This window comes from Streptomyces sp. NBC_00016 (assembly GCF_045040885.1).
GTDB classification, from domain to species: Bacteria; Actinomycetota; Actinomycetes; order Streptomycetales; family Streptomycetaceae; genus Streptomyces; species Streptomyces coriariae.
In genome coordinates, this window is record NZ_CP108304.1 from 8746281 (window position 1) to 8972585 (window position 226305).

The window sequence follows — 226305 nt, forward strand, 5'->3', positions numbered from 1 at the left end:
GCATGTTCTCCGACATACCCCAGTGGGTGATCGCGCTCATCGCCCTGGCCGTGGTCCTCACCGTGAACCTGATCTCGGTGAAGATCTTCGGCGAACTGGAGTTCTGGTTCGCCATCGTCAAGGTCAGCGCGCTGGTGATCTTCATGTGTATCGGCATCTTCCTGCTGGTCACCCAGCACCCGGTGGACGGCGCCACCCCCGGCCCGTCCCTCATCACCGACAACGGCGGCGTGTTCCCCAGCGGCCTGCTGCCCATGCTGCTGATCATCCAGGGCGTCGTCTTCGCCTACGCCTCCGTCGAACTGGTCGGCGTCACCGCCGGTGAGACCCAGAACCCCGAGAAGATCATGCCGAAGGCGATCAACTCGATCATGTGGCGCGTGGGTCTGTTCTACGTCGGCTCGGTGGTCCTGCTGTCGATGCTGCTGCCGTGGAACAAGTACACGTCCGGCGAGAGCCCCTTCGTGACGGTCCTCTCCAACATCGGCATCCCCGCGGCGGGCGGCGTGATGAACCTCGTCGTCCTCACCGCGGCCATGTCCTCGCTCAACTCCGGCCTGTACTCCACCGGCCGCATCCTGCGCTCCATGGCGATGTCCGGCTCCGCGCCGAAGTTCACCGGCGTGATGAGCCGCAGCCAGGTCCCGTACGGCGGCATCCTGCTCACCAGCGGTATCTGTGTGCTGGGCGTCGGCCTCAACTTCGTGGTCCCGGCGGACGCCTTCGAGATCGTGCTGAACTTCGCGGCGATCGGCATCCTCTCCACCTGGGGCATGATCATGATCTGTCACCTGCTCTTCTGGCAGAAGACCCAGAAGGGCGAACTGACCCGGCCCGACTACCGGCTGCCGGGCTCCCCCTGGACCGAACTCGTGACCCTGTTCTTCCTCGCTTCGGTCCTGGTCCTCATGTACGCCGACGGCGGCGCCGGACGCACCACCGTGCTGTGCCTGCCGCTGATCGCCGCCGCGCTGGTCGCCGGGTGGTACGCCATCCGCCGCAACCTCGCGCGCACCTCAGCCAAGGCCGACGCGTGACCCCCGCGCCGGCCGCCGACCACCCACCAGTGATGCAGGCAGTGATGTACAGCAGTTCCCTCGCCGACGCCCCCGCGATCCGCGAACCCCTCCACACCCCCGTCGCCCACCTCGTCCGCGGCGGGGTGACCGAGGGCATCCACTACGGCTCCGTCGTCGTCCTCGGCGCGGGCGGCGAGATCGAGCTCCAGCTCGGCGACGTCGAGGCCGCCTTCTACCCGCGCTCGGCGCTCAAGCCCGTCCAGGCCGTCGCCATGGTCCGGGCCGGACTGCCGCTCGACGGCGAGCTGCTCTCGCTCGCCGCCGCCAGCCACTCCGGCGAGGAACGCCACCTCGCCGGGACCCGGCGGATCCTCGACCTGGCGGGCGTCTCGGAGGACGACCTGCGCAACGTCACCGACCTGCCGTACGACCCGGCGGTCCGCGACGGATGGATACGGGAGGGCCGCGCGCCCTCCCGACTGGCCCAGAACTGCTCCGGCAAGCACGCGGCCATGCTGTACACCTGCAGGCTCAACGGCTGGTCCCTGGACGACTACCTCGACCCGAAGCACCCGCTCCAGCAGGCGATCGCCGAGATCGTCGAGGACCTCACCGGACAGCGGATCGCACGGGTCACCGTCGACGGCTGCGGCGCCCCCCTGTTCTCGGTCTCCCTGCACGGCCTCGCCCGGGCCGCCGCCCGCGTCACCGCCTCCGCGCCCGGCACCCCCGAGGCGCGGGTGGCCGACGCGATGCGCGAGCACGCCGAGATGGCGTCCGGCTCCGGCCGGGACGTGGCCGCGCTGATGCGGGCCGTCCCCGGCCTGCTGGCGAAGGACGGCTTCGAGGGCGTCGAGGTCGCCGCGCTCCCGGACGGCCGGGCCGTCGCCGTCAAGATCTCCGACGGCGCGAACCGAGCCCGCGTCCCGGTCACCGCGGCCGCCCTCGTCCGCGCCGGTGTGGACCCCGCCCTGCTCACCGAGTTCGCGGGCGAACCCCTCCTCGGCGGCGGCGAACCGGTCGGCTGCGTCCGCCCGGTCCGCGCACTGGACCCGGTCACCGTGCGCGCCTGCGCCTGACGGACACGGACGACCGATGCGGCCGCGCCCAGCCCCTCCGGGCCCCCGACCGGCCGCCGGGGCCACGTACGGCACCGCCGCACCCGGCGGGCCCGTCGTGTGCCGGTCCGCCCGGCTGCCGGGTGGCCGGTGGGCGTGGCCGTCGCCCACGACACCCCGCGGGCGGACGCCGTACCGCCCCGCCAGCCCGGTGGTCACCCACCGGCGTTCGACCCGGCCGACCCGTACGACCACGGCGATCACCGTGCCCCGGCGCCGCGCCGACCGGCCGGTGACCGACCGGCCGGTGACCGTTGGGCATTCGGCAGTCGGCAGTCGGCAGTCGGCAGTCGGCAGTCGGCAGTCGGCAGTCGGTAGGCGGTACGCCGTGCGCAGGCTGTCGCTGCGCCGGGCTCGGTACGCCGTACGCCGTGCACCGGCCCGCCGTGCGTCTCGTGCGCCGCGGTCGGGCGGCGCGTCGGAACCCGGTCGCCTCGTGCGGCCGACCCTGAACCACCGGCCCGGTCACCGCCGGGCGGGTGCATCGACCGGCTCGGGCGGGCGTCACCCCGTACCGCCCGAGCCGGCCGCCTTCCCACCGGACGACACCCGCTCCACTCGACCCTCACCCTCGGAAAGAGGCCGCACCCTCATGACCGCCGCCGTCACCCGCAGCGAACACGACCTGCTCGGAGACCGGGACGTCCCGGCCGACGCCTACTGGGGCGTCCACACCCTGCGCGCCACGGAGAACTTCCCCATCACCGGGACGCCGATCTCCGCCTACCCACACCTCATCGACGCCCTCGCCGCCGTCAAGGAGGCCGCCGCCCTCGCCAACGAGGAGCTCGGCCTGCTCGCGCCGGACAAGGCGGCAGCCATCGTCGCCGCCTGCCGTGAGATCCGCGCGGGGAAGCTGCACGAGCAGTTCGTCGTCGACGTCGTCCAGGGCGGCGCGGGCACCTCGACCAACATGAACGCCAACGAGGTCGTCGCCAACCGCGCGCTGGAACTGCTCGGCCGTGCGAAGGGCGAGTACCGGCACCTGCACCCCAACGAGGACGTCAACCTCGGCCAGTCGACGAACGACGTCTACCCGACGGCCGTCAAGGTCGCGACCGTCTTCGCCGTGCGCGGCCTGCTCAAGGCCATGGCCGTCCTCCAGGACGCCTTCGCCCGCAAGGCCGTCGAGTTCCGCGACGTGCTCAAGATGGGCCGTACACAGTTGCAGGACGCGGTCCCGATGACGCTCGGTCAAGAGTTCTCGGCCTATGCCGTCATGATCGACGAGGACCGCAACCGTCTTGACGAGGCCGTCCAGTTGATCCATGAGATCAACCTGGGTGCCACGGCCATCGGCACCGGCCTCAACGCTCCCGCCGGATACGCCGAGGCCGCCCGCCGCCACCTCGCCGAGATCACCGGGCTGCCGCTGGTCACCGCGGCCAACCTGGTCGAGGCCACCCAGGACTGCGGTGCGTTCGTCCAGATGTCCGGCGTGCTCAAGCGCGTCGCGGTCAAGCTCTCCAAGAGCTGCAACGACCTGCGGCTGCTGTCCTCCGGGCCGCGGGCCGGCCTCGGCGAGATCAACCTGCCGCCCGTGCAGGCCGGTTCGTCCATCATGCCGGGCAAGGTCAACCCGGTGATCCCCGAGGTCGTCAACCAGGTCGCCTTCGAGGTGATCGGCAACGACGTCACCATCACCATGGCCGCCGAGGCCGGACAGCTCCAGCTCAACGCCTTCGAGCCGATCATCCTGCACTCCCTGTCGGAGTCCATCACCCACCTGCGCGCCGCCTGCCTCACCCTCGCCGAGCGCTGCGTGGACGGCATCACCGCCAACACCGAGGTGCTGCGGGCGAGCGTCGAGAACTCCATCGGCCTGGTCACCGCCCTCAACCCGCACATCGGGTACACGGCGGCCACCGACATCGCCAAGGAGGCCCTCGTCACCGGCCGCGGGGTCGCCGAACTCGTCCTGGAGAAGGGCCTGCTGCCCGCCGAGCGGCTCGCCGACCTGCTGCGCCCCGAGGTCCTCGCGGGCAACGGAGCCCCCCTCGTCTGACCCCCCTCGTCGGACAGCCGTCGTCGGACAGCCGTCGTCCGACAGCCCTCGTTCGACACCCGTCACCCGCGACGACGCGCCGGGACCGGCACGGAGGCACAATAGTGATCATGACAACGACGCCGTCCCGTGGCTTCCAGCCGGTCCTGGACCGCATCGCCGAGGAGATGGAACGCACCCCCGGCCGGGGCCGTCCCGCCGACTACATCCCGGCGCTCGCGGCCTGCGACCCGCGCCGCTTCGGCATGGCCGTCGCGGAGCCGGACGGCACGGTGTACGGCGTGGGGGACTGGCGGGAGCCGTTCTCCACGCAGTCCCTCACCAAGGTCTTCACCCTCGCCCTGGACCTGGCCCGCGAGGGCGACGAACTCTGGGAGCACGTGGGCCGCGAACCCTCGGGCAACCCCTTCAACTCCCTGATCCAGCTGGAATACGAGAACGGCATCCCGCGCAATCCCTTCATCAACGCGGGCGCGCTGGTCGTCACCGATCGGCTCCAGACCCGTACGGGAGACGCGGCGGGCGAACTCCTCGGCTTCCTGCGTGCGGAGAGCGGCAACCCCACGCTCGGCTTCGACGAGGAGGTGGCCGCCTCCGAGGCCGCGCACGGCGACCGCAACGCCGCCCTCGCCCACTTCATGGCGTCCTACGGCAACATCGACAACCCGGTACCGGTCCTCCTCGACCAGTACTTCCGGCAGTGCTCCCTCACCGCCTCCTGCGCCGACCTCGCCCTGGCCACCGGCTTCCTCGCCCGGCACGGCGTCCGCGCCGACGGCACCCGGCTCCTCACCGGCAGCCAGGCCAAGCAGGTCAACGCGGTGATGCTGACCTGCGGCACCTACGACGCGGCCGGCGAATTCGCCTACCGGGTCGGCCTGCCCGGCAAGAGCGGCGTGGGCGGCGGCATCATCGCCGTCGTACCGGGCCGCTGCACGCTGTGCGTGTGGAGCCCGGGTCTGGACGAACGGGGCAACTCGGTGGCGGGAGTGGCCGCCCTGGACCGGTTCACGACCCTGACCGGGGTGTCGGTGTTCTGAGCCCGCGGTTCGGACAGCGGGACGCTCCGGGCCCGCGGCCGGTCCTGGCCCGCGGCGCTCGTCGCCACCGCGCCCGGCTCACACGTCGGTCACGCGCAGGCCGCCGCCAGGCAGGCGCGATGTCGCTCTGCGGTCACCCGGGGCGGACACCATGACAGCGTGCTGACCAAGGCCTTTCCCATCGATCTACGGCGCTGCCAGGTTCTGGGCCTGGCCGGGACCGCCTGTCTCGCGCTCGGCGGCGAGACGGCCGGCGCGCTGCCCGCCCGGGAGCTCCTGGCCCCGTCCTCGGTGCACGCCGTGCTCGGCCTGGTCGGTGTGTACTTCGGGCTGGTGCTGCTGACCGCGGCCTGGATCCTGCTGGGCACGCTGGTGCGTGGCGCGGATCCGCCGACCCCCCGCGCCCTCGTCCTGGTCCTCGTCGTCTGGGCGGCGCCGCTGCTGATCGCGCCGCCGCTGTTCAGCCGGGACGTGTACAGCTATCTCGCGCAGGGTGCCATGGTGGACGCGCACCTCGACGTGTACGCGCACGGTCCGGCCCGGCTCGGCGGCCCGCTCGCCGACGAGGTCGCCCCGCTGTGGCGGAACACCGGAGCCCCGTACGGCCCGGTCTTCCTCGCCGTCGCCGCCGCGCTGTCCGGACTGACCCGGGGCGCCCTGTCCGCCGGGCTTCTCGGCATGCGGTGCGTGGCGCTGGCGGGGGTGGCGCTGATGACGGCCGCCCTGCCCCGGCTCGCCCGGCACAGCGGAGCGGACCCGGCCGCCGCGCTCTGGCTCGGCGCGCTGAATCCGCTGGTCCTGCTGCATCTGGTGGCCGGCGCCCACAACGACGCGATCATGCTGGGCCTGCTCGGTGTCGGGCTGGTGGCCGCGCTCGGCGGGCGCCCGGTGCTCGGGGCCGTCCTGGTCACCCTGGCGGCCCTGGTCAAGGCGCCCGCCGCGCTGGGTCTCGTCGCGATAGTGGTCCTGTCGCTGCGGGCGGGCCGGCGCCCGTTCCTGACCCTGCTGGGCACGGGGGCCGCGGCCGCCGCCACCACGGTCGTGGCGACCGCCGTCGCGGGCACCGGCTACGGCTGGATAGCAGCCCTGGACACACCCGTCTCGGCGCACAACTGGGCGCTCACCAGCCTGCTGGGCCGGGCCACCCGTGCTCTCCTGGAGGGCCTGGGCAGCGACCTCGCGCCCTGGGCGGTGCCCGTCTGGCACGCCCTGGGCCTCGCGGTCACCGCCGCCGCCCTCGTCGTCATCTGGTGGCGGCTGCGTCGGCGCCCGGTCTACGCGCTCGGCCTGAGTCTCGCCACGGTGGCCGCGTTCGGCCCGGCGATCCGCCCCTGGTACGCGCTCTGGGGTCTGTTCCTCATCGCCGCCGCGGCCCCGGACACCCTGATACGTCACCGGACGGCGGCCGTGGCGGGCGTCCTCGCCCTCGCGGTCCTGCCCGACGGGGGCCCCGCCGACACCGGCCGCCTGGTCCTGGCCGTGTGCGGCGGCGCGCTCGCCGTGGTCGTGCTGTGGCAGGCCCACCTCGCGGCACAGGCGCCGACCGCCCTGGGACGTACGGCGTGAGACCTCGTGAGTTCCGCCGGGTGAGACCGCCCCGCACCGACCGCGGCCGTCTCCTGCTGCTCCTCGCGCTCGCCGTCGTCGTCACCGTCTTCACCGCGACGGTGCCGCTGCTGCGCGACTGGTTCGACCTGTGCGTCTACTACGGCACCGTCAACAGCTGGATCCACGACGGCGGCCGGGTCTACGACTACCGGGTACCGGGCACGCCGTACGGCTTCACCTACCCCCCGTTCGCGGCCGTCGTCATGCTGCCGATGGCGCTGGTCGGGCTGCGCACCGCGACAGTGACCGCCCTGCTGCTCAACCTGGCGGCGCTGGCGTTCGCGGTAAGGGTGTGCGTCGGGCCCCGGTGGCGGCGGTACGGCTGGTACGGAGCAGGCCTCGCCGCCTGCGCGCTCGCGCTCTTCGAACCGCTGCGCGACACCCTCAGCTTCGGCCAGGTCAACCTGCTGCTGCTGGCCCTGGTGCTCGCCGACGCCGGGCTGCTCGCGTCCGGGCGGACCCGCTGGGCCGGGGTCGGCATCGGCCTGGCGGCGGCCGTCAAGCTCACGCCCGCGCTCTTCATCGGGCTGCTGCTGGTCGCGCGCCGGTGGCGGGCGGCCGCGGTGGCCACGGCCGTGGCGGCGGCCGCCACCGCGTTCGCGGCCCTGGTCGCGCCTGACGCCTCGCGCTTCTACTGGACGCGGGCCCTGTGGGACACGACCCGGGTGGGCCGGCTCGACTACGTCTCCAACCAGTCGCTCCAGGGCGTCCTGGCACGGCTGGGCGTGGAGAGCCGGGCGGTCTGGGCGGTGCTGGTGCTGGCCGCCCTCGGCTGGTGGGCGTGGCGGGCCCGGCGGGCGGTCGCCGCGCGGGACTGGCAGGCGGCCTTCGCCCTGACCGGCCTCACCGCCTGTCTGGTCAGCCCCGTGACGTGGGTGCACCACCTGGTGTGGCTGCTGCCGTCCTTCGCGGTGCTGATCCGCGCGGGGCGCCCACGCGTCGCGGGCGCCCTGTACGCGGTGCTGTGCACCAGCGTGGTGTGGCTGTGGTTCGACGACGCGTCCGGCGTCGACGGCTTCCTCGGCAGCAACGTCTACACCTGGATCACGCTCGGCCTGCTGGTGTGGCTGCCCGTCGGTCATCCTCCCGAAGGGCGCCGGCCGGCGAGCCGCAGCACGAGCGCCACGGCCGCCCCGCCCAGCGCGGCGGCGCCCGCGATCAGCGCCGCCTCCGGCCAGCCGGGCGGGTCGGCGGCGGGGACGGCCACGGCGACCGTGGCTCCGGCCGGGGAGAGGCGGCGGCGGAGGCCGAGGTGGGCACCGGCCCGGCCTCCGGGCCCGGCCCGGGTACCGGCCGCGGCCGGGGACGGGCCCGCAGCGCGTCCAGCGAGCCCACCGGATCGACCCGCCCGGCGGCCGCGAAGCCCCAGTCCAGCAGCGCGCGCGCCTCTTCGTAGACCTCGAACCCGCCGCCCGCCTGAGGGTTCATCACCGTCACGACGAGGGTGCGTCCGCCCTGACGGGCGGCGGCGACCAGGGTGTTGCCTGCGTTGCTGGTGTAGCCGTTCTTGATCCCGATCAGCCCCGGGTACGGCTCGACACCGTCCGCCCCGGTCAGCAGCCGGTTGGTGTTGGCGATCTCGTACGACCAGTCGTCGTCGCCGGGGAAGCTCGCCTCCGCGGTGCCGCAGTACCGCGCGAAGTCCGCGTTGCGCAGCCCCGCCCGTCCGAACACCGCCAGGTCGTACGCGGAGGACACCTGGCCCGGGGTGTCGTATCCGTCGGGCGACAGCACATGGGTGTCCAGGGCGCCCAGCGAGCGCGCCTTGGCCTGCATCCGGGTGGCCGTGGCGTGCCAGCCGCCGCTGAGGGCCGCCAGTACGTGCACGGCGTCGTTGCCGGAGTTGAGGAACACTCCGCGCCACAGGTCGGCGACCCGGTACGTGTGTCCCTCGGCGACTCCGACGAGGCTGCTGCCCGGCCCGACGCCGCTGAGCTCCTCCTCGCTCACCCGGTGCCGGATCTCGCCGGGCAGGACCGGCAGCACCGTGAGGGCGAACAGGGTCTTGAGGGTGCTGGCCGGGGGCAGTTTGCGGTGCGCGTTCGACGCGGCGAGCACCTCACCCGTCCGCGCGTCGGAGACCAGCCAGGACAGTGCCGAGACGTCGGGGACCTCGGGGGCGCCACGGTGGGGTCTGACCTGCGTCCCGGAGCGGTGGAGCACGGACGGCCGGGGCGCCGTCACCTGGGGGCCGGCCGGCCCACCGGGTTCCCCCGGCGATGCGGGGTCCGCGTCGGCCGGGTCGGCGGCCGCGGCGGGGCCGAGGGCGAGGACGCCCGCCACACAGAACGCGCACGCCGTCGCAACGGCCCGGGAAGTGAATCCGATCGTCATACGATCAACGTAGGAATGAACCCGGCATTCCCCGCGCTGCCCGTGCCGGACACGGGGGTGCGTGCACCCGGATGCCGCACGCCGCGCCCTATGCGGCGGGCAGGGTCGGCTGGATGCGGCGCAGAAAGGCGGTGTTGTCCGGCGTCTCGCGCATCCGCTCCAGGAGCGTCTCCAGGTTCGTTTGGCCGTCCCGGGTCTGCAGGGCCCGGCGCAGACCGCGTACCGCGGTCAACTCGCCGGGGGAGTAGAGGAGTTCCTCGCGCCGCGTGCCGGAGCCGTTGATGTCGACGGCCGGGAAGACCCGGCGGGAGGCCGGTTCGCGGTCGAGGCGGAGCTCCATGTTGCCGGTGCTCTTCAGTTCCTCGAAGTAGAAGTCGTCGGCGCGGGAGCCCGTTTCGACCAGGGCGGTGGCCAGGACGGTGAGCGAGCCGCCCTCCTCGGCCGCCCGTGCGGCGCCGAAGAACCGCTTGGGGCCGATCAGCGCGGTCGCGTCCACACCGCCGCTGAGGGTGCGGCCCCCGGCGGCGGCCGCGTTGTTGTGGGCCCGGCACAGCCGGGTGAGCGAGTCGAGGAGGATCACGACGTCCTCGCCCGCCTCGACGAGCCGCTTGGCCCGCTCGATGACGAGTTCGGCCAGCGCGATGTGCTGCTTCGGCGCCCGGTCGAACGTCGAGGCGTACACCTCGCCGCGCACGGAGCGCCGCATGTCGGTGACCTCCTCGGGCCGCTCGTCGAGCAGGACGACCATCAGCCGCGCCCCGGGGTGGTTGCCGGCGACGGCGGCGGCGATCTGCTGGAGCAGTACGGTCTTGCCCGTCTTCGGCGGGGCGACGATCAGTCCGCGCTGGCCCTTGCCGATCGGCGCGACGAGATCCGTGACCCGTCCGGCGAGGCCGGCCGCCGGATGTTCGAGGCGGAGCCGCTCGTGCGGGTGGACGGGGGTGAGGTCGCGGAAGTGCCGACGGGCGCGCAGTTCCTCGGGCGTACGGCCGTTGACACGGGCGACCTCGGTGAGGGCGCGCTGGGTACCGCGCACCCCTTCGACGAGGTCGCCCCTGCGCAGGTTGTGACGGCGGATCAGCGCGGCCGGGACCTGGAGGTCGGCGGGTGTGGGCAGGCAGTCCGCGGGGCGCAGGTGCCCCTTCCCGCCGGCGTCGATGTCGAGGACACCGGCGGCGACCCGGGCCGGGGGCTGCTGCTGTACCGGGGGGTGTTCGAGAGTGGTGGTCATGGTGGTCGGTCCTTTCGAGGACGGAAGGCTTGAGACATGCGGAGGGGGGAGCAGCCGCGAAGGGAGGGCGCACGGCGCGCCTCGGGCGGCGGGAACAGCACCTCGGCCACGGCAGAACCGAACCGTCGGTGAGGTGGTGCGGGAAAGCCGCTGTACCGGTCGGAAACGACGGGTGATGCGGCGAACTGAAGGGAACTGGCACCGGCGCCCACAAGGGGGGCGTACACAAGTGCTACCGGCACTGTAGCACGCCGGTCGGTCCCGCTGGTGTCAACGCGCCCATGGCGACGGTTGTTCCCCACGGCGCGGCCACCCGGCGAAGGGCGACGCGGAGATGCTGCGCGGCCCTGCCACGACCCTGCCGTCCGTCGCCCCCGCATACCAGCCATACGAACCCCCGATGCCCCCGGGCCGACGCATTTCTTGTTCCGGCGAAAGGCTCTCCCTACGCTGCCACCACCGCACTTCGGCGGCATGAACAAGGGACTTGGACAATCATGGGTCGACTGGCGGGGAAAATCGCCTTCATCAGTGGCACGGGAGCCGGAATAGGACGTGCGGCGGCGCTGCTGTTCGCGGCGGAAGGGGCGAGTGTATTCGGCTGCGACATCGACGCCGACGACGCCGCGGAAACCGTGGAACTCGTGGAGAAGGCGGGGGGAGTCATGCGCTCCCACGCCCCCGTGGACCTGTCCACGCAGGCGGGTGCGAAGGAGTGGATCGACGCCGGGATCTCGGCCTGGGGCGGAATCGACATTCTCTACAACAACGCCTCCGCGCTGCGGAACGGACCGTTCGACAGCCAGCCGGTCGAGGACTGGTACTTCACCCTCCGCAACGAACTGGACATCCCGTACCTGTGCACCCGCGCCGCCTGGCCGCACCTGGTCGCCCGTGGCGGCGGGGCCGTCCTCAACGTCGCCTCGGTGGCCGCCGTACGCGGCGCCCCGTTCCTGCCGATGGTGCCGCACGGTGCCGCCAAGGGCGGTGTGCTGGCCATGAGCAAGCACCTCTGCGCGGCCGGCGCCCCGCACCGCATCCGGGTCAACACCATCGCCCCCGGCATGACCCGCACCTCGGCCACCGCGCCCTTCCTCGACGACCCCGAGGGGCCGAAGGCCCACCTGGAGGCGCGGATCCCCGTCGGCCGGATCGCCGAACCGGAGGACATCGCCCGCGTCGCGGCCTTCCTCTGCAGCGACGAGGCCGCCTTCGTCAACGGCGCCAACCTCATGGTGGACGGCGGCGACAGCGCGATGGCGGGCTGACCCGGGATGCGCGCCCGGCTCGACCACGTCGGCGTCAACGTCCGCGACCTCGCCGCCCAGACCGCCTGGTACCAGGACGCGTTCGGGCTGAAGAGCGTCTTCGAGTTCCGCCTCGACGGCACCGGCCTGACCGGGGTCGTCCTGGAACATCCGCACGGCTGGCGCCTCGAACTCCTCGCCCGCCCCGGATCCGCCCCGGGCCTGAGGGCCCCCGATCCGGTGACCGCCGTCCTCACCGAGGGATACGGCCACTTCGCGGTCACCACCCCCGAACTCGGCCCCGTCTACGACGCCCTCGTGGTGTGCGGAGCGGGCGAGGTCAGAAAACCCGGGCCGTCGCCCGAACCCGGCGTCCGTATGGCCTGGGTCAGTGACCCCGAGGGAAATCTCATCGAACTCATAGAGAAGAACGCAGAGTGAGGGAAAGTGCGATGACGGATTCGACGTCCTTGACGTCCGCTGTGAAAAGACTGGACCGTGGAACGCTCATAGCATGCTGTCTCGCGGTCGCCGCGGCACAGTTGTGCATCACGGTTCCCTCGCCCATCAACGGAGAAATCCAGGCGGCATTCGGCGCCTCGGGTTCCCAGGTCGCCTGGGTCACCTCGGCGTTCATTCTCCCCACCGCCATTCTTGAGCTGAATTTCGGTGTGGTGGGCGACCTCTTCGGCCGCAAACGCCTGCTGGTGCTCGGCGGACTGGTTCTCGCGCTCGGTGAACTCCTCAACGCCACCGCGCAGAACATCGGCATGCTGTGGATCGGCCAGGCCCTGGCGGGCGTCGGCGCCGCCGCGCTCTTCCCCAGCTCCCTCGCCGTGATCGCGGCGGCCACCCCGGGTGAGAAGGACCGGGCCAGGGCCGTGTCCACCTGGGCGCTCAGCATCTCCCTCGCCTCGGCCGCGGGCCCGCTGTCCTCCGGTGTGCTCGCCACGGTCGCCGACTTCCGCTGGGCGTTCGTGCCCCCGGTCGTCCTCGGTCTGGCCGTCGCCGTCACCAGCCGGGTCCTCGTCACCGACTCGAAGGCACCCGAGGGCCGCGCCCTCGACTGGCCCGGCCAGATCACCGTCGCCGTCGGCCTCACCGCCCTGCTCTGGGGCATCATCGAGGGCGGCGAACGCGGCTGGAGCAGCCCCGCCATCGTCGGCTCGCTGACCCTCGCCGCGGTGTCGCTCGTCGCCTTCGTCGTCGCGGAGAAGCGCGCCGAGTCGCCGATGTTCAATCTCGACCTGCTGAGGATCCCGTCGTTCGCGGCCGCCGCCGTGGTCGCGCTGGCCGGCATGTTCGGCTTCATCGGCACCGCCTACTGCGTCTCCATCCGCCTCGGGGCCGTCATGCACCTCAGCGCGCTGCGGGCCGGCATGCCGTTCGTGATCCTCCAGCTCGTCCCGCTGCTCCTGGCGCCCGTGCTGAGCCGGATGCTCACCCGGGTCGAACCCCGCTGGCTGCTCATGGGCGGCCTGCTGCCGATGGCCGCCGGGCAGTTCTGGATCGCGGCCCTGCCCATCACGACCACCTCGCTCGCCGCCTTCATCGGCCCGGTGCTGCTGCTCGGCATCGGCTTCATCTGCGTGGTCTCCTCGCTGACCTCCGCCGCCGTGAACGCCGTACCGCTCCACATGACCGGTATGGCCAGCGGCGCGACCAGCCTGGTGCGCGAGTTCGGCCAGGGCCTCGGCCCCGCCGTCATCAGCACCGTCGCCATGAGCGCGGCGTCCGCCGCGCTGGTGGGCAAGCTGAGCGGAGCCGACGCCGGGATGGAGGCGGCCGCGGGCCCCCTCGCGGTCGTCAACGCCGGCAGCGACAGCGCCCGCGCGGCGGCCCAGGCCGCCCTCGGCCACGGGATGGCCGTCGGCGTGGTGATCTGCGGCTGCGCGTCGCTGCTGGGCGCGCTGGTCACGCTGTTCCTGGTGCGGAAGAGCACCGCTCGGGCGACGGTCGGCGCCCGGGTGCGGACGGCGACCGTCTAGGCAGCGGCCCCTGGCCGGACAAGCGGTCCTGAGGGGGAGCCGGACCGACGGTGGACACAGGAGAGGCCGGGAGAAAGTCCCGGCCTCTTCCGGGTTCTCCCACAGATGTCCCCAGAGGGTAACGATCCGTAACGGTAGGGGACTTGACCGCCATTTCTGCATTATCTTCACGTCATGTCCACGCCGCCTCAGCCCCCGCAGCAGCCGGAGCAGCCGTCCGAGGCGCCGGCCCAGCCGAGCGCGTATCCCTATCCGCATCCGCAGTCGCCGGCCCCCGGCGGGCCGTTGGGTTTCCCGCCGGCGGCACCCGCGACCCAGGTCGGCCAGCCGAGCGTCTATGCCCAGCCGACCCTGGTCGGCCAGCCCGCGCCGCCCCAGCCGGTCAACCCCTACCTCCAGCAGGGTCCGTACCCCGTGGTCGGCCCGCCGCCCGGAAGCGGCGGCGGTGGCGGCGGCGCGGGGAAAGCCGTCCTGTGGGGCGCCGTCGGAGCGGTGCTGGCGTCCGCGGCCTGGGCGGCCGGCGTCTTCCTGATCGGCGCCGAGGACGACCCCGACCTGCGCGGTTACTCGGCGCCTTCGAACCTGTGCAACTCCACGGACTACTCGTCCTTCAAGGAGGAGTACCCGGACAACGACACCTCCCCGACGCACAACACCCTCAAGGACGACGCCCTCGACGAGGGCCTGTGCAGCATCAGCCTGAAGAAGTCCACGTCCAGCTACGCGGACGCCTACCTGTACTCCCAGCTGGACCTGCACAAGAAGACCGACCCCGGACCGGAGTTCACCGCGGCCTGGAAGAACTACGCCGACAGCCACACGGGTTACGACGTGGAAGCCATCACGGGCATAGGCGACGAGGCCTATCTCGTCAGCAACGACACCACGTCCGGGTCGTCGAGCGGATCCCTCTACGCCACACTCGCCGTGCGGGACGGCTGGGTGACGTACACGATGAGTTACAGCGCCTACTACTCCTCGTACGACGACGACACGGATCCGCCGACGCTCGAAGAGGTCACCGGCTACCTGAAGACGGACACGAGGACGACCCTGGAGGACCTCGGGGGTTGAGGTCCGGCCACGGCAGGGGCCACCCGGCACGGCGGCCGGCACGCGGGCACACGCCTCAGCGGCCGGCCTCCGGCGCGTCCAGCGCGTTCGTGATCGCCATCACCCCGCCGTGCGCCGCGTACCCGCCGTCGACGGTGATCTCCGCGCCGTTGACGTACGACGCCTCGTCCGACAGCAGATAGACGACGAGCGGTGCCACCTCCTCGACGCGGCCGGGGCGCCCCTGGGGCGTCATCGCCAGGTGCGCCTCCACGAACACCGGGTTCGCGGAAGCCATCAGCGGGGTCTCGATGTACCCGGGGTGCACCAGGTTGGTGCGGATCCCCCGGGGCGCCAACTCCAGCGCCGCCACCTTCGACAGTCCGCGCAACGCCCACTTGCTGGCCGTGTAGGCGACCGCGTGATGAGCCGTCAGGGCGGCCACCGAGCCGACGTTGACGATGGACGAGCCGGCCGGCATCAGCGGGGCGAGCGCCTGGATGCCGAGCAGCGCACCGGTCGTGTTCACCGCGAACGCCCGCTCCCAGTCGGCCGGTCGCACCTGGCCGAGGCGCGCCCGCACGGCGATGCCCGCGTTGTTGACGAGGCCGTGGACGACGTCCAGCTCGTCGGCGAGGCCGGCCCAGTCCTTTGGCGAGGACACGTCCAGGTGCCGGTGGCGTACGTCGAGGCCCTCGGCGCGCAGGGCCGCGGCCAGCTTCTCGCCGGGCTCGTCCAGGACGTCGGTGGCGACCACCGTCGCGCCCTCCCGGGCGGCGGCCGCCACCTCCGCGGCGCCCTGGCCCTGCGCGGCTCCGGTGACGACGACGGTGCGGCCCGCCAGACGCGTACGGCTCACGGCTCCTCCTGGGGGTACGGGAATCCTTCCCGTCCACGCTAGGGAGCCGCGGTCAGCTCCGGAAACGCGTGTTCACCATGGCTGGCATCCGCTCCGGCGATCACCGGTTCGTCCAGCGACGCGCCCACCCGGCGCACCGTCTCCCGCAGCCAGCGGTGTGCCGGGTCGGAGTGCCGGTTGTGGTGCCAGTACATGGCCTCCACCAGTGGTACGTCGGGGAACGGCGTCGGTACGACGGCGCAGCGGGCGAAGCCCTCGTAGCGCCGCGCCAGCCGCTCCGGCACCAGGGCCACCAGCTCCGTGCCGGCCACCAGGAACGGCAGGACGCTGAAGCCCGGCGTGCTGACCTGCACCCGCGGGACGATGCCGAGGGTCTCCAGCTGCCGGTCGGTGGGCGTGAGGCTCTTGCCGATCGCCGACGCGGCGTGCGGCATCTGGGCCAGGTCGGTCAGCGAGAGCCGTCCGTCGACCAGACGCGGATGGTCCGGGTCGACGATGCACACGAACCGGTCGTGCATCACGGCCTCGCTGACCCCGGGCAGCTGGTAGCCGAGCGGCACCACCATCAGGTCGTGACAGCGCAGGTGGGTCTCCGTCTCCAGCTGACCGTCGACGATCGGGTGCACGTCGATCCGCACACCCGGCGCCTCCTGGGCGATGACCCGGAGCAGCGGCTCCACGAACACCGTCATCACATAGTCGGACATCACCACGGAGAACCGCTGCCGGCTGCGCGACGGGTCGAAGTGCCGGGTGAGCGACAGCGCCTCCTCGGCCTTGTGCAGGGAGGCCTGGACGACGGGCAGCAGCCGCTCCGCGAGCGGCGTCAGCTCGTACTCGCGGCCCACCCGGATCAGCAGCTCGTCGTTGAAGTGTCGGCGCAGCCGGGCCAGCGAGCCGCTCATCGCGGACTGACTGGTGGAGAGCCGCACCCCGGCATGGGTGACGTTCTGCTCCTCCAGGAGGGCTTCCAGCGCCACCAGAAGATTGAGGTCGATCGCTCCGAGACCCAACTGTTGTCCCCTTCCGGCCGCGCCGCGTCCTTGAAGCTCGGTGGAACCGGAGCGTAACCACCCCGTCCGCGGCGAGGAAGACTCCGGGTGGCAACTCACAGGGATCCGATAACAGCCATCGGATCCCCGGATACCCGCAGGTCAACGAAGAGCGGGCTGGCTACGGCCGCGGCGTGCGCCCCCGCTTGCGCGCCCGTGGGAGATAGACGTCCCCGCGCCCCGGGACGATCCGGTTGCGCAGGGTGCCCAGCCGCTCCACGCTCAGCTCCACCTCGTCGCCGGGCCGCAGCGGCGGCGGGGTGCGCTCCCCGACACGGCCCCAGAACTCGGCCAGTGCGCCCCATCCGCAGGTGCCCGAGCCGAGGACGTCGCCGGGCCGCACCCAGGCGTCCCGGGAGGCGTAGGCGACCATCTCCTCGAAGGTCCAGGAGACGTTCGCCAGGGTGTCCCGGCCGATCAGCCGCCCGTTGAGGGTGGCCGTCATCTCCAGGTCCAGGAAGCCGTCCGGGTCGCGCCGGTCCTCCACCTCGTCGGCGGTGACCAGACAGGGGCCCAGCGTGTTGGCGAAGTCCTTGCCCTTGGAGAAGCCGAGCCCCAGGTTCTTCTCCGGTTTCTGCAGGTCCCGGGCCGACCAGTCGTTGAAGACCAGATAGCCGACGATGTGTGCGCGTGCCCCCTCGGGCGTGAGATCGCGTCCGGCCCGGCCGACGACGGCTCCGACCTCCAGCTCGAAGTCCAGCACCGAGCAGCCCGCCGGCACCGGCACGTCGTCGTGGGCACCGTAGGCCGCGTGAGGGTTGGTGAAGTAGAAGTTGGGCGCCCGGTACCACTCCTCGGGCACGTGCTCCAGGCCGTCGAGCGACTTCGACACCCCCTCGATGTGCGCCTCGAACCCGACGAAGTCCCGGATGGACGGCGGCTTCAGCGGCGGCAGCAGCCGCACCTGGTCCACCGCCAGCTCACCGGGCCGGCCGAGCGCCTCCCGTCCCGCCGCGTGCAGTACGTCCTGCTCCACCAGGGTCAGGACGGTGACACCCTCGGGCAGTGGATGGACGACCCCGTCCCGCACCACGCCGGCGCGCTCGGCGCCCTCGTACTCGTATGTCGCGAACCGCATCGCTCACTGCTCCCAGTGGTTGGTGTTGGTGACGGCCCCGGAACCGAGGTAGCCCGCGAACAGACCCTTGGGGTCGCGCACGGCCCGGATCTCGTTCAGCCGCCGCCACTGCGCGTCCCCCATGAACCGCAACTGCCGCACGGTGAAGTCGGAGTCGCCGAGGTACTGGCCGGCGGTCACCGGCCGCATCGCCGCCGTCGCCGCGTCCAGCCAGGCCCGCAGCTCCGCGTCCCGCGCCGGGTCGTCGTACACGACGTAGGTGGCGCAGTAGATCTCCGACTGCAGCGAGAAGGCCATGTCGGGGAGCGGGCGCAGCGGGGCCATCGAGAACCAGATGGTGAAGGTCCCCGGCGTCGGGTGCCCGGTGAACGCCTCGCGGATCGCCGGGACCACCTCCCGTGCCGGGCCCGTCAGCCAGGCGTTGTCGACGAGGTAGCGGTGGCCCTCGGGGTTGGCCGCGCGCTGGCCCGCGAGCTGCTCGGCCAGGGTGGTCGGCCGCGCCTCGACCCGGAACAGGGCCCGGTCGGCGTACGGGTTCGCGTGCAGCGGGGCCAGCGCCTCGGCGGCCTGCGCCGGGGTGTCCGTCATCGACACGCCCGTGACCAGCAGCACCGCGGTGCCGGAACCCGGCGGGGTCTGGGTCAGAGCGACGATCTCGACCAGGTCGGACACCGTGTGGTGCATGCCGTGCAGCCAGGTCATGACCTCGTCGAAGAGCTCCAGGGGATAGCCGTGGACCGTGTGGGCGAGGTGCCGCGGCAGGGGCCGGGTGCGCAGATGGAAGCGGGTGACGATCCCGAAGAAGCCGGGGCCCGCCCCACGGGCCGCCCAGAACAGGTCGCTGTGGTGCTCTTCGTCCGCCCGGACCAGCTCGCCCTCGGCGGTGACGACATCGATCGCGACGATGTTCTCCGCCGCCCAGCCCCAGCCACGCGCGTTCCAGCCCTGACCGCCCTGGAGCAGAAAGCCGCCGATGCCGACGGAGGGACAGTGGCCCCCGTTGAAGAAGCGTCCGAACTCGCCGAGATACGGGTTGAGTTCGTCGCCGCCCTTGACGCTGGGCGTGGCCGTCACGATCCCGGTCGCGGGGTCGTAGGCCATCTCCCGGAACTCTCCGAGGTCGATCAGCAGCGCGTCCTCGCGCACCGACCAGGCGGCCCAGCTGTGGCCGCCGGAGCGGACGGCGACCTGCCAGCCGCGTTCCAGGGCGAGCCGCACGCCCTCGACGACGTCCTGCTCGCAGACGGCCTCCAGGACGGCCGCCGGCGTGCGGTCCACGGGACGCCGGGCGTTGAAGACCCGCCCGAAGCAGGCCTCCTCGAAGCCCTCGTCGCCGGGGAGGTGGAGAGTGCCGGAGAAGCGGTTCGCGTTCACGTGCCCGCTCATTTCACCGCGATCGGGTTGACCGGCGCGCCCACCGCGCCGGTGACCGGCAGCGGGGCGGCGACCAGCAGGAACTCGTGGACACCGTCGGCCGCGCAGTCCTGCGCGAGGGCCTCCAGGTCCCACATCTCGCCGAGCGGCAGGCCCATGTTGGGGATGGCGATCTGGTGCAGCGGGGACATCGCCGGCTCGGCGAACTCGTACGGCCGTACCTCCAGACCCCAGGTGTCCGTGGCGATCGCCGCGATCTCCGTGCGGTGCAGCCAGCCCAGGGTGGTGAAGGACAGGCCGGGCGCGTCCCCGGCCGCGTATCCGCCCCAGCCGCCGAGCCGCCGTACCCGGCCGAGCTGACCGGTGCGCACCAGCACGAGGTCACCGCGGCGCACGGTCGAGGTGGCGCCCTGCGCCTCGATCGTGGCGCGCAGATGCTCCTCCAGGATGGCGAAGCCGTCGGGCAGTTCGCCGTGTTCGTCGCCGACCGCCCGGCCGACGTCCAGCAGGACCCCGCGTCCCGTGAAGACGTCCGCCATGTGCTCGATGCCGGTGACCGAGTCGCCGTCGCCGTTCACGATGGTGCACGAACGGCCGTTCCAGGCCTGCTTGTTGTCGAAGATGTGGCCCAGCCCGTCCCACTGGGTGGAGGCCTGGAGGGGCATCACCACATGATCGTCCGCCCCGCCGAAGCCGTGCGGGAAACCCTGGGTGCCCGCGGCCGCGTCGGACCCGGTGTCCTTCATGTAGTGCACCGGGTTGATCCGGCCGCGGAAGCCGCGCTGCGGCCCCGCCTCGTTGAACTCCAGGGCGAGGGAGAAGGAACGCCCGCGGCGGACCAGGCCCGCCGCGTGGGCGCGTATCGCGTCGTCGAGGAAGTTGAGCGTGCCGAGCACGTCGTCCTCGCCCCAGCGACCCCAGTTGCGGTACGCGGAACGGGCCTTGGCGAGCTCCTCCTCGATGGGACCGAGGGTCATCGCGGATGTCCTTTCAGCAGCAGGTCGAGTGCGGTGCCGCCGGCGACGGCGGCCCGGTCGGCCGGGGAGAGGCCGGCGGCGTCCAGGCGGGCCAGCGGATCGTCGACACCCATGTCGAAGGGGTGGTCGGTGCCGAGCACCACCCGGTCGGCGCCCACCTCCGCCACCAGGTGGCGCAGGGCGCGCGGGGTGTAGACGAGCGCGTCGAACCACATCCGCCGCAGATACGCGCTGGGCGGCTCGGCGCAGCCGCGGGCGTCCGGCCGTACCCGCCAGGCGTGGTCGGAGCGCCCGATGTACGTCGGCAGATAGCCACCGCCGTGGGCGGCCACCAGCCGCAGGCCCGGGAAGCGGTCCAGGACCCCGGTGAAGATCAGGTGCGAGAGGGCGACCGCCGTCTCCACCGGCTGTCCGACGGTGTTGCCCAGGTAGTGCGTGGCGAGCCGTTCGCCCAGCGAGCAGCCCCAGGGGTGCACGAACACGACGGCCCCCCTCTCCTCGGCCGCCCGCCACACCGGGTCGTGCGCCGGGTCGGCCAGCTCGCGGCCGTGCACGGTCGTGGAGACGCTGATCCCGTACAGGCCGAGTTCGCCGACCGCCTCCGCGAGGAGCCTCACGGCCAGGTCCGGATGCTGGAGCGGCACCGTGCCGAGCCCGTGGAGCCGCGCGGGCGCCGCCGCGCAGTGCGCGGCGACGGCCTCGTTGACGGTACGGGCCAGCCGTGCGGCCGTCGCCGGGTCGGCCCAGTAGTGGTGCATCGGCATCGGGCCGACCACCTGCGCGTCGACCCCCATCGCGTCCAGATCGGCGAGTCGCGCGGACACGTCCGTCAGTCTCGGCCGCAGCCGCTCCAGCTGGGCCCGGTTGACGGCCAGGGAGGCCGGGGAATGGGCCCGCTGTTCGGCGGCCAGCTCTTCCGCGAGGCCGGGGGTGCCCGCGACGATCGCCTCGGCGGCCGGGACGGCGAGATGGCCGTGGAAGTCGACGACGGGGGCGCCCGGCCGGCCGGCGGGCGCGCTCACGCGGCCGCCGTCAGCGAGTCGAGGGTCTCCGACATGATCCGGGCCGGGTCCGCGCCGGGAGTGTCGGGGTGGATCTCCCACTCGGCCAGTCGCAGCGAGTTCTCCAGCACCATCCGCACCCGGGGCAGCCGCCGGGCCATGAAGCGGTCCAGGGCCTTCTCCAACGGCTCGGCCCCGGTGACCAGTTCGGCCAGCAGCACCGCGTCCTCCAGGCACATGGCCGCGCCCTGGGCGATGAGCGGCGGACAGGCGTGCGCGGCGTCGCCGACGACCATCGTCCGGCCGCGGTACCAGGGCTCGTCCACGAGCACCGCCTCGATCCAGCGGTAGTCGACCGCCGTGTCGTCCGGCAGCGAAGCGATGATCTTCGCCCAGGTGCCGCCGTACCCGGCACCGCGCTCCCGCATCAGCGACAGCGGGGCTCGCGGACCCACGAGGGAGGCGTCCAGGTTCTCGTCCAGGAGGTAGGTGTAGCAGCGGTCGGCGGAGATCGGGCTGTAGCCGGCCTTGAAGCGCGGGCCGCCGTAGTACACCTCGTGGCAGACCATCTCCGCGGGCCGCTCGGCGACCACCCGGAAGATCGACATGCCGACCGGAGCGGGCGTGGCCGTGATCCCGATCAGCTCGCGCATCCGGGAGTTGATCCCGTCGGCGCCCACCATCAGGTCGTAGCGGCCGGTGGTGCCGTCGGTGAAGGTCACGTCCACGTGGTCGGCGGACTGCTCCAGACGGTCGACGGTGAGGCCGAGCCGCACGGTGACGCCGTGCGCGTGCACGGCGTCACACAGTGCGTCCTGCAGGTCCGACCGCAGCGCACCCGCGGTCGGGGGCAGGTCCGGCCCCCCGGTGCGCGGAGTGGGCAGCTCCGCGATCAGCGCGCCGTCGGCGTGCAGCAGCCGCAGCACGTCGAACGGCACGGCCCGCTCCAGGACCCGGTCCAGTACGCCCACGGAGCGCAGCGCCTTGAGCGCGTTGCCCTGAAGGGTGATGCCGTGGCCCACGCCGAACCACCGGGGGGAGATCTCGACGAGGTCGACGTCGGCGCCGCGCTGGGCGAGCGCGACGGACAGCACGCTTCCGGTGATGCCGCCGCCGACGACGAGCACCTTCTGTACGGGCATGGGCGATCCTTGCGGACGTAGGAACAGGTGGGGGAGATCGGGTTCAGCGCGGGACGGGTTCGTCGTAGTGCTCCACGGCCGGCGGCGCGGCGAAGAACGGTCCGACCAGCGCGCGCCAGCGCCCGAAGCGCTCGGACTCCCGGAAGCCGACCGTGTGGGCCTCGACGGAGTCCCAGCCGACCAGCAGCAGGAACCCCTGCGGCCGCTCGACGCAGCGCAGCAGCCGCGCCCACCGGAAGCCGTCGGCCTCCGCGAGCACCTCCCGCGCCGTACGGAAGATCTCCTGGAACTCCTCCTCCCGGCCGGTCTCGACGGTCAGTTGGGCATGCTCGACGACCACGGCGGACTCCGTTGGTTTCCTCGGGACGGGGGTGCTCCGAGCCTGGTCGGCGGCCGCCCGCGCGGTCAACGGATCGAGGCATCGCCAAGGGGGACGTCATCCATCCCGTACGGCGATGGAGGTACCGCGCGGTGAAGCCGCCCCCCGGCGCGGCCGGGTGCGGGCACGCCGGTGATGGCAGGCATCGCCAACGGCCATTTCCGCCGCCGCCCCGGGCTGCCTAGCGTCGACGGCGAGCCCCCCACCCGGACGAGGAGAGCCGCCCGTGCCCGATCCACTCCCCACCCATGCCGGACCCTTCGCGCTCGGCACGTTCCGGACGGCCGGTGACGACCCGGCATCCCGACCCTTCCCCGGTCTGGTGACCGGGGCGCGGGTGCGTGACCTGTCCGACCTGGTGCCGTCCGTGCGCGCCCTGGTCGAGGACTGGGACACCTGGCTGCCCCGCCTCGCCGGGCTCGCCGGGCTCGCCGACGGAACCTGGCACGACCTGGCCGGCCTGCGGATCCTCGCCCCGATCGAGCCGGGGCAGATCCTCCAGAGCGGCGCCAACTACCGCAAGCACGTGGTCGACCTGGTCGCCGCCGAGAAGGAGAGCGTGCACGGCGCCACCCCCGAGGAGGCCCGCGCCGACGCCGAGAAGATGATGGACGAGCGGATCCGCACCGGGGTCCCGTACGTCTTCCTCGGCTCCCCGCGCGCGATGTGCGGCCCCTATGACGACATCGTGCTCCCCGCGCTCGGCGAACAGCACGACTGGGAGCTCGAACTCGCCCTCGTCATAGGGAAGCCGGGCCGGAACATCGCGGCCGAGGACGCCTACGGCCACGTCGCCGCCTACACCGTCTGCAACGACCTCACCACCCGCGACCGTCTCTACCGGCCCGACCTGAAGGCCATCGGCACCGACTGGTTCACCGCCAAGAACGCCGACACCTTCCTGCCGACCGGCCCCTTCCTGGTGCCCGCCGCCTTCGCCGGGGACCCCGGCGGCCTGCGGATCACCCTGCGCCACAACGGCGTCGTACGGCAGGACGAGTCGACCAAGGACATGATCTTCGACATCCCGCGGCTCATCGCCTACGTCTCGACGACCACCACCCTGCGCCCCGGCGATCTGCTGCTCACCGGCTCCCCGGCCGGCAACGGCGCCCACTGGGGCGTCTTCCTGCGCCCCGGGGACGTGCTGGAGGCGGAGATCACCGGCCTGGGCCACCAGCGCAACACCGTCAGGAGCGCACTGTGACGTCCTCCCTCATCACCCATCTCCGCCATGTCGACCTGGCCGTACCGGACTTCGCGCGCCAGCGCGCCTTCTACGGCACCACCTGGGGCCTGACCGAGGTGGCGAGCGACAGCGGTCTCGCCTTCTTCGCCGCCGAGGGCAGCCCCGAGAGCTACGTCGTACGGATCCGCGCGGACGAGCGCAAGCGGATGGACCTCGTCGCCTTCGGGGCCGTCTCCGCGGCGGCCGTCGACGAACTCGCGGTACGACTCGGCCGGGTCGGGATCCGGCTCATCGGGGAGCCGGGCGCGCTGGACACCCCGGGGGGCGGCTACGGCCTGCGCTTCTTCGACCCCGACGGCCGTGTCGTCGAGGTCTCCGCCGAGGTCGCCACCCGCGTCCACCGCAGGATCGAGGAGCGCGAGGCGATCCCGGTCCGGCTCTCCCACTGCGTGGTCAACTCCCAGGACCCGGCGCGGCTGCGGGACTTCTACGTCGAGCACCTCGGCTTCCGGCTCACCGACACCCTGTACTCCGCGCACATGGGCGACCTCATGTACTTCCTGCGGTGCAGCCCCCTGCACCACTCCTTCGCCATCGCGCGCGGCCCCCATGTCTCCCTGCACCACGCCTCGTTCGAGATGCGGGGCGTCGAGGAGTACATGCGTGGCACCGGCCGGGCACTGCGCGCCGGGACGCGGCTGACCTGGGGTCCTGGACGGCACCTCGCGGGCGACAACACCTTCTCCTACTTCCACGACCCGCACGGCAACACGGTGGAGTACACCACCGAACTCGCCGTCCTCGAAGAGGACCTGTGGCACCCCGGACGGCATGACGTCGACGACCCGCTCACCCAGGACCAGTGGGGCACCGCCGACCCGATGAGCGAGTCGGTCGCCAAGGAGCAGTTCAACGACCCCGACGTGCTCTTCGAAGCGCCGCCCGTGTGACCCCGCTTCTTCCCCTCCTCTTCCTTCCCCTCCTCTCCTCCCGCTCCCCGAGAAAGGCCGCAGTCGTGGCAGAGATCCTGAAGCACGCCGTACCCCGGGCCGAGGTGACCGCCTCCCTCGACCAGGTGCGCGCGACCGTGTCCGACGTCATCGCCGACGTGCGCGAGCGCGGTGACGCGGCCGTGCGCGAGTACTCCGAGAAGTTCGACGACTGGAGCCCGGAGTCGTTCCGGCTGTCCGAGGCGGAGGTCGCCGCGATCGTCGCGGCGGTGCCGGCGCAGGTCATCGAGGACATCCGGTTCGTCCAGGAGCAGGTGCGCGCCTTCGCCCGCCGTCAGCTCGACTCCCTGGGGGAGTTCGAGGTGGAGACCCTGCCCGGGGTCCGGCTGGGGCAGAAGCACCTCCCCGTGCGGGCGGCCGGCGCGTACGTCCCCGGCGGACGGTATCCGCTGACCGCCTCCGCCCACATGACCATCGTGACCGCGAAGGTGGCGGGCGTGCCGCGGGTCGTGGCCTGCACCCCGCCGATCCGCGGAGAGATCCCCGCCGCCACCGTCGCCGCGATGCACCTCGCGGGCGCGGACGAGATCTGGCTGCTCGGCGGGGTGCAGGCGGTGGCGGCGATGGCCGTCGGCACGGACACCATGCGGCCCGTCAACCTGATCGCCGGACCCGGCAACGCCTATGTGGCGGAAGCCAAGCGGCAGTTGTTCGGCGAGATCGGCATCGACCTGTTCGCCGGGCCGACCGAGATCCTCGTCCTCGCCGACGAGCACGCCGACCCGTTCGTGTGCGCGGTCGACCTGCTCTCCCAGGCCGAGCACGGCCCCGACTCCCCGGCGGTCCTGATCACCACCTCGCGGGCGGTCGCCGAACGGACCGTCGCCGAGGTCGAACGGCTGCTGCCCGGTCTGCCCACCCGGGACTTCGCCGGGCCCGCCTGGCGCGACCACGGCCAGGTGCATGTCGTCGACTCGATCGACGAACTGTACGCGCTGGCCGACGAGTTCGCCTTCGAACATGTGGAGGTGCTGACCGCCGAGCCGCGGCTCGCCCTGGAGCGGATGACCCAGTACGGCGCCCTGTTCCTCGGTGAGGGCACGTGCGTGTCGTTCGGCGACAAGGTCATCGGCACCAACCATGTGCTGCCCACCCTGGGCGCCGCCCGCTACACCGGCGGCCTGTGGGTGGGGAAGTACCTCAGGACCGTCACCTACCAGGAGGTCACCGACACCGGCTCGCAGGCCCTGCTCGGCCGGCTGTGCGGGCGGGCCTCGCGGGTGGAGCTGTTCGAGGGGCACGCGCGCTCCGGTGACGTCCGCGCGGCACGGGCCGCGGGTGACGCGCTGCCCTGGAACACCGCGTGAGCCTCGACGGGCGGACGGCGCTCGTCACGGGCGGGGGAGGGCCGCTGGGCCGGGCGTTCGCGCTGGCGCTCTCGGCCGCGGGCGCCCGGGTCCTGCTGACCGGCCGCAACCGGGCGAGCCTCACCGAGGCGGCGGAGCGGGTGGCCGAGGGGGGCGGCGAGGCGCGTACGGCGGTCTGTGACGTCTCCGACCCGGTCTCGGTCCGCTCCCTGGCCGCCGAACTCGCCGACGAGGACGTGTCGTTGCTCGTGAACAACGCCGGAGTCGCGGGCCCGGTGCGCCCGCTCGTCGACGTCGAACCCGAGGAGTGGGACGAGGTGTTCGCCGTCAACGTCCGCGGGGTGTACCTGATGTGCCGGGCGTTCCTGCCGCCGATGCTCGCGGCCGGACGCGGTGACGTCGTCAACGTCGCCTCCGTGAGCGGCAAACGCCCGCTGCTGAACCGCACGCCCTACACGGCCTCCAAGACGGCCCTGCTCGGCCTGACCCGCACCCTCGCCGGCGAGGTGGGGCCGACGGGCGTGACGGTCAACTCCCTTTCACCCGGCCCGGTACGCGGCCCGCGGATGGACCGCAACTTCCGGCTCACCGCCGAGCTGACGGGCTGCACGGTCGAGGAGGCCGAGCACGACTTCGCGTCCCGGGCCGCCCTGAGCCGCCTGGTCGAGGAGGACGAGGTCGCCCGGGCCCTGGTGGCGATGCTCGCCATGCCGGGGCTGTGCGGCGCGGACATCGACCTGTCGGCGGGCATGATCGCACCCGCCTAGGCGACGCCTTTCACCACCCTGTGTCACCACTGTGGACCGGGCGGTGCGATCCGAGGCATCGGGTTCCGCAATGGCTGCGCGCGACCTCTACTGCCAGGTGGGGCGGGCTGATTCACTCCCTCGTGCGCACCCCTGGTGCCCCCCGCCCGTGCCGTCCGGCCTCTGTCGCCGACGGCGGGCGCTCACGCTGCGCGACGACGCACCCGGTCTCCGGGCGCGACGGCGCGAATCGACCTCTGGGAAGGCAAGCAATGACGCTGATCACCCGACGCTCGATCCTGATCGCCGGTACCGCCACGGCCGGCGCGGTCCTCATCCCGACGACCGCCGCCACCGCGGGGACCAAGAGCTCCGGCAGGACACTCACGGTCGGCTCCGGCGAGACGTACGAGGTGGCCGCGACCACCCGGCTGAGCGTCCTCGCCCTCGCCGAGGGCGGGGCGATCGCGGCCCCGGCCGGCCACGGCCTCACCCTGACCGTCGACGGCGTCGAGACCGGGCAGCTGCTGACCGCGACGGGCGGCACCGCGACCCTGATCCGGCCGGGCACCTACCGAGGTGACGTCGTCCTCACGGTGGCGGCCGCCAACGACGTCACCTACGAGACCCTCACCTTCCCCTTCCGGCAGGCCCTCTACGTCGACGGTGACGGCGTCGACCGCGACCGCTGCGTCCTCGCGGCGGTGACCGGCGGAAGGCTCACCGACACCCTCGCCCGCGGCATCTCGATCACCTCGACCGGCGAGTGCTTCGACGGCGTCTTCGTGCAGGACGGCACCTACACGCTCCAGCGGCCCACCATCTCCCTGACCGGCAACGGCCGTTGCGACTTCGCCGGCTACGGCGCCGCGGTCGTCGGCGACGGATCCGCGACCACCCTTGTCGTGGACGGCGCCCGTATCAGCACCAAGGGTGTCGTGCGCACCGGCGTCATCTCCGACGACGGTGCCAACGTGGTGGTGAAGAACTCCACCGTCCACACCCGCAACGGCGTGCTGCCCGCCGACTACCAGGCCACGGTCGAGACCCCGTACATGGAATCGGTGCCCTGGATGCTGGGCCTCGACGGCAATGTCCGCGCCACGAACCTCATCGGCAAGGGCAGCAGGGCCACCTACATCGGCTCCACCGTGTTCTCGGAGACCTGGGGTGCCCTGTCGGTGGAGGGTGGCAGCGGGCTGAAGCTGACCGCGATCAACAGCCACATCGGCAACACCGGGGAGTACGGCTACGGGACCTACGCCATCGGCGACGCCACCGTGCGCGTCCTCGGCTCCCGGTTCGACGTCGGCAGCTACGCGACCATCATCGCCGGTCCGGCCGCGGTCGTGCACTACGGCGACAGTACCCGCGAGGCGGTCGCCGCCCTCGACGCGGAGCTGGAACTCGGGCTCACCCGGGCCGAGTCGGCGGCCCTGCCGGTCCGCAACACCGTCGTGAACTCCGGTCACTTCGGCTACATGTTCTTCGGCGCCGGCACGCTCACCCTCGACGGCGGCACAGTGATCAACTCCGAGCGGGCCACCTTCCTCAACAAGGGCCAGCAGACCGCCATCACCGTCGACGGTTCGGGCGGCGCCCGCCTGAACCCGCGGGACGGCGTCCTCCTCCAGATGATCGAGCTGGACGACCCGGGCCCGGTGAACGTCGGCGGCAGGATGATGAACGTCGGCGTCTACACCGAGCCGACGACCGACCCCGTCAGGAACGCGTCCTTCGACGTCACCGCCGTCCACTCCACCGACGGCGCGGCCGCCTTCACCGCCATCGACCTGGAGGGCGACTTCTACAACGGCATGCGCAGCGGCAAGAACATGGTCCTCACCTTCGAGGGGGCGACGCTCAAGGGCGTGATCTCGGCGACGAAGACCGCGCACCGGGTGCCGTCGATCGACGCGTCCACCTTCTACGAGCTCGGCATCGTCACCAACACCGTGCGGCCCGCCGTGAACAACGGCGCGATCGTCCGGCTCGGCAGCGGCTCCGTCTGGACGGTCACCGGGACGTCGTACCTGACCTCGCTGACCCTGGCCGCCGACGCGGCCGTGAAGGCGCCGCGCGGCAGGAGGGTGACCCTGGCCGTCGACGGGACGCCGACGGCCCTCACGCCGGGTGCGACCTACGCGGGAGCCCTCACCCTCACGGTGGCCTGACGTCAGGAGGCGGAGGCCGACCGGGCCTCCGCCTCCTTCAGGATCTGGTCGAACTGGGCCCCCATCGCCGCCGCGAGAGCCTGGGCGCCCGACAACGGGCGGACCATGACCGTGAGTTCGTCGATCAGCCCCTCCTCGTTCAGGTGGATGAAGTCGCAGCCGGTCAGCTCCCGCTCGCCCACCCGGGCCCGGAACACCAGCGCGTGGTCGCGCCCGTCGCCCCCGTCGAGCTCGCGCTCGTAGCGGAAGTCCTCGAAGACCCGCGTCACCCCCCGCAGGATCGACGCGGTGATCGCCTTGCCCGGGTACGGCTTGAACACGACCGGGCTGGTGAACACCACGTCCTCGGCCAGCAGCGCTTCGACGGCCTCGAGATCGCCGGCCTCGACCGCCTCGCGGAACGCGCGCATCGGATCACCTCATCGCATGATTGGTAAATTTGTTGAGTAGGTGTCGATGACAATAATCGCCTCCTGCTACCGTGTCCATATGTCCCTCAAGTACGCCGTCCTGGCCGCCCTCCTGGAGGGCGAGGCCTCGGGCTATGAACTGTCGAAGGTCTTCGACGTCTCCCTCGCGAACTTCTGGCCCTCGACCCCGCAGCAGCTCTACCGCGAACTGGAGCGCCTCGCGCAGGACGGCCTGATCGAGGCCCGGGTGGTGCAGCAGGAACGCCGGCCGAACAAAAGGATGTTCACCCTCACCGAGGCCGGCCGCGCGGACCTGGACGCCTTCGCCGCCACCCCGCCGCGGCGGCCCACCGCCATCCGCGACGAACTCCTCATCAGGATCCAGGCCATGGACGGCGTGGACCCCGAGGTGACCCGCGCGCTGGTCGAGGAGCGCAGGACCTGGTCCCGCGCCAAGCTCGACCGCTACCTGCGGGTGCGCGACCGCCTCCTCGACGGACGCACCGAGGACGCGTACCTGACCGAGGCCGACCGGATCGGCCCCTATCTGACGTTGATGGCCGGCATCGCCTTCGAGGAGACGAACCTGGCCTGGTGCGAACGCGCCCTGCTGCTCCTGAAGCGGCGGACGGCCGTAGGCTGACGCGGATGTTCAGTCCCGAAGGCCCCACGCTGCGCGAACTCGCCGTCCAGGCCCTGTCGTCCGTCGAGCACGGCTACGACCTCCTCGCGCCGAAGTTCGACCACACGCCCTTCCGCACTCCGGACGCCGTCCTGGACGCGGTCGCCTCGGCCCTGAAGGACTCCGGCCCGTACGAGGACGGCCTCGACCTGTGCTGTGGCACGGGCGCGGGGGTCGAGGTCCTGGCGACGGTGTGCCGGGGGAGTGTGACGGGCGTCGACTTCAGCGCCGGCATGCTGGCACAGGCGCGTCGGCGGACCCGGCCGGCGGGCCCCCGGGTGTCCTGGGTGCGCGCGGACGCCCGCGCCCTGCCGTTCACCGCCGCCTTCGACCTCGTCGTCAGCTTCGGCGCGTTCGGGCACTTCCTGCCCCGCGAACTGCCGGGCCTGTTCGCCCGGGTGCGGACCGCGCTGCGACCGGGCGGATGCTTCGCGTTCCCCGTCCTGGCCCCGCCGAGGCGTTCCTCGCCGGCGTTCTGGATGCTCCTCGGCTTCGACGCCGTGATGCGGGTCCGCAACGCCCTGTGGCGGCCGCCGTTCGTGATGTACTACCGCGCCTTCCGGCTCGGTGACGTGCGGCGCGAACTGGAGCGCGCCGGGTTCCGCGTGGACCTCCGCGCCCTGCCCGAGTTCGGGACCAGGAGCGACGGAAGCCCACGGGTGCGCATGGTCGAGGCGCGCCGGACGGACGGCTGAGACGGTACGCGGAGCCGGTCCGGACGGGATCAGCCGGCCGCGGGCAGCGTGAACGCGTAGACCAGCGCCTCCCGCCGGGTGTCCACCACCAGATCGGTGATCTCCAGGGGGCGCGCGTACTGGTCGTGCACGCGCCGGGTGACCCGCATCGACGGGTCGTCGTCGAGATGCGTGATGCAGTCCCGGTGGTGCAGGGTCAGACCGGCCCGGCGCATCCAGTCGTAGGCCCGCCGGAGCTCCGGGGAGGCGTTCGAGTCGGCCCGGTCGCGGTAGCGGGCCAGTTCCTCCACCTCGGCCAGGGCGACCGCGGAGAAGGACGTGACGGCCGTACGCAGACCGCGTCCGTCGGCGCGGGCGGACTCGTAGCGGTGCACCAGCGTCGGCCGGTGCGGGGCGAGTCCGAGCGCCTCGGCGTGTGCGGGCGGGGGCGTCTCCCAGCTGACGGCGGCGCGGGCCACCGCCGACGCGTCGTCCGCGGGCCGCGCGCCCACGGGAAAGGCGAGGAACGACGGGGTGCCGAGCGGCCCGGTCGGCAGGGCGGCGTGACTGCCCCGCCGGTCGGTCTCGACCAGCCCGTCGCTCCGCAGGACCTCCAGGGCCTGCCGTACGGTCTGCCTGCTGACGCCGAAGTGTCCGGCCAACTGCCGCTCGGCCGGCAGTCGTTCGCCGGGCGCGATGGTGCCCTCGCGCAGCTCGCCGAGCAGCTCCGTGGCGATCCGCCGGTACAGCGGTCCTTCGTCGGGGTGCGGGTGGACATCAGGGGTGGTGGGGGTGGTGCTGCGGGCCATGCCGCGCGCCTCCTGTGGGTGACGTGCCGTGGTCGTGCGGACTCGGTGCGCCACCAGATCTAGCATTGGTCTAAACCAGTAGGGAAGGGCGGGCCGCCCGATCGGCCGAAACCGGACCGCCCCGCACCGTCCGCGCGGCCGCGCCGCGCCGCCGCTCAGAGCGCGCTGTACAGGGCGTCCACCAACGCCGTCTTCCGCGGGTCGTCGGCGATGTGCGGCCCCATGCGGTTCATCACGTACCCCAACGACACCCCCGCCTCCGGGTCGGCGAGCCCGCACGAGCCGCCGAAGCCGTCGTGTCCGAAAGCGCGCGGGTTGGGTCCGTACGATCCGTTCGGACCGCTGAGCCACAGCCCGAGCCCGATCTCCGTCTCGTGCGCGAACCCCGCCCCCAGTACCAGGTCCCGGCAGGCGCCCTGTCCCTCGCGCACCCGCTCGGCCGCCTCGGGGGACAGGACGCGACGCCCGCCGTACGCGCCCCGGCCGGCGAAGATCCCGTAGAGCGCGGCCACCGCCCGCGCGGTGCCGTGGCCGTTCGCCGCCGGGATCTCCGCGGCCCGCCAGCGCGGCGAGTTGGCCTCGCTCGCGCCCGCCGCCGGATTGGTCAGGGCGGCGACGGCCGCCGGTGCCAACTGGCTGAGGATCGCGGCCTGTTCGCTGGACGAGGCGACCGGCGGATGCACCAGCTCGGCCGCCCGCCCGGCCTCCTTCTCCGGCAGCCCGATCGTGAAGTCGACGCCCAGCGGACCGGTCACCTCCCGCTCCAGGAACGCCCCCGGCAGCAGCCCCGACACCCGCCGCACCAGCTCCCCGACCAGGAAGCCGTAGGTGAGCGCGTGATAGCCAGACCGGGTGCCCGGCTCCCACCAGGGCTCCGTGGCCGCGAGGCGGGCGGTGGTGAGCTCCCAGTCGTAGAGCTGATCGAGGGAGTGCGGCTCGCGCAGCCCGGCCAGCCCCGCCCGGTGGGACAGCAGATGCCGGACCAGGACGCGCTCCTTGCCCGCCGCGCCGAACTCCGGCCAGTACACGGCCACCGGAGCGTCGAGGTCGAGCAGCCCCCGGTCGGCGAGGATGTGCGCGCACAGCGCCGTCGGGCCCTTCGACGTGGACCACACGTTGACCACGGTGTCCCGCTCCCACGCGCGCGTGCCCGCCGCGTCGGCCCGGCCGCCCCACAGATCGGCCACCACCGCGCCGTCGACCGTGACGCTCACCGCGGCGCCCAGCTCGCCCCGGTCCCGGAAGTTCTCCTCGAAGGCCGCGCGCACCGCCGCGAACCGTGGATCGCAGTGGCCGTGTATCTGTGGCACGTGCTCGGACATGGAGCCTCCGTGGTCCGCCGGAACCCCGGACCGCTGCGGTGCGGCCCGGGCACCCCGAACGTACCGACTGGTCGGACTGGAGGGAAGTGTGCCGAACGGGTCCTGGATCACAGGAGAAAGGTCCGCCCCGTCGGCTCCTGGTGCCCCTCCGCCGTGTGCCAGTAGTCCCGTGACTCGACCGCCAGCCCGGCCTCGTCGAACCGGACGAGGACACAGCCGGCCAGCGTGCCGGCCGCCCCGTCCTCCTCGGCCAGCACCCGGAACTCCGCCACCGCGACCCGGTCCGCGCCCACGAGCGGGGGCGAGAACCGCACGTCGGTCACCCGCTCCGCCGCGAACGACCAGCGCAGATAGGCCTCCAGCTCGGCCCGCCCCCGGTGCGGCGCGCGGAACGGCATCGACCGGTGGACGCAGTTCTCGGCGTACAGCTCCAGCAGGGCCGTGACGTCGTGCGACGCCCAGGCCCGCTCCCACACCCCGGTGAACCGCTCGGCGGCGGCCCGTGTGTCCATGCCCCGGCCGTCAGACGTAGGACCGCAGCCAGCGCAGCTTGGCCGCCTCCTGGTAGGGGCCGCCGCCCTCGTGGTCGTTGAAGTCGTACACCTCGATCTCCTTGTCCTCGTGCGCCCAGGCGTTGAAGGCGGCGAACACCGTCGACGGCGGGCAGGTCTGGTCCTCCAGGGCCGCCGAGAACAGCGCGGGAGCCGAACCCCGGGACGCGAAGTGCACCCCGTCGAAGTACGCCAGGGTGCCCAGGACGTCCTGGGAGCGGCCGCGGTGCGTCTTGAGGAACAGGCCTATCTCGCGGTACGGGTGACGGTCCGTCAGTACCGCGGCGCGCGGGAAGTCGCACAGGAACGGCACGTCCGGGGCGATGCCCGCGAGATCCGGTACCAGGCCGCCCACGGCGATCGTGATGCCGCCGCCCTGGCTCCCGCCGATCGCCACGGTCCGTGCCGCGTCGGTCAGCGGGTGGGAGCGGGCCGCCTCGACCGCGCGCACCGCGTCCGTGAACACCCGGCGGTAGTAGTAGTTCTCCGGGGCGTCGATGCCCCGCGTCATGAAACCGGGGTACGAGGGCGCACCGCCCACCGGGTCCGCGGTGCCGCCGCCACCGCCCCAGGCGCTGCCCTGGCCGCGGGTGTCCATGATGAAGTGCGCGCGGCCCGTCGACGCCCACAGCAGATGCTCGTGCGGCAGCCCGCGTCCACCGCCGTAGCCGACGAACTCCACGACCAGCGGCAGCGGTTCCTCCGTCCCGGCGGGCAGCGTCAGCCAGCCCTTGACGGGATGCCCGCCGAATCCGGCGAAGGTCACGTCGTACACCTGCACCGTGGTCAGACCCGTGTCGACCGGCTCGAAGCGGGCGTCCAGGTCGTGCTCACGGGCCTCCTGAAGGGTCTTGGACCAGAACGCGTCGAAGTCCTCGGGCTCGGTGGACGCGCTGCGGTAGGTGCGGAGCTCCTCGTCGGTCAGGTCGAACAGGGGCATCAAGGACCGCCTTTTGTTAAGTGCCCATACGAATGATCACACCGTACGTGGGCACCGGGAGACCTCGCCAGACCCTGGTCAGGACCTTCAGGCGGGCCTGCGGCGGGTCCACTGGGGTTCCGTGCGGGCCCACTCCCGCTCCCACTCGCCCAGCCGGTGCCGCATCGCCACCCGGCGGACCACGGCGTGCCCGAGCAGCACCACCACGGCCGTACCCCCGGCCGCGCACGCACCCATGGTGAGGGTGTGCTGCCACACCATGGTGTCGTTCGGCGGCGGTTCGACGTTGCGGCCCCGCGTGTCGAACCAGACGTCCACCATCTCGCCCGCGTGGGTGCCCGCCGGAACCCGGGCGGTGGCCGTCCGCGCCGGCTCGCCCGGCGGGGTCCACCGCACGGCCACGGTGGACATCTGCTGTCTGACGCCCTCCACCGTGGGCAGGGCCTCGGGAGGGTGGCCGACGACCTCGGCCCGGACCCGGTGGCGTTCGGCCCGCAGCCGGTCCGCGACCGCCTGGGCGTCGGTATGGCCCCACTGGCCGGCCAGCGCCCCGGCCAGCGGGACGGCGACCAGCAGGAGCACGGCGACGAACAGCGCCGTCCACGCCTCCACCACGTCGGACCGGCGTCGCAGCGGGTTGTCCCGCCGGCGCCAGCCACGCACCCGGTCTCGCATGTCGACCTCCTCGCCGTCACGCGTACGAGTGCCCACATGAGCGTCATACCCCGTTCGGAGTACATCGTTTCACGCATCGTTCACGTCGGCCCCTCGGCAGCCGTGGGACGCCGGGGACGGGTGGGGAGGGAGCGGCCCGGTGCGGCGGCCGGGCGGGTCAGCCGAAGCGTTCGATCCGGATGCGGTCGACCGGCTGCCCCGCCCGGACCAGCAGCCGCGAGGCGTGCTCGGCGAACGCGTTGGAACCGCACACGTACGCCTCCCAGCCGCCCGCCGGCTCCTCGGCGAGCAGCGGGGCGAGGTGACGTGCCGCGAGCCGCCCCACGGGCACGCCCTCCGGCGCGCTCCGCGTGAACACGGGCGTCGTCTCGGCGCCGTACTCCCGCGCGTAGATCAGCTCTTCGGGACCGCGCGCGGACACCAGCAGCCGCAGCGGTACGTCGAGGCCGCGCGCCCGGTGGTGGCGGACCATCGACATCAGCGGGACGACCCCGGACCCGGCGCCGATCAGCAGCGCGGGCCGGTCGCCCGGCCAGGCGAAGAAGCCGCTGAGCGGACCCCGCACCTGGACCTCGTCCCCGGGCTCCGCCCTGGTGTGGAACCAGCCCGAGACCTCGCCGCCGTCCACGTGGTCCAGGGTCAGCTCGACGTGCCCGTCGTCGTCGGGCGCCGAGGCGATCGAGTAGTGGCGTTGGGCGGTGTAGCCGTCGTCGGCGGTCAGCCGCAGCATCAGGTGCTGGCCGGGCAGGTGCCCCGCCCAGGCCGGCACCGCGAACCGGAAGGTGGCCGCGTGCGGGGTCTCGCGGCGGATCTCGGTGAGCGTCGCCGTCTGCCACAGGGCGGCGGCCCGGTTGCTCACGGCGATCCGGCCCGGCACCGCGAACCGGGTCGGGGGAGTGAAGGTCTCAGTCACCGGCGTACCTCTGCTCCTCCCACGGGTTGCCCCGCGCGTGATAGCCGTTCTGCTCCCAGAAGCCCGGCTCGTCGTGGTCGAGCAGCCGCAGGCCCGCGATCCACTTGGCGCTCTTCCAGAAGTACAGGTGCGGCACCAGCAGCCGCGCCGGACCGCCGTGCTCGGCCGCGAGGGGCTTCCCGTCGTACTCCCAGGCGATCCACGCCCGGCCGCCGGTCAGATCGGACAGGGGCAGGTTGGTGGTGTAGCCGGTGTGCGAGTACGCGACGGCGTGGGTCGCGGACGCGTCGGGCCGTGCGGCCGCGAGGAAGGCGTCCAGGGACACGCCCCCGAACCGCACCCCGAACTTGGACCAGCTGGTCACACAGTGGATGTCACCCTGGTACGCGGACTCCGGCAGCGCGTGCGCCTCGTCCCAGTCCCAGGTGCGGGGCGCCGCCACCAGCCCGTCGACGCGGAAGGTCCACTCCGCGGGCGCGAGGTCGGGTGTGACCTCGGCGGACAGCACGGGCCAGTCGTCGCCCGCGTCGTACTGGCCGGGGGGCAGTCCCGGACGGTGGGCACGGGGGCGGCCGGTGAAGCCTCGGGTGACGTTCATGCGGTTCCAGCGGGAGGACGGCGGATGTTCACGCAGTCAACCGTACGTGCATGTCAGCCGTGCTCCGCACCCGGTCCGCCCGCCGATCATTAAGCCCGTATGAACAGTCCGGCGAGGGGGGAATAGCCACCGCGGTCCGGCTCTTGCACGTGTCGTTCCGGATCCAGCGGTCCAGCGGTCCGGTGCCAGCGAAGGAGAGTGGGAGCAATGCCGAAGGCGTACGTCTTCACCCGGTACGGCGGCCCGGAGACCGAGGCCCTCGTCGACCTGGACCGCCCCCGGCCCGGGCCCGGCGAGGTGCTCGTCGCGGTGCGTGCGGCGGGTGTGAACCCCGTCGACTGGAAACAGCGCACGGGGTACCGGCGCCCCGGCGAGAGCGGCGAGCGCGTGTTCCCCGCGGTCCTGGGCAACGAGGTGGCCGGCGTCGTCGAGGAGAGCGGCGAGGGAGTCACCGGGTTCGCGCCCGGCGACGAGGTGTTCGGCACCGCGGTCGCGGGCGGCTACGCCGAGTACGCGCTGCTGGCCGCCGGCATCACCGCCCACAAGCCCGCCGGGCTGTCGTTCACCGACGCCGCGACCCTTCCCGTGGCCGCGGCGACCGCCTACGACGGTGTGCACCAGCTCGACCTGCCGGCCGGAGCGACACTGCTGGTCACCGGCGCGGGCGGCGGAGTCGGGGTCGCTGTCGCGCAGATCGCCCGCGCCCGCGGACTGCGTGTCGTGGGCGTCGCGAGCGAGGGCAAGAAGGACCTCCTCGAGTCGCTGGGCGCCGTGCACGTGCCGTCCGGCCCGGACTGGGCGGCGGCGGTGCGCCCGACCGCGCCGGACGGCGTCGACGGCGTCTACGACCTCGTCGGCGGCGAGGTGCTGCAGGAGGCGGCCGGCCTGGTGCGGGACCGCACCCGGCTGATCACCGCCGGAGCCCCGGCCGAGGAGGTCGAGCGGCTGGGCGGCGCCCGGGTGGCCCGCGCCCGCGACACGGCCGTGCTGCGGGCGGTGGCGGACCTGGTCGTGCGCGGCGAACTGAACCCGCAGGTCACCCTCACGTTCCCGCTGGAGCGGGCGGGCGAGGCACTGCGCGAGGTCGAGAGCGGCCACGCCCGGGGCAAGGTCGTCCTGGAGATCGGAGCGGACGCATGAGCGCCATCGAGCCCCCGCACGTCCTCGACAACCCCGCCCTCGCCTCCCTCACCGGTCCGCACGCCCACTTCGCCGAGCGCCGGGGCCGGGTGCTGCGCTACCCCGTCGACGTGTCGCCGTGGCTGGCGCTGCCGGACGAGCCGGACGCGGCCGACTGGGCGGATCTCGCGGCGCTCGCCGGCCCCGGCGCGGAGGTCCCGCTGCCGGGCTTCCGCGGTGAGCTCCCGGCCGGCTGGGAGCTCACCCTGCAGATCGAGGGCGTGCAGTTCGTCGACGACGGGCTGGCCGCCGCACCCGAACCCGAGGCGGTCCGGCTCGGTCCCGCCGACGTACCCGAGATCCTCGACCTGATCGCCCGCACCCAGCCGGGGCCGTTCGAGGCCCGGACCATCGAACTCGGCACCTACCTGGGCATACGACGGGACGGCGTCCTGATCGCGCTGGCCGGCGAGCGCCTGCATCCGCCGGGCTGGACCGAGATCAGCGCGGTCTGCACCGACCCCGCCTTCCGGGGCGAGGGCCTGGCGACCCGGCTGATCCTGGCCGTCGCCCACGGCATCCGCGAACGGGGCGAGACGCCCTTCCTGCACACCAGCGCCGGCAACACGAACGCCATCCGGCTCTATGAGTCCCTGGGCTTCCGGCTGCGCCGCAGAACGGCGTTCCTGGCGGCACGGGTGCCGGAGCGGCTGGGGGAGGGGCGGGAGTCGGTCCCGGTGGCGTAGCGGGCCGGCCGGGGGGTCACGGGGCCGCCGGGGGAGCCAGGTCGCCACCGGCGGGCCCGCGCCACGCGTTGTAGCGCACCAGGTACTCCGCGAACCGCTCCAGGTCCGCCTGCGGCCACTGCGCCAGCCGTTCCCGGAAGGCCGTACGGCGGCTCTCGGTGACCTGGGCGAGGATGCGGCGGCCCGTGTCGGTGAGGTGCAGGACCTGGACGCGGTGGTCCTCGGGGTCCTGGCGCCGCTCGATCAGGGCGGCCCGCTCCAGGGCGCCGACCTGGCGGCTGACCGTGGACTTGTCCAGGGCGTAGTGCGCGGCGAGGTCGGTGGCCCGGCAGCCGCCGCTCTCCTCCAGGTGGCCGAGGAGCGTGTAGGACACCAGCGACAGCTCGGGGTGCAGCCGGCCCGCCGAGGCACGGGCCCGCCGGGCGAAGCTCGTCATCTCCCGCTGGATGGTCTCCACGGCCTCGGGTGCTTCCACCGGTCCTCCCTCACTAGCCTGGTTGCATAGTACAACTCAGATGCCGAGGACTTCCGCGCCAGGAACGTCGTCCGATCTCTGGGGTAGGGTGGTCGTCCGGCTGCGGAGGTTCCCAGTCGCGCGTGACCGAGGAGGTGAGACCCATTACCGCAGTGTCAGGTCGGGTGCTCTCCTCCCGTGACAGCGTGGATCGCCGCCGGTAGGCGACCGTGAGAGCGCCCTTCGGCTTCCGAAAGGCTTCTCGGCTTCATGCCCCCTCGTTCTCCCGCCTCTTCGTCTTCTCCCGCTTCTTCTTCTCCTCCTCCGCGTTCTCCTCGCTCATCTCCCGTTGGTTCGTCGCCCTCCTCGGCCTCCCCTTCGGCGTCCCGTGACGTCCTGGTCGCCGTCCTGCGGGGTGCCGGGTGTGTGTTCGCCGAGGACGAGGCGGAGTTGATCCTCACCGCCGCCCGTACGCCCGACGAGGCCGCGGCCATGGCGGCCCGCCGCGCGGCGGGCCTGCCCCTCGAACACGTCGTCGGCTGGGCCGAGTTCCACGGTCTGCGGATCACCGTCGAGCCGGGCGTCTTCGTGCCCCGCCGACGCACCGAGTTCCTCGTCGACCAGGCCCTCGCCGCGGCGCCGCACGCCCGCGTCGTCGTCGACCTGTGCTGCGGCTCGGGCGCCGTCGGCGCCGCCCTCGCCGGCTCCCTCGGACAAGTCGAGCTGCACGCCGCGGACATCGACGCGGCGGCGGTGAGCTGCGCCCGGCGCAACATCGCCGAGCACGGCGGACACGCGTACGCCGGCGACCTGTTCGCGGCTCTTCCCGGGCAACTGCGCGGCCGAATAGACATCTTGGCGGCGAACGTGCCCTATGTCCCCACAGGCGAGGTCCCCCTGCTGCCCGCGGAGGCCCGGGACCACGAGCCGCTCACCGCCCTCGACGGCGGCGGTGACGGGCTGGACGTGCTGCGCCGGGTCGCCGCCGAGGCGCCGCGCTGGCTCGCCCCCGGCGGCTGTGTCCTCGTCGAGACCAGCGAGCGCCAGGCCCCGGCCGCCGTCGAGACGTTCACCCGCAGCGGTCTGACGGTGCGTCTGGCCGAGGACGAGGAGCTGTACGCCCACGTGGTCGTCGGCACCAGGGTCAGGTAGCGGCTCCGCTGCCCGTGGGGCCCGGGGAGCGGTCGTCCCCGCGGTTCCACGGGCCGTGCCCCGGGGAGTCGTCGTGGCGGTCGCCGGGCCCGCGTTCGCCCGGGCCGCGTTCCTCGAAGGTGCCGGACAGGACACGGTCGGCGGTGTCGGTGTCACCGGAACGGGAGCCGAAGACGAGGACGGTGTCGCCCTTCTTCAACGCGTCGGCCCCGGAGCCGGAGGTGCCGTCGGCGGACACGGTCGTGTCCGCACCCACCGTCCACGTCCACGAGACGCCGTCCTCGCTCCTGACGGTGACCCGGTCGTCGGCCACCCTCGCCACGGTGCCCCGCTGCCAGACGCGGACGACCCAGTCGCCGGTGTCGGGGTCCTTGACGGTCGCCTCACCGTGCGCCGCGTCCCCGCCGAGGCCGAACCACGGGCCGCCGTGGCCGTGCCGTCCACCGGGCCCCTCGGAGGAGGACGCGGACGGGGCCGCCGACGGCGAGCCGCCACCGGAGTCCCCCGACGTCGCCGCGTACGCGACGGTGCCGCCGAGAGCCAGGACGGCGACCGTGGTGGCCGCGATCAACGCCCGCCCGCGGGCCGACCGGCGCCGCCACGACGCGCGCAGATCCGCACGGTCCCGCTCCCCTTCGACCGGCCCCGAGAGCAGTTCGACCTCTTCCGGCCCCTCGGGCCTGTCCGGCTCCTGCATCACGGCTCACTCTCCTCGGCCACGACGGCGGCACCAATGCCACGCCTCACTGTGATTGTCCGAGGTGTCCGGTAAGGAAGCGATAACAAAAGCCTGTGAATCGGACGGCGGCGCCGCTCACTCCCCGGCCCGTGCACGCGCCACCAGCAGAGCCACGTCGTCGTGGTTGTCGGGGTGGTGCAACGCGCTCAGCAGCAGGTCGCACACCTCCTCCAGCGGCCGCGCGGGATCGTCGAGCAGCGCCAGCAGCGCCTCCAGACGTTCGTCGAGCGAGTGGGTGCGGGTCTCGACCAGGCCGTCGGTGTACAGCACGAGCTGGTCGCCGGGGGCGAAGTCGACGTCGGTCGTGGAGAACGGCACCCCGCCCACGCCCAGCGGCGCGCCGGTGGGCAGGTCGAGCAGCTCCGGCGGACGGCCCGGGCGGATGTGCACCGGCGGCAGATGGCCGGCGTTGGCGATCCGGCATCTCCCCAGCCGGGGATCGTGGACGGCGTACACACAGGTGGCGATGGAGTGGTCCAGGCCCTGGGTGATCCGGTCCAGGTGCTCCAGGAGGACCGCCGGGTCGAGGTCGAGGGAGGCCAGCGTGGTCGTCGCGGTGCGCAGCCGGCCCATCGTGGCGGCGGCGTCGATACCGCTGCCCATCACGTCGCCGACGACGAGCGCCGTCTTGCCGTCCGGGAGCGGGATGACGTCGAACCAGTCGCCGCCGACCTCGGTGGTGGCGCCCGCGGGCTGGTAGCGGGAGGCGACCTCCAGGCCGCCCGTGACGGGCGGATGGCTCGGCAGCAGGCTGCGCTGGAGGGTGAGCGCGGTGGTGCGGGCGCTCTGGTACCAGCGGGCGTTGTCGATCTGGATGGCCGCCCGGGCCGCCAGCTCGCGGGCGAGCAGCAGGTCGTCGTTGCCGAACGGCAGGGGGTTGCGGGTCCGTTTGAGGTCGAGGGCGCCCAGCACCTCGCCCCGCGCGATGAGCGGCACGGCCAGATAGGAGTGCACACCGGCCCGCGCCAGCAGGGCGGCCGCCTCGGGGGAGTGGGCGATGCGCCCGAGGTCCTCGTCCTTGACCTGGGCCACCATGACCGGCCGGCCCGAGCGTACGCACTCGGTGACGAGCCGGTCGGGCGCGTAGCGGGCCACCTGGCCGGGCTGGTCGGCGGCCCGCAGGGCGTCGGGCTCGTCGGCGCCGCACACCGCGAGGGCGCGGATCACGGCCGATTCGGCGGGCCCCAGGCTGGTGCGGCGGCCCGCCATCACCGCGTCGAGCAGATCCACCGCGGCCACGTCCGCCAGTTCCGGAACGGCCACGTCGGCCAGTTCGAACGCGGTGCGTTCCAGGTCCAGGGTGGTGCCTATCCGCGCGGAGGCGTCCGCGATCAGTGCCAGTCGGCGGCGCGCCGCCTCGGCCTCGACGGCGGCCCGGTGCCGGTCGGTGACGTCGATGACCGAGACGGCCACCCCCAGCACGGTGCCGCGGGCGTCCTCCAGGCGGTACAGGGAGAGTGACCAGACGTGGTCCTCGTCCGGATCGGCGGGGGTGCGGCCGACCGTGGACCGGTCGACGAGCGGCTCGCCGGTCCGCAGCACCTGGCGAGCCGCGGCCTCCAGGGCCTCCGCCAGCCGGGGCAGCACCTCGTGGATGGTCCGGCCGAGGTGATCCGCGGCGGCAAGGCCGTTGATCCGCTCCAGCGCCGGATTGACCGAGACGTACCGCAGGTCGGTGTCCAGGACGGCGAGGCCGTTGGGGGACTGCGCGACCATCCGCGTCGACAGCGCCAGGTCCCGTTCCAGTCGGCGCACCGTCGTCCGGTCGGTGGCGAGACCCAGGGCGTAGACGTCGCCCCGGTCGTCCATGAGGCGCATGTTGCGGAACTCCACCAACCGGGTGGTGCCGTCCTTGCGCCGTATCGGGAACGCCCCCGCCCAGCTCTCGCCGGTGGCTATGACGTCGGCGAACAGCTGCACGACCAGGTCGACGTGTCGTTCGTGGACCATCACGTGGGCCGCGTACCGCCCCAGCGCCTCATGGGCCGAGTACCCGAACAACTCCTCGGCCTGGGGGCTCCACAGGGCGATGCGGCCCTGGGTGTCGAGCACCACAGAAGCCACGTTGAGCACGTCCAGCAGGCCGCTGGGCCCGGTCGGGCCACCGCCCTCAGCCGCGGACGATCCGGCTCCGTTCATGCCACGCACCGCCTCCGCATATCGACGCGGCACGCCGTCCCCCGTGCCGACTCCCCTGTTCTACCGTGCTCAACCCTTTTCTCCCACGCCTGGGGCGCCCTTCTTCATGCTCCTCCAGTACGGCGTCGCACGCCGTTCTCCTCAAGGCCCGCACCTGTCCATGGAATTGGTCTGTACATGACCATCCTGCCGGGCCAGACTGTCCGCCGAGCGAGCCCACCCCCCTCGACGAGGAGTCCCATGCCCCTGCGTCCTGCCCGCCGCCGTCGCACCACGGCCGGCACCGCCCGCACCGCCGCCCGCACCGCCTCCCTGGCGCTGGCCGTGGCGACGGTCGCCGTCCTCTCCGCGGCCCCGCCCGCCGCGGCCGCCGACACCTGGACCGAGATCGGCTCCGACCGCGCCGACCCGCTGACCGAGAGCCAGGGCCTGGCATCGGTCGAGGTCCCGGCGGGCAGCGCCAACCGCTACACCGGCATCGGCACCATCCCCTTCTCCGTCTCCACCCGGGGCTGGAACCACGTCGGCGACCCCGACGCCTCCTACGACGGCTACTACGTCGAGCCGTACCAGAGCGACTCGAACAACGCGAAGATGTACCGCGTGCAGGCACCGGGCGGCGCCTGGTCGGAGTACGTCCACGCGCTCGGCTCCGGTGAGGCCCTGAACAACTCCTGGGCGGCGATCACCCCGAACAGCCAGTGGATGCTGTCCGGCGAGTGGGGCACCATGACCCGGTTCCTCGTCTTCCCGACCCCGGGCGCCAACCCCGCCACCTCGCCCTCCGCGAACCTGCCGCAGGTGTCGACCGTCCGCCTCGACCATGCCGTGCGCGATGTCCAGGGCTGCGACTTCACCGGTCCGACCACCCTGCTGTGCGCCTCGGACGACCCGGCGGGCACCCTCTTCGGCATCACCAAGCCCCTTCTCCAGATCGACCTGTCCGCCGAACCGAACGGCACCTCCGACGTCACCGGCCATGTCACCGCCCTGCGCCAGCTTCCGCTGCGCAGCTCCTGCTCGGGCACGTTCGAGGCCGAGGGCATCGACTACGACCGCCGTTCCGGCACGCTGCGGGTGATCGTCGTGTCGCCCGGGTTCTGTGTGCTGACCGACAGCAAGACCTACCGCTTCACCCGGAGCTGACCGGGGGCCGGCCGGGCCTCAGGCGTCCCTCCTGTAGCTGGTCCCACGCGAAAAGTGGTGCTTTTCTGGGGATGTGGCGCGGTGCGCGGGGAACCCGCACCTCCGCGCCACATCCCACGAGAGGAGCGATCACGATGGATCGCGAACGACCGCACGAGGAGTCCGTCTCCGTCGAGATCAGCGGATGCAGCAAGGAGGACGCCCGGATCGTGTTCGACATGCTCGGCGAGTGCTTCGCATCGGACCGCGGCAGCGACGAGGTGCCGCAGCAACTGCACGAGAGCCGTCCGATGGTGTGGCTCGGCACCTTCGAGGTGACCGAGACGCACGACTGCGCCCGCCCGGCCCGGCTCTCGTCCTCCGTGGAGGCCGACGCGCAGGGCAGCTACTGGGCGATCGAGCGGCTCCGCTCGACGCTGGACTCGGTCTTCGCGGTGCGCGACCTCTCCTCGGCCTCCGGGGACCAGGAGCGGGAGCTGCACGTCCTGCTGGAGAGCCGGTGAGGCGGCGCTGCCGGTGACCTGCGGCACATGACGCCGATCCCATTGTGCAACTAGTTGCACAACCCGTGCGCGGTCCTCTAGAACTGGAGGGAAGACACCGCGCACGGAGGGCTGTCATGAGCCGTTACCCGCACCTGCTGAGCCCGCTCGACCTGGGCTTCACCACGCTGCCCAACCGCGTCCTGATGGGCTCGATGCACGTCGGCCTCGAAGAGGCCGAGCGCGGCTTCGAGCGCATGGCCGCGTTCTACGCCGCCCGGGCACGCGGGGGAGTGGGCCTCATCGTCACCGGCGGCATCGCCCCCAACGACGAGGGCCGGCCCTACGAGGGTGGCGCGAAGCTCACCACGGAGGCGGAGGCCGAGCAGCACCGGGCGATCACCGAGGCCGTGCACCGTGAGGGCGGCCGCATCGCGATGCAGATCCTGCACTTCGGCCGGTACGCCTATCACCAGGACCTGGTCGCTCCCAGCCCGCTCCAGGCACCGATCAGCCCCTTCCCGCCCCGCGAGCTGACCGACGCCGACGTCGAGCGCACGATCGACGACTACGTCCGCGCCGCCCGCCTCGCGCGCCAGGCCGGTTACGACGGCGTCGAGATCATGGGCTCCGAGGGCTACCTCATCAACGAGTTCATCGCCGCCCCGACCAACCACCGCACCGACCGCTGGGGCGGCTCGTACGAGAACCGGATGCGCTTCCCCGTCGAGATCGTGCGGCGGGTGCGCGAGGCGGTCGGCGAGGACTTCATCGTCGTCTACCGGCTGTCCATGCTGGACCTGGTGCCCGGCGGCTCGACCCTGGACGAGGTCGTCACCCTCGCCAAGGCCGTCGAGGCGGCCGGCGCCACCATCATCAACACCGGCATCGGCTGGCACGAGGCGCGCATCCCCACCATCGCCACCTCCGTGCCGCGCGGCGCCTACACCTGGGTGACGAAGAAGCTCATGGGCGAGGTCTCCGTCCCGCTCGTCACCACCAACCGCATCAACACCCCCGAACTCGCCGAGGAGCTGCTCGCCGACGGCTGTGCGGACATGGTGTCGATGGCCCGTCCGATGCTCGCCGACCCCGAGTTCGTGGCCAAGGCCGCGGCCGGCCGGCCCGAGGCCATCAACACCTGCATCGGCTGCAACCAGGCCTGCCTCGACCACACCTTCAGCGGAAAGATCACCTCCTGCCTGGTCAATCCGCGCGCCTGCCACGAGACCGAGCTGACCCTCGCCCCGACCCGGCTGCGCAAGCGGGTCGCGGTGGTGGGCGCCGGCCCGGCGGGCCTGGCCTGCGCCGTGAGCGCCGCCGAACGCGGCCATGACGTCACCCTCTTCGACGCGGCGAGCGAGATCGGCGGCCAGCTCAACGTGGCCCGCAAGGTCCCCGGCAAGCAGGAGTTCGACGAGACGCTGCGCTACTTCCGCCACCAGCTCGACGCGCACGGTGTGGACGTACGGCTCGACACGTACGTCGGCGCGGGGGACCTCGCCGACTACGACGAGGTCGTCGTCGCCACCGGCGTCAGCCCCCGCACCCCCGACATCCCCGGCGTCGACCACCCGAGCGTCGTCGGCTATCTCGACGTCCTGCGCGACGGCGCCCCCGTCGGCGACCGCGTCGCGATCCTCGGCGCGGGCGGCATCGGCTTCGACGTCGCCGAGTTCCTCACCGACGGCGGCGACAAGGCGAGCGAGGACCCGGCGGCCTACTTCCGCCAGTGGGGCGTCGACATGGACTACCAGGGCCCCGGCGGTCTCACCGCCCCCCAGCGCCCGGCCCCGCCGCGCACGGTCCACCTCCTCCAGCGCAAGACCGGCAAGGTCGGCGCGGGCCTCGGCAAGACCACCGGCTGGATCCACCGCACCGAGCTCAAGCACCGGGGCGTCACGATGGTTCCCGGGGTGCGCTACGACCGGATCGACGACGCCGGGCTGCACCTCACCGTCGGCGAGCAGAGCACGCTCCTGGAGGTCGACACCATCGTGCTGTGCACGGGCCAGGACCCGCGCCGGGACCTGTACGAGGCGCTGGTCGCCGACGGCGTAAAGGTGCACCTCATCGGGGGCGCGGACGTCGCCGCCGAACTGGACGCCAAGCGCGCCGTCCAGCAGGGCACGGAACTGGCGGCGGCACTGTAGGACCGGGCCGGCGCCTCCCTAGGATGACTGCATGTCACTCCCGCACGCGATCCTCACCGCCCTGCTCGAGAGGCCCTCGTCGGGGCTGGATCTGACCCGCCGGTTCGACCGGTCGATCGGCTACTTCTGGTCGGCCACGCACCAGCAGATCTATCGCGAGCTGGGAAAACTGGAGTCCGAGGGGCACATCCGGGCCCTGCCCGCCCAGGCGCCGGCCCGCGGGCAGAAGAAGGCCTACGAGGTGCTGCCCGCGGGACGCGCCGAACTCGCCCGGTGGACGGCGGCCGCCCAGGACCCGAAGCCGCACCGCGACGCCATGCTGCTGCGGCTGCGCGCCGCGGCGGTCGTCGGCACCGCGGGCCTCGAGGCCGACCTGCGCCGCCATCTCGAACTGCACCGGCGGCAGTTGGCCGAGTACGAGGAGATCGAGAAGCGCGACTTCCCGCCCGGCGACGACAGCGCGCAGGCCAGGCTCCAGCACCTGGTCCTGCGCGCGGGCATCGAGCTGGAGACCTTCTGGACGCAGTGGCTCAGCGAGGCCGTCGAGGAGCTGCCGGTGGTGGGGGACGGGACCTAGAGCCGGTACGGCTTAGAGCCGGTACGGCTTAGAGCCGGTACGGCTTCGAGCGGCGGCGCAGGAACCAGGCCGCCGCGATGATGCCCGTCCCCACCAGCGCCCCGCCCACCCCCATGGCGACGGGGCCGAAGTCGCGAGCCGCACCACCGAGGCCTCCCATGACGCCCCGCGAGGGCGTGGGCGTCACCGTGACCCTCGGGGACGCCGTGGCCGGGGTCGAGACGATCACCGACTGGGTGCCCGCGGTGCTGCCGTTGGAGCACATGACGACCACGGTGTACGTGCCCGGGGAGACGCCGGACCAGGCGGCGGACTGGCCGGCGGCCGTCCCGGACAGGGCGACCTGGCGCCCCTGGGCGAAACTCGCCTGAGCGCTGCCGAGCAGCGCCGCCGTGCCCCAACTGCCGTTGATCTGGGTGCAGGCGCTGGTCACGACCGACACCGTGGAGCCGGTCGTGCTCACGGAGATGCCCGAAGCGCGGGCCACGGCCGGCTGGGCGGTGAGGGCGAGCGGCAGAGCGGCGGCGGCTGCGACGGTCAGCCCTGAGCGGACGAGGAAACGGGAAGTGCGCATCGGATGTCCTCCGGCGGCGGCACGGTTGGCGGTACATCCCTTGCGCCGCCGAAGGTCGGGTACGCCCGTGCTGCCTCACGGGAAGCCAACGCGCCCCGGCCCCGCCCCGCATGCGGACGGCCACCGCCCAGGTGACGGATTCCTTCGGACGGCCCATGCGGACCGCCCTCCCGGCGTGGTGACCGACCCGCGGCCCGAGGGGCGCTTCGACGGTGCCCGGCCGGTGCCCCGGCCCGGCGCCACCCGTGGCGCGAGCGTCGGCCCGATGGCCGGGCCGTGGCCCGAACTCCGGCCTGGCCGTGCCCGAACTCCGGCCGGGCCGGCAGCACACCGCCGGGTGCCGCCTCTCACCGCCGTGCGCCCGTCGTCACCGTCCGCTCCACCGAGAACGCGCCCCATGTGCCGTCCGGCAGCCGGGCCCGCAGCCGCACCCGGTGTCCGGCTCCTGCCTCCCGCCCCACGTAGAAGCTGTACGTCGCTCTTCCCCGCGGCGGGGTCCCGCCCCACACCAGCGAGGTGGCCGGCTGCCCGTCGAGCTGGATCTGGTACTCCGTGACCACCCCGTCCACCCGGGGCGGCACCCACGACAGGTCGAGGTAGTACGACCCGTCGGCAAGGCGGGCGCTCGCCCGGAAGTCGGCCGGCGCCGTCTCCGCCCCCTCGTCGTCACCCGGCGCGGTGGTCAGGCGCACGGGCGCACCGGCGGGCGAGACGTTGTCGGCCGCGTCCCGGGCCCGGACGGTGAACGAGTAGAGCGCGCCGGGACGCAGTCCCGTGACGACCGTCGCCGTCTGGCCCCCGCCGACGCTGTGGATCCGCACGCCGCCCTGGTAGACGTCGTAGGACACCACCTTCCGGTCGTCCGTGGCCGGCGTCCAGGACAGCTGGACGGCCCGGCTGCCGGCCGCCCGGCCGGTCACCGCGCCCGGTGGGGTCGGGGGCGAGCGGTCCGCGGCGGCGGCCGCCGGTGTCGTGGCCCGGACCTCCCGGCTGCGCGGACCGAGCCGCCCGTCGCCGTCGCGGGCCCGCACGGTGAAGACGTACGTGGTCGACGGCGAGAGTCGGACGACGTCCAGCATGTGAGCGGAGCCGGGCACCTCCCGGACCTTCTCGGAACCGCGGTACACCTCGTAGGCACTGACGGCGGGGTCCGCGGCGACCGCGTTCCACATGACGTGCACGCTCGTCGCGCTCCCGGCCTCCGCGGTGACCCCGGTCGGGGCGCCCGGCGCCCGTCCTTCGTCCCGGCTCCCGCCCGCGCACCCGCAGCACAGGGCCGTCACCAGGCCGCACACCACGATCCACAGCACAACGCGTCGCACGGCTTCGCCTCCCGGCCCGGCACGGCGGCAATGGTCCGGACCAATATGGCGCGGCGGTGCGCACACATCAAGAGGGCGGATGGGCGGGGCCGCCGTCGGTGACCGCTTCCGCAGGTTACGTATGCTGAAGTTCCTCCCGGCCTGAACTCACCCTGAGCGCTCGTGAGTTCAAGCCGGTGGCGCGGACCGCTGTCGTCGCTGATCCCGCGCCGGCAAAGCGGCCCGGGGCCCGGAGCCGAAACGGTGTCCGGGCCCCCGGCCCTCTGTCGCACCGTCGGCCCGAGGATGCTCCTCGTGCTCCGTACGGCCCCTTCGGGCTGGCCCCGGGGCGTGATCGACACCAGATTGTTCCGGGTGTCCGTCAATGCCCCCACGAGAGGGTCCGTATCGTGCGCGTCCAGTCGCTGACGCTGGCCGCGGCCGGCCTTGCCCTGCTGGCCCCGACCGCCTCACCCGTCGCCCCGCATCCGTCCTCGGGCGCCCTCGGCGCTTCGGCGCCCCGGCAGGAAGGCTCGATCCGTGCCGCCGACCTGCTGGCCCGGGTCCGCGACTGCGCCCCCGTCTCGCGCGGCCGCTACCGCCCGGACGAGGGCGCGGCGGCCACCGTCCCGGTCTGCGGCACCGACGAGGCGGTGTTCTGGACGGCCGACATGGACATCGACTGCGACGGCCGCCCGGGTCCGGAGTGCAACAGCAGCACCGACCCGCTGTTCTCCGACGCGACGGCCTATCAGCAGTCCGACGGCCGCTATCTGAGCGCCGAGACACTGCCCTACATCGTGGTGCCCGGGGCGAGCGCCATCTGGGACCACCGTGACCACGGGGTGCGCGGGGGCTCGGTCGCGGCCGTCGTCTACCAGGACCGGGTGCAGTACGCGGTCGTCGGCGACACGGGACCGAGCGGGATCATCGGCGAGGCGTCGTACGCCACCGCCAAGGCGCTCGGCATCCGTCCCGATCCGCGCGGCGGCGGCACCCCCTCCGGCGTCACGTACATCGTCTTCAAGGACTCCCGGGCGACCCCCATCGAGAGCCACGCCTCGGCGGTGGAGGTGGGGGAGCGGCTGGCGCGGCTCTTCGTGCGCGGCACGAAGGAACAGCCCCGTCCGCCGGAGGAGGAGGCGGACGAATGGGCGCCGGGCGGTCTCGCGCAGCCGTCGCAGGGCGAGGGCGGCGTGGCGTGGCGGACGGGTGCCGGCAGCGAAGGCCGCGCAGCCGCCAAGGGCGACGGCGGGGCCACCACCCAGGAGCCGCAGGACCAGGAGGACCTGGCCGCGCAGAAGGAGGGGGCTCCGGAGGCATCGTCGGACGACACCGACGACACCGACGACACGGAGGCTGAGGAGGCCCTGGACGCCGAGGCGGACGAGGCGGACGAGACGGGCGGGACGGACGAGGGGGACGAGGGCGAAGGCGACGAGGAGGCCGCGTAAGCGAAGGCCGGCCCGGCCACGCGGGCCGTGCCACCCGCCACCCGCCTGCCGCGTGCCACCCGCCTGCCGCCTGCCGCCTGCCGCCTGCCGCCTGCCGCGTGCCACCCGCCACCCGCGTCCCGCGCCACCCGCGTCCCGCGCCACCCGCGTCCCGCCACCCGCCACCCGCGTCCCGCGTGCCGGGCTCCGGGGTCGTCAGACCGCCGACCAGCCGTCGTCGACCGGCAGGATCACCCCGTTGACGTTGCTCGCGGCGTCGGAGGCGAGGAACACGATCGCGGCGGCCTGCTCCTCCGCCTCGGCCGGCCGGCCCACGTTGACGAAGTGCGGGCCGAGCGCGGCCGGGCCGTGCGCGCCCTGGTCGGCCTCCACGACGATCGCGGTCTTCGTACCGCCCGGCGCGATCGCGTTCGCGCGGATCCCCTTGCCCCGGTACATCACCGCCAGGGACTTCGTCAGCCACCGGCACGGACCCCGCGACGGTACGGCCGGACTGGCGGAGGCCCTGCGCTCGGCCCTCGTGGTGGCGTCGGAGGCACTGACCTGACCCCGCGTCTCACGCCGGCCGAGCCGCGTCAGACCTTCCGGTAGCCGTACGCCTCCACGGCGGCCGCCTCCACCGCGTCCAGGTCGGCACCGGTCGCCGCCGTGACCACCGCGGCCACCGCGCCCTCGACGAACGGGGCGTCCACCAGCCGCGCGGTGTCGGGCAGTTCGTCGCCCTCCGCGAGCAGTGCCTTGACCGTGAGGACGGCGCTGCCCAGATCGACGAGGACCGCGACCCCGGCGCCCCGGTCCACCGAGGCGGCCGCGGCGGTGATCAGCTCGGCGCTCGTGCCCAGCCCGCCGCCCGCCGTACCGCCCGCCGCGGCGACCGGCACCACCGGGCCGCCGCCCACCAGGCCCAGCGCCAGCCCGGCCACCGCCGACGCGACCTCCGCGCTGTGCGACACCAGCACCACGCCCACCAGCTTCTCGTCGCTCATCGGTGCCTCACTTCCCGCCCGCGTCGGCGCCGGTGTCGGCGAGGGCGGCGACGAGCAGCGCCGCCGAGGTGGCGCCCGGATCCTGATGCCCGATGCTGCGCTCGCCGAGATAGCTGGCCCGGCCCTTGCGGGCCTGGAGCGGCGTCGTCGCCTCGGCGCCCTGCTCGGCGGCGGCCCGGGCGGCGCCGAAACCCTCGGGGAGGGCGTCGACGGCCGGCACCAGCGCGTCGATCATGGTCTTGTCGCCGGGCGCGGCACCGCCGAGCTGCATCACCGCGTCCACCCCGGCACGCAGCGCCTCGGCGAACCGCTCCTCGTCCACCTCGGCCGCGTCCCCGAGCGCCTTCCCGGTCCGGCGCAGCAGCGTGCCGTACAGGGGACCCGAGGCCCCGCCCACCGTCGAGATCAGCTGGCGCCCCGCGAGCACCAGGACGGCGCCCGGCGTCTCGGGTGCCTCCTTCTCCAGCGCCGCGCTCACCGCGGTGAAGCCACGCCGGAGGTTGCTGCCGTGATCCGCGTCCCCGATGGGCGAGTCGAGGGCCGTGAGCCGGTCCGCCTCGCGGTCGACGGACGCGGCGGTCGCGGTCATCCAACGGCGGAAGAAATCGGCATCGAGCACGGGATCTCCTTGCATGGTCGGTACGGTCGGGGCGCCTGTCCCTGTGTCCCTGTCCCTGCCTCACACACCCCAGCGCAGCCCGGCGGTCCTCACCGGCGCGTCCCACAGGCGCAGCAGCTCCTCGTCCACCTGGCACAGGGTCACCGAGGCGCCGGCCATGTCGAGGGACGTCACGTAGTTGCCCACGAGCGTACGGGCGACCACCACCCCGCGCTGGGCCAGCAGGCGGTGCACCTCGGCGTTGAAGCCGTACAGCTCCAGCAGGGGTGTCGCGCCCATGCCGTTGACCAGGAGGAGCACCGGATTGCGGGGCGTCATGTCGTCCAGGATCGCGTGGATCGCGAAGTCGGCGATCTCGCCGGACGTCATCATCGCCCGCCGCTCCCGTCCGGGCTCCCCGTGGATGCCGACGCCCAGCTCCAGCTCGCCGGCCGGCAGATCGAAGGTCGGGCTGCCCTTGGCCGGTGTGGTGCACGCGCTGAGCGCCACGCCGAAGCTGCGGGAGTTCTCGTTGACCTGCCGGGCGAGCGCCTCGACCCGCTCCAGCGGCTGCCCCTCCTCGGCGGCCGCCCCCGCGATCTTCTCCACGAACAGGGTCGCGCCCGTGCCGCGCCGCCCGGCCGTGTAGAGGCTGTCGGTCACGGCGACGTCGTCGTCGACCAGGACCTTCGCGATCTGGATGCCCTCGTCCTCGGCCAGCTCGGCGGCCATGTCGAAATTGAGCACATCGCCCGTGTAGTTCTTGACGATGAACAGCACACCCGCACCGCTGTCGACGGCCGCCGCGGCACGCACCATCTGATCCGGCACCGGCGAGGTGAACACCTCACCCGGGCAGGCCGCCGAGAGCATTCCGGGCCCGACGAACCCACCGTGCAGCGGCTCGTGCCCCGAGCCGCCGCCGGACACCAGCGCCACCCTGCCCGCCACCGGAGCGTCCCGCCGCACGACCACCCGGTTCTCGACATCGACGGTCAGCTCGGGATGGGCGGCCGCCATTCCACGCAGCGCGTCCGCGACCACGGTCTCCGCAACGTTGATCAGCATCTTCATGGGTACCTCCTGATGAGACTGACAAAGGAGCCTCTGACCCCCGTTTCCTCAGGTCGGTGTCTCGATCCCAGGATCGGGCGTGTTCCGCGTTCCCTTCGAGCATCCCCGATAACCCGGGTGGCTACCAGATGCCGGCGGAGGGGGCCGGTCCCCACCGGGGTCGTGCACAGGAGCCGAAAGAACTTCCGCCGGCGATGTCGAGAACCCGTGGCCGGCTCCGTCCTCGTGGTGAGAGCGACCACAATGGGCCGCACCCGTACCGAGGAGAACGACGATGGCAAAGTACTTGCTGCTCAAGCACTATCGCGGCGCCCCGGCTTCGGTCAACGACGTACCGATGGACCAGTGGACGCCGGAGGAGATCTCGGCCCACGTGCAGTACATGAACGACTTCGCGGCCCGGCTGGAGGAGACCGGCGAGTTCGTCGACAGCCAGGCGCTCGCCGCCGAGGGTTCGTTCGTCCGGTACGACGGCGAGGGCCGCCCGCCGGTCACCGACGGCCCGTTCGCCGAGACCAAGGACCTCATCGCCGGCTGGATGGTGATCGACGTCGACAGCTACGAGCGCGCCGTCGAGCTGGCCGGGGAACTGTCGGCCGCGCCCGGGAAGGGCGGGGAGCCGATCCACGAGTGGCTCGAGCTGCGCCCGTTCCTGGGCGCGCACCCCACGGTCACGGAGTGCACTCTGAAGTGAACGAGATCCTGATCCGGAGCCTCACGCCCAGCGTGCTCGGAATCCTCGTCCGCCGCGGAGCCGACTTCGCGGCGGCCGAGGACGCCGTGCAGGACGCGCTGGTCGAGGCGGTCCGCGTGTGGCCGGCCGACCCGCCGCGGGATGCGAAGGGCTGGCTGATCACCGTGGCCTGGCGCCGCTTCCTCGACGCGACCCGGGCGGACACCGCCCGCCGCCGGCGCGAGGACCTCGTCGACGAGGAGCCGACGCCCGGGCCCGCGCCCGCGGCGGACGACACGCTCCAGCTCTACTTCCTGTGCGCCCACCCGTCGCTGACGCCGTCGTCCGCGGTCGCGCTCACGCTGCGCGCCGTCGGCGGGCTGACCACCCGCCAGATCGCGCAGGCCTACCTGGTGCCCGAGGCGACCATGGCGCAGCGCATCAGCCGGGCCAAGCGCACCGTCTCCGGCGTGCGGTTCGACCAGCCCGGCGACGTCGCCACCGTGCTGCGCGTCCTCTACCTGGTCTTCAACGAGGGCTACTCCGGTGATGTCGACCTCGCCGCCGAGGCCATCCGGCTCACCCGGCAGCTCGCGGCGGCGATCGACCACCCCGAGGTGGCGGGGCTGCTCGCCCTGATGCTGCTCCACCACGCCCGGCGCGCCGCCCGGACCGCGCCCGACGGCAGCCTGGTGCCGCTCGCCGAGCAGGACCGCGGCCGGTGGGACACCCGGGCGATCGCCGAGGGCGTCGTGATCCTCCAGGCGGCGCTCGCCCGCGACCGGCTGGGCGAGTTCCAGGCCCAGGCCGCGATCGCGGCGCTGCACGCCGACGCGCCCACCGCCGGGGAGACCGACTGGGTGCAGATCGTCGAGTGGTACGACGAGCTGGCGGGCCTGACCGACAACCCGGTCGTCCGGCTCAACCGCGCGGTGGCCGTCGGTGAGGCCGACGGGCCGCGCGCCGGGCTGGCGGCGCTCGCGGCGCTGGACGACTCGCTGCCCCGCCACACCGCGGTGGCGGCGTACCTCCACGAACGCGACGGCGACCTGACGACGGCGGCGCGGCTGTACGTAGAGGCGGCCCGGAAGGCACCCAACCTCGCCGAGCGCGACCACCTGACCCGCCAGGCCGCCCGGCTGAACGTCCGCCTGTCCCGCTGACGGGCCGTACGGCATGTCGTGTCGATCTGTCGCATCGATCTGTCGAGGTCGGGCACTCGGGGCGGGACGGCTCCGGTCCGGAGCCGTCGTGCCAGGCTGGAGGTGTGGGACATGGGCCATGGTGGGAACGTGATCGACGAGCTGGTGACCGATCACCACGAGGTCGAGGAGTTCTTCGGCCGGATCGAGGCACTGCCGTCCGGTGCCAAGGACCGCAAGCTGTACGCGGACCGGGCCACGATGGAGCTGGTCCGGCATTCGGTGGCCGAGGAGGCGTACCTCTACCCGGCGGTGCGTGAGCACGTACCCGGCGGCGAGGCCCTGGCCGACAAGGAACTCGAGGACCACGCGCGGGCCGAACAGCTCATGAAGGACCTGGAGGGCTGTCGGGCGGACGACCCCGAGTTCGACCGGCTCATCGGCATGCTCATGCGCGAGATCCGCGAGCATGTGGCCGACGAGGAGCAGAACCTGTTCCCGAGGCTGCGCGCGGTGTGTCCGGCGGACACCCTCGACGACCTCGGCGACAAGGTCCGCAAGGCGAAGAAGACGGCCCCGACCCGTCCGCACCCGGCCGCCCCGGACAAGCCCCCGGCGAACAAGATGCTGGCCCCTGGCGTCGGGATGATCGACCGCATGCGCGACGCGCTGACCGGCCGCGGCAAGGCCGGCTGAGCCGGCCCCGGGTGTCCGTCAGGCGATGAGCGCCGGGCCCCGGCCGAGGCGGCCGAGGAGCTGTGTGTGATGGAGGCCGGCCACGGAAGCGAGGAGGTCGGGGTGGCGCAGCAGCGCCGCCGCCTGCCGGTCGCGCCGGTCGGGTGCGACCAGACGCCGGAAGTCCGGCGCCGCCCCACGGGTGTGGTCGCCCCCGGCGAGCCCGGCCACCGCACCCGCGGCCAGTCCCGGGTCGGCGAGCAGACAGGCCGCCCAGCTCGCCACGACCTCGTCCACCCAGCTCCGCCAGGCCGAGTCGTCCGTGTCCCGGCCGGTGTCCGCGTCCGCGCCGCTGATCCGGTCCAGCCGGGCCGAGCCGCCCGGGCCCGCGATGCCGAGCAGCGCGGCGTCCGTGGCGGTCGGATAGCGCAGCCAGGCCGCGACGGTCACCGCCTGCCGGGCCTGCGCCTCGCACAGGGCGCAGGCGAGCGCGCCGCCGCTCGCCGGGTAGGCGCGGGTCAGCCATTCGGTGGTGGCGGCGATGACGGGGGAGAGATCTGCGAGCACGGAGCCGTCCGGGGTGTGCGGCGAGAAGAACGGGGAGCTCCGCAACCGTAGCCCGCGACCCCCGCCGGACGACATGCCCGAGTCCCCACCCCGACCGTGGCCTCGGCCACAGCACAACCCGGCGCCCCACCCACGACCCACCGGCATCACCCACCCGGACCCCCACAGCCGAGACCCGTCGCCGCTCAGCCACGCCCGGCCCGCACCCCGCCCCGGGCGGGGCCTCTGTGATACTGGCGCCGTGCCGTCGACTCCGCAGCCGCAGGCCCTGGTTCCCCCGCATCCGATAACGCCCGACGCGCCGGACGCGATAGCGCGGCCCCTGCTCACCCAGTCCTGGCTCGACCTCACCTTCGTGCACTGGGCCGCGGACCCGGCCGACGTGGCCGGGCTGCTGCCGCCGGGGACCGTCCCGGACACGCTGGACGGTGTGACCTACGTCGGGCTGGTCGCGTTCCGGATGCATCGCGTCGGCTGGTTGCGGCTCCCGGGCGTTCCCTACCTGGGGTCCTTTCCCGAGACGAACGTCCGCCTCTACTCGGTGGACGAGCACGGCCGCCGGGGCGTGGTCTTCCGGTCGCTCGACGCCTCCCGGCTGCTGCCGGTGGCGGTCGGCCGGATCGGGTTCCGGATGCCCTACGTGTGGTCCCGGATGGCGATCGACGCCGACGCCGACACCGTCACGTACACCAGCCGCCGCCGCTGGCCCGGCCCGCGCGGGGCGAGCAGCCGGCTCACCGTGCGGGTGGGTGAACGGATCGGGGAACCCACCGCGTCGGAGCACTTCCTGACCGCGCGCTGGGGCATGCACAGCGCCTTCTTCGGCCGGTCGATGTACCTGCCGAACGCCCATCCGCGCTGGCCGCTGCACCGGGCCGAGCTCGTGGAGTGCGAGGAGGACCTGGTGACGGCGGCGGGCCTGCCGGAGCCGGTGGGGGAACCGGTGAGCGTCCTGTACTCACCGGGCGTCCCGGCCCGCTTCGACCGTCCGGCCCGTCCCCACCGTCCGGCGGGCATCCCGACCCCCTGACCGCACCGGGTTCGCCGCCGGGCCCGGATGCCGCGGATCAGACGAACGTCACCGACACCGCGCCGAGTCCGCCGAAGCGCGCCTCGACATGCCGGCCGGCCTCGACGAAGGGCGCCCCGGTCATCGTGCCGGGCAGGACCAGGTGGCCCGGCTCCAGCGCGGCGCCGAAGGAGGCGAGCGTGTCGGCGAGCCAGGCGACCGCGGCGGCCGGATGCCCCAGCACCTCCTTGCCGGTGCCCACCGCCACGCTCCGGCCGTCGATCAGCAACTCGGCGGTCACGGCCGCGAGGTCGGGCGCCTCGTCCAGGGGTGTCCACGGGCCGCAGACCAGACCGGCGGAGCTGGCGTTGTCGGCGACCGTGTCGACCAGGGTGATCCGCCAGTCCCGGATGCGGCTGTCGACGATCTCCAGGGCCGGGGCGACCGCCTCGGTGGCCGCGAGCACGTCCTCGACGGTGACGCCGGGGCCCCGCAGCGGGCGGGCGAGGCGGAAGCAGATCTCCGGTTCGATGCGCGGCCGGCAGTAGCGGGCGGCGAGGACGGGGGCGCCGTCGTGGTGGACCATGTCGTCCAGCAGGTGGCCGAAGTCGGGTTCGTCGACGCCGAGGAGCCGCTGCATCGCGGTGGCGGTCAGGCCCACCTTGTGGCCGACGACGGTGGCGCCGTCGGCCAGCCGGCGGTCGATGTTCTCCTGCTGGACGGCGTAGGCGTCGGCCAGGTCGAGACCGGGCAGCAGGGTGGACAGCGGCTCTGTCGGGGCCACATGGTGCTCGGCCTCGCGCAGCAATCGCGCGGCGTGCGCGCGTTGTCCTGACGTGAGTGTCATCCCACGGCGCCCCTGCCGCTCCCGTCCTCCGCGGCCATCCGTACGGCCGCCTCGTAGACCAGGCGCGCGTGCAGCTCGAACATCGCCACCAGGTCGACGGCGTCGCCGTTGATCTCCCGCTGCACGAACAGACCGTCGGCCCCGGCGACGGCGTAGGTGGTGAGGGTGTGCACGACCCTCTCGTCCAGCTCCGGGAGAAGTTCCCGGAACACCGCGGTGATCTTCTGTACGGCGATCCCGCGGACCTGGAGGAACACCGTGCGGCCCTGGGGTTCGGTGGGCCGCCGCTCCAGGGCGAGCATCAGCCCGAGCCGCAGGAATTCGGGCGCCGCGACGAGGGACCGCGCCACGTTTCCCGCCATGGTGACGACCCGCTCCAGCGGTGTACCGGACTCCTCGCCGGGCAGTCCGACGGCGGCGAGCCAGGTCTCGAAGCTGCGCTCGATGACCGCGGCGATCAGATCGTCCTTGTCCTTGAAGTGCCAGTAGATGGAACTGGCCGGCAGCCCGCACTTGGCGCTCACCGCCGCGATGGACGTGCCCTCGTAGCCGCGCTCACCCGCGATCTCGACGGTGGCGTCCAGGATGCGCTGCCGCGACTCCACCCCGTTCGCGCGCTTTCTGCGCGTCGCCTGCGCTTCGGCCATCGTCCGCGCCCCTTCCCTCGTCCCCTGCACCTGGCCCACCGTAGCGGCTGTTCCAATTGTAGCGGTCGATACGGCAACGACGGTTGCGGATGCCTGGGTTCCGCGGCGTCCGGCGGAGGGATCAGCGGGAGGTCTCCGCGCGGGCGCCCAGGTCCAGCGCGATGTCGGTGATCATGTCCTCCTGGCCGCCGACCATACCCCGGCGCCCGACCTCGACCAGGAGGGAGCGGGTGTCCAGGCCGTACCGGGCGGCGGCGGTCTCGGCGTGCCGCAGGAAGCTGGAGTACACCCCGGCGTAGCCGAGGCTGAGGGTCTCCCGGTCCACCCGCACCTCGCGGTCCTGCAGCGGTCGTACGAGGTCGTCGGCGGCGTCCATGAGGGGGAAGAGGTCGCAGCCGTGCTCCCAGCCCATCAGGTCGGCGACCGCGACGAACGCCTCCAGCGGACAGTTGCCCGCCCCCGCGCCCTGTCCCGCGAGGGAGGCGTCGACCCGGACCGCTCCGCTCTCGACGGCGACGACCGTGTTGGCCACGCCCAGGGCGAGGTTGTGGTGGGCGTGGATGCCGAGTTCGGTGGCCGGGTCGAGCACGTCGCGGTAGGCGCGGCAGCGGTCGCGGACCCCGTCCATGGTGAGCCGGCCGCCGGAGTCGGTGACGTACACGCAATGGGCGCCGTAGGACTCCATCAGCTGGGCCTGCCGGGCGAGTTCGGCGGGTTCGGCCAGGTGGGACATCATCAGGAAGCCCGCGACGTCCATGCCCAGCTCGCGGGCGGCGGCGATGTGCTGGGCGGCGATGTCGGCCTCGGTGCAGTGTGTGGCGACGCGCACGGAGCGCACGCCCAGGGCGTGCGCCCGCTTCAGGTCGTGGACCGTGCCGATGCCCGGCAGCAGCAGGGTCGTGGGGATCGCCCGGCGCACGACGTCGGTGACGGCCTCGATCCACTCCCAGTCGGTGTGAGAGCCCACGCCGTAGTTGATGCTGGAGCCGGCGAGCCCGTCGCCGTGCGCGACCTCGATCGCGGTCACCCCGGCGGAGTCCAGGGCGGCGGCGACGGCGCGGGCCCGGTCGACCGTGCAGCGGTGTCTCACGGCGTGCATGCCGTCCCGCAGGGTGACGTCCTGGACGTAGAGCGCGGTCACCGGGCCGCCTCCTCGCTGTGGTGGGCGGCCATGCGCTCGGCGGTGCGCAGCGCGGCCGAGGTCATGATGTCGAGGTTTCCGGCGTAGGCCGGGAGGTGGTGGGCGGCGCCCTCGACCTCGAGGAACACGGACACCTTCATCAGGGTCTCGCCGGCGCCGGGGGCGAGGGTGCGCAGCGGGTCGTCGGCCAGGACCCGGTCGAACTGCACCTTCTGCTTGAGCCGGTAGCCGGGAACATAGGCCTGCACCCGGGCGACCATCTCCTCGATCGACGCCGTGACGGCCTCGGTGGCGCAGTCGGACACCAGGCAGTGCACGGTGTCCCGCATGATCAGCGGGGGTTCGGCCGGGTTGAGCACGATGATCGCCTTGCCGCGGGCGGCGCCACCGACCCGCTCGACGGCGGCGGAGGTGGTCTCGGTGAACTCGTCGATGTTCGCCCGGGTGCCGGGTCCTGCGGAGCGGGAGGCGATGGAGGCGACGATCTCGCCGTAGTGGACCGGGGTGACCGCGTGCACTGCGGCGACGACCGGGATCGTGGCCTGGCCGCCGCAGGTGACCATGTTGACGTTCGGGGCGTTCAGATGGGCGTCGCCGTTCACCGGCGGGACGACGTACGGGCCGACGGCCGCCGGCGTGAGGTCGACGAGGGTGCGGCCCAGCGGGCGCAGCACCTCCTCGTGGTGACGGTGGGCGCCGGCCGAGGTGGCGTCGAAGACGAACTCGACGTCGGCGAACTCGTCCAGCGCGACGAGCCCCTCGACGCCCTCATGGGTGGTGGCCACCTTCAGCCGGCGGGCGCGGGCCAGACCGTCGGAGTCCGGGTCGATACCGGCCATCGCGGTGATCTCCAGGCGCTCCGAGAGCCGCAGGACCTTGATCATGAGGTCGGTGCCGATGTTCCCGGATCCGAGGACCGCCACCTTGGTGGTGCCGCTCATCGCGCGTCCCCCTCGGCGGCGAAGGCCACCCGTACCGAGCCCAGACCCGCGATCCGGGTCTCGAAGACGTCACCGGGGGCGGCCGGGGTCATCGGGCCGAGAGCCCCGGTCAGGACGAGGTCACCCGCCCGCAGCGGGTCCCCGCGCTCCGCCAGTTCGGAGGCCAGCCAGACCGCCGCCTCGAGCGGGCTGCCCAGGCAGTCGGCGCCGGTGCCCTCGGACACGGTCACGGCGCCCCGGGCCATGGTCATCGGCACGGTCCGCAGGTCGACGGCGGTCAGCGGCACGGGGGTGGCGCCGAGGACGTACAGGCCGCAGGAGGCATTGTCGGCCACCGTGTCGACGAGGGAGATGTCCCAGTCCCGGACCCGGCTGTCGACGATCTCCAGCGCGGGCAGCGCGAAGTCGACGGCGCGCAGCAGGTCGACGACCGTGCACGCGCGGTGCGGCAGATCGCGCCCGAGCACGAGCGCGACCTCGGCCTCCACCTTGGGCCGGAGCAGCCGCCCGGCCGGTACCTCGCCGCCGTCGGGCACCGCCATGTCGGCGAACAGGGCCCCGAAGTCGGGCCGGTCGACACCGAGTTGCCGCTGTACGGCGGTCGAGGTCAGGCCGATCTTGCGGCCGACGACCCGCCGCCCGGCGGCCTGGGCGCGCCGGACGTTCAGCTGCTGCACGGCGTAGGCGGCGTCAAGGTCGCCGTCGGGGAACAGGTCACGCACGGGTGGGCAGGCGGCCCCGGTACGAGCGGCCTCGGCCAGCAGGTCGGCGGCCTCGGTCACGGCCGGTGGTGCGGCGTCGGCACGGACACCGTCGAGCACGGTCGACACGGGATACCTCCAAGGGGGAGCGGATCGAGGGTCCGGGGCGCGGGCTCCCGGTACCGACACCGATATAGACAGCACTCCGCCGCTCGGACAAACTTTGTTCCGTGGCACGGAACGCGACAGGCGGCAGCATGCTGGAAAAGGCCGCCTTCATCCTGGAATCCTTCAGCCCGAGCGGCGGAGCGTACCGTCTGTCGGAACTTTCGGAGCGCACTGGCCTGCCCAAGCCGACCGTGCACCGGTTGGCGGCGGACCTCGTGCGGCTGGGCTGGCTGGAACGATCGGGGCCGCGGTACCGGCTGGGCGCGAAGCTCTTCGAGCTCGGCTCGCTGGTCCCGCACCGGCTCGATCTGCGGGAGAGCGCCCTGCCCTTCCTCCAGGACCTCTTCGAGGCCACCCGCGAGACCGTGCACCTCGGTGTCCGGGAGGGCATGGACGTGGTCTACCTTGAACGCATCCACGGCCACGAGGCCCTCAGGCTGCCCTCCCGCATCGGCGGCAGCCTGCCGCTGACCTGCACCGGCGTCGGCAAGGCCCTGCTCGCCTTCTCCGGCCCCGAGCTGACCGGGGAGGTGCTGTCCCGGCCGCTGCCGAGCCTGACCCCGTACTCGATCACCGACCCCGCCCGGCTGCGCACGGCGCTGGAGAAGATCCAGGTGTCCGGCCTCGCCTACGAGGAGCAGGAGGCCGCCCTCGGCGTGAGCTGCATCGCGGCGCCCGTCTTCGCCGGCGGCGCCACGGTGGCGGCGCTCTCGGTGGCCGTGCCGCGCTCCCGCTTCAGCCCGGCCCAACTGGCGCCCGCGGTGCGGACGGCGGCGCTGGGCCTGTCCCGCATCCTGCGCGGCGGGGCCTGAGCGGGATGATCGGCGCGGCGGCCTGGGTCCGGACCGGCCGCCGCGCCCGCCCGTGCGGGTCGGAGCACCGGCTCGCCTACCGGCTCGGCGCGTCCAGGCCCGGCCAGGCGTCCGTCCCGGCGTCCGGCTCGGGGTTGAACACCGGGTGACAGCTCTCCGGAGGTGCGAGATAGGCGCCGGCCGGCAGGCCGCCGGTGTCGACGACGATCTGGTCCACGGCGATCCCCGGGTCGACCATGAACACCCGCAGGACATGCTCGCCGGGCGCGGTGACCGTGACGGTCGCGGTCAGCTTCTCGACGCCCTCCTCCACGTTGCGCGCCCAGGCGTCGCCGCGGTTGCCGGTGGCGACGGCCTGCCCCGACAGGACGGTCGGCGGCCGGTCGTCGAGGGCGATGGCCAGCCGCCGCGCGCCGCGCTCGTCGAGCGAGGGCAGCCGGAAGACCGTCACGGGGAAGGTGCCGGTGCTGTCGAACCGCACCCGGTACCTCAACTCCGGTGCGCGAGCGGCGAATTCGGCGGTGATCGGGGCCGCCGTGGACGGCACCGCCTCCACTGCGGCGGTACGGCGTCCGAGGCCTCGTACGGTCCGCCAGCGGGCCCGGCCGCGTGCCACCCGGCGCTCGGTGTGCACGGCGTCGATCGACACGTAGCCGTTGGCCTCGACGAACCCGCGGGCACGCCGGCGCGCTCGCCCCCCGTCGTTGACGACCTTCAGGGGAACCTCGAAACGCAGGGCGCCACTCGTGAAGGCGACCGTGACGTCGTGCGTGCCCTCGGGTGCCCGCACCCAGTCGATCTCGACCCACACCCGGGTCTGTTCGGTGAGCGTGCCGCCCGCGGCGCTCAGTTGAACCCAGGGGTGTTCGGCCTCCGCGGCCCAGTCGACCGCGAGAAAGCCGGTGTTGAAGACATCGACGAAGCGCCGGTCGCGGGTGGCGGCGGAGAAGGCCAGTGGCCGTTGCGTGCCGATCTCGTTCCCCTCGGAGGCCACCCCCAGCCCCGAGGTCTCCTGCCGGGGGATCCTGGTGACGGCCGGGCGGCCCGGCGCCTTCGGGATCTGCGAGGGGTAGGGGTTGACGTAGCCGTCCCACTTCCCGCCCGCAACCTCCGTGTTGTAGCGCTTGGTGAGCGCCGCCTCCTGGGTGTGCGCCGCTTCGGCGAGGTCAGCGAGGACGTTGGCTCCGGCGCCGCGGCCCTGACGTACCGCGAGGGCGTTGCGGTCCGCCCAGTAGTACTTGAGGTTCATCAAGTACGCCCCGTGCACGGGGTATTGAACGAGCTCGAAATAGGCGTCCCGGTAGGCCTCGGGGAGTTCGGCTCCCAGCGTCACGGCCCGTTCGAGCAGACGGTCGTACGCGGCCATGCGGCGTCCCGCCTCGTCCCCGTGGTGAACGACGGAGAACATGTTCCGGTCGATGAACTCCGGGCGCCGCTCCGCCGCGAGCCGGTAGTACTCGGTGCGGATCGAGGCGATCTCCTGGGCGTGCAGGAGCCCGAACTGCCGTCCGTACCACTGCGCGAGGAAGTCCGCGACGTCGTCGGCGTGCCACCGGTCCACGTCCCAGGCCATGTCCAGGGAGAAGGACAGTCCGGTCTCGATCGACTTGAGGTCGCCGACGTTGAAGATCCACATCCGGTCCGCACCGTGCTCGTACACCCGGCGCAGCTCCTGCCACACCTTGGTGAGCTGCGTGGTGTCGAGCCACAGATAGCTGCGCGGACGGCCCCAGTAGGAGAGGTGGTAGTAGATCCCGTTGCCGCCGGACCGGGCGCGTTCCGCGTCGTCCGGCAGCTGGCGCATGTTGCCGTGGTTGTCGTCCGGCCAGATCAGCGTGACGTCGTCCGGGACCTGGACGCCCGCGTTGTACAGGTCCAGGACCTCCTTGTACGGGATGAAGATCTGCGGCTGAGCCGAAGCGCCGACCTCCTCGGCCAGGATCCGGCGCTGGTCGGCGATGATGTCGTTCATCACCACGACCTTCTCCGCGATCGTGGTGGCGTACTTCGTCTCCAGCGCGGTGTCGTGCAGGCCGCGCATGCCGATGGTCCAACTGCTCTCGTACGCCGCGTTCTCCCGGGCCCGGGCTCTCCAGTAGTCGGAGATGACGGCGGGGTTCACCGTGTAGTCGTACACCGGCAGTCCGCCGTCGGCGCCGCGGTGCTCCTCGGCCCACGGCGCCCACTCGTGGACGCCGTTGCGCAGCAGGGCCTCCGGGTGGCTGGAGCCGACGACGATGCCGTACTGGTCGGCCAGTTCGGGATTCTCCCGGTACTTGTTGAAGAAGTCGGAGTACGGGTGCATCGCCGGCCACAGGTAGTTGGCCTTCAGCCGCAGCAGCAGCTCGAACAGGCGCTGGTACGTCTTCGGGCCGATGTTCTTGTCCGGCTCCTGGGTGCGCTGCGACCAAGTGGTCAGGTTCTGCTCGTCGTTGATGAAGACACCCCGGTAGCGGACCGACGGCTCGCGCCGTTCGAAGGGGCCCGCGGGCACGGAGACGGCGTCACGCTGCTCCACCGGTACGTCGGCCCACCAGTACCAGGGTGAGACGCCGATGCGTTCCGAGGTGTCGTAGATCCCGTAGACCGTGCCGCGCCGGTCGCTGCCCGCGATCACCAGTGCGCGGTCCACGCCGGGTGCCGGGTGCTCCACCACCTGGGTCACCGAGGCCTCCCAGCGCCCCTTCACCCGCCGGACGTCCAGCCGTCCCTGTGCCGCGAGCCGGTCGATGACCGGACTCGCGCCGAGGGTGCCCACCAGGACCAGCGCCGTGGACCGTTCCGGCAGGGCGTGCCGTAATCCGGGCCGTACCCCGCAGACCCGCTCCACGTCGGCCCGGAGGTCCCCGGCCGCGCGGATCACGGCGGGGTCGTCGGCCGCGTCCACGAACACGTCGACCGCGACGCCGGCCCGCACCAGGTCGAATCCGGGACGGGTGGCCGCCGACGCGGCGCGCGCGGCCGCGGGGAGCAGCGCGGGCAGCAGCGGAGCCAGCCCGACGGCCGTCATGCCCCGCAGGAACGCCTTTCGGGTCCACGGCTGCGAGGGGTCCTGCGGTGCGGTGGTCGGCATCGACGCTCCTGGTCCGGGCAGTGACGGCAGTGGCATGACCATGCTAGAAAGCGCTTTCCCCAGCACCCTAGGCCAGCGCCGACGGCGTCGTCCATATCCGTGCAGAGCCGCTGCCGGTCCTGGTCCGATCGGCGCCGGCTCCGCACGGCGAGGCGACGAACTCCGAGGCGACGGACTCCGGGGCGACGAACTCCTCGAACGGCGGGAGACGCCCCCGCCGTTGGTGACGGGGCCGCCGTGCCGCCCCTCCGCGCCGCCCGGCCGTCCGCACGCGCCGCCCCGGACGCGGGCCGTGCCCCCGGGCCGGTTCCTCAGTAGGCTCTCCGGCATGCGGATCTCCGTCTCCTCGGACATGGACGAACCAGTGGCCCGCGCCCTCGTCGCGGAGCTGCGCGGCCGAGGGCACGACGTGGTGCCGCACGGCGCGCTGCGGCCCGGCGACGACCCCCGGTGGGCGGTGTGCTCGGCGACGGCGGCCCGGGACGTGGCCGACGGGACCTCGGAGCAGGCCGTGGTGTGCTGCTGGACCGGCACCGGCGCGTCGATCGCCGCGAACAAGGTGCCCGGCGTCCGGGCCGCCCTGTGCGCCGACGCCTACACCGCCGACGGCGCCCGCCGCTGGAACGACGCCAACGTCCTCGCCCTCAGCCTCCGCCTGACCTCCGAGCCGCTGCTCAAGGAGATCCTCGACGCCTGGTTCGCCGCCGAGTCGGGCGGGGACGCCGAGGACCGGCAGAACGTGGCCCATGTCGAAGGCCTCGACGCCGCCCGGGCGCGCTAGGGGCCCCGGGCCGTCTCCGCACCGGGGCGTCGTCTGCCCGGCAGCCAGGGCTCGCCGCGTCCGGTGCGTGTGATCGCGGGGCGGAGCGTCGCCCGCGTACCCGGTGCGCGTGGGCGACCCCGCCGCCGCGGCTGCGGGTGCCCTCCGGGGGAGTGCGTGGCCGGGCCGGACTCTGCGGACACGGCACCGGGGCCGCGCCCCTCGTACGGACGGCTTCGCTCGCCCGTATGGGTAGCTCGGCCCAGTCGGGTACCCGGCGGCCGGAGAGGGTGGGGAGGTACGGGCACGTGCCTCCCAGTGACCCGATCCGGAAGGAAACCCGAGATGTCCGTCCACCCGCAAGCGACGTCCGCCCGGCTCACCGACGACGAGCTCAGGACGCTGCACGCCCACTGGCGCGCCGCGAACTACCTCTCCGTCGGGCAGATCTACCTGATGGCCAACCCGCTGCTCACCGAGCCGCTGCGGCCCGAGCACGTCAAGCCGAGGCTGCTGGGCCACTGGGGGACCTCACCGGGGCTGAACCTCGTGTACACCCACCTCAACCGCGTCATCCGCGCCCGTGACCTGCACGCCCTGTGCGTCTGGGGCCCCGGCCACGGCGGTCCCGCGGTCGTCGCCAACTCCTGGCTGGAGGGCACCTACACCGAGACGTATCCGGACGTCACCCGCGACGCGGCCGGCATGGCCCGGCTGTTCCGGCAGTTCTCCTTCCCCGGCGGCATCCCCAGCCATGTCGCCCCGGAGACGCCCGGCTCGATCCACGAGGGCGGCGAACTCGGCTACTCCCTCTCGCACGCCTACGGCGCCGCCTTCGACAACCCGGACCTCCTCGTGGCCTGCGTGATCGGCGACGGCGAGTCCGAGACCGGGCCGCTGGCCGCCTCCTGGCACTCCAACAAGTTCCTCGACCCCGTCCACGACGGCGCGGTCCTGCCGATCCTGCACCTCAACGGATACAAGATCGCCAATCCCACGGTGCCGGCCCGGATCCCCGAACCCGAGCTCGACGAGCTGCTGCGCGGCTACGGCCACGATCCGATCCATGTCACCGGCGACGAGCCCAACGCCGTCCACCGCGCGATGGCGCAGGCCATGGACACCGCCCTGGACCGCATCGCCGCCCTCCAGCGTGCCGCCCGCGAGGACGGCTCCGGCGAGCGCCCCGCTGGCCGGTCATCGTGCTGCGCACCCCGAAGGGCTGGACCGGCCCCGCCCACGTCGACGGGCTGCCCGTCGAGGGCACCTGGCGCGCCCACCAGGTCCCGCTGTCCGCCGTCCGGGACAACCCCGAACACCTGCGCCAGCTGGAGGCCTGGCTGCGCTCCTACCGGCCCGAGGAACTCTTCGACGCCCACGGTGGCCCCCGCCTGGACGTCCTCGCCTGGATCCCCGACGGCACCCGCCGCCTCGGCGCCACCCCGCACGCCAACGGCGGGCTGCTGCTGCGTGAACTCCCCCTGCCCGCACTGGAGTCGCACGCCGTCCCGGTCGACAGGCCGGGCGGAACCAGGCACGAACCCACCGCGGTACTGGGCGGGTTGATCGAGGACGTGATGCGGGCCACCGCCGACCGGCGCGACTTCCGTCTCGTCGGCCCGGACGAGACCGCGTCCAACCGGCTCCAGGCCGTCTACGCGGCCAGCGGCAAGGCCTGGCAGGCGCAGACCCTCCAGGTCGACGAGCACCTCGACCGGCACGGCCGGGTGATGGAGATCCTGTCCGAACACACCTGCCAGGGCTGGCTGGAGGGCTATCTGCTGACCGGCCGGCACGGCCTGTTCTCCTGCTACGAGGCGTTCGCGCACATCGTCGACTCCATGGTCAACCAGCACATCAAGTGGCTGCGCGTCACCCGGAAGCTGCCCTGGCGCGCACCCCTCGCCTCCCTCAACTACCTGCTCACCTCGCACGTCTGGCGCCAGGACCACAACGGCTTCTCCCACCAGGACCCCGGCTTCGTCGACCACATCCTCAACAAGAGCCCCGAGGTCGTACGGGTCTATCTGCCGCCGGACGCCAACACCCTGCTGTCGGTGGCCGACCACGCCCTGCGCAGCCGCGACTACGTCAACGTCATCGTGGCCGGGAAGCAACCCTGTTTCGACTGGCTGAGCATGGACCAGGCCCGCGCCCACTGCGCGCGCGGCGCCGGCATCTGGGACTGGGCCGGCACCGAGAACGGCACCCGTGAACCCGACGTGGTGCTCGCCTGCGCGGGCGACGTCCCCACCCAGGAGGTGCTGGCCGCCGCCCTGTTGCTGCGCCGCGAACTGCCGGAGCTCGCCGTGCGGGTCGTCAACGTCGTCGACATCGCCCGGCTGCTGCCGAGCGGCGAACACCCGCACGGCATGGGCGACTTCGAGTACGACGGACTGTTCACCACCGACAAGCCGGTCGTCTTCGCCTACCACGGCTACCCGTGGCTGATCCATCGCCTCGCCTACCGCCGTACCGGGCACAAGAACCTTCACGTGCGCGGCTACAAGGAGTTCGGCACCACGACCACACCCTTCGACATGGTCGTCCGCAACGACCTCGACCGCTACCGCCTAGTCATGGACGTCATCGACCGCGTCCCCGGCCTCGCCGTGCGCGCCGCCGCCGTACGGCAGCGGATGGAGGACGCGCGACTGCGCCACCACGACTGGATCCGCGTCCACGGCACCGACCTTCCCGAGGTCGCCGACTGGACCTGGGACGGGTGAGACGGCGGGCCGGCGCGGACCGGCCAGGGCGCACGGACCGGGGCGGACGGCGCAGGGGGAGGGGCAGCGGGCGGGCCGTCGTGCGCCCTGGTACGGCGTCCCGCCCGGTGCTTACAGTGGTCGGCCAGCCCTGCACGCGGATCCGGCGGGGCGAGTCCCACCCCCCGTGATCGACCGTCGTCCTCGTCCTCGTCCCCGCCCGGCACGCCGCCGGGCCCGGACGCGGCTCCGCGCACCGGAGCGGCTCCGAAGGGCGACGGGCGCGACGACGACCCGCGCGACAGACACCATCCGTGACACCGCTCGTGCCGTGTGAGGGCCCGTCCGCGGTACGAGCGCGCGTCGAGAGCCGCTGGAGGCCGCTGTGTCCCGACCGTGCATCGCCCTGATCGCCGACCCCACCTCGCCCGAGGGCTGCCGTGAGTATCTCGCCGACGCCGTGGAACTGCTCACCGGCGCCCCGCCCGTCCGGGTCGACTCCCGGCACTTCGCGACCGGCGGAACCGGCCGCGGCGTCCGTGACGGCGGCCGGTTACGGCTCCGGGTCCCCGAGGAGCGGCTGGACTTCGTACCCGACGTCGTCCTGCTCTACGAGATCCCGCCGCACCACCGGCAGGCCCTCGCCGGCTTCCAGGAGCTGCTGGAGAACCACGACGTGGTGACCCTGGCCGCCGGACCCGACGCCTGGCGGACCGCGACCGAGAAGAACCTCACCGTCGAACGCTTCGTCCGGGACGGTGTCGCCCAGATGGAGACCGCCGTGCTGTCCCGGCCCTCCCCGCGGGAGGCGGCCGACGCGTTCGACCGGCTCGGCCGCGACACCTGGGCCCGGCCCGTCGTCGGCACCGGCGGCAACGACACCTTCCACGTCACCGACCCCGCCCAACTGGAGCTCGCCGCCGCCTACTACGCCGAGCGCGGCACCGACTGGCTGCTCTCCCGGGACGCGGGCAACTTCACCGCCGACGGCCGGCGCCACCAGTTCCGTGTCTTCGTCCTGGGCGACCGTGTCGTGCACGCCCGCGAGCACCTCCAGCCGGAGACCGACACCCCGTGCAACACCTGCCAGGGCGCCACCGCCGTCCATATCGCCCCCCAGGACCTCCAGCCCCGGCTCGCCGAACTCGCCGTCGCTGCCACCGCCTCGATCGGGCTTCCCTTCGCCGGTGTCGACCTGGCCGCGGAGAACGGCGGGGTCGTCTTCGAGGTCAACGTCCAGCCCGCCTTCGTCGACGGCGAGCTGGAGCTCCGGGCGGTGGCCGTGCCGTACGTCCAGGCGCACCTGGACGCCTTCGCGCTCGCCTGCGGCGGCCCGTCCCGGGGGCTCACAGCTTCAGCGTGAACCAGGTCGTCTTGCCCTCGTCCGTCGGCCGCACCCCCCAGCCGGCGGCGAGGGCACGGACCAGGATCAGACCGCGGCCCGACTCCGCCTCCTCGACCGCCATCCGTGGCTGGGGGAGCTGCGGACTGGGGTCGCTGACCTCGACCGTGAGGTCGGTGGCGGTGCGGTGCAGATGCAGGGCGATCGGGCCCTCGGAGTGCCGCACGGCGTTCGTCAGCGTCTCCGACAGCAGCAGGAGCGCGTCGTCGGCCCGTTCCGTGCAGTTCCACGAGGTCAGCGCCTTGTGCAGAAAGGCCCGTCCTTCCGGCACGGAGGCCGGGGCGGCCGGGAAGTGCGTGGTGACGGCGGCCAGGGGCGCGGCCGGCAGCTGCGCGAGCAGCAGGGTCACGTCGTCGTTGTGGCCGTCGGCGTCCGGCAGCAGACCGGCCAGGACATGGTCGGCCGCGGCCTCCAGACAGGGTGTTGCGACGAACAACTTGTTCAGCAGCAGGGTCAGTTCGCCGATCCGTACCTCGATGTCGCTGCCCGGTGTCTCGATCAGGCCGTCCGTGTACAGCACCAGGGTGGCTCCGGGCGCTATCTCCGAACTGGACTGCTCGTACAGGATGTCGCCCACGCCGAGCGGAGCGTTGACCGGACAGGGCAGGGCGTTGACGCCCTCGTCCACCCCGGCGACCAGTACCGGCAGATGTCCCGCCGAGCACACCGTCACCGTGCCCGCGTCCGGGGCGATCACCAGATAGCAGCAGGTGACGAGCTGGTCGGGCACGTCGAGGTCTCCGACGCAGGTGTCCAGCGCCTGCATCAGCTGCCGGGGCTGCATACCGGTCTTGGCCAGCGCGTGCGCGGCCGACCGCAACTGGCCCATCACGGCGGCCGCTTCCAGCCCGCGGCCCATCACGTCGCCTATCAGCACCCCTACCCGGTCGGCGCCCAGCGGGATCAGGTCGAACCAGTCGCCACCCACGCCGGCGCCCTGGGTGGCGGGCCGGTAGCGACTCGCGGTGGCCAGACCGGGCAGGGCGGGCGGCGTGCCCATCAGACTGCGCTGGAGCGTCAGGGCGATGTGCCGCTGCTGTTCGTACAGGGCTTTGAGTTCGGCCTCCGCGCGCTTGCGGTCGCTGATGTCCCGCACGATCGCGCACGCCCCGACCACGGCGCCGTGGGTGTCCCGGGTCGGCCACAGCGTCACGTCCACGTCGCGCAGCGCTCCGGTGCTGGTCATCCGCAGCGTCTCGTAGTGCTCGACCTTCTCGGCGTGCCGCAGCCGCTGGAGCAGCTCGCGGATCTCGCCCCGCAGCTCCGGCGGGGCCAGCAGCGAGATGTGCCGGCCGATGGCCTCCTCGGCCGTGTAGCCGTACAGGCGCTGCGCGGCCGCGTTCCAGTAGGTGACGTACCCGTCGAGGGTGTGGGCGAGGATCGCGTCCTGCGACGACTCCACGAGCGCCGCGAGCTCGTTGATGCGCGCCTCGGCCGCCTTGCGGTCGCTGACGTCGCGCACGGCCGCCGACACCAGGAGCCCGTCCGCCGTCTCCAGCGGGCTGAGGCTGATCTCGACGGGGAACTCCGTGCCGTCCTTGCGCAGCCCGTGCAGTTCGAGCCCGGCGCCCATCGGACGCACCTGGCGGTTGGCCGTGTACCCGCTCCGGTGCGCGGTGTGCTGGCCGTGGAACCGGTGCGGGATGAGCAGCTCGACCGGCTGGCCGAGCAGTTCCTCGCGGCCGTGCCCGAACAGGGCCTCGGTCTGGGCGTTGACGAGCCTGATGATGCCGGAGTCGTCGACGATGACCATGGCGTCCGGCGCCGCCTCCAGCAGCCCCCGGAACCTTTCCTCGGCCCCGCCGACCGCGCCCTGGGACGGGGGCGCTCCGCAGCCGCACCGTTTCTGCCGGGCCTTCTGCTTCACGTTCTGCCCGGCCTTCTGCTTCACGCTGCGTTTCGCGGTGCCCGCTCCCGCGTCTGCCCCCGTGTCCGCGCGCCGCGCTGGTTCAGCCCGCATCACGTCGGCCATCTTCCACCTCATCCCGCACGACGAATCAGGCCATCCCACCGCCTCCGGCCCGCCCGCGCCGCGCGTTGTCGCTTACTGTCCGCCCCCTGTCCGAACCTGAACGCGACCGAACCGATCAGGATTCGAGAAGCGCCGGTCATCGGGTCACGGATAGCGTTGCGTCGGTCAGATCGAGCCAGGCGACGCCCGAGCCCGCGAAGGCGGTCGCGAGCAGCAGATGGAGAGACGATGAGCATGGCCAAGAAGACGGACGCGCCGCCTGCGCAGCAGCACATCGCCGACAGCCACGGTCTGATCCGCGTGCACGGGGCCAGCGAGAACAATCTCAAGGACGTCAGCATCGAGATCCCGAAGCGCCGGCTGACGGTGTTCACCGGCGTCTCCGGCTCGGGCAAGAGCTCACTGGTGTTCGACACGATCGCCGCGGAGTCGCAGCGGCTGATCAACGAGACCTACAGCGCGTTCGTCCAGGGCTTCATGCCGACGCTGGCCCGGCCCGAGGTCGACGTGCTCGAAGGGCTGACGACCGCGATCATCGTCGACCAGCAGCGGATGGGGTCCGACCCCCGCTCCACCGTCGGCACGGCAACGGACGCCAACGCGATGCTGCGCATCCTCTTCAGCAGGCTCGGTCGGCCGCACATCGGGCCGCCCACCGCGTACTCCTTCAACACCGCCTCGGTCCGGGCGAGCGGCGGGATCACCGTCGAGCGCGGCACCAAGAAGACGGTGAAGGCGACCTACTCCCGTACCGGCGGCATGTGTGTCCGCTGCGAGGGCCGCGGCACGGTCTCCGACATCGACCTCACCCAGCTCTACGACGACAGCAAGTCGCTCAACGAGGGCGCGCTCACCATCCCCGGCTACAGCATGGACGGTTGGTACGGCCGTATCTTCGGCGGCTGCGGATTCTTCGACCCGGACAAGCCGATCCGCAGGTTCACCAAGAAGGAGCTGCACGACCTCCTGCACAAGGAGCCGACGAAGATCAAGGTCGACGGCATCAACCTGACGTACGAGGGGCTGATCCCGAAGATCCAGAAGTCGATGCTCGCCAAGGACATCGACGCGCTCCAGCCGCACATCCGGGCGTTCGTGGAGCGGGCGATGACGTTCACCGTCTGTCCCGAGTGCGACGGCACCCGGCTCAGCGAGGGCGCCCGGTCCTCGAAGATCGACAAGGTCAGCATCGCCGACGCCTGTGCGATGCAGATCAGCGACCTGGCCGCATGGGTGCGCGGCCTCGCCGAGCCGTCGGTGGCGCCGCTGCTCACCGCGCTCCAGCACACCCTCGAGTCGTTCGTGGAGATCGGTCTCGGCTACCTCTCGCTCGACCGGCCGTCGGGCACGCTGTCCGGCGGCGAGGCGCAGCGCGTCAAGATGATCCGTCACCTCGGCTCCTCGCTCACCGATGTCACCTACGTCTTCGACGAGCCCACCACGGGCCTGCACCCGCACGACATCAGCCGGATGAACGACCTGCTGCTGCGGCTGCGGGACAAGGGCAACACGGTGCTCGTCGTGGAGCACAAGCCGCAGACCATCGCGATCGCCGACCACGTCGTCGATCTCGGCCCCGGGGCCGGCACGGCGGGCGGCACCGTCTGTTTCGAGGGCACCGTCGAGGGGCTGCGGTCCGGCGACACCATCACCGGCCGCCATCTCGACGACCGGGCCGCCGTCAAGGAGAGCGTGCGCAAGCCCACCGGCACGCTGGAGATCCGCGGCGCGACGGCGCACAACCTGCGCAATGTCGACGTCGGTGTCCCGCTCGGGGTGCTCTGTGTGGTCACCGGTGTGGCGGGCTCCGGCAAGAGCTCGCTCGTGCACGGGTCGATCCCGGCCGGAGCGGGCGTGGTGTCGGTCGACCAGGGCGCGATCCGCGGCTCCCGACGCAGCAACCCGGCGACCTACACCGGCCTGCTCGACCCGATCCGCAAGGCGTTCGCGAAGGTCAACGGCGTGAAACCGGCGCTGTTCAGCGCCAACTCCGAGGGCGCCTGCCCCACCTGCAACGGCGTCGGCGTCGTCTACACCGACCTGGCGATGATGGCGAGTGTGGCCACCACCTGCGAGGAGTGCGAGGGGAAGCGGTACCAGGCCGCGGTCCTCGAGTACCACCTCGGCGGCCGCGACATCAGCGAGGTGCTCGCGATGCCGGTGAGCGAGGCCGAGGAGTTCTTCGGCGCCGGTGAGGCGAGCACGCCGGCCGCGCACCGCATCCTGGGCCGGCTCGCCGACGTAGGGCTCGGCTACCTCAGCCTCGGTCAGCCGCTCACCACGCTGTCCGGCGGCGAGCGGCAGCGGTTGAAGCTGGCCACCCACATGGGCGAGAAGGGCGGTGTCTACGTACTCGACGAGCCGACCACCGGCCTGCACCTCGCCGACGTCGAGCAGTTGCTCGGCCTGCTCGACCGGCTCGTCGACGCCGGCAAGTCGGTCATCGTCGTCGAGCACCACCCGGCGGTGATGGCGCACGCCGACTGGATCATCGACCTCGGTCCCGGCGCGGGTCACGACGGCGGCCGGATCGTCTTCGAGGGCACCCCCGCCGATCTCGTCGCCGCCCGGTCCACCCTCACCGGCGAACACCTCGCGGACTACGTCGGCGCCTGACCGAGGCACCCGCAGGCACGGGGAGCGGGCCCTCAGGGGCGGGTGCAGCGGGGCGGGCCGTCAGGGGTGCAGCGGGGCGGGCCGTCACGACCGTGACGGCCCGCCCCGCTCGACTCCTCCCGTGTGGCCTGGTGCGACCGGCCCCGGGCGCCCTTCGGCTCGGCTCGGCCCGCCGGTCCGGGTCAGTGGGATCCGATACCGCCCCCGCCGAAGGAGCCACTGCTGCCGCGGCTCCAGCGCGGCCGTGTCTTGTCCCCGCTCGACCGGGTCTGCATGTTGGTCAGCTCGTAGGGCGTGAGGGGACGGCCGCCCTTCGGCGTCCGTGGCACCTCGTCGGGTTCCCGGTTCTCGCGTATCTCGTGCACCGCGCCGTCCGGCGGGAGGTGCGGCTGTTCCTCGGGGCGCGGCCGGGCCGGCTCGCGCGACTTCACACGCGTGCCCAGCCAGAAGCTGCCCCCCAGCACGGCGAGGACGGCCATCGCGACCACGAACAGCACGAGGCTGAGCAGGCCGCTCGCGGCGGCCAGCTGAACGCTTGCGGTAGTCATATCAGGCGAATACCCACCAAATAGGGCATGAATCCGTCATCCAGGTATGAACCCGCCGTTCCGGCCTTGCGGCCCTCCGTGGACGGCATCTCGCGATCTCGCGCGCGGCGGCGCGCGGCAGTGCGCGACGCCCGGCGCCGCCTCCGGGCAGGTCCACGGGTTTCGTGCCGCCGCGCCCGGCTACCCGTCATGGGTGACTCCGACGACATCTCAGACGTACCAGACATCGCAACAGGAGCTCTTCCGGTTCCTGGAGGACCGCTTCGCCTGTGCCCAGGCGTGCACCGAGTGCGCGCGGGAGAGTGCGCTGCGCGCGAGCCTCGTGGATCCGGACGGCACCGACGATCAGGCGCTGCTGCGCCGCAAGGGCATCATGTGCGCGGAGGTGTGCGACGCGACCTGCCGCGTGCTGTCCGAGGACAACCGCCTGGACGAGGCCGGCATCCGCGCCCAGCTGGAGTGGTGCCGGACCGTGTGCCTGGAGACCGCCCACGTCTTCGACAAGCACCCCGGAGCCGAGGAGGGCGCTGCCGCCTGCCGCGCCTGTGCCGAGGCCTGCACGGAGTTCATGGCCACGCTGGCCTGAGACCCCCGCGCCCGGGAACCGAAGGGAGCGAGCCCCTGCCATTCCCAATTTCTGAAACACGTTCTACCGTGTGCGCCGTCAGGACCGGCCTTGGGAGCCAGGAGGCGCCGTGCACCTCGACCACACGCCCGAGCAACTGCGACTGCGCACCGAACTGCGCGCCTACTTCGCCGAACTGGTGCCGCACAACGCCTACGCCCGGCACATCGACCCGGTCGCCGCGAAGCGCTTCTACCGCAAGACGATCCGCCGGCTCGGCGCGGACGGCTGGCTCGGCGTCGGCTGGCCCGAGGAGTACGGCGGCCGCGGCCTCACCCCGATCGAGCAGTTCGTCTTCTTCGACGAGGCCGCCCAGGCCGGCGTGCCGCTGCCGCTGATGGCGCTGAACACGGTCGGACCGACGATCATGCGGTACGGCACCGACGAGCAGAAGGCGTACTTCCTGCCGAAGATCCTCGCCGGTGAGATCGACTTCGCGATCGGCTACAGCGAACCCGACGCGGGCACCGACCTCGCCGCCCTCAAGACGCGCGCGGTGCGCGAAGGCGACACGTACGTCGTCGACGGGCAGAAGATCTGGACGACCAACGGCGACACCGCCGACTGGGTGTGGCTCGCGGTGCGCACCGACCCCGAGGCCCCGCCGCACAAGGGCATCACCATGCTCCTCGTGCCGACCGGCGACCCCGGATACTCCTGCACGGTGATCCGCACCCTCGCCTCGCACGACACCACCGCCAGCTACTACGAGAACGTCCGCGTCCCCGTCTCGCGGCGCGTCGGCGCCGAGAACCAGGGCTGGCGGCTGATCACCAACCAGCTCAACCACGAGCGGGTGACCCTCGCCGCGCACGGCACGATGGCGATCCGCGCCCTGCACGACGTGCAGCGCTGGGCGACGGAGACCAAGCTCGCCGACGGCCGCCGGGTCGTCGACCTGCCCTGGGTGCGCCGCCTGCTCGCCCGGACCCATGTGAAGCTCGACGCGCTCAAGCTTCTCAACTGGCAGATGGTCGGCGCCCTCCAGAACGGCACCCTCACCCCGCAGGACGCCTCCGCCGTCAAGGTCTACGGCTCGGAGGCCCGCCGGGACGCCTACGCCTGGCTGATGGAGGTCGTCGCCGCCCCCGGCGCACTCCAGGAGGGATCGGCGGGCGCCGTGCTGCACGGCGAACTCGAACGCGGCTACCGGTCCGCCGTGATCTTCACCTTCGGCGGCGGCAACAACGAGATCCAGCGGGAGATCATCTCGTGGATCGGCCTGGGGATGCCGCGGGTACGGCGTTAGCCTGTCTGTGACGAGGCTTTTTAGTCTGTGGGATCAGGATGACGGCCGAGCCGTGATGCGGCAGTTGGCACTTCGCCGCGAGCACTGGAAACGCCGTCGACTGCGACTTCGCGGCGATGGCGGCTCCAACTCAAGATCGAGAACTTACCGCCTGGCAGGCTGAGAGTTCTCCGCTGGCGCCGCGTCCGAGGTTGCCCGTGGGGTACACCATCGGCAGCCGCCGTTCTGGCGGGGATCTTGGAGATGCTGTTCGCGGACTCGAGGCCGGTGGATGACTGATCCCAGATCGCTGTCGTTCTCGTGCAGGCCGGCGGATGCGAGCAGGAATTGGGTCACGGCTTCGCCGGCGGCGAGTGTGTTCAAAGGCATCACGCTGGGCGCGGGTACACCGGGGACGTACCGGGCTTGCTCGCGCTCGGTCTCGGGGTGCATCTCGATGGCGAGTTCGGTCGGGTCGATGAGGCCGTTGCACCACATGCAGCCGATGCCCGGGGCGATCAAGCGTGTGGCGGTGTGGATCTGCCCGACGTCACCGTCTGGGGAGACGGGGATCTTCACGCCGACTTGAGTGGCGGGGATGAGGAACTCGTGGACGACGGCGTTGACCCAGTGCCGGGCTGAGTGGCTGTCGGCGGCCAGGTGGACCTGGTCGAGGCCGAAGTGGCAGTGGACGGCGAGGTAGGACAGGCGGATCAGCGGACAAGCCATCGGTGGCCTCGTCTTCACCCCTCACGCCAGCGCAGGCGAGTTCTCCCGCGTCGACCTCGCCAGCCATGAACGCGGCTACACCACCCTGTAGCCTGCTGAGCGCCGGAGGCGATGAGCGGATGCTGTGAGGGAGCGACCGGTCGTGGACCCGGCATGAGCAAATGGCCGTGTCTGCAGCACGACCCCGACCTGGCTCACGGCGGACCTCAGCCCCACCGAAGCCCTGCGGATACTGTGCGCCAACCCAGCGCGACTGTTTGCCTGGACGCCCTTTCGTCGCGCGGGCCGACCGACGACGTACAGGGCCGCACTCAGGCACGGCTGAGCATGGTGGGGCCGCCTTCCACGGCCAGGGCACCGGCGAACGGTGACCGCCGAGCTGACGTTTCCAAGGGCGTTGTGCGAGCGTGAAGGTGCGGGGAGCGCGGCTTGGCCCGGGTTCAGGACCCAAGGAACTCGAGTGCCCTTGCCACGAATTCATCGTGGTACTGGAAGATCCCCCCGTGTCCGGCATCCGGGTAGAGGGGCACGAGTTCGCTCCGGGGCAGGCGGGCGGCCAGGTCGAGTGTGTTGTGGCTGGGCACCATGCGGTCGTTCTCGCCGTTTGCCACGAGCACCGGTTGGCGAATCTCCGACAGGTCCGACGGCGCCTGGCGGCCCCATTGTTTGATGGCCTTCAGCTGGGCTCGGAACGCCGGCAACGAGATGTCCTTGTCGCGGTGGTGCGTGCGCTCCTTCAGCCGTTCCAGGAAGGCCCGTCCCGCCCGCCGACCGCCCTCGGTTTCGGCGAAGAAGAGGGAGAGCTTGGGATCCTGGCGGGTCAGGGCGCCCTTGAGCGTGGCCTGGATGGTGAGCGCCGGGACCTTGTCGATGCCGGTGCCCCCGGCGGGGCCTGTGCCCGCCAGGACGACCTTGCGGATGAGGTGAGGTTCTTGTTCCGCGATGACCTGTGCGATGAAGCCGCCCATCGACAGGCCGAGCAGATCGACCTGGTCGAACCCGAGGGCTCGGATGAACAGCACCGCGTCGCGGGCCATCGCCTCGATCGTGTCCGGTGTGGAGCCGCTCGATCCGCCCACCCCGCGGTTGTCGAAGGCGATGACCCGGCGTCGTGCGGCGAGTCCGTCGACGACGCGCGGGTCCCAGTTGTCCAGGACCCCGGCCAGGTGGATCAGGAGGATCAGCGGTACGCCGTCCTCGGGGCCGAGTTCCCGGTAGGCGAAGTCCTCGCCGTGGACGGACACGGAGCGGGTCGGCGCGTTCCGGTACGACGACGACGGCGAGGAGGACGGTGAATTCCGCGGTGTGTTCATGTCCAGGTCCTTCTGTAGCGAGTTTCAGAGCACTTCTCGTTGCCGCGGGTGGTGCTGTGCCGGCGCCCGCGGAGCGCCTTGACCGGTCGGTGCTCCCTCACGTCATCTTGAGGACGACCTTGCCTGCCTTCGCGCGCCCTGTCTCGAGGTACTCCAGCGCTTCTGGGGCCGACTCGAACGAGAACACGGTGTCGACGACGGGCCGGATCCTGCCGGCCTCGATGAGCGGGGTGAGCTCGCGCAGCTGGTCCCCGCTGGCCTTCTTGAACAGGAACGAGTACGTCACGTTCCGCCGCCGGGCGCGTCGCCGGATCCGGGAACATAGCGCGGACATCACCAGCCGGATCACCGGATTCGCTCCCAGTTCCCTGCCGAAAGCGGCATCAGGAGGGCCCGAGACAGTGATGGCCTGTCCGCCAGGCTCGAGCACGTCCAGGAACTTCAGAAGCGTCTCGCCGCCGAGCGAGTCCAGGACGACGTCATAGTCGTGCAGCACGGTCTCGAACGCCTGCTTCTTGTAGACGACGACAACGTCCGCGCCGAGCCGCTTCACCAGGCCGACGTTGGCCGTGCTCGTGGTCGTCGCCACGTGGGCACCCAAGTGCTTCGCCAGCTGGATGGCGATGGTGCCCAGGCCGCCGGAGCCCGCGTGGACGAGGACTCTCTGGCCCGGCTGGATGTTCGCCCGTTCGACCAGCGCCTGCCACGAGGTCAGGGCGACCAGGGGAAGGAACGCCGCCTCCTCCGTGGTCAGCGTGGCCGGCTTGATCGCGACGTCGTCCTGGTGCACCGCGATGAGTTCGGCGAACGTGCCGATCCGGTCCTTGTCGGGCCGCGCGAAGACCTCGTCGCCCACCGCGAAGCGCGTGACGGCCGCGCCTACTTCGACCACGATTCCGGCGAGGTCGTTGCCCAGGACGACCGGGAGCCGGTACGGCAGGATCACCTTCAGCTCCCCGTTCCGGATCATGCGGTCGAGCGGGTTGACGGTCGCGGAATGAATCCGGACCAGCGCGTCGTCCGCGCCGCGCCCACCTCCGGGTCCGGCACCTCACCGGCCCGCACGCCGGCCTTGTCGCCGTAGCGCTCTACCGTGAGGGCCCTCATCGTCGTCTCCGTATCTCGTCCGCAGTGGACGGGGGTGATGTGCCTCGCGGGATTCCTGGGCATCCCAGGTTTCCCTGGGGGACGGACGCCACAGCCCTTGACATTATGATCGTAATGCTAAATGGCGGGCCGGTGGACCGCAAGGGACAAAGTTCTCTTCGCCGGCGCCCGATGCGCTGCACCGACACTGTCGGCCAGGTCGCATAGCGGCGGGTGCCGACCCATGCCGGCCGGCTCGTTCTGATCACCCCGGCATCCGCCTTGCCGAGCACTGAGGCGGCGCTGACCGAGGGTCATTGAATTGCACTCATAATGCTGTGCACGGAGACGATGGATCGCAAGCGAGCCCTCGCAGTCGACCGCACTCCACGACGCGCAATGAACACCCCCGAGCGAGGGGCACCGCGCCACCCGGCATGGCACCTCGCCGCCGAACGGGCAGTCACCGGAGCCTCGAATCTATTGAAGTACGATCGGAATACAATATGACGAGGGTGCCCGTCAGGAGCAAGCAGCCCCTCCGACGAGCAAAGGAGCGCGCCGTGCGCTACGGGAAAGAGCACAAGCAGGCGACCCGGCAGCGGATCATCGAGGCGGCCGGACGCCGGTTCAAACGGGACGGCATCGACGGCTCGGGCATCTCAACCCTCATGACGGACGCGGGGCTGACCAACGGCGCCTTCTACACCCATTTCACGTCGAAAGACGACCTCGTGGCCACCGCGGTCGCCGACCAATTGCAGGCGCAGAACGCGAGCATCGTCGCGCAGGCGGCACCCGGGCGCGCAGGACTTGAGCAGATCGTGCGCTGGTACCTGTCCGCCCAGCATCGCGACAGCTCCGACGACGGCTGCCCCTCCGCCGCCCTGCTCGACGAAATCCGGCGCTGCACAGACCCGACCAAGCAGGCCTACACCGACGGCGTACTGATGGTCATCGACGGCATCGCCGCCCGCCTGGCACCCGACGATCCCCTCTCGGTCCGCGCCAAGGCGCTCGGCGCCTACGCCATGATGGCCGGGACACTCCAGCTCTCCCGAGCCCTCACCGACCGGCAGCTTGCCGACGAACTGCTCGAACAGGGCATCCACAACGCCTTCGCCCTGCTGGGCGTGGAGCATGGGCACTCCAGCCCCGCGATGTGACACACCCGCACCCCCTTGGACAATTCCGACCCAGAACTCGGTCGACCTGGCGCGGCGAGTGCCGAACGGTGAGTTGGTCCTCTGCCCCGACGCCGGCCATGGCGGCATCTTCCAGTTCCACGGGCAGTTCGTGGAGACGGCTCTCGAGTTCATCGAGCGGTAAAAGGCGTGCGTGCGGTCGTAGTCTGGGCCGAGGGTGGTGCCTCAGGGGCGTGGCGCCCTTTGGGTGAGCGGCTCGAGGCGCCCGTTCACTGACGCGACCTCGCCTTCCGCCTCACCCCATGAACGCGAGAGCGTTCTCGATCCCCAGCTCAAGGATCTCATCGGCGCGCTTCTGGTCGGACAGGACGCGGGACAGCTGCATCGTCCCCACCAGCATGGTGAACAGCCCGATGGCCTTGGCCTGAGCGGACCGAGGGTCCTCGGGTGTCAGGCGGGCGGAGATCTCCTCCAGGATGGCCCGCGCGCCGTCGCTGTAGGCCTGCCTGGTCCCGTCCTCGCAGCGGCCGATCTCGTCGAGAAGGGCGGCGGAGGGGCATCCGAGGCCGGGGTTGTCCCGGTGCTCGGGGGACAGGTACTCGCGAATGAGGTCCTCGAGTCCCGGGCGGCCGGGTCGCAGGGTGCCGTACCTCGCGATCTGCGTGTGCAGTTCCTCGGCCACGACATGGGCGACGAGGTCGTCCTTGGATGCGAAGTGGGCGTAGAAGGCTCCGTTGGTGAGCCCCGCGTCCGCCATCAGCGTGGAGATGCCCGAGCCGTCGATGCCGTCCTGCTTGAACCGGTGGCCGGCCTTCTCGATGATGCGTCGCCGCGTCACCTGCTTGTGCTCCTTGGCGTAGCGCACCACGAGCTTCCTCCGTTCGCTCGGTAAGGCCCATGCTTCGCACTCAAGGGTAATCCATGGCCTGACGCGCGTAATATCATGACCGGCGTGCCCATGACCGGCGTGCCCATGTCCGGCGTGCCCATGTCCGGCGTGCTCACGACCGGATGCGGGCACCGGGTCCGAGTCGGGCGGTGACTTCCGCGGCGGTAAGGGTGGAGTGTTCCGCGGAGCACTCGACGATGACGCGGACCGGGGCGTCGCAGTCGGTGTGACGGATGTCCAGTACGGGCCCCTCGGCGTCGAGGGTGTACGCCTCGCCCCACTGGCTCAGTGCCATCAGGACGGGCCACAGGTCCCAGCCCTTGCGGGTCAGTCGGTACGCGTTGCGGGAGCGGCTGCCCGGCTCCTGGTAGGGGACGGTCCTCAGGACGCCGGCTGCGATCAGCTTGCGGAGGCGGTCGCTGAGGACGGCCTCCGACAGGCCGATATGGCGGTGGAAGTCGTCGAAGCGGCGGACTCCGTTGACGGCGTCACGCAGGATCAGCAACGTCCATTTCTCTCCGATCACGTCGAGCGTGCGCTGGACGGGGCAGTTCTCCGTGCTCGCCAGTGAGCCTCGGCGGCGACCGGTATCGGTCTGGCCGTGATGCCGGACTCCCTCGATCTCGGCGCAGAACGCCGGAGTGCGAGGTGAAACGACTGCGGAGCACGTCGGTGGCAGCCCGGTGACTCCTCGGGTCGCCGGCTGCCGTGCGCCGCAGTCGTGCCCAGGCGCCCGAAGGATGATGATTCCTTCGGGCGCCGTGCTCTTCGTCAGGCGGCGTGGGTGGGGTAGTCGGTGTAGCCGGCCGCGCCGCCGCCGTAGAAGGTGTTGGGGTCGGGGGTGTTCAGGGGTGCGCCGGAGCGTACGCGCTCGACGAGGTCGGGGTTGGCGAGGGCCATGGTGCCGACGGTGACGACGTCGGCCAGACCGTCCTCGATGTCCTTGGCGCGGGTGGCGATGTCGGCGCCGGCCCGGTTGAGGATCAGCGTGGTCGGCCACAGCTTGCGGAGGGTGGAGAGGAGTTCCTCGTCGTTGCCGTGGCCGATGTGGAGGTAGGCGAGGTTGAGGGGGGCGAGGGCGCGCAGGAGGTGCGGGTAGAGCTCGTGGGGGTCGCTCTCGGCGAGGTCGTTGATCTGGAAGGGGTTGCCGGGAGAGATGCGGATGCCGGTGCGGCCGGCGCCGATCTCGTCGGCCACGGCCGTGGCGACCTCCACCGCGAAGCGGATGCGGTTGTCGAGGGATCCCCCGTACCGGTCGGTGCGCTGGTTGGTGCTGGGGAAGAGGAACTGGTTGACCAGGTAGCCGTTGGCCCCGTGGATCTCGACGCCGTCGGCACCGGCCGCGATGGCGGCCGCCGCGGCGCGCCGGAAGTCGTCGACCGTCGCGGCGACCTCCTCGGTGGTCAGCTCGCGCGGCACCGGCATCTCCTGGAGCCCGGACGGGGTGAACGTCAGGCCCGTCGGCTTGATCGCGGAGGGGGCCACCGGCCGGCGGTGGTGCGGCGTGTTGTCCGGGTGGGAGATCCGCCCGACATGCATCAGCTGGATGACGATGCGTCCGTCGGCCTTGTGTACGGCGTCGGTGACCTTGCGCCAGCCGGCGATGTGATCCTCGGTGTAGATGCCCGGGGTCACCGGGTAGCCCTGGCCGTCGGCGGAGGGCTGGGTGCCCTCGGTGATGATGAGCGCGTGCGAGGCGCGCTGGGCGTAGTACTCGGCGTTCAGCTCGGTCGGCACGCCGTCCGGGGTGGCCCTGCTGCGGGTCAGGGGGGCCATGGCCAGCCGGTGCGGCAGGGTGATCTCTCCGACGACGGTCGGGTTCCACAGGGCGTTGAGCATGGGTGATTCCTCAGGTGATGGGTGGTGGTTCCAAAAGGGCCGGGGGACACCGCGTGGACGTGGACACCGGGCTCTTCTGCTTCCGGGTCCGAAGACGCACCCGCCCTGCGCCCGCCGACCGAGTCGGCATCGGCCTATCAAATTACGATCGTAATGTTATGCGGTCGGGTGGGCTGTGGCAAGTGGGTCCCGGCATGGGGCACGAAGCCGCGCGGCGCAGCTCGCGCAAGAACCTCACGCCAGAGCGGATGGGAGTTCTGCAACGGAAGCTGGAATCGCCTGCTCCGCCCAGATGACCTTGCCCTCGCGGTTGTGCCGTGTGCCCCAGTGCTCGGTGGGGTGGGCGACGAGGAGCAGGCCGCGGCCGCCCTCGTCGAAGACCCGGGCACGGCGCAGGTGCGGGGCGGTGCTGCTGGTGTCGGAGACTGCGCGCGTCAGGGCGGACTGAAGGATCATCCGCAGTTTGATGGGGCTCTTGCCGTTGCGGATGGCGGTCGTCACCAGTGCGTTGACCACGAGTTCGCTGACCACGAGTTCGGTGGTGAAGGCCAGTTCCTCCAGCCCTCAGGCGGTCAGTTGATCGGATGCCTGGACGCGGGCCGTGGAGACGACTGCCGGGTCGCTGGGGAGACCCCAGGTCGCGACATGGTCGGCGTCAAAGGCTCCGGTGGGGCAGTCCGCCGGGCGCGCCCGCCCACCGTAAGCCAGGGAAGGCGACAGTCGATCACGGGGTGTGACCGGCGCGGCGGAGAACAGGGCGCAGGGCCTCGATGACACCGGGGTCGTCCACTGTGGAGGGGATGGGTTCGTCGTGCCCGTCGGCGATGCCGCGCATCGTCTTGCGGAGGATCTTTCCCGAGCGGGTCTTGGGCAGGGCGGCTACTACCGCGACGTCCTTGAGGGAGGCGACGGCGCCGATGCGCTCGCGCACGAGCTGGACGAGTTCGGCCTCGACCTCGCCCGGTTCGCGGTCGACGTCGGCTTTCAGGACGACGAAGCCGCGCGGTACCTGCCCCTTCAGGGCGTCGGCGACGCCGATGACGGCGCATTCGGCGACGTCGGGATGGGCGGCCAAGGCCTCTTCCATGCTGCCGGTGGACAGGCGGTGTCCGGCGACGTTGATGACGTCATCGGTGCGGCCCATGACGAAGACGTAGCCGTCTTCGTCGATGTGACCGCTGTCGCCGGTCAGGTAGTAGCCGGTGTAGGCGGAGAGGTAGGAGGCGACGTACCGGTCGTCGTCCTGCCAGAGCGTGGGCAGTGCGCCGGGCGGCAGCGGGAGCCGCACGACGATCGCGCCGTCGACGCCTGCGGGCACCGGCTCCCCCGAAGCGTCGAGGACCCGGACGTCCCATCCCGGCAGCGGGCGAGTGGGAGACCCGGGCTTGAGGGGAGCCGCCTCGATGCCCACCGGGTTGGCGACGATGGGCCAGCCGGTCTCGGTCTGCCACCAGTGGTCGATCACCGGGATGCCCAGCAGATCGCTCGCCCAGTGGTAGGTCTCGGGATCGAGGCGCTCGCCGGCGAGGAAGAGGTGGCGCAGGCCGGTCAGGTCGTAGCCCGCGGTGAGCGTTCCCTTCGGATCCTGCTTGCGGATGGCCCGGAACGCGGTGGGTGCCGTGAACATGGTCCTGACCCCGTACTCGGCGGCAACGCGCCAGAACTGGCCCGCGTCCGGGGTGCCCACCGGCTTGCCCTCGTACAGCACCGTCGTCGCGCCGACCAGCAATGGCGCGTAGACGATGTACGAGTGCCCGACGACCCAGCCGACGTCGGAGCCGGTGAACATCGTCTCGCCCGGGCCCACGTCGTAGACGGCCCCCATCGACCAGTGGAGGGCGACCGCATAGCCGCCGCAGTCACGCACGACTCCCTTGGGCTTTCCGGTGGTTCCGGAGGTGTAGAGGATGTAGAGGGGGTCGGTTGCGGGGACGGGAACACAGTCGGCCGGCGGCGCGGTAGCCACCAGGTCGGCCCAGTCGAGATCGTGAGGCCCCAACTCAGCTTTCCCCTGGGGGCGTTGCAGGATCACGCTCTTCTCCGGCTTGTGGGCCGCGAGCTCGATCGCCTCGTCGAGCAGGGGCTTGTACGCGATGACACGCTGGCCCTCGATGCCGCAGGAGGCGGAGACGACCACCTTGGGGGCCGCGTCATCGATGCGCAGCGCGAGTTCGCGCGGGGCGAACCCGCCGAAGACGACCGAGTGCACCGCGCCGATACGTGCGCAGGCCAGCATCGCGACAACGGCCTCGGGGACCATCGGCATGTAGATCACCACACGGTCGCCGTGCCCCACACCGAGCCGCCCGAGTGCTCCCGCGAAGGCCGCCACCTCGTTCCTCAGCTGCGCGTAGGTGTAGGTGCGCCGGGTGTCGGTCACGGGCGAGTCATAGATGAGCGCAGCCTGTTCACCGCGGTCGGCCTCGACGTGCCGGTCGACCGCGTTGAAACAGACGTTGAGCCGACCGTCGGGAAACCAGCGGTAGAAGGGTGCGCCCGAGGAGTCCAGGGCACGATGCGGGGAGACATCCCAGTCGATGCCCTCCGCCGCCTTCAGCCAGAAACTCTCCGGGTCCTCGGTACTGGCGCGGAAGACATCCTCGTACGTTCCCATCGCGCACTCCTTTGTGGCATCAAGGGACGGTGGTGTTGCTCCGTGCGGAACCGTGTCGGACACAGGCACCGCATGCCGGCCGACGGGGTCGAGCAGGATGCCGACGACCGGTGGACCGGTCACCGGCCTCGCGGTGGTGCGGCGGTCGGGCCGAAAGGCCGCTCCGCCCGGTGTGGCTTCAGCTCACGCGCCGAGGTGCTTGCGGAGCCACTGACCCATCTGCTGGATCGCCTCGTCCACCTCGGGTACGCGCCCCGCGCCCAGGACGAACGAGTGCTGTCCCTCGGGCAGCGGGTGGACCTCGGAGGTGACCTTGAAGTCCTTGAGGCGACGGCCCAGTTGGGCGCCGTCGTCGGCGAGGGTCTCGTACTCGCCGTAGAGGACGATCGTGGGAGGCAGGCCGGTCAGATCGGCGTTCACGAGGCTGATCTTCGGATCGGCGAAGTCCACTCCGGGCTCCTGGAGCCAGGCTCCGCGGAAGAGCTCAAGAGTATTCCTGCTGAGCATCTTGTCGTTGTCTTCGTTCTCGTCCACCGACGCGTTCTGGATGGTGAGGTCGGTCCACGGCGAGACGCTGACGATCGCGCCCGGGGTCGCCTCCCCCTGCGCGAGCAGGCGCAGCGGGAGCATCACCGCGAGGGTGCCGCCGATCGAATGGCCCGTGCTGCCGATGTTTCGCGGCTCATAGCCCTGCGAGAGCAGCCACCGGTACGCCGTCTCGGCGTCGTCGAGCTGCGCCGGGTAAGGGTGTTCGGGCGCCAAGCGGAAGTCCACGACGAGAGAGCGGGCACCGGCCGCCTTCGCGATATGGCCCGCAGCCTTGCGGTCCGAGTGCATCGAGGCGGTGACCGACCCGCCGAAGTGGAAGTGGAGCAGAGCCCGGTCGGGATCGGCTCCCTCGGGGATGGCCCAGAGGGCGGGGACGCCGCCCGCGTCCACCTCGGCGTACGTGACGCCTTCCGGCTCGGTGGACGCCTTGTGGTTCGAGTCGACGATGTCGCGGACGATGGCCAGGTCGAGGCCCGGCGTCGAGGACTTCGCGCTCACGCTCTCGAGGAACTGGGCGAACTGCCGTGCCTCTGGGCTTGCTCCCATGGTGGTGCTCCTTCGCAGGTTGCTGCCACGCCCACGTCCCGCGTGCAGCCAGGTTGATGTGCTGGTCGTGACGCTACTGGCTGAGTATAGAAAAGTAAACCTAGGAGGGATCGGGGCACCTCTGGCTGCGGGGGCGCGGCGGCGCGTGCGGGCGACCGAGAGTGATCAGCGCTCCAGAAGCTCTACCGTTGCGGATCAGCGGTCTGAGGTCCGACTGTCCTTCCCGTCGGGATCCTGTATTGCATGTGGTCGAAATCGACCCTGGAACCTTCGGGCGAGCTGACGGTACCGAGCCACCCGAGAGCGAACACCGCAGGCAACGAAACCAACACCGGCGTCGACGCGCTCACTCATGCCGTCGAGGTGTACGTGAGCCGCAAGGCCACTCCGTTCTCCGACGGCCTTGCGCTGAACGCGGTCCGGACCCTCGGCCGCCACCTCCGCCGCGTCTACGCCGACGGGGGAGAATCCGAGGCTCGCGAGGCGATGATGCTCGCCGCGCCCCAGGCCGGCATCGCCTTATCCAACGCCGGCGTAGCGCTCAGGCATCGCATGAGCCGCCCGATCGGCGCGCACTTCCACGTCGCTCATGGTCTGTCGAACGCGATGCTCTTCCCCGCGGTGACGGCGTTCTCCGTACCGGCCGCCGAGAGCCGGTACGCCGACTGCGCCCGCGCGCTCGGAGTTGCCGACGACGGCGACGGCGATGCCCTGGCGGCCGGGAGGTTCGTGGAGGCGCGTGGTTCGATCAGCTGTAACGCACTTGACCGGGTGTGCGGGGTTAGGGACAGGGTTTGCGGCTGTCCGTTGTCCGCACTGCCGCACTGCCGGACAGGATGTTCTTGCCGAGTTGCGCGGCGCGGATCGCGGTGACGTGCCCGCGGTTCCGGTGCCGATGGTGACGACGCCGTAGTGCGTGCTCACGAAGTGCCCCCGTTCCGGGAAGATGGTCGGCTCGGAGAGCGAGCGGTCATGCGGCGCGGATGTGCGGCGCCAGGGTGGCGTGGATCTGGTCGCGGATGTCGGCGAGCACGGCTTCGTCGCTGCGGTGCAGGCACACGGTGGCGGTGGTGCTGATGTGGATGATCGCGGTGATCACCCGCGCCAGCGTTGCCGCGTCGGCGGCACCGATGTCCTCGTCGCGGGTGAGCAGGCCGGTGATGCCGTCCTCGAGGCGGCCGGCAAGGGTCAGACCCGCTTGCCGGTAGGGCTCGGCCGGGTCGCCGAAGACGAGTTCGCGCAGGTATGCGCGGCCGTTCTCGATGTGCTCCCTCACGCATTCCACCACGGGGCGGATGAGAGCGATGACCGGCTCCAGCGCGCCCTGTCCGACGGCGGCGTTCGCGGCGGCGAGGCCGGAATCGACGGCGGCGGCGAACTTCTCGTTCTGCACCATGATCAGCAACTCGGCCTTCGTGGACGCGTACAGGTAGAGCGTCCCGATTGCGACATCGGCCCGGCGGGCGACCTGCTGCGTCGTGACCCTGCGGACGCCGTGTTCGACGAACAGCTCGCGGGCGGCGGTCATGATGCGCTCGCGCTTGTCCTGTTTGGCCCTCTCGCGGCGCCCGATCGGCATGTGACCGCTTCCCATGGGGACCTCCCTTGACAATAATTCTGAGTAGACTCATAGTTGAGTGTACTCGGATTAGCCGAGTGGGGCGAGGCTGTGAGGTCCCCGGATGTCGCGCCGGGTTTGCCGATCCAGTCTCAGACCTGGATAAATGGGACAAATATTAGGAGTGGCGCCCCATGCGAGCGTTCGTCGTCACCAAGTACAAGGAGCCGCTGCAGGAGGCGGACGTCCCCGAACCCACCGTGGGGGAGCACGACGTGCTCGTCCGGGTGGAGGCCGCCGGACTGAACCCGCTGGATGAGAAGATCCGCGCCGGTGAGTTCAAGCAGATCCTGCCCTACAAGCTGCCGCTGATCCTGGGCAACGACGTCGCGGGCACCGTCATCAGCGTCGGGACGGCGGTTCGCGGCTTCAAGCCCGGAGACGAGGTCTACGCCCGGCCCCACCAGGACCGCATCGGCACGTTCGCCGAGCGCATCGCCGTCGCGGAGGGCGACCTGGCGCTCAAGCCCGCTTCCATCAGCATGGAAGAGGCCGGCTCACTGCCGCTGGCGGCGCTCACGGCGTGGCAGGCGCTGGTGGAGCGCGGGAAGGTGCGGCCCGGGCAGAAGGTCCTCATCCACGCAGGCGCCGGCGGGGTCGGTTCGATCGCGATCCAGCTCGCCGCGCACCTCGGCGCGAGCGTCGCCACGACCGCCGGCGCTTCCAACGCGGACTTCGTGCGCGCGCTCGGCGCGGACACGGTGATCGACTACCGCACCCAGGACTTCGAGCAGCTCCTGACCGGCTACGACCTGGTGCTGGACAGCCTCGGTGGGGAGACTCTCGAGAAGTCCCTGCGGGTGCTCAAGCCCGGCGGCAAAGCCATCGGGATCGCCGGTCCCCCGGACCCCGCGTTCGCCCGCGAGGCCGGCCTGAACCCGCTGATGCGTCTGGCGGTCGCAGGCCTGAGCGGCAAGATCCGCAGGCAGGCCAAGAAGCTCGGCGTGACGTACGAGTTCCTGTTCATGCGCGCCAGCGGCGACCAGCTCCGCCAGATCACCACTCTCATCGACCAGGGCGCGGTGCGCCCGGTCGTGGGAAAGGTGGTCCCCTTCGACCAGACCCCGCACGCGCTGAAGTCCCTGTCCCAGGGCGGCATCCGCGGCAAGGCCGTCATCGGCAACAGCTGACCCGCCGCAACCGCGACGGGCGACACGAAACACACAGCGACACAGAACACGCAAGGAGAATCCGTCATGAGCAGCACCGACACCCCGAACGAAGCCGTCATCACCTCCTACGCGAAGGCCCCGGCCCGCACCGTCAGCGCCGGTGGTGTCACCTACGCCTACCGCGAGCTGGGCCCGAAGGGCGGCATCCCCGTCGTCTTCTTCGTCCACCTCGCCGCGACCCTGGACAACTGGGACCCCCGCATCATCGATCCCATCGCGAAGGGCCGTCACGTCATCGCCTTCGACAATCGCGGTGTCGGGGCGTCCACCGGCCAGGTGCCGGACAGTGTCGAGGCGATGGCCGACGACGCCTACACCTTCATCAAGGCGCTGGGGTACGACAAGATCGACGTCTTCTCCTTCTCCCTCGGCGGCATGGTCGCTCAGGCCCTGGTGGTGAAGCACCCCGAGCTCGTCCGCAAGCTGGTCCTCACCGGCACCGGGCCCAAGGGCGGCAAGGACATGGACAAGGTCGCCAGAATCACCTACTGGGACATCCTGCGCGCCACGTTGACCCGTTCGGACCCCAAGGAGTTCCTGTTCTTCAACCGCAACGCCACCGGAAAGGCCGCCGGGCGCGCGTTCGTCAACCGGCTCAAGGAGCGCACCGTCGACCGCGACGCGGACATCAAGACCAAGGCGTTCCAGACGCAGCTGAAGGCGATCAAGAAGTGGGGGCGCTCCGCCCCCGACGACCTGTCGTCGATCACGCAACCCACCCTGATCGCCAACGGCGACAACGACCGCATGGTGCCGTCGGTCCTGTCGGAGGACCTGCACCGGCGCATCAAGGGCAGCCAGGTGATCATCTACCCCGACTCCGGGCACGGCGGCATCTTCCAGTACCACCAGGAGTTCGCCCCCGTGGCGGTCGAGTTCCTGGCCCGTTGACAACCGCCTGACCAGGAAAAAGGGGCAACGTCATGAGCACGTCACGGGCCGTCGCGCCTCTGGAAGTGAAGAAGCCTCTCACCTCCTCGATCCTGCTGTGGGTGCGCACCGACCAGCCTCGCCAGACCGGCATGGACCACTGGAAGGGCCCGCACTCAGGGATCATCTCCGCCACCCCGGGCCTGGAGGAGTACCGGCAGATCCACCTCGCCGAGCACAACCCGGGCCTGTGGCCGGCCATCGACGGGGTCCAGACCGCGATCCCCGCAGACCGGAAGATCGACGGCGTCGCGGAAGTCACCTTCCGATCGGCGCTTGCACCCCTGAAAGGGCGTAAGCAGACGAAGCTGGCCTACGCCGACGAGATCAACGTGTTCCGCCGTACCCTGCTCTACGCCGGCCCGCCGAACTCCTCTCGGTGGTACGACGTCGCAGGCCCCGGACAGACGGTCGGTGCCCGCGCGCTGATCTACCTTCGCCGCAGAGACGGGGTCGGCGCCGGCGCCTTCCGGAAGTTCGTCAACGAGCAGCTCGCACCCGCGCTCGCCGGCACCGGAGTGCTGGAGGAGCTGCGCACGCAGACGTTCCTGCCCTGGATCGAAAAGCTCTGGGACACCCCGGACATCGCCCACGACAATCCCCACGACCAGCACTTCCACGCCTCGGTCAGCCTCGGGTTCACCGACACCGCGGTACGGGACGCCTTCTTCACCGGCCACGTGATCGAGGACCTGTCCAACCGGCTGGCACCGCAAGTCTCCGCGATCCACGCCTACGACGTCACCGCCACCCTCACCTACGTCAAGAACGGCGAGATCCTCCCGCGTTACCAGGAGTGAGCGGCGCGTAGACCGGAAGCGGGACCGCCGGATCTGCTCGGCAAATCCATCCGCCCCGGCTCCCTGGCCCTCCTCGCGCCCCCGTCGCCGTCTGTTACCCCTCACGCATCTGGAGCCAACCATGAGCGAGCAGCAGAGCACCATCCACTACGAGCGCACCTCACCGCAGATCGCGAAGATCACCTTCGCCAACCCGCCCGTCAACCTCATCGCCGGCGAGACAGTCCTGCGCCTCATCGAGATCGTCACCGAACTGGCCACCGACCCGGACATCCAGGTCGTGCTGTTCGACAGCGCCACCCCCGACTTCTTCTACAACCACTTCGACCTGGCCGCCGCCGCCGACTTCCCCGCCCCCGAGAACCCGGACGCGGTGCCGGCATGGACGAATCTGGTCCTGGAACTCTCCAAAGCGCCGTACATCACGATCGCGGCCATCCGTGGACGCACCCGCGGCGGCGGGAACGAGTTCGCCCTCGCCCTCGATCTGCGCTACGCCAGTCGTGAGAAGGCGATCTTCGGACAGCCCGAGGTCGGCAGCGGACTGCTGCCCGGCGGTGGTGGCAGCGAACGCCTGCCCCGGGCCATCGGACGCGACCGCGCCCTGGAAGCCATCCTCACCAGCGACGACTACGACGCCGAGACCGCCGAACGCTGGGGCTGGGTCACCCGCGCCCTCCCCGACAGCGAACTCGACGCCTTCGTCGGCACCGTCGCCGCCCGACTCGCCTCCTTCGACCGCACCTCACTCGCCTCGGCCAAAGCCCAGATCAACCGGGCATCCCTGCCCCCGGACGCGGACCTGGTCGCCGCGTACGGCGAGTTCGCCCACTCCCTCACCCTCCCCGGTTTCCTCACCCGGGCCGCAGGCACGCAGGCCGTCGCCGAACAGGCCGGCATCGACTTCGAGTACCGGCTCGGGCACCACATCGGCGTCGCCAACCAGCAACGCTGACACCCGGCAGCAAGCGAGCACGTACGCAGCAGATGCCGCGGCCGTGCTCGTTCTGTCGCGAGTCCCACCTGGGTCGCCGGCGAATTCGAGCCCGTCGGCGCCCGCGTCGGGGGACAGCCCGACTGATCAGGGCTCACCACCCAGTGGCGCGGCCTGTACGCCGACAGGGCTGCGGATGGTGTCGGGGAGTGCGCCGGCGGTCGCTGGGCGAACCGCACCGGACGATGCTCGACGAAGCGCTCGCCGGGCATGGTCTGTCCGAGTTTCACCGACGCCGACAGCGATAGCGACCAGGGTGAACTCGCGGCACCTGGCACTGCCTGCGCCCGTGGTCCGACAGCCGCGATGCTCTGTCCTCACGATGGTGCCGCGCTGCTGAGGGAGATCACATCGGGACCGAAGTAGAGCTCAGGCGTTCGTGCTGCGCAGGTCCGGGTAGAGCGCCTCGACCGGGCCGCTCAGAGCCGCCTTGACCCCCTGGGTCAACTCGTCGGCCAAGACCTCGTACTCGTCGGCCTCGACCGCGTCGTAGACCGCCGTCACCAGTTGCGTCGGCAGCATCTTGGGTCCGTCGCTGTGTGCGGCCATAGGGGTGTCGACGTAGCCCATGTGCACGCCCGTCACGTGGACGCCCAGGGGTGCGAGCTCGATGCGCAGCGAGTTGGTGGCCGACCACAGTGCGGCCTTGGACGCGCTGTAGGCGCCGCCGAAGGCATACCAGCTGGCAACGGAGTGCACGTCGACGAGGATTGACCCCTTCTTGGCGGCGAGGACCGGTGCGAAGGCGCGGGCGAGGAGGACCGGCCCGAAGAAGTTCGTCTCCATGTTCGCCCGGATGTCCGCCTCGGTGACGTCCAGCAGGCTCGCGCTCGGCGGGATGGCGCCCGCGTTGTTGACGAGCACGGTGACGTCCGCCGCGGCGGCGACGGCCGCGTCGATCGACGCGGGGTCGGTGACGTCCAGGGGCAGGGGGACGATGCGTTCGTCGTCCCAGGCGCGGGGGGAACGGGCGGTGGCGTAGACCTTGGCGGCGCCGCGTGCCAGGGCGTCGTGGACGAAGTGGGTGCCGATACCGCCATTGGCGCCGGTGACGAGGACGACAGATCCGTCGAGAGAGGGCATTGGTGTTCCTTCTTTGCTAGGGGATGTGAAGTGCGTGGCTGCGCACGGATGGAGCGATGACTCCTCGCCCCGCGATGGGAGAATGAGCGGAGCCACATTCGATCTCACACGGTATTGAGTACAATCACAACTGATTACAGTCAGAATCTATTCCTGGAGGACACCGCCATGCCTGTCGGACGGCGCGAGCGGAACAAGCAGGAGAAGTTCGACCGCATTGTCGCCGCCGCCACTGAGCTGTTCGCCGAACACGGCATCGATGAGGTCACGACCCAGCAGATCGCCGACAAGGCCGACATCGGCACCGGGACCCTGTTCCTCTACGCCAAGACCAAGGGCGAACTCCTCCTGCTCGTGCAGAACGCCAAGTACGTCGAAGCACTTGAGCAGGGCCGGGCGGACGCCGAGACCGTCCCCGGCGTGCTGGACGCGGTGCTGGCGATCGTCCGGCCGATCGTCGAGTGCAACCGCATCCAGATCGACAACGGACGCACCTACCTGCGAGAGATGGTCTTCGGCGACCCCGAGGAGCCCCGGCACAGCGCGGCACTCGCCATCGTCGCGCAGACCGAGGAGGCCATCGCCGCCGTGCTGCGCCGAGACGAACGGGTCACAGAGGGCGACGCCGCGACGCTGGCACACATCGTGTCCGCCGTGATGTTCCTCAGCATGGCGGCGAGCGTGAACATCGCCTTGAGCGTCGAGGAGATCGTGCAGGACATCCGCAGGCAGGTCGACGTCCTGCTGCCTCGCTGAAGCGCGGCCCAGCCTCAGGCCCAGGTGACCATCCGGGCAGTCCTCGGCTGCGGCATGGCCCGAATCCCCACATGGCAGGTCATCCGGCCGTTGCTGCCCATGCCGGCATGACTGGACGGGTGGGGCGGCCGGCCGGAGGGCTACCGCCGCCGCGTGCTGCTGGGATTCCGGAGATTGCCCACCTATGTGGCGTCGGGTCCCACTCCCACAGCCCCTGTTCCCAGGAGTCCGGGTCGGAGCCCGTGTGGTGCGGTCAGGGCTTTGTGGGTCGATTCCAGGACCTTCTCCGACAGCTCTGTGCCCGCCGTGGCGCGGGCCAGCAGTCACTGCATCGGCTGATGTGCCCGCGCCACCAACTAGCCACTCCCGACCTGCGACTCACCTCCACCGTCCACGCCCAAGGCGTGTCCGTACTCGCCGCCGCGCACCACACCCACCAGCGCCTGCTACAACACCCCCGAGCCGCCACCGCCTGGACCACACCACGCGCCATCACCCGCCCGACTGGCTCCGAGCCCTGTGGAACGCGCTGCCACGGCCCTGGGAGTAGCCAGCGCGGCCGGGCAGGACCACCCTGCCCGGCCGCTGCCGCCGCCCGGACGTCATGCGGCGTGGAACTCGTGGGCGTGGCCGCCGCGCCACTCCACCACTGAGTGGTGTGCATCGTGAAGTCGCAGGTCGCGGCTCTGGTGTGAGTGACGAGTGGGGTAATCGCGCCGGTCGGCGGCCGATGACCATGGCGTAGATCATCGGGCCGGTCCGGTTCCGGCGGGATGCCGGGTTCGGCTGCGCCTGCCTCCGACCCCCGCCTGCGATCCGTCAGCAGGTCGGCACGCCATGAGAACGCGGGAGGGCGCGGGGATGCAGGAGCGGCGGTGGATCACCACGCGCCGGAGCGAACTGAACGCCCTCGTCGAGCAGTTGACCCAGCAGCTTCAGGAGGTCGAGGTCGAGCGGGACGAACTGGCGATCGCCGAGCGGGTGTTGAACCGCCTGGCCGAGCAGGCCCACGCCGACGCCGAGGCGGCCGATTCTGGCGCTCCGGTACCGGTGAAGGTGGCCGGGCGAGCGGTCCTGCTCATCCCGCACCGCAGCGACGCGGCCGACGAGGGCGCGCTGCCCGGTGACTACCGCAAGCTCCTGGCGATCGTGCGGGAGGCCGACGGGCCAGTGCAGGTCAGGGCGGTCTGTGAGCGGCTGGGCCTGGATGCCTCGGTGCGCGGCAAGCTGGAGCCTTTGCGGGCGAAGATGACCAAGCTCGCCGACCGCGGCTGGCTGCACAAGCGGCCCGACGGCCGGTTCACCGCACGCTCGTAACTGCGCGGGCAGGCCGTACGGGCGGGCCCCCGGCGGCAGTCATGGTGCTGGCGGTGCTGCGCTGTGACCAGCGGCCCGGCGATCTGGCCGGCGGGAACGGGGTGCACCGCGCCACGTGAGCCGGTGGGTGCGCGAGGTCGTGGGTCTGCTGGCCGCCCGTGCCCCGCGCCTGGACCGCGCGTTGAAGAAGATCGCCCGAAAGGGCGGCGGGGTGGTCCTGCCGGTGTTCGTACTGGCGACTGGGAGCCGGCCTCGTGCTGCGCATGGTACTGAGCTGGGTTTGCGTCGGTCGGCTGCGGTCAGGATTCTGGACTCCTTGCCGCCGGCTGGTCGCTGTTGCCCTGTGCCAGTGACGCGAGAATCTCCTTGCGGCAGACATCGAGGATTTCGTCCGCCAGCGGAGAACCGTCCGGGCATGCCCGCGACAACATGATCGCGCCGACCGAGTGGGCGAGCATGTCGATCACCATGGTGCGGGTCGCGCGCTGGTCCGCGTCCCTCGGCGTATCACTCTGGGCCTGAAGGGCCGTCAGCAGATTCTCGATCCCGGCTGCGAACTCTGTTTTGATGTCCGCCGGCTGGCGTGCAGCGTCCCCGCTGAGGGCCGCGATGGTGCAGCCGTCACCGCGCCCGTTGCGATGTTCCCGGGAGACGTAGCGCTCGACGAACTCGGCGGCGTCCAGGCCTTCTGTCCGTGCCGCGGTCTGTGAGAGCCCGCTCGCGGACGCTTCGGCCATCAGGTCGGCCTTGGAGCGGAAGTTCTTGTAGAACCCTCCATGAGTGAACCCGGCGGCTGCCATCAGTTCCGCCACGCCGACACCGTCATAGCCGCGCTCCCGGAACAGCCTGGAGGCTGTCGCGACGATGTGGGCACGGTTCTGCTCTGCCTGTGCCTTGGTGACCCGCATGTCCAGCCGTCCCTTCGTCGGTCGACGCTCGACGGTCCAGCATACATAGATGTCGATCGACATCAAAGAGCTTGACTTTTTAGATGACGATCGTCATCGTATTGCGCACCCCCTCCAGAAAGGCTCAGGCCATGAGTGACACGCATGTGACCGCACCGACTCAGTACATCGAGGTCGACGGCGACCGGTTCGCCTACCGGCGCTGGGGCAAGCCCTCGGGCGTCCCGATCTTCCTGGTCCAGCACTTCCGCGGGGGGATGGACAACTGGGACCCGCTGCTCACCGACGGCCTGGCCGAAGGCCGTGAGGTCATCCTGTTCAACGGCCGCGGCATCGCCTCGTCATCGGGCACGCCGCGTAACCGGATGGAGGACATGGCCGACGACATCGCCGCGGTCATCCGGGCGCTGGGGCTGGAGCAGGTCGACCTGCTCGGCTTCTCGCTCGGCGGTTACCAGGTGCAGGAGGTCACACTGCGCCACCCCCAGCTGGTGCGCAAGCTCCTCCTGCTCGGCACCGGCCTCCGAGGCGGGGACCCGACAAGTGACCCCCAGGTGCCTCAGTACGCCCTGAACCCGGTCCCCACCCTGGAGGACTTCCTCTTCCTGTTCTTCGGCCGCTCGGAAGCCGCGAAGCAAGCGGGCAAGGCCTTCTGGGAGCGCCGCCACCAGCGGGCCGACCAGGACCCGCCGAGCTCGCCCGCGGTCGCACAGGCGCAGTTCGAAGCGACCATCGCCTACGCGGAACCGCTGCCGGGCGAGAACCCCTACGCCCACCTGAACGCGATCACCCAGCCGACGCTGGTCCTCAACGGCGAGAACGACGTGATGATCGCCTCGATCAACTCCTGGCACCTCGCCCAGAACATCCCCAACGCTCAGCTGCTGATCTACCCCGATGCCGGGCATGGAGCGCAGTTCCAGTATCCCGAGCGGTTCCTGAAGCACGCCATTCAGTTCCTCGACGAGTAACGCCGGCAGGGCTTCGGTGCAGTCGCTGACGCATGGTCCGTGATGACGGGCCGCAGGCTCACCGGATCCCCGGAATGTGACACGCACACCTTCCCAGGCCATGCAGTCCTCTACGCCCCCGTGGTTCGAAACGGAAGACAGTCCGGCCAACGCAGCGTCGCCGATTTCGCCGGCTTGACCAGCTGCGCGAGAATCCGGCAGGCCAGACCCCGGCCTGCCGGAGGTAGGCGCATCCTGCGTGATCGAGGCGGGGTGCGCCATCGCCCGGCTGCCGTGCCCGCTCCCACGGTGTCCACCACCGCGACCTTCCGGCCGGGACGGCTGATTCGTGCCGCACGGGCGTGGAAGACGTGGGCGCCGGCCGCGCCGTCGGTGACCACGACGAGGAGCGCCTGAGTTCCAGCCACTGGGCGGCGATCCGCTCGATCGTGGTGTCCGGGTAGAGCCACTCGACGTCCTCGCTGCCGGCCTGGACGACGTGGGCGACGCCGCTCCTTCCAGCGTGCCCCGGGCCGGTCTGCTGGGCGAGTCGGCCCGGGGGCGGCAGGGAGAGCCGCCGGACCAGTCCCAGAGGCTCCGCTCGTCGAGACGAGGGTCGTACCGGGCCCGACCGCCGGCGCCGAACAGCCCGAGCTCGGTCATCAGCGCAACGCCGGTCCGGATCTCGTCCGCTGTCCAGCCGGTGACTCCTTGACCATCGGTGGTCGGCTACGCGCCATGCCGCAGCGTCCTCTCGCACGCCAGGCGCCTGCGGGGGGCGTCGGATTCAGGAGGGCCCGGGCGGCGCGGGCCTGCTGCGGTTGGCAGTGGAAGAACGGTGCCGCCGCTGTGCAGTGCGCCGATTTCGAGAGCCGGCCGGCGGATGGCCTCCTCGTCGAGAGCGAGAGTGCGGCGCAGGTCGGTGTTCTCCTTCCGTAGCCGGCTCAGGTTGGCTTCCGTACGTACGTCGGATCCGGAGGGTTCCGTCGGCGTCGCAGGCCGGGCCGGCGCCGGGATGGGGGGCCGGAAGCGCACGTCGACCAGGGCGGCGTTGCCGCGGCTGGCACTTGCCGCACCATCGTGCCGCCAGCCCCGTCCCGCCACGGCGGCCACACCGAAACCCGCGCGCTGACGGATGGGATCGGCTCTGACGACGTCCTGCCCACAGGTAGAACTCGTTGACCGTGGACACCTCCCGGTCCCAACTCGCCTCTTCCGAACGAGGGCCACGCTCATCACGACGCCGCCACCACTCGAACGCCGCTCGGTCGTCCATGGACGCATCACGCCGGTCCCGCCTGCGTCGCGTGAACCACGGGAAGGCCACGTATGTGCGCAGGTCCCGGGCATGAGCGTGTCGGCGAACGTCTTGATCATCGCGCGCAGCAGATCGGGACTCGGCGCGGCGAGGTTGTCCTCGGCGAGGGCGTGCGGGGGCACACTGGCAGGTGGGGTCATCGTTCTGATGTCCTTCGGGCTTCGACACCTCGAAGATCAGCCGCCGTTCATCTATGCGGGCACCAACCCGATGCCGGAGCAAACCCCGGATCAGGTCGAACCCGTACACCACTTCCCTGGATGCAACCCAAGGCACGCGGGGCACGGGGCTCCGCAGACTGTCGCGGCCGCCGGCAGCCCTCGGATTCGGGGTCGGAGCAGAGGGCGCCGTTCCCCGGACAACTCCCGTGCCCGTCATAAGCGTCGAGACACGCGAGCCGTCGTTGTTGTTCCGCCCGGCGCGGCGAGCATCTCTCGCCCCTGCCGTCGCGTCGTCGGCCCCGCGTGATCATGCCAGGAGGATGCCGTGTGGCCGGCCTGATCTCAGTTGCTGTCGGGCGTCATCGAGACCACGACCTTGCCGGCCTTGGTGCGACCTTGCTCGACGTACGCCATCGCCTCGAGCGTCTGATCGAACGGGAAGGTGCTGTCGATGACCGGGCGGAGCTGCCCGCTGTCGTAGAGGGCGCCGAGCTCGCGCAACTGGGAGCCATTGGCCTGCATGAAGAAGAACTGGTAGCGAACGCCCAGGGCCTTCGCCTGCTTGCGGATCTTGCGACTGAGCACGTTCATGACCAGCCCCAGGAAGGAGGGAGCGCCGAGCTGCCTGGCGAACCCGGCGTCCGGCGGGCCCACGACGCTGACAGCCAGGCCGCCGGGCTTCAGCACGGTCAGCGACTTCTCCAGGTTCGCCCCGCCCACGGCGTCCAGCACCAGGTCGTAGCCGGACAGCACCTTGGAGAAGTCCTCCTTGGTGTAGTCGACGACGACGTCGGCACCGAGGCTTCGGACCAGCTTCTCGGAATCAGTGCTCGCGGTCGTCGCCACGGTGGCACCGAGGTGTTTGGCGAGCTGGATGACCGTCGATCCGAGACCGCCGGCACCGGCGTGGACGAGTACCTTCTGACCCGGCTTCACATGGGCCTGCTCTACGAGGATCTGCCAGGCGGCCAGGGCCACCAGCGGCACCGCGGCCGCCTCCTGCGGGGTGAGCGAGGCCGGCTTGGGCGCGACGTCGTCCATGTCGATCGCGATGTACTCCGCGAAGCCTCCGATCCGCAGGTCGCGCGGACGGGCGTAGACCTCGTCGCCGACTTCGAGGCCGCGCACGGCGGAACCGACCCGCGTCACGACGCCGGCCACGTCATGACCGAGCACGAACGGAGGCTTGTACTTCAACAGCTGTTTGAACTCCCCGTTACGGACCATCTTGTCCAGCGGGTTGATGCTCGCGGCGCTCACCCTGACCAGAACATCGCGGTCACCGACGCTGGGCTCGGGTACCTCGGCGGCGCGCACGCCGTCCTTGCCGTACTTCTCGACGACGAATGCCTTCATGCCGGCCGCCTTTCCACGTGATCTTCTCGGTAGCCTGCGTGCGGTCATGACGCTACTTGCTGAGTATAGAAAAGTAAACTCATGTCGGGTTAGAATCACCCCCATGGATGCGAGGACCGAAGCTCTTCAGGACGCCGGCATGGACACCCGACTCGACCGGGACATGTCGAACTGCTCGATCGCCCGGACCCTTGAGGTCGTGGGTGAGAAGTGGACGATCCTGATCCTGCGCGAGGTCTGGTACGGCTCGTCCCGCTTCAGTGACTTCGAACGGGTCCTCGGCTGTCCCCGCAACCTTCTCGCTGCCCGGCTCCGGATGCTTGTCGAGGAAGGGATCCTGGCCACCGAGACCTACAAGGAGCCGGGTTCGCGGAGTCGGCCGAAGTACGTGATCACACCCAAGGGCGTGGACCTGGTCCCGGCCGTGATGGGGCTCCTGCAGTGGGGCGACCGCTACCGCGCCGACCCGGAGGGCCCGGCCGTACTGACGCGACACCGCGGATGCGGTGCGCACGTCGATGCCCAGATCCGCTGCGAACGCGGCCACGCCGTGCAAGCGGAGGACATCGAGAGTGTCCCCGGCCCCGCATTTCGTCTGAGGCCCGCGGAGTGAGCTGAGCGCGGTGGCGGCAGGAGTCCGGGTGGGCTCAGTCCGCCGGGGTGCGCTCACTCCGTGTGGCTCGGGCCTGGTGGAGGCGGACTTTGGTGCGGTTGCCGCAGCGGGACATCGAGCACCAGCGGCGGTTGTGGGCGGGGGAGCGGTCCAGGAAGCGTAGGGCGCACGTGTCCGCGCCGCACACGCGTACGCGCCGGATCTCGCTCGACAGGAGCAGGTCTACGGCGTCCTGCGCGATCAGTGCCAGCGCGGTCGCGGGATCAGGTGCCATGGTCGTGGTGCCGGCGGGCTCCAAGTGGCCGCCTTTGATGGCGATTTGCGGCGCCGGCCGGGGCGCCTGTGCTGCCGATCCGTTGAGCAGCACGACGTCGCTGGAGGAGGGCAGCCGGCCGTCGGATACCGCGAGTACGGCCCGGTCGACCGCCTCGCGCAGGCGTCGGCCCGATGCCAGCACGGCGGCATCCACGGGATCCGGGATGCCCGGTGTGAGCAGTCCGGCCCGCTGAAGCCAGAGGGTGAGATCGCCCGGGTTCCGGAGTGTCTCCCCCGGCGTGGGTCGCCACCGGTGGCGGAGGGTGTTGGTGAAGTCCAGACAGACCCGCCCGCCGTCCCAGATCCACGTGTCGTCCGTTGCCACGCCTTCATTCTGCACGTTAGGTTTAACCCCCTGAGAGGGTTAGTTCGTGCCGGGGAGGCGCAGCCATGGGACAGCCCACTGTGACCACAGGCGTGACGCAGGTGGACGGGGTCCGCCTGCACTACCTCCGAGCGGGATCCGGTCCTCTGCTCGTCCTGCTCCACGGCTGGCCGCAGACCTCCGACTGCTGGCAGCCGGTGCTGGCGGATCTTGCCGCAGACCACACCGTGGTGGCACCCGACCTGCGTGGCTACGGCCTGAGCGACAAGCCCTCGACCGGATACGACAAGCGGCGGATGGCCGCCGACATGGCGAGCCTCGTCGAAGCACTCGGCTTCGAGACGACCGCCGTCGTGGGTCACGACCGGGGCGCCCGCGTGGGGCACCGCTGGGCGCTGGACCGCCCCGAGCAGGTGGAACGGCTGGCTGTGCTCGACATCGTGCCGACCCGGGAGATGTTCCGCCGGCTGGACGCCTCGCTCGCCTCCGGGTACTGGCACTGGCTGTTCCAGATGCAGCCCGACCTTCCCGAGCGGCTCGTGGGGCACGACATACGCGGGTATCTCGAGTACTTCTTCGAGCGGTGGACCTACAACCGGCACGGGCTGACACCCGAAGCGGTCGACGGATATGTCCGAGCCTTCTCCCGCCCGGGTGCCATGCGCGCGAGTTTCGACGACTACCGCGCCATGGAGCAGGACGTCGCCCTCGACGACATCGACGCCGCCGAGGGCCGCCGCCTCACCATGCCGGTACTGGCGCTCTGGGGTTCCGCAGGGCTGCCCTCCCGCCTGCCGACGCTGGAGATCTGGCGCGCCTACGCGGACGACGTCACCGGAGCAGAAATCCCGGAGTGCGGCCACTTCATCCCGGAAGAGCAACCGGAGGCGCTGCTGGGCCATTTGCGGTCGTTCCTGGCCGACGAGGCGAGTCGGTGACCCTGCCACCGTGACGAGAGCGGCGCCCCTGCGGGGCCACAGTCTCACTGGCCGGCCGGGGCAAGTCGTCCGAGCAGCCTCCCGAACCGAGGGGCGGCCCAGTTGCTTCCGGTTGGGCCGCCCCTCAGTCAGATCCTGGCCGAGACCCGGACACCCGCCGAAGCGTCCCCCGCGGCCGCGCTGTCGGATATGCGCTGCCTGGGCATCCAGGCTCGGCGCGCGGTGAATCTCAGGAAGCCGCGGCGTGGGCAGCGCGCAAGGAGGCTTTGTCGATCTTCCCGACCGCGTTCTTCGCTATGGCCTCTACCACGAAGAACGCGGTCGGACGCTTGAAGCCGGTGAGGCTGCGCGCACAGAGCTCCCGCAGGGCCGTCAGATCGACGGTCACGCCTGGTCGCGGCTGTAGGTAGGCCACGACCACCTCTCCCCACTTCTCGTCCGGTACGCCGATCACGGCGGCTTCGAGCACCGACGGGTCGCCTGTGAGGACGTCCTCGATTTCCTTGGGGTAGATGTTCTCCCCACCACGGATGATCATGTCCTTCGAGCGCCCGACCAGGGTCAGATAGCCCTCGGCGTCGAGGTGACCCACATCGCCCGTGTGCAACCAGCCGTCGACGACGACTCTGGCCGTTTCCTCAGGGCGGCCGAGATAGCCACGCATGACGTTGGGGCCCTTCACGAGGACCTCACCGTCCGTGCCCGGCCCCACCTCGGTACCCTCGGCGTCGACGATCCGAATCTCCTGGCCGGGGAAGGGAAGTCCCACGGTGCCGGCACGTCGCGGGCCCGCGACGGGGTTGACGGTGGACCCGCAGGTTCCTTCGGACAGGCCGTACCCCTCGACAAGAGGGAACCCGTACCGGGCTTCGAACCGGTTCAGCAGCTCGGCGGAGGCAGGTGCGGCGCCACAGACTCCGAACCTCAGCGACGATGTGTCGGGCCGCACGTCGTCCGGGAGCGCAGCGAGCATGCCGTAGATCGTCGGCACGGCGCTGAAGAAGGTGGGGCGCTCCTGCTCGACGAGGTCGAAGAAGCTGTGTGGGTCGAACCGGCGGCCCGCGATGACGACGCTCGCCCCCGCGAGAAGAGGCGTGAGAATGCTGACCACGATGCCGTTGACGTGGAAGAGCGGCAGGATCAGCAGGCACCGGTCGGCTGGCCCGATGTCCAGGGACAGGCGGCCCATCTCCGTCATGGCGTCGATGTTGGCGTGGTCCAGCATCACACCCTTGGGCATCCCGGTGGTGCCGCTGGTGTATATGAGAAGAGCCAGCGCGGACGAGTCCACATGCGGTGCGTGATCCGACCTCACCCCTTCCTTGTACAGTGCGCCGACGGCGAGTACGGCAGTACCGTCCGTGACGGGCGCCTCGCGGTCTTCGACCACCAGCAGACGCGCACCGGAGTCCTTGACCTGTCGGTCCACCTCGACGTCGGTCATGCTCGGGTTGACCGGCGTGATGGTGGCGCCGATCCGCCAGGCGGCGAACAACAGCAGCACGAACTCGATGCGGTTCGTCAGCTTGAGGGCCACCACATCGCCGGGACCGATGCCGAGGTCCTGGAGCTGACGCGCTGCCGCACGGACGCGGTCCAGCAACTGAGTGTTGGTGAGTGACTGGCGCCCGTCCGAGACCGCTGCCCCATCGGGGTCGAGAGCGGCGCGACGGTCGGGCAGTGAAGCGAAGTTCATGGCGGGCGTACCTGTCTCGGTGTTGTGCGATCCGGTCAAGGAGTCGATGCCGGCGCGGGGCGCAGCTGCCGGGTGAGGAACTCGATCTGGTCGCGGACCAGGGCCTCGAAGGTCTCGCCGGTGTAGAAGTCGAAGTGGCCGGCGTCGTACCTCTTGATCTCTCCCCGGGGTGCGGTGCGCGCGTACCGGAGGGTCTGGGCGGGAGGCGTGACGGAGTCGGTGTTGCTGACGCAGAAGAGGATCGGCATGGCGACCTTCTTCGCCGCACGCCCAGGCCGGTAGGTGGCGATGGTCGGAATGACCCGTGCCGCCACCTCGTTGCGGAACGTCGTCCCCGCCGGTTGCAGCGCCTGATATCCGGGCAGGGCGTCCGGAGCGTTCATGAGGGCCGGCGAACCGGGGGCGGAGGCGATGGGAACCATCGCGGGTGCCTTGCCGCGCACTCTGGCCGCCATGTCCCTAGCGAGCACGGGGGTCATCCTGAGCGAGGCGACCGGGCCGAGCGCGAGCGCGGAGGCGAGACCATCGGTGAACGGGCACTGGGACACGGCCGCGCGCAGTTCGGGATGCCGAGAGGCGACGGTGATGGCGTGGCCTCCGCCGAAGGAGCTGCCCCACACCGCGATGCGGGAGCGGTCGACGTCAGGGCGGGCCTTGACGTAGGCGATGGCGGCGTCCCAGTCGGCGAGCTGACGCTTGATCGACAGGAGCTGGCGCGGGTGGCCGCCGCTGTCGCCGAAGTGCCGGTAGGTGAAGGCCACGGCGGCGATGCCGGCCTGAGCGAAACGCTCGGCGAAGGCGTCCAGACGCATCTCGCGGGTGGCGCCGAGGCCGTGCCCGAGGATGACGACGGGCGGGGAGGTGACGCCGGTCGGGAGGTAGAGCCATCCGGCACAGGTGCTGTCGCCGGAGGGGAAGGTGATGTCGTGGCGGGTGAAGGAGTGCGCAGTGGTCATCGTTTGCTCACCGCCGCGTCGTCTTCGTCGAGCGGTGCCCGGGCACGCTGCCCGAGGCGAGCGCCTGGGCGTAGGTGTCCGGGGCGTAGAGCGGGAGCTCGCCGGTGGCGTCCGTCGTCTTCATGTAGTCGAGCATCAGTTCCTGACCGTCCTTCGACATGACTCTGGTGAAGAACTCGGCGCGTTCGACGTGGAGTCCGTCCTCCAGGGGCATCGAGCCGCCGAAGTACACCGACCTCTTGGCGGCCGCGACCGACCCCTTCGACCGCCGGCCGAAGTGCTCCGCGAGTTCGACCGCCTGCGCGACGACCTTGTCCTGGGGTACGACCTTGTCGACCGCACCGTTGGCGAGCGCCTCCGCGGGCGTGAACGGCTTGCCTTCGAGGATCGCGGCCAGGGACCGGTGGGTGCCGATCAGGCGGGTCAGCCGCTGGGTGCCGCCTCCGCCCGGGATGATGCCGAGGAGGATTTCGGGCTGGCCGATGAAGAAGTCCCCGTCGGCCATGACCCGCAGATCGCAGGCCCAGGCGAACTCGGCGCCGAGGCCGAGGGCCGAACCGTTGAGGGCGGCGACGAAGAGGACACCGCTGGCGTTCATCCGGAGGAAGGTCGTGTGCAGACGCTCCAGCTGGAGGGCCCCGCGCATCGGGGTCCTGCGCATCACGGGCCCGAGGAGACGGGACCGGTCCACGTGCTTGGCCATGCGTACGACGGCGGCGGCACCGCGTCGGCCGACCGTCGGGCTCGCGGCGCCCTCTTCCTGCAGCCACCGGACCGAGGCATGGCTGACGAACCGCTCGGGATGTGCCCCGGTGAAGACGACGGCACGGATGCTCGTATCGCGGTCGACCCGGTTCACCAGCTTGTCCAGCTGATGGGCGATATCGAGGCCGAACAACTGGTGCGGGCCGCCGTCGACCCGGACGACAAGGACGGCTCCGCGGTCCTCGATCTCCAGATGACCCTTGTCTTTGTATGGCATGGATTCTGCTCCCGTGCTGAGTTCATGGGGGAGTGCAAAGCGAGTGAGGGAGGGGCTGCCGGCGCCGGGAATCTGGGACAGTGCGTGAAAGCCCGTCCGGGGAGGCGCGCCCGTGTTCGAAACGGCACGTCACTCGAGATGTGTACTATTGCCGTGACGAGTTAGATAACCAAGTTATTTCAAGAGTGTCAATGGTGGAGGCGTGAGAGGCATGGGGCGGCAGAGGCTCGATGACGCACCGGAGCGGCTGGTGCGAGCCGCTGTGGGCCTGCTGGCCGAACAGGGGCCGTCGGCCATCAAGGCGCGTACGGTGGCGTCCGCGAGCGGGCTGTCGACGATGGTCGTCTACGGCCACTTCGGTGGGATCCCCGAACTGATGCGCGCCGTCGCCGACCACGGCTTCAGGGAGCTCGGCGCGGCGTTCGCCCAGGTGCCGGTGACGGATGATCCGATCGCGGATCTCTTCGCCATGGCTTTGACCTGCCGCCGAGTGGCCCACGAGAACCCTCACCTGTACGACCTGATGTTCGGCCTGTCCACTCGTGCGACGTACCGGCCGCTGTCGGACGCGGACCTTCGCTTGAGCGGACATTCGCCGGCCTTCCGGGATGCCCACGTCCATATCACCGCGGCATGTCAACGGCTCGTGGACTCGGGCAGGGCCGAGCGGCAGGAACCTGAAGTCATAGCCGCCCAGTTGTGGAGTCTGGTCCACGGGTACATCACCCTTGAGCTGGCCGAGCACTTCGGCGAGTTCGAGGACCCCCTGATGCAGGTGCTGCTGCCGATGGGCGTGAACTTCTCTGTCGGTCTGGGCGACGAGCGGGAACGGGCCGAAGCCTCGCACGAGGCGGGCGCGCGCCTGTACGACTCGATCGTTCAAGGTCGGTGAACGTCGGTAGGGCAGGTCGCTGTCCCGCGCGGGACTACTCCTGTGCGACTAGGGCGACCCGGTCTCCGCGGCAGAGGTACCGGTGCCCGGCGTGAGCTGGTCATGCCTCCCCAGCGCCGCGACCTCCCGTTCGAGGGACGGAACGGCACGGGCCGCGAAGCGCCTCGCCCATGGCCAGGCCAGTGGCGAATTCAGCGCTGCCTTGGCCCAGTTGGCCACGGCGACCGCGCGCGGGACGTACACGCGGCTGCGGCGGCGCACGAGCCCGTCGACGATCGCGGCAGCCGCCCGGTCGGCACTCGTGGTGACATTGCCCGGGTAGGGAAGCCGGTTGCGCAGGCCCTGGAACGAGGGGAGGTCCGCCTCGGCGCCCCGGACGAGATCCGTGTCGATCCAGGAGGGGTGCACCAGGCCGACCGTGACGCCGAGGTGCGCCACCTCCTGGCGATAGGTCAGGGCGAGCAGCTCGGCCGCGGCCTTGCTGGCGCCGTAGGAGGCCATCGCCGCCAGCGGCATGAAGGACAGCGCGGACGCCACGACCAGCACGTGTCCCCGGCTGCGCTCCAGATGGGGCGTCACGTACTTGAGGGTCCGGAAGACACCGTTCAGATTGATGTCCAGGACCCGCTCGAACGACGCCTCGTCCGTCTGTCGCACGGTCCCGTACGCCACGACGCCGGCATTGGCGACGACGAGATCGATGCCGCCCATGACCCCCGCGGCCTCGTCGATCGCTGACCGCAGGACGGTGCCGTCGCGCACATCGGCCTCACGCCAGGAGGCGGCGGGGCCCAGCTCGCGGGCGAGGTCACGGAGCCGATCGGGCTCCAGTCCGATCAAGGTCACCTGAGCGCCTCGGGCGATGGCCAGACGGGCCACCCTCTCGCCGATGCCGCGCGCCGCTCCGGTGACAACCAGCTTTCTGCCCAGCAAGTCACGTTTCATGGCGGCAACATAACTTCGTTATTTATTGAGCGCAAGATGTCGCGCGTATGAACTGTCGTCGCTCCACCTGCTGGGTCTCACGACTGGACGAACCTGTGCTGGCTGTCATGAGGCGGACCTCCTTTGCGCAGTGGCCCTGTTCGATCGCGCGCACCATGGACTTGCTCGGGGACTGGTGGACGCCGTTGGTGCTGCGTGAGGCGTTCTACGGGATCCGACGGTTCGACGCGTTCCAGGTGTCACTGGGGATCGCGCGCAACACATTGACGGATCGGTTGCGCCGGCTGGTGGACGAGGAGTTGCTGGAGAAACGGCCGTACCAGACGGAGCCGGTGCGGTACGACTACGTGCTCACGGAGAAGGGGCGCGACTTCTACGGTGTGTTGTTGGTGATGAACCGGTGGGGGGACCGCTGGCTGTCCGGTGAAGTGGGCCCGCCGGTGGTCATGCATCACGCCCAGTTCCCGTTCACCGCGAACGCCAAGGCTCATGGCCTGGGTGATTCGACCGGCTTCGTGAAGCTCATCAGTGACGCCAAGTACGGCGAGCTCATAGGCGCTCAGCTCATCGGCCCGGACGTCACCGAGCTGCTCCCCGAACTGACGCTGGCCCAGCAGTGGGACCTCACCGTCCATGAGGTCGCCCGCAACGTCCACGCCCACCCCACCCTCGGCGAGGCGGTCAAGGAAGCCGTCCACGGCCTCGCGGGCCACATGATCAACATGTAGCAGGGCGCTGCCCCCTCGAAATGAACAGGTCGACGCCGGCGGACGCGTTGTCATACACGTTGCGGTGACGCAGCTCCGCGCCCTTGGGGTGGCCGGTGGTGCTGGACGTGCAGAGGGTCACCGCTGTGTCGTCTTCGTCGCGTTCGACCGTCCGGAACGTCACGGGCTGCTCGGCTACGACCGAGGTGTAGGACTCCGGCGTCTCGTCCCCGGACCACGGCGCGCCGCCGCTCTCGATCAGGAAGAACTCGGCGCAGCCCGCTCTTCCGGAATCCCTCCCAGGCGGCCTTCCCGGTCGGCAGCTCCGGGGTTCCCTCGAAGGCGAAGCACGCCCTTCGCGTCGGAGTCGGTGAGGTGGTGGGCGACCTCGCGGCCCTGCAACAGCACGTTCAGCGGCACGACCGCGGCCCCGGCCTTGAGGATGCCGAAGTAGATGCTGGAGAATTGGGGCAGGACAGCGCGACCTTGTCCCCGGGCTGGATCCCGCGCGAGACGAGCAGGTTCGCGACCCGGTTGGCCGCGACGTCGAGGGCCCCGTACGTGATGCGGTCGTCGCCGAAGACGATCGCGGTGCGTTCCGGGTAGCGGGACGCGGAATCCGTCAGCAGTCGTGACGCGTTGCGGCTCAAGCTGTGCATCGTCGTTCTCCGGGGCGTTCGGGCGGGTGGTCAGGGTCCAGTGGTGGGGGTCTAGGCGAAGGCCGGAGGCGGCACGAAGCCGTCCACTTCCCGGCCCAGCAGGGCGGCGAACTCGATGGTGGTGAGATCGCCCCCGCTCGGGCCCATGGCCTGCAGACCGATGGGCAGTCCGCTCCTGCCCTTGCGCACCGGGATGGTCGTCGCCGGCCCCCCGGAGACGTTGGCGACGGCGCTCCACTTGACCTGGTCCCAGTAAGGGCGTCGCACACCTTCGACTTCGAATGGCCGCCCGAACCAGTCGATCAGCTTGTTGTGGTGGGCGGGGGCGGCCGTCGGGGTGACCGGCATGAGCACGATGTCGAAGTCCTGGAAGAACTCGAACCATCGCTGCCGGATCTCATTGCGCACCATGTCGGCCTGGAGCCAGTGATAGTGGGACTGGAAGGTTCCGAGCAGGGCGGGACCGGCGTCACCCCGCGGGTGCTGGAGGAACCGGGCCAGCACTGCGGCGCTGGAGGCAGGAGCGAGGCCGGTGCGGTCGCCCGCGCCGAAGAGCAGGGGCTGGAAGGCCTTCCCGTGATTCGTCGCGATGTCGACAGGGAGGCTGGCGGGCTGGACCGTGATCTTCGCGCCGGCCGCCCGCAGCACAGTGACTGCATCGTCCACGGCTGCCGCGACGTCGCTGTCGACCGGACACGCGGGATCCTCACCCCAGACGGCGACCCGGAAGTCGGCGAGCTTGGTCGCGCGCGGCGGTGCGAGTGTGTAGCTGAAACCGCCGTCGTAGTCGGCGGGCCCGACCGTTGCCCGCAGGATCGGGACGAGGTCACGGGCGTCGCGGACCTGCGCGCCGCCGCAGCCCATGTCGGCCTCGGTCCATCGTCCCGGGCCCGGGCCGTAGGGCACATGCCCGATGAGAGGTATCGACCGCCAGGTCGACTTGTGCCCGTACAGGCCGTTGAAGTGGGACGGGATCCTGGTCGATCCGCCGATTTCCGAGCCGAAGTCGAACGTCGTGAGGCCCGCGGCGGTGGCGACGGCGCCGCCCCCGGCGGATCCGCCCGAGGTACGGGTCGTGTCCCACGGGTTCGATGAAGGACCGAACACCGGGTTGTCGGCCTGGACGTCCTGGTTGCCCGGAGGCATGTTGCTCTTCCCCATGATCACGGCACCGGCCGAACGCAGCCGCTTGACCGCCTCGGCGTCCTGGTCGGGCACGTAGTCCTTGAGGTCTGTTCGCCCGCAGACGGTGCGCATCCCGGCTGTCTCGAAGCTGTCCTTGACCGTGATCGGCACACCGTGCAGAGGACCGAGGTCTCGCCCGGCCGCCCGCGCGGCGTCCGCTTCCCCGGCCTCGCGACGGGCCCGCTCGGGGTCAAGGGTCACCACCGCGTTCAACGCGGTGTTATGGGTGGCGATCCGCTCAAGATAGAGCTCGACGAGTTCCCGGCTCGAGATCTCACCCGCGGCCAGCGCGCGTGACTGCTCCACTGCGGGCTGGAAGGGGACGTCACTCACGGCATGCCTCATCTCTGACTTTGACGGCGCCATCAAATGTGAGTCATAATATTACATTCGACAGACCATAGGCTCGGGATGACGTGCAAGGCAAGGGCCCTGCGGAACGAACGGAGAATCCTGTGGCGTCAGAGGATCCTGTGGCATCAAGGGACGACCTCGTCGCCAACGTCGTCGCGGAGGAGCTACGCACGCAGGCGGCGCGGTAGGGCACTCTGCTGCCCGGCTGCCCGGGACTCGAGGATCTCGTTCGCGGCTGTCTGTCGCCCGAGCGCCGGGACCAGTGCGGCGTCGGATGTCCCTCCGCCGCCTGCCCGACCAGTGCCGTGACCACGAATGTTCACGGTGTCGGCGGACCTGCCGTCGACGTGCCGGTGTGGCGGTGGAGTTCAGCCGACCTCATTGCGGACGGCGGTGTCGAGGTCGGTAGCGGTCAGGCCGAAGGTCTCGGCGGTCTCCGTCGCGTCCATGTGGAACGGCGCGTACCACTGGTAGTCCATCTCGGCCATCTCGCGGGCGATCGGCACGATCAGCCCGGCCGTACGCGTCACGGAGCGCGGTATCTGGATCAGTTTGACCGGTGGCCGGCCTGCCGCGACGGCGTAGCGCCGCGCCAGCTCGCGAATGGTGACGGCCGGCGGGGACGGTACGTGCCAGGGTCGGCCCCACGCGCGTTCTTCCGAGGCCAGCGTGATGAGGGCCTGTGCCATGTCGCCGTTGAAGGTGAAGGTGTGCGGCATGTCCAGGTGGCCGGTGATCCAGGCCGCTTTTCCCTTCTGCAGGGCCGACTTGATGAGCAGGGAGTAGATGCCGTTGGCGTCCTTGCCGATGTAGTCGGAGCCGCGGACCTCGACGGTGCGGATCCCCCCGGCGAGGGCCTGTTCCCACATGCGTCTGCGCAGGCGGCCCTTGTGGCCGGTGGCGGCCATGGGGGTGTGTTCGTTCATCCGGCCGCCGGGCTGCGGACCGTAGGCGTAAAGGCTGCCGGTCAGCGCGAGGACGGCGTCGTTCGCCTTGGCGGCGGTGATGGCCGCCGTCTGCAGGGGCGGCAACAGGCGCTCCCACGCCGTGTATGAGGGTGGATTGGCGCAGTGGTAGATCACTTCCGCGCCGCGGGACAGTTCGGTCAGGCGGGAGGGGTCGGACGCGTCCGCGGCGACTCGGTCGACCAGCGGGTGCTCGGGGCCGGAGCCGCTGCGGGTGACGATGCGGACGCTCTCGCCGCGCTCGGCGAGCAGACGGGCGACGTTGGTACCGATGGAACCGGCACCGATGATGACGTGCTTGGCCATGACGGTTTCTCCTTCTCCGGGGTATCGGTCAGTCGTCCACGCCGGAGCCGGTGTAGGTGGGCACGTCTGCGAGCATGCCGGCGATCTGCGGGTTGAGCTCGTTGCGGCGCCGGTGCAGTCCCTGGATCTTGGCGTTCAGGTCGGGGTCGTCGTCGTCACTGACGTCGAAGATCTCCAGCCGTTCGACCAGGTGCAGCCCGAGGTGGTCGGTCTGGTAGGTGGTCGGGTGCGTCAGGTAGGCGAAGAGCCCGTCGAGATGTTCGACGACGAACACCGCGCCGTACGTGTAGTCGCCGCCGTGGTCGCGGCCGACGACGAAGGACTTGATGGCGGGGTTCGACCGGCCCTGATTGCGCCAGCTCTCCAAGACCTCCTCGATCTGCTCAGGCGTCGCAGTGGCCTTCATCGTGACTCTGTTGATGTGGTAAATCATGACTTACTACTCGTTCCTAACGTCGTTAGATTTCCTAACGGCGTTAACTATGACGCGCGTCGCCGGCGCGGTCAAGGCGGTGACTAGTGTTCGAGGACACCATCGAAGCGAAGTGACGGACCATGCCGACCAGCACGAGACGGGCCCGCGAACGGGCGAACACCCGGGAGCGGATCATCGAGGCCGCGCTGCACGTCCTCGAGACCGAGGGCATCGCGGCCCTGACGATCCGGCGCATCGCCACCGACGTCGAATATTCCGCGCCCGTCGTCTACCAGCACTTCGCCAACAAGGACGCGCTCGTACTGGAGCTGGTCGCGCACGGTCACCGCCTGATGCTGAGCGAGTTCAGCCAAGCCGCGCAGGAGCCCGATACGGACCGGCGCATGACGCGCATTGCGTCGCAGTACGTCCGGTTCGCCGGCGAGCACCCCCACCTCTTCCAGGTCATGAACGACCCGATGGTCGACGCGGACGAACGCCGGCGCGTCGCGGAACCGGTCATCGACGTCCTCAAGGAGCTGCTCACCTCCTGGTCGGCTGCGCACGACGTGGTCCTGGCCGATTTCGACCAGGCTTGTGAGATCCTCTGGGGCACGCTGTACGGCATCGCGTCGCTCAGTCACCTCGGCAGCGTCGGCAACGATCGCGCCCGCTGCCTGGCCGAACAGGCGCTTCGCGCGATCCTCCTCGGCTGGCGAACCGAGAAGCCGGCGAACGGTCGACCGGCGAGCAGCCAGGTGCTCTGACCGCTGTGGTTCGCCGGGTTCAGGGGAGGACCGGAGTGTTCGTCGAGATCGTCTTCGTGGGGCTGCCGATCGATCGTGACGACGTCGAGGAGGCTCTGGAGACGGCGTTCGAGCTCGACGGCGAGGTCACCGGCGCGGGCAGCGGCATGGGTCGTTGCCATCTTGACCTTGAAATCGCGGAGAGCCGGACACGACCGCGGCCCTGGAGCGGCTCCGGACGGTGCTGTCCGAACTGGAGTCGCGGACTGCGAGACGTTGAACGTCAGCGAATGATCAAGCCGCCGTCCTCGCTCGTCCGCCCCATCGGATGCCCTTCTCACTGCGGCTGCGGGCGCGCTCTCGACGTTGGGCGGCAAGGACGTCGGGGTGGCGGGCGTTGGCGTTGCGCCAGCGGAGATAGGCGTGGAGGGCCCGGGTCTGTGTGGTGTGGTTGCGGTGGTTGGAGTTGGCGATGGTGAACTGTCGCAACGGCCCGAAGTGGGCCTCGATCGGATTGGCCCAGGACGCGTAGGTCGGCGTGAAGCACAGCTCGACCCTGTTCTTCTTCGCCCAGCGGCGGATGGTGTCGCCCTTGTGGGCGGACAGGTTGTCCATGATGACGTAGATCGGGGCGCCGTCCGGGCGAGCGGCCCGGATCGACCTGAGCGCGGCCAGGGTGTTCGCGGCGCCCTTCTTGCGACGGTTGACGCCCCACAGGGTGTCGTCGCCGATCGAGTAGCAGTCGTGGAAGTACCTCACTCCGTGAGTGCGGTGGTACGTCGCGGGACGGCGCTCGGGGTGACCAGGAGCAGCCCAGCACGCGCCAGCGGCGGGCCGGATACCAAGCGGGCCGAACTCGTCGAACGCGAACACCCGGTCAGGGAAGCGTTCCAGCAGGTGCTCGATGCAGTCGAGCTTGGCGTCGCGCTCGGGGTCCGGTGACTCCTTCCAGGTCTTGGTGCGCTGGAAGGTGATGCCGCGACGGGCGAGCAGGCACCGTAATGCCTCGCGGCCGATCCGGATCACGCGCTCGTGCACTTTTCGCAGGTAGGTGGCGGGTTTGCGGATGGACCAGCGGGTGAAGGGCTGGCCGAGCTTGGTGGGGCGGGTGGTGGCCGTCTGGATGACGAAGTCCTCGTCGTCAGGACTGAGCAGGCGGGGACGGCCTCCCGCCCACTGAGGGTCCAGGCAGGCCAGGCCGATCTCGTTGAATCGGTGGATCACGTCCCGGACGGTGTCCTCGTCGGCCTGCACCAGCTTCGCCATCACCGGCACCCGGTTCCCGCGGGCCGAGGCCAGCAGCATCATCGCCCGCCGGAACCGCACCGAACTGGTGCTGCCCCGGCGCACGATCTGCTGTGGTTTCTGCCCCTCCTGATCGGTCAACCTGCGCACACGGACAGGCTCTGCCACCACGCCCCCAGCGGTCGGGACGGACGTCAGTGCACATCCAACCGCCACGACCACCAACCCGGCGAACCTAGGGGCAGAGCACTAGATCGGCCGCTGCGAAGGCCTGGGTCGCTGCAGCTGTCCCGCGCCGCCTTCGACTCGAAGTTCGCCGATGAGGTCCTCGAGAAGGGCATCGAGAACGCCCTCGCGTTCATCTAGTGAGCAATGTGGGATCAGGCCGGATCGACGAATATGTCGAGCGCGAGATCACCTTCGAAGTCGGCAGGGCTGTAGACGGACAGGTCGGTGACGCCCTCGTCCGACAGGACCTCGTCGTCGATGAACAGGTTGGCGGTGCACTTCCGCGCGTCACGCGTGAGGATGGCGTACGCGGCGTCAGCCATGATTCGCGGACTACGGGCTTGTCCGGCGCCGCCGACCACGTTGCGCACGGCGGCCGTGTCGATCAGGGTCCGCGGCCACAACGAGTTGGCGGCGATGCCGTCGGCGGCGAGCTCCTCGGCGAGCCCGATGGTGCACAGACTCATGCCGTACTTCGACAGCGTGTAACCGAGATGCTTCCCCACCCAGTGCGGCGCGAGGTTCAACGGCGGGGAGAGCGTGAGGATGTGCGGGTTGCCCGCCTTGCGCAGGTGCGGGATAGCGGCCTTGCTCAGCAGGAACGTGCCACGCGTGTTGATGTCCTGCATCAGGTCGTACCGCTTCATCTCCAACTGCTCCGACGACGACAGGTCGATCGCGCTGGCGTTGTTCACCACGATGTCGATGCCACCGAAGGCGCTGACCGCCGCGTCGACAGCGGTGCGCACATCGTCCTCGTTGCGGACGTCACCGACGACGGCCAGCCCCTTGCCGCCCGCGCGCTCAATCTCGTCAACGGCGGTGTGGACCGTGCCTTCGAGCTTCGGATGCGGCACGGCGGTCTTGGCGAGCATCACCACGTTCGCACCGTCGCGGGCCGCGCGCAGAGCGATGGCGAGTCCGATGCCGCGGCTGCCTCCCGACATCAGGATGGTCTTGTCGGCCAGCGTCTGTGTCATGGTCGAACCTCCAAAATAGATTGCCAAGCTAATGGTACGTGGTGCTAATGATATCTTCCCCGTATGACTTCCACTCCCACACGCCAGATCGACCGGCTCTACCACGAGCTCCTCGCCCCCAAAGAGACACAGTCCGTTCGCGCTGCCGTGCGCCGGATCGCAGAGCACGAAGTGGCTCCGCACGCCGTGGCGATCGCGGGGGGCGACGAGCGCACGGACGGCTTCCCCCGGCATGTGTTTGACGGGCTTGCGTCGGCGGGGGTCTTCCGGATCCCCTTCCCCAGCGAGGTCGGCGGCGACGGTCTGACCCACCCGGCGACCGCCACCGCCGCGGCCGTCGAGGAACTGGCCTACTACTCCAGCAGCGTCGCGGCCGTCTTCGATGTGCACTGCATCCTGGCGGGCAACGCCCTGCGGCAGGGCACCGAGGAGCAGCAGCAGCGATGGCTGCGAAAGGTCGCGGAAGGCTCAGTGGTCGGCGCCTTCGCCACCACCGAGCCGGATGCCTCCAGCGACCTGTCTCCGCAAGCGGTACAGACCGAGGCGATACGCACCGAGGCCGGCTGGGTGCTGAACGGCCACAAGCGGTGGATCTCCAACTCGCCCGTCGCCGGGTTCGTGGTGGTTCTCGCCCGCACCGGCACCCGGCTGAGCATGTTCATCGTCGACACGGCACTTCCCGGAGTGGAAGTCGGCCTTCCCGACCGCAAGATGGGCAACCGCGGCCAGCTCACCGCGGACATCCGCTTCACGGATGTGCACCTGACCGACGACGACCTCCTCGGTGGCGCCGAGGGACACGGACTGCGCCACGCGCTGTCCACTCTGACCTACGGCCGGATCGGCATCGCGGCTGCCGGGGTCGGCATGGCGCAGGCCGCCTTCGACCACACCGTGGCCCACCTGTCGACGCGACACGCCTTCGGCAAGCCGGTGGCCGCCAACCAGCACTGGCAGTTCCTGCTCGCCGAACGGGCCACCGAGATCGAGAACGCCCGCACCCTCTACACCAAGGCCGCCCTGCGCCTGGACGCGGGCAACCCGTCCCCGGAGCCCGAGGCCGCGATGGCGAAGTACTACGCCACCAAGCTGTCGGTGGACATGGCGCGCGACGCCGTCCAGGCCTTCGGAGGCCTCGGCTTCGCGCGCGAACTGGGTGCCGACGGCAGCCCCGGTCCCGTCGAGGCGATCTACCGGGACAGCAAGATCGGCGAGATCTATGAGGGCACCAACGAGATCCAGAAGTGGGTCATAGCCCGGCAGATCTTCGGTCGGGCCATCGTCGGCTGACCACCCAGGACGCACCGGCCGTAAGCCGGCGGACGGGGGAATCCCGCCGGCCTGCAGCGGTCCTGGCGCCTCGGGCTTTCTCGTACGATGGACAGGACCATACGTACGACTAACCATGGGCGGGATAAAGGATGTCCGAGGCTCCGCTGGTACCGGGGACAGTGGCCGAACACACCATCTGCCTGCTGGTCAAACTCGGACAGGTGGCGTTCAGGATCGCCGAGGACGGCCTCGGCGGGACCGGCCTGCGAGTGCGGCATTACAGCGTCCTGCAGGCTTTGGCGGACAACGGTGCCATGCCGCAACTGGCACTTGGCTCGTTCCTGCGCATCGACCCCGCGACGATGGTGACGAGTCTCGACGACCTGGAGCGCGCCGGATACGCGGAGCGGACACGAGATCCGCAGGACCGTCGCCGCTACGCCGTGGACATCACCGCCGAAGGGCGCAAGGTCCTGGCCCGCCTCAACCGCACACTCGTCGATCTCGACGGCGAAATCCTCGCAGACCTGGGCACCACGGAACGACAGTCGCTTCACGTCCTGCTGGACAGTCTCGCGGGAAGTCCCGCTCTGACCTCCCTGTTCGACACCGTCCGGGAGCAGAACGGTGGGAAACGGGCTTAACGGCTCTAGGGGATCGCCCCGGGGTATAGCGCTATGTCCCGGTTCTGGCGAAGTCGGCTTGCCGGGCCGTACGCCCTCCGGCGGTCTTCGGCGGCCTCAGCGGTGGGCAGGGGGCGCCCTGTTCGTAGGCCATGCGTCAATTGGGTCGAGCATGGGGCAACACCCGAGTCGCTGACCGTGATCGACGCGATCCGCGTCCGGGTGGGCCGGTGCTCGGGGCGGGGTCACCCCGCGACGAGGGCCATCCGGTCGCTGATCTCTCCTGCTGTGGCGAGGGCCTTCTGGGCGATCTCCGTCTCGGCCTCCGGGCAGACCCGGTAGGCGAGAGCGGCCACGCTCACCGCTGCGACCACGTGCTGAAGCGGTCCCTCGGCCGGCCCGGCGACCGCCCCGTCGGCGCGAGGCGGTCGTGCAGGGGACGCATGGGGGAGATGAGGCGGTCTCCGGGCCCGCAACGCCGTGAGGCGGACGAGCTCACGGTGGATCGAGAGAGCGCTTTCGGCCATTGATCTGACTCCCCGTCAGTTCTCGCGATTCTCCCGTTGCCCCCACAGGCGGGGCGGCAACAGTGAGCTCACAGGCCCTGGACCAGGTCCTGTGAGCCGCAGTCTGCCGTCCCCTCATGCCTGAGGAAACCATGACTCCCACCCCCCACCTCACCGAACTCGCCGCCCGCGTGGAGCGCCCCGCCCCCTTCCAGCCCGTGGAACATTCGCTTCTCCCGCACGCCGGTACCGCGACGGTGGACATCGTCGTTCCGGTATACAACGAGGAACGAGCACTGCCCGGTTGCCTGCGCACGCTCCATGCCCGGCTGTCCCAGGGCTTCCCCTTCCCCTGGCGGATCACCGTCGCCGACAACGCCAGTACCGACGAGACCCTCGCCACCGCCCGCCGCCTCGCGGACGAGCTGCCCGGCGTCGGCGTCGTCCACCTGGACCGCAAGGGGCGTGGACTTGCGCTGCGCACCGTCTGGGGCGCCAGCGACGCGGACATCGTGGCGTACATGGACGTGGACCTCTCCACCGGCCTCGACGGACTGCTCCCGCTGGTCGCGCCCCTGGCCAGCGGCCACTCGGACCTCGCGATCGGCTCCCGGCTGGCTTCCGGCGCGCGCACGGTCCGCGGCCCGCGCCGCGAGTTCGTCTCCCGCTGCTACAACGGCATCATCCGGCTCACCCACGGAGTCCGCTTCACCGACGCCCAGTGCGGGTTCAAGGCGGCCCGCACGGACGTGCTCCGGCCGCTGCTGGAAGTGACCCGCGACGACGCGTGGTTCTTCGACACCGAGCTGCTCCTGCTCGCCGAGCACAACGGACTGCGTATCCACGAGGTCCCGGTCGACTGGGTCGAGGACATCGACACCCGGGTGGATGTGGTGAGCACCGCCAGGGAAGACCTGCGGGGCCTGTGGCGCATGGCGCGGCTCAAGGCGTCCGGTGACGCCCGGGTCGAGGTGCGGGCGCGCCCCGAGCCGGCCGCCGAACACCCCGACGCCGTCCTCGCCCCCTCCGCACGGCGCGGTGTGCTGTCGTGGGAGGTCGGCTGTTTCCTCGCGATCGGTGTCGTCTCCACGGTCGGACAGGCCTTGCTGTATTGGCTGTTGCGCGGTTGGTGGTCTCCGGCCGTCGCCAACCTGATCTCGCTGTTCGGCCTCACCGTCCTCAACACCGAGGCGAACCGCCGCCTCACCTTCCGGTACGCCGCCACCCCGCCCGCACGGGCGCACCTCGGTGCCGGGGGCCTGTTCCTCCTCGGCTATCTGGTCACCTCCGCCGCGGTGCTGTGGTTCAAGCGGCTCGATCCCGGTGCCTCGCCGGCCGCGGAGACCGCGGTCCTCGCCACGGCGTCGGTCGCGGTCACCTGCGTGCGCTTCGCCGTACTGCGGCTGGCCGTCTTCACCGACCCCCGTAGCCGTACCCGTTGACGAGAGCGAATTCCGACATGAGCAACTCCGCACACATCAGGCCCGCACCGGCGGCATCGGCACACGAGGGGAGGCACACGAGTACGTCCGTCCGCTCGCTCCCCACCTGGGCGGCACCCGCTGCGCTCGGAGCCGTCCTCGTGCTCGCGGCCGTCCTGTACGGCTGGGCACTGGGCTCCCTGGGGTGGGGCAACAGCTACTACTCGGCGGCCGTGAAGTCGATGGGGAAGAGCTGGACCGACTTCCTCTTCGGCTCCTTCGACCCGGCGGGCGTGATCACGGTCGACAAGCCCCCGGCCGCGCTGTGGCCGCAGGTGATCAGCAGCAGGATATTCGGGATGCACGGCTGGGCGCTGATCCTGCCGCAGGTGCTCGAAGGTGTGGCCGGGGTGCTCGTGCTGCACCGCACCGTGCGCCGCTGGGCGGGGGAGGGAGCGGCGCTGATCGCGGCTCTGGTGCTCACCCTGACGCCCATCACCGTGGCCATCAACCGGGACAACAACCCGGACACGCTGCTGGTCCTGCTGCTGGTGTCGGCGGCGTACGCGCTCACCCGTGCGCTGCAGGCCGAGGGCCGGGCCGCGACCTGGTGGCTGTGCGCGAGCGGCTTCCTGATCGGGTGCGGATTCCTCACCAAAATGCTCGCCGCCTGGATGGTCGTTCCCGCGTTCGCCGTCGCCTGGCTCGTGGGAGGAAGCTGCCCCTGGATACCGCGAGTGCGGCGTCTGCTGGGCGCGGGAGCCATCCTGGCGGCGTCCTCTCTGTGGTGGGTCGCCATGGTGGCCCTGTGGCCTGGCGACCGCCCTTACATCGGCGGCAGCGAGGACGGCTCGGCCTGGGACCTCGTGATCGGCTACAACGGACTGGGCAGGGTCTTCGGTTCCAGCGACGGAACGCCCCAGGGCATGGGGGGCGGGGGCGGTTTCGCCGGCGGGTTCGGCGGCCAGTCCGGCCCGGGCCGGATGTTCGCCACGCAGGTGGGCGGTCAGATCAGCTGGCTGCTGCCGCTTTGCGCGCTGGCTCTGGCCGTCGCCGTCGCCGCGGCGGTGCTGCGCCGACGTGGGAGGCTGCCCGCCTCCGCCCTGCTGCCGGCCTCCGGCTGGCTGCTGTGGGGAACCTGGCTGGTGGTCTGCGCCGCCGTGTACTCGACTCAGAAGGGCATCTTCCACCCCTACTACACCACCCAGCTCGCGCCGGCCATCGCCGCTCTGTGCGGCGGACTGACGGCCAGCCTGGCCCGCGTGCACCGTGCGGGCCTGCGCTGGGCGCCACTGGCCGGCGTGGCCGGGGTCGCGGTGAGCGTGGTCTGGGCGGTGGTGCTGATCCGCCGCGAACCCGACTGGAACGGCTGGCTGGTGTGGCCGGTGCTGCTCGTGGGCTGCGCCGCCGTCGTCCTGCTGGTGCTCTCACGACGGCACGGCCGGTTGCTGACGGCTGCGGTGGGCGCAGCGCTGGCGTCGGTACTGGTGGCCCCGGGAGCCTGGGCGTTGAGCGTGCCCGGCTCCCCCAGCATGGGCGGCTCCAACCCGATGGCCGGTCCGCAGACGCTCGGCCTCGGCGGCGGCATGCCCCGGCAGAGTGGGAACGGCGGCGACCTTCCGTCGGGCATGCCGTCCGGGATGCCGTCGAACATGCCGGGCCTCCCCGGCGGTGACGAGTCCTCGGGCCGGTCAGGTGGACCCCCGTCCGGCGGAATGCCCTCCGGCATGCCCACGGGGGGACCGAACGGCATGCCCGGTACGTCCCAAGGCTCCGGGAGCGCCCCAGGCGGGCGCGGCGGTTTCGGCGATGGGGAACTCACCGCTGATCAGCGGAAGATCCTTCAGTACGCTGTCGAGCACGCACCCGACGCACGCATCAAGCTCGCCGTCGAGGGCGGCGCCCTGTCCGCCGGCGCCTTCATCCTGGGCACCGACGAGACGGTCATCGGCATGGGTGGCTTCACGAACAGCGACAATGCGCCCTCGGTGGCCCAGTTGAAGGAGTGGACCAGGAACGGCGAACTACGCTACATCCTGGGCTCCGACACGAACGGCGGCGGCGTGCCGGGCCTGTCCGGCGGATACACCGAGCAGCGCTCCGACTGGATCGCCGGCCACTGCACCGAGGTTCCGGCGTCGGCATACGGCGGCGACTCCGGTACGTCGTCACAGAACAACGGCGGCGGTGCGAGGGGATTCGGAGGAAGTAACGTGCTCTACGACTGCGCCGCCGAGTAGCCGACGTCCGAGCGACGTTCGCGACACGGCAGAACGGACCAGCAGATCCATGACCGAGCAGCCCGCAACCGCGCGGCCGCGACATCGGCTCCTCGTGGTCGAGGACGAGCCCAGCATTCGCACCTTGCTGGAGGCAACGCTTCGCCTGACCGGATACGAGGTGAGCAGCACCGACACCGGACAGGCGGCCCTCCTGGAGGTCGAACGCCTGAAACCGCATCTGGTGCTGCTGGACGTGATGCTGCCCGACCTGGACGGCTTCGAGGTGACCCGCAGGCTGCGGGCGGCAGGCGACGACTGTCCGATCCTGTTCCTTACCGCCCGCACAGGCACCGACGATCGCATCACCGGCCTCGGTGCCGGCGGGGACGACTACGTCACCAAACCCTTCAGCATCGAGGAGGTGCTGCTGCGCATCGAGGCCATTCTGCGTCGCACGGCGCCGGCCGCCGCATGGCAGGCGGTGCAGAGTGTTCTGCGCTACGCCGACCTCGAACTCGATGAGGGCGCCCACGAGGTGCACCGCGCAGGGCAGTACATCGCCCTGTCTCCGACCGAGTTCAAGCTCCTGGCATACCTCCTGTCGAACGCGGGCCACGTGGTGAGCAAGGTCCAGATCCTCGACCACGTCTGGAGCTACGACTTCGCGGGCGACTCGCGGATCATCGAAACGTACGTCAGGTACCTGCGCAGGAAGATCGATTGCTTCGAGCCGCCACTGATCCACACCGTGCGTGGCGTCGGCTACTGCCTGAGGCTTCCCCGCGACCACTCAGGGACGTCGGACCAGTGACCCGGTTCCTGCCCCGGCCGCCCAGGTCGGTGCGACGGCGCCTCGTCCTCGGCGCCGCTCTGCTCGCCACCGTGGCAGTCCTGACCTCCCAGGCGATCGGCTTTGTGGTGCTTCGCTCCTGGCTGCTGGACCGCGTCGACGAGCAGCTCGTCGGGTTCCATCCGCCGGCTCCCGCCTATTACGACGCGCTCCGAGGCAGGCTCCCGCACTCGGGAGCACGTCCGGACGTGCTTCCCTCGGACTTCCACATCTACTTCTACGACTCCTCCGGGCGCCGTCTGAACAGCTCCCTGGGCTCCGAGACCAGGCCAGGACCTCGGTTGGCCGATCAGGCGGAGGACCTCGGGCTGCAGGACGGGCACCCCGAGACCGTGCCCGCCATCAGTGGTGACGGCCGCTGGCGGGTGCTGCTGAACCCCGGTCCGGACGGCATGGGAGCGGTGGTCGCCCTTCCGCTCGAGACCGTCGACGGCGCCACATCGAAGCTTCTGTGGCTGAACGCCGTGCTGCTCGCCGTCACGATCGTCGCCCTGATCGCCCTGGGCCGGTGGGTGGTCCGTCTGGGGCTGCTGCCCCTGACCAGAATGGAACGGACGGCTCAGGACATCACCGCAGGCCGACTCGATCTGCGGTTGACCGACACCGATGCGCGTACCGAGATCGGACGACTCGGCCAGGTCCTGAACTCCATGCTCGACCGCCTGCAGAAGGCGCTGCTGGCCCGAGAGGCCTCGGAGGCCCGCCTGCGCCGGTTCGTCGCCGACGCCGGGCACGAACTGCGCACTCCGCTCACCGCCATCCAGGGCTACGCCCAGCTCGCCCTCCGTCCTGAACCGCGCTCGGCCCTCGACCGAAACGAGGCCGACCGGTTCATCGCGCAGAACGCGGAACGCATGAGTCTGCTCGTGGACGACCTCCAGTTGCTCGCGACCCTGGACAAAGAACCCTCCTACCGCAGGGACCGGGTCGACCTGCTGACCCTCGCGGCGGACGCCATCAGCGCCGCCGCCGTCCACAGCGAGGCCCACCCCGTCGACCTCGGCCCGCTGCACACCCCGGCCGATCCCACCGGAGCCGAGGAACTCGACGTCGCGGAGACCGTCGGCGACCCGCACCGTCTGCGTCAGATCGTGGAGAACCTGCTCTCCAACGCCCGCACCCACACCCCACCGGGCACCCGCGTCCACGTTCGCGTCGGCTCGACCGAGGCGGGTGCCGGAACCGGAGGGACGGAGCGACCCGGACGCACCACCGCTTCACCGCCTCTGCCGGAGGGCCTGCCGATCACCGTGATCGAGGTGGCCGACGAAGGACCGGGCCTCGAACCCGCCGACGCCGAACTCGTCTTCGAGCGCTTCTACCGCGCCGACCCCGCCCGCTCCCGCATCCACGGCGGCAGCGGCCTCGGCCTGGCCATCGCCGCGACCATCGCCGAGGGCCACGGCGGCCGCCTCGAACTCGACACGGTCTCCGGCCGCGGCTGCACCTTCCGGCTGGTTCTGCCCGCAGCCGACTTCGGCCGGGAAGCCCGCTGATCCCGCGCGTACGGGTGTGCGGCCCTCAGGGACCGAGAGCGACAGCGGCTCCCCGGACATATGGACGGGACCGGGAGAACGACCCACCATCCCCGAACACGTCCGGCGGGCCATGGCGAGGCTCGGCCCCGAAGCTCGCCCGGCCCCGTTCAAAGTCGGGCGATAGGCCGCCATACTGGACCGGCCAGGGGAGGGCCGGAAAGCAACGGGGGCGGCGGCGCACTATGGCGGAGAGCAGGGTGATCCAGGGCCGGTACCGGCTGCTGGACCGGATCGGGCGCGGTGGCATGGGCGAGGTGTGGCGGGCCCGTGACGAGTCCCTCGGCCGGCAGGTGGCCGTGAAGTGCCTCAAACCGATCGCCCCGCACCACGATCCGGCCTCCGGACGCGTCCTGCGGGAACGCTTCCGGCGTGAGGGCCGCGTCGCGGCCGCGCTCCAGCACCGCGGGGTGACGGTCGTCCACGACTTCGGCGACAGCGACGGTGTCCTCTTCCTGGTCATGGAGCTGCTCGACGGCAGCAACCTGTGCCAGCTGCTGGACGACAACGAGCGCCGGCCGCTGCCCGTCGCCGACGTCGTGGAGGTCGCCGACCAGGTCGCCGCGGCCCTCGCCTACACGCACCGGCAGGGCGTGGTGCACCGCGACCTGAAGCCCGCGAACATCGTGCGGCTCGCCGACGGCACGGTGAAGATCTGCGACTTCGGCATCGCCCGCCTCGGCCACGACATCGGCTTCACCTCCCGACTCACCGGCACCGGCATAGCCATGGGCACCCCGCACTACATGTCGCCGGAGCAGATCGGCGGGGAGGAGGTCGACCAGCGCAGCGACCTCTACTCGCTGGGCTGTGTGCTGTACGAGATCGCCACCGGGGCCCCGCCGTTCGACCTGGACGACCCGTGGGCGATCCTCGTCGGCCACCGGGACACCCCGCCCCGGCCGCCGCGCGAACTCCGCCCCGACCTGCCCGACCACCTCGACCGGATCATCCTGGACCTGCTGGCGAAACGGCCCGACCAGCGCCCCCAGGACGCCCGTGAGATCGTCCGGCGCATCGCCGCGGGCCGCACGGCGCCGTCGTACGTCCCGACCCTGGTGACGCCCCGGCCCGAGCTGCGGCCGCCCGGGCCCGCCGGCCGCGAGCCGCGGCTGCCGTCCTGGACGCAGGGCATGACGACCGGTCACAAGGCCACCGGCGCCGCACTGCGGGTCACGCCGCCGGACGCGGGGGCGGCCCTGACCGGCGAGTGGATCCCCCGGCCGGCGCTCGGCGCGGTCCCCGCCCCGCCGGCCCCGGACACGCCGTCCCCGCAGGCGCTCACCGCGCTCGCCGGACGGCACAGCGCGGGCCTCAGCCTGGGGCGGCTCGGCCGCTGGGCGGAGGCCGGGGAGGTGCACCGCGCCGTCGCCGCCGAACGCGCGCACCTGCTCGGCGCCGACCACCCCGAGACGCTCGCCAGCCGCTACGAGGTCGCCTTCACCCTGAGCCGCACCGGCCGCGCCGCCGACGCGCTGCGCGAGTACCAGCACGTGGCCGCCGCCCGTACCCGGGTGCTCGGCGCCGACCACGCCGACACGCTCGCCACCCGGCAGGAGATGGCCTACGTGCTCGGCCGGCTGGGCCGCCACTTCGACGCCCACCAGGTGTACGCCTCGGTCCTCGCCGCCCGGGTGCGCACGGCGGGCCCCGACCACCCCGACACCCTGCGCTGCCGCCACAACCTCGCCTTCAACCTCAGCAGGCTCGGCCGGCTGGAGGAGTCCTACCGGATGGCGAGCGAGGTGGCCGTCGCCCGCGCCCGCGTCCTGGGCCCCGCCCATCCGGACACCCTGGTCACCCGCTACGAAGTCGCCTACGCCCTGGGACAGTTGGGCCGCTGGCCGGAAGCCCTCCAGACCTACCGCGAGGTCGCCGCGGCCCGCGCGCAGGCCCTCGGCCCCGACCACCCCGACACCCTCGCCGCCCGCTACGAGACCGGCATCAGCCTGGGCCGCCTCGGCCGCAGCGCGGAGGCGCTCCAGCTCTACCGCGATCTGGTGGACGACCGCACCCGCATCCACGGCCCGGCGCACCCCGAGACCCTGCGGGCCCGCCACGGCCTCGGCGTCAACCTCGGCCGGCTGGGCCGCTGGGAGGAGGCTCTCGCCGAGTCCCGGGACGTGTGCGCCATCCGGGAGCGCGTGCTCGGTGCCGACCACCCCGACACGCTGGTCAGCCGCCGCGAGGTCGCCGTCGGTCTGGGCTGGCTGGGCCGCTGGACCGACGCCCTGACCGAGTACCGGCGGGTGGCCGCGGCCCGTGAGCACCTGCTGGGCGCCGATCACCCCGACACCCTCGCCGCCCGCAACGACGAGGCCCACTGCCTGGAACGGCTCGGCCGGGGCCAGGAGGCGGTCGAGCTGTACCGGAGGGTGGCGGTGCTCCAGCAGCACCGGGCGGTCGGCGGAGCGTAAGCCCTCACCCCCGCACCCCTGGCCGACCTTGATCGGCTCGTGTTACGAAGAACCATGCCTGAACACGAGGGACACCAGGGACACACGGGATACACGGGACACGCGGGACACACGGATCACCGGGGACACCGCGCCTACGACGCCGTGATCGTCGGCGGCGGCCACAACGGCCTGGTCGCCGCCGCCTATCTGGCCCGGGCCGGCCGGTCCGTGCTGGTGCTGGAACGGCTCGACCACACCGGCGGCGCCGCCGTCTCCACCCGCCCGTTCACCGGCGTGGACGCCCGGCTGTCCCGCTACTCGTACCTGGTCAGCCTGCTGCCGCAGAAGATCGTGCGGGACCTCGGGCTGGACTTCCGCGTCCAGGGCCGCACCATCTCCTCGTACACCCCCGTGGAGCGCGGCGGGCGGCCCACCGGACTGCTCGTCGGCGGCGGCGAGGAACGCACCCGGGAGGCGTTCGCCCGGCTGACCGGCGGCGAGCGCGAGTACGCGGCCTGGGAGCGCTTCTACGGCATGACCGGGCGCCTCGCCCGGCGGGTCTTCCCCACCCTCACCGAACCGCTGCCCACCCGGGACGAACTGCGCCGCCGTGTCGACGACGAGGAGGCCTGGCGGACCCTGTTCGAGGAGCCCGTCGGCGTCGCCGTCGAGGAGCGCTTCACGGACGACCTGGTGCGCGGGGTGGTCCTGACCGATGCCCTCATCGGGACCTTCGCCGACGCCCACGACCCCTCCCTGAAGCAGAACCGCTGCTTCCTCTACCACGTGATCGGCGGGGGCACCGGCGCCTGGGACGTACCGGTGGGCGGGATGGGCGCGCTGACCGACGCCCTCGCCACCGCCGCCCGGGGGGCGGGCGCCGTCCTGGCCACCGGGCACGAGGCCGTACGCATCGACACGGACGGCCGTACGGCGGAGGTCACCTACCGCACCGCCGACGGCGAGGGCGTCGCCACCGCCCGGCACGTCCTGGTGAACGCCTCCCCGCAGGCGCTCGCGGAGCTCACCGGCGACGCGCCGCCCACTCCCGCAGAGGGTGCTCAGCTCAAGGTGAACATGCTGCTCGAGCGCCTGCCCAGGCTGCGGGACAGCTCCGTCGACCCGCGCGAGGCGTTCGCCGGCACCTTCCACATCGCCGAGGGCTATCAGCAGCTCGCCACCGCCCACGCCCAGGCGGCAGCCGGTGAACTGCCCGCCGCCCCGCCCTCGGAGATCTACTGCCACTCCCTGACCGACCCCACCGTCCTCGGGCCGGACCTCGTGGCGCGGGGCTACCAGACGCTGACGCTGTTCGGTCTGCACACCCCCGCCCGGCTCTTCGAGCGGGACAACGACGCCGTGCGCGAGGAGCTCCTGAGGACGACCCTCGCCCAGCTCGACGCCCATCTCGCCGAGCCCCTCGCCGACTGCCTGGCCACGGACGCCGAAGGCCGCCCCTGCATCGAGGCACGGACCCCGCTGGACCTGGAACGCGACCTCGGGCTGCCCGGCGGCAACATCTTCCACCGCGACCTGGCCTGGCCGTACGCCCAGGAGGGCGCCGGCCGCTGGGGCGTGGAGACCCGGCACGCCAACGTGCTGTTGTGCGGCGCGGGCGCGGTGCGCGGGGGAGGGGTCAGCGGGGTGCCGGGACACAACGCGGCGATGGCGGTCCTGGAGCAGCCGGCCGCCGGTTGAGCGGCCCCGGGATCAGGCCCGCATGCCCCCGTCGACCCGCAGGACCGTGCCCGTGACGTAGGACGCCCGGTCGCTCAGCAGCCAGGCCGCGGCCTGGGCGATCTCGTCCGGGTCGGCGGCCCGGCCCAGCGGGGTGAGCGCGTTGAGGTGGCCGACGATTCCCGGGGTGTCCGCCTCCCAGGCGTCGATCATCTCCGTCAGCGTCGTACCGGGCGCGATCGCGTTGACGCGGATGCCCTCGGGGCCGTAGGTGGCGGCGGCCGACGCGGTCAGGCTGTTCAGCGCCCGCTTCGCCGCGCCGTACACGGGCAGGGCCGGGTTGGCCATCAGGCTGCCGACGCTGGAGGTGTTGACGATGGCGCCGGTCCCGGAGGTGGCGCGGATCGCGGCGATCTGCGCCTTCATCGCCAGCCAGGGCCCCTTGAGGTTGACCGCGAGGACATGGTCGAAGTCGGTCTCCGCCAGCCCGTCCAGCGGGCCGGGCGGCTGGATGGTCGCCGCGTTGTTGAAGGCGACGTCGAGCCTGCCGTACAGCTCGACGGTCCGGTCGACGGCGGCCCGGACGCTCGCCGGTTCGGCCAGGTCGCAGCGCACGTACTCCGCGGTGCCGCCGGCTGCCCGGATCTCCTCGGTCACGGCCTTGAGCTGGGTCTCCGTGCGGGCCGCGAGGAGCACCCGGGCGCCTTCCCGGGCGAACAGCCGTGCCGCGGCGGCGCCGATGCCGCGACCGGCGCCGCTGACGAAGGCGACCTTGTCGGCGAGCAGGCCCGCGGCCGGGTGGGACGGGGTGCTGGTCGTTGTGTTGTGGTTCATGCCGACGAGCCTGCGCCCGGCCGCGCCGCCCATCCAGGCACAGCCGGTACCTGGATGGGCGCACGGCGGTCCGCGCACACTGGGGGCGTGGACCGACGAGAACTGGCCGACTTCCTGCGCGGCCGACGCGAGCGCATCACCCCTGCCGACGTGGGGCTGCCCGCCGGGTCGCGCCGGCGCACCCCCGGGCTGCGCCGCGAGGAGGTGGCCCAGCTGGCGTTCATCTCGACCGAGTACTACACCCGCCTGGAGCAGGCCCGCGCCCCGCACCCGTCCCGCGAGGTGCTGGCCCAGATCGCCCGCGCCCTGCGGCTGTCGGACGCCGAGCGCGACCACCTCCACCACCTCGCGGGCACACCGCCCGGCCCCCCGCCCGGACCCTCGCGCGAGGTACGGCAGAGCATCGTCGACCTGCTGCACCGGCTGCCGCAGGCCGCGGCGATCGTCTTGTCGGCGACCTACGAGGTCATCGCGTGGAACGATCTGGCCGCCGCCCTGCTGGAGGACTTCTCCGCGCTGCCGCGGCGCGACCGCAACCTCGTCAGGCGGGCCTTCCTGGAGCCCTGGCGCGGCGGTACGCGGCTGTACAGCGTGTCCGACGCCGACGAGTTCGCCCGGACCGCGGCCCAGCACCTGCGCGGCGCCGCCGGCCGCTACCCGGGCGACCCCGAACTGACCGCGCTGATCGACGAACTGCTCACCGGCAGCGCCGAGTTCGCCGAGCTGTGGGCGGCCCACGAGGTGGCCGCGCGGCCCACCCTGTGCAAGACCTTCGACCACCCCCTCGTCGGTCTCGTCACCGTGAACTGCGATGTCCTGGACATCACCGACCGCGACCAGCGGGTGGTCGTCTACACGGCAGCCCCGGGCTCGCCGTCCGAGGAGGCGCTGCGGCTGCTCTCGGTCGTGGGCACCCAGCGGATGCACGTGCCCGGCTGAGGACAGCAAATCTGACGGAGTATCAGAAAGAGGCTTCCGTCGTCGCCCGGGCTGCGGCATCCTGCGCCCATGCAGACGGAGCTGAGCAAGCAACTGGGAGTCGAGCACGCCGTCTTCGGCTTCACGCCGTTCCCCGCCGTCGCCGCGGCCATCAGCCGCGCAGGCGGCTTCGGCGTGCTCGGCGCGGTCCGCTACACCGCGCCCGACGACCTCAAACGCGACCTCGACTGGATCGAGGCGCATGTCGACGGCAAGCCGTACGGCCTCGACGTCGTCATGCCCGCGAAGAAGGTCGAAGGCGTCACGGAGGCGGACGTCGAAGCGATGATCCCCGCGGCGCACCGGCAGTTCGTGCAGGAGACCCTCGCCAAGTACGGGGTGCCCGAGTTGGCCGAGGGCGAGGCGTCCGGATGGCGGATCACCGGCTGGATGGAACAGGTCGCCCGCAGCCAGCTCGACGTCGCCTTCGACTACCCGATCCGGCTGCTGGCCAACGCCCTCGGCTCCCCGCCCGCCGACATCGTCGCCCGCGCCCATGAACAGGGCGTGCTCGTCGCCGCCCTCGCCGGCAGCGCCCGGCACGCCCGCAAACACCAGGAGGGCGGCATCGACATCGTCGTCGCCCAGGGCTACGAGGCGGGCGGTCACACCGGCGAGATCGCCTCCATGGTGCTCACCCCCGAGGTCGTCGAGGCCGTCGACCCGCTGCCGGTCCTCGCCGCCGGCGGCATCGGAAGCGGACAGCAGGTCGCCGCCGCCCTCGCCCTGGGCGCCCAGGGCGTCTGGCTCGGATCGGTCTGGCTGACCACCGCCGAGGCCGATCTGCACTCCTCCGCCCTCACCCGCAAACTCCTCGCGGCCGGCTCCGGCGACACGGTCCGCTCCCGCGCCCTCACCGGGAAACCCGCCCGCCAGCTGCGTACCGAGTGGACCGACGCCTGGGACGCCGACGACGGGCCCGGCACCCTTCCCATGCCGCTCCAGGGCCTGCTCGTCGCCGAGGCCGTCTCGCGCATCCAGAAGTACGAGATCGACCCCCTGCTCGGCACGCCCGTCGGCCAGATCGTCGGCCGGATGAACGACGTCCGCAGCGTCCAGGCCGTCTTCGACGACCTCACCCGCGACTTCGAACGGGCCGTGGACCGCGTCAACCGCATCGCCGGAAGGAGCGGCACATGACCAGCACACCCCCCGCGGGCTTCTGGGCCCAGGCGGCCCAGGACCCCGACCGCACGGTCCTGATCGCGCCGGACGGAGAGAAGTGGAGTGCCGGACGTCTGCACGCCGCCGCCAACCGGCTCGTGCACGGACTGCGTGCCGCCGGTCTGGAGCGCGGCGACGCCTTCGCCGTCGTCCTGCCCAACTCGGCCGAGTTCTTCACCGCCCATCTCGCCGCCACCCAGGCCGGCTTCTACCTCGTCCCCGTCAACCACCACCTGGTGGGCCCCGAGATCGCCTGGATCGTCTCCGACTCCGGCGCCAAGGTCCTCCTCGCCCACGAGCGGTTCGCCGACCAGGCGCGCCGGGCCGCCGACGAGGCCGCTCTCCCCGCCACCCACCGCTACGCCGTCGGCGCGGTCGAGGGCTTCCGGCCGTACGCCGAACTCCTCGACGGACAACCGGAGTCGCCGCCCGCCGACCGCACCCTCGGCTGGGTCATGAACTACACCTCGGGCACGACGGGCCGCCCGCGCGGCATCCGGCGCCCGCTGCCCGGCAAGCTGCCCGAGGAGGCCTACCTCGGCGGATTCCTCGGCATCTTCGGCGTCCGGCCGTTCGACGACAACGTGCATCTCGTCTGCTCGCCGCTCTACCACACGGCGGTGCTCCAGTTCGCGGCCGCGTCCCTGCACATCGGCCACCCACTGGTCCTGATGGACAAGTGGACGCCCGAGGAGATGCTCCGTCTCATCGACACCCACCGGTGCACCCACACCCATATGGTCCCGACCCAGTTCCACCGTCTGCTGGCCCTCCCGGCGGACGTCCGGGCGCGCCACGACGTGTCGTCCATGCGGCACGCCATCCACGGTGCCGCGCCCTGCCCCGACCATGTGAAGCGGGCGATGATCGACTGGTGGGGCACCTGCGTGGAGGAGTACTACGCGGCCAGCGAGGGCGGCGGTGCCTTCGCCACGGCCGAGGACTGGCTGAAGAAGCCCGGCACGGTCGGCAGGGCCTGGCCCATCAGCGAACTGGCGGTCTTCGACGACGACGGCAACCGTCTGCCGCCCGGCGAACTCGGCACGGTCTACATGAAGATGGCGACCGGCGGCTTCGCCTACCACAAGGACGCCGACAAGACGCGGAAGAACCGCATCGGCGACTTCTTCACCGTCGGCGACCTCGGCGTGCTAGACGAGGAGGGCTACCTCTTCCTCCGCGACCGCAAGATCGACCTGATCATCTCGGGCGGCGTCAACATCTACCCCGCCGAGATCGAGTCCGCGCTGCTCGCCCACCCCGCCGTCGCGGACGCCGCCGCCTTCGGCATCCCGCACGACGACTGGGGCGAGCAGGTGAAGGCCGTGGTCGAACCGGCCCCCGGCCACGCACCCGGACCCGACCTCGCCGCCGCCCTCCTCGACCACTGCGCCGAACGCCTGGCCGGCTACAAGCGCCCCAGGAGCATCGACTTCATCACCGAGATGCCCCGCGACCCCAACGGCAAGCTCTACAAGCGGCGGCTGCGGGAGCCGTACTGGGAGGGACGGACCCGGCCCGTCTGAGCGGGGCCCCGGGCAGCGTGTGACGAGTGTGGCGTCCCTTTCCCGCAGGGGGCGCCACCACGACGGCCCGGCAGGCATCCCGGGCCGCCGACGACTTGACCCGCCCCGGCCGCCGCCCGAGGATCATGAGTCATGACGCCCGGACATGGCAGCACGGTCGACGGGGTGCTGCGGCGCAGCGCCCGCCGCACCCCGGCACGCGTCGCGGTGGAGTACCGCGACCGCACCTGGACCTACGAGGAACTCGACGAGGCCGTCTCGCGCGCGGCGAGCGTCCTGCTCGGCGAGGGTCTCGCCCCCGGCGACCGGGTCGGCGCCTACGGCCACAACTCCGACGCCTACCTCATCGCCTTCCTCGCCTGCGCCCGCGCGGGCCTGGTGCACGTCCCCGTCAACCAGAACCTGACCGGCGAGGACCTGGCGTACATCGTCCGCCAGTCGGGCAGCGCGCTGGTCCTCACCGACCCGGACCTGGCCGGCCGGCTCCCGGCCGGCACCCGGACGCTCGCGCTGCGCGACGCGGACGACTCGCTCCTCGCCCGGCTGCCCGCGACTCCCGCGTACGACGGTCCCGAACCGCGCTCCGAGGACCTGGTGCAGCTGCTCTACACCTCGGGCACCACGGCTCTGCCCAAGGGCGCGATGATGACCCACCGCGCCCTGGTGCACGAGTACCTGAGCGCGATCACCGCCCTCGACCTGAGCGCCGGCGACCGCCCCGCGCACTCCCTCCCGCTGTACCACTCGGCGCAGCTGCACGTGTTCCTGCTGCCCTATCTCGCGGTGGGCGCGACGAACATCGTGCTGGACGCGCCCGACGGCGACCGTCTCTTCGACCTGATCGAGGCGGACCGCGTCGACAGCCTCTTCGCGCCGCCGACCGTGTGGATCGGCCTGGCCAACCGCCCCGACTTCGCGACCCGTGACCTGAGCGGGCTGCGCAAGGCGTACTACGGGGCGTCGATCATGCCGGTGCCCGTGCTGGAGCGGCTGCGCGAACGCCTCCCGAAGCTGGGTTTCTACAACTGCTTCGGGCAGAGCGAGATCGGTCCGCTCGCCACCGTCCTCGCCCCCGACGAGCACAAGGGCCGGCTGGACTCCTGCGGGCGTCAGGTCCTGTTCGTGGACGCCCGCGTCGTCGACGAGAACGGCAAGGACGTGCCCGACGGCACGGCCGGCGAGATCGTCTACCGGTCCCCGCAGTTGTGCGAGGGCTACTGGGACAAGCCCGAGGAGACCGCGGCCGCATTCCGTGACGGCTGGTTCCACTCGGGCGACCTCGCCGTGCGCGATGCCCACGGCTATTTCACGATCGTCGACCGGGTGAAGGACGTCATCAACTCCGGTGGGGTGCTGGTCGCTTCGCGCCAGGTCGAGGACGCGCTGTACACCCACGACGCCGTCGCCGAGGCCGCCGTGATCGGACTGCCCGACGAGAAGTGGATCGAGGTGATCACGGCCGTGGTCGTCCCGCGCGGCGAGGTCACCGAGGAGGAACTCGTCGCCCACGCCCGCGAGCACCTTCCTCACTTCAAGGCGCCGAAGCGGGTGCTGTTCGTGGCGGAGCTGCCACGCAACGCCAGCGGCAAGATCCTCAAGCGGGAGCTGCGGGAACGGTTCGGGTCATGACTTCCGCAGGTCCGCGATCCGCCTGATCTTGCCCACCGACCGCTCCAACGACTCCGGATCGACGATCTCGACGGCGACCGACACACCGATCCCGTCCTTCACGGCCGCCGCGATGGTGCGTGCGGCCGTGTCACGGTCCCCGGGGGTCGCGTCGGGGCGTGCCTCCGCGCGGACCGTGAGGGCGTCGAGGCGGCCCTCACGGGTCAGGCGGAGCTGGAAGTGGGGCGCCACGCCCGGTGTGCGCAGCACGATCTCCTCGATCTGGGTGGGGAAGAGGTTCACCCCGCGCAGGATGACCATGTCGTCGCTGCGGCCGGTCACCTTCCGCATCCGCCGGAAGGCCCGGGCCGTGCCCGGCAGCAGCCGGGTCAAGTCACGGGTGCGGTAGCGGACGACCGGCATCGCCTCCTTGGTGAGCGAGGTGAAGACCAGCTCGCCCTCCTCGCCCTCCGGGAGCACCTCGCCGGTGATCGGGTCGACGACCTCGGGATAGAAGTGGTCCTCCCAGATGTGCAGGCCGTCCTTCGTCTCCACGCATTCCTGCGCGACCCCGGGACCGATCACCTCCGACAGCCCGTATATGTCGACGGCGTCGATCGCGAACCGGTCCTCGATCTCCTGCCGCATCCGTTCCGTCCACGGCTCGGCGCCGAACACGCCGACGCGGAGCGAGGTGGAGCGCGGGTCGACGCCCTGGCGTTCGAACTCGTCGAGCAGCGTGAGCATGTAGGAGGGGGTCACCATGATGATCCGGGGCTCGAGGTCCAGGATCAACTGCACCTGACGGGACGTCATGCCGCCGGACGCGGGGATCACCGTACAGCCGAGGCGTTCGGCGCCGTAGTGGGCGCCGAGGCCGCCCGTGAACAGGCCGTAGCCGTAGGCCACATGGACCGTGTCGCCGGGCCGGCCGCCGGCCGCGCGGAGCGAACGGGCGACCACGTCGGCCCACATGGCCAGGTCGGCGTCCGTGTAGCCGACGATCGTGGGGCGGCCGGTGGTGCCGCTGGAGGCGTGGATGCGGCGGATGCGGTCCCGGGGCACGGCGAACATCCCGTACGGGTAGTGCTCGCGCAGATCGGCCTTGGTGGTGAACGGGAAGCGGGACAGGTCGCCGAGGGCGCGGCAGTCGTCGGGGTGGACGCCCGCCTTGTCGAAGGACTCGCGGTAGAAGGGCACGTGGGCGTACGCGTGGCGCAGCGAGGCCCGCAGCCGCTCCAACTGCAGGGCGCGCAGGGCGCCCTCGTCGAGGCGCTCGCCCTCGTCCGGCAGGTTCCTCGCATCCGTCATGCGGCCTTCTCCCTCGTCACCCTGGTCACCCTCGTCGGACCACGTCGACACGGTCATCGAACCATGCCAATACGGACGACCGATCATTCGGTCGATCTTCCTCCGGATCAGTAATCCAGGCCGGCCGGCCGCAGGCAAGAGGGCGGCCGCGACTTTCGTCCGGGGGAACTCCGTTGCGGACCGGTCCGGCCCGCGTCGAGGATCGGGGCATGCCGACCTTCACCGCCCCGGACGGGACCGAGCTCGCCTACCACGTACGGGGCGAGGGCGAGCCGCTCGTCGTCCTGCCCGGCGGCCCCATGCGCGCCTCCGCCTACCTCGGCGACCTCGGCGGTCTCGCCGCCCACCGCCGTCTCGTCCTCCTCGACCTGCGCGGCACCGGCGACTCCGCCGTCCCGGCCGACCCGGCGACATACCGCTGCGACCGGCAGGTCGACGACGTCGAGGCGCTGCGCGTCCGTCTGGGCCAGGAGCGGATCGACGTGCTCGCCCACTCGGCGGGCGGCAGTCTCGCGCTGCTGTACGCGGCCCGGTACCCGCACCGGGTGTCGCGGCTCGCGCTGATCACCGCCACGCCGTGGGCCCTGGGCCGGCCGGCCACGGCCGAGGACCGGCTGACGGCGGCTCGGCTGCGCACGGGCGAACCCTGGTTCGCAGCGGCGTACCCGGCCTTCGAGGCATGGCTCACCGGTGGGGACGAGCCGGACTGGGAGGTCGTCGGCGCCTTCTTCTACGGCCGGTGGGACGCCGCCGCCCGCGCCCACGACGCCGCCGCGGACGAGCAGACCAACTCCGGGGCGGAGAAGGGGTTCCTGGATCCGGAGGCCTTCGACCCGGCCGCCCTGCGGGCCGCCCTCGCGGACCTGACCGCACCGGTGCTGGTGCTCGCCGGCGAGGTGGACGGCGGTCCCCGGCCCGAACTCGCCCGGCTCCTCGCCGACGCCTTCCCGAACGCCGAGTTCGCCGTACAGCCCGGTGCCGGCCACTATCCGTGGCTGGACGACCCGGAGTGGTTCGCCGGACGAGCCGGCGCCTTCCTCGCCGCCACACCGGTCGCCGGTTCGGTGCCGCCCGCCTAAACTGAGGGTGCCTCCACCAGCGAACTCGAGCCGCGGAGTGGGCCATGCCCGACCAGCCGAAGCTCCCCATCGTGTACGTGAGGGGATTCGCGGGCGACACCTCGGGAATCAACAACGTCGTCCAGGACCCCTTCTACGGCTTCAACGAGGGATCGACGCATGTGCGCGTCGGACCGGACGACAAACCCGCGTTCCACCAGTTCGAGAGCCCGTTGCTGCGACTGCATCTCGACGAGGGGTACCGGATCCTCGTGCAGGGCGGCCAGGAGACCTACCTGGACACGCACGACGAGATCCCGTCCGACAGCATCTGGATCCACCGCTTCTACGACGTCTCGGCGAACACCTGGGGCACGAGCCCCAGGAAGTTCCGCCTGGAGGACGCGGCCGAGGACCTGCTCCGCCTCGTCAGGAGGCTCAAGGAGAAGAGCGGCGCGCCGCGGGTCCACCTCGTCGCCCACTCCATGGGCGGCCTCGTCTGCCGCTGCCTGATCCAGAAGATCCTCCCCGAGCTCGGCGAGGACCCGGCGGACCACGTGGACAGGTTCTTCACCTACGGCACACCGCACGGGGGCATCGCCTTCGACGTCGGGTTCGGTCTCGTCGAACGGCTGATGGCCGCCACCGGGATCAGCGGCGCCGACGTCTTCGCCCCCCGGCGCATGTACGAGTACCTCACGCCCGACTCCCTGCGGGAGGACGGCGGCCCGCCGCGGAACTGGGACCCGCGGGAGATCCCCGAGGGCGGATTCCCGCCGCACCGGGTCTTCTGCCTGGTGGGCACGGATCCCACCGACTACGACGTCGCGCACGGCCTGTCCGCGCGTGCCGTCGGCGCGCGCAGCGACGGGCTCGTGCAGATCGACAACGCTCAAGTTCCCCACGCTCACCGGGCGTTCGTCCACCGCAGTCACAGCGGACGCTACGGACTCGTCAACTCCGAGGAGGGCTACCAGAACCTCCGGCGCTTCCTCTTCGGCGACCTGCGGGTCCAGGCCGAACTGGTCGGCCTGCGGCTGCCCCGGGAGAGCCGCGGCACCAGCTGGCAGGCCGAGGTGCGGCTGGCCGTGCGCGGGCTGCCCAGCGTGATGCACGAACAGCTGGCCGCCCACTGGTGTCCGATCCAGCTGCCGGAGCCGCACGGCGACGGCACGGCCGCCGAGCCCGTCCCGCTGGCGACGACCTTCCTCAACAGCAAGGCGCCCCGGCCCCCGGAGACCCCCACGCTGCGTTACGCGCTGCACCTGCGGATCCTGTCACTGCGGGAGCGGGACGGGATCCTGCGCTTCACCGACCACCTCGAACAGACCGCGGACTTCGCCGACATCCTCGTCGTCGACGTCGGCTCCGCCGAGCCGGGCCCCGGTGTCTGGGCCGTCTGGAACTCGGACCTTCCCGGCGCCATCTGGGAACACCGGCCCACCGGTACGCCGTGCGGCGACGAAGACCCCCGCAGCGGCGTCTGGCTGGCGCACATCCCCCTGCCCGGGACGGCGGCGCCGATCCTGGGGGAGGAGGCGAGCATCCGGCTGACGGTCACCCCCTGGGGCTGACGCTCCGCGGCTGACATCCCGTGGCCGCTGACATGCCGTGTCCGACGCCCGGCCGGGTCAGCGGTCCTCGGCGACCGCCACCTCGCGCGCCCACCGGTAGTCCGCCTTGCCGCTCGGCGAGCGGCGGATGGCCTCCGTGACCACCAGCTGACGCGGGATCTTGTAGCCGGCGAGCCGGGAGCGGCAATGACGCTGGATGTCCTCCAGCGAGGGCCGCGCGGCGCCGTCGCGCACCTGGACGACCGCCGCCACATGGTTGCCCCACGTCGGGTCCGGCACCCCGGCCACCAGCGCGTCGTACACGTCCGGATGGGACTTCAGCGCCTGCTCGACCTCCTCGGGGTACACCTTCTCGCCCCCGGTGTTGATGCACTGCGAGCCGCGCCCGAGGACCACGACCACGCCCTCCTCGTCGACGGTCGCCATGTCGCCGAGCAGCACCCAGCGTTCGCCGTCCTTGCGGAAGAAGGTCTCGGCCGTCTTCGCCGGGTCGTTGTAGTAGCCGAGCGGCACGTGGCCGCACTGCGCGACCCGCCCGACCTCGCCCGCGGCGACCGGCTCATGGGTGGCCGGATCGACCACCCGCGTACGGGAGTTGACGCGGACCCGGAAGCCGCGCTCGGGCCCCGAGTCGTCCGTCGCCGTGCCGTTGAACCCGGACTCCGAGGAGCCGAAGTTGTTCAGCAGCATCGCGTTCGGCATCAGCGCCCGGAACTGGCGGCGGACCGTGTCCGACATGATCGCGCCGGACGAGGACACGCTGAACACCGACGAGCAGTCCGTGCCCCTCAGGGGCCCTTCGAGCGCGTCGATCAACGGCCGCAGCATCGCGTCGCCCACCAGGGAGATGCTGGTGACCTTCTCCCGCTCGATCGTCCTCAGTACTTCCTCGGGCACGAACTTGCGCTGGATCACCACACGTTGGCCGTAGTTGAAGCCGATGAAGGCGGTGAGGGTGGAGGTGCCGTGCATCAGCGGCGGGGTGGGGAAGAAGGTGATCCCCGTACCGCCGGCCGCGACCCGCTCGGCGATCTCCTCCGGCTTCTTCACCGGTTCACCGGTGGGTGAGCCGCCGCCCAGCCCCGAGAAGAACAGGTCCTCCTGACGCCACATCACCCCCTTGGGCAGGCCGGTCGTGCCGCCGGTGTAGATGATGAACTGGTCGTCGCCCGAACGGGCCGGGAAGCCGCGCTCGGGAGAGCCACCCGCCTCGGCGTCCGTGAAGGAGGTGATGTCCTCGCCCGACGGCCCCACGCGTATCAGATGCCGCAGCGCGGGCGTCTGCGGCAGCGCCGCCGCCACCCGGTCCGTGAACTCCGCGTCGAAGACGAGCGCCACCAGGTCCGCGTCCCGGTAGAGGTAGATCAACTCCTCTTCCACATATCGGTAGTTGACGTTGACCGGCACGATCCGAGCCTTGAGGCAGCCGAGCACCGTCTGGAGGTACTCGACGCCGTTGTACAGATGCAGGCCGAGGTGCTCGCCGGGGCGGATCCCGCTGTCGAGGAGGTGGTGCCCGACGCGGTTGGCCGCGGCGTCCAGCTCCGCGTACGTCAGACGGCGTTCCGCGCCCGTGCCGGGGTGGTCGACGTACACGAGGGCCTCACGGTCCGCCGCCACGTCGACGACCGACTCGAACAGGTCGGCAAGGTTGTACTCCACCGCTCCTCCTGACCGGGGGGCCTGGTTCTTTGACGGTTCGTCGGTCATCTGAGCAAAGGGGGCGGCAAGTGGGAAGGGCTCGCGCCAATAAATCTGACTGACTGTCAGAAAACCCTTGAACTGCCATCACGCCTCCTGCAACCTGTTCTCGTTCTTTCCGAGGGGAGACCTGCGATGGGCGGCACCGAACACCTCACCGTGCGCCGCGAAGGCGCCACACTCGTACTCACGCTCAACAGACCGGAGGCCAGGAACGCGCTCTCGATCGCCATGCTCGTCGGCCTGTACGACGGCTGGCTCGAGGCCGACGCGGACGACTCGGTCCGCTCCATCGTCCTCACCGGCGCGGGCGGCTCCTTCTGCGCCGGTATGGACCTCAAGGCGCTGGCCGGCCACGGCATGGAGGGCGAACAGCACCGCGACCGGCTCAAGGCCGACCCCGACCTGCACTGGAAGGCGATGCTCCGCCACCACCGCCCCCGCAAGCCGGTGATCGCCGCCGTCGAGGGGTACTGCGTGGCGGGCGGCACCGAGATGCTCCAGGGCACCGACATCCGCGTCGCCGGCGAGTCCGCCACCTTCGGACTCTTCGAGGTGAAACGCGGCCTCTTCCCGATCGGCGGCTCGACGGTCCGGCTGCCACGCCAGATCCCGCGCACCCATGCCCTGGAGATGCTGCTCACCGGCCGGCCCTACACCGCCCGCGAGGCCGCCGGTATCGGGCTGATCGGGCACGTCGTCCCCGACGGCACCGCCCTGGACAAGGCCCTGGAGATCGCCGAACGCGCCAACGCCTGCGCGCCGCTTGCCGTGGAGGCCGTGAAGGCGTCCGTGTACGAGGCGGCCGAGTTGACCGAGACCGACGGCCTCGCCGCCGAACTCGTGCGGGGCTGGCCGGTGTTCGACACCGACGACGCGAAGGAAGGCGCGCGTGCCTTCACGGAGAAGCGGGCGCCGGTCTACAAGCGTGCGTGACGCTCCGCGGGTTGAGCGGACGGTGTGACGCCGTTCGCCGACTGCGGGCCGCCGTGGGCTGGTCGCGCAGTTCCCCGCGCCCCTCACGGGGCCCGGCCCCAGCACGCCGAACTCCCAAGGAGGCAGCTCCGATGCCCGAAGTTCTCAAAGCGCCGCTGATTGTCGAGTTTCCGTTCACCCGGTCTCTCGGCCCCGTCCAGAGTGCCTTTCTCACCGGTCTGCGCGAGCGGGTCGTTCTCGGGGTGACGACCACCGACGGGCGCACCCTCGTGCCGCCCGTCGAGTACGACCCGGTCACCGCCGACGACCTGCGTGACCTGGTCGAGGTCGCGCCCACCGGCACGGTCACCACCTGGGCCTGGAACCACGCCCCCCGCCGCGGACAGCCCCTCGCCACCCCCTTCGCCTGGGCCCTGGTCCGGCTCGACGGCGCCGACACCGCCCTCCTGCACGCCCTGGACGCCCCCGGCCCCGACGCCGTGCACACCGGAATGCGCGTCCGGATCCGCTGGGCCGAGGAACGCACCGGCGCCATCACCGACATCGCCTGCTTCGAGCCGTACGACGGCGACCCGGCCGAACTCACGGGCAGCAACGGCGAGTTCGCGGACCCGGTCGGCGGCATCGTCGCCGCCGCCCGACTCGACTACACCTACTCACCCGGCCGCGCCCAGACCGCCTACATCGACTCCCTCGCCGACCGCAGGACCGTCGGCGAGCGCTGCCCGTCCTGCCGCAAGGTGTACGTGCCGCCGCGCGGGGCCTGCCCCACCTGCGGCGTCCCGACCGCCGAGCGGGTCGAGGTCGGACCGCGCGGGACCGTCACCACCTTCTGCATCGTCAACATCAAGGCGAAGAACCTCGACATCGAGGTGCCCTACGTCTACGCCCACATCGCCCTCGACGGCGCCGACCTCGCGCTGCACGCCCGCATCGGCGGCATCCCCTACGACCAGGTGCGCATGGGTCTGCGCGTCGAACCCGTGTGGACGGACGGCGCCCGCTACCCCGACCACTACCGGCCGACCGGCGAACCCGACGCGGACTACGACGCCTACAAGGAGCTGCTATGACCCGGGACATCGCGGTGGTGGCCTTCGCGCAGACCGACGTCCTGCGCACCACCGACGAGCTCTCCGAGGTCGAGATGCTCATGCCGGTCCTGCACAGCGTCCTGGACCGGACCGGCCTGAAGACCGCCGACATCGGCTTCACCTGCTCCGGCTCCAGCGACTACCTCGCCGGCCGGGCCTTCTCCTTCACCCTCGCCCTCGACGGCGTCGGCGCCTGGCCGCCCATCTCGGAGTCCCATGTCGAGATGGACGGCGCCTGGGCCCTGTACGAGGCGTGGACCAAGCTGCTCACCGGCGACGCCGACACCGCGCTCGTCTACTCCTACGGCAAGTCCTCACCCGGCTCCCTGCGCGACGTGCTCACCCGGCAGCTCGACCCGTACTACGTCGCCCCGCTGTGGCCCGACTCCGTCGCCCTCGCCGCCCTCCAGGCGCAGGCCCTGATCGACGCGGGCGACACCGACGAGCGCGAACTCGCCGCGATCGGTACCCGCAGCCGCCGGGTCGCGACCCTCAACTCCCGTGCGCAGCTGCGTGGTGCGGTCCCCCAGGGGGACTATGTCGTACGGCCGCTGCGCACCGGCGACTGCCCGCCCGTCGGCGACGGCGCCGCCGCCGTGATCCTCGCGGCCGGGGAGCGGGCCCGCGACCTGTGCTCCCGGCCCGCCTGGATCAGGGGCATCGACCACCGGATCGAGGCGCACTCGCTCGGTGTGCGCGACCTGACCGACTCGCCCTCCACCCGCCTGGCCGCAGAACGGGCCGGCGTCTTCGAACGGCCCGTCGACACCGCCGAACTGCACGCTCCGTTCAGCGCCCAGGAGGTCGTCCTGCGCAAGGCGCTGCGGCTCGACGACAGCGTGCGGGTGAACCTGTCCGGCGGTGCCCTCGCCGCCAACCCGATGATGGCCGCCGGTCTCATCCGCGTCGGCGAGGCCGCCGCCCGTATCCACCGGGGCGAGTCCGACCGCGCCCTCGCCCACGCCACCTCAGGACCGTGTCTCCAGCAGAACCTGGTCGCCGTACTCGAAGGGGAACCGCGATGAGCAAGGAGCCCGTGGCCGTCGTCGGGATCGGCCAGACCAAGCACGTCGCGGCCCGCCGGGACGTGTCGATCGCGGGGCTGGTCCGCGAGGCCGCCCGCCGTGCCCTCGACGACGCCGAGCTGACGTGGGCCGACGTCGACGCCGTCGTCATCGGCAAGGCCCCCGACTTCTTCGAGGGCGTCATGATGCCCGAGCTCTACCTCGCCGACGCGCTCGGCGCCGTCGGCAAGCCGATGCTGCGGGTGCACACGGCCGGCTCGGTCGGCGGGTCCACCGCGCTCGTCGCCGCGGGCCTCGTCGCGGCCCGTGTCCACGGCACGGTGCTGACGCTGGCCTTCGAGAAACAGTCCGAGTCCAACGCCATGTGGGGACTGTCCCTGCCGATCCCCTTCCAGCAGCCCCTGCTCGCCGGAGCGGGCGGATTCTTCGCGCCCCACGTGCGGGCGTACATGCGGCGCAGCGGCGCCCCGGACACCGTCGGCTCGCTGGTGGCGTACAAGGACCGGCGCAACGCGCTGAAGAACCCCTACGCCCACCTGCACGAGCACGACATCACGCTGGAGAAGGTCCAGGCCTCGCCCATGCTCTGGGACCCGATCCGCTACTCGGAGACCTGCCCCTCCTCCGACGGCGCCTGCGCGATGATCCTCACCGACCGGGCCGGCGCCGCCCGCGCGCCCCGGCCGCCCGCCTGGATGCTCGGCGGCGCGATGCGCAGCGAACCGACCCTGTTCGCGGGCAAGGACGCCGTGTCCCCGCGGGCAGGCCGGGACTGCGCCGCCGACGTCTACCGGCAGGCCGGCGTCACCGACCCGCGCCGCGACATCGACGCCGTCGAGCTGTACGTACCGTTCTCCTGGTACGAACCCATGTGGCTGGAGAACCTCGGCTTCGCCGACGAGGGAGAGGGCTGGAAACTGACCGAGGCCGGGGTGACGGAGCTCGACGGCGACCTGCCCGTCAACATGTCGGGCGGCGTCCTGTCCACCAACCCCATCGGAGCCTCCGGCATGATCCGCTTCGCGGAGGCGGCGCTCCAGGTGCGCGGCCAGGCCGGGGAACACCAGGTGGAGCGGGCCCGGAAGGTTCTCGGGCACGCCTACGGCGGCGGCTCGCAGTTCTTCTCCATGTGGCTCGTGGGAGCGCGGCCACCTCAGTCCTGAAAGGTCCCCCTCACGTGCTCTGTCGGCGTCCGGGACCGATCGCTAGGCTGACCCGCGGACGACGAACCGGGAGGAGCACGGACGTGGCCGAGAGCACCATCCAGCAGCAGCCGCTCACGGGCTGGGACAAGCCGGAGCTGGACCTCAGCAACGCCGAGTGGCAGTCCAGCAGCCAGGGGCGGGGGGATGTCCAGATCGCCTTCGTCGAGGGATTCATCGCGATGCGCAACAGTGGCAGCCCCCAGAGCCCTTCCCTGATCTTCACGCCCGCCGAGTGGGGCGCGTTCGTGTCGGGGGCGCGGGAGGGGGAGTTCGACCTGACCTGAGACCGGTGTCGGCCGCACGGCCGGCACCGGGAGCCTGCCCGGACGAGAGGACCCGACGCGGGAACCGGGCGGACAGGCGTCGTGCGCCACCACCCGGGGAGTGAAGGCACCCCCGGGACGACGGATCGCGTCCCTCCCGGCGGTCGCCGGACGGCGCTGTCCACGTACCATGGCGGCATGTCGTTCCTCCGCCGCCGCAGCGCCACTCCCGCCGGGCCCGACTTCGACGTCCTGGCCATGGATCCGGGCGACTGGCCCGGCAATCTGGGTGCCGGGCTGCTGCCCGCCCCCGACGGCAGCTGCCAGGGCGTCTTCCTGCGCTACGACCTCTTCGGCGGCCGCGGCCCCGCGATGATCATCGGCAATCTGCCCGAGGGCTCCCCGGCCCGCGAGGTGGAGGAGGACGAGGTCCCCTTCGAGGTCGCCCAGCTGCTGCTCGCGCTGGAGAACGACGAGGAGGTGACCGTCGTCGGCACCGAGGACATGCCGGTGATGCAGGGCGACAACCTCCTGATCGTGCGCCGCCTCAAGCTCTCCGAGGGCCGGATCTCCTGCGTGCAGTTCGACCGCAGCGACAACGTCCTGGTGACCATCGCCGCCTGGGACCGCCCCATCACCGACGACCTGTACGCCCTGCTGAAACCGCTCCCGGCGGAGCTGTTCCAGCAGGGCTGAGGCGCCGCTACGACGTGGACGACATCAGCTTCACGTCCGCGGCCCGCACGAACGCCACCCGGTGGCCGTACTGGATCTCGTAGTACTGGTCCTCACCGATCACCACCCGGTGCGCGCCGGTGGCGAAGGTGACCGCGTAGTAGTACTCGCCCGGCACCTTGTCACCGACCACGTACTTCTGGCCCTTCGGCAGGGTGTACGGCAGCGGTGACACCGCCTGGGCCGGGACGCCCGCCGGGTAGGCCGACGCCTCGGGGTAGGCGCGGCCGTAGACCGGAACGCTGTCGCGGCCGTCCTTCGGGGTGATCACCTGGCCCGCCGCGGGTACCGCCGTCGGCCGGTCCTTCGGGTTGTGGAACCACGCCTTCTGACCCAGGTACCAGATCGCCGTCCAGTCACCCCACCGGTCGGCGACCGCGTACTGCTGGCCGGTGGACACCCGCGAGGAGATGTCGTTCACGCCCGTGGTCGGGGCCGAGCCCTGGCCGATGTCCTTGATCAGGGCCGACTTCTCGTCGTGGTCGGAGTACAGCCGCACCGCGCCGGAGCCGTGCGCCGCGCATGGCGCGCCCTTGGTGACACAGTCCGTGTACACCGGCTGGTTGGCGAGGTAGTCGGGCCGGATCGTGACCAGACCGCCGCTCCTGCGGGCCGTCGCCGCGAAGGGCCGGTCCAGCAGTTCGAAGTAGTGCCGCCAGTCCCAGTAGGGGCCCGGGTCGGTGTGCATCCCGGAGACGGTCGCGGTGGTCGGCCCCGGCACGTTGTCGTGGCCCAGGATGTGCTGGCGGTCCAGCGGGATGCCGTACCGCGCGGCCAGGTACTTCACCAGACGCGCCGACGACCGGTACATCGCCTCCGTGTACCAGGAGTCCGGCTGGGCCAGAAAGCCCTCGTGCTCCAGGCCGATCGACTTGGCGTTGACGTACCAGTTGCCCGCGTGCCAGGCCACGTCCTTGGCCTTCACATGCTGGGCGACATGCCCGTCGGTGGAGCGCAGGGTGTAGCTCCAGGACACATAGGTGGGGTCCTGGACCATGTTCAGCACCCCCTCCCAGCCGCCCTCGGTGTCGTGCACGACGATGTACTTGATGCTCGGCGCGGCGGGCCGGTCGCCGAGGTCGTGGTTGCCGTAGTCGTTGTCGCCGAACTGCTCGTACGGCGCCGGGATCCACTCGCAGGACACCGTCGTCGGGCACTCGGTGCCGGCCGTGGAGGCCGTGCGCAGGCCGGTCTTCCGCAGCTGGGCGGTCCGCGGGGCCAGGTCCGGCACGGCGGCCAGGGCGACCGGCCCACCGGCGTCCGTGCTGCGCTCCGCGCCGGTGCGGAGCACGTCGAAGACGTCGTCGGCGTAGCCGGCCGCCGTCGCGCGGTCGTCCGCGCCCGAGAAACGCGCCACCGCGCCGTACCAGTCCGCCGGGTCACCGCTCAGCGGCTCTCCCAGGCTCTGCTGCGCGGCGGCGAGCAGCGCGGCGCCGCCCGCGATGTTGGCCGCGGGGTCCGTGCGCAACTCCTCCGCGCTCAGGCCGGTCAGCTCCGCCGCCCTCGGCAGGGTGCGCAGCCGGGCCGGGATCTCCTCGCCGGCCGGGAGCCGCGTCTTCGGGACACGGGCCGGGCGGGCGGAGTCGCCACGGGAGTCCTCCGCGCCCTGGCTGTGGTGCGGTGCCGACGCGAGCGCCGTACGCGCGTCGGTGAGGTGCATCGGTCCGTAGCCGCCGGTCACGCTCGGCGCGCCGCCGTGCGTGTCCCAGCGGGACTGGAGATAGGAGACGCCCAGCAGCAGGCTCCGCGGCACGTGGTACTCGGCGGCCGCGACGGCGAAGGCCCGCTGGAGGCCGGCCGCCCCGGCAGCGCGGGAGGTCGAGGGACCGGTGGCCTCGGACGGGGAGGCCGCGCCGAGCAGCGGGAGCAACAGAGCCGCCGACGCCATGGCGCCTGCGGCTCTACGGGTGTGTCTGCCTGGTCCGGGGTGAGTGACGGGTTTTCGCAATGCGGCCTCCTGGGACGAGCGGGCGGGGCGTGCGGGGCCGGACATGAGCCATCTGTCACCGGCTTGCCGACAACCCGTCAATCATGCCCACAGACAGGAGATTTCCCTCGTCAAGACACCGCTGACGCACCGCGGGGCCCCGCGGCGCGCCGCCGTTCAGGCGCAACCGCGGACCCTCGTCCCCTCAGCGGGTGCCGACCGCCGCGCGTACGGCCCGGCGGGCCAGCTGGCAGTCGTCGTGCAGCCGTCGCAGCAGCAGGCGCTGTTCCTCGCCGGACGGCCCGCCACCCGGATGGCCCCCCGGAGCCGTCGGGGTGACGTCGTGCATCGAACGCTGCACGGCCGTCTCGTAGGTACGGATCTCGCGGGTCAGGACCAGCATCAGGTTCACCAGGAAGGCGTCCCGGGAGGCCGGGCCCGCCGACTGGGCGATCTGGCTGATCTGACGGCGCGCCACCGGCGCGTCGCCCAGCGCCGACCACAGTGTCGCCAGGTCGTAGCCCGGCAGATACCAACCCGCGTGCTCCCAGTCCACCAGCACTGGACCGGCCGGTGAGAGAAGGATGTTCGACAGGAGGGCGTCGCCGTGACAGAACTGGCCCATGCCCTGCCGGCCCGCGGTGGCCGCGATGCCGTGCAGCAGCTTCTGGAGGTCGCCGAGGTCCCGGTCGGTGAGCAGACCCAGCTCGTGGTAGCGGGAGATACGGGCGGCGTAGTCCAGCGGGGCGTCGAACGTCCCCGCCGGCGGCCGCCAGGCGTTGAGCCGGCAGACCGCGCCGAGTGCCGCCCGGACGTCGGCCCGCGGCGGGGCCTCGGTGGGGTGCCGCTGGAGTGCCGCCACCCGGCCCGGCATCCGCTCGATCACCAGTGTGCAGTTGTCCGGGTCCGCCGCGATCAGTCTCGGCGCCCGCACCGGAGGGCGGTGCCGGACGAACGTGCGGTACGCGGCTATTTCGTGCCGGATCTGCTCGGCCCACACGGGGGAGTGGTCGAGTAAACACTTGGCGACCGCCGTGCTGCGGCCGGTCGTACCGACCAGCAGCACCGAGCGTCCGCTGCGGCGCAGCACCTGGACCGGCGCGAACTCCGGGCAGATCCGGTGCACGGACGCGATCGCCGTGCGCAGCTGGGCGCCCTGAGGGCCGGACAGGTCGAGTCTCCCGCTGAGCGGTTGGGTGCCGAGCCCCGCGGGACGCCGGGCCGGACCGGCGCCGAGCGCGGGAGCCGCCGACCGCGCGGCGGGGTCGAGGTAGGGGCCGCCGCCGCCCGGGCGGGTGTGCAGCGACCGGGGCGGGGCGGACACGGAGGACGATGCTGCGTACATGGGAGAAACAGATCCCTTCGTGTGCCGGACGTCAGAACGCTGCCCCGACCGGCCCTTTCGGGTACACCCTGGGGAATGTCCCTCGGCGACCGGGTCGGGGTGGCGCTTTCCTACCTGACACCCATCGCCCAGTGGCACACCATCTGGCGAACCCTGGCGAACCCTGGCGAATAGTCGCCCGGCAACTTTCACCGGGCTACTGTCAACTCAGCCGAGAACCTGGGGGCTTGACGTGAGCGGACAACCCAACACCCGCCTCTCGGACCTGTTCGGCCTGGCCGGCTGGTCCAAGGGGGAACTCGCGAGGCTGGTCAACCGGCAGGCGGCGGCCATGGGCCACCCCCAGCTGTCGACCGACACCTCCCGGGTGCGGCGGTGGATCGACACGGGAGAGATCCCGCGCGATCCGGTACCGCGGGTGCTGGCGGCCCTGTTCACCGAGCGTCTCGGCCGTGTCGTGACCATCGAGGACCTCGGTCTGGTCCGGCACGGGCGTACAGGGAATCGGCCCGGCGGCGGGAGTGTGGAACATCCCGACGACGTGCCGTGGGCGCCCGAACGGACTGCTGCGGTCCTCACCGAATTCACGGGAATGGACCTCATGCTCAACCGACGCGGCTTGGTGGGCGCGGGTGCCGCGCTCGCCGCGGGATCAGCTCTCAGCAGTGCCATGTACGAGTGGCTGCACACCGACCCCACCCTCTCCTCCGACGCTCCCGTCCTCGACCACCCCCTCCTCCACCATGCCGACCCCGCCGGGTTCGACCGCTACGAGGCCGCCCCCATCGGAACGGAGGAGGTGGACGAACTCGAGCGCTCGGTGGAGGTGTTCCGGGCCTGGGACGCGGCCCGCGGCGGCGGGCTGCAACGCAAGGCCGTGGTGGGACAGCTCAACGAGGTCGGCGGCATCCTCGCCTACCGCCACCCCTCCCATCTCCAGCGGCGCCTGTGGGGCGTCGCGGCCAACCTCGCCGTCCTCGCGGGCTGGATGTCGCACGACGTCGGTCTGGAGCCCACGGCCCAGAAGTACTTCGTCATCGCCGCCCATGCCGCACGAGAGGGCGGTGACCGCCCACGGGCCGGCGAGGCGCTCTCCCGGGCGGCCCGTCAGATGGTCCACCTCGGGCGACCGGACGAGGCCCTCGACCTGATGAAACTCGCCCAGTCCGGATCCGGTGACAACGCGACCCCGCGCACCCGGGCGATGTTCCACACCATCGAGGCCTGGGCGCAGGCGTCGATGGGCAAGGGCCAGGCCATGCGCCGCACCCTCGGCCAGGCGGAGGACCTCTTCGTCTCCGACAAGGGCGACGTCACACCGCCGTCCTGGATGCAGACCTTCAAGGACGAGGATCTGTACGGCATGCAGGCGCTGGCCTACCGGACGCTGGCCGAGTTCGAGCCACAGGCGGCCGCGCATGCCCAGTACTACGCGGAGAAGGCGCTGGCGTTGCGCGTCGACGGGCGGGAACGGTCGAAGATCTTCGACCATCTGTCCATGGCGTCCGCCTGCTTCATCGCCGACGACCCCGAGCAGGCGGACCGCTTCGCGCGGCTGGCCCTGATGTCGATGGGATCGAACTCCTCCCGGCGCACCTGGGACCGGCTGAGCCAGATGTACCGGCTCACCGCGCAGTACGCGGGCTACCCGAGGATCAGTGAACTGCGGGAGGAGATCAGGCTGGCGCTGCCGAAGCAGAAGGGCAGCAGGGCGGGCAAGGGGGGCAACGGCACTCAGGTGTGAGCGGGTTGTCGTCGGTCGGTCCCCTCACCGGGTGACCCGGGCGACCAGCACGCAGGCGTCGTCGGCGCGTTCGCTCTCGCCGCACTCCTCCACGACCATCCGCACGCACTCCTGTGCGGTGCGCGCCCTGTCCAGACGAGGGGCCAGGCCGAGGAGGCGGTCGGCGGGTGCCAGCCCGTCGGTGTGCAGCAGAAGGAGGTCGCCTTCTTCGAGGGTCTCCTCGGCCTGCCCGTAGGCGGCGCGTGCGGTGGCTCCGAGGAGCACGCCCTCCGGTGCGTCCAGCCGGCGTCCCGTCCCGTCGCGGAACAGCAAGGGGACGGGGTGTCCGGCCTGCGCCCACATCAGGGTGCGGGTGTCCGGCCGGTAGCGGCAGCAGACCGCGCTGCCCAGGGCCGGTTGGACCGTGGCGTCCAGTAACTGGTTGAGCCAGGACATCAGTTGGGCCGGTTGGGTGCCCGCCATGGCCATTCCGCGCAGGGCGCCCAGCAGCATCGCCGTGGTCGAGGTGACGGTCGGGCCGTGGCCGGTGAGGTCACCGACGCTCAGCAGCGTCTGCCCGTCGGCGAGTTCGAGCGCGTCGTACCAGTCGCCGCCGATCCGCGAGGTCGTCGCGGCGGGCAGATAGTGGGCGGCGAGGTCGAGGGAGCGGGGGCCCTGGTGCGGCAGGCGCGGGGAGCCGCGCCACGGCGGCAGCACGGCCTCCTGGAACTCCACCGCGAGCCGGTGTTCGGTCTGGGCCAGGTGCCGCTGCCGCTGGAGCGAGTCACGGCTCTCGCGCACGGCCCGCTGGCTGCGCCGCAGTTCGCTGACGTCCCGCAGCACGGCCCACATCGAGGCGGTGCCGCCCTCGGCGTCGAGCACGGGCTCGCCCATCATGTGCACGGTGCGCTGCTCGCCGTCCGGGCGCACCACGCGGAACTCGCCGTCGATGGGCCGGGCGTCGATCAGGCAGTCCGTGACCATCGCGGTCAGCTTCGGCCGGTCCTCGTCGAGGACGAGCGCGGGCAGTTCGTCGAGGGTGAGCGGGGGAGCGGCGGGGTCGCGGCCGAGGATCCCGTAGAGCTCCTCGGACCAGACGGCCTCGTCCGTCAGCAGGTTCCACTCCGCGCTGCCGACCCGGCTCAGCAGCGACTCGCGCCGGGAAGCGACCGGTGCGGCGGGCGTGGGCCCGGCGGCCGGTACGGGCGGCGGGCCGTCCCGCAACTGGGCCAAGTGCGTGTCGAGGTCGTCGAGTTGGTGCAGCGCCAGATCGCAGAGCGCGCGCTGCCAGCGGCCCTGCGGGTCCGCGGCGTCGCTCCGGGTGTCCTGCCGTACGGCGTCCATGTCGCCCTTGAGCCGTCGGGTCTGCGTGATCAGCGCGTCGACCGAGCCGCGCCCCGGCGGCGGGGCGGCTGAGCGGTCCGCAGAGACATGGGGCGGCATGACGCACTCCGATGCGGGACGGTACGGCGAAGGCTGGCACAAGGGCCGTTACGACTGTTGCACAGCCCGCGACGGCGTGTAAGGGATTTGGCAACACACGATTCGGTGGTGCTTCTGGCATATGCCAGTGTCTTCAGGGAGGGGTGGCGGAAGGTGGTCGGCGGGCGTCGGAAGGGGGCCAAGTCGTAGGTGACGTACGTGACTTGGGGGACTCCTGAGGGGGCCGAGGTGACCATCGGTCGCATGTTCGACGGGCTGATGTTCCAGGCAAGGGCCACTGTGACGCAGGTCACAAGAATTGGAGACCGCTTTCGCGTAATGCAAGAGGCCCCCGCGAGGTCGTACATGCATGGACATCACTCTTGAACAACCCGTCCGCGCCCGCTTGATCACCGCGGAGGACCAGGAGCTGCCCGTGCCCGCCACGCTCCGCTACGACTCCACCGACCCGTTCGCCGTGCACGTCGACTTCCCGCCGGAGGTCTCCCTGGCGGGTGAGGCCGTCACCTGGACCTTCGGCCGGGCCCTGCTGGAGCAGGGCGTGAGCGGCCCGGCCGGGAGCGGGGACGTGCACATCTGGCCCTGTGGGCCGGTCCGCACGGTGGTGGAGTTCCACTCCCCGCTCGGTCTGGCCCTGCTCCAGTTCGAGACGGGCGCCCTGCGTCGGTTCCTGCTGCGCAGTTACGCCGTGGTCGCGGCGGGCCGGGAGGATGTCGGCGCCGCCGTCGACCAGGGGCTGGAGGCCCTGCTCGGCAGTGCCTGAGACCCGCCGGGTGTCACTGACCGCCCGCGGTGTACAGGCCGGGGCGCGGGGCGAGTTCGACCGCGACGCGCGTGTCGCTCTCCAGGGCCTGGATCCCGGCCTCGGCGACGACGGAGGCCGCGTAGCCGTCCCAGACGGTCGGGCCGGTGACCAGACCGCGCCGGGTGGCGTCGACCCAGGCCTGCACCTCGCGGTCGTAGGCGTCCACGAACCGCACGAGGTAGTCCTGGGGCACCTCCGCGGCGGCGGTGCCCCCTGTGGTGACGAGCATCCCCTGGTCGTCGCCGATCCGCGCGCTGCCCGCCTCGCACACGGCCTCGCAGCGCACCTGGTACCCGAAGCCGCAGTTGACGAAGACCTCCACGTCGACCAGGGCGCCCCCGTCGGTCTCGAAGAGCACGAACTGCGGGTCGAGCAGGCCCTGCGGGGCGCCGGCGGAGGGACGCGGGCGCCGCACGGTGACCGCGGTCAGCTCCTGGCCGAGCAGCCAGCGGGCCGCGTCGATCTCGTGCGACACCGAGCTGTCGATCAGCATCGCGCTGGTGAAGCCCGGCGGTGAGGAGACGTTGCGGTGCACGCAGTGCAGCATCAGCGGCCGCCCGAGCCGCCCGTCGTCCAGCAGCGCCTTGAGCCTGCGGTACCCGGCGTCGTAGCGCCGCATGAACCCGATCTGCGTCAGCCGCCGCCCCAGCCGGGCCTCCGCCTCCAGCACGCGCAGCGCCCCTGCCGAGTCCGGCACCATGGGCTTCTCGCACAGCACCGGCAGCCCGCGGGCGAAGGCCGCCAGCAGCGCCTCCTGGTGCGCGGGGCCGGGCGAGGCGATCAGTACGGCCTCGACGCCGGGCGCGTCGAGCGCGGCCTCGACCTCCGGGTGGACCGTCACCCCCTCGATCCCGGCCACGGCCTCCTTCGCGCGCGCGGCATCGGGATCGGCCACGGCGGCGACCCTGGCTCCGCTGACCACGCGATCGAGGCGGCGTATGTGGTCGGCTCCCATGTGTCCGGCACCCAGCACGGCCACGCCCAGCAGGTCACTCACGCGTACTCACCCTCCCGGTGGACGATCACGCCGTAGCGTACGCCGCCGGTGAAAGCCGCTGCCGGGCCCCGGCCGGTGCAACGCCGGCGCAACCGGCCGGGCCGCCGCCGAGCGGGGGTCAGTAGCGCAGCACGCCTGCCATCCCGTCCGCGTCGCCCAGTGCGCCGTCGGGCACGAAGCGCACCTCGGCGCCCGTCTCCAGGCACTGCTCGACGATCTCGTCCACGATGTCCTCGCGGGCGTCGAGATCGCCGCTCACGGCGGGGACGAGATGGTCGCCGCCGTCGCGGACCGTGACCCGGTAGTTCTCCTCCACGGCCAGCAGCCGGATCCGGCCCTCCCGGGCGTTCTGCCAGAGCTCGTCGACGCCGGCCGCGAACGTCTTGTGTCCACGGGCCGAGTCGAGCTCCCGGGCGACGGCGGCGGTGTTCCGGCGGGCCTCCGCGTCGTGCAGCGGGCGCACCGCCTGCCACACGGTGTCGGGTGTGCCGTGGGAGAGTCCGCCGTGCGCGACGTGCACCGCGTCCCGGGTGACCCCGCCCAGCTCGTCGAGGAGCGACAGCGCCGCCTGCTCGCCGGTGACGTACAGCGGTCGCGGATTCTGGCGCAGCAGTCCGCCGAGCGCGGTGTCGGCCTCGCGCAGGAAGTGACGGGTGTCCTCGTCGCGGAACGTGCTGGGCAGGTCGCCGATCCGCTCCATGCGTTCGGCGTCGAAGTTCGGCTGGCTCCTGACCAGCGGGAAGCCGCCGGCGTGCTCCTCGGTGATCCGGTCGGCGCCGCCGTTCCACAACGTGACGCGGTCGGCGGAGACCGACAGGACCCAGAACGGGCGTTCGGCGGCCTGGGCCGAGACGAGGTTGCGGGTCAGGAAGGTGTCGGAGAGCACGACGCGTTCCGGGACGGCGCGGGCCAGGGACCACACCTGGTGCTCGCCCGGGGCGGCGTAGATGACCAGGCCGTCCTCGGTGTGCGCCAGGTCGACCTCGGCCAGGGCCCGGTCGAGCTGGTCGGCGACGTCGACGCGCCGCTCGCGGCTGACCGCCGGGTCGGTCTCCAGCTGTTTCTTCGCCTCGGCCACGACATTGCGCAGCCGGACCCGGTCCTGGGCGTTCTCGGGTTCCCGGCGGTGCGTCGGTGTCAGCACGGACACCGCGGGATAGGGGCGCGGGCGGCGCAGTTCGGAGAGGGTCGCTGGGCTGAGTGCGTGCTCCATATCAGCACGATAGGTCCCAATTGCCGTTCAGGCATTTGGGGCAATATCAGTACATCTCAGGGTGCCCCCGTTGTTACGGTCGCAGCGGTGCTCGGCGGGCGTTCCCCAGCGTCGGCGCACCGCTTTCGTCCCTCCGTCGTCGCCGGCGAGGTGGGCCTCGGCCTCATCGACACCACCCGCGCCTATCTGGAGACCCTCGAACCGGAGCGGCTGGCCAGGTTCCTGATCGGCGGCCTGGCCACCGTCGACCTGCCGGACGAGTACCGCACCGGACACCTCGCCCTGGCCCGCGAATCGACCGGCGTCCGCGAGTACCTCATGCCGCCGCTGCCCAACACGCTCTACACGCGGGACACCACCTGCTGGCTCTACGGCGGCCTCACCCTCAACCCGCTGTACTGGCCCGCCCGGCACGACGAGACCCTGCTGATGAAGGCCGTCTACACCTTCCACCCCGACTACGCGGGCGCCACCGTGTGGTGGGGCGACCCCGAACTCGACTGGGGACAGGCGACGTTCGAGGGCGGGGACATCATGCCCGTCGGCAACGGCGTGGTGCTGATGGGCATGAGCGAACGCACCTCCCGGCAGGCCATCACCCAGGTGGCCAAGGCGCTGTTCGACCAGGGCGCCGCCGAACGGGTGATCGTGGCCGGGATGCCGAGGCTGCGGTCCGCGATGCACCTCGACACGGTCTTCACCTTCGCCGACCGCGACCTGGTGACGCTCTACCCGGCCATCATGGACGGCGTCCACACCTTCTCGCTGCGCCCGAGCGACCGGGCGCCGGGCTTCGACATCACCGACGAGGGCGCCACTCCCTTCACCGACGTCGTCGCCAAGGCGCTGGGCCTGCCCGCGCTGCGGATCGTCGAGACGGGTGGCGACGTCTACGCCTCCGAGCGCCAGCAGTGGGACAGCGGCAACAACGCGGTCGCCCTCGAACCCGGGGTGGTCTTCACCTACGACCGCAACACCCAGACCAACACCCTGCTGCGCAAGGCGGGCATCGAGGTCGTCACCATCGTGGGCGCCGAGCTCGGCCGCGGACGCGGCGGCGGTCACTGCATGACCTGCCCCCTGGTGCGCGATCCCGTGGAGTTCTGAGCGCGATCTCGTGGGCGCCCGACGGTGACGGCGACCCCCTCGGCCGGTTACCGTACGCGTCAGTAACCGGGACCGCACCGCAGGAGGCACCCATGCCGCAGCTCGAAGTCGACGGCGCAGCACTGACGTACGACGACGAGGGCCCGCGCGACGGCGACGGGGTGCCCCTGGTGTTCGTGCACGGCTGGACGGCGAACCGGCACCGCTGGGACCACCAGGTGGCGCACTTCGCCGAGCGGCGCCGGGTGATCCGGCTCGACCTGCGCGGGCACGGCGAGAGCAGTGGTGCCGGCGTGAAGACGGTCGCGGAGCTGGCGACGGACCTCCTCGCCCTCCTCGACCACCTGGAGATCGAGCGGTTCGTGCTGATCGGCCACTCGATGGGCGGGATGATCTCGCAGACCGTCGCCCTCTCCCACCCCGAGCGGGTGGAGCGCATGGTGCTGGTGAACTCCATCGGCCGGATGACCTACAGCCGGGGCAGGGGCCTGCTGATGGGCGTCTCCACCCTCGTCCCCTTCAAGCTGTTCGTCGCCACCAACATCCAGCGGGCCTTCGCGCCCGGTTACCCCCGCGACGAGATCCGCGCGTACATCAAGTCCTCCGCGGACACCCCGCGTGAGGTGGTCATGACGCTGTACGGCGCCATGCGTGCCTTCGACGTGCTGGACCGGGTCGGGGAGATCCAGGCCCCGACCCTGATGATCCACGGCTACCACGACATCCAGCTCCCGGTGCAGCAGATGCTGCGCATGGCCAAGGCCTACCCGGACGCCACCGTCCGCGTCCTCGACGCGGGCCACGAACTCCCGGTCGAGAAGCCGGCCGAGCTGACGGCGGCGATCGACGCCTTCGTCACCGTCAAGCCCGCGTAGCCGTTGCAGCCGCTGTAGGTCTCGTGGGCCCCGTGGGCCCCGTGGGCCTCGTGGCCGTCGGCCGCGGGGCCGGCTAGCCGAAGCTGTCCGGGTCCGCGGCCTTCCAGTCCGTCTCCCAGGACGGCGGTGGTCCGGCGAGCAGTTCTCCCGGTGCCAGCCACTCGTACAGCTCCGCGTACGAACGGACCGCGCCCGGCCGCGTCCGCCGGACCAGATGGCCGGGAGTGAGTTCGGCCGGCTCGCGGATGCCCATCGCCGCCATGATCCGGACGGCGTCACGCACCGTCTCCCGCTGGTAGCGCCGGACCCGCCGGGCCTTGTCGGCCACGTTCAAGGAGCGCGTCCGCAGCGGATCCTGGGTCGCGACGCCGGCCGGGCAGGTGCCGGTGTGGCACCGCAGCGCGCCGACGCAGCCGACGGCGCGCATCATCGCCCGGGCCGCGTTGGTGTAGTCGGCGCCCTGCGCGAGACGGGTGACGATGTCCGAGCCGGTGGCCACCCGGCCGCTCGCCCCGATCCGGACCCGGTCCCGGAGCCCGACGCCGACCAGCGCGTTGTGCACGGTGATCAGCCCCTGGGTGAGCGGCATACCGAGGCGGCCGGCGAACCCCGCAGGTCCGGCGCCGGTGCCGCCCTCCGACCCGTCCACCACCACGAAGTCGGGCGTCAGACCCTCCGCCACCATCGCCCGGCACACCGCGAGGAACTCCCGCCGCGAGCCCACGCACAGCTTGAACCCGGTCGGTTTGCCGCCCGCCAGCTCACGCAGCCGGGCCAGGAACAGCACCAGTTCCCGCGGCGTCGAGAAGACCCGGTGCGAGGGTGGCGACACCACCGTCTCGCCCACCGGGACCTTCCGCTCCCGCGCGATCTCGGCGCTCACCTTCACCCCGGGCAGCACCCCGCCGCTGCCCGGCGCCGACCCCTGGGACAGCTTCAACGACACGCACCTCACCTCGGGCAGCGCCGCCTTGTCCGCGAACTCCCGTGCGTCGAAGCCGCCGTCGGCGTCGCGGCAGCCGAAGTACCCCGTCCCGATCTCCCAGACCAGGTCCCCGCCGCCGCGCAGATGGTGCTCCGACAGCCCGCCCTCCCCGGTGTCCTGCGCGAAACGCCCCAGCGCCGCACCCCTGTTGAGGGCGAGCACCGCGCGCGACGACAGCGCCCCGAAACTCATCGCGGACACGTTCAGCAGCGCCATGTCGTAGGGCTGGGAGCAGTCCGGTCCGCCCACCCGCACCACCGGCGGCTCCTCGGCCGGCTCGACCGGCCGCAGCGACGGCACCAGATACTCGTACGCGTCCCGGTCGCCGCCGAACGGCTCCCGCGCGTCGCCGCTCCGGGCACGCGCGCGTACCTTCTGCGTCGGATACCGCAGCCGCCCGACCAGCGGGTGGTTGCGCAGTTCGGAGCGGCGGGGCTGGAGCAGGTCCCAGCCCCCCAGACAGGCCGCCGCCAGCAGCGGTCCGGCCGCGAGCCACCACCAGGCGGACCGGGCGGACGAGGCCACCGTCGTCCCGGCCGCGAGGAGGCAGACGAGCAGCAGTGGCAGGAACCGGCGCACTCAGTCGTCGTCCTCGTCGGGCCCGCAGGAGCTGCCGCTGGGCGGGAGGGAGCCGTAGAGCAGGAAGTCGTCGACCTTGCGGTGCACGCATTTGGACGACCCGTACCCGGTGTGGCCGTCGCCCTTGTTGTCGAGCACCACGGCCGCGGCACCGAGACGCTTGGCCGTCTCCACGGTCCAGCGGTACGGCGTCGCCGGGTCCCCGCGCGTGCCGACCAGCAGCATCTCCGGGGTGCTCACGTCCTTCACCTCGTCGCGGATGAAATCGGTGCCCCTGGGGCGGCCGTAGCACATCAGGACCTCGGTGAGGCGGTACTGCCCGAAGACCGGAGAGGCCTTGTCGTACGCGGCGCGCAGCCGCTCGAGGTCCGCGGAGATCTGCGCGGCCGTGGGGCGGTCGGGATCGTCGGCGCAGTTGATCGCCATCAGCGCCGCGGGCAGGTTGTCGAGGGGGATGTCCTCCTCGTCGACGAGCGCCCCGGGGGAGGGCTCGCCGCGGCCCGCGGCCCGCAGCGGGAACGGCAGCGGCAGGGCGAAGCCGCCGGTCGCGAAGGACAGGACCCCGCTGGCGTCCCCGCTCTCGATGAGCTGGGCCAGTGCCCGTTCCAGCAGCGGCCACAGCTCCTTGCTGTACAGCCCCTGTCCGAGCGCGCCGACGAGGTCCTGGCCGGAGAAGTCGTCGCCGAAGTCGGTCGGCACCGGGTCCTCGTCCAGCGAGCGCACGAGCCGGACGACCTCCTCGCGGGCCACCCGTGGATCCTGCCCGAACGGGCAGGCGATGTCGTTCGTGCACCAGCCGACGAAGTCGTCCAGCGCCACCTGCTGCCCCCGGGCGCCCGCGAGGCCCTGCTCGGTGAGCGGCTCGGTCAGGGTGTCGACGCCGTCGAGGACGAGCCGGCCCACCTTGTCGGGGAACCGGGCGGCGTACACCGCGCCGAGCCGGGTGCCGTACGAGAACCCCAGGTAGTTGAGCTTCTTGTCACCGAGTGCCGCGCGCAGCACGTCCAGGTCGTGTGCCGCGTCGACGGTGCCTATGTGCGGCAGCACCGGCCCGGAGTGCTCGGCGCAGTCGGCGGCCACCCGCTTCAACCGGGTGAGGAGCGCCTGGGGATCGGCGAGGGCCGAGTCGTCGTCCAGGGAGGCCAGTCCGCTGTCCGCACCGTCCCCGCAGCTGACGGGGGAGGAGCGGCCCACCCCCCGGGGATCGAGGGTGACCACGTCGTAGCCGTCGGTGAGGTCCATGAACTCCTTGCCGCCATAGGCGAGTTCGGGAACACCGGGACCGCCGGGACCGCCGAAGTTGAGCACCACCGAGCCGCGCTTGTCGCCCGTGGCCCGGTAGCGGGCGAGCGCGAGGTCGAGCGTGCCGGACTTGGGGTGGCCGTAGTCGAGGGGGACGGTCAGGTCGGCGCACTGGAGGTCCTTGGGCATGCCGTCGCCGTCGCACGCCGACCACGTGACCTTCTGGTCGTAGAACCGGGAGAGGTCGGGACGGTCGCCCTCGGCGGCGTTCCGGTTCGCGGTCGCCGTCGGCAGGCCCGCACCCACCAGGGTCAGTGCGGCGGTGGCGGCGAGCGCGCACCGCCGCAGCCCGGGGCGCGTCGGCAGCTTGGCCAGCATCAGTGCCTCCAGGGACGCCCGCAGCGGTCCGGGAACGGCGCCCTGGCTCACGATAGGCGGCCTGCCGACGACCCGCCTCCGGGCGGGCGGGGGCCGCCCCGCGCCCCTCGGCGGGGTGCGCCCGGGGCGCCCCGCGAGGCCCGTGCGAAGGGGCTGACACCAGTTCGACGAGAGGGCCGAAGAGGGATCGCAAAGGTGACCCAATGGGGTGAAAGGGTGTTCAGGCATAACCCGGATGGTGCGCCGACGTTCTACCGGGTGCGGGCGAGTGCCCGCGATTCAAGTCTGGAAGGCAGGGACCCATGAGACGGGTTACCCGAACCGGTGTGATGGCCGTCGCCGCAGTTTCCGGCGCGATGGCTGTGACACTGCCCGCACACGCCGACTCCGCGGCGGACGGCTCAGCGGCCGGCTCGCCCGGACTGATCTCCGGCAACGGTGTCCAGCTGCCGGTGCACCTCCCGGTGAACCTGTGCGGGAACACGGTGAACGTGGTGGGCGTGCTGAACCCCGCCGCGGGCAACACCTGCGCCAACAAGGGCGCGGCGGCCGCTCACGACACGCACGGGGCTTCGTCCGGTGGTAGGGGCACCGCACACGGCGCGTCCTCCGGTGGTGGGGCCACCGCACACGGCGCTTCGTCCGGTGGTGGGGCCGCCACACACGGCGCGTCCTCCGGTGGAGGGGCCACCGCACACGGCGCCACGCAGGACTCCCCGGGCGTCGTCTCCGGCAACGGCATCCAGCTGCCGGTCCACCTCCCGGTGAACGTCAGCGGCAACAGCGTGAACGTCGTCGGCCTCGCGAACCCGGCGCTCGGCAACGAGTCCGTCAACGTGTCCGACGAGGAGCCCCCGCCGCCCGGCGAGCCCGCGCCGCAGCCGCAGCCGCCGACCCGGCACGACCCGCCCGCGGAGCCGCAGCACCCCGGCCCGCGGGCCGTTCCGCAGACGCCGGCCGTCGCGCCCCAGATCGGGGTGCCCGAGGCCATGTCGTCGCTCGCCCACACGGGGGCCGACGCCACCCTGCCCGCCGTCGCCGGCAGCGCGGCCCTGCTGCTCGGCGGTCTGGCCCTCCAGCGGCGGTTCCGCCCGCACGCGGAGCGCTGAGCCGCCCGCCTCGGAGCGGGAGTGCGCAGGCCCCCTCGGTCAGGTCGGGCGGGGGCAGGGGGGGCCTGTGGCGGTCCGGCGCGCCGCACGGGTGGGCCGTCGAAGCGCGGGGTGCGGGCGGGTGGGTCCGCCTCAGCCGCCGTGGAACCGCCGGTGCAGGGCGTGTACCTCCTCGACCAGCTCGGGAACCGGTCCCTCCACCGGCACTCCGGGGGCGACCTCGTGCACCGGCAGGGTCCGCACCGGCGGGGCGGGCACACCCCACGCGCCCAGCCAGGTCGCGAGTTGCTCGGACGAGGCGATGTAGACGATCCGGCCCAGGCCCACCCACGCATGGGCGGCCGCGCACATCGGACAGTGTTCGCCCGACGTGTAGACCGTCGCCGCGGCCCGCTCCGTGGACGACAGGCGAGCCGCCGACCAGCGGGCCAGCTCGAACTCGGGATGCCGGGTGAGGTCGCCGGCGGCCACCCGGTTGTGGTCCTCGGCGAGCACCGTGCCGTCCGCGCCCACCAGTACCGAACCGAACGGCTCGTCGCCGACCCGCAGCGCCTCGGCGGCGAGTTCCACGCAGCGGCGCAGATACGGCAGTTCGGCGGCCTCGACCATGGCGTACGGCTCCTCGACGGTTGACCAGGGCTTCGCCGCCCAGCCTAGGCTCGGCTCCGCGCGACCGGAAAGGCGTGCCGGCGGCCCAGCGCGACCGCGGTGAGGGCCAGCGCGACCAGCGGCAGTGCCGTCCACGGCAGGGCCCCCGCGCCCAGCGCCCCCAGGACCACACCTCCGGTCAGCGAGCCGCCCGCGATGCCCGCGTTGTACACCGTCGTCTGGAGCGAGGTCGCCACGTCGGAGGCGGCGGGCCCCGAGGCGTTCACCAGTGCCGTCTGGATGAGGGTCGGCGCCCCGCCGAAGGCCACTCCCCACAGGGCGACGGAGACCAGCAGCACGGCGGGTGCGTCGGCGTACCGGCCGAGGGTGAGCATGACCGCCGCGCACAGGGCGAGCGCGCCGAGCAGCGTGGCCCGCGGGCGCCGGTCCACCAGCAGGCCCGTCCCCCAGATCCCGGCGACCGTGGACGCCCCGAACACCAGCAGCACCACATCCGTACGCCCGAACCCCGCATGCTCGGTGAAGGGCGCGATGTACGTGTAGAGCACCTGGTGGCCCAGCAGCAGGAACAGGGTCACGGAAAGGATCACCGGGAGCCCCGGCAGCAGGGCGACCCGGGCCAACGGCACCCGCTCGCCCCGTGCCTCGCCCGGGAAGTCGGGGACCCGCCACCGCACCCAGCCCACCAGCAGCACCGCCAGTGCGGACAGCAGCCCGAACGCCGCGCGCCACCCCACCACCTCGGCCAGCGCCGTCCCGGCGGGCACCCCCAGCGACAGCGCGAGCGTGATGCCGGCGAGCACGACCGCGATCGCCCGGCCGCGTCGCTCGGCCGGCACCATCCGGGCCGCGTACCCGGCGAGCATCGCCCACAGCGTGCCGCCCATGACACCGGCGACCAGGCGCGCGGTGAAGGTGAGGCCGTACGACGACGACAGCGCGACCACCGCGTTGCTCAGCGCGAAGCCCAGCAGGGTGCCGACGAGGACGGGTCGGCGCGGCAGGCCGCGCAGCAGCGCGGTCACCGGGATCGCCGCCACGAACGACGCGACCGCGTACCCGGTGACCAGGAACCCCACCCGGGCCTCGGGGACGCCGAGGGCCGGTGCCATGCGCGGCAGCAGCCCGGCGGGCAGCAGCTCGGTCACCACGGCGGTGAAGGCGGCCGTGGACAGGGCGAGCAGCCCCGGCCAGGGCAGGGACGCGGGCACGGCGGTGCCCTTGACCATGGAGGTGGTGGACATGCCACCATGGTCGAACATTCACATCAGTGTGAAGGCAAGCGCGCCCTGTGCGCCGCTCACGGCGCGACGGCGGAGAGCGACGGCGGAGAGCCACGGCGCCGAGCCGCGGCGCCGAGCGGTGACGGTGAGCGGTGACGGTGAGCGAAGATCGGAGCGTGGCATGAAGATCGGCGACCTCTCCGGCCGCACCGGTGTCCCCACCCGGCTGCTGCGCTACTACGAGGAGCAGGACCTGCTGCACCCCGACCGCGGGGAGAACGGCTACCGCTCCTACGGGGAGGCGGCCGTCCGGGACGTCCAGCAGATCCGCGGGCTGCTCGACTCCGGCCTCACCACCGAGATGATCCGCGCGATCCTGCCGTATCTGTCCGGCCCCGACGAGATCGTCCTGCCCGCAGAGCACCTCACCCCGCAGACCGCCGCCCTCCTCGAGGGGCACATCGACCGCATCCAGGCCCGGATCGACTGTCTGGCCCGCAACCGCGACCGGCTGAGCGCGTACCTGGCGGCGGTGCGGCCGGACGGTGTGGCGGCGCCCCGCTCGTCCCCGCACCCGTAAATCCGTTGTCGCGGCCGGGCGGGGGTGCTGAAGTGGGCGCATGGATCATGCCGCGGTACTCGCCCTGTACGACCGGGACATGCGTGAAGGCGCGCGCCCCGAGAGCTCCGACGCGCGCGTCGAACGGACCGGTTCCGTGGTCCGCCATGTCGGCGGCGAGGGCGGCTGGAGCGGGGTGCTCTGGTCGGACCTGGACTCCGCCGACGCCGACGCGGTGATCGCGGAACAGGTCGCCTACTTCACCGGTCTCGGGCACGAGTTCGAGTGGAAGCTGCACGGTCACGACCGTCCGGCCGACCTCGGGCGGCGGCTCACCGCGGCCGGTTTCACCGCCGACCCGGAGGAGACCCTGATGATCGGCGAGACCGGTGACCAGCTGGTCGACGCCGGACCGCCCGAGGGGGTCCGCATCGTCCCCGTCACGGACCGGGCGGGGGTCGAGCTCATGGTCGAGGCCAACGAGCGGGCGTTCGGGCACGACGGCTCCTGGCTGCGGGATCTTCTGCGCGCCCGTCTCGCCGCCGACCCGGACGCGATCGTGGCCCTGGTCGCGATGGCCGGGGACGTGCCGGTGAGCTCGGCGCGGATGGAGCTGATCCCGGGAACGAGGTTCGCGGGCCTGTGGGGCGGCGGCACCGTCGAGGGCTGGCGCGGCCGAGGTGTCTACCGCGCGCTGGTCGCCCACCGCGCCCGCATCGCCGCCGACCGCGGCTACCGCTACCTCCAGGTCGACGCCTCCGACCAGAGCCGCCCCATCCTCGAACGCCTGGGCTTCGCGCCACTGAGCACGACGACGCCGTACGTGTACACGCGGCAGGGCGGCACGGCGTAGGGCGGCAGGGCCGACGCCCGACGCGGCCGGGCCGATCTCGATCCGGAGGGGCGGCCGCTCGACACGCTCGACGCCCTCGGTCTCGTCCCCGGCGGACGCCGCGGCGGGCGAGACCCGACGGGCGCGGCCGGGACGCCGACGGCGATCGCCGACAGCACGCCCATGCGCCGACGGCCCGGAGGGCGAGCCGCCCCGCTGCAGCCGTGTCGCCCGGGACGACGAGCCGCCCCGCTGCAGCCGTGCCGGGGCGGGTGTTGACGTTTTCGCTCGCGTTATTGCCCGCGTTTGATGTTCACCGCCCAGTCATGCCATGTACCTTTCAATCGTTCCACGCGGGTAGAACCCTCGAATGCGGTATCTACGCGCGCAGATTTGGCGCCCGCACCCGCCTCGTGTCCCCCCATCTCACGGAGGTTCGCCGGATGCTCGGATCACAGAGATCCCGCCGTAAGGTCACCACCGTCCTGGCCGGTCTCGGGCTGCTCGTCACCGGAGCGGCCCTTCAGGTCAGCACCAGCGCCACGCCCGCCCACGCGGCCACCCCCCACCGCATCCTGTTCGACGACGGCCACGCGGAGGAGGCCGGCAACGCCGACTGGATCATCTCGACCAGCAAGCCCGACCCGCTCTCCCAGGACTCCTCCCCGTCCTCGGAGACGGACTGGACCGGCGCGCTGTCGTCCTGGGGCGTGGCCCTGCAGAGGACCGGCGACTACAGCCTCAAGACCGCCACGAGCGCCCTCACCTACGGCGGCTCGGCCGCCACCGACCTGTCGAACTTCGACACGCTGGTCCTGCCGGAGCCCAACACGCTGTTCACCACCGCCGAGAAGACGGCGATCATGAACTTCGTGAAGAACGGCGGCGGCCTGTTCATGGTCTCCGACCACACGGGCGCCGACCGCAACAACGACGGCTACGACGCGGTCGAGATCTTCAACGACCTGATGACCAACAACAGCGTCGACTCCACCGACCCGTTCGGCTTCTCCGTCGACACCCTCTCCATCAGCTCCGGCTACCCGGCCGCGATCAGCGACAGCAGCGACCCCGTGCTGCACGGCTCCTTCGGCACCGTCACCAAGAGCCTGATCGCCTCCGGCACCACGGCCACCCTCAAGCCGGCCGACAACTCCTCGGTCAAGGGCCTGCTGTACCGCAGCGGCTACTCCGGGAACACCGGCGCCTTCTTCGCCACCAGCACCTTCGGCAGCGGCCGCGTGGCCTTCTGGGGCGACAGTTCACCCATCGACGACGGCACCGGCCAGTCCGGCAACACCCTCTACGACGGCTGGAACGACACCGGCGCCACCAACGCAGCCCTCGCCCTGAACGCCACCGAGTGGCTCTCCGGCGCGAGCGGCAGCGGGGGCGGCGACGACGGCGGCACCGACTGCACCGACACCCAGCTGCTCGGCAACGCCGGCTTCGAGTCCGGCGCCACGACCTGGAGCGCCACCAGCGGCGTCATCACCAACTCCAGTGGCGAGTCCGCCCGTACGGGCTCCTACTACGCATGGCTCGGCGGCAACGGCACGGCCGGGACCGAGACCCTCTCCCAGTCGGTGACCATCCCGTCCGGCTGCTCCGCCACGCTCGGCCTCTACCTGCACATCGACACCGCGGAGACGACCACCAGCACCGCCTACGACACCCTTCAGGTCCAGGTCCTCAACAGCTCCGGCACGGTCCTGGGCACCCTGGCCTCGTACTCCAACCTCAACGCGGCCTCCGGATACACCCAGCGCAGCCTCAGCCTGAGCGGGTACGCCGGACAGACGGTCACGCTCAGGTTCACCAGCACCGAGGGCTCCAAGCTCCAGACCTCGTTCGTCATCGACGACACCGCGCTCGACGTCACCTGATGTCAGGCCGGTCGGGCCGCTGCTCCCGGGCGGCCCGACCGGTCGGTGCCTTCCGGGTGGAGGGACCAGGTGCGCAGCAGGACTTCGCGGCCCTTGGCCCGGCGGGGCACGGGCGCCTCGTCGGCGAGCGCGAAGCCGCACGCGTGGGCGACCACCTCGCTCGCCGTGTTCCCCTGTTCGATGCACAACACCAGCCGCCGTGGCCGTAGTTCGCGCAGCGCGAGCTCCGCGACCAGACGCACCGCCCGGCCGGCGAGGCCCTGCCCGCGGTGCTCGGCGCCGACCCCGTAGGCGAGTTCGGCGTCCCGCTCGTCCGACGCGCTGCGGAACAGCAGCACTTCGCCCTTGGGGCGCCCGCCGTCCGCGGTGATCGCGAGCTGCGCCGTGCGTCCCTCGGCCCGGCTCGTCCGCGCCTTGTCGAGGTAGGCGCGGGCCGCCCGGTCGTCGAAGGGGGAGACGACCGGGGTCCACCGGGCGATCTCGGGGTCGTCGTACATCTCCACCAGGGCGTCGAGGTCGTCATCGGTCCATTCGCGCAGGGTGATCCCCACCCCTTCGAGCCGCAGCGGAGCGGGCGGCACGACGAAACTCCCCTTGGTCTGCATGCGTCGATCCTGCCAGCGACGGCCCGTGTGGCATACGGGTGATCGACTCCCTGGGGTGAGGTGTGCGACCGGGAGCAGGCTCGGGGGCGCCCGTCGGCGTGGCGTGCGGGCGGCGTGCGGGCGGCGTGCGGCACGCCGACCGGGGCGGTCCCGCGTGCGGCGGGAACGCCCCGGCCGTCGTCCGGGGTGCGACAGGGTCTCTATGGCTGCGGGGTGCTCTTCGCCGCCGTGACGGTGCACATCAGCCCCAGGATCAGGGCCAGGGCGCCGATGATGATGTTGTTGACCGCGACACCGGCGTCCGGGCTGTCGCCGACGACCCAGGGCGCGATGATCATCCAGATGCCCAGCGCGCACATGGCCCAGCTCAGGCCGTACATCCGCGCGGGAGCCGCGGTGAAGCCGAGGGCCAGCAGAGCGATCGCGATCCCGACGATCAGGTTGTGGGTCATGAGCGCCGGCTGGCTGACGGTGTAGTGCAGGATCCACGGGGACACGGCGCAGTACAGACCGAGCAGGAACACCGGTCCGTCCACGAGCGCCACATCACGACCGCCGAGCATGCGGGCGTACCGCGCCTGCATCTCCGGAACATCGGGGTGCGTCGACATGTCACCTCTGGTGGGCGAGACGTTGGCCATGATCCGTCTCCTTTGACTCTCAGGCCCGACCGCTGCGGAGCGGTGTGCGGTAAGTGCCGCGCCCGTCCATTCTGCTCTTATTCAGTCTTTATGTGTAGAGGTCGAACGCATTATACGGCTATCTGATCATTCGTCCTCCCGGCAAAGAATCCGGGGCCTGCGCCAATCCGCTCCGCCCGCAGCCTCGGATTACACGCGACGGCCCCGCCCTGGGGCCGGGCGGGAGGAGCGGACGATGGTGCGGACGACAGGGGCGGCGGGCGGCGAGCCGCGCGGGGGACCCGGGGCCGGGTCCGACGGGCGACGGCGGACGGCGGTCGTGGGCAGCGGGGTGGCCGGGCTGACCGCCGCGCATGTGCTGCGCCGCGGAAACCGCCGGGTCACCCTCTACGAGGCCGACGACCGGCTCGGCGGACACGCCCACACGCACGACCTCACCGCACCCGACGGCCGGGTCCACCGCGTCGACTCCGGCTTCATCGTGCACAACCGCCGTACCTACCCCCACCTGCTGCGGCTCTTCGGCGATCTCGGCGTCTCCACCCAGGAGTCGGAGATGAGCATGTCCGTACGGTGCGACGGCTGCGGGCTCGAGTACACCGGTGCCCGCGGCCCCGCCGGCCTCCTGGCCCGGCCGCGCAACGCCGTGCGCCCGCCCTACCTGCGCATGCTCGCCGAGGTCCCCGCCTTCCACCGGGCGGCCCGCCGACTGCTGGCCCACGGGGCCGAGGACACCTTCACGCTGGGGGACTTCCTCGACCGCGAGGGCTTCTCCCCCTATTTCCGCGCGCATTTCATGACGCCGGTCGTCGCCGCCGTCTGGTCCTGCGACACCGCCACCGCCCAGCGCTACCCGGCCGCCTATCTGTTCCGGTTCCTGGAGCACCACGGGATGCTCGCGATCGGCGGCTCCCCGGTGTGGCGCACGGTGACCGGCGGCTCGCGCGAGTACGTCGACCGGGTCGCCGAACGCCTGGACACCGTCCGCACCGGGACCCCCGTACGGGCCGTGCGGCGTACCCCGGACGGAGCCGAGATCACCACCGCCGACGGAGTGCGCGAGGCCTACGACGCCGTGGTGATCGCCGTCCACCCCGACCAGGCGCTGCGGATGCTCGCCGACGCCACCCCGCGGGAGAAGGAGGTGCTCGGCGCGTTCCGCTACGCGCGCAACGTCACCCTCCTGCACACCGACACCTCGGTCCTCCCGCGCGCCCGGCGCGCCCGGGCCTCCTGGAACTACCTGATGCCGTCCTGCGCCGCGGGCGCCGACCACGTCCGGGTCAGCTACGACATGAACCGGCTCCAGCGGCTCGACGCAGCCGAGCCGTACGTGGTCACCCTGGGCGGCGAGGACCGCGTCGACCCCGGCCGGATCCTCGCCCGCATGGCCTACGAACACCCCGTCTACACCCCGGAGTCGGTCGCCGCCCAGCGGGACCTGCCCGGTCTGAACACCACCGTCACCGCGTTCGCGGGCGCCTACCACGGCTGGGGGTTCCACGAGGACGGCTGCCGTTCCGGCGTGACGGCGGCGGCCGCACTGGGGGTGCGATGGTGACCCCCCGGAGCGCGCGGGCCGAGCGGGTGGTCACCCCGACGCCCGCCCTGTACCCCTGCACGATCACCCATGTGCGCATCGCGCCCCTGCGGTACGTGCTGCGCCACCGCACCCACCTGTGGCTGGTCGACGTCGACCACCCGCCCGAACTCCCGCGTCCGCTCCGGGCGTTGACCCGCTTCGACGCGCGCGACCACTTCACCGGCGACGAGCCCGGCATCCGGGCGGGCCTGGACGCCTTCCTGGCGGCGCACGGCGTCGACCTGGCGGGCGGCCCGGTGCTCATGCTCACCCAGGCCCGCGTGTTCGGACACGTCTTCAACCCGCTCACCGTCTACTGGTGCCACGGCCCCGACGGCGAGCCGCGCTGCGTGGTCGCCGAGGTCCACAACACCTACGGCGAACGCCACTGCTATCTGCTCGACACGGACGCCGACGGCAGGGCCGGGACCGACAAGGAGTTCTACGTCTCGCCGTTCTTCCCCGTCGACGGCCACTACCGCATGCGGCTGCCCAGGCCGGACGAGCGGCTCGACCTCACCGTGCACCTCGACCGCGCGGGCGGGCGCCCCTTCACCGCAACCGTGCGGGGCACGCGACGGGAAGCAACGAACGGGCGGCTGCTGCGCCAGGCGCTGCGCCGCCCCTGGTCCACCGTCGCCGTCTCCGCCGCCATCCGACTGCACGGCATCCGCCTCTACCTGCGCGGCCTGCCCGTCCGACCCCGTCCCGACCACCGCACCGGAGAGAACAACCCATGACGTACGTCGAGCCCCGCCCCGCCACCGTGCGGCGGGGTGACTGCCACGCCGTCCCGCACGCGGACGCCGCACACCTGCCCGGCGTGGCCGCCCCGCCGTCCGCCGCCCGCGTCCGGACCGCCGTGACCGGCGCAGTCGTCCGCCGGGCACTGGACCGGCTGCCGCTGCGGGCCCGCTACGCGGACGGCACCTCCGTGGGCCGGGGCGGGCCGCTGCTGGAGATCAGGGACCCGCGCGCCTTCCACGCCCGGATCGGCACCCACGGCCTGATCGGCTTCGGCGAGTCCTACATGGCCGGCGAGTGGGACGCGCCCGACCTGGTAGCCCCGCTCACCGTGCTCGCCGCCCACGCGGCCGACCTGATCCCGGCCCCGCTGCAGCGCCTGCGGGGCCGGTGGGCCCAGCGGCAGCCGCACCACCGGCGCAACACCCCGGACAACGCCCGCGCCAACATCAGCCGCCACTACGACCTGTCCAACGACCTCTTCACCCTGTTCCTGGACGAGACACTGACCTACTCCTCGGCGCTCTTCCGCGGCTTCCCCGCCCGCTGGGACCTGCTCGCCGCCGCCCAGCACCGCAAGATCGACCGGCTGCTCGACCTGGCGCACGTCCAGCGCGGCACCCGGCTGCTGGAGATCGGCACCGGCTGGGGCGAACTGGCGCTCCGGGCCGCGGCGCGCGGCGCCCACGTCACCTCGCTCACCCTCTCCGGCGAACAGCGCGACCTGGCCCTCGCCCGGGTCCGGGACGCCGGCCTCGCCGACCGGGTCACCGTCGAGCTGTGCGACTACCGCGAGGCACGCGGCAGCTACGACGCCGTCGTCAGCGTCGAGATGATCGAAGCCGTCGGCGAGGAGTTCTGGCCGGTCTACTTCCGCACCCTCGACGACCGGCTCGCCCCCGGCGGCCGGGCCGCCCTGCAGGCCATCACCATGCCGCACGAGCGGATGCTGGCCAGCCGGGACACCCACACCTGGATCCAGAAGTACATCTTCCCCGGCGGCCTGCTGCCCTCCGTCGAGGCCGTCGAGCGCACGGTCCGCGACCACACCCGGCTGACCGTCGCCCGCCGCGACGGCTTCGGCGCGCACTACGCCGAGACGCTGCGGCTGTGGCGCGAACGGTTCACCGAGCGTGCCGACGAGGTCGCAGCCCTCGGCTTCGACGCCACCTTCCGCCGGATGTGGACCCTCTACCTCGCCTACTCCGAGGCCGGCTTCCGCTCCGGCTACCTCGACGTCCAGCAGTACCTGTTCGCCAAGGAGGACCCGACCCGATGACCGACGTGCGCACCGCCCGCACCGCGCGGCCCGGCGCCGCCCACCGGCTCGCCGCTCTCGTCGAGGAGACGCTCGGCACCGCCCTGCCCGTCCGGCTGCGCGCCTGGGACGGCAGCGAGGCGGGCCCGGCCGACGGCCCCGTCGTGGTCGTACGCTCCCGCCGCGCCCTGCGCCGCCTGCTCTGGGAACCTGGCGAACTCGGCCTCGCCCAGGCCTATGTGACCGGCGAGCTCGACATCGAGGGCGACCTCGGGCACGCGCTGCGCACCCTCTGGGCGGCCGCCCGGGAACGGGGCCCGCTCGCCCCGCGGCCCGGCCTCGCCGACCGCACCCGCGCCGCGGCCGAGGCGCTGCGGCTCGGTGCCGTCGGACCGCGCCCGGCCCCGCCCGCCGCCCAGGCCCGGCTGCGCGGCGGCCTGCACAGCCGGGCCCGGGACCGGGCCGCGATCAGCCACCACTACGACCTGTCCAACGACTTCTACCGTCTGCTCCTCGGCGAGCCGATGGCCTACTCGTGCGGCTACTGGGCGGACGAGGACCCGGACCGCACACCCGCCGAGGCCCAGTACGCCAAGCTGGAACTGGTCTGCCGCAAGCTCGCCGTCGTCCCCGGCGCGCGGCTGCTCGACATCGGGTGCGGCTGGGGCTCGCTCACCCTGTACGCCGCCGAGCGGCACAAGGCCCAGGTCACCGCCGTCACCCTGGCACACGAACAGGCCGCGTACGTACGGCGCAAGGTGCGCGAACGGGGCCTGGAGCACCGGGTCGAGGTGGTGTGCCAGGACTACCGGGACATCGACGGCGGGGCCTACGACGCCGTCGCCACCATCGAGATGGGCGAACACGTCGGGGACGCCGAATACCCCGCCTTCGCCGCCGCGCTGCGCCGGCTGGTCCGCCCGCGCGGCCGGGTGCTCGTGCAGCAGATGTCGCGAGGGCGGAACGCGCCCGGCGGCGGTCCGTTCATCGAGGCCTGCATCGCCCCCGACACGCACATGCGGCCGCTCGGCGAGACCGTCACGCTCCTGGAGGGCGCCGGACTCGAGGTGCGGTCCGCCGAGTCGCTGCGCGAGCACTACGTGCGCACCGTCGCCGCCTGGCACCGCACGCTGGAGGACCGCTGGGCCGACGTGGTGCGGCTCGTCGGTGCGGAGACGGCCCGGGTGTGGCGGCTCTGTCTGGTCGGCGGGGCGCTGGCCTTCGAGGAGGGCCGGATGGGCGTCGACCAGATCCTCTGCGTACGGCCGACCTCGCTGGGGGAGAGCGGGATGCCCGGCAGTCCCGAGGGCTGGTACACGGGGCTGGAGCGGTCATGAGCGGATTCCCCTGGGGCGCGTTCGCGCTCAACCTCGCCTGGGCCGCCGCGGCCGTCCTCGTCGTCCTGCTCGCCACCTTCGCCCTGGCCGTACGCAAGGGCGTACACCGTCTCGTGGACGTCGCCTGGGGAGTCGCCTTCACCGCCGTCGCCCTCGTGACCTGCGTGGCCTCCGCCGGGCACGGCGACACCGGGCGCCGTGTCCTGGTCACCGTCCTGACGGCCGTCTGGGGACTGCGGCTGGCCGCGCACATCGCGCGCCGCGGCCGCGGCCACGGCGAGGACCCCCGCTATGAGGCGATGCTCGCGAAGGCGCCCGGCAGCCGGAACCTGTACGCGCTGCGCATGGTGTACCTGCTTCAGGGCGCCCTGGTGTGGCTGGTGTCGCTGCCGGTCCAGGCCGCGCAGTACGTGCCGGCACGGATGACCGCGTTGGCCTGGGCCGGCACCGCGCTGTGGGCGGTGGGGATGTTCTTCGAGGCGGTGGGCGACGCCCAGCTGGCCCGGTTCAAGGCGGACCCGGCCACCCGGGGCCGGGTCATGGACCGGGGCCTGTGGCGCTACACCCGGCACCCCAACTACTTCGGGGACTTCTGTGTCTGGTGGGGCCTGTTCCTCATCGCGTGCGACTCCGCCGCCTCGGCCCTGGTCGGTTTCGTCTCGCCGCTCGTGATGAGCTTCCTGCTGATCCGGGGCAGCGGAAAGCCGCTCCTGGAACGGCACATGGCCGAGCGGCCCGGCTACGCCGAGTACGTCTCGCGGACGAGCGGCTTCTTCCCGCGGCCGCCCAGGCGCTGACCGGGCGCCGACCGGGCGCCGACCTGGGCGGCCGTACCGATCAGGTGGGGAACGGCAGCAGCGCGACGGGCCGCGAGGTGGGCTCCTTCGAGCCGCCCGCCGGCTCGACCGTGATGCCCATCGCGGACGCGCCGTCCACCGTTCCCCGCAGCACCACCGCCTGGCTCGTGCGACGCGGGTCCATCAGCCCCGCGTCGCGCATGACGCCGTGCTCGTCGAACCAGAGCTGATAGACCTTGCCGCCGGGCGGTTCGGCCATCCCGGCGGCGAGGAACACGGCACGGTCGCGGCTCGCGGACACCACCACCGTCCCCTCGGCCCCGTCCGCCAGCCGGACCGTGCGCGAGCGGGCGTCGGGCGCGGCGAGCACCGCGGACAGTTCCGCGGACGCGCGCTGGGAGCGGCCGGCCTCGGCCCGGGCGTCCTCGGCGCGCTGGTACTGCCACACCGTCGTGCCGCCCAGCGCGGCCGTCGCCGCCAGGCAGGCGGCCAGCATCCAGCGGGACGCCCACCACGCGCGTCGTGCCCTGCGTTCGGAGCGGTCCCAGGGCGTCCGGTCCGGGGTGGCCTGCCGGACCTCGGCGATCCGCCGCAGCACCTGGTCCCGCCCGCCGGGCGCCGGCCGCACCGACACCGCAAGCCCCAGCCGGGCGGCCGTCGCGGTGAACTCCCCGACCTCACGGGCACAGGCCTCGCAGTCCGCGAGGTGGCGCTCGAAGGCGGCGCGCTCGTCGTCCTCCAGGGCGTGCAGGGCGTACGCGCCCGACAGCGTGTGCAGATCCGACGTGATCACGCGCTCACCCCCAGGCAGTCGCGCAACCGGATCAGCCCGTCGCGCAGGCGGGTCTTCACGGTGCCGAGCGGCACCGTCAGGGCCTCGGCGACCTGCCGGTAGGTCAGCCCCCGGTAGTAGGCGAGCTCCACGGCCTGTCGCTGGAGCTCGGTCAGCGTGCGCAGACAGCGCCGGACCTGCTCCCGTTCGAGCCGGGCCTCCACCTGCTCGATGACCTCGTCGTACTCGGGTGCGTGGTCGAGCAGGGCGGCCCGGTGCTCGCGCGCCGCCGAGGCCTGCACCGACCGGACCCGGTCGACGGCCCGCTGGTGCGCCATGGTCAGCACCCAGTTGACGGCCGAGCCGCGCTCGGGGCGGTACCGGGGAGCCGATCGCCACACCTCCACGAGCACCTCCTGGGCCACCTCCTCGGACTGCGCCCGGTCGCGCAGCACCGCGCGCACCACCCCCAGCACCGGCCCCGCGACGATGTCGTAGAGACCGGCGAAGGCCTCCTGGTCGCCCAGGGCCACCGCGCCCAGCAGTTCCTGGGGATCCGGCTGGGAGGCCGGGTTCCGGCCGATGTGGACGGCTTCTTTCACGGGGGATCCTTCGGGAGTGCGGTAGGTCCGGACGTAATCCGGTGCACGAGGGGCGGGGGATTGGTCCGCGCCCGCTGTTCTTCGGCGAACTCGAACGCAGCGTTTGTGCGTCGAATTTCGGTTCGCCCGGGGAACGCGTGTGCGGAAGGGGTCGCGGCCGTACGGGGGTTCAGCCGTACGGACCGGACTCCAGACGGCCGCGCAGCCGCAGCATGCCGCGCCGGGCGTGGCTCTTGACCGTGCCCAGCGGCCAGCCCGTGCGCTCGGCGATCTGCGTCTGCGTCAGGTCCTCGTAGAAGGTCAGCCGCAGCACCTGCCGCTGGGGTGCCGGGAGCCGGGCCAGCTCGCCGCGCACCAGGACGCGGTCCAGGACCTCCTCGGGACGACCGCGTCCAGGGTCGCGCAGGGTCAGCCAGGAGCCGGCCGAGGCGACGAGTTCCTGACGGCGGGTCCGGGCGGCCAGCGCGTCGGCGATCTTGCGCCGGGTGATGCCCACGATCCAGCCGCCGAGCGCGCCCCGCTCGGGCCGGTAGCCCGCACGGCCGCTCCACACCCCGAGGAACACCTGCTGCGTGACGTCCTCGGCCTCCCTGGCGTCGCCCAGGGAACGCCAGGCGAGCGAGTGCACCAGAGCGCGCCAGCGGTGGTACACGGCGGCCAGGGACGCCTCGTCCCCCGATACCAGGCCCCGGGCGAGTTCCTCGTCGGCGAGCGACTCCTGGGTCGGGGCGGGACAGGGTACGGCGGTCGGCTGCGGGCTCATGGCGACGGCTCCTCGCGTCGGGCGGCCTGCGCTCAGGCCGGTCCGGGACGTGCTCCGGGGCGGGCCCCGGTCATCTCATCCTGCGAGCCGCACACCGGGCGTCTCAACATGCGTCGTTTCTGCGTCGTATCGTCGGCCCATGAGCGCATTCCCGAATCCCGACGAGGCCGGCCTGACGACCGGGGCGCTGGCCCGCCGACTGGGCGTGGCGCCCACCACCCTGCGTTCCTGGGACCGCCGGTACGGCATCGGGCCCGCCGTCCGCGCCGACGGGCGGCACCGGCGCTGGCGGGCGGCGGACGTGGCCGTACTGGAGACGATGTGCCGGCTCACCGCCTCCGGTGTGCCTCCCGCGGACGCGGCCCGCGCGGCGAAGGAGGGGGTGCTCCCGCCTTCTGCCGAACCGGCGCGCGCGGTCACCGAACGGCCGGCCGCGGCGGGCGCCCTGCCGCTCGGCGGCGACGTCCGCCAGGAGTGCCGGGGGCTGGCCCGCGCCGCCGTGCGGCTCGACGCGCCGGCCGTCGCGGAGCAACTGGCCACGGCCGTCGAACGGCACGGACTCACCGTCGCCTGGCAGGAGGTGATGGTCCCCACGCTGCACGCCGTGGGACGCAAGTGGGCCTCGTCCGGCGACCGGTACGTCGAGGTGGAGCACCTGCTGTCCTGGCACGTCTCCACCGCCCTGCGCCGCGCCACCCGGCCCGTCGTGCCGGGGGACGCGGCGGGCGGGCCGGGGCCGGTGGTACTGGCCTGTGTGCCGGGCGAGCAACACAGCCTGCCGCTGGAGGCACTCAACGCGGGGCTCGGTCAACTCGACGTCCCCACCCGGATGTTCGGGGCTGCCGTGCCCGTCGAGGCGCTGACCGCGGCCGTGCAGCGGCTGGGCCCGGTCGCCGTGGTCCTGTGGGCCCAGGCCCGCTCCACCGCGAGCCTGCCCCTCGCCCGGCACATCGCGGAGACCCGCTGGGGCGTCACCGGAGCCCGCCGCGCCCCGACCGTGATGCTCGCGGGCCCCGGCTGGGCCGGCCGCCCCGCCCCGGGCCTGCCCCGCCCCACCGGCCTGAGCGACGCCCTGACCATCCTGGCCGGCACCCACGCCCCCTGACGAGCAACACCCACCCGCCGCGCGGCGGGCGCGCACTGACCAGCACGTGCCGGTCGGGAGAGGGCCGGCCTGCGCGCGCGGGACGGGACCCGGCCTGCAGACTCGCCCGCCCCGGGCGGACCCGCGCGGTCCCGCCGTACCACCGCCCCCGTCCCGCGTGCGCCCGGCGGGGCGGGCGGGTGCGTCAGTTCAGGTGCTTCAGGAGTTCTGTGGCGAGGGGGGCCGAGGAGGCCGGGTTCTGGCCGGTGATCAGGTTGCGGTCCACCACCACGTGCGGCGCCCACGGCTCGCCGACCCGGACTTCGACGCCCGCCTCGGTCAGCCGGTCCTGGAGCAGCCACTTGGCCCTGTCGCCCAGGCCTGCCTGGAACTCCTCCGCGTTGGTGAACGCGGCGACCCGGTAGCCGGCGAAGGCGTTGGAGCCGTCCTCGGTCACCGCGGCGAGCAGCGCGGCGGGGCCGTGGCAGACGACACCCAGGGGCTTGCCCGAGCGGAGGGCGTCGACCAGGAGCCGACCGGAGACGGCGTCGACCGCCAGGTCCTCCATGGGGCCGTGCCCGCCCGGGTAGAAGACGGCCGCGTGGTCGCCGAGGTCCACGTCCTCCAGCCGGAGCGGCCGTCGCAGCTCCGGGATGGCGTCGAGCGCGGCGGCGATGCGGTCGGCGGCTTCCTGACCGCCGTTGACCTCGGCCGCCAGGCTGCCCTGGTCCACGGTCGGGACGACACCGCCCGGCGTGGCGACGACGACCTCGTGGCCGGCCGCCCGGAACGCCTCGTACGGGGCGACGGCCTCCTCGGCCCAGAAGCCGGTGGGGTGCAGGGTGCCGTCGGCGAGCGTCCAGTGGTCGGCGCCGGTCAGCACGAAGAGGATCTTGGCCATGGGTGAACTCCGGAAGTGTCGGTGCCGAGGTTCGCGATCGCGGACCACGGCGCGGGAAGTGCCTTGTCGAACGTAGGCGGTCGAGGCATAGGGATCCAATGAGGATTCCAATGCCCGACATAGGGCTTCCTATGGGTGCGGGAGGAATACTGGCCAGGTGGAACATACCGACAGCCGCCCCGGCGAGCATCTGGACCTGAACCTGCTGCGGACCTTCCTCGCGGTGTACCGCTCGGGCTCGTTCACCGGAGCGGCGCAGTTGCTGGGCCTGTCCCAGCCGACGGTGACGACGCAGATGCGCGCTCTGGAGCGGCAGGCCGGGCGCGAGCTCTTCGAGCGGCTCCCGAGGGGCGTCTCGCCGACCGCCGTGGCCGACGAGCTCGCGGCCCGGGTCTCCGCGCCGCTCGACGAGCTGGCCACCGTGGCCGGTCCGGACCCGGCGGCCGGCCGGGCCGGCCCGGTGCATCTCGCCGGGCCCGCCGAACTGCTGTGCACCCGCGTGATCCCGGCGCTGGCGCCGCTGGTGGCCGGGGGCGTCCGGCTGCGCGTCGCCACCGGCCTGACCGACCCGCTGCTCGAGGAGCTGCGGGCGGGACGGCACGACCTGGTCATCGCCACCACCCGGCCGCGCGGCCGCACCCTGACCGCGGTCCCGCTGACGGACGAGGAGTTCGTGCTGGTCGCCGCCCCGGCGTGGGCCGAACGGCTGCGCGCACCGCTGGCCGCCGACGGGCCGACGGCACTGCACACCGTCCCGCTGGTCACCTACGCCGAGGACCTGCCCATCGCGCGCCGCTACTGGCGGCACGTCTTCGGCCGCCGCCTGGCGGGCTCCGCCGCGGTGACCGTGCCCGACCTGCGCGGTGTGCTGGCCGCGGTCGTCGCGGGGGCGGGGATCACCGTGCTGCCCCGCTACCTCTGCCTCGGCGAGCTGGCCTCCGGCGCCCTCGTCCCGCTCCACGAGCCACCGGACCCGCCGATCAACACGGCGTTCCTCGTCCAGCGCCCCGGCGCGGTGGAGAACGGGGACGTGACCCGGGTCCGCGATCTCCTGCTGGCCGCGGCACCCGGCTGGTGAGGAAGGGCGGCGAGGGCTCAGGAGCGCTCCCTGGCCCGCCGGAAGCGGGCGAGTCCCTCGGAGAGCTCGACGATCGGATCCGGGTAGTCGAGCGCCGCCCGGTCCGGGCCCGGCAGCTTCCACGGCTCGTGCACGGCGGGTGCCGCCACGCCTTCGAGCTCCGGCAGCCAGCGCCGTACGTACGTCCCGTCCGGGTCGTACCGCTTCGCCTGGGTGACGGGGTTGAGGACCCGGTTGGGCCGCGAGTCGGTGCCGGTCCCCGCCATCCACTGCCAGTTGAGCTGGTTGTTGGCCACGTCCCCGTCGACCAGCAGATCCAGGAAGTGCCGGGCACCGACCCGCCAGTCGACGTACAGCGTCTTGGTGAGGAAGCTCGCGGTGAGCAGCCGGCCCCGGTTGTGCATCCACCCCTCGTGGCTCAGCTGCCGCATCGCCGCGTCCACCACCGGATAGCCGGTACGGCCCGCCCGCCACGCCTCGACGTCCTCGCCCGCCGTCCGCTCCGAACGCCAGCGGTCGTGTTTGGTGCGGTAGTCGGCGCTCGCCGCGGCGGGCCGGGCCGCCAGCACCTGGCGGTGGAAGTCGCGCCAGGCCAGTTGCCGCACGAACGCCTCGGCTCCCGGCCCGCCCGCACGGCGCGCCCGGTGCACGAGCTCCACCGGGGACAGGGTGCCGAAGTGCAGATGCGGCGAGAGCCGGGAGGTCGCGTCGCCCGCCAGGTCGTCGTGCCCGTCCTCGTAGGCGCCGATGCCCGACCGCAGCCAGGCGGCGACCCGCTCGCGGCCCTCCTTCTCGCCCCCGGGGGCCAGCCCCGGCGACAGCCCGGCCAGCCCCTTCCGGGTGGGCAGCTCCTGCGAACCGACCCCGTCCGGCACCCGCACGGTCCGCGGCGCGCCGAGCGGTTCGCGCAGCCGCCACTGCGACCAGTGCCGGAAGTACGGCGTGAAGACGGCGAAGTGGTCCGAGGAGGCCGGGGTCACCGCACCGGGACCGACGGCGGTCGTCACCGCGTCGTGCACATGCAGCCGTACGCCCTCCGACTCCAGGGCGCGCCGCAGCCGTTCCTCGCGGCGCCGCGCGTGCGCGCTCCCGTCGGCGGCCAGGTGGACCTCGTCCGCGTCCGCCTCGGCGGCCACCCGGCACACCTGCTCGACCAGGTCGCCCGAGCGCACGACGAGCCGGCCGCCCCGCTCGCGCAGCCCCGCGTCGAGATCGCGCAGACAGTCGGCGAGGAACGCCAGCCGGTTCGGCGCGGCGAACCCGGCATCGTCCACGGCCCGGTCGCGCACGAACAGCGGGACCACCTGCCGCGCCCCGTCGAGGGCCGCGCGCAGCGGCGGGTGGTCGTGCAGACGCAGGTCCGCGGTGAACAGGACGACCGAGACGTTCATGGCAGGGCTCCGGGGCAGGGGTTCGGACGGTCACCTGATTCCGGCAAGCGGCGCCCGGCGGATGCAGGGGGTGGGCGGCGGGCGGGCCTGCGCGCACGGCCGGTCAGCGGACCGGCTCCCCCTCGCGCGCCGTCGCGTCGGCCACCGCCGCCTGGGCGATGTTGCGGGCCATGCCGCCGAAGACGAGGGCGTGGAAGGGGGAGACGCTCCACCAGTAGGCGTGGCCGAGCAGCCCGTGCGGATGGAACAGGGCGCGCTGACGGAACCGGGTACGGCCGCCGGCGTCCGTCTGCGCGTACATCTCCAGCCAGGCCAGGCCCGGCAGCCGCATCTCGGCCCGCAGCCGGAGCAGCTGTCCGCGTTCGATCTCCTCGACCCGCCAGAAGTCCAGCGAGTCGCCCACCCGCAACCGGGTGGCGTCCCGGCGGCCGCGGCGCAGCCCCACCCCTCCGACCAGCCGGTCGAGCCGGCCGCGGACGGCCCAGGCGAGCGGGAAGGAATACCAGCCGTTGTCGCCGCCGATGCCCTCGATCACCCGCCACAGGGACTCCCGGGGAGCGTCGACGACCAGTTCGCGGACGTCGGTGTAGAGGCTGCCGCCCGCCCAGCCGGGGTCGGTGGGCAGCGGGTCGCTGGGGGCGCCGGGGAAGGACGCGGAGGACCACCGGGTGGCGACCCGCGCTTCCCGCACGCTGCGCAGGGCGAGCCGGACCGCCTCGTCGAAGCCGACCGGATGGCCGGGTGGGTCCGGCACGTACCCGGCGATGTCGTGCTCGTGGCAGACCACCTCGTGCCGCAGCGACTCGGTGAGCGGCCGTGCGATCGAGGCCGGCACCGGGGTCACCAGCCCGACCCAGTGGCTGGACAGGCCGGGGGTGAGCATCGGCACGGACAGGATGATCCGGCGGGGCAGTTCGGCGATGACGGCGTAGCGGAGCATCATCTCGCGGTACGTCAGGACGTCCGGCCCGCCGATGTCGAAGGCCCGGCTGACGTCGTCCGGCATCCCGGCGGAGCCGACGAGGGCGCGCAGCACGTCGCGGACGGCCACGGGCTGGATCCGGGTGTGCACCCAGCTCGGGGTGACCATCACGGGCAGCCGTTCGGTCAGATAGCGCAGCATCTCGAAGGAGGCCGAGCCCGAGCCGATCACGACCGCGGCCCGCAGCACGGTGGTGGGGACGCCCGAGGCGAGCAGGATCCTCCCCACCTCGGCGCGTGAGCGCAGATGCGGCGAGAGCTCCCGCTCGGGCACCCCGGCCGGTGTGAGGCCGCCGAGGTAGACGATGCGGCGCACGCCCGCCGCCCGCGCCTGCTCCCCGAAGATCCGTGCCGCCCGCCGGTCGGTCTCCTCGAAGTCCTCACCGGTGCCCAGCGCGTGCACCAGGTAGTACGCGACGTCGACGCCGCGCAGGGCCGCCGCGACCGACGCGGCGTCCGTGACGTCGCCGCGCACCCGGTCGACGTCGCCGGCCCACTCGTGGTCGCGCAGCCGGTCGGGGGAGCGGGCCAGACAGCGCACGCGGTGGCCCGCCGCCAGCAGCTCCGGGACGAGCCGGCCGCCGATGTATCCCGTGGCGCCGGTCACCAGGCACAGTGTGCCCCGGCCGTCTGCGGTCATGAGTCCTCGCTCCTTCGCGTCGGTGGCCCTCTCGCAGATCGCTTCCACGCGCGGGAGGGCCGTGGATGCGGCGGGGACTTGTGCGCACGAACGAGTGATCGCGGACGGCGACTACGCTGGCCCCGTGGCCACAGCGAACGACCGTGAGGGGCGGGTGCCGGGACAGCCGTCCGAGGCGTCCGCGACGCCGACCGACCTGCATGCCTTCGCCGTTCGGCTGCGGCGGATGAACGGCGAGATCAACCGGCTGGTGCACGGGTTCGCGGGCGACCAGGGGCTGCACGCGACGGACGTCCAGGCGCTCGCCGCGATCCTGGACGCCGACGGGCCGATGACCCCGAAGCGACTGCGCGAGCATCTCGGGCTCACCTCCGGCGCCGTCACCGCGTGCGTGGACCGGCTGGAGCGCGCGGGGCACATCCGCCGGGTCCGGGAGAGCGCCGACCGCAGGGTGGTCCACCTGTACTACGCGGCCGACGCCAAGTCGGTGGCCCGCACCTACTTCCGGCCGCTGGCCGAGGCGACCCGGGCCGCGCGCTCGCGGTTCACCGAGGACGAGCTGTCGGTCGTGCTGCGCTTCCTCACGGCGATGGGCGAGGAACTGTCCGGGATCACTCCTCCCGGACGCTGAAACAGCCGCGGTCCGTCGCATCCGGGGACCGGGCGAGGGCAGAAGGACAGGCGACGTCTAAGATCACTCGGCGGAAACCTACTCAACCATTGAGATTGTTTGTTGTTGAGATACCTTTCCCGTCGAGCAACCCCTGCCACTGCCCGACCCCCTTCCCTTCCGGAGCTGGAGAACGATGTCCACCACCCCCCGACGCGCCCGCTGGCTCGTCCCGGTCCTCCTCGTCGCCGTGTGGCTCGGCGTCGGCGGCGTCCTCGGTCCCTACGCCGGACGGCTGGGCGAGGTCGCCACCAACGACCAGGCCGCCTTCCTGCCCCGCAGCGCCGAGTCCACGGAGGTCGTCGCCGCGCAACGCGCCTTCCGGCAGAACGAGACCCTCCCGGCGATCGTCGTCTGGACCGCGGGCACCGGAGCCGGAGCCGGCGGGACCGGGATCGAGGACCGGCTGGACGCCGCCGGCCAGGCGCTCGCCTCCCTCGCCGACGACCGGGGCGTGTCCGGTGACGTGTCGCCCGCGCTGCTCTCCGAGGACGGGGAGGCCGTCGAGGGCGTGGTGCCCCTGCGCCCCGACCTCGGGGACGACCTCGCCCCCACCCTCGACCGGATCCGCGCCGCCGCCGAACGCGTCCCCGGCACGACGGTCCGACTGGCCGGACCGGCCGCGACCCAGGCCGACCTGTCCGACGCCTTCGCCGGCATCGACGGACTGCTGCTCGCCGTCGCGCTGGCCACCGTCCTCGTCATCCTGCTGCTCGTGTACCGCAGCGTGCTGCTCCCGCTGGTGATCATCCTCGGCGCGGTCTTCGCGCTCGGCCTCGCCTGCGCGGTCGTCTACGCGCTCGCCGACCACGACGTGGTGCGCGTCGACGGACAGGTCCAGGGCATCCTCTCGATCCTCGTGATCGGCGCCGCCACCGACTACGCCCTGCTGCTCACCGCCCGCTACCGGGAGGAACTCGCCGCGCGCACCGACCGGTTCGCCGCCATCACGGCCGCACTGCGCAAGTCCTGGGGCGCCGTCGTGGCCAGCGCCGCGACCGTCGCCCTGGGACTGCTCGCCCTGCTGCTCAGCGACCTCACCAACAACCGCGCCCTCGGCCCGGTCGGCGCCATCGGCATCGGCTGCGCCGTGCTCAGCACACTGACCTTCCTGCCCGCCGTCCTGGTCCTGCTCGGCAAGGCCGCGTACTGGCCCGCCCGCATGACGGCGGGCGGCGCGGGCCACGGCGTCTGGCGGCGCGTCGCCGCCCTCGTCGACCGGGCGCCGCGCCGGGTCTGGGCGGTGACGCTCGCCGTCCTGCTGGCCGGGGCCGCCTTCGCCCCGACGCTCGCCTCGAAGGGCGTCCCCCTCGACGAGACCTTCGTGAACGACGCACCCTCCGTCGCGGCGCAGGAGACCCTGGGCCGGCACTTCCCCGGCGGCTCCGGCAACCCCACCGTGGTCGTCGCGAACGCCGACCGGCTGGCGCAGGTCCTCGGCGCGGCCCGGGACACCGAGGGCGTCGCCTCGGCGACCGGCGCCACCGCCTCGGGCCGGCCCGGCGGGGAACCCCTGGTGGTCGAGGGGCGGGTCCGGGTCGATGTCACCCTCGACTCCGCAGCGGACGGCGACGCGGCCCTGCGGACCGTGGCGCGCCTGCGCACCTCCCTGCACGCCGTCCCCGGCGCGGACGCCCTCGTCGGCGGCTACACGGCCCAGCGGTACGACACCCTGCGCACCGCCGAACGGGACCGCACCCTCATCGTCCCCGTCGTCCTCGCCATCATCTTCCTCATCCTGACGGCCCTGCTGCGCTCGCTGCTGATGCCCGCGCTGCTGGTGGCCACGGTGGCGCTGAACTTCCTCGCCACCCTGGGCGTCTCCGGCCTCGTGTTCCGGCACGTGTTCGGCTTCAGCGGCACCGACCCGTCCGTGCCGCTGTACGGCTTCGTCTTCCTGGTGGCGCTGGGCGTCGACTACAACATCTTCCTCATGTCCCGGGTGCGCGAGGAGTCCCTGCGGCACGGCGTCCGCGAGGGCGTCCTGCGGGGTCTGGTCACCACCGGCGGCGTCATCACCTCGGCCGGGGTGGTGCTCGCCGCCACGTTCGCCGCGCTCGGGGTGATCCCGCTGGCCTTCCTCGCCCAGATCGCCTTCATCGTCGCCTTCGGCGTCCTGCTCGACACGCTCGTGGTGCGCTCGCTGCTGGTGCCCGCGCTGGTGCGGGACATCGGCGCCCCCGCCTGGTGGCCGGGACGGCTCGGTCGCGGTGGCGACAGGGCAGGTGACGAGCCGTCGGCAAGGACCGGAACATGACCGCGCAGATCCAGGGCAACAGAACTCCCGGAGAGTTTGTCCGTTTCGCACGGGAGGTGTCCGCCGCTATGGGCGCGAAGGTGTTGGAGCGTTTCCCCGCAGGATCCCCGCGAGGGTCGTGGCCGGCGGAGGAGTACGCGGCACGGCGGCGGGCCGAGGGGGAGCCCGCGACGGTGGTCATGGACCTGAAGTCGGACGCCTTCCTCGTCGTGGTCCCACTCGGCGACGAGGACTGAGCCCCCGGAGGGCTCGCGCGGCCCGCGCGCGACGGGACGGCCACTTCCGTGGCCGTCCCTAGGGCGCCCCCGGTGCCGCGCTCAGCGTCCGTGCCGTGCGCACGAAGACCTCGTGCAGGTCCCGGGCGGCCTGGGGTACGGATTCCGCCCGCCGCCGTTGCAGCATCAGCAGCACCTGTGTCGTGTCCCCGCTGATCGGCCGGTGGGTGAGCGCCCCGCGCCGCTCCAGCGGGTCCCCGATCACACTGAAGTCGGGCAGGACGGTCGCGCCCAGCCCCTCGGCGACCATCAGCTTGCCCATCTCCGCCCCGTCGGTGGAGTACGCGAAGGACAGGCCGCGTCCGTCGAGAAGCCGATGGACGTAGCGATGCATGACATAGCCCGACCGCATCCCGATCAGCGGTACGTCGAGCAGGTCGTCCACCGACACCGACGGCGCGGAGGCCAGCGGGCTGTCGGGGCGCATGCACACCACCGGCCGGCCGCGCAGCAGCTCGGTGGACTCGAACTCGGCGGGCACGTCGTCGCCCTCCAGATGGTTGACCAGGCCCAGGTCGAACCCGCCCTCCAGCAGGGTCCGGTGGATGTCGGTCTGCTGGGCGCCCACCACCTCCACCTGGGTGACGGGATGCGCGGCGCGGAACTCCCGGACCACCGGGATGAGCAGCGGCACGGTCGCCGCGTTCACCGTGCCGACCCGCACCATCCGGCTGATCCGGTGCCGCTCGCCCGCCGCCGAGCGCAGCCGGTCCACCGCGTCCAGCACTCCGATGATGTGCGGCAGGAGTTCCCGGCCCGACGCGCTCATGGTCGCGCCGGACCGTTTGCGCTCCAGGAGATCCACCCCGAGTTCACGTTCCAGGTTCCGCACCGTCTCGCTCAACGCGGGCTGGGAAAGCCGTAGTTCCTCGGCGGCCCGACGCAGCGAACCGAGCCGGGTGACCGCCGCGATGTATTCCAGCTGTTCCGTACGCACGACGGAAGAATGCGGGCCCGTTCGGCGCCTGTTCAAGGGTTTCCCTGTCACACCTTCGTGAAATTCAATGGTCCGCGATACGAGACCGGTCGGGTTTGCCTTGACTGCCGTCGGAGGCGGCTGCCACGATCGAGGACATGAAGATGCGACTGGACCTCACGCGGCGACGCCATGTCGACCTCGCGCGCGTCTCCAGCGCCTCCTGTTGCGCCGCGGCCTGATCCTCCCTCGCGATCCGCCGCGCTTTTCCTTTTCCCCACCTGAATTCACCGCGTTCGCCCGCCCCTTGGCGTCCGTAACCCGTCGGCGCCGCTGCGCCCCGTGAATTCGGCGTGCCCGAAAGCATTTCCGCACCAGGAGTTCCGCATGCCCGCCGCGCCCGTGAAATTCGCCTACTGGGTCCCCAATGTCAGCGGGGGACTCGTCACCAGCAAGATCGAGCAGCGTACCGACTGGGGGTACGACTACAACCGGGAACTCGCCGTCCTCGCCGAGAACAACGGCTTCGACTACGCCCTCAGCCAGGTCCGATACATGGCCAGCTACGGCGCCGAGTACCAGCACGAGTCGACCAGCTTCAGTCTCGCCCTGCTCCTGGCCACCCAGCGCCTGAAGGTGATCGCCGCCGTCCATCCCGGCCTGTGGCACCCCGGAGTGCTCGCCAAACTGGGCGCCACCGCCGACCACCTCTCGAACGGCCGGTTCGCCGTGAACGTCGTGTCCGGCTGGTTCAAGGGCGAGTTCACCGCACTGGGTGAGCCCTGGCTTGAGCACGACGAACGCTACCGGCGCTCCGAGGAGTTCATCCGCGCGCTGCGCCAGATCTGGACCGAGGACCACACCGAACTCGCCGGTGACTTCTACCGGTTGCGCGACTTCTCCCTCAAGCCCAAGCCCCTCAACACCCCCGAGCGGCCGCACCCCGAGATCTTCCAGGGCGGCAACTCCACCGCCGCCCGGCAGATGGCCGGCCGGGTCTCCGACTGGTACTTCTCCAACGGCAAGGACTTCGACGGGGTCGTCGAGCAGATCGCCGACGTACGCGCCTCGGCCGAGCAGGCAGGCCGCGGGGCACCGAAGTTCGGGCTCAACGGCTTCCTCATCGCCCGGGACACCGAGGCCGAGGCCCGCGACACGCTCCGGGAGATCGTCGCCCAGGCCGACAGCGAGGCGGTCGAGGGCTTCGGCGCCGCCGTCAAGCAGGCCGGCTCCTCCACCGCCGACGGCAAGGGCATGTGGCAGGACTCCGGCTTCGAGGACCTCATCCAGTACAACGACGGATTCCGGACCGGCCTCATCGGCACCCCGGAGCAGATCGCCGAGCGCATCGTCGCCTACAAGAAGCTGGGCGTCGACCTGTTCCTCCTCGGCTTCCTGCACTACCACGAGGAGGTCGAGTACTTCGGCAAGCGCGTCCTGCCCCTGGTCCGCGAGCTGGAGGCGCACCTCCCGGACACCCGGGAGGAGTCCGTCCCCGCGCAGGTCTGACCGTCCCCGCACACTCCGCGACCCCGGCGCCCACGAGCGCCGCGAGGTCGGCCGCCGGGTCCTCGAGGGCGAACTGCCCGCACCCGCCCGGTACTCCTGACCGCTCCCACCGGAGCGCCCCGCCCTGCCGGGGTGCCCCGGGCTCCTTCGAAAGAGGACCCATGGCCACCGTCCTGTCCGTCTCCGGCAGCCCTTCCGCCTCCTCCCGCACCGGCCGTCTGCTGCGCCACCTCGACCAGCGGCTCGCCGTCCAGGGACACGAGGTGATTCCGCTCGACGTCCGTACCATCCCGGCCGAGGCCCTGCTCGGCGCGGACTTCCGCCACCCGGCGATCGTCGAGGCCACCGAGCTCTTCGCGCGCGCCGACGGTGTCATCGTGGGCACCCCGGTCTACAAGGCGTCCTACTCCGGTGTCCTCAAGGCGCTCCTCGACCTGCTCCCGCAGTACGCGCTCACCGGCAAGACGGTCCTGCCGCTGGCCACCGGCGGATCCACCGCCCACGTCCTCGCCATCGACTACGCCCTGCGCCCCGTGCTCAACTCCATGGGCGCGGCCCACATCGTGCAGGGCTGGTTCACCCTGGACAAGGACATCACCGCCCACGAGGACGGCTCCGTCACGGTCGCCCCGACCGCCACCGAGGCCCTCACCCACGTCGTCGACCAGTTCTCGGCCGCGCTCGGGCGGACGCCGTACCTGGCCGCGGCGAGCTGAGCGCACGATGTCCGCCCATGTCATCGCCGACGACGCCGAGGCCCTCGCCGTCGCCGCCTCACTGGCCGAGGAGTTCCGCGCCGGAGCCTCCGCACGCGACTCCGAACGGCGCCTGCCCCGCGCCGAGTTGGACAGGTTGTCGGCCTCCGGTCTGCTCGCCGTCACCGTCCCGGCCGACCACGGCGGCGCGGATGTGAGCGACCTGACCCTCGCGGAGATCTTCCGTCTGCTCGGCACCGCCGACGGCAGCCTCGCCCAGATCCCGCAGAGCCATTTCGCCTACGTCAATGTGATTAGCCGTCAGGGTACGCAGGACCAGCGGAAGTTCTTCTTCGCCGAGCTGCTCGCCGGCCGGCGCTTCGGCAACGCCCAGTCGGAGGCCGGCGGCAAGCACGTCCAGGACATCCGCACCCGTCTGGAGTCCCGGCCGGACGGCTCGTACGTCCTGACCGGCGTCAAGCACTACTCCACCGGCGCCCTCTTCGCCGACTGGATCCCGGTGCTGGCCCGAGCCGAGGACGACAGGCTGCACGTCGCGTACGTGCCGTCCGACGCGCCCGGCCTCAGCGTGATCGACGACTGGGACGGGCTGGGCCAGCGGACGACGGCCAGCGGCACCGTCCGCCTGGACGGCGTGCCGGTACCGGGTGACCGGGTCCTGCCGCACCACCTCACCTTCGAGGGGCCGCAACTCCACGGCGCGGTGGCCCAGTTGCTGCACGCCGCGATCGACGCCGGGATCGCCGCGGGCGCGCTCGCCGAGGCGGCGGAGTTCGTGCGGACGAAGAGCCGGCCGTGGTTCGAGAGCGGCGTCGAGGCGGCCGCCGAGGATCCGCTGCTGATCCAGCGGTTCGGTGAACTCGACCTGGAGGTGCGGGCGTCGCAGGCGCTGCTGCGCGAGGCCGCCCGTGCGGTCGACACGGCACGCGCCGATCTCACCGACGACACGGCCGCCGAGGCGTCCCTCGCGGTCGCCGCCGCGAAGGTGCGGGCGGCACGGGCGGCGGTGGAGGTCTCCAGCGCCCTGTTCGAGGTGTCCGGGACCCGGTCCGCCCTGCACTCGCTCAATCTGCACCGGCATTGGCGCGACGCCCGCACCCACACGCTGCACGATCCGACCCGCTGGAAGATCCAGCACCTCGGGCGGTTCGTGCTGAACGGCACCCGGCCGCCGCGCCACGGCCTGCTCTAGCCCGCAACGGACCGCCTGGGCCCGGCAACCCGGCCGACCCGGCAGACCCGGCAACCCGGCAGACGGACATTCCTGATCGGAGACCCCACGTGTCCCTCACCTTCCACTGGTTCCTCCCCACCAACGGCGACAGCCGCCATGTCGTCGGCGGCGGCCACGGCACCCCCGCCACCGCCTCCGGAAGGGACCGGCCGCCGACGGTCGCCTACCTGAGCCAGATCGCCCGCGCCGCGGAGGACCTCGGCTTCCTGGGCGTGCTCACCCCCACCGGGGCCTGGTGCGAGGACGCCTGGCTGACGACGGCCATGGTCAGCCAGCACACCGAGCGGCTCAAGTTCCTGGTGGCGTTCCGGCCCGGCTTCGTCTCGCCGACGCTCGCCGCGCAGATGGCCTCCACCTTCCAGCGGCAGACCGGCGGACGGCTCCTGCTCAACGTCGTCACCGGCGGCGAGAGCCACGAGCAGCGGGCCTACGGCGACTTCCTGGACAAGGACGACCGCTATCGCCGGACGGGTGAGTTCCTGCGGATCGTCAGGGAGTTGTGGGAGGGCAAGACCGTCGACCTGGAGGGCGAGCACCTCCGGGTCGAGGACGCGAAGCTGGCCCGGGTGCCGGATCCGGTCCCGGAGGTGTACTTCGGCGGGTCCTCGCCGATCGCCGGTGAGATCGCCGCGAAGTACGTCGACGTCTACCTCACCTGGGGCGAGCCGCCGGCCCAGGTCGCGGAGAAGATCGCCTGGATCCGGGGGCTCGCGGCGAAGGAGGGGCGGACGCTCCGGTTCGGTATCCGGCTCCATGTCATCACCCGCGACACCTCGCAGGAGGCCTGGGCGGAGGCGGACCGGCTGCTCGCCGGGTTCGACGCGGAGACCGTGCGGTCCGTCCAGGCCGGGCTCGCGCGCAGTGAGTCCGAGGGGCAGCAGCGGATGCTCGCGCTGCACGGCGGCGGCAGCCGGGACGGGCTGGAGATCCATCCCCACCTCTGGGCCGGGATCGGCCTGGTCCGTGGCGGCGCGGGGACCGCGCTGGTGGGCAGCCATGAGGAGGTCGCCGGGCTCATCAAGGAGTACGCGGCGCTGGGGATCGAGGAGTTCGTGCTGTCCGGCTACCCGCATCTGGAGGAGGCGTACTGGTTCGGGGAGGGCGTGCTGCCCCGGCTGGCCGGTGAGGGGCTGTGGGAACACCCCGCAGGGAAGCAGGTGGCGTCGGTGCAGGTGCCGTTCGCCGGCTGAGCGGGGTGTCCGGGGGGCGTCGGCGCATGCGGATCGTGGGTGATGGCTCGCACGACTTCCCGCGCCCCTGGGGGCGGCTAGTCGGTGAGTGACCTCAAGTGGTCCGCGCGCGACTCCCGCGTCTGGGCCTGGACCATGAGGAACAGGGCCTCCCTCGCCAGGCGTTGGGCCCTGTTCGTCAGCAGCATGGAGCGGCCGCCGCCGGTCACCACCGCCGCCGTGGTCGCCGTCCGCATCACCTCGGACGCCCGGGTCCGCAGGGCCAGGCGCTCCGCCAGGTGCTCATGGGGCGCCGAACCGTCGGCGAGGGCGTAGGCCCGGGTGCGGACCTCCGTGAGACGGGCGCGCAGCGGCGCGGCCGTGTCCTCGTCCAGCAGGGTCAGGGCCGCTTCGGTGACACCGAAGACCGCCGGGTTGGCGTTCACCGTCCTCAGGCGGTCCGCCGCCGACCAGCGTGCGTGCGGGGTGCGCAGCGCGACCGCCTCCTCGGGGAGCCACAGGCCGTCCAGGTCCAGGGAGACCGTGCGGGCCGCGCCGAGGGCGGCGAGGCGCATAGGGGCCGAGGCGCGCAGGCCCGGCTGCTCGCGCGCCTCGGTGAAGGCGAAGAGGACGTCGCCGCTGTCGGTGACCCCGGCGAGCAGCAGCACATCGTTCAGGCCCCACCCCGTGTACCAGGGGACCGTCCCGTCGAAGCGCCAGCCGGCCCGCTCCGGGGTGACCCGGACGGGGACACGCGGATACGCCCGCAGGTGCGCGTACGCCACTCCCGACAGCAGCTCACCGCTCGCCAGCGGGCCCAGCAGGCGTTCACGCGCCGGACCCTCGTTCCCGGCCAGGGTCAGAACCGGGGTGTGGTGCTGCGCCTGCACGAACCAGGTCGAGCAGCACGCCCCGGCCAGGATCTCCGTCGTCTCGCGCAGCACCGCACCGGGTGCCGCGGCCCCGCCGTACTCCTTCGGCGCGTTCAGCCCGAGCAGGCCCGAGCGCCTGATCTCCGCGAGGTGGCTCCTGGGGACCTCTTCCTGGTCGACCTGTTCGGCGTGCGGGGCGAGGAGGCCGTCCGCGAGGCTGCGGGCGCGCGTGACGAGGGGGTGCGGTGCGGTCATGGGCGGGATTCTTCCGGGTTCGTGGCGCGGGGTGTCGATCCGGGGGGCCGCCGTTCGTGTAGGAGGTGACAGAACGGCACGGGGACATGCCCGAGACACGGAGGACGTCATGAAGTACTACCTGCTCAGCGTGATCACGCCCACCGAGGGCGAACCCCCGTCGGCCGAGGGGATGGCGGAGATCGGCCGCAACCTCGAGACGTTCCACCGGGAGCTGCGCGAGGCCGACGCCTGGGTGTTCGCCGGGGGACTGCACGGGCCGGAGACGGCCACCGTGCTGCGGCCGGGCGGCGGTGACGTCCTCGTCACCGACGGGCCGTACGCCGAGGGCAAGGAGTACCTCGGCGGGATCTGCCTGATCAAGGCGCCGGACCTGGACGCCGCCCTGCACTGGGGCCGCCGGGCGACCTGGGCCACCACCCTTCCCATCGAGGTGCGCCCCTTCATGGGCGAGGCCTGATGCCCGTCGACGTCGAGGCCGTGTTCCGCGCGGAGTACGGCCGGGCCGTCGCCGTCCTGGTCCGTTTCCTCGGCGACATCGACCTCGCCGAGGAGGCGGTGCAGGACGCCTTCACCACGGCCGTCGGGCGCTGGCCGCGGACCGGTGTGCCGCCGAGCCCGGCAGGCTGGATCATCACCACCGCCCGCAACCGGGCCGTCGACCGGCTGCGCCGGGAGTCCACCCGGGACGCCCGGCACGCCGAGGCCTCCCTGTTGTACGCCACCGAGCCGCCCGCGGAGGAGGGCCCCGTGCGCGACGACCGGCTCCGTCTGATCTTCACCTGCTGCCATCCCGCGCTGGCCCCGCAGGCGCAGGTCGCCCTGACCCTGCGCCTCCTCGGCGGACTCACCACCGCCCGGCTCGCCCGCGCCTTCCTCGTCCCCGAGCCGACCATGGCCCAGCGGCTGGTCCGCGCCAAGGCGAAGATCCGGGACGCGCGCATCCCGTACCGCGTGCCCCGCGACGCCGACCTGCCCGACCGGCTGAACGGCGTGCTCGCCGTCGTCTACCTGATCTTCAACGAGGGGTACGGGGGCGATCCGGGCCTGTGCGCCGAGGCCCTGCGCCTCGGCCGGCTCCTCACCGAGCTGATGCCGGACGAGCCCGAGGTGACCGGCCTGCTGGCGCTGATGCTGCTCGTCCACTCGCGCCGGACCGCGCGGGAGGACGCCGACGGCACGCTCGTACCGCTGCCCGAGCAGGACCGCGGCCGATGGGACCGGGACCTGGTCACCGAGGGACAGTCGCTCGTCCGTCGCTGTCTGCGCCGCGACCGGCCGGGGCCGTACCAGCTCCAGGCCGCGATCCAGGCCGTCCACAGCGACGCGCCGAGCGCCGCCGACACCGACTGGCGGCAGATCCTGCGCCTGTACGACCAGCTCATGGAACTCGCCCCGAGCCCGGTCGTGGCGCTGAACCGGGCCGTCGCCGTGGCGGAGACGGAAGGCCCGGGCCGGGCCCTCGACCTCGTCGACGCACTGGACCTCCACGGTTACCACGTCTGGCACGCGGTCCGCGCCGACCTGCTGCGCCGCCTGGACCGGGCCACCGAGGCCGCGCGGGCCTACGAGGCGGCCCTCGCGCTGAGCGAGAGCCCGGCGGAACGAGCCTTCCTCGACCGGCGCAGACACTCGGTCACCGAAGAGGCCGGGGAGTAGTCGGCGCCGCCGGGAATGTATTTTGGTGCATGAAAGGTTGGCATATACATCGAGCTGCCGCTCGTACCGAGAGCGAGCCGACCGCTCGCACCGAGACACCAGGGCCGCAAGGCCCGCGCACCCCAGCGAGGCACCGTGACCACCCCCGCCACTCCCGAGCAGCCCGCCGACGTCGTGGCCCGGCTGCGCGCCACGTTCCGCACCGGCCGCACCAAGCCCGTCGCCTGGCGCACGGAGCAATTGCGCCGCCTGCGTGAGCTGCTCACCGAGCGGGGCGCCGACCTGGCCGACGCCCTCCACGCCGACCTGGGCAAGAGCTCCGCCGAGGCGTACCGCACCGAGATCGACTTCACGGTCCGGGAGATCGACCACACCCTCGACCACCTGGACGGGTGGCTGCGCCCCGAGTCCGCCCCGGTCCCGGCCCACCTCGGCGCCGACGCCACCGCGTGGACGCAGGTCGACCCGCTCGGCGTGGTCCTCGTCATCGCGCCCTGGAACTACCCCGCGCAGCTCCTGCTCGCCCCGCTGGTCGGCGCTCTCGCCGCCGGAAACGCGGTGGTCGTCAAGCCCAGCGAGCTCGCGCCCGCCACCTCCGCCGCGCTGGCCCGCCTGCTGCCGGCGTATCTCGACACCGACTCGGTCGCCGTCGTCGAGGGCGGGATCCCCGAGACCACCGCCCTGCTGGCCGAGCGCTTCGACCACATCTTCTACACCGGCAACGGCACCGTCGGCCGCATCGTCCTGCGCGCCGCCGCCGAGCACCTCACCCCGGTCACCCTCGAACTCGGCGGCAAGTCACCGGCGTTCGTCGACCGCGACGCCGATCTCTCCGTCGTCGCCGACCGGTTGGCCCGCGGCAAGTTCCTGAACGCCGGCCAGACCTGCGTCGCCCCCGACTACGTCCTCACCGACCCGGAGACGGCCGCCGCCCTCGAACCCCTGCTGACCCGCGCGGTCGAGACGCTCTACGGGACCGACCCGCAGGCCTCGGACGCCTACGGCCGCATCATCAACGAACGCCACTTCGACCGGCTCGCCGCCCTGCTCGACTCCGGCCGGATCGTGGTCGGCGGCGGCAAGGACCGTACGGACAAGTACCTGGCGCCCACCGTCCTCGCCGACGTCGACCCCGGGTCGCCCGTGATGCGGGAGGAGATCTTCGGCCCGATCCTGCCGATCGTCACCGTCGAAGGCCTGGACGAGGCGATCGCCTTCATCAACGACCGCGACAAGCCCCTCGCCCTGTACGTCTTCACCGAGTCCGGCGAGACCCGGGGACGCATCGCCGCCGAGACCTCTTCCGGCGGCCTCGGCTACGGCCTGCCGCTCGCCCATCTCACCGTCTCCGACCTGCCGTTCGGCGGAGTGGGCGATAGCGGCATGGGCAACTACCACGGCCGCTGGTCCATCGAGACGTTCAGCCACCGCAAGGCGGTGCTGGAGAAGCCACTGCACTGAGCCGCGCGAGGCGCGGGCAGCGGGGGCGGACGGCGGGGTGCGGGCAGCGGGGGCGGGCGGGCGAAAACGGACGGGAGTGAGCGGAAGTAGCCCGCCAAGCGGCCGTCAGGGGAGCGGTATTAGCCCGGAACGGCACGGTCCGTAGTCCGAAACGGCCAATTCCGTCGGACTTTCGAATCCGGAGTGCACGAAACGGCACCGCCGGACGCCGTGGAGGCAGAAGGTGTGACCGATGCCTTCCGGGGTCCCTGAGCCCCGCACAGCCAGCGGAAGGACCGAAGGGTCCGTGAACGACCAGTTCGAACAGCTCGCCCGCGACGTGGCGTTGTCCGTACTCGCCCTCCGGGTCTTCGGACCCGGGGTCCTCACCCTCGCGCGTCGGTTCGTCGCCGCACTCGTGCGGGTGGGCGTCCGGGAAATGGACCATCGCCTCCCGGGAGGCGATCGGTGACCCAGGAGGAGTTGCGACCCGCGGGCAACCCGCGGGCGCCGGAGAAGCTGCCCCTGGACTTCAGCGCCTTCCACCAGATGCACCGCCCGCGCTACGTCCGCGAGGCCGAGCGCTGCTTGCGCTGCCGCGCGGACGCCGAGGAGGCCGTGGACGAGGCGTTCGTCCAACTCGCCCGGCAGTGGCCACAGATACTGAGCGCCGAGAACCCCGCCGCCTACGCCTGGCGGGTGATGAAGAACCGCGTCATCGACCACGCCCGGGCCCGCGGCCGGCGCGCCACGCTGATGGACACGGCCGTCTTCGAGACGGTCACCCTCCAGGGCGCCGAGGACGCCTTCGAGGTGATCGAGCAGAACCTGCGGCTGTTCCGGGCGATCTCCGCCCTCCCCGAGCGCCAGCGGGACGTCATCCGGCTGCGCTACTGCGAGGGCTACAGCACCGCCGACGTGGCGTTCCAGCTGGGGATCACCGAGGCCGGGGTGCGTTCCACCGAGCGCTATGCCAAACGCCGGCTGCGGGAGATCTACACATCGTGCGCCGAGGAGGAGGCGGAGCGGTCATGACCTTCGACATCGCGAGCGACATCGACACCCTGCTGGCGGGGGCGCGGCTGACCCCCACGGCCCCCTACGGCCGCGCGGACATCGAGGCCGCGGAGGCCCGTATCGCCGCCCGGGTCGCGGCGGGCGGCCCCGACGGGCCCACGGCGCGGGTGTGCCCGCAGCGCGCCGCGGCGGCCCGCAGGCCCCCGCGGGTGCACCCCGCGGCGCGGGACCTCCGAGCGCTCTGCGAGGCGCTGCTGACCCGCCCCGGCGCCCTGAAGGGCATCGGCAACTTCCTCGGCAGCTCCCTGCCCGAGCCCTCCGGCGCGCGGATCCTCGGGAGCCTGCTGTACCTCGCCGACTGCGAGGACAGCGCCCGCTTCTGGTGGCAGTACGGCGCCGGCGCCTCGGACACCGTCTCCGGATACTGCCTCTACCTCCACCACCGCTCGATGGGGGAGGACGACGAGGCCGACTGGTGGCTGCGCCACACGGAGATCACCCCCGCCACGCTGAGCCGGGAGGCCACCGAACTGGAGATCGCCACGGCGCTGCATGTGCTCAGCGGTCTGCGCCGCGGCGGGAGAGGACTGCCCAGGGCGTTGCGGGCGCTGGTCGAGTACGTGCCGGCCGTGGTCGGCTTCGTCGACGACGACCTCGAACTCCCCCTCCCCGACGGCGATCTGGCCGAGATCGTGGAGGAGGTCGTCGCCCATGGCACACCCCCCGCCAAGGAGCGCCGGCGCGCCCGGTCCGGCACGCTGCCCGAACGCCGGGAGCCGGCCGTGCACACCGTGTCCTCGGCCACCCCCCGCACGGCCCGGCACTGGAGCCGCGACGTCCAGGAAGCGCTGCGCAAGTGCGAGGAGACCGTGGCCTGTTGAGGGCCCGCGCCACCGGCTCGTGCCGGTGCGCGACGCGTGCGAGACTGCCCGGATGACCTCCGCAACGATCACCGCGGACGCCGCGGGCACCTGGGACATCGGCGGCCTGACGGTCGGCCGCATCGGCTTCGGCGCGATGCGGCTGACCGGCAGCGCGGCCTTCCACCTCGGCACGCCGAGCGACCGCGGCCGTTCGATCGCCGTCCTGCGCAAGGCGATCGAACTCGGCGTCAACCACATCGACACCGCCGCCTTCTACTTCTCCGCCCTGCGCTCCGCCAACGAACTGATCAACAGGGCCCTCGCCCCGTACCCCGACGACCTGCTGATCGCCACCAAGGTCGGCCCCTTCCGTGACTGGTCGGGGGAGTGGGGCACCTCGGCCCGCCCCGAGGACCTGCGCGGCCACGTGGAGGAGAACCTGCGCCAGCTCGGTCGCGACCACCTCGACCTGGTGTACCTGCGCCGGATGCGCCAGGACTCGATCGCCGAGCACTTCGGCGCCCTCGCCGAACTGCGCGCCGCCGGACTGATCCGCCACCTCGGCATCTCCGACGTCGAACCCCGCCATCTCGCCGAGGCGCAGGCCATCGCCCCCGTCGTCAGCGTGCAGAACCGCTACGGCCTCGGCCACCACGCCCCCGCGACCGAGGAACTCCTGCGCGTCTGCGGCGAACAGGGCGTCGCCTTCGTGCCGTTCTTCGCCATCGCGGGCGACGGCGGAGCGCAGGGCGCCATCACCGCCCACGACGAGGCGGTGCTCGCCGTCGCCCGCGCCCACGGCACGTCCCCCGCCGCTGTCCGCCTCGCCTGGACCCTCGCCCAGGGGCCGCATGTGCTGGCCATCCCGGGCACCGGGGACCCCGGCCACCTCACGGAGAACGTCGCGGCGGGCGCGCTGCGCCTCACGGCCGAAGAACTGCACCGCCTGAACACCGCCCACCACGGCGCCGACGGCCCACCGGCCAACTGATCCACCGACGAGCGGCATGCCGCCCCGCGGCCCCGCTGTTCGCTGCCCGCCGGACGCCGGGCGCCGGGGGACCGTCGGCGAGGGACACCGGCGAACTGATCCGCCGACGAGCGGCATGCCGCCCTGCCGTCCCGCCGCCCTGCCGTCCGGCCGTTTCCGGTGAACGGAACGGTGCCCGGAACGCCGGCCGCATCCGGGTGGCGGCGCCTGACCGGGGCCGGCAGGGCGAGCTAGACGACCCACACCCCGTCCCGCATCAGATGCCGACGGGGCAGCTCGTGCACCTCGCGCCATGTCTGCACCGCCACCGGCCGCACCCGGAAGTAGGCGTACGACGCGCTGTCCCGGCCCGGATCCCAGCCGGTCTTCGCCAGGAACGCCCGGGCGGCCGCCTCCGGTACCTCCTCCCGCGTGTACGTCTCGACCTCGCCGTCGACGAGAACCACGTCCCGCGTGTCCCCCAAGGCCAGGCGGGCCCGGCCGCCCTCCCTGAGGTTGCGGCCGGTGGGGTTGGTGAGGCGGGTGGACAGCCACAGGTGCTCGCCGTCCCAGCAGAACCACAGCGCGACGAGACAGGGCAGTCCCTCCCGGTCCGCCGTGGCGACCCAGATGTCGAGTTCGCGTTCCAGCCGGTCCAGCAGTTCCTGCTTGCGCTGCCCCGGGGTGCGGGGCGGCTCGGTGATCTTCATGCCGGGACGCTAGCGACGGCGAGGGGCTCTCCGCCTCGGACGATGGTCCCGGCGTCGCCTCGGACGATGGTCCCGACCGCGCCTCGGGCCTGCGGCCTAGGCCGCCGCCACTGCGGAGGCGATCGGCGTGCGGCAGCGCGTGCGGCAGCGCGTTCGGGAGGACGGGGAAGGGCGTCGGCGTGAGGGGTTCCTGCCGCGCGAGCGCGGCTTTCCCGCCCGTGACCCGATCCGCCGGAGGGGCCCGGCCACCGTCGCCGCGGAGGCGACTGGCGCAGGGAACGTTTTACGTATAACCTCTCCCGTCAATCGCACCTCCCGACAGCCTCCCGCACGCTCTCCGAAAGGCCACGATGAGTCGCATCGCCCTGGTCACGCTTGTCGTCGACGACTACGACGAGGCGATCCGCTTCTACACCGAGGCGCTCGGATTCCGGCTCGTCGAGGACGAACCCCGCCCCGACGGCGCCCGCTGGGTCGTCGTGCGGCCGGGGGACCGCCAGGACGGCGTCGGGCTGCTGCTCGCCCGGGCCAAGGGCGAGGCCCAGCGCGCCCGGATCGGCGACCAGACCGGCGGCCGCGTCGGGTTCTTCCTGCACACCGAGGACTTCGCCGGCGACCATGCCCGCATGCTCGCCGCCGGTGTGACCTTCCTGGAGGAGCCCCGCCACGAGGCCTACGGCTCCGTCGCCGTCTTCCAGGACCTGTACGGAAACCGCTGGGACCTGCTCCAGCCCGCCACCACCTGAGAACCACCTGCCGAGGAACACACTCATGACCGCGTCCCACATCGACACCGACACCCTCCGCCGCCTCCCCAAGGCCGTCCTGCACGACCACCTCGACGGCGGCCTGCGCCCCGCCACCGTCGTCGAGCTGGCGGAAGCGGTCGGCCACACGCTGCCCACCACCGACCCCGACGAGCTCGCCGCCTGGTACTTCGAGGCCGCCAACTCGGGGGACCTGGTGCGGTACATAGCCACCTTCGAGCACACCCTCGCCGTGATGCAGACCCGTGAGGGCCTGCTGCGCACCGCCGAGGAGTACGTGCTCGACCTGGCGGCCGACGGAGTCGTCTACGGCGAGGTCCGCTACGCCCCCGAGCTGAACGTCAACGGCGGGCTGACCCTCCCCGAGGTCGTCGAGACGGTCCAGGAGGGCCTCGCGGCCGGCATGGCGAAGGCGGCGGCCGCGGGCACCCCGGTCCGCGTCGGCACCCTGCTCTGCGGCATGCGCATGTTCGACCGCACCCGCGAGACCGCCGACCTCGCGGTCGCCTTCCGGGACGCCGGTGTCGTCGGCTTCGACATCGCCGGCGCCGAGGACGGGTTCCCGCCCGCCGACCACCTCGCCGCCTTCGAGCACCTGCGCCGCGAGAACGTCCCCTTCACCATCCACGCCGGCGAGGCACACGGCCTGCCCAGCATCCACCAGGCCCTGCAGGTCTGCGGCGCCCAGCGGATCGGCCACGGCGTGCGCATCACCGACGACATCGTGGACGGCAAGCTCGGCCGGCTCGCGGGCTGGGTCCGCGACCGCCGGGTGGCCCTGGAGATGTGCCCGACCTCCAACCTCCAGACCGGTGCGGCGACCTCGATCGCCGAGCACCCGATCACCGCGCTGAAGGACCTGGGCTTCCGCGTCACCCTCAACACCGACAACCGGCTGGTCTCCGGCACGACGATGACCCGCGAGATGTCGCTGCTCGTCGAGGAGGCGGGCTGGACCCTCGAGGACCTGCGCACCGTCACGGTGAACGCCCTCAAGAGCGCGTTCCTGCCGTTCGACGAGCGCAAGGCCCTCATCGAGGACGTCGTCCTTCCGGGTTACGCCGCCGCGCTCTGAAGCAGTCCGCGCACATAGGCGGCCTGTCCGACGTGCTGGAGATCGTCGGACAGGACGCTGACCAGCCGTACGCCCAGGGTGACGGGCGGGTCCCAGCGCTCGTCCACGACGCGCTCCAGGTCCGCCGCCGTCAGCGCGCGCAGCGCCGCCAGGCTCTGCGCGTGCACCGCGTCGTAGTACCCGGTCAGCAGACCGCCGTCGGAGACCCGCACCTTCGCGACCTTCGCGTCGCTGTGCCCGTACCCGGTGTCCTGGCGCGGCAGGTCGAGGCCGAACCGTTTCTCCCAGTCCTGGGCCCGCCACACCTGGTCGAGTCCGAAGGCGTCGGCGAGATGGTCGTCCTGGACGCGGGTGAGATGCCAGACGAGCCAGGCGATCGAGTTGGTCCCGGCGGTGGGCCGGGCGTTCAGGTCGTCGGGGTCCAGGCCCTCGACGGCGGCATGGACCTCTTCCCGGATGCGTTGGTAACCGTCGATGAGGATGTCCTTGGCATGCATACGTCCACCATCGCGCACCCCGCGCTCACCCGCTCCCCGTTTCCAGCAGCGCCATCAATGCCCGGGCCGCCGGGCTGGTCGACCGTGCGGGCGGCAGCAGCGCGACCGTCTCGTACACCGCCTCGCCCGTGCCCTTGAGGGGCAGCGCGGTGAGCGCCTCCCGCTTGTGCCGGAAGTGGCGCGGTACGACGGCGACCCCGAGGTTCTCGTCCACCAGGTCCAGCAGACTGTGCACGTCGTTGACCTCCAGGGCGACGGTGCGCCGCACCCCTGCCTCGGTGAACGCGAGGTCGGTGGCGCGGCGCGGCCCCCAGTCCGGATGGAAGTCGACGAACACCTCGCCCGCGACGTCCTGAGGCGTCAGCGCCGCCGACACCCCGGCGAGACGGTGGTCGGGATGACACAGCACGTACATCGGCTCGGTGGCCAGCGGCGCGCAGCGGAGCTGATCGGTGTCCGTCTGGGTCCGGTAGGCGAAGGCCAGGTCGAGCCGGCCGGCCGCCACCTCCTCGCCGAGCGCACCCGACCCGGTCTGCCGCAGCCGGATCTCGACATCCGGATGGCGCCGCCGGAACGCCGCGAGGAGCCCCGCCACGTGCACCCCGGCGATGCACTGCTCGGTGCCCACGGAGAGGGTGCCGCGCACGACGCCCTGCACGGCCGCCACCGCCTCGTGGGCCGCCCGCACCTGCGCCAGGATCCGCTCGGCCTCGGCCAGCAGCGCCCGGCCCGCCTCCGTCAGCGTCACCCGCCGGGTGGTCCGGACGAACAGCGGGGCGCGCAGTTCCCGCTCCAGGGCCCGGATCGACGCCGACAGGCCCGACTGGGAGACCATGAGGCGTTCGGCGGCCCGGGTGAAGTGCTGGTCCTCGGCGACCGCGACGAAGTGCTGGAGGTGGCGCAGTTCCATGATTGAGAAGCGTAGCCGCACAATTCCATCGGATTCTTCTGTTGGACCACTACCTGCAGGTCGGGCCAGAGTGGGTAGCGGTTCCTGAAACCGACCGATCTTCTTGGAGTCGCGTTGTACACCGCACACCCCGACCGCTACGCCGACATGCCCTACCGGCGCACCGGACGCAGCGGCCTGAAGCTCCCCGCGCTGTCCCTCGGACTGTGGCACAACTTCGGCCCGGACCGCCCGGTCGAGACGCAGCGGGCCATCCTGCGCCGCGCCTTCGACCTCGGCATCACCCACTTCGACCTGGCGAACAACTACGGTCCGCCGCCCGGCGCCGCCGAGTCCGCGCTGGGCGAGGCGCTGAAGGCGGACTTCGCGCCCTACCGTGACGAGCTGGTCGTCTCCACCAAGGCCGGCTACCTGATGTGGCCGGGCCCGTACGGCGAGTGGGGTTCGCGCAAGTACCTGCTGTCCTCGCTCGACCAGAGCCTGACCCGGATGGGCCTGGACCACGTCGACATCTTCTACTCGCACCGCCCCGACCCGGAGACTCCCCTGGAGGAGACGATGGGCGCCCTGCACACCGCGGTCCAGCAGGGCAAGGCGCTCTACGTCGGCGTCTCCAACTACTCGGCGGAGCAGACCCGCGAGGCCGCCCGCATCCTCGGTGAGCTGGGCACCCCGCTGCTGATCCACCAGCCGCGCTACTCGATGCTCGACCGCCGCCCCGAGAGCGAGGGCCTGCTCGACGCCCTGGACGAGCTCCAGGTCGGGTCGATCGTGTTCTCGCCGCTGGAGCAGGGCCTGCTGACCGGCCGCTACCTGAACGGCATCCCGGAGGACTCCCGGGCGGCGAGCGACAGCCCGTTCCTGAACTCCGAGGCGCTCACCGAGGAGCTCACCGGCAAGCTGCGCGCCCTCGACGACATCGCCAAGTCCCGCGGTCAGTCCCTCGCCCAGCTCGCGCTGGCCTGGGTGCTGCGTGGCGGCCGGGTGACCTCCGCGCTGGTGGGCGCGAGCAGTGCCCGGCAGATCGAGGACAGCGTCGGCGCCCTCGCCAACCTGGACTTCGACGCCGAGGAGCTGACCCGGATCGACGCGGTGATCAACGGCTGAGCCGTTCCGTCAGGCGTACGGTCACGGAGTCGCCCTCCTGTTTTCCGATCGCCTTGCGCACGTCGGCATTGACGGGAAGTTTGTGGGTGCCGTCGCCGAGGGCCATGAACGAACTCCGGAACGGATGTCCGTCGACCGTTCCGCGGATCTTGACCAGTCCGCGAGTTCCGAAGAATTCGACGGACTCCGGCCAGACGACATAGGGCCAGCCGCCTTTTGCCGGGCTCTTGCGCAGCACGGCCGTGAATTCGGCGTTCATGATTCCGTTTCCGCTCATGACGTCCTCCGCTCGCGGTGATCTCCCATCGGGTAGACCGCCGCGGGCGGAGGAATTCATCGCCGCCGGCCTCAGGCCCCGTCGGGCACCCGGTCGAGGAATCCGAGGACGGCGGTGATCCGGTCCCGGGCGTCCAGCGTGATGACGTCGGATCCGGCCACCGGCGCCGAACCCTCACCGATGGAAGTCCCCCCTGCCTCGCTCGCCAGCTCCCAGGAGAAGCGGGCCGTGTCGTGGTGCCCGTCCACAGCGCCGGTGAGCCGGAAGGCGAAGCCCGGGAACTGCGCGTGCGCCGCCGCGATCACCGCCGCGATCTGCTCATGGCCCCGGACGTCGGCGAGAGGGTCGGTATAGCCTCCGTCCACGGCCCACGCGGCCGTAACAGCCTTGGCCAAAGCCTCGGGGTCACGCGCATTCCAGGCCTCGAAGTAGCGAGCGACGGCGTTCTCGTAGCGGTCGGTGTTCGCGGACATCGTAAATCGGCCCCCAATGAGGTCATCGATACTGGTCAGGACCCGGATCCCGGTATTCGCCGATCCGGTGTGACCACCTTGCCCGCGCCCGCCGCCCGGGTCGATTACCTGTCGGGTAATGACGACGGGATCGGGGGCTCGCCGCATTTCGGCCATGAACGGCACTGAATATGCCAAGAGACTGGCCGGAAAGTCATGGTGACAGTGTTTCAAGAGTGAACATACTCGAAGGTCAGGGGCAGTTCACCCCACAGGAGCCGCACGGAAAGCGAGGCACGACCGGCCGGCGAGCACCGGGGGAGAGAGACGTGCACGACGAATTCCTGTGCCATGTCACCGCATACGGCGTCTGCGACGGCCGGCGGATAGGCGTACCGCTCGGCACCTATCGTGCCCCGACGCTGGCGCTCGCCCTGTGGTGGCTGCGGGACCGGGCCTCCTGGATGGCCGAACGGCTGGATCCGCGGCCCGAGAGCGAGCACATCCCGCCGGGCGCCCTGGTCCCGGTCGCCGACAACGTGCCGGACGTGCCCGAGCTGCTGCGGGCCTGGTGTGCCGACATGGGCCGGCAGGAGCTGGTGGCCGACGAGTTGGCGGGCGGGCGGCTGGTGCGGATCGCGATCAGCGACGAGACCACCGAGTACGAGCTGCTCGCCGAATCCGTCGACGCCCTGCGGATGCAGCGGACCGTCCCGGCGCTCGTCCTCCCCGTCGGCTGAGCCCCCGCGGCCCGTCGGGCACACAAGGGTACGAATCGATAGAATTCAGGCATGGTGGAGCGACCGGTCTCCTCGACCGCGCCCGAACTCGTGCTGGAGACCGAGACGGGTTCCAGCGTGCTGATCCCGGGCCACGACTACCGCATCGGACGGGACCCGCTCAGCGACATCGTCATCGACGACACCCGCGTCTCCTGGCACCACGCGGTGCTGCGGCCCGACGGCGACCACTGGACCCTCGCCGACGAACACAGCACCAACGGGACCTACACCGACGGCCGGCGCGTCCAGGAGTGGGGCGTCGGCCCCGGCAGCGTGATCCGCGTCGGCAGCCCGGACGACGGTCCGTACCTGGCCCTGTCGGGCCGCCCCCCGCCCCTGGCCGAACGCCCGTCGGCGGTCTCCATGCCCGGCGTGACGGGTACCTTCCGCGAGCCCACCACCGTCCGGCCGCTGCCGTCGCGCACCGTCCGCATCGGCCGCGCCGCCGACAACGACCTCGTCGTCGACGACCTGGTCGTCTCGCGACGGCACGCGGAACTGCGCGCGCTGCCCGACGGCGGTCACGAGATCGTCGACCTCGGCAGCCACAACGGGACCTACCTCAACGGGCTGCCCGTCGACCGGGCCCCGCTCGACCCCGGCGACATCGTCGGCATCGGACACTCGGACTTCTGTCTCGTCGGCGACCAGCTCCAGGAGTACGTCGACACCGGTGAGGTCTCTCTCGACGTACAGGACCTGACGGTCGCCGTCGACCGCGGCCGCAAGGTCCTGCTCGACCACGTGTCCTTCCCGGTGGGGGAGAAGTGCCTGCTGGCGGTCGTCGGCCCCAGCGGCGCCGGCAAGTCCACGCTGCTCGGCGCGCTCACCGGCCAGCGCCCCGCGGATCACGGCACGGTCGTGTACGACGGCCGCGACCTCTACCGCGACTACGCCGAGCTGCGCCAGCGCATCGGACTGGTCCCGCAGGACGACATCCTGCACGCCCAGCTGACCGTGCGCAGCGCCCTCGTCTACGCCGCCGAACTGCGCTTCCCACAGGACACCGCCAGGGCCGAGCGCCGCGAGCGGGTCGAGGAGGTCATCCGCGAGCTGGGGCTGGAGCAGCGCGCGGGCCAGCCCGTGCACACCCTCTCCGGCGGCCAGCGCAAGCGCGTCAGTGTCGCCCTGGAACTGCTGACCAAGCCCTCGCTGCTCTTCCTGGACGAGCCGACCTCGGGCCTCGACCCCGGCATGGACCGCTCGGTGATGCACATGCTGCGCGGCCTCGCCGACGACGGCCGTACCGTCATCGTCGTCACGCACAGCGTGCTCAGCCTCGACGTCTGCGACCGGCTGCTGGTGCTCGCGCCGGGCGGCAGGGTCGCCTACTACGGACCGCCCGAGGACGCCCTCGCCTTCTTCGGCTTCGAACAGTGGCCGGAGGCCTTCGAGGCCTTCGAACGCGACCAGGAGCGGGACTGGGCGGGGGAGTACCGCGACTCGCCGTTCCGGCGGCAGTACGTCGTCAACGACAGCGAGCAGCCCCGGCTGCCCCGCTCCGGCCCGGTGATCATGCTGCCGCCGGCCCGGCCCCGCAGCAGGGGCGCCCAGCTCGGCACCCTGGTCCGCCGCTACGCGACCGCGCTCGCCGCCGACCGCACCTTCCTCGTGATCATGATCGCCCTGCCGTTCGTCATGGGCGCGATGGCCCGCGCCCTGTCCGGCGGCGAACTCGACCGGGAGCACGCGATGAACGTGCTGCTCATCCTGTGCGTCGGCGGCGTGCTCACCGGCGCGGCCAACGCCGTACGCGAACTCGTCAAGGAACGCGTGATCTACCAGCGGGAACGCGCCGTCGGCCTGTCCAGATCGGCGTACCTGATGTCCAAGGTCGTCGTCCTCGGCGCGGTGACCGTCGTCCAGGCGGTGGTGCTCACCCTCGTCGCCCTGCTCGGCGTCGACCTCAACGCTCCCGGCGGCGAAGGCGTGTTGATGCCGCCCCTGGTCGAGATCACCGTCGCGGTGGCCCTGCTGGCCTTCACGGCCATGATGCTCGGCCTGCTGATCTCCGCCCTGGTCCACAAGGAGGAGGTGACGATGCCGCTGCTGGTGCTGCTCGCCATCGTCCAAGTGGTGTTCTGCGGGGCGCTGCTGCCCCTGGACGGCGTGCCCGGTCTGGAGCAGCTGTCGTGGCTGGTGCCCGCGCGGTGGGCGCTCGGCGCCATGGCCGGCACCATCGGGCTGGCCAGGATCGTGCCCGGGGACATCACCGCGGATCCGCTCTTCGAGCACTCGGCGGGGGTGTGGCTGCTCGACGTGGGCATGCTCGTGGTGCTCTCGGCGGTCTGCGGATACCTCGTCTCCCGGCTGCTGCGCCGGCACGAGCCCGCCGTGATGCGGAAGTAGGGGCGGCCCATGACGACTCCCGGATTCCGGCCCACCCACGTGGTCCCCCCGCACGGCATGCCCGCCTGGGAGGCCCCCGACCCGGCCCGCCCCACCGTGCCCCTCGATCCGCTGCTGCCGGTCCGACTCATGGAGCGGCGCGGCGACTGGGGGCGCGTGCTGTGCTCCAACGGCTGGTCGGCCTGGGTCGACGGCCGCTATCTGGTCGCCGTCCCCCAGGACCCGCCCCGCTCCGACGCGCCCCTCGCGACCGCCGCCGACCCGCGCCCGCTGCTCGGCCGCGCCGAACAGGCCCTCGCCCGGTACCGGGCGGCGGTGGAGGAACTGGCCGATGCCGGCCTCGACGGCGAGTCCTTCCGGCGTCGCACCCACGGACTGCGGATCGGCGTGGTCGTCGACGGCGAGGACGTGTGGCTGTACGACCCGGCGCGCGAGCGCTGGCTGTACGGCGACGGCAACCGCCTCAGCACCTACGCGACCGACCGGGCGCCGGAAGCGGCCGAGGCCCAGGACCACACCGCCACCCGGATCGTGAACCCCGACCGGGGATCCCGATGACCCCCGGGACGGCCCCCTTCTCCGGCCGGCCCTCCGAGCTGGTCGGCCGGAGAATCGCCGGCTACCGCATCGAGAGCGAGATCGGACGCGGCGGCATGGCCGTCGTGTACCGCGCCCACGACCTGCGGCTGGACCGGACCGTCGCACTCAAACTGCTCGCCCCGGAGCTGGCCCGCAACGACGTGTTCCGCAAGCGCTTCACCCATGAGTCGCGGGTGGCCGCGGCCATCGACCATCCGCACATCGTGCCCGTCTTCGAGGCGGACGAGACCGACGGGGTCCTGTACATCGCCATGCGGTACGTCGACGGGAGCGATCTGCGCCACCTCCTCGACCGCGAGGGCCCGTTGCCCCCGGCGACCGCCGTCCGCATCGCCGCGCAGGTCGCCTCCGCGCTCGACGCCGCCCATGAGAACGGGCTGGTCCACCGGGACGTCAAACCCGGCAACGTCCTCGTCGCCCGCGGCACCGACAGCGACCACCCCGAGCACGTCTACCTCACCGACTTCGGCCTGACGAAGAAGTCGCTCTCCCTGACCGGCTTCACCTCGGTCGGCCAGTTCGTCGGCACGCTCGACTACGTCGCCCCCGAGCAGATCTCCGGGCAACCGGTCGACGGCCGCTGCGACGTCTACGGCCTCGCCTGCGTGGTCTACGAGTGCCTCGCGGGCCGCCCGCCCTTTCTCCGCGACGACGACGTGTCCCTGCTCTGGGCACACCAGAACGCCGATCCGCCCCCGCTGACGCAGGCCCGCCCCGACCTCCCCCCGTACCTGGACGCGGTGTTCGCCCGGGCCCTCGCCAAGAGCCCCGAGGCACGCCATCCCACCTGCGGCGCCTTCGTCGCCGAGCTGAGGCCGACGCCGGTCGGCGGGCTCAGGCCCGCTCACCCGCCGACGGAGCTGGCCGTCGCCCCGGCCTCGGCGCCGCAACCTCCGCCCTGGGCACGGCCGGTCTGCCACCCGCTCGGTCCCGGGTGAGCGGCGGGGTCCGGTCCCGGGTGACCGGAGGGGTCCGAGCGAGCCGAGGGGCCTGGCACGGCTCTCGCCGCTCGCACCGCTGTCACGGGGGGCTCGCCCTGTCCCGGCGGCGCGCCGCCCCCGCCAGCAGGCCGCCCAGGAAACCGGCTACCAGCCCCCACAGTGCGGCGAGACCCAGTGCCGACCACACCTCGGGGCGCAGGAACAGCTCCCCGGACAGATCGCCGCCCAGGTCGCCGATGCCGAGCACGGACAGGCCGTAGTGCGCCGAGATCCGGCCGACCAGACAGATCATCAGCACCGTGAGCACCAGCGCCACCGCCATGCGCACCGCATGCCGCCAGGCGCGCGTCCCGGCGGGGGAGTGGGCCGCCATCACGAACGCGGCCAGCAGCAGCAAGGCCGCGTCCACGGCGAGGAGCCACCACACGCGGCTGTCGTGCTCGGCGAGGGTGCCGAGGTTCAGCCGGGCGGCGTCCGGGCTGCGCAGCACCTCGTCCAGCACCTGCGGCATCGGCAGCCCGAACGGACCCTCGACCCGGCCGTTCCAGGTGGCGCCCAGCCCGATCGTGAAAGCGAGCCACGCCAGATTGGGCAGGCCGAGCAGGACCACGGCGAAGGTCTGGGCGGCGTGCCCGCGGGTCGCCGCGACGACGAGCGCGACGACGAGGCCCAGGACGACGCAGCACAGCAGCAGCAGGACCATGGCGTACGCGGCCGGCCGCACCGATCGGTGCAGGCGCAGCAGTCTTGGCGGCAACGGGGCGCCGGGCGAGACCAGCAGCGCCAGCACCAGCACACCGGCCAGCCACACCAGCCCGACGACAAGGGTGAGGGGGACGTCTGTCGTGAAGCCGGCCTCGGGGCTGATGTCGAACAGTTCGCCGAGGTCGCTCAGCGTGTCGTCACCGAGGGAGATCGTGAAGGTCTGCCGTGCGGCCAGGGCCAGACCGAGGAGGCCGAGCAGCCACAGCACCGCGATCCGGGCCGCCCACCCGGCCAGCTCCGCGGCGCCCGCCACCGCCCGGTGCCGCAGCGGCCGCAGGAACCCGGCGCCCACCACGAGCGCCCCGACGAGGGTGACGGACAGCGGGATCACCGTCAGACCGGCCTGGGTGTCGGCGAGCCCACCGGCGTTCCCGGAGAGCTCGACCGTGCCGCCGACGCTCGTCACCACGGTCGCCGCGATCACCCGCGGGAAGGCACCCTGCGGCAGATCCGCGGCCCCGGCCGCCCACAGTCCCAGCGCGGCCACCACCCCCATGGCGAGCAGTCCGGCCAGAGCCACGACGATCGCCCGCACCCAGCCGTGGCGGGAGACTGCCTGGTCGTGCGGGGTGTGGGCGCTCACCCTGCCACGCTAAGCAGTGCCGGGAGAGGGCGCCTGTCGGGAGGGCCGTCCGCGCCCCGCTTGCGAGCCGCGGCCGACCGGCGCACACAATGGTGCGTTGTGGAAGAAAGCGGTGGATGTCTGACAATTCGCCTCAGGCGAGACCTGCCGAGTCCTGCCGAGTCCTGCCGAGTCCTGTCGGGTCTTCTCGGGTCTTCTCGGGGTCAGCTGTCGAAGCGCCGCGGGAAACCCACGTGGGGAGTGCTAGTGAGCGCAGAACCGCCCTCTTCCGGCCGCCCCGCGGGACCGCCCTCCGGCCCGTTGTCGGGTCCGCCCTCCCAGCCCCCGTCGGGCCCACCGTCGGGGCCGCCCTCCCAACCTCCCTCGGGCCCGCCCTCCCAGCCGTCCGACGCGGGCTCCCCGGGGGACGGCGGCGGGGAACCGCGCCGGAGCCGGTGGAAGTCCGCGCCCCGGATCGCGCTGATCACCACGGCGGTGGTGGCCGTGACGGCGCTCGCCCTGGTGCTCGCCCTGGTGAACGGCGGCGGCTCCGGCTCCGGCGGAGGCGGCTCCGGCCAGGTCGGCGAGGTCTTCCTGCAGCCGGCCGGCAAGACGGGCCCGGAGCCCTACACCGAGCCCCCCGTCAGCGACAGTTCCTTCCCCCCGGCCTCCGTCGCCCCGTCGGGGTCCTCGCCGTCCACGGACACCGTCTCCGGTGTTGACGGCGGGGACGAAGGACTGTACGGCGGCACCCGCAACGTCTCCAGCTGTGACGTGGAGCGGCAGATCAAGGCCCTGCAGGCGGATCCTGCCAAGAACCGGGCCTTCGCCTCCGTGGCCGGCGTCGCCCCCTCCGGGGTCCCGGCCCACCTGCGCTCCCTCACCCCCGTGCAGCTCCGCCTGGACACCCGCGTCACCAACCACGGATACCGCGACGGCGCCGCCACCACCTACCAGGCCGTCCTGCAGGCGGGTACGGCCGTCCTGGTCGACCGGCACGGCGTGCCGCGGGTGCGCTGCGCCTGCGGCAACCCGCTGACCCCGCCGCTCGCCCAGCGGGCCGGCTTCAAGCGGACCGGCGACCCGTGGCCCTCGTACAGTCCCGCGACCACCGTCGTGGTCAAGCCCTCCGTGACCGTGGTCGATGTGTTCGTGCTCTACGACCCCCGACACGACCACCACTGGTTCGCCCGCCGACCGGGCGACAAGCCGCACCAGGACCGGCCGACCCGGCCGCCGGCGAGGCTCACGCCGTCCATCACGGTCAGCACGCCGAGCGCGCCGACGGGCGACGGCCCGCGGACGTCCCCGCCGTGCGTCTCGCCGCCCGCCGACCGGCCGCCGGGCTGTCCGCTGCCGCCGTCCTCCGGGTCGTCCACGTCGCCCCCGTCCTCGGAGTCGCCGTCGTCGGAACCCCCGTCGAAGGAACCCCCGTCCAAGGAACCGCCGTCGAAGGAACCGCCGTCCTCGCCGTCGTCGAGCTCCGAGTCGAGGAGGTTCGCACCCCCCTCCTCGGAGTCCCCGTCCTCGGAGTCCCCGTCCTCCGAGCCCCCGTCCTCCGGGTCCCGGTCCGCCCAGCACCTGGTGCCCGACTCGCCCGGTTCCGACTCGCCGGGTTCCGAGTCGCAGCCGAGCTCACCGTCCGAACCCTCGAGCGAGTCCGGCAGCTCCTCCTCGGCTCCGCGGCTTCCGCTGACGGGCGACAGCACGAGCCAGTCGCCGCCGACCTCGGCGGATTCCTCCGGCGCGAGCTCCCCGGCCCCCGGCGCACCGGCCGAGTCGTCAGCCGTGTGAGGCATCCGTGGCCGTCCCGCGTACAGGTGGAAAACTGACCTGGACTGCGCGGCGCAACTCGGGGTACGAGCACAGATGCACACCCAGCGGCGTCCGGCCATTCCGGCCTTCGAGAGAGAAACGCATGATCGAGTACCTGGACGGGGCAGTGATACCTACTGGTTTCGACGTACCCGTGGAACCGCTGCGGCGGGCGGCGCACTACACCGGTGAGCCCGGCTGCATCGCCGAGGCGCGCGCCTTCGCCGCACACTTCGTCGACCAGCTCAGGACGGAGTGGTGCGCCACGATCGGCGACCGGGCGAGCGGTGAGGTGTTGCTGGTGGTCAGCGAACTGATCACCAACGCCGACCGGCACAGCAACGGGCCGTACATCCTGGAGCTGGAGGGTACGGAGTCCTCGGTCACGGTCTGCGTCTACGACAGCAGCGACGCACTGCCCCTGCGGTTCCCCAAGGACCCCGAGCGCATCGGCCGGCACGGTCTGGAGATCGTCCACGCGGTGGCGGCGGAGGTCACCGCCGAGCGCGTGCCGGTCGGCAAGCGGGTCCGGGCCGTGCTCACCTTCGGCCCCTAGGCCCGCGGGGCACGCGCCCCGCGGGCCGCGCCGATCAGGCGTAGTCCAGCTCGCCCAGCATCCCGTGGCGCAGTCGCATGATGATCCGCTTGATCAGGCGGGACACATGCATCTGCGAGCAGCCGAGCCGCTCGCCGATCTCCGCCTGGGTGGCCTCCTCCACGAACCGCATGTGGATGATCTGCCGGTCGCGCTCGCTCAGCTCGGCCATCAGCGGGGCGAGCGAGTGGAAGTCCTCGACGAGCCGGAGCCCCTCCTCCTCCACGCCGATGAAGTCCGCGAGGACCGACTCGCCGTGCTCCGGGCCGTCCCCGGTGAGCGCCGCGTCGAGGGAGGAGGAGTTGTAGCCGTTGGCGGCGATCTGCGCCTCGACGACCTGGCTCTGCGCCAGGTTCATCAGGGTGGCCAGCTCGGGCACGGTCGGGTCCCGGTCCAGCCGGCTGGAGAGCTCGTCGCGGGCCTTGGCCAGCTCGACGCGCAGCTCCTGGAGCCGCCGCGGCACGTGCACCGCCCACGTCGTGTCCCGGAAGAAGCGCTTGATCTCACCGACGATGTACGGCAGCGCGAACGAGGTGAACTCCACCTCACGCGAGACCTCGAACCGGTCGATGGCCTTGATCAGGCCGATCATCCCGGTCTGGACGATGTCCTCCATGTCGTCCCCGCGGCCGCGGAACCGGCCGGCCGCGAACCGCACCAGGGACATGTTCATCTCGATGAGGGTGTTGCGCGCGTACTGGTACTCGTGGGTCCCCTCCTCGAGGACGGCCAGCCGCTGGAAGAACTGACGGGACAGCTCCCGTGCGTCCCGCGGGGCCACGCTCCGGGGTGCGTCGATGCCCGGGAGCGGTGCGCCGGCCGTGCTGATGGCTACGGCGGTGTCCTCGACGGCCTTGGCCTCTGACCGGATCACGGCGGTCTCCATTGCCTCTCCCAGGAAGGTCACGGTTCGACGTCTGCTGTACTCGGTCCGTGAGCGAGCACCGACGGGCAGACCCACTCTGGTGGCGACTACCCCGTCCGGGCAGACCCATGCACGCGGGATTGACGCCCTCGCGACGCGGGGGCGTTTCGTCCGATTCCACCGAGGGCGCAACCCCCGGCCCTTCCGCAGGCGGCCCGCTTTCCTAGGCTGGGGAGGTGAGCAACCAAGCGCCGAACCGAGCCCGCGTGATCCCGCTGCGCCCGCCTGCCGAGCGCCCGGGCATCGCCGCCACCGTCACTCCCACCGCTCCCGCACCCGTTCCCCGGCCCGCGCCGCGCGAGCCACTGTGGCGCGACCTGGTCGGAGACGTCCTGCGCCGGGAACGCCAGGCCCAGGAACGCACGCTCAAGGACGTCGCCGACTCGGCCCGTATCTCCATGCCCTATCTCTCGGAGGTGGAGCGAGGCCGCAAGGAAGCCTCCTCGGAGGTCCTCGCGGCCGCCGCCCACGCCCTCGGCCTGAGCCTGGGCGACCTGCTGGCGCGGGCCCAGGGCGAGCTGATCCGGCTCAGCAGCCGGCCCTCCGCCCGGCATTCCGCCCGGAGCCGTACGGCCACGTCGTCGTACGACGGCCTCTGCCTGGCCGCCTGACGAACCGCGCGGGCCGGCGTCTCACACCCGCACGGGACGCCGGCTCAGCACCTCGTCGGCCAGTCCGTACGCCACCGCCTCCTGCGCCGTGAACACCTTGTCGCGGTCCATGTCCGTGCGCAGGGTCGCGATGTCGTGGCGGGTGTGGCGGGCCAGCACCTCCTCCACCTGGGCGCGGATCCGGACCATCTCCTTGGCCTGGAGCGTCAGGTCCGAGACCGTGCCCTGGCGGCCGCCGCTGGCCGGCTGCCCGAGCAGCACGCGCGCGTGCTCCAGGACGAGCCGCCGGCCGGGATCCCCACCCGCCAGCAGCACGGCCGCCGTGGACGCCGCCTGTCCGACGCAGAGTGTCGAGATCGGCGCCTGGACGAACGTCATCGTGTCGTAGATCGCCATCAGCGAGGTGAACGAGCCACCGGGGGAGTTGAGGTAGATCGAGATCTCGCTCTCCGGTGACGCCGCCTCCAGGTGGAGGAGCTGCGCGATGACGACGTTGGCGACGCCGTCGTCGATCTCGGTGCCGATGAAGATGATCCGCTCGGACAGCAGCCGACTGAACACGTCGTACGACCGCTCGCCCTGCGGGGTCCGCTCGACCACGTTCGGAATCGTGTAGGTCCCCATGCTCACATCCCCACCCGTCGCTTCTGCGCGGCCGGGCGGACGTCCGCGAGGGACTCCACGACCCGGTCCACGATGCCGTACTCCCTGGCCTCCTCGGCCGTGAACCAGCGGTCGCGGTCACCGTCGCGCGAGATGGTCTCCGGTGACTGGCCGGTGTGCTCGGCGGTGATCCGCTCGATGGTGCGCTTGGTGTGCTCCAGGTTCTCCGCCTGGATCTCGATGTCCGCCGTGGTCCCGCCGATCCCGGCCGACGGCTGGTGCATCATGACCCGGGCGTTCGGCAGCGCGTACCGCTTGCCGGACGCGCCGACGCCGAGCAGGAACTGGCCCATGCTGGCCGCGAAGCCCATCGCGAGCGTCGAGACGTCGTTGGGGATCAGCCGCATGGTGTCGTAGATGGCGAGCCCCGCGTGCACCGACCCGCCGGGGCTGTTGATGTAGAGGGCGATGTCGGTGCGCGGGTCCTCCGCCGACAGGATCAGCAGCTGTGCGCAGACCCGGTTCGCGGAGACCTCGTCGACCTGGGTGCCGAGCAACACGATGCGCTGGTTCAGCAGTTGGGCGGCGAGCTGGTCGTCGAAGCGGGAGTGCGCGGTGTCGCCCTCCTCGGCACGGGGAGCGAGCGTGGTGAGTGGAGTCATCGGTTCTCCTCGTCGTGGCGTGAGTGCCGTCGACTCCACTGTTGACCGCCGGAGGTGCCCGCACGCGGTTTCTCTGCCCGCGGCAGATTCGCCACGGGCAGAGCACCCCTCGCCCCGCTCGGGCGCTCAGCCCTTCTCGCGCAACTGCCGGAAGAACGCCCGTACGTCGCCCACCAGCAGGTCGGGTTCCTCCAGCGCAGCGAAGTGGCCGCCCCGGTCGAACTCCGTCCAGCGCACCAGGTTCTCGGTGCGCTCGGCCTTCCGCCGTAGGGGGATCTGCGGCTCGGCGGGGAACAGGGCGAGTGCCGTCGGTACGGTCGACGGCTCCCGGGGCGCGGCTGCCCGGCCGGTGGCGTGCTGACGCTCGTAGTAGATCCGGGCGGACGAACCGGCCGTCCCGGTCAGCCAGTAGAGCATGACGTCGGTGAGGAGCCGGTCGCGGTCGATGGCCTCCTCCGGCAGCTCCTCACAGTCCGTCCACTCCCGGAACTTCTCGATGATCCAAGCGAGTTGACCGACCGGCGAGTCGGTGAGCCCGTACGCCAGGGTCTGCGGGCGGGTGGCCTGCTGGAGGTAGTAGCCGGTCTCCTCCGCCGCGAACGCGACCCATCGCTGCCATGACCGCAGGGTGTGCTCCCGCTCCTCGGGGCTCATGGCCCGAAGCTCCTCGGGCGTGGGCTCCCGGGTGGCCTGCGCGCCCGGCAGCAGGTTCAGATGGACGCCGATCAGCCGGTCGGGGTGGGCGCGCCCCAGCTCGCGGGAGATCACCGAGCCCCATTCGCCGCCCTGTGCCCCGAACCGCTCGTAGCCGAGCCGCCCCATCAGCTCGGCCCATGCGTCGGCGACCCGCCCCGCCTCCCAGCCGCTCTCCGCGACGGGCCCGGACAGGCCGAAACCGGGGACGCTCGGCACGACGACGTGGAAGGCGTCGGCCGGGTCCCCGCCATGGGCCGCCGGGTTCGTCAACGGGCCGACCACGTCCAGGAACTCGACGATCGAGCCCGGCCAGCCATGGGTCAGGATCAGCGGGGTGGCGTCCGGCTCGGGGGAGCGGACATGCGCGAAGTGGACGTTCGTCCCGTCGATGACGGTCGTGAACTGCGGCCACTCGTTGAGCAGCGCCTCGGCCGCCCGCCAGTCGTACTCCTGCCGCCAGTACCGGGCCAGCTCCCGCAGATAGCCGGTCGGTACCCCGTACGACCAGCCCGTCGCGGGCAGCCCCTGCGGCCAGCGGGTCCGGTCCAGCCGGTCGTGCAGGTCGTCGAGGTCGCTCTGCGGGATGTCGAGACGGAACGGCCGCAGGCCGCTGTCGGCGCTGGATGAGGTCATGGGCCGGATGCTAGTGGCGCCGGCCGCACCGGCCATCCGGATTACCAAACGGCCCGAGCGATGACTTCCGGGGCGAGCGGCAGTCGACACTGATGACCGCGTTCCACGCCCAGGAGGTACTCATGACCACCGACGGATTCACCACGTGTCTCTGGTTCGACGGCCAGGCCGAGGAAGCCGCCCACTACTACGTCTCCGTCTTCAAGAACTCCACCATCGGCGACATCGGCCGCTACAACGAGGCCGGTCCCGGCCCGGCCGGATCCGTGCTGGCCGTGGAGTTCACGGCCAACGGGCAGAAGTTCGTCGGCATCAACGGCGGCCCGCAGTTCACGTTCAGCGAGGCGGTCTCCTTCCAGATCCACTGCGCGGACCAGGCGGAGGTCGACCACTACTGGACCAGGCTCACCGAGAACGGCGGCGAGCCCGGCCCGTGCGGCTGGCTCAAGGACAAGTACGGCCTGTCCTGGCAGGTCATCCCCGACGGACTGATCGAGATGATCAGCGACCCCGACCCCGAGAAGGCCACCCGCACCACCAAGGCCATGTACGCCATGGGCAAGCTCGACATCGCCGCTCTGAGGAAGGCCTACGACGGCGAGTAGGGACCGGTCGGCGAGGGCGCGTCGGCGGTCCGGGCCTCGGCCAGGATCTCCCTGATCACATGCCGGGAGTTCTCCGCCAGCGGCGGATTGGTCTCCCAGTAGTACGGCAGCTGGATCAGCGAGATCGACAGTGCCCAGCCCCGGCCGCGGGCCCACTCGGCGTCGTCCGCGCCCACCGCCTCCCGGAAGGCTCCGCGGGCCGAGGCGGGCAGCAGGTTCCAGGCGACGATCAGGTCCACGGCCGGGTCACCCACCCCGACGCAGCCGAAGTCGATCACCGCCGTCAGCCGCCCGTCCCGGACCAGCACGTTCCCGGGCATCAGGTCTCCGTGGGCCCAGGCGGGCGGTTGCGTGTGCCCCGGGGCCCGCAGCGCCTCCTCCCACAGGGCGGTGACCGCGGTGGTGTCGATCCGCCCCGCCAGCCGGGCGAGGGCGTCGCGCGTGGGGGTGTCCCGTTCGGCGAGCGGGACACCCCGTGGGTTCGGCGGCCCGCCCCGCGTCTCGATCCCGCGCAGGGCGGTGACGAACGCCGCCAGGTCCGCCGCCAGCGCCCGGGGCTCCTCGACGGCGCCGGCGACCGGATTGGCGCCGTCCAGCCAGTGGTAGACCGACCAGGGCCAGGCGAACCCCTCACCGGGCGCGCCCAGTTCCAGCGGCACGGGCGCGGCCACGGGCAGCCTCGGCCCCAGCCGGGCCAGCCAGCGCTGTTCGTGCGCCACGCTCTCGACGGCGCCGGGATGCCGGGGCAGCCGCACCACCTTGTCGGCACCCAGCCGGAACATCGCGTTCTCGGTCCCGGAGGAGTCCAGCCGCCGCACGGGCAGCCCGGCCCACCGCGGGAACTGGCCGGCGACGAGCCGCCTCACCAGCGGGGCGTCGAGGTCGACCTCGTCCGCATGCATCTTCACCGCGCACATGCGACCTATTGGAGAGGACCGACCTCGGCGCTGTCCAACGGAATTCAGACCCGGTCGGCCGCGATCAGCAGGTACTGGAAGCTGCCGTTGCGGTAGGCGTTCAGGAACGTCTCCTCGATGCCGGTGACCAGGTGGTCGGCCTGACTGCGCAGCTCCCAGTAGGGGATGGCCGCCTCGGTGAGGTCCTCCACGTGGACCGGCACCAGTCGGTTGCGGGCCAGCGCCCGGAAGTACGCCGAGCGCGGATGGATGTCGCAGATGTAGTGGGCGTTGATGAGCGACACCTCGCGCGAGGCCTGGCCGTAGGCGTCGTTGTAGCAGCCCGTGATGGTGACGTAGCGTCCGCCGCGGCGCAGCAGCCGGGCGTGCTCGGCGAACAGCAGGTCCAGCTCGACGTACATCGTCGACTCGTTGTTCCACGAGGCCGCGTAGGCGCCGGTCTCCAGACGGGTGTCGAGCATGTTGCGGTGGTGGTAGCGCACCTGGTCGTCGATGCCCCGCTTGCGCGCCTGCTCGTTGGCGAACTCGGCCTGCTTGGCGGAGATGGTGACGCCGTCCGCGTGGCAGCCGTAGCGCAGATTGGCCGTGACACTGCCGCCGCCGCGTCCGCAGCCGGCGTCGAAGACGCGGTCGGCGGGGGTGAGCCGGCCGAGGCGTGCGGCCAGCAGTTCGGCCTGGGCGTGCTCCAGCCGGTGCAGTTCGGCGGTGATGCGTTCCCGGCGCAGTTCCGCGTCGGGTTCGTCGAGCACGGCCCAGTCCGCCTCGCCGACGCCGTAGTGATGGTGGTAGAGATCGTCGATTCTGCCGAGTTCGAGGTTGACCGGGTTCTCCTCGGCGTTCCAGTAGTCCGCGACGCGGTTCTGGTACGTGGACTGGGTGGGCACCGGGACGGTCTTGGTGCCGGCGTCGTGGGCTGTGGTCAACAGTGGCTCCTCATGGTGCTGTGCGTGACGATGTGTCAGAAAAAGCTGCGGTCACCAGTAGTCGGGCAGGTGGTAGCGGTGGGTGTTGGTGGCGTGCCACTCGTGGTTGCCGGCCACCCAGTCGGACAGCCCCTGGAGATAGCGCTCGACGAGCGGCGAGGTGGCGGCGAGCACCGCCGACTCCTCCTCGAACGCCTCCATGAGCTGGTTGTGGATCTCGACCGACCGCAGATAGGCGGCCTTCAGCCCGCGCCGGTCGTTGGCGGCCACGACCTGCGGCAGGTTGAGGTGGGTGGGGTCGGACGCCAGCTCCTTGGTGAAGGAGTACAGGTCGTTGACGATCGTGGTGGCGTTGCAGGCCAGCGCGGTGACCCGCTGGATCTCCGGGCGGGCGTACAACTGCTCGGGCAGTTCGTAGCCGTCGACCGCGTCCACGATCGACAGACACGGCCGGAAGTTGTTGAACTGCCGCATCGCCAGGTACTCCCAGATCCGCGGCACGTACCGCGTCTCCCCCCAGGCCGCCTCGCCGAGGTAGCCCAGGTGCAGCCGGGCGATGTCGTGCACGAACCGGTCGGTCTGGCTGGGGGTGGCCAGGGCCGCGTAGTCCTTCAGCGCCCAGTGGTACGAACGCAGCGGACCGTCGGCCTGCACCCCGCGTGCCCACTCCTCCTGGAGGTCGGGCGGGCCGTGGTAGGGGTCGAGCGCCGACTGGGCGATGATCAGCCGGCCGCCCAGTCCGCTGCGCGAGCCGCCCTTGTCCTCGTCCTCCTCGCAGTAGCAGTTGTCGACGATGTTCTCGGCCAGCAGCAGCTTGCCGGCCACGGTCAGGCGCTCCAGGTCGAGCGCGCGCGGATGCTGGAGCACCACGGCGCGGCCGAACTGGAAGCCCGCGAAGTCCCCGTTCCAGGCCACCGGGAACAGGTCCAGGCCCCGGGCCCACTCCTCCAGTCTGCGGTCGATCTCCGCGGCCTTCTCCGGGTCGGCGGGCTCCACCTCCCGGTAGCGCAGACCGGGGACCGCCCCGCCGCGCCGGGCCCGCATGCTGCGGGCGAGGTTCGGCGGGCCGGGCAGCGCACTCCCGGTGCTCGTGGGCGTGCTCATCGCGAACTCCCCGCCGTCACTCGGCCGTCCGGCCGACCTGGACGTTCTCCAGGACCCCGGCGGCGTCCGGCACCAGGACGGCCATCGAGTAGTAGGCGGTCACCAGGTAGCGGATGATCGAGTTGGCGTCGATCCCCATGAACCGTACGTTCAGGCCGGGTTGGAACTCCTCCGGGATGCCCGTCTGGTACAGGCCGACGACCCCCTGGTCGGCCTCGCCGGTGCGCAGCGCGATGATGCTGCTGGTGTGCTGCGGGCTGATCGGGATCTTGTTGCAGGGGAAGATCGGCACCCCGCGCCAGGCCGGGATCTCGTGCCCCTCGACGGTGGCCGTGCCGGGCACCAGACCGCGCCGGTTGCACTGCCGGAAGAAGGCCGCGATCGCCTTCGGATGGGCGAGGAAGAGCTTGGTCTTGCGCCGCATCGACAACAGGTCGTCCATGTCGTCCGGGGTCGGCGGCCCGGTGAACGTGCTGACGCGCTGGCCGTGGTCGATGTTGTGCAGGAGCCCGAACTCCCGGTTGTTGACCATCTCCCACTCCTGCCGCTCGCGGATCTCCTCCACGGTCAGCCGCAGTTGCTGCTCGGTCTGGTTCATCGGGTTGTTGTAGAGGTCGGCGACCCGGGTGTGGACCTTCAGCACGGTCTGGGTCAGCGACAACTCGTACTCACGGGGCGAGAGTTCGTAGTCGACGAAGCCCGCCGACAGCGTCGGCTCCCCGGTGTGGCCGGCCTGCACCGGTACTTCGGCCTCGCCCTTGCGGTTCATCGGCAGTTGCTGCCGGGCGGCGTAGGACTCCAGATGGGCGGCGAGGGACGGCACCCGCCCGACGAACTCCCTCAGTACGCCCCAGGGCAGTGCCAGCAGCACGCCCGAGGTCTCGGCGCGTACCGAGCTCAGCCACAGCGGGTCGTCCTGCCCGAGGGCCTCGTCGCCGAGCTGGTCGCCTCCGGAGACGACCCCGACGATCTCCTCCTCGCCGTACTTGCCGGCGGTGAAGCGGGTGAACCTGCCGTGCACCACGAGGTAGGTCTCGGTGACCGGCTGGCCGGCCTCGAAGACGACCTGACCGGCCCGGACCTCCCGCGTCTGGAAGTGGGAGGAGAGCTCCGCCAGGGTTCCGTTGTCGGAGTAGCCGCGCAGCACGGGCAACTCGGTGAGGGTCTGCGGGATGACCCGTACGTCGTTCCCGCCGTTCTGCTCGAACTGCACCCGGCCCCGGCCGACACGCAGCTGGAGACGCCGGTTGACTCGGTAGGTGCCGCCCTTGACGTCCACCCAGGGCAGCATCCGCAGCAGCCAGCGCGAGCTGATGGCCTGCATCTGCGGTTCGGACTTGTGCGTGGTGGCGAGCTGGCGGGCCGCCTGGGTGCTGAGACTGGTGAGCTGCGCGTCGGTGGTGGGTTCGGGGGCGGGTTCGTCCAGGGCTGGACCGGTGGCGCTGTCCGGTGTGGACACATTCCCTCCAGGAAGGTGCGCGGAGACGGGCGGACCGTCCGAGAAGCTCGGTTCGGAAGATCCGCTCGCACCAGCCAAACACCCTGAGTGACGGACGGGTACGGCGTGAAGGGGGCGGTTTCATGGTCCCAAGGGTGCAAACCGGCCTGATGGGGTGGAAGGCGCCTGGTGTGTGCCACTGCTTCCTCCGTGTGCTCCCGCGCGCCGGAGCGCTCAGGGGTCACTTTGGGTTACCCGTGTGTTCGGCGCGCGAGGGGACGGCCGGATGGCTAGCGTGAGGAACCGGACAACCCGTCTCACCGGAAGGCTGCGGTCATGGTCGTACGTCCAGAGGGAATCCCTTGTTGGGCCGACGCGATGTTCAGTGACGTGGAGGGCGCCAAGACCTTCTACGGCGAGGTCCTCGGCTGGACCTTCGGCGATGCGTCGTCGGAGTACGGCAACTACACACAGGCCTACGTGAACGGCAAGGCGGTCGCCGCCGTCGTCCCGCCGATGCCCGGCCAGGAGGGCCAGTCGCAGTGGTGCCTGTACTTCGCCTCCCCGGACGCCGCGGTGACCGCCGGCAAGATCCGTGAGAACGGCGGCGAGGTGCTGATGGAGCCGATGCAGGTCGGTGACTTCGGCACGATGTGCCTGGGCCGCGAGCCCGGCGGCGCCGTGTTCGGCGTCTGGCAGGCGGGCGTCCACGAGGGCTTCGAGGCGCCGCCCGAGCAGCCCGGCGCGTACTGCTGGGCCGAGGTCTTCACCCGCGAACCCGAGAAGACGGACGCGTTCCTCCCGGCCGTGTTCCCGTACACGGCGAAGCAGATGCAGGACGACGCGGTCGACTTCCGGCTGTTCGAGGTCGACGGCGACATGGTCCTCGGCCGCATGAAGATGACGGACGAGTTCCCGCCCGAGGTGCCGTCGTATGTCAACGTGTACTTCACGGTCGACAACTGCGACGACGCCGTGGCCAGGGCCACCAAGCTCGGTGGCGTCCTGCGCTTCGGCCCGATGGACACCCCGTTCGGACGGTTCGCGGCGATCAGCGATCCGCAGGGCGCGAGTTTCTCCGTGATCGACGTCACCACCACCGCGGGCGACATGCCGCAGACCACGGAGGTGTCCTAGCCACCCGGCGGGGCGCCGGCGAGGCCGTGGCATGATCGGGCGCATGCGTGAACGAGTGGTGGCCGCGTGCGACGGGGCTTCGAAGGGAAATCCGGGACCGGCGGCCTGGGCGTGGGTGATCGCGGACGACGCGGAGACACCGGCCCGCTGGGAGGCGGGACCGCTCGGCAGGGCGACCAACAACATCGCCGAACTCACCGCGCTGGAACGCCTGCTGGCCTCGACCGACCCGGCGGTGCCGCTCGAGGTCCGGATGGACTCGCAGTACGCCATGAAGGCCGTCACCACCTGGCTGCCGGGCTGGAAGCGCAACGGCTGGAAGACGTCCGCCGGGAAGCCGGTGGCCAACCAGGAGCTCGTCGTCCGCATCGACGAACTGCTCGACGGCCGCTCGGTCGACTTCCGCTATGTGCCCGCCCACCAGGTCGACGGCGACCCGCTCAACGACTTCGCCGACCGCGCCGCCAGCCAGGCGGCCGTCGTCCAGCAGCCGGCGGGCAGCGAGCAGGGCTCCCCGGAGCCGCCCGCCTCGCCGGACACCCCGAAGGGGAAGACCGCGAAAACCGGCCGCTCCGCCGGGGGCAAGTCCCCCCGGCGGAGCGGTGGTTCGGCGTCCCGCACGCTCAAGGCCAAGTTCCCCGGCCGCTGTGTGTGCGGCCGCCCGTACGCGGCCGGCGAGCAGATCGCCAAGAACGCGCAGGGCTGGGGGCACCCGGAGTGCCGTACGGCGGACGCCGACGCGGGCTGAGCGGCGCGCGGGTCACAGCACGACGCCGCGCCAGCCTCCGGTCTCCAGACCGCGCTCCTCGATGAACTCCTTGAAGCGCTCCAGGTCTCCCTTGGTCTGCCGCTTCACGAAGCCCAGCTTGTCGCCGACGGTCTCGGTGACGCCCTCCGGCTGGAACTCCATCTGGAGCATCACCTTGGTGTGGCTGTCGTCGAGCCGGTGGAAGGTCACCACACCGGCCTGCCGGGCCTCGCCGGAGACCGTGGTCCAGGCGACCCGTTCGTCCGGGATCTGTTCGGTGATCTCCGCGTCGAACTCCCGGCGCACGCCGTTCACACTGGTCACCCAGTGGGTGAGCGTGTCCGTGCGCTGCTCGATGCGGTCCACCCCGCTCATGAACGCCGGGAACGTCTCGAACTGCGTCCACTGGTCGTACGCCGTGTGCACGGGCACGCCGACCTCGATGGATTCCTCGACCTGCGACACGATCGTCTCCTCCTTCGTCCTTGGTGGTTCGTCTCGTCGCTGTGTGTCCGTCGCGGGTACCCGTGGCCGGCCGGGCAAACCGGTGGGCGACGATCAGTCGGTGTCGAAGGTGTAGTGGGCGGTGTGGTCGAGGAGGTCCGCCGGGGTGGTGTCGTTCCACGGTTTCATCGTCTCGTGGAGGTCGACGACGTCCGGCGTACCGCCGCCCGGGAGGTAGGTGGACCCGGGGTGCCGGCGCTGCCACTGGGCCCACAGCTTGTCGATGTAGGCGTGGTGCAGCCAGAACACCGGGTCGTTGGGGGAGACCCCGGTCGCCATCTGCCCGCCGACCCACACATGGACCCGGTTGTGCAGATTGACCCCGCGCCAGCCCTCCAGATGGTTGCGGAAGCCGTCGGAGCCGCTGTTCCAGGGGGCCATGTCGTAGGTCGCCATCGACAGCACCGACTCGACCTCGGCCCGGGTCGGCAGCTCACGCACGCCCGTCCCGAGCGCGCGCCGGAGGTAGCCGCGGCCGTCCACCCGGACGTTGACGGCCCAGTTGCCGGCCGAGGCGGCGAACGGGCCGTCCATCACCTGGCCGTCCCTGCTGCGCCCACTGCCGCCGAGGAAGTCCGGCGCCCAGAGCGAGGAACGCGGGGAACGGTCGGTGGACCAGTCCCAGTACGGCAGCGCCACCGAGGCGTCCACCGACTGGAGCGCCCGCTCGAACTCCAGCAGGAATCTGCGGTGCCACGGCAGGAAGGAGGGGGAACGGTGGCCGGTGCGCTCGCCGTTGTCGGTGTCACCGAGGATGAACCCGTTGTGGGTGGTGACGAAGGCGTCGTAGCGGCCGCTGCGCTTGAGCTGGAGGACGGCGGCGACGAAGCGCCGCTTCTCGTCGGAGGTCAGGGACGCCTGGTTCTTGCGGACGGTCATGTGCGGTGCTCCAAGTGTGCGCGGAAGGGGGGGCGGTCGGCCGGTCAGCCGGCGGGGAACGGGACGAGCCGCGCGCCCTGGAGCTCGTCGACCGCGGCTCGGGCGGCGGCCCGCGGGGTGGGCACCGGGTCGTAGTGACTGACCACGCTGATCCAGGTGCCGTCGGCGTTGCGCATCACGTGCAGCTCGACCCCGTCGACGTACACGCCGTAGCCGCCGCCGTGGTGATGGCCGCCGCCCTCGGTGGGCCGGCCCTGTATTCGGCGGCCCTTGTAGACCTCGTCGAAGGAATCGGGGGAGCCGTGCGAGTCGTGGTGATGGTCGTCCGCCCGGGCGGCGGGGACGGCGACCAGCGCGGCACCGGTGACGGCGGCCGCCGCGGTGAGTGCGCGACGACGGCTGAGTTCCGGCATGCGGGACCTCCTGGGATGCGTTCGGTTGACGACCCCGTATGCCTATCGACCTGGGGGAGAAAGGGAGAAATCGCCCGAGAGGGGTTGGCTGTGATCAGGACAATCAATTACATGTCGTGCAATCTTGAACGAAGATGATCTTGTTGCGAGCGGGGGATCAGGCCGGGCGGAAGGGGCAATTCCTTTCCGTGAACGCACCGGTTCCGGTGATCTTTCGCGCGCCGGCCTCTCCGCGGTGGTGTGGCCCACGTGGGGAAAGTGGCGTGATCGGGCAGGTGGGGCGTCCCGGCGAGGGCATCGAGCCCTGCTACCCTGCGTCGTCAATCAACCACGTCTGGTAACTCCTGGGAGTGTGCGTGAAGGTCGCCTGTGTCGGCGGCGGGCCCGCCGGCCTGTATCTCTCGATCCTGCTCAAGCGCCAGGATCCGTCCCACGACGTCACCGTCCACGAGCGCAACCCGGAGGGCTCGACCTACGGCTGGGGTGTCACGTACTGGCAGGGACTCCTCGACCGGCTCCGCGTCTGCGACCCCGAGTCGGCGAGCGCGATCGAGGCGGAGTCCGTCCGCTGGCACGAGGGCGTCGCCCACGTGCGGGACCTGGCGACCCGTCAGCCGGGCGACGAGGGGCACGGCATCGGCCGGCACAAGCTGCTGGAGATCCTCGCCGCCCGCGCCCGCGCCCTCGGCGTGCGGCTGGAGTACGAGAGCGGGATCACCGCCGAGAACCTGCCGGACGCCGATCTCGTCGTGGCCGGGGACGGCGTCCACAGTGCCCTGCGCACGCACCACGCCGACGACTTCGGCGCCGAACTCACCCCGGGGCGCAACTCCTACATCTGGCTCGGCACCACCAAGGTGTTCGACTCCTTCACCTTCGCCTTCGTGGAGACCGAGCACGGCTGGATCTGGTGCTACGGCTACCCCTTCAGCTCCGAGCAGAGCACCTGCGTCATCGAGTGCGCCCCCGAGA

206 protein-coding genes and 12 pseudogenes (2 of these 218 running past the window's edge) are annotated in these 226305 nt (G+C 71.9%); 117 read left to right on the plus strand and 101 right to left on the minus strand.

Annotated elements, in window-relative coordinates:
- The 6 genes and pseudogenes from OG933_RS38840 to OG933_RS38865 all read left to right on the plus strand — a co-directional run.
- Window positions 1–1037, plus strand: the 3' portion of a protein-coding gene (locus tag OG933_RS38840) for an amino acid permease (RefSeq protein ID WP_405631708.1). The gene continues 403 nt to the left of window position 1, outside the view; only the last 1037 of its 1440 coding nucleotides appear in the window; its start codon lies beyond the left edge, outside the window; its stop codon occupies window positions 1035–1037.
- A gap of 44 nt (window positions 1038–1081) precedes the next feature.
- On the plus strand, window positions 1082–2098 hold the full coding sequence (locus tag OG933_RS38845) for an asparaginase (RefSeq protein WP_020126061.1): 1017 nt from the start codon (window positions 1082–1084) through the stop codon (window positions 2096–2098).
- A gap of 631 nt (window positions 2099–2729) precedes the next feature.
- A complete protein-coding gene (aspA, locus tag OG933_RS38850; protein WP_362521542.1) occupies window positions 2730–4142 on the plus strand; it encodes an aspartate ammonia-lyase in 1413 nt (470 codons plus the stop codon).
- 110 nt (window positions 4143–4252) lie between these two features.
- Complete coding sequence (locus tag OG933_RS38855; protein WP_054240994.1) at window positions 4253–5182, plus strand: glutaminase; 930 nt, start codon at window positions 4253–4255, stop codon at window positions 5180–5182.
- 159 nt (window positions 5183–5341) lie between these two features.
- Window positions 5342–6748, plus strand: coding sequence for a polyprenol phosphomannose-dependent alpha 1,6 mannosyltransferase MptB (gene mptB, locus OG933_RS38860; RefSeq protein WP_405631710.1), 1407 nt, complete (start codon window positions 5342–5344; stop codon window positions 6746–6748).
- A gap of 20 nt (window positions 6749–6768) precedes the next feature.
- Window positions 6769–8186 (plus strand): annotated as a pseudogene (locus OG933_RS38865) (glycosyltransferase 87 family protein).
- Between the two features lie 83 nt (window positions 8187–8269).
- Here the strand turns inward: OG933_RS38865 and OG933_RS38870 are convergent.
- Window positions 8270–9124, minus strand: a pseudogene (locus tag OG933_RS38870) (D-alanyl-D-alanine carboxypeptidase family protein); the annotation flags it as partial.
- 88 nt (window positions 9125–9212) lie between these two features.
- Entirely contained in the window at window positions 9213–10355 is a 1143-nt protein-coding gene (rho, locus tag OG933_RS38875; RefSeq protein ID WP_362521551.1) for a transcription termination factor Rho, read from the minus strand.
- A gap of 497 nt (window positions 10356–10852) precedes the next feature.
- On the opposite strand from rho, the gene OG933_RS38880 reads away from it, so the two are divergent.
- From OG933_RS38880 to OG933_RS38895, 4 genes are all read left to right on the plus strand, one after another.
- On the plus strand, window positions 10853–11623 hold the full coding sequence (locus tag OG933_RS38880) for an SDR family NAD(P)-dependent oxidoreductase (protein ID WP_362521554.1): 771 nt from the start codon (window positions 10853–10855) through the stop codon (window positions 11621–11623).
- Window positions 11624–11629: 6 nt separating this feature from the next.
- Window positions 11630–12043, plus strand: coding sequence for a VOC family protein (locus OG933_RS38885; protein WP_405631713.1), 414 nt, complete (start codon window positions 11630–11632; stop codon window positions 12041–12043).
- An 11-nt stretch (window positions 12044–12054) separates the two neighbouring features.
- Entirely contained in the window at window positions 12055–13590 is a 1536-nt protein-coding gene (locus OG933_RS38890) for an MFS transporter (RefSeq protein ID WP_405631716.1), read from the plus strand.
- A 174-nt stretch (window positions 13591–13764) separates the two neighbouring features.
- Complete coding sequence (locus OG933_RS38895) at window positions 13765–14664, plus strand: hypothetical protein (protein WP_405631717.1); 900 nt, start codon at window positions 13765–13767, stop codon at window positions 14662–14664.
- 55 nt (window positions 14665–14719) lie between these two features.
- On the opposite strand, the gene OG933_RS38900 is transcribed toward OG933_RS38895, so the two are convergent.
- From OG933_RS38900 to OG933_RS38935, 8 genes are all read right to left on the minus strand, one after another.
- Window positions 14720–15502, minus strand: coding sequence for an SDR family oxidoreductase (locus tag OG933_RS38900; RefSeq protein ID WP_362521566.1), 783 nt, complete (start codon window positions 15500–15502; stop codon window positions 14720–14722).
- 38 nt (window positions 15503–15540) lie between these two features.
- Window positions 15541–16515 (minus strand): LysR family transcriptional regulator, encoded by a 975-nt coding sequence (locus OG933_RS38905; RefSeq protein ID WP_405631720.1) that lies wholly within the window; start codon window positions 16513–16515, stop codon window positions 15541–15543.
- 160 nt (window positions 16516–16675) lie between these two features.
- Window positions 16676–17632 carry a fumarylacetoacetate hydrolase family protein gene (locus OG933_RS38910; protein WP_405631721.1) on the minus strand — a complete coding sequence of 319 codons (957 nt, stop codon included), beginning with the start codon at window positions 17630–17632 and terminating at the stop codon, window positions 16676–16678.
- Between the two features lie 3 nt (window positions 17633–17635).
- Window positions 17636–19006 carry an FAD-binding oxidoreductase gene (locus tag OG933_RS38915; protein WP_405631722.1) on the minus strand — a complete coding sequence of 457 codons (1371 nt, stop codon included), beginning with the start codon at window positions 19004–19006 and terminating at the stop codon, window positions 17636–17638.
- A gap of 8 nt (window positions 19007–19014) precedes the next feature.
- Window positions 19015–19983 (minus strand): cyclase family protein, encoded by a 969-nt coding sequence (locus OG933_RS38920; RefSeq protein ID WP_405631725.1) that lies wholly within the window; start codon window positions 19981–19983, stop codon window positions 19015–19017.
- Complete coding sequence (locus tag OG933_RS38925) at window positions 19980–21005, minus strand: amidohydrolase family protein (protein ID WP_405631726.1); 1026 nt, start codon at window positions 21003–21005, stop codon at window positions 19980–19982. The genes OG933_RS38920 and OG933_RS38925 overlap by 4 nt, the downstream gene beginning before the upstream one ends.
- Entirely contained in the window at window positions 21002–22126 is a 1125-nt protein-coding gene (locus OG933_RS38930; RefSeq protein WP_405631727.1) for an FAD-dependent monooxygenase, read from the minus strand. Before OG933_RS38930 ends, OG933_RS38925 begins: the two co-directional genes overlap by 4 nt.
- 43 nt (window positions 22127–22169) lie before the next feature.
- Complete coding sequence (locus OG933_RS38935; RefSeq protein ID WP_405631729.1) at window positions 22170–22466, minus strand: antibiotic biosynthesis monooxygenase family protein; 297 nt, start codon at window positions 22464–22466, stop codon at window positions 22170–22172.
- A gap of 265 nt (window positions 22467–22731) precedes the next feature.
- Here OG933_RS38935 and OG933_RS38940 point away from each other — a divergent pair, with 265 nt between their 5' ends.
- The 5 genes from OG933_RS38940 (at window position 22732) to OG933_RS38960 (ending at window position 28931) form a co-directional block, all read left to right on the plus strand.
- Entirely contained in the window at window positions 22732–23712 is a 981-nt protein-coding gene (locus tag OG933_RS38940; RefSeq protein ID WP_362521583.1) for a fumarylacetoacetate hydrolase family protein, read from the plus strand.
- Entirely contained in the window at window positions 23709–24644 is a 936-nt protein-coding gene (locus OG933_RS38945) for a VOC family protein (RefSeq protein WP_405631732.1), read from the plus strand. Before OG933_RS38940 ends, OG933_RS38945 begins: the two co-directional genes overlap by 4 nt.
- A 65-nt stretch (window positions 24645–24709) precedes the next feature.
- Window positions 24710–26011, plus strand: a complete 1302-nt coding sequence (gene hisD, locus OG933_RS38950) for a histidinol dehydrogenase (protein ID WP_405631733.1) — start codon at window positions 24710–24712, stop codon at window positions 26009–26011.
- On the plus strand, window positions 26008–26778 hold the full coding sequence (locus tag OG933_RS38955; RefSeq protein ID WP_405631736.1) for an SDR family NAD(P)-dependent oxidoreductase: 771 nt from the start codon (window positions 26008–26010) through the stop codon (window positions 26776–26778). The genes hisD and OG933_RS38955 overlap by 4 nt, the downstream gene beginning before the upstream one ends.
- Before the next feature lie 251 nt (window positions 26779–27029).
- Window positions 27030–28931 (plus strand): hypothetical protein, encoded by a 1902-nt coding sequence (locus OG933_RS38960; protein ID WP_405631738.1) that lies wholly within the window; start codon window positions 27030–27032, stop codon window positions 28929–28931.
- 2 nt (window positions 28932–28933) lie between these two features.
- Here OG933_RS38960 and OG933_RS38965 read toward each other — a convergent pair whose 3' ends face one another.
- The gene (locus tag OG933_RS38965; RefSeq protein WP_171395405.1) at window positions 28934–29341 is read right to left on the minus strand and encodes a nuclear transport factor 2 family protein; all 408 of its coding nucleotides are present in this window, start codon (window positions 29339–29341) and stop codon (window positions 28934–28936) included.
- A gap of 79 nt (window positions 29342–29420) precedes the next feature.
- Here OG933_RS38965 and OG933_RS38970 point away from each other — a divergent pair, with 79 nt between their 5' ends.
- Entirely contained in the window at window positions 29421–29984 is a 564-nt protein-coding gene (locus tag OG933_RS38970; RefSeq protein ID WP_020126071.1) for a PadR family transcriptional regulator, read from the plus strand.
- Between the two features lie 5 nt (window positions 29985–29989).
- Window positions 29990–30718 (plus strand): class I SAM-dependent methyltransferase, encoded by a 729-nt coding sequence (locus tag OG933_RS38975; protein WP_362521598.1) that lies wholly within the window; start codon window positions 29990–29992, stop codon window positions 30716–30718.
- A 29-nt stretch (window positions 30719–30747) separates the two neighbouring features.
- Here the strand turns inward: OG933_RS38975 and OG933_RS38980 are convergent, their stop codons facing one another.
- The 7 genes from OG933_RS38980 to OG933_RS39010 all read right to left on the minus strand — a co-directional run bounded on the left by OG933_RS38980 (window position 30748) and on the right by OG933_RS39010 (window position 36505).
- A complete protein-coding gene (locus tag OG933_RS38980; protein WP_405631743.1) occupies window positions 30748–31506 on the minus strand; it encodes a GntR family transcriptional regulator in 759 nt (252 codons plus the stop codon).
- 155 nt (window positions 31507–31661) lie between these two features.
- The gene (locus OG933_RS38985; protein WP_405631746.1) at window positions 31662–32828 is read right to left on the minus strand and encodes a serine hydrolase domain-containing protein; all 1167 of its coding nucleotides are present in this window, start codon (window positions 32826–32828) and stop codon (window positions 31662–31664) included.
- 107 nt (window positions 32829–32935) lie between these two features.
- Window positions 32936–33340, minus strand: a complete 405-nt coding sequence (locus tag OG933_RS38990; RefSeq protein WP_362521604.1) for a nuclear transport factor 2 family protein — start codon at window positions 33338–33340, stop codon at window positions 32936–32938.
- 10 nt (window positions 33341–33350) lie between these two features.
- Entirely contained in the window at window positions 33351–34319 is a 969-nt protein-coding gene (locus OG933_RS38995) for an acetylxylan esterase (RefSeq protein ID WP_405631749.1), read from the minus strand.
- 87 nt (window positions 34320–34406) lie between these two features.
- Window positions 34407–34994, minus strand: coding sequence for a hypothetical protein (locus OG933_RS39000; protein WP_362521703.1), 588 nt, complete (start codon window positions 34992–34994; stop codon window positions 34407–34409).
- 157 nt (window positions 34995–35151) lie between these two features.
- The gene (locus OG933_RS39005; RefSeq protein ID WP_327181386.1) at window positions 35152–35907 is read right to left on the minus strand and encodes a ferredoxin reductase; all 756 of its coding nucleotides are present in this window, start codon (window positions 35905–35907) and stop codon (window positions 35152–35154) included.
- Complete coding sequence (locus OG933_RS39010; RefSeq protein ID WP_362521609.1) at window positions 35900–36505, minus strand: sulfite oxidase-like oxidoreductase; 606 nt, start codon at window positions 36503–36505, stop codon at window positions 35900–35902. Before OG933_RS39010 ends, OG933_RS39005 begins: the two co-directional genes overlap by 8 nt.
- 207 nt (window positions 36506–36712) lie before the next feature.
- Here OG933_RS39010 and OG933_RS39015 point away from each other — a divergent pair, with 207 nt between their 5' ends.
- Window positions 36713–37645, plus strand: a complete 933-nt coding sequence (locus tag OG933_RS39015) for a zinc-binding alcohol dehydrogenase family protein (RefSeq protein ID WP_405631752.1) — start codon at window positions 36713–36715, stop codon at window positions 37643–37645.
- Window positions 37642–38370, plus strand: a complete 729-nt coding sequence (locus OG933_RS39020; protein ID WP_362521614.1) for a GNAT family N-acetyltransferase — start codon at window positions 37642–37644, stop codon at window positions 38368–38370. Before OG933_RS39015 ends, OG933_RS39020 begins: the two co-directional genes overlap by 4 nt.
- A 16-nt stretch (window positions 38371–38386) precedes the next feature.
- Here OG933_RS39020 and OG933_RS39025 read toward each other — a convergent pair whose 3' ends face one another.
- The gene (locus OG933_RS39025) at window positions 38387–38845 is read right to left on the minus strand and encodes a MarR family winged helix-turn-helix transcriptional regulator (protein WP_362521616.1); all 459 of its coding nucleotides are present in this window, start codon (window positions 38843–38845) and stop codon (window positions 38387–38389) included.
- A gap of 209 nt (window positions 38846–39054) precedes the next feature.
- Here OG933_RS39025 and OG933_RS39030 point away from each other — a divergent pair, with 209 nt between their 5' ends.
- Both OG933_RS39030 and OG933_RS39035 read left to right on the plus strand, forming a co-directional pair.
- A complete protein-coding gene (locus OG933_RS39030) occupies window positions 39055–39216 on the plus strand; it encodes a hypothetical protein (RefSeq protein WP_362521712.1) in 162 nt (53 codons plus the stop codon).
- 4 nt (window positions 39217–39220) lie between these two features.
- Window positions 39221–39976: a putative protein N(5)-glutamine methyltransferase gene (locus OG933_RS39035; protein ID WP_405633643.1), complete on the plus strand. Its 756-nt coding sequence runs from the start codon at window positions 39221–39223 to the stop codon at window positions 39974–39976.
- Here the strand turns inward: OG933_RS39035 and OG933_RS39040 are convergent.
- Together OG933_RS39040 and OG933_RS39045 are read right to left on the minus strand one after the other, a co-directional pair.
- Window positions 39969–40673: a hypothetical protein gene (locus OG933_RS39040; protein ID WP_405631756.1), complete on the minus strand. Its 705-nt coding sequence runs from the start codon at window positions 40671–40673 to the stop codon at window positions 39969–39971. The two genes, OG933_RS39035 and OG933_RS39040, sit on opposite strands and share 8 nt — an antisense overlap.
- A gap of 117 nt (window positions 40674–40790) precedes the next feature.
- The gene (locus OG933_RS39045) at window positions 40791–42854 is read right to left on the minus strand and encodes a SpoIIE family protein phosphatase (protein ID WP_405631758.1); all 2064 of its coding nucleotides are present in this window, start codon (window positions 42852–42854) and stop codon (window positions 40791–40793) included.
- A 240-nt stretch (window positions 42855–43094) separates the two neighbouring features.
- Here OG933_RS39045 and OG933_RS39050 point away from each other — a divergent pair, with 240 nt between their 5' ends.
- The 4 genes from OG933_RS39050 (at window position 43095) to OG933_RS39065 (ending at window position 47212) form a co-directional block, all read left to right on the plus strand.
- Window positions 43095–44000: a hypothetical protein gene (locus OG933_RS39050; RefSeq protein ID WP_362521621.1), complete on the plus strand. Its 906-nt coding sequence runs from the start codon at window positions 43095–43097 to the stop codon at window positions 43998–44000.
- A 134-nt stretch (window positions 44001–44134) separates the two neighbouring features.
- A complete protein-coding gene (locus OG933_RS39055; RefSeq protein WP_054240762.1) occupies window positions 44135–44503 on the plus strand; it encodes a hypothetical protein in 369 nt (122 codons plus the stop codon).
- Between the two features lie 116 nt (window positions 44504–44619).
- On the plus strand, window positions 44620–46635 hold the full coding sequence (locus OG933_RS39060) for an NADPH-dependent 2,4-dienoyl-CoA reductase (RefSeq protein WP_362521623.1): 2016 nt from the start codon (window positions 44620–44622) through the stop codon (window positions 46633–46635).
- A 31-nt stretch (window positions 46636–46666) separates the two neighbouring features.
- Window positions 46667–47212 (plus strand): PadR family transcriptional regulator, encoded by a 546-nt coding sequence (locus OG933_RS39065; RefSeq protein WP_362521625.1) that lies wholly within the window; start codon window positions 46667–46669, stop codon window positions 47210–47212.
- 28 nt (window positions 47213–47240) lie between these two features.
- Here OG933_RS39065 and OG933_RS39070 read toward each other — a convergent pair whose 3' ends face one another.
- Together OG933_RS39070 and OG933_RS39075 are read right to left on the minus strand one after the other, a co-directional pair.
- Window positions 47241–47786, minus strand: a complete 546-nt coding sequence (locus tag OG933_RS39070) for a hypothetical protein (RefSeq protein ID WP_362521626.1) — start codon at window positions 47784–47786, stop codon at window positions 47241–47243.
- Between the two features lie 347 nt (window positions 47787–48133).
- On the minus strand, window positions 48134–49084 hold the full coding sequence (locus tag OG933_RS39075; protein WP_405633645.1) for a fibronectin type III domain-containing protein: 951 nt from the start codon (window positions 49082–49084) through the stop codon (window positions 48134–48136).
- A gap of 413 nt (window positions 49085–49497) precedes the next feature.
- Here OG933_RS39075 and OG933_RS39080 point away from each other — a divergent pair.
- Window positions 49498–50196: pseudogene (locus OG933_RS39080) on the plus strand (glycoside hydrolase family 75 protein); the annotation flags it as partial.
- 540 nt (window positions 50197–50736) lie between these two features.
- On the opposite strand, the pseudogene OG933_RS39085 reads toward OG933_RS39080, so the two are convergent.
- From OG933_RS39085 to dhaK, 4 genes and pseudogenes are all read right to left on the minus strand, one after another.
- Window positions 50737–51003: pseudogene (locus tag OG933_RS39085) on the minus strand (SDR family oxidoreductase); the annotation flags it as partial.
- A 113-nt stretch (window positions 51004–51116) separates the two neighbouring features.
- Complete coding sequence (locus OG933_RS39090; protein ID WP_054240767.1) at window positions 51117–51527, minus strand: PTS fructose transporter subunit IIA; 411 nt, start codon at window positions 51525–51527, stop codon at window positions 51117–51119.
- A gap of 7 nt (window positions 51528–51534) precedes the next feature.
- On the minus strand, window positions 51535–52146 hold the full coding sequence (dhaL, locus tag OG933_RS39095) for a dihydroxyacetone kinase subunit DhaL (protein ID WP_405631765.1): 612 nt from the start codon (window positions 52144–52146) through the stop codon (window positions 51535–51537).
- Between the two features lie 60 nt (window positions 52147–52206).
- Window positions 52207–53199: a dihydroxyacetone kinase subunit DhaK gene (gene dhaK, locus OG933_RS39100; protein ID WP_405631768.1), complete on the minus strand. Its 993-nt coding sequence runs from the start codon at window positions 53197–53199 to the stop codon at window positions 52207–52209.
- A gap of 274 nt (window positions 53200–53473) precedes the next feature.
- Between dhaK and OG933_RS39105 the strand changes: the two genes are divergently transcribed.
- The 3 genes from OG933_RS39105 (at window position 53474) to OG933_RS39115 (ending at window position 55710) form a co-directional block, all read left to right on the plus strand.
- Window positions 53474–53893, plus strand: a complete 420-nt coding sequence (locus tag OG933_RS39105) for a YciI family protein (protein WP_054240770.1) — start codon at window positions 53474–53476, stop codon at window positions 53891–53893.
- Window positions 53890–55035: an RNA polymerase sigma factor gene (locus tag OG933_RS39110; protein ID WP_405633646.1), complete on the plus strand. Its 1146-nt coding sequence runs from the start codon at window positions 53890–53892 to the stop codon at window positions 55033–55035. The genes OG933_RS39105 and OG933_RS39110 overlap by 4 nt, the downstream gene beginning before the upstream one ends.
- Before the next feature lie 111 nt (window positions 55036–55146).
- Entirely contained in the window at window positions 55147–55710 is a 564-nt protein-coding gene (locus OG933_RS39115) for a hemerythrin domain-containing protein (RefSeq protein WP_405631770.1), read from the plus strand.
- Between the two features lie 18 nt (window positions 55711–55728).
- On the opposite strand, the gene OG933_RS39120 is transcribed toward OG933_RS39115, so the two are convergent.
- A complete protein-coding gene (locus OG933_RS39120) occupies window positions 55729–56256 on the minus strand; it encodes a hypothetical protein (protein ID WP_362521636.1) in 528 nt (175 codons plus the stop codon).
- Window positions 56257–56497: 241 nt separating this feature from the next.
- Here OG933_RS39120 and OG933_RS39125 point away from each other — a divergent pair, with 241 nt between their 5' ends.
- On the plus strand, window positions 56498–57286 hold the full coding sequence (locus OG933_RS39125; RefSeq protein ID WP_020126099.1) for a YqjF family protein: 789 nt from the start codon (window positions 56498–56500) through the stop codon (window positions 57284–57286).
- A gap of 37 nt (window positions 57287–57323) precedes the next feature.
- On the opposite strand, the gene OG933_RS39130 is transcribed toward OG933_RS39125, so the two are convergent.
- The 5 genes from OG933_RS39130 to OG933_RS39150 all read right to left on the minus strand — a co-directional run bounded on the left by OG933_RS39130 (window position 57324) and on the right by OG933_RS39150 (window position 61671).
- Window positions 57324–58112 carry a 2-keto-4-pentenoate hydratase gene (locus OG933_RS39130; protein WP_405631772.1) on the minus strand — a complete coding sequence of 263 codons (789 nt, stop codon included), beginning with the start codon at window positions 58110–58112 and terminating at the stop codon, window positions 57324–57326.
- Entirely contained in the window at window positions 58109–58759 is a 651-nt protein-coding gene (locus OG933_RS39135; protein WP_405631774.1) for a TetR/AcrR family transcriptional regulator, read from the minus strand. Before OG933_RS39135 ends, OG933_RS39130 begins: the two co-directional genes overlap by 4 nt.
- 121 nt (window positions 58760–58880) lie before the next feature.
- Window positions 58881–59900, minus strand: coding sequence for a 4-hydroxy-2-oxovalerate aldolase (gene dmpG, locus OG933_RS39140; protein WP_405631776.1), 1020 nt, complete (start codon window positions 59898–59900; stop codon window positions 58881–58883).
- Entirely contained in the window at window positions 59897–60841 is a 945-nt protein-coding gene (locus OG933_RS39145; RefSeq protein WP_362521646.1) for an acetaldehyde dehydrogenase (acetylating), read from the minus strand. The genes dmpG and OG933_RS39145 overlap by 4 nt, the downstream gene beginning before the upstream one ends.
- Window positions 60838–61671 carry a fumarylacetoacetate hydrolase family protein gene (locus OG933_RS39150; RefSeq protein ID WP_362521648.1) on the minus strand — a complete coding sequence of 278 codons (834 nt, stop codon included), beginning with the start codon at window positions 61669–61671 and terminating at the stop codon, window positions 60838–60840. The genes OG933_RS39145 and OG933_RS39150 overlap by 4 nt, the downstream gene beginning before the upstream one ends.
- A 128-nt stretch (window positions 61672–61799) precedes the next feature.
- Between OG933_RS39150 and OG933_RS39155 the strand changes: the two genes are divergently transcribed.
- Entirely contained in the window at window positions 61800–62522 is a 723-nt protein-coding gene (locus OG933_RS39155) for an IclR family transcriptional regulator (protein WP_405633648.1), read from the plus strand.
- Window positions 62523–62598: 76 nt separating this feature from the next.
- On the opposite strand, the gene OG933_RS39160 is transcribed toward OG933_RS39155, so the two are convergent.
- Window positions 62599–65595 (minus strand): glycosyl hydrolase 115 family protein, encoded by a 2997-nt coding sequence (locus tag OG933_RS39160; protein ID WP_405631778.1) that lies wholly within the window; start codon window positions 65593–65595, stop codon window positions 62599–62601.
- A 328-nt stretch (window positions 65596–65923) separates the two neighbouring features.
- Here OG933_RS39160 and OG933_RS39165 point away from each other — a divergent pair, with 328 nt between their 5' ends.
- The 3 genes and pseudogenes from OG933_RS39165 to OG933_RS39175 all read left to right on the plus strand — a co-directional run bounded on the left by OG933_RS39165 (window position 65924) and on the right by OG933_RS39175 (window position 70426).
- Window positions 65924–66376, plus strand: a complete 453-nt coding sequence (locus tag OG933_RS39165; protein ID WP_054240776.1) for an RpiB/LacA/LacB family sugar-phosphate isomerase — start codon at window positions 65924–65926, stop codon at window positions 66374–66376.
- A gap of 324 nt (window positions 66377–66700) precedes the next feature.
- Window positions 66701–69084: pseudogene (locus OG933_RS39170) on the plus strand (phosphoketolase).
- A 364-nt stretch (window positions 69085–69448) separates the two neighbouring features.
- Window positions 69449–70426, plus strand: coding sequence for an alpha-L-glutamate ligase (locus tag OG933_RS39175; protein ID WP_362521654.1), 978 nt, complete (start codon window positions 69449–69451; stop codon window positions 70424–70426).
- Here the strand turns inward: OG933_RS39175 and OG933_RS39180 are convergent.
- Window positions 70410–72332 (minus strand): PAS domain S-box protein, encoded by a 1923-nt coding sequence (locus OG933_RS39180; RefSeq protein WP_405633650.1) that lies wholly within the window; start codon window positions 72330–72332, stop codon window positions 70410–70412. The genes OG933_RS39175 and OG933_RS39180 overlap by 17 nt on opposite strands.
- Window positions 72333–72665: 333 nt before the next feature.
- Between OG933_RS39180 and OG933_RS39185 the strand changes: the two genes are divergently transcribed.
- Entirely contained in the window at window positions 72666–75053 is a 2388-nt protein-coding gene (locus OG933_RS39185; protein ID WP_405631780.1) for an ATP-binding cassette domain-containing protein, read from the plus strand.
- 182 nt (window positions 75054–75235) lie between these two features.
- Here the strand turns inward: OG933_RS39185 and OG933_RS39190 are convergent, their stop codons facing one another.
- A complete protein-coding gene (locus OG933_RS39190; protein WP_393821939.1) occupies window positions 75236–75601 on the minus strand; it encodes a DUF6479 family protein in 366 nt (121 codons plus the stop codon).
- 193 nt (window positions 75602–75794) lie between these two features.
- On the opposite strand from OG933_RS39190, the gene OG933_RS39195 reads away from it, so the two are divergent.
- Together OG933_RS39195 and OG933_RS39200 are read left to right on the plus strand one after the other, a co-directional pair.
- Window positions 75795–76187 (plus strand): hypothetical protein, encoded by a 393-nt coding sequence (locus OG933_RS39195; protein WP_054240781.1) that lies wholly within the window; start codon window positions 75795–75797, stop codon window positions 76185–76187.
- Window positions 76188–76296: 109 nt separating this feature from the next.
- Window positions 76297–77475 carry an acyl-CoA dehydrogenase family protein gene (locus OG933_RS39200; RefSeq protein ID WP_405631783.1) on the plus strand — a complete coding sequence of 393 codons (1179 nt, stop codon included), beginning with the start codon at window positions 76297–76299 and terminating at the stop codon, window positions 77473–77475.
- A 144-nt stretch (window positions 77476–77619) separates the two neighbouring features.
- Here OG933_RS39200 and OG933_RS39205 read toward each other — a convergent pair whose 3' ends face one another.
- The 3 genes and pseudogenes from OG933_RS39205 to OG933_RS39215 all read right to left on the minus strand — a co-directional run bounded on the left by OG933_RS39205 (window position 77620) and on the right by OG933_RS39215 (window position 80603).
- Window positions 77620–78183 (minus strand): hypothetical protein, encoded by a 564-nt coding sequence (locus OG933_RS39205; RefSeq protein WP_405631786.1) that lies wholly within the window; start codon window positions 78181–78183, stop codon window positions 77620–77622.
- A 440-nt stretch (window positions 78184–78623) separates the two neighbouring features.
- On the minus strand, window positions 78624–79496 hold the full coding sequence (locus OG933_RS39210; RefSeq protein WP_405631789.1) for an alpha/beta fold hydrolase: 873 nt from the start codon (window positions 79494–79496) through the stop codon (window positions 78624–78626).
- Between the two features lie 97 nt (window positions 79497–79593).
- Window positions 79594–80603 (minus strand): annotated as a pseudogene (locus OG933_RS39215) (NADP-dependent oxidoreductase).
- Between the two features lie 542 nt (window positions 80604–81145).
- On the opposite strand from OG933_RS39215, the gene OG933_RS39220 reads away from it, so the two are divergent.
- Window positions 81146–81748 carry a TetR family transcriptional regulator gene (locus tag OG933_RS39220; protein ID WP_405631791.1) on the plus strand — a complete coding sequence of 201 codons (603 nt, stop codon included), beginning with the start codon at window positions 81146–81148 and terminating at the stop codon, window positions 81746–81748.
- A 274-nt stretch (window positions 81749–82022) separates the two neighbouring features.
- Here the strand turns inward: OG933_RS39220 and OG933_RS39225 are convergent, their stop codons facing one another.
- The 6 genes and pseudogenes from OG933_RS39225 to OG933_RS39250 all read right to left on the minus strand — a co-directional run bounded on the left by OG933_RS39225 (window position 82023) and on the right by OG933_RS39250 (window position 88164).
- A complete protein-coding gene (locus tag OG933_RS39225; protein WP_405631793.1) occupies window positions 82023–82595 on the minus strand; it encodes a TetR/AcrR family transcriptional regulator in 573 nt (190 codons plus the stop codon).
- A gap of 133 nt (window positions 82596–82728) precedes the next feature.
- The gene (locus OG933_RS39230; protein ID WP_405631795.1) at window positions 82729–83142 is read right to left on the minus strand and encodes a winged helix-turn-helix transcriptional regulator; all 414 of its coding nucleotides are present in this window, start codon (window positions 83140–83142) and stop codon (window positions 82729–82731) included.
- 245 nt (window positions 83143–83387) lie between these two features.
- On the minus strand, window positions 83388–84455 hold the full coding sequence (locus tag OG933_RS39235) for an alkene reductase (RefSeq protein WP_405631797.1): 1068 nt from the start codon (window positions 84453–84455) through the stop codon (window positions 83388–83390).
- Between the two features lie 234 nt (window positions 84456–84689).
- Window positions 84690–85124: pseudogene (locus OG933_RS39240) on the minus strand (ATP-binding protein); the annotation flags it as partial.
- A 55-nt stretch (window positions 85125–85179) separates the two neighbouring features.
- Window positions 85180–87069: a propionyl-CoA synthetase gene (locus OG933_RS39245; protein WP_405631800.1), complete on the minus strand. Its 1890-nt coding sequence runs from the start codon at window positions 87067–87069 to the stop codon at window positions 85180–85182.
- A 183-nt stretch (window positions 87070–87252) separates the two neighbouring features.
- Window positions 87253–88164, minus strand: coding sequence for an alpha/beta hydrolase (locus OG933_RS39250; protein ID WP_030039820.1), 912 nt, complete (start codon window positions 88162–88164; stop codon window positions 87253–87255).
- A gap of 243 nt (window positions 88165–88407) precedes the next feature.
- Here OG933_RS39250 and OG933_RS39255 point away from each other — a divergent pair, with 243 nt between their 5' ends.
- On the plus strand, window positions 88408–89037 hold the full coding sequence (locus OG933_RS39255; RefSeq protein WP_327181352.1) for an iron-containing alcohol dehydrogenase: 630 nt from the start codon (window positions 88408–88410) through the stop codon (window positions 89035–89037).
- 97 nt (window positions 89038–89134) lie between these two features.
- Here OG933_RS39255 and OG933_RS39260 read toward each other — a convergent pair whose 3' ends face one another.
- Complete coding sequence (locus tag OG933_RS39260) at window positions 89135–89758, minus strand: TetR/AcrR family transcriptional regulator (RefSeq protein ID WP_405631802.1); 624 nt, start codon at window positions 89756–89758, stop codon at window positions 89135–89137.
- A 158-nt stretch (window positions 89759–89916) separates the two neighbouring features.
- Here OG933_RS39260 and OG933_RS39265 point away from each other — a divergent pair, with 158 nt between their 5' ends.
- The 4 genes from OG933_RS39265 (at window position 89917) to OG933_RS39280 (ending at window position 93639) form a co-directional block, all read left to right on the plus strand.
- Window positions 89917–90912, plus strand: a complete 996-nt coding sequence (locus tag OG933_RS39265) for an NADP-dependent oxidoreductase (RefSeq protein ID WP_405631803.1) — start codon at window positions 89917–89919, stop codon at window positions 90910–90912.
- 66 nt (window positions 90913–90978) lie between these two features.
- Window positions 90979–91845 carry an alpha/beta hydrolase gene (locus OG933_RS39270; RefSeq protein WP_327181349.1) on the plus strand — a complete coding sequence of 289 codons (867 nt, stop codon included), beginning with the start codon at window positions 90979–90981 and terminating at the stop codon, window positions 91843–91845.
- A 32-nt stretch (window positions 91846–91877) separates the two neighbouring features.
- The gene (locus OG933_RS39275) at window positions 91878–92684 is read left to right on the plus strand and encodes a strictosidine synthase (RefSeq protein ID WP_405631804.1); all 807 of its coding nucleotides are present in this window, start codon (window positions 91878–91880) and stop codon (window positions 92682–92684) included.
- 121 nt (window positions 92685–92805) lie between these two features.
- Window positions 92806–93639: an enoyl-CoA hydratase/isomerase family protein gene (locus OG933_RS39280; RefSeq protein ID WP_327181347.1), complete on the plus strand. Its 834-nt coding sequence runs from the start codon at window positions 92806–92808 to the stop codon at window positions 93637–93639.
- A gap of 408 nt (window positions 93640–94047) precedes the next feature.
- Here the strand turns inward: OG933_RS39280 and OG933_RS39285 are convergent, their stop codons facing one another.
- The gene (locus OG933_RS39285) at window positions 94048–94761 is read right to left on the minus strand and encodes an SDR family oxidoreductase (protein WP_405631806.1); all 714 of its coding nucleotides are present in this window, start codon (window positions 94759–94761) and stop codon (window positions 94048–94050) included.
- Between the two features lie 168 nt (window positions 94762–94929).
- Here OG933_RS39285 and OG933_RS39290 point away from each other — a divergent pair, with 168 nt between their 5' ends.
- From OG933_RS39290 to OG933_RS39300, 3 genes and pseudogenes are all read left to right on the plus strand, one after another.
- Window positions 94930–95517: a TetR/AcrR family transcriptional regulator gene (locus tag OG933_RS39290; RefSeq protein ID WP_405631809.1), complete on the plus strand. Its 588-nt coding sequence runs from the start codon at window positions 94930–94932 to the stop codon at window positions 95515–95517.
- 861 nt (window positions 95518–96378) lie between these two features.
- Window positions 96379–96834, plus strand: a complete 456-nt coding sequence (locus tag OG933_RS39295) for a hypothetical protein (RefSeq protein ID WP_405633651.1) — start codon at window positions 96379–96381, stop codon at window positions 96832–96834.
- Between the two features lie 35 nt (window positions 96835–96869).
- Window positions 96870–97054, plus strand: a pseudogene (locus OG933_RS39300) (IS5/IS1182 family transposase); the annotation flags it as partial.
- A 79-nt stretch (window positions 97055–97133) separates the two neighbouring features.
- Here the strand turns inward: OG933_RS39300 and OG933_RS39305 are convergent.
- Window positions 97134–97805, minus strand: coding sequence for a TetR/AcrR family transcriptional regulator (locus tag OG933_RS39305; protein WP_405631811.1), 672 nt, complete (start codon window positions 97803–97805; stop codon window positions 97134–97136).
- A gap of 68 nt (window positions 97806–97873) precedes the next feature.
- Between OG933_RS39305 and OG933_RS39310 the strand changes: the two genes are divergently transcribed.
- Window positions 97874–98713: an alpha/beta fold hydrolase gene (locus OG933_RS39310; protein WP_369254128.1), complete on the plus strand. Its 840-nt coding sequence runs from the start codon at window positions 97874–97876 to the stop codon at window positions 98711–98713.
- Between the two features lie 1800 nt (window positions 98714–100513).
- Here the strand turns inward: OG933_RS39310 and OG933_RS39315 are convergent.
- Complete coding sequence (locus OG933_RS39315; RefSeq protein WP_405631814.1) at window positions 100514–101527, minus strand: NADP-dependent oxidoreductase; 1014 nt, start codon at window positions 101525–101527, stop codon at window positions 100514–100516.
- 139 nt (window positions 101528–101666) lie between these two features.
- On the opposite strand from OG933_RS39315, the gene OG933_RS39320 reads away from it, so the two are divergent.
- The gene (locus OG933_RS39320) at window positions 101667–102140 is read left to right on the plus strand and encodes a helix-turn-helix domain-containing protein (protein WP_031143657.1); all 474 of its coding nucleotides are present in this window, start codon (window positions 101667–101669) and stop codon (window positions 102138–102140) included.
- 34 nt (window positions 102141–102174) lie between these two features.
- On the opposite strand, the gene OG933_RS39325 is transcribed toward OG933_RS39320, so the two are convergent.
- Window positions 102175–102780, minus strand: coding sequence for a CGNR zinc finger domain-containing protein (locus OG933_RS39325; protein ID WP_405631817.1), 606 nt, complete (start codon window positions 102778–102780; stop codon window positions 102175–102177).
- 65 nt (window positions 102781–102845) lie between these two features.
- On the opposite strand from OG933_RS39325, the gene OG933_RS39330 reads away from it, so the two are divergent.
- Window positions 102846–103718 carry an alpha/beta fold hydrolase gene (locus tag OG933_RS39330; RefSeq protein WP_405631819.1) on the plus strand — a complete coding sequence of 291 codons (873 nt, stop codon included), beginning with the start codon at window positions 102846–102848 and terminating at the stop codon, window positions 103716–103718.
- 229 nt (window positions 103719–103947) lie between these two features.
- Here OG933_RS39330 and OG933_RS39335 read toward each other — a convergent pair whose 3' ends face one another.
- From OG933_RS39335 to OG933_RS39345, 3 genes are read right to left on the minus strand one after another with little or no spacing between them, the layout of a single operon-like run.
- Window positions 103948–105414: a class I adenylate-forming enzyme family protein gene (locus OG933_RS39335; RefSeq protein WP_405631822.1), complete on the minus strand. Its 1467-nt coding sequence runs from the start codon at window positions 105412–105414 to the stop codon at window positions 103948–103950.
- Window positions 105415–105449: 35 nt separating this feature from the next.
- Window positions 105450–106370 (minus strand): alpha/beta hydrolase, encoded by a 921-nt coding sequence (locus tag OG933_RS39340; protein WP_405631824.1) that lies wholly within the window; start codon window positions 106368–106370, stop codon window positions 105450–105452.
- Between the two features lie 7 nt (window positions 106371–106377).
- Window positions 106378–107352, minus strand: coding sequence for an enoyl-CoA hydratase/isomerase family protein (locus tag OG933_RS39345; RefSeq protein WP_405631826.1), 975 nt, complete (start codon window positions 107350–107352; stop codon window positions 106378–106380).
- A 211-nt stretch (window positions 107353–107563) separates the two neighbouring features.
- Between OG933_RS39345 and OG933_RS39350 the strand changes: the two genes are divergently transcribed.
- Window positions 107564–108244 (plus strand): TetR/AcrR family transcriptional regulator, encoded by a 681-nt coding sequence (locus OG933_RS39350; protein WP_405631828.1) that lies wholly within the window; start codon window positions 107564–107566, stop codon window positions 108242–108244.
- A 48-nt stretch (window positions 108245–108292) separates the two neighbouring features.
- Here the strand turns inward: OG933_RS39350 and OG933_RS39355 are convergent, their stop codons facing one another.
- Window positions 108293–109189, minus strand: coding sequence for an SDR family oxidoreductase (locus OG933_RS39355; protein ID WP_327181333.1), 897 nt, complete (start codon window positions 109187–109189; stop codon window positions 108293–108295).
- Window positions 109190–109344: 155 nt separating this feature from the next.
- On the opposite strand from OG933_RS39355, the pseudogene OG933_RS39360 reads away from it, so the two are divergent.
- Together OG933_RS39360 and OG933_RS39365 are read left to right on the plus strand one after the other, a co-directional pair.
- Window positions 109345–109599 (plus strand): annotated as a pseudogene (locus OG933_RS39360) (winged helix-turn-helix transcriptional regulator); the annotation flags it as partial.
- 45 nt (window positions 109600–109644) lie between these two features.
- Window positions 109645–109917, plus strand: a pseudogene (locus OG933_RS39365) (dihydrolipoyl dehydrogenase); the annotation flags it as partial.
- Here OG933_RS39365 and OG933_RS39370 read toward each other — a convergent pair.
- The 5 genes from OG933_RS39370 to OG933_RS39390 all read right to left on the minus strand — a co-directional run bounded on the left by OG933_RS39370 (window position 109907) and on the right by OG933_RS39390 (window position 113798).
- On the minus strand, window positions 109907–110080 hold the full coding sequence (locus tag OG933_RS39370) for an AMP-binding protein (RefSeq protein WP_405631830.1): 174 nt from the start codon (window positions 110078–110080) through the stop codon (window positions 109907–109909). The pseudogene OG933_RS39365 and the gene OG933_RS39370 overlap by 11 nt on opposite strands.
- A gap of 226 nt (window positions 110081–110306) precedes the next feature.
- Window positions 110307–110546, minus strand: coding sequence for an AMP-binding protein (locus tag OG933_RS39375; protein ID WP_405631833.1), 240 nt, complete (start codon window positions 110544–110546; stop codon window positions 110307–110309).
- Between the two features lie 60 nt (window positions 110547–110606).
- Window positions 110607–112073 (minus strand): amidase, encoded by a 1467-nt coding sequence (locus OG933_RS39380; RefSeq protein ID WP_327181332.1) that lies wholly within the window; start codon window positions 112071–112073, stop codon window positions 110607–110609.
- Between the two features lie 389 nt (window positions 112074–112462).
- Window positions 112463–113365: an SDR family oxidoreductase gene (locus OG933_RS39385; RefSeq protein WP_405631836.1), complete on the minus strand. Its 903-nt coding sequence runs from the start codon at window positions 113363–113365 to the stop codon at window positions 112463–112465.
- Window positions 113366–113393: 28 nt separating this feature from the next.
- Window positions 113394–113798, minus strand: a complete 405-nt coding sequence (locus OG933_RS39390; RefSeq protein ID WP_405631839.1) for a Dabb family protein — start codon at window positions 113796–113798, stop codon at window positions 113394–113396.
- Between the two features lie 122 nt (window positions 113799–113920).
- On the opposite strand from OG933_RS39390, the gene OG933_RS39395 reads away from it, so the two are divergent.
- A complete protein-coding gene (locus tag OG933_RS39395; RefSeq protein WP_405631841.1) occupies window positions 113921–114547 on the plus strand; it encodes a TetR/AcrR family transcriptional regulator in 627 nt (208 codons plus the stop codon).
- Between the two features lie 273 nt (window positions 114548–114820).
- On the opposite strand, the gene OG933_RS39400 is transcribed toward OG933_RS39395, so the two are convergent.
- A complete protein-coding gene (locus OG933_RS39400) occupies window positions 114821–115939 on the minus strand; it encodes an IS630 family transposase (protein ID WP_405631844.1) in 1119 nt (372 codons plus the stop codon).
- Between the two features lie 212 nt (window positions 115940–116151).
- On the minus strand, window positions 116152–116979 hold the full coding sequence (locus OG933_RS39405; RefSeq protein ID WP_405631845.1) for an SDR family oxidoreductase: 828 nt from the start codon (window positions 116977–116979) through the stop codon (window positions 116152–116154).
- A 63-nt stretch (window positions 116980–117042) separates the two neighbouring features.
- Between OG933_RS39405 and OG933_RS39410 the strand changes: the two genes are divergently transcribed.
- Window positions 117043–118269, plus strand: a complete 1227-nt coding sequence (locus tag OG933_RS39410; protein ID WP_327181327.1) for an acyl-CoA dehydrogenase family protein — start codon at window positions 117043–117045, stop codon at window positions 118267–118269.
- Window positions 118270–118400: 131 nt separating this feature from the next.
- Entirely contained in the window at window positions 118401–118895 is a 495-nt protein-coding gene (locus OG933_RS39415; protein WP_405631846.1) for a MarR family winged helix-turn-helix transcriptional regulator, read from the plus strand.
- A 224-nt stretch (window positions 118896–119119) separates the two neighbouring features.
- Here OG933_RS39415 and OG933_RS39420 read toward each other — a convergent pair whose 3' ends face one another.
- Window positions 119120–119248: a hypothetical protein gene (locus OG933_RS39420; RefSeq protein WP_405631849.1), complete on the minus strand. Its 129-nt coding sequence runs from the start codon at window positions 119246–119248 to the stop codon at window positions 119120–119122.
- A 284-nt stretch (window positions 119249–119532) separates the two neighbouring features.
- On the opposite strand from OG933_RS39420, the gene OG933_RS39425 reads away from it, so the two are divergent.
- From OG933_RS39425 to OG933_RS39450, 6 genes are all read left to right on the plus strand, one after another.
- Entirely contained in the window at window positions 119533–120822 is a 1290-nt protein-coding gene (locus OG933_RS39425) for a glycosyltransferase (RefSeq protein WP_405631851.1), read from the plus strand.
- A 17-nt stretch (window positions 120823–120839) separates the two neighbouring features.
- Window positions 120840–123041, plus strand: coding sequence for an ArnT family glycosyltransferase (locus tag OG933_RS39430; RefSeq protein ID WP_405631853.1), 2202 nt, complete (start codon window positions 120840–120842; stop codon window positions 123039–123041).
- Between the two features lie 49 nt (window positions 123042–123090).
- Window positions 123091–123834 carry a response regulator transcription factor gene (locus tag OG933_RS39435; protein WP_405631855.1) on the plus strand — a complete coding sequence of 248 codons (744 nt, stop codon included), beginning with the start codon at window positions 123091–123093 and terminating at the stop codon, window positions 123832–123834.
- Window positions 123831–125369, plus strand: a complete 1539-nt coding sequence (locus OG933_RS39440; protein WP_405631857.1) for a sensor histidine kinase — start codon at window positions 123831–123833, stop codon at window positions 125367–125369. The genes OG933_RS39435 and OG933_RS39440 overlap by 4 nt, the downstream gene beginning before the upstream one ends.
- Before the next feature lie 224 nt (window positions 125370–125593).
- Complete coding sequence (locus OG933_RS39445) at window positions 125594–127825, plus strand: tetratricopeptide repeat protein (RefSeq protein WP_405631860.1); 2232 nt, start codon at window positions 125594–125596, stop codon at window positions 127823–127825.
- A gap of 54 nt (window positions 127826–127879) precedes the next feature.
- Window positions 127880–129505 (plus strand): phytoene desaturase family protein, encoded by a 1626-nt coding sequence (locus OG933_RS39450; RefSeq protein WP_405631861.1) that lies wholly within the window; start codon window positions 127880–127882, stop codon window positions 129503–129505.
- 12 nt (window positions 129506–129517) lie between these two features.
- Here OG933_RS39450 and OG933_RS39455 read toward each other — a convergent pair whose 3' ends face one another.
- Window positions 129518–130351, minus strand: a complete 834-nt coding sequence (locus OG933_RS39455) for an SDR family NAD(P)-dependent oxidoreductase (protein WP_405633653.1) — start codon at window positions 130349–130351, stop codon at window positions 129518–129520.
- Between the two features lie 54 nt (window positions 130352–130405).
- Here OG933_RS39455 and OG933_RS39460 point away from each other — a divergent pair, with 54 nt between their 5' ends.
- The 4 genes from OG933_RS39460 to OG933_RS39475 all read left to right on the plus strand — a co-directional run bounded on the left by OG933_RS39460 (window position 130406) and on the right by OG933_RS39475 (window position 135615).
- Window positions 130406–131257, plus strand: coding sequence for a helix-turn-helix transcriptional regulator (locus OG933_RS39460; RefSeq protein ID WP_362532288.1), 852 nt, complete (start codon window positions 130406–130408; stop codon window positions 131255–131257).
- 69 nt (window positions 131258–131326) lie between these two features.
- The gene (locus OG933_RS39465) at window positions 131327–132436 is read left to right on the plus strand and encodes an NAD(P)H-dependent flavin oxidoreductase (protein WP_405631862.1); all 1110 of its coding nucleotides are present in this window, start codon (window positions 131327–131329) and stop codon (window positions 132434–132436) included.
- Complete coding sequence (locus OG933_RS39470) at window positions 132433–133986, plus strand: acyl-CoA synthetase (RefSeq protein WP_405631863.1); 1554 nt, start codon at window positions 132433–132435, stop codon at window positions 133984–133986. The genes OG933_RS39465 and OG933_RS39470 overlap by 4 nt, the downstream gene beginning before the upstream one ends.
- A gap of 132 nt (window positions 133987–134118) precedes the next feature.
- Window positions 134119–135615 carry an acyl-CoA synthetase gene (locus tag OG933_RS39475; protein WP_405631864.1) on the plus strand — a complete coding sequence of 499 codons (1497 nt, stop codon included), beginning with the start codon at window positions 134119–134121 and terminating at the stop codon, window positions 135613–135615.
- Here the strand turns inward: OG933_RS39475 and paaK are convergent.
- Complete coding sequence (gene paaK, locus OG933_RS39480; RefSeq protein WP_405631865.1) at window positions 135610–136905, minus strand: phenylacetate--CoA ligase PaaK; 1296 nt, start codon at window positions 136903–136905, stop codon at window positions 135610–135612. The two genes, OG933_RS39475 and paaK, sit on opposite strands and share 6 nt — an antisense overlap.
- A gap of 209 nt (window positions 136906–137114) precedes the next feature.
- On the opposite strand from paaK, the gene OG933_RS39485 reads away from it, so the two are divergent.
- Both OG933_RS39485 and OG933_RS39490 read left to right on the plus strand, forming a co-directional pair.
- Window positions 137115–137984 carry an alpha/beta fold hydrolase gene (locus OG933_RS39485; protein WP_405631868.1) on the plus strand — a complete coding sequence of 290 codons (870 nt, stop codon included), beginning with the start codon at window positions 137115–137117 and terminating at the stop codon, window positions 137982–137984.
- 44 nt (window positions 137985–138028) lie between these two features.
- Window positions 138029–139537: an esterase/lipase family protein gene (locus tag OG933_RS39490; RefSeq protein WP_405631870.1), complete on the plus strand. Its 1509-nt coding sequence runs from the start codon at window positions 138029–138031 to the stop codon at window positions 139535–139537.
- A 57-nt stretch (window positions 139538–139594) separates the two neighbouring features.
- Here OG933_RS39490 and OG933_RS39495 read toward each other — a convergent pair whose 3' ends face one another.
- Complete coding sequence (locus tag OG933_RS39495; protein WP_362532270.1) at window positions 139595–141199, minus strand: acyl-CoA synthetase; 1605 nt, start codon at window positions 141197–141199, stop codon at window positions 139595–139597.
- Between the two features lie 174 nt (window positions 141200–141373).
- Here OG933_RS39495 and OG933_RS39500 point away from each other — a divergent pair, with 174 nt between their 5' ends.
- The 6 genes from OG933_RS39500 (at window position 141374) to OG933_RS39525 (ending at window position 146457) form a co-directional block, all read left to right on the plus strand.
- Window positions 141374–142174, plus strand: a complete 801-nt coding sequence (locus OG933_RS39500; RefSeq protein ID WP_362532268.1) for a crotonase/enoyl-CoA hydratase family protein — start codon at window positions 141374–141376, stop codon at window positions 142172–142174.
- Window positions 142175–142305: 131 nt separating this feature from the next.
- The gene (locus OG933_RS39505; RefSeq protein ID WP_405631872.1) at window positions 142306–143247 is read left to right on the plus strand and encodes a Zn-ribbon domain-containing OB-fold protein; all 942 of its coding nucleotides are present in this window, start codon (window positions 142306–142308) and stop codon (window positions 143245–143247) included.
- Window positions 143244–144293 carry a thiolase domain-containing protein gene (locus OG933_RS39510; RefSeq protein ID WP_020126124.1) on the plus strand — a complete coding sequence of 350 codons (1050 nt, stop codon included), beginning with the start codon at window positions 143244–143246 and terminating at the stop codon, window positions 144291–144293. The genes OG933_RS39505 and OG933_RS39510 overlap by 4 nt, the downstream gene beginning before the upstream one ends.
- On the plus strand, window positions 144290–145456 hold the full coding sequence (locus OG933_RS39515) for a thiolase domain-containing protein (protein WP_362532262.1): 1167 nt from the start codon (window positions 144290–144292) through the stop codon (window positions 145454–145456). Before OG933_RS39510 ends, OG933_RS39515 begins: the two co-directional genes overlap by 4 nt.
- A gap of 83 nt (window positions 145457–145539) precedes the next feature.
- Window positions 145540–145782 carry a DUF397 domain-containing protein gene (locus OG933_RS39520; protein ID WP_327181304.1) on the plus strand — a complete coding sequence of 81 codons (243 nt, stop codon included), beginning with the start codon at window positions 145540–145542 and terminating at the stop codon, window positions 145780–145782.
- A 177-nt stretch (window positions 145783–145959) separates the two neighbouring features.
- A complete protein-coding gene (locus OG933_RS39525; RefSeq protein WP_020126127.1) occupies window positions 145960–146457 on the plus strand; it encodes a hypothetical protein in 498 nt (165 codons plus the stop codon).
- A gap of 7 nt (window positions 146458–146464) precedes the next feature.
- Here the strand turns inward: OG933_RS39525 and OG933_RS39530 are convergent, their stop codons facing one another.
- Window positions 146465–148384, minus strand: coding sequence for an N-acetylmuramoyl-L-alanine amidase (locus OG933_RS39530; RefSeq protein ID WP_362532254.1), 1920 nt, complete (start codon window positions 148382–148384; stop codon window positions 146465–146467).
- Window positions 148385–148628: 244 nt separating this feature from the next.
- Entirely contained in the window at window positions 148629–149768 is a 1140-nt protein-coding gene (locus OG933_RS39535; protein WP_362532251.1) for an aminoglycoside phosphotransferase family protein, read from the minus strand.
- A gap of 232 nt (window positions 149769–150000) precedes the next feature.
- Here OG933_RS39535 and OG933_RS39540 point away from each other — a divergent pair, with 232 nt between their 5' ends.
- Window positions 150001–151512 (plus strand): hypothetical protein, encoded by a 1512-nt coding sequence (locus OG933_RS39540; protein WP_405631877.1) that lies wholly within the window; start codon window positions 150001–150003, stop codon window positions 151510–151512.
- A 24-nt stretch (window positions 151513–151536) separates the two neighbouring features.
- On the opposite strand, the gene OG933_RS39545 is transcribed toward OG933_RS39540, so the two are convergent.
- Window positions 151537–152934 carry a PP2C family protein-serine/threonine phosphatase gene (locus OG933_RS39545; RefSeq protein WP_405631879.1) on the minus strand — a complete coding sequence of 466 codons (1398 nt, stop codon included), beginning with the start codon at window positions 152932–152934 and terminating at the stop codon, window positions 151537–151539.
- 349 nt (window positions 152935–153283) lie between these two features.
- Between OG933_RS39545 and OG933_RS39550 the strand changes: the two genes are divergently transcribed.
- Window positions 153284–153697 (plus strand): SsgA family sporulation/cell division regulator, encoded by a 414-nt coding sequence (locus OG933_RS39550; protein ID WP_054240826.1) that lies wholly within the window; start codon window positions 153284–153286, stop codon window positions 153695–153697.
- Window positions 153698–153710: 13 nt separating this feature from the next.
- Here OG933_RS39550 and OG933_RS39555 read toward each other — a convergent pair whose 3' ends face one another.
- Window positions 153711–154736, minus strand: a complete 1026-nt coding sequence (locus tag OG933_RS39555; RefSeq protein WP_405631883.1) for a Gfo/Idh/MocA family protein — start codon at window positions 154734–154736, stop codon at window positions 153711–153713.
- A 118-nt stretch (window positions 154737–154854) separates the two neighbouring features.
- Window positions 154855–155949, minus strand: coding sequence for a chemotaxis protein (locus OG933_RS39560; protein WP_405631885.1), 1095 nt, complete (start codon window positions 155947–155949; stop codon window positions 154855–154857).
- Between the two features lie 135 nt (window positions 155950–156084).
- Here OG933_RS39560 and OG933_RS39565 point away from each other — a divergent pair.
- Both OG933_RS39565 and OG933_RS39570 read left to right on the plus strand, forming a co-directional pair.
- Window positions 156085–157056 (plus strand): annotated as a pseudogene (locus OG933_RS39565) (arginine deiminase family protein); the annotation flags it as partial.
- Window positions 157057–157148: 92 nt separating this feature from the next.
- Window positions 157149–157931 (plus strand): alpha/beta fold hydrolase, encoded by a 783-nt coding sequence (locus OG933_RS39570; protein WP_405631887.1) that lies wholly within the window; start codon window positions 157149–157151, stop codon window positions 157929–157931.
- 73 nt (window positions 157932–158004) lie between these two features.
- Here the strand turns inward: OG933_RS39570 and OG933_RS39575 are convergent, their stop codons facing one another.
- Together OG933_RS39575 and OG933_RS39580 are read right to left on the minus strand one after the other, a co-directional pair.
- A complete protein-coding gene (locus OG933_RS39575; RefSeq protein WP_405631889.1) occupies window positions 158005–159495 on the minus strand; it encodes a glutamate synthase-related protein in 1491 nt (496 codons plus the stop codon).
- The gene (locus tag OG933_RS39580) at window positions 159496–161115 is read right to left on the minus strand and encodes an alpha/beta hydrolase (protein ID WP_405633655.1); all 1620 of its coding nucleotides are present in this window, start codon (window positions 161113–161115) and stop codon (window positions 159496–159498) included.
- 329 nt (window positions 161116–161444) lie between these two features.
- Between OG933_RS39580 and OG933_RS39585 the strand changes: the two genes are divergently transcribed.
- A complete protein-coding gene (locus OG933_RS39585) occupies window positions 161445–162224 on the plus strand; it encodes a chaplin family protein (RefSeq protein ID WP_405633657.1) in 780 nt (259 codons plus the stop codon).
- A 132-nt stretch (window positions 162225–162356) separates the two neighbouring features.
- Here OG933_RS39585 and OG933_RS39590 read toward each other — a convergent pair whose 3' ends face one another.
- Both OG933_RS39590 and OG933_RS39595 read right to left on the minus strand, forming a co-directional pair.
- The gene (locus tag OG933_RS39590) at window positions 162357–162833 is read right to left on the minus strand and encodes a nucleoside deaminase (protein WP_405631890.1); all 477 of its coding nucleotides are present in this window, start codon (window positions 162831–162833) and stop codon (window positions 162357–162359) included.
- A gap of 44 nt (window positions 162834–162877) precedes the next feature.
- Entirely contained in the window at window positions 162878–164077 is a 1200-nt protein-coding gene (locus OG933_RS39595; RefSeq protein ID WP_405631892.1) for an MFS transporter, read from the minus strand.
- A gap of 160 nt (window positions 164078–164237) precedes the next feature.
- Here OG933_RS39595 and OG933_RS39600 point away from each other — a divergent pair, with 160 nt between their 5' ends.
- The 3 genes from OG933_RS39600 (at window position 164238) to OG933_RS39610 (ending at window position 167333) form a co-directional block, all read left to right on the plus strand.
- A complete protein-coding gene (locus tag OG933_RS39600; RefSeq protein WP_362272897.1) occupies window positions 164238–164636 on the plus strand; it encodes a MerR family transcriptional regulator in 399 nt (132 codons plus the stop codon).
- 40 nt (window positions 164637–164676) lie between these two features.
- Window positions 164677–165468: a GNAT family N-acetyltransferase gene (locus OG933_RS39605; protein ID WP_405631894.1), complete on the plus strand. Its 792-nt coding sequence runs from the start codon at window positions 164677–164679 to the stop codon at window positions 165466–165468.
- A gap of 422 nt (window positions 165469–165890) precedes the next feature.
- Window positions 165891–167333, plus strand: a complete 1443-nt coding sequence (locus tag OG933_RS39610; RefSeq protein WP_405631895.1) for a hydrolase — start codon at window positions 165891–165893, stop codon at window positions 167331–167333.
- 2 nt (window positions 167334–167335) lie between these two features.
- On the opposite strand, the gene OG933_RS39615 is transcribed toward OG933_RS39610, so the two are convergent.
- Both OG933_RS39615 and OG933_RS39620 read right to left on the minus strand, forming a co-directional pair.
- Window positions 167336–167938, minus strand: coding sequence for a GNAT family N-acetyltransferase (locus OG933_RS39615; RefSeq protein ID WP_405631897.1), 603 nt, complete (start codon window positions 167936–167938; stop codon window positions 167336–167338).
- 200 nt (window positions 167939–168138) lie between these two features.
- Window positions 168139–168579: an SPW repeat protein gene (locus OG933_RS39620; RefSeq protein WP_362532213.1), complete on the minus strand. Its 441-nt coding sequence runs from the start codon at window positions 168577–168579 to the stop codon at window positions 168139–168141.
- Window positions 168580–168814: 235 nt separating this feature from the next.
- On the opposite strand from OG933_RS39620, the gene OG933_RS39625 reads away from it, so the two are divergent.
- Genes OG933_RS39625 through OG933_RS39645 form a run of 5 tightly spaced genes read left to right on the plus strand, consistent with a single transcriptional unit; the run spans window position 168815 to window position 174297 of the window.
- Window positions 168815–170140: an NAD(P)/FAD-dependent oxidoreductase gene (locus OG933_RS39625; protein WP_405631900.1), complete on the plus strand. Its 1326-nt coding sequence runs from the start codon at window positions 168815–168817 to the stop codon at window positions 170138–170140.
- The gene (locus OG933_RS39630) at window positions 170134–170901 is read left to right on the plus strand and encodes a DUF1365 domain-containing protein (RefSeq protein WP_405631903.1); all 768 of its coding nucleotides are present in this window, start codon (window positions 170134–170136) and stop codon (window positions 170899–170901) included. The genes OG933_RS39625 and OG933_RS39630 overlap by 7 nt, the downstream gene beginning before the upstream one ends.
- Window positions 170898–172184: a class I SAM-dependent methyltransferase gene (locus OG933_RS39635; RefSeq protein WP_362532210.1), complete on the plus strand. Its 1287-nt coding sequence runs from the start codon at window positions 170898–170900 to the stop codon at window positions 172182–172184. Before OG933_RS39630 ends, OG933_RS39635 begins: the two co-directional genes overlap by 4 nt.
- Entirely contained in the window at window positions 172181–173500 is a 1320-nt protein-coding gene (locus OG933_RS39640) for a class I SAM-dependent methyltransferase (RefSeq protein ID WP_405631907.1), read from the plus strand. The genes OG933_RS39635 and OG933_RS39640 overlap by 4 nt, the downstream gene beginning before the upstream one ends.
- The gene (locus OG933_RS39645; RefSeq protein ID WP_405631908.1) at window positions 173497–174297 is read left to right on the plus strand and encodes a DUF1295 domain-containing protein; all 801 of its coding nucleotides are present in this window, start codon (window positions 173497–173499) and stop codon (window positions 174295–174297) included. Before OG933_RS39640 ends, OG933_RS39645 begins: the two co-directional genes overlap by 4 nt.
- 40 nt (window positions 174298–174337) lie before the next feature.
- On the opposite strand, the gene OG933_RS39650 is transcribed toward OG933_RS39645, so the two are convergent.
- The 3 genes from OG933_RS39650 to OG933_RS39660 all read right to left on the minus strand — a co-directional run bounded on the left by OG933_RS39650 (window position 174338) and on the right by OG933_RS39660 (window position 176434).
- A complete protein-coding gene (locus tag OG933_RS39650; protein WP_362532202.1) occupies window positions 174338–175090 on the minus strand; it encodes an anti-sigma factor in 753 nt (250 codons plus the stop codon).
- Window positions 175087–175671 carry a sigma-70 family RNA polymerase sigma factor gene (locus tag OG933_RS39655; protein WP_362532198.1) on the minus strand — a complete coding sequence of 195 codons (585 nt, stop codon included), beginning with the start codon at window positions 175669–175671 and terminating at the stop codon, window positions 175087–175089. The genes OG933_RS39650 and OG933_RS39655 overlap by 4 nt, the downstream gene beginning before the upstream one ends.
- 169 nt (window positions 175672–175840) lie before the next feature.
- A complete protein-coding gene (locus tag OG933_RS39660) occupies window positions 175841–176434 on the minus strand; it encodes a sigma-70 family RNA polymerase sigma factor (protein ID WP_405631910.1) in 594 nt (197 codons plus the stop codon).
- A gap of 139 nt (window positions 176435–176573) precedes the next feature.
- Between OG933_RS39660 and OG933_RS39665 the strand changes: the two genes are divergently transcribed.
- The gene (locus OG933_RS39665; RefSeq protein ID WP_405631913.1) at window positions 176574–177539 is read left to right on the plus strand and encodes a MerR family transcriptional regulator; all 966 of its coding nucleotides are present in this window, start codon (window positions 176574–176576) and stop codon (window positions 177537–177539) included.
- A gap of 184 nt (window positions 177540–177723) precedes the next feature.
- Here the strand turns inward: OG933_RS39665 and OG933_RS39670 are convergent, their stop codons facing one another.
- Entirely contained in the window at window positions 177724–178419 is a 696-nt protein-coding gene (locus OG933_RS39670; RefSeq protein WP_362532189.1) for a type 1 glutamine amidotransferase domain-containing protein, read from the minus strand.
- Between the two features lie 157 nt (window positions 178420–178576).
- Here OG933_RS39670 and OG933_RS39675 point away from each other — a divergent pair, with 157 nt between their 5' ends.
- Complete coding sequence (locus tag OG933_RS39675; protein ID WP_405631915.1) at window positions 178577–179497, plus strand: LysR family transcriptional regulator; 921 nt, start codon at window positions 178577–178579, stop codon at window positions 179495–179497.
- 17 nt (window positions 179498–179514) lie between these two features.
- Here the strand turns inward: OG933_RS39675 and OG933_RS39680 are convergent, their stop codons facing one another.
- Together OG933_RS39680 and OG933_RS39685 are read right to left on the minus strand one after the other, a co-directional pair.
- Window positions 179515–180888, minus strand: coding sequence for a deoxyribodipyrimidine photo-lyase (locus OG933_RS39680; protein WP_362532184.1), 1374 nt, complete (start codon window positions 180886–180888; stop codon window positions 179515–179517).
- Window positions 180889–180991: 103 nt separating this feature from the next.
- The gene (locus tag OG933_RS39685; protein WP_362532181.1) at window positions 180992–182509 is read right to left on the minus strand and encodes an SDR family oxidoreductase; all 1518 of its coding nucleotides are present in this window, start codon (window positions 182507–182509) and stop codon (window positions 180992–180994) included.
- Between the two features lie 124 nt (window positions 182510–182633).
- Here OG933_RS39685 and OG933_RS39690 point away from each other — a divergent pair, with 124 nt between their 5' ends.
- The 3 genes from OG933_RS39690 (at window position 182634) to OG933_RS39700 (ending at window position 185672) form a co-directional block, all read left to right on the plus strand.
- Window positions 182634–183140 carry a MarR family transcriptional regulator gene (locus OG933_RS39690; protein ID WP_028806219.1) on the plus strand — a complete coding sequence of 169 codons (507 nt, stop codon included), beginning with the start codon at window positions 182634–182636 and terminating at the stop codon, window positions 183138–183140.
- Window positions 183141–183315: 175 nt separating this feature from the next.
- Window positions 183316–185436, plus strand: coding sequence for an MMPL family transporter (locus OG933_RS39695; RefSeq protein WP_405631918.1), 2121 nt, complete (start codon window positions 183316–183318; stop codon window positions 185434–185436).
- The gene (locus OG933_RS39700; protein ID WP_362532336.1) at window positions 185433–185672 is read left to right on the plus strand and encodes a hypothetical protein; all 240 of its coding nucleotides are present in this window, start codon (window positions 185433–185435) and stop codon (window positions 185670–185672) included. The genes OG933_RS39695 and OG933_RS39700 overlap by 4 nt, the downstream gene beginning before the upstream one ends.
- Window positions 185673–185730: 58 nt before the next feature.
- On the opposite strand, the gene OG933_RS39705 is transcribed toward OG933_RS39700, so the two are convergent.
- A complete protein-coding gene (locus OG933_RS39705; RefSeq protein ID WP_362532176.1) occupies window positions 185731–186648 on the minus strand; it encodes a LysR family transcriptional regulator in 918 nt (305 codons plus the stop codon).
- A 143-nt stretch (window positions 186649–186791) separates the two neighbouring features.
- Between OG933_RS39705 and OG933_RS39710 the strand changes: the two genes are divergently transcribed.
- From OG933_RS39710 to OG933_RS39730, 5 genes are all read left to right on the plus strand, one after another.
- Window positions 186792–186869, plus strand: a complete 78-nt coding sequence (locus tag OG933_RS39710; RefSeq protein WP_350786652.1) for a putative leader peptide — start codon at window positions 186792–186794, stop codon at window positions 186867–186869.
- 145 nt (window positions 186870–187014) lie between these two features.
- Window positions 187015–188136: a dimethylsulfone monooxygenase SfnG gene (gene sfnG, locus OG933_RS39715; RefSeq protein WP_362532174.1), complete on the plus strand. Its 1122-nt coding sequence runs from the start codon at window positions 187015–187017 to the stop codon at window positions 188134–188136.
- A 161-nt stretch (window positions 188137–188297) separates the two neighbouring features.
- Window positions 188298–188852: an NADPH-dependent FMN reductase gene (ssuE, locus tag OG933_RS39720; RefSeq protein WP_362272863.1), complete on the plus strand. Its 555-nt coding sequence runs from the start codon at window positions 188298–188300 to the stop codon at window positions 188850–188852.
- A gap of 7 nt (window positions 188853–188859) precedes the next feature.
- Window positions 188860–190044: an SfnB family sulfur acquisition oxidoreductase gene (locus OG933_RS39725; RefSeq protein ID WP_405631922.1), complete on the plus strand. Its 1185-nt coding sequence runs from the start codon at window positions 188860–188862 to the stop codon at window positions 190042–190044.
- Window positions 190045–190133: 89 nt separating this feature from the next.
- On the plus strand, window positions 190134–191276 hold the full coding sequence (locus tag OG933_RS39730; protein WP_020126166.1) for an LLM class flavin-dependent oxidoreductase: 1143 nt from the start codon (window positions 190134–190136) through the stop codon (window positions 191274–191276).
- 77 nt (window positions 191277–191353) lie between these two features.
- Here the strand turns inward: OG933_RS39730 and OG933_RS39735 are convergent, their stop codons facing one another.
- Window positions 191354–192382: an acyl-CoA dehydrogenase family protein gene (locus tag OG933_RS39735; RefSeq protein WP_405631925.1), complete on the minus strand. Its 1029-nt coding sequence runs from the start codon at window positions 192380–192382 to the stop codon at window positions 191354–191356.
- A 109-nt stretch (window positions 192383–192491) separates the two neighbouring features.
- Here OG933_RS39735 and OG933_RS39740 point away from each other — a divergent pair, with 109 nt between their 5' ends.
- The 7 genes from OG933_RS39740 (at window position 192492) to OG933_RS39770 (ending at window position 198352) form a co-directional block, all read left to right on the plus strand.
- Window positions 192492–192842 carry a YciI family protein gene (locus OG933_RS39740; RefSeq protein ID WP_054240858.1) on the plus strand — a complete coding sequence of 117 codons (351 nt, stop codon included), beginning with the start codon at window positions 192492–192494 and terminating at the stop codon, window positions 192840–192842.
- Complete coding sequence (locus OG933_RS39745) at window positions 192842–194041, plus strand: RNA polymerase sigma factor (protein ID WP_405631929.1); 1200 nt, start codon at window positions 192842–192844, stop codon at window positions 194039–194041. The genes OG933_RS39740 and OG933_RS39745 overlap by 1 nt, the downstream gene beginning before the upstream one ends.
- Before the next feature lie 135 nt (window positions 194042–194176).
- A complete protein-coding gene (locus OG933_RS39750; RefSeq protein WP_405631931.1) occupies window positions 194177–195502 on the plus strand; it encodes an aldehyde dehydrogenase family protein in 1326 nt (441 codons plus the stop codon).
- 286 nt (window positions 195503–195788) lie between these two features.
- On the plus strand, window positions 195789–195953 hold the full coding sequence (locus tag OG933_RS39755; protein ID WP_160160046.1) for a hypothetical protein: 165 nt from the start codon (window positions 195789–195791) through the stop codon (window positions 195951–195953).
- Window positions 195950–196516, plus strand: a complete 567-nt coding sequence (locus OG933_RS39760; RefSeq protein WP_230193742.1) for an RNA polymerase sigma factor — start codon at window positions 195950–195952, stop codon at window positions 196514–196516. Before OG933_RS39755 ends, OG933_RS39760 begins: the two co-directional genes overlap by 4 nt.
- Window positions 196513–197379, plus strand: coding sequence for a hypothetical protein (locus OG933_RS39765; RefSeq protein WP_362532155.1), 867 nt, complete (start codon window positions 196513–196515; stop codon window positions 197377–197379). Before OG933_RS39760 ends, OG933_RS39765 begins: the two co-directional genes overlap by 4 nt.
- 52 nt (window positions 197380–197431) lie before the next feature.
- Complete coding sequence (locus tag OG933_RS39770; RefSeq protein ID WP_362532153.1) at window positions 197432–198352, plus strand: aldo/keto reductase; 921 nt, start codon at window positions 197432–197434, stop codon at window positions 198350–198352.
- 230 nt (window positions 198353–198582) lie between these two features.
- On the opposite strand, the gene OG933_RS39775 is transcribed toward OG933_RS39770, so the two are convergent.
- Entirely contained in the window at window positions 198583–199041 is a 459-nt protein-coding gene (locus OG933_RS39775) for a pyridoxamine 5'-phosphate oxidase family protein (RefSeq protein ID WP_405631934.1), read from the minus strand.
- A 350-nt stretch (window positions 199042–199391) separates the two neighbouring features.
- Between OG933_RS39775 and OG933_RS39780 the strand changes: the two genes are divergently transcribed.
- Both OG933_RS39780 and OG933_RS39785 read left to right on the plus strand, forming a co-directional pair.
- On the plus strand, window positions 199392–199787 hold the full coding sequence (locus OG933_RS39780; RefSeq protein ID WP_020126181.1) for a VOC family protein: 396 nt from the start codon (window positions 199392–199394) through the stop codon (window positions 199785–199787).
- Window positions 199788–199812: 25 nt separating this feature from the next.
- Window positions 199813–200883: an adenosine deaminase gene (locus tag OG933_RS39785; RefSeq protein ID WP_362530915.1), complete on the plus strand. Its 1071-nt coding sequence runs from the start codon at window positions 199813–199815 to the stop codon at window positions 200881–200883.
- Here the strand turns inward: OG933_RS39785 and OG933_RS39790 are convergent.
- Complete coding sequence (locus tag OG933_RS39790; protein ID WP_405631936.1) at window positions 200865–201380, minus strand: DUF664 domain-containing protein; 516 nt, start codon at window positions 201378–201380, stop codon at window positions 200865–200867. The genes OG933_RS39785 and OG933_RS39790 overlap by 19 nt on opposite strands.
- 25 nt (window positions 201381–201405) lie before the next feature.
- On the minus strand, window positions 201406–202290 hold the full coding sequence (locus tag OG933_RS39795; RefSeq protein WP_362530920.1) for a LysR substrate-binding domain-containing protein: 885 nt from the start codon (window positions 202288–202290) through the stop codon (window positions 201406–201408).
- 114 nt (window positions 202291–202404) lie between these two features.
- Between OG933_RS39795 and mgrA the strand changes: the two genes are divergently transcribed.
- Window positions 202405–203397: an L-glyceraldehyde 3-phosphate reductase gene (gene mgrA, locus OG933_RS39800; RefSeq protein WP_362530923.1), complete on the plus strand. Its 993-nt coding sequence runs from the start codon at window positions 202405–202407 to the stop codon at window positions 203395–203397.
- Here the strand turns inward: mgrA and OG933_RS39805 are convergent.
- A complete protein-coding gene (locus tag OG933_RS39805; RefSeq protein ID WP_405631938.1) occupies window positions 203387–203656 on the minus strand; it encodes a DUF1905 domain-containing protein in 270 nt (89 codons plus the stop codon). The two genes, mgrA and OG933_RS39805, sit on opposite strands and share 11 nt — an antisense overlap.
- Window positions 203657–203745: 89 nt before the next feature.
- The gene (locus tag OG933_RS39810) at window positions 203746–204147 is read right to left on the minus strand and encodes a nuclear transport factor 2 family protein (RefSeq protein WP_405631940.1); all 402 of its coding nucleotides are present in this window, start codon (window positions 204145–204147) and stop codon (window positions 203746–203748) included.
- A 308-nt stretch (window positions 204148–204455) separates the two neighbouring features.
- Between OG933_RS39810 and OG933_RS39815 the strand changes: the two genes are divergently transcribed.
- Genes OG933_RS39815 through OG933_RS39830 form a run of 4 tightly spaced genes read left to right on the plus strand, consistent with a single transcriptional unit; the run spans window position 204456 to window position 208795 of the window.
- Window positions 204456–204866 carry a hypothetical protein gene (locus OG933_RS39815; protein ID WP_057605152.1) on the plus strand — a complete coding sequence of 137 codons (411 nt, stop codon included), beginning with the start codon at window positions 204456–204458 and terminating at the stop codon, window positions 204864–204866.
- A 51-nt stretch (window positions 204867–204917) separates the two neighbouring features.
- On the plus strand, window positions 204918–207257 hold the full coding sequence (locus OG933_RS39820) for an FHA domain-containing protein (RefSeq protein ID WP_362530929.1): 2340 nt from the start codon (window positions 204918–204920) through the stop codon (window positions 207255–207257).
- A gap of 9 nt (window positions 207258–207266) precedes the next feature.
- Window positions 207267–207815 (plus strand): hypothetical protein, encoded by a 549-nt coding sequence (locus tag OG933_RS39825; RefSeq protein WP_405631943.1) that lies wholly within the window; start codon window positions 207267–207269, stop codon window positions 207813–207815.
- On the plus strand, window positions 207812–208795 hold the full coding sequence (locus OG933_RS39830; RefSeq protein ID WP_405631944.1) for a serine/threonine-protein kinase: 984 nt from the start codon (window positions 207812–207814) through the stop codon (window positions 208793–208795). Before OG933_RS39825 ends, OG933_RS39830 begins: the two co-directional genes overlap by 4 nt.
- 82 nt (window positions 208796–208877) lie before the next feature.
- On the opposite strand, the gene OG933_RS39835 is transcribed toward OG933_RS39830, so the two are convergent.
- Window positions 208878–210146, minus strand: a complete 1269-nt coding sequence (locus OG933_RS39835; protein ID WP_405631946.1) for a streptophobe family protein — start codon at window positions 210144–210146, stop codon at window positions 208878–208880.
- Between the two features lie 246 nt (window positions 210147–210392).
- On the opposite strand from OG933_RS39835, the pseudogene OG933_RS39840 reads away from it, so the two are divergent.
- Window positions 210393–211664 (plus strand): annotated as a pseudogene (locus OG933_RS39840) (DUF6777 domain-containing protein); the annotation flags it as partial.
- A gap of 379 nt (window positions 211665–212043) precedes the next feature.
- Window positions 212044–212496, plus strand: coding sequence for an ATP-binding protein (locus tag OG933_RS39845; RefSeq protein WP_028806227.1), 453 nt, complete (start codon window positions 212044–212046; stop codon window positions 212494–212496).
- A 34-nt stretch (window positions 212497–212530) separates the two neighbouring features.
- Here OG933_RS39845 and OG933_RS39850 read toward each other — a convergent pair whose 3' ends face one another.
- Window positions 212531–213421: a SigB/SigF/SigG family RNA polymerase sigma factor gene (locus tag OG933_RS39850; protein WP_362530942.1), complete on the minus strand. Its 891-nt coding sequence runs from the start codon at window positions 213419–213421 to the stop codon at window positions 212531–212533.
- 215 nt (window positions 213422–213636) lie between these two features.
- On the opposite strand from OG933_RS39850, the gene OG933_RS39855 reads away from it, so the two are divergent.
- Complete coding sequence (locus OG933_RS39855; RefSeq protein ID WP_362530945.1) at window positions 213637–214071, plus strand: helix-turn-helix transcriptional regulator; 435 nt, start codon at window positions 213637–213639, stop codon at window positions 214069–214071.
- A gap of 21 nt (window positions 214072–214092) precedes the next feature.
- Here OG933_RS39855 and OG933_RS39860 read toward each other — a convergent pair whose 3' ends face one another.
- The 3 genes from OG933_RS39860 to OG933_RS39870 all read right to left on the minus strand — a co-directional run bounded on the left by OG933_RS39860 (window position 214093) and on the right by OG933_RS39870 (window position 216665).
- Window positions 214093–214695, minus strand: coding sequence for an ATP-dependent Clp protease proteolytic subunit (locus OG933_RS39860; RefSeq protein WP_362272829.1), 603 nt, complete (start codon window positions 214693–214695; stop codon window positions 214093–214095).
- A gap of 2 nt (window positions 214696–214697) precedes the next feature.
- On the minus strand, window positions 214698–215336 hold the full coding sequence (locus OG933_RS39865) for an ATP-dependent Clp protease proteolytic subunit (RefSeq protein ID WP_054240879.1): 639 nt from the start codon (window positions 215334–215336) through the stop codon (window positions 214698–214700).
- 126 nt (window positions 215337–215462) lie between these two features.
- A complete protein-coding gene (locus OG933_RS39870; RefSeq protein ID WP_405631950.1) occupies window positions 215463–216665 on the minus strand; it encodes an epoxide hydrolase family protein in 1203 nt (400 codons plus the stop codon).
- A 122-nt stretch (window positions 216666–216787) separates the two neighbouring features.
- Here OG933_RS39870 and OG933_RS39875 point away from each other — a divergent pair, with 122 nt between their 5' ends.
- Entirely contained in the window at window positions 216788–217270 is a 483-nt protein-coding gene (locus OG933_RS39875; protein ID WP_362530951.1) for a VOC family protein, read from the plus strand.
- Here OG933_RS39875 and OG933_RS39880 read toward each other — a convergent pair.
- Genes OG933_RS39880 through OG933_RS39895 form a run of 4 tightly spaced genes read right to left on the minus strand, consistent with a single transcriptional unit; the run spans window position 217255 to window position 221673 of the window.
- Entirely contained in the window at window positions 217255–218187 is a 933-nt protein-coding gene (locus tag OG933_RS39880) for an aminoglycoside phosphotransferase family protein (RefSeq protein ID WP_405631953.1), read from the minus strand. The genes OG933_RS39875 and OG933_RS39880 overlap by 16 nt on opposite strands.
- A gap of 44 nt (window positions 218188–218231) precedes the next feature.
- Window positions 218232–219110, minus strand: a complete 879-nt coding sequence (locus OG933_RS39885) for a geranyl diphosphate 2-C-methyltransferase (RefSeq protein ID WP_362530956.1) — start codon at window positions 219108–219110, stop codon at window positions 218232–218234.
- A 51-nt stretch (window positions 219111–219161) separates the two neighbouring features.
- The gene (locus OG933_RS39890) at window positions 219162–220214 is read right to left on the minus strand and encodes a family 2 encapsulin nanocompartment cargo protein terpene cyclase (RefSeq protein WP_362530959.1); all 1053 of its coding nucleotides are present in this window, start codon (window positions 220212–220214) and stop codon (window positions 219162–219164) included.
- A 16-nt stretch (window positions 220215–220230) separates the two neighbouring features.
- The gene (locus OG933_RS39895; protein WP_405631955.1) at window positions 220231–221673 is read right to left on the minus strand and encodes a family 2B encapsulin nanocompartment shell protein; all 1443 of its coding nucleotides are present in this window, start codon (window positions 221671–221673) and stop codon (window positions 220231–220233) included.
- Window positions 221674–221988: 315 nt separating this feature from the next.
- On the opposite strand from OG933_RS39895, the gene OG933_RS39900 reads away from it, so the two are divergent.
- Together OG933_RS39900 and OG933_RS39905 are read left to right on the plus strand one after the other, a co-directional pair.
- Window positions 221989–222789 carry a VOC family protein gene (locus tag OG933_RS39900; RefSeq protein ID WP_362530966.1) on the plus strand — a complete coding sequence of 267 codons (801 nt, stop codon included), beginning with the start codon at window positions 221989–221991 and terminating at the stop codon, window positions 222787–222789.
- Between the two features lie 31 nt (window positions 222790–222820).
- Window positions 222821–223537 carry a ribonuclease H gene (locus tag OG933_RS39905; RefSeq protein WP_362530969.1) on the plus strand — a complete coding sequence of 239 codons (717 nt, stop codon included), beginning with the start codon at window positions 222821–222823 and terminating at the stop codon, window positions 223535–223537.
- A 12-nt stretch (window positions 223538–223549) separates the two neighbouring features.
- On the opposite strand, the gene OG933_RS39910 is transcribed toward OG933_RS39905, so the two are convergent.
- The 3 genes from OG933_RS39910 to OG933_RS39920 form a co-directional block, all read right to left on the minus strand.
- Window positions 223550–224002: an SRPBCC family protein gene (locus OG933_RS39910; RefSeq protein WP_020126206.1), complete on the minus strand. Its 453-nt coding sequence runs from the start codon at window positions 224000–224002 to the stop codon at window positions 223550–223552.
- 93 nt (window positions 224003–224095) lie between these two features.
- Window positions 224096–224920, minus strand: coding sequence for a tyrosinase MelC2 (locus OG933_RS39915; RefSeq protein ID WP_362272817.1), 825 nt, complete (start codon window positions 224918–224920; stop codon window positions 224096–224098).
- 44 nt (window positions 224921–224964) lie between these two features.
- Entirely contained in the window at window positions 224965–225333 is a 369-nt protein-coding gene (locus OG933_RS39920; protein ID WP_020126208.1) for an apotyrosinase chaperone MelC1, read from the minus strand.
- A 350-nt stretch (window positions 225334–225683) separates the two neighbouring features.
- Here OG933_RS39920 and OG933_RS39925 point away from each other — a divergent pair, with 350 nt between their 5' ends.
- Window positions 225684–226305: the 5' portion of an FAD-dependent monooxygenase gene (locus OG933_RS39925; protein ID WP_362530976.1), read on the plus strand. 596 nt of this gene lie beyond the right edge of the window; the window shows 622 of its 1218 coding nt (coding positions 1–622); its start codon is at window positions 225684–225686; the stop codon falls past the right edge of the window.

What these genes read in the sequence shown, in the direction of transcription:
- OG933_RS39210 (WP_405631789.1), bottom strand. Translation starts at nt 79,496, where the DNA reads ATGAACACACCGCGGAATTCACCGTCCTCCTCGCCGTCGTCGTCGTAC.
- OG933_RS38995 (WP_405631749.1), bottom strand. Translation starts at nt 34,319, where the DNA reads ATGCCCCTGTTCGACCTGACCGACGAGGAGCTCCGCACCTACCGCAGC.
- OG933_RS39450 (WP_405631861.1), top strand. Translation starts at nt 127,880, where the DNA reads ATGCCTGAACACGAGGGACACCAGGGACACACGGGATACACGGGACAC.
- OG933_RS39260 (WP_405631802.1), bottom strand. Translation starts at nt 89,758, where the DNA reads ATGGGAAGCGGTCACATGCCGATCGGGCGCCGCGAGAGGGCCAAACAG.
- OG933_RS38985 (WP_405631746.1), bottom strand. Translation starts at nt 32,828, where the DNA reads ATGTCCGAGCACGTGCCACAGATACACGGCCACTGCGATCCACGGTTC.
- OG933_RS39515 (WP_362532262.1), top strand. Translation starts at nt 144,290, where the DNA reads ATGAGCAAGGAGCCCGTGGCCGTCGTCGGGATCGGCCAGACCAAGCAC.
- OG933_RS39390 (WP_405631839.1), bottom strand. Translation starts at nt 113,798, where the DNA reads ATGATTTACCACATCAACAGAGTCACGATGAAGGCCACTGCGACGCCT.
- OG933_RS39320 (WP_031143657.1), top strand. Translation starts at nt 101,667, where the DNA reads ATGGACACCCGACTCGACCGGGACATGTCGAACTGCTCGATCGCCCGG.
- OG933_RS39385 (WP_405631836.1), bottom strand. Translation starts at nt 113,365, where the DNA reads ATGGCCAAGCACGTCATCATCGGTGCCGGTTCCATCGGTACCAACGTC.
- OG933_RS39530 (WP_362532254.1), bottom strand. Translation starts at nt 148,384, where the DNA reads ATGGCGTCGGCGGCTCTGTTGCTCCCGCTGCTCGGCGCGGCCTCCCCG.
- OG933_RS38970 (WP_020126071.1), top strand. Translation starts at nt 29,421, where the DNA reads ATGTCCCTCAAGTACGCCGTCCTGGCCGCCCTCCTGGAGGGCGAGGCC.
- rho (WP_362521551.1), bottom strand. Translation starts at nt 10,355, where the DNA reads ATGACCACCACTCTCGAACACCCCCCGGTACAGCAGCAGCCCCCGGCC.
- OG933_RS39090 (WP_054240767.1), bottom strand. Translation starts at nt 51,527, where the DNA reads ATGAGCGACGAGAAGCTGGTGGGCGTGGTGCTGGTGTCGCACAGCGCG.
- OG933_RS39160 (WP_405631778.1), bottom strand. Translation starts at nt 65,595, where the DNA reads ATGCCGACCACCGCACCGCAGGACCCCTCGCAGCCGTGGACCCGAAAG.
- OG933_RS39680 (WP_362532184.1), bottom strand. Translation starts at nt 180,888, where the DNA reads ATGAACGTCTCGGTCGTCCTGTTCACCGCGGACCTGCGTCTGCACGAC.
- OG933_RS39015 (WP_405631752.1), top strand. Translation starts at nt 36,713, where the DNA reads ATGCCGAAGGCGTACGTCTTCACCCGGTACGGCGGCCCGGAGACCGAG.
- OG933_RS39625 (WP_405631900.1), top strand. Translation starts at nt 168,815, where the DNA reads ATGGTGCGGACGACAGGGGCGGCGGGCGGCGAGCCGCGCGGGGGACCC.
- OG933_RS39250 (WP_030039820.1), bottom strand. Translation starts at nt 88,164, where the DNA reads ATGGGAGCAAGCCCAGAGGCACGGCAGTTCGCCCAGTTCCTCGAGAGC.
- OG933_RS39790 (WP_405631936.1), bottom strand. Translation starts at nt 201,380, where the DNA reads ATGCATGCCAAGGACATCCTCATCGACGGTTACCAACGCATCCGGGAA.
- OG933_RS39415 (WP_405631846.1), top strand. Translation starts at nt 118,401, where the DNA reads ATGTCCGAGGCTCCGCTGGTACCGGGGACAGTGGCCGAACACACCATC.
- OG933_RS39850 (WP_362530942.1), bottom strand. Translation starts at nt 213,421, where the DNA reads ATGGAGACCGCCGTGATCCGGTCAGAGGCCAAGGCCGTCGAGGACACC.
- OG933_RS39545 (WP_405631879.1), bottom strand. Translation starts at nt 152,934, where the DNA reads ATGCCGCCCCATGTCTCTGCGGACCGCTCAGCCGCCCCGCCGCCGGGG.
- OG933_RS39045 (WP_405631758.1), bottom strand. Translation starts at nt 42,854, where the DNA reads ATGAACGGAGCCGGATCGTCCGCGGCTGAGGGCGGTGGCCCGACCGGG.
- OG933_RS39070 (WP_362521626.1), bottom strand. Translation starts at nt 47,786, where the DNA reads ATGCGCACTTCCCGTTTCCTCGTCCGCTCAGGGCTGACCGTCGCAGCC.
- OG933_RS38855 (WP_054240994.1), top strand. Translation starts at nt 4,253, where the DNA reads ATGACAACGACGCCGTCCCGTGGCTTCCAGCCGGTCCTGGACCGCATC.
- OG933_RS39785 (WP_362530915.1), top strand. Translation starts at nt 199,813, where the DNA reads ATGACCGCGTCCCACATCGACACCGACACCCTCCGCCGCCTCCCCAAG.
- OG933_RS39145 (WP_362521646.1), bottom strand. Translation starts at nt 60,841, where the DNA reads ATGAGCGGCACCACCAAGGTGGCGGTCCTCGGATCCGGGAACATCGGC.
- OG933_RS39600 (WP_362272897.1), top strand. Translation starts at nt 164,238, where the DNA reads ATGAAGATCGGCGACCTCTCCGGCCGCACCGGTGTCCCCACCCGGCTG.
- OG933_RS39875 (WP_362530951.1), top strand. Translation starts at nt 216,788, where the DNA reads ATGACCACCGACGGATTCACCACGTGTCTCTGGTTCGACGGCCAGGCC.
- OG933_RS39890 (WP_362530959.1), bottom strand. Translation starts at nt 220,214, where the DNA reads ATGAGCACGCCCACGAGCACCGGGAGTGCGCTGCCCGGCCCGCCGAAC.
- OG933_RS39245 (WP_405631800.1), bottom strand. Translation starts at nt 87,069, where the DNA reads ATGGGAACGTACGAGGATGTCTTCCGCGCCAGTACCGAGGACCCGGAG.
- OG933_RS39315 (WP_405631814.1), bottom strand. Translation starts at nt 101,527, where the DNA reads ATGAAGGCATTCGTCGTCGAGAAGTACGGCAAGGACGGCGTGCGCGCC.
- OG933_RS39190 (WP_393821939.1), bottom strand. Translation starts at nt 75,601, where the DNA reads ATGACTACCGCAAGCGTTCAGCTGGCCGCCGCGAGCGGCCTGCTCAGC.
- OG933_RS39795 (WP_362530920.1), bottom strand. Translation starts at nt 202,290, where the DNA reads ATGGAACTGCGCCACCTCCAGCACTTCGTCGCGGTCGCCGAGGACCAG.
- OG933_RS38990 (WP_362521604.1), bottom strand. Translation starts at nt 33,340, where the DNA reads ATGGACACACGGGCCGCCGCCGAGCGGTTCACCGGGGTGTGGGAGCGG.
- OG933_RS39135 (WP_405631774.1), bottom strand. Translation starts at nt 58,759, where the DNA reads ATGGCCGAAGCGCAGGCGACGCGCAGAAAGCGCGCGAACGGGGTGGAG.
- OG933_RS38930 (WP_405631727.1), bottom strand. Translation starts at nt 22,126, where the DNA reads ATGCCCGTACAGAAGGTGCTCGTCGTCGGCGGCGGCATCACCGGAAGC.
- OG933_RS39105 (WP_054240770.1), top strand. Translation starts at nt 53,474, where the DNA reads ATGGCAAAGTACTTGCTGCTCAAGCACTATCGCGGCGCCCCGGCTTCG.
- OG933_RS39490 (WP_405631870.1), top strand. Translation starts at nt 138,029, where the DNA reads ATGCCCGACCAGCCGAAGCTCCCCATCGTGTACGTGAGGGGATTCGCG.
- OG933_RS39605 (WP_405631894.1), top strand. Translation starts at nt 164,677, where the DNA reads ATGGATCATGCCGCGGTACTCGCCCTGTACGACCGGGACATGCGTGAA.
- OG933_RS39265 (WP_405631803.1), top strand. Translation starts at nt 89,917, where the DNA reads ATGCGAGCGTTCGTCGTCACCAAGTACAAGGAGCCGCTGCAGGAGGCG.
- OG933_RS39275 (WP_405631804.1), top strand. Translation starts at nt 91,878, where the DNA reads ATGAGCACGTCACGGGCCGTCGCGCCTCTGGAAGTGAAGAAGCCTCTC.
- OG933_RS38895 (WP_405631717.1), top strand. Translation starts at nt 13,765, where the DNA reads ATGTCCACGCCGCCTCAGCCCCCGCAGCAGCCGGAGCAGCCGTCCGAG.
- OG933_RS39510 (WP_020126124.1), top strand. Translation starts at nt 143,244, where the DNA reads ATGACCCGGGACATCGCGGTGGTGGCCTTCGCGCAGACCGACGTCCTG.
- OG933_RS39505 (WP_405631872.1), top strand. Translation starts at nt 142,306, where the DNA reads ATGCCCGAAGTTCTCAAAGCGCCGCTGATTGTCGAGTTTCCGTTCACC.
- OG933_RS39270 (WP_327181349.1), top strand. Translation starts at nt 90,979, where the DNA reads ATGAGCAGCACCGACACCCCGAACGAAGCCGTCATCACCTCCTACGCG.
- OG933_RS39290 (WP_405631809.1), top strand. Translation starts at nt 94,930, where the DNA reads ATGCCTGTCGGACGGCGCGAGCGGAACAAGCAGGAGAAGTTCGACCGC.
- OG933_RS39700 (WP_362532336.1), top strand. Translation starts at nt 185,433, where the DNA reads ATGACCGCGCAGATCCAGGGCAACAGAACTCCCGGAGAGTTTGTCCGT.
- OG933_RS39155 (WP_405633648.1), top strand. Translation starts at nt 61,800, where the DNA reads ATGCTGGAAAAGGCCGCCTTCATCCTGGAATCCTTCAGCCCGAGCGGC.
- OG933_RS39580 (WP_405633655.1), bottom strand. Translation starts at nt 161,115, where the DNA reads ATGCTGGCCAAGCTGCCGACGCGCCCCGGGCTGCGGCGGTGCGCGCTC.
- OG933_RS39770 (WP_362532153.1), top strand. Translation starts at nt 197,432, where the DNA reads ATGACCTCCGCAACGATCACCGCGGACGCCGCGGGCACCTGGGACATC.
- OG933_RS39355 (WP_327181333.1), bottom strand. Translation starts at nt 109,189, where the DNA reads ATGAAACGTGACTTGCTGGGCAGAAAGCTGGTTGTCACCGGAGCGGCG.
- OG933_RS38890 (WP_405631716.1), top strand. Translation starts at nt 12,055, where the DNA reads ATGACGGATTCGACGTCCTTGACGTCCGCTGTGAAAAGACTGGACCGT.
- OG933_RS39235 (WP_405631797.1), bottom strand. Translation starts at nt 84,455, where the DNA reads ATGCTCAACGCCCTGTGGAACCCGACCGTCGTCGGAGAGATCACCCTG.
- OG933_RS39465 (WP_405631862.1), top strand. Translation starts at nt 131,327, where the DNA reads ATGCAGACGGAGCTGAGCAAGCAACTGGGAGTCGAGCACGCCGTCTTC.
- OG933_RS39865 (WP_054240879.1), bottom strand. Translation starts at nt 215,336, where the DNA reads ATGACTCCACTCACCACGCTCGCTCCCCGTGCCGAGGAGGGCGACACC.
- OG933_RS39640 (WP_405631907.1), top strand. Translation starts at nt 172,181, where the DNA reads ATGACCGACGTGCGCACCGCCCGCACCGCGCGGCCCGGCGCCGCCCAC.
- OG933_RS39900 (WP_362530966.1), top strand. Translation starts at nt 221,989, where the DNA reads ATGGTCGTACGTCCAGAGGGAATCCCTTGTTGGGCCGACGCGATGTTC.
- OG933_RS39660 (WP_405631910.1), bottom strand. Translation starts at nt 176,434, where the DNA reads ATGAGCCCGCAGCCGACCGCCGTACCCTGTCCCGCCCCGACCCAGGAG.
- OG933_RS38975 (WP_362521598.1), top strand. Translation starts at nt 29,990, where the DNA reads ATGTTCAGTCCCGAAGGCCCCACGCTGCGCGAACTCGCCGTCCAGGCC.
- OG933_RS38885 (WP_405631713.1), top strand. Translation starts at nt 11,630, where the DNA reads ATGCGCGCCCGGCTCGACCACGTCGGCGTCAACGTCCGCGACCTCGCC.
- OG933_RS39905 (WP_362530969.1), top strand. Translation starts at nt 222,821, where the DNA reads ATGATCGGGCGCATGCGTGAACGAGTGGTGGCCGCGTGCGACGGGGCT.
- OG933_RS39040 (WP_405631756.1), bottom strand. Translation starts at nt 40,673, where the DNA reads ATGCAGGAGCCGGACAGGCCCGAGGGGCCGGAAGAGGTCGAACTGCTC.
- OG933_RS39500 (WP_362532268.1), top strand. Translation starts at nt 141,374, where the DNA reads ATGGGCGGCACCGAACACCTCACCGTGCGCCGCGAAGGCGCCACACTC.
- OG933_RS39060 (WP_362521623.1), top strand. Translation starts at nt 44,620, where the DNA reads ATGAGCCGTTACCCGCACCTGCTGAGCCCGCTCGACCTGGGCTTCACC.
- OG933_RS39050 (WP_362521621.1), top strand. Translation starts at nt 43,095, where the DNA reads ATGCCCCTGCGTCCTGCCCGCCGCCGTCGCACCACGGCCGGCACCGCC.
- OG933_RS39165 (WP_054240776.1), top strand. Translation starts at nt 65,924, where the DNA reads ATGCGGATCTCCGTCTCCTCGGACATGGACGAACCAGTGGCCCGCGCC.
- OG933_RS39740 (WP_054240858.1), top strand. Translation starts at nt 192,492, where the DNA reads ATGAAGTACTACCTGCTCAGCGTGATCACGCCCACCGAGGGCGAACCC.
- OG933_RS39630 (WP_405631903.1), top strand. Translation starts at nt 170,134, where the DNA reads ATGGTGACCCCCCGGAGCGCGCGGGCCGAGCGGGTGGTCACCCCGACG.
- OG933_RS39335 (WP_405631822.1), bottom strand. Translation starts at nt 105,414, where the DNA reads ATGAACTTCGCTTCACTGCCCGACCGTCGCGCCGCTCTCGACCCCGAT.
- OG933_RS39330 (WP_405631819.1), top strand. Translation starts at nt 102,846, where the DNA reads ATGGGACAGCCCACTGTGACCACAGGCGTGACGCAGGTGGACGGGGTC.
- OG933_RS39645 (WP_405631908.1), top strand. Translation starts at nt 173,497, where the DNA reads ATGAGCGGATTCCCCTGGGGCGCGTTCGCGCTCAACCTCGCCTGGGCC.
- OG933_RS39775 (WP_405631934.1), bottom strand. Translation starts at nt 199,041, where the DNA reads ATGAAGATCACCGAGCCGCCCCGCACCCCGGGGCAGCGCAAGCAGGAA.
- OG933_RS39020 (WP_362521614.1), top strand. Translation starts at nt 37,642, where the DNA reads ATGAGCGCCATCGAGCCCCCGCACGTCCTCGACAACCCCGCCCTCGCC.
- OG933_RS39295 (WP_405633651.1), top strand. Translation starts at nt 96,379, where the DNA reads ATGCAGGAGCGGCGGTGGATCACCACGCGCCGGAGCGAACTGAACGCC.
- OG933_RS38980 (WP_405631743.1), bottom strand. Translation starts at nt 31,506, where the DNA reads ATGGCCCGCAGCACCACCCCCACCACCCCTGATGTCCACCCGCACCCC.
- OG933_RS38880 (WP_362521554.1), top strand. Translation starts at nt 10,853, where the DNA reads ATGGGTCGACTGGCGGGGAAAATCGCCTTCATCAGTGGCACGGGAGCC.
- OG933_RS39665 (WP_405631913.1), top strand. Translation starts at nt 176,574, where the DNA reads ATGAGCGCATTCCCGAATCCCGACGAGGCCGGCCTGACGACCGGGGCG.
- OG933_RS39610 (WP_405631895.1), top strand. Translation starts at nt 165,891, where the DNA reads ATGCTCGGATCACAGAGATCCCGCCGTAAGGTCACCACCGTCCTGGCC.
- OG933_RS39860 (WP_362272829.1), bottom strand. Translation starts at nt 214,695, where the DNA reads ATGGGGACCTACACGATTCCGAACGTGGTCGAGCGGACCCCGCAGGGC.
- dhaK (WP_405631768.1), bottom strand. Translation starts at nt 53,199, where the DNA reads ATGAAGATGCTGATCAACGTTGCGGAGACCGTGGTCGCGGACGCGCTG.
- OG933_RS39805 (WP_405631938.1), bottom strand. Translation starts at nt 203,656, where the DNA reads ATGAACGCCGAATTCACGGCCGTGCTGCGCAAGAGCCCGGCAAAAGGC.
- ssuE (WP_362272863.1), top strand. Translation starts at nt 188,298, where the DNA reads ATGGCCACCGTCCTGTCCGTCTCCGGCAGCCCTTCCGCCTCCTCCCGC.
- OG933_RS39585 (WP_405633657.1), top strand. Translation starts at nt 161,445, where the DNA reads ATGGCCGTCGCCGCAGTTTCCGGCGCGATGGCTGTGACACTGCCCGCA.
- OG933_RS38965 (WP_171395405.1), bottom strand. Translation starts at nt 29,341, where the DNA reads ATGCGCGCGTTCCGCGAGGCGGTCGAGGCCGGCGATCTCGAGGCCGTC.
- OG933_RS39305 (WP_405631811.1), bottom strand. Translation starts at nt 97,805, where the DNA reads ATGTCGATCGACATCTATGTATGCTGGACCGTCGAGCGTCGACCGACG.
- OG933_RS39820 (WP_362530929.1), top strand. Translation starts at nt 204,918, where the DNA reads ATGGTGGAGCGACCGGTCTCCTCGACCGCGCCCGAACTCGTGCTGGAG.
- OG933_RS39445 (WP_405631860.1), top strand. Translation starts at nt 125,594, where the DNA reads ATGGCGGAGAGCAGGGTGATCCAGGGCCGGTACCGGCTGCTGGACCGG.
- OG933_RS39915 (WP_362272817.1), bottom strand. Translation starts at nt 224,920, where the DNA reads ATGACCGTCCGCAAGAACCAGGCGTCCCTGACCTCCGACGAGAAGCGG.
- OG933_RS39765 (WP_362532155.1), top strand. Translation starts at nt 196,513, where the DNA reads ATGACCTTCGACATCGCGAGCGACATCGACACCCTGCTGGCGGGGGCG.
- OG933_RS39845 (WP_028806227.1), top strand. Translation starts at nt 212,044, where the DNA reads ATGATCGAGTACCTGGACGGGGCAGTGATACCTACTGGTTTCGACGTA.
- OG933_RS39350 (WP_405631828.1), top strand. Translation starts at nt 107,564, where the DNA reads ATGGGGCGGCAGAGGCTCGATGACGCACCGGAGCGGCTGGTGCGAGCC.
- OG933_RS39725 (WP_405631922.1), top strand. Translation starts at nt 188,860, where the DNA reads ATGTCCGCCCATGTCATCGCCGACGACGCCGAGGCCCTCGCCGTCGCC.
- OG933_RS39130 (WP_405631772.1), bottom strand. Translation starts at nt 58,112, where the DNA reads ATGACACTCACGTCAGGACAACGCGCGCACGCCGCGCGATTGCTGCGC.
- OG933_RS38920 (WP_405631725.1), bottom strand. Translation starts at nt 19,983, where the DNA reads ATGACCCTCGGTCCCATCGAGGAGGAGCTCGCCAAGGCCCGTTCCGCG.
- OG933_RS39695 (WP_405631918.1), top strand. Translation starts at nt 183,316, where the DNA reads ATGTCCACCACCCCCCGACGCGCCCGCTGGCTCGTCCCGGTCCTCCTC.
- OG933_RS39055 (WP_054240762.1), top strand. Translation starts at nt 44,135, where the DNA reads ATGGATCGCGAACGACCGCACGAGGAGTCCGTCTCCGTCGAGATCAGC.
- OG933_RS39615 (WP_405631897.1), bottom strand. Translation starts at nt 167,938, where the DNA reads ATGCAGACCAAGGGGAGTTTCGTCGTGCCGCCCGCTCCGCTGCGGCTC.
- OG933_RS39065 (WP_362521625.1), top strand. Translation starts at nt 46,667, where the DNA reads ATGTCACTCCCGCACGCGATCCTCACCGCCCTGCTCGAGAGGCCCTCG.
- OG933_RS39410 (WP_327181327.1), top strand. Translation starts at nt 117,043, where the DNA reads ATGACTTCCACTCCCACACGCCAGATCGACCGGCTCTACCACGAGCTC.
- OG933_RS38960 (WP_405631738.1), top strand. Translation starts at nt 27,030, where the DNA reads ATGACGCTGATCACCCGACGCTCGATCCTGATCGCCGGTACCGCCACG.
- OG933_RS39550 (WP_054240826.1), top strand. Translation starts at nt 153,284, where the DNA reads ATGGACATCACTCTTGAACAACCCGTCCGCGCCCGCTTGATCACCGCG.
- OG933_RS39685 (WP_362532181.1), bottom strand. Translation starts at nt 182,509, where the DNA reads ATGACCGCAGACGGCCGGGGCACACTGTGCCTGGTGACCGGCGCCACG.
- OG933_RS39455 (WP_405633653.1), bottom strand. Translation starts at nt 130,351, where the DNA reads ATGGGCGGCGCGGCCGGGCGCAGGCTCGTCGGCATGAACCACAACACA.
- OG933_RS39590 (WP_405631890.1), bottom strand. Translation starts at nt 162,833, where the DNA reads ATGGTCGAGGCCGCCGAACTGCCGTATCTGCGCCGCTGCGTGGAACTC.
- OG933_RS39870 (WP_405631950.1), bottom strand. Translation starts at nt 216,665, where the DNA reads ATGACCTCATCCAGCGCCGACAGCGGCCTGCGGCCGTTCCGTCTCGAC.
- OG933_RS39880 (WP_405631953.1), bottom strand. Translation starts at nt 218,187, where the DNA reads ATGTGCGCGGTGAAGATGCATGCGGACGAGGTCGACCTCGACGCCCCG.
- OG933_RS39920 (WP_020126208.1), bottom strand. Translation starts at nt 225,333, where the DNA reads ATGCCGGAACTCAGCCGTCGTCGCGCACTCACCGCGGCGGCCGCCGTC.
- OG933_RS39255 (WP_327181352.1), top strand. Translation starts at nt 88,408, where the DNA reads ATGTGGTCGAAATCGACCCTGGAACCTTCGGGCGAGCTGACGGTACCG.
- OG933_RS38845 (WP_020126061.1), top strand. Translation starts at nt 1,082, where the DNA reads ATGTACAGCAGTTCCCTCGCCGACGCCCCCGCGATCCGCGAACCCCTC.
- OG933_RS39475 (WP_405631864.1), top strand. Translation starts at nt 134,119, where the DNA reads ATGACGCCCGGACATGGCAGCACGGTCGACGGGGTGCTGCGGCGCAGC.
- OG933_RS39285 (WP_405631806.1), bottom strand. Translation starts at nt 94,761, where the DNA reads ATGCCCTCTCTCGACGGATCTGTCGTCCTCGTCACCGGCGCCAATGGC.
- OG933_RS39405 (WP_405631845.1), bottom strand. Translation starts at nt 116,979, where the DNA reads ATGACACAGACGCTGGCCGACAAGACCATCCTGATGTCGGGAGGCAGC.
- OG933_RS39620 (WP_362532213.1), bottom strand. Translation starts at nt 168,579, where the DNA reads ATGGCCAACGTCTCGCCCACCAGAGGTGACATGTCGACGCACCCCGAT.
- OG933_RS39745 (WP_405631929.1), top strand. Translation starts at nt 192,842, where the DNA reads ATGCCCGTCGACGTCGAGGCCGTGTTCCGCGCGGAGTACGGCCGGGCC.
- OG933_RS39435 (WP_405631855.1), top strand. Translation starts at nt 123,091, where the DNA reads ATGACCGAGCAGCCCGCAACCGCGCGGCCGCGACATCGGCTCCTCGTG.
- OG933_RS39185 (WP_405631780.1), top strand. Translation starts at nt 72,666, where the DNA reads ATGAGCATGGCCAAGAAGACGGACGCGCCGCCTGCGCAGCAGCACATC.
- sfnG (WP_362532174.1), top strand. Translation starts at nt 187,015, where the DNA reads ATGCCCGCCGCGCCCGTGAAATTCGCCTACTGGGTCCCCAATGTCAGC.
- OG933_RS39010 (WP_362521609.1), bottom strand. Translation starts at nt 36,505, where the DNA reads ATGAACGTCACCCGAGGCTTCACCGGCCGCCCCCGTGCCCACCGTCCG.
- OG933_RS39470 (WP_405631863.1), top strand. Translation starts at nt 132,433, where the DNA reads ATGACCAGCACACCCCCCGCGGGCTTCTGGGCCCAGGCGGCCCAGGAC.
- OG933_RS39115 (WP_405631770.1), top strand. Translation starts at nt 55,147, where the DNA reads ATGGGCCATGGTGGGAACGTGATCGACGAGCTGGTGACCGATCACCAC.
- OG933_RS39570 (WP_405631887.1), top strand. Translation starts at nt 157,149, where the DNA reads ATGCCGCAGCTCGAAGTCGACGGCGCAGCACTGACGTACGACGACGAG.
- OG933_RS39595 (WP_405631892.1), bottom strand. Translation starts at nt 164,077, where the DNA reads ATGTCCACCACCTCCATGGTCAAGGGCACCGCCGTGCCCGCGTCCCTG.
- OG933_RS39780 (WP_020126181.1), top strand. Translation starts at nt 199,392, where the DNA reads ATGAGTCGCATCGCCCTGGTCACGCTTGTCGTCGACGACTACGACGAG.
- OG933_RS39485 (WP_405631868.1), top strand. Translation starts at nt 137,115, where the DNA reads ATGCCGACCTTCACCGCCCCGGACGGGACCGAGCTCGCCTACCACGTA.
- OG933_RS39395 (WP_405631841.1), top strand. Translation starts at nt 113,921, where the DNA reads ATGCCGACCAGCACGAGACGGGCCCGCGAACGGGCGAACACCCGGGAG.
- OG933_RS39425 (WP_405631851.1), top strand. Translation starts at nt 119,533, where the DNA reads ATGACTCCCACCCCCCACCTCACCGAACTCGCCGCCCGCGTGGAGCGC.
- OG933_RS39430 (WP_405631853.1), top strand. Translation starts at nt 120,840, where the DNA reads ATGAGCAACTCCGCACACATCAGGCCCGCACCGGCGGCATCGGCACAC.
- OG933_RS39670 (WP_362532189.1), bottom strand. Translation starts at nt 178,419, where the DNA reads ATGGCCAAGATCCTCTTCGTGCTGACCGGCGCCGACCACTGGACGCTC.
- OG933_RS39535 (WP_362532251.1), bottom strand. Translation starts at nt 149,768, where the DNA reads ATGTACGCAGCATCGTCCTCCGTGTCCGCCCCGCCCCGGTCGCTGCAC.
- OG933_RS39525 (WP_020126127.1), top strand. Translation starts at nt 145,960, where the DNA reads ATGTCGTTCCTCCGCCGCCGCAGCGCCACTCCCGCCGGGCCCGACTTC.
- paaK (WP_405631865.1), bottom strand. Translation starts at nt 136,905, where the DNA reads ATGACGGATGCGAGGAACCTGCCGGACGAGGGCGAGCGCCTCGACGAG.
- OG933_RS39345 (WP_405631826.1), bottom strand. Translation starts at nt 107,352, where the DNA reads ATGCCATACAAAGACAAGGGTCATCTGGAGATCGAGGACCGCGGAGCC.
- OG933_RS39560 (WP_405631885.1), bottom strand. Translation starts at nt 155,949, where the DNA reads ATGGAGCACGCACTCAGCCCAGCGACCCTCTCCGAACTGCGCCGCCCG.
- OG933_RS39310 (WP_369254128.1), top strand. Translation starts at nt 97,874, where the DNA reads ATGAGTGACACGCATGTGACCGCACCGACTCAGTACATCGAGGTCGAC.
- OG933_RS39000 (WP_362521703.1), bottom strand. Translation starts at nt 34,994, where the DNA reads ATGCGAGACCGGGTGCGTGGCTGGCGCCGGCGGGACAACCCGCTGCGA.
- OG933_RS38910 (WP_405631721.1), bottom strand. Translation starts at nt 17,632, where the DNA reads ATGCGGTTCGCGACATACGAGTACGAGGGCGCCGAGCGCGCCGGCGTG.
- aspA (WP_362521542.1), top strand. Translation starts at nt 2,730, where the DNA reads ATGACCGCCGCCGTCACCCGCAGCGAACACGACCTGCTCGGAGACCGG.
- OG933_RS39735 (WP_405631925.1), bottom strand. Translation starts at nt 192,382, where the DNA reads ATGACCGCACCGCACCCCCTCGTCACGCGCGCCCGCAGCCTCGCGGAC.
- OG933_RS39710 (WP_350786652.1), top strand. Translation starts at nt 186,792, where the DNA reads ATGCGACTGGACCTCACGCGGCGACGCCATGTCGACCTCGCGCGCGTC.
- OG933_RS39825 (WP_405631943.1), top strand. Translation starts at nt 207,267, where the DNA reads ATGACGACTCCCGGATTCCGGCCCACCCACGTGGTCCCCCCGCACGGC.
- OG933_RS39635 (WP_362532210.1), top strand. Translation starts at nt 170,898, where the DNA reads ATGACGTACGTCGAGCCCCGCCCCGCCACCGTGCGGCGGGGTGACTGC.
- OG933_RS39205 (WP_405631786.1), bottom strand. Translation starts at nt 78,183, where the DNA reads ATGGCTTGTCCGCTGATCCGCCTGTCCTACCTCGCCGTCCACTGCCAC.
- OG933_RS39830 (WP_405631944.1), top strand. Translation starts at nt 207,812, where the DNA reads ATGACCCCCGGGACGGCCCCCTTCTCCGGCCGGCCCTCCGAGCTGGTC.
- OG933_RS39810 (WP_405631940.1), bottom strand. Translation starts at nt 204,147, where the DNA reads ATGTCCGCGAACACCGACCGCTACGAGAACGCCGTCGCTCGCTACTTC.
- OG933_RS39280 (WP_327181347.1), top strand. Translation starts at nt 92,806, where the DNA reads ATGAGCGAGCAGCAGAGCACCATCCACTACGAGCGCACCTCACCGCAG.
- OG933_RS39340 (WP_405631824.1), bottom strand. Translation starts at nt 106,370, where the DNA reads ATGACCACTGCGCACTCCTTCACCCGCCACGACATCACCTTCCCCTCC.